Origin of the sequence: Zoogloea sp. (genome assembly GCF_023150065.1) — a bacterium.
In the GTDB taxonomy this organism is placed as follows: domain Bacteria; phylum Pseudomonadota; class Gammaproteobacteria; order Burkholderiales; family Rhodocyclaceae; genus Zoogloea.
This window is the reverse complement of the sequence record NZ_JAKLLN010000004.1, coordinates 110,630-283,521: the sequence shown is the minus strand read 5'-3', so window position 1 is coordinate 283,521 and position 172,892 is coordinate 110,630. Positions and strand designations below refer to the sequence as shown.

Sequence of the window (172,892 nt, the reverse complement as noted above, 5' to 3'; positions counted from 1 at the left end):
ATCGGCGAACTACAACTGGTCTACAACAAGACCCGTCAGGCCGCGATCACGAAGGAACTGTCCGAAATTGTCGGCGGCGCAGCCGCGGTGTAACGGTTTAACAAGTTTGGGGAAACGACGATGAGTCAAGGAACGATCGTTCAATGCATCGGCGCCGTGGTGGATGTGCAGTTCCCGCGCGACGCGATGCCCAAGATTTACGACGCCCTCGAGTTGGCTGGTTCTGAACTGGTTCTCGAAGTTCAGCAACAGCTGGGCGATGGCGTTGTGCGTACCATTGCGCTGGGGTCTTCGGACGGCCTGCGTCGTGGCATGCAAGTTTCGAATACCGGCAAGGGTATCGCTGTGCCGGTGGGCCACGGCACCCTGGGCCGCATCATGGATGTGCTGGGTCGTCCGATCGACGAAGCCGGCCCGATCCAGTGCGACGAGCGCCGGACCATTCACCAGAAGGCTCCGAAGTTCGACGAGCTCTCTCCCTCCGTGGATCTGCTCGAAACCGGCATCAAGGTTATCGATCTGATCTGTCCGTTCGCCAAGGGCGGCAAGGTGGGTCTGTTCGGTGGCGCCGGTGTGGGCAAGACCGTGAACATGATGGAGCTCATCAACAACATCGCCAAGCAGCACAGCGGTCTGTCGGTGTTCGCCGGCGTGGGTGAGCGTACCCGTGAAGGGAACGACTTCTACCACGAAATGAAGGACTCCAACGTTCTCGACAAGGTGGCGATGGTGTTCGGTCAGATGAACGAACCCCCCGGCAACCGTCTGCGTGTGGCGCTGACCGGCCTGACCATGGCCGAGCGTTTCCGTGACGAAGGCCGTGACATCCTGTTCTTCGTGGATAACATCTACCGTTACACCCTGGCCGGTACCGAAGTGTCCGCGCTGCTGGGTCGTATGCCTTCCGCGGTGGGTTACCAGCCGACGCTGGCCGAAGAAATGGGCCGTCTGCAGGAGCGGATCACCTCCACCAAGGTGGGCTCGATCACCTCCATCCAGGCCGTGTATGTGCCTGCGGATGACTTGACCGACCCGTCCCCCGCGACCACCTTCCTCCACCTCGACTCGACCGTCGTGCTGTCCCGTGACATCGCTGCCCTGGGTATCTACCCGGCTGTGGATCCGCTGGACTCCACCTCCCGTCAGCTCGATCCGCTGGTGGTTGGCGAAGAGCACTACAACACCGCGCGCGGCGTGCAGCAGACCCTTCAGCGTTACAAGGAACTGCGTGACATCATCGCGATTCTGGGTATGGACGAACTGGCCCCGGAAGACAAGCTGCTTGTCGCCCGTGCCCGTAAGATCCAACGTTTCCTGTCCCAGCCGTTCTTCGTGGCGGAAGTGTTTACCGGTTCCCCCGGCAAGTACGTTCCCCTGAAGGAAACGATCAAGGGCTTCAAGACGATTCTCAGCGGTGAAGTGGACCATCTGCCCGAGCAGGCCTTCTACATGGTCGGCCCGATCGAAGAAGTCTTCGAAAAAGCGAAGACCCTCTGATCAATGCGACCATCGCCCGGCGGCGCTCCTGTAGCGCTGCCGGTTTGAGGAGGAATTAGCTATGGCAATGACCATTCATGTCGATATCGTCAGCGCGGAAGAGCAGATCTTCTCCGGTCTGGCCGAGTTCGTGGCGCTGCCCGGCGAAGCAGGTGAACTGGGCATCATGCCCGGCCACATGCCGCTGATGACCCGCATCAAGCCGGGTGCCGTGCGCGTCAAGGTCCAGAACCAGGCTGAAGAAGAGCTGGTTTTCGTGGCCGGCGGCCTGCTGGAAGTTCAGCCCAACCTCGTTACGGTTCTGGCAGATACCGCCATCCGTGGCAAGGATCTGGACGAGGCCAAGGCACTGGATGCCAAGCGCCTCGCGGAAGAAGCCTTGAAGAACCAGGGTTCCGCCCTGGAGTATGCAAAGGCCCAATCCGAGCTGGCTTCGGCACTTGCGCAGATCGCAGCCATCAACAAGCTGAAGAAGCGCGGCCACTAAGCACAACGGTTCGCTGTATTGCAAAAAGGGCAGTCCAAACGGGCTGCCCTTTTTGCATTTTGCGTGGTGACTACGGCCTTAGCGCGCGGATTCGAGTTTCTGCAGTCGCTTGTCGAGCCGGGCCAGATCATCGCGGAGGGCCGCACTTTCATTGGCCAGGTCTTCAAGGGCGTGGCGTTTGACCAGTACGGCCTGCTCTTCGCTCAGGTATTCGGCAAGATTTTCGACAACGTTGCGCGCAGTCTGCCGATGCCATCCAGCCACGCTGCGAACGACGCTGACACTTCGATGGGCAGCAATGTCACCGATCAGGCGTGACAGGGCTTCTTCACCATCCCAGCGCAGTTTGCGCAGCACGAAACCGAGGGTGTCTGCCAGATCGGCATTGCCACTGATGCGGATGTCGGCCATCAGCGCGTCAGGACCACCGATCAGCTTGGGCAGGCTGGCCAGGGGCAAGTCGAGAACGACATCGGGTGATGTCGTTGCCGCCTCGGTAAAGTAACCATCGCCATCGATGCCCAGCCCGAGCTCCAGCGGTTTGAGCACGAAAGCGGCGCTGCGGCCGGCAAAGGGGGCCAGCCTCTCCCGGGCCCAGGGAGCATCGCCGAGAACGTGGTTGAGGCCTGCGATGGCTGAGGAGGTGAGCATTCCGGTCCCCGAACTCAGAGTTTGTAGCCCCGATGCAGCGCAACCACGCCGGCAGTCATGTTGAAGTATTCGACCCGCGCCAGGCCCGCGGCTTCCATCAGATCCTTCAGGGATTCCTGGTCGGGATGCATGCGAATGCTCTCGGCCAGGTAGCGATAGCTGTCGGCATCCTTGGCGACCTTCTCGCCCATCATCGGGAGCAGCTTGAAGGAGTAGAAGTCGTAGGCCGGGGCGAGTGGCTTCCAGACTTTCGAAAACTCCAGCACCAGCAGACGGCCGCCGGGTTTAAGGACGCGGCGCATTTCGGCAATGGCGGCGTCCTTGTGGGTCATGTTGCGCAGTCCGAAAGCCACGGTCACCACGTCGAAGTGGTTGTCGGGGAAGGGCAGCTTTTCGGCATCGCACTGGGCGACGGGCAGCAGGAAGCCCTTGTCCACGACACGATCGCGACCACGGGACAGCATGGCGTGATTGATGTCGGTGAGCCAGACCTGGCCCGTGGGCCCGACCTTTTTGGCAAAGGCCAGCGACAGGTCGGCGGTTCCACCAGCGACGTCGAGCACCCTGTCACCGGCGCGGACACCCGCGATCTGCACGGTGAAGGCCTTCCACAGGCGGTGCAGGCCGAAGGACATCAGATCGTTCATCACGTCGTAGCTGGAGGCAACGGACGAGAAGACGCTTCTTACCTTGCCGGCCTTTTCGGATTCGGCAACCTTCTGGAAGCCGAAATGGGTGGTCTTGTCATTCATGATCGGGATACGGATCGGAATCGGAGGGAGTTGGCCCCCGGAGGGGCCAGCTGAAAATCAGTGATGGTGACCGCAGCCGCCGCCCTTGGGCGCCGGCGCGGGCTGCAGGGCGGGATCGCGGCTGCCGCCGGCCTCGGCGAGGCGCAGCAGGTAGGTCTGCCACAGATCGTCGTGGTTTTCACCCAGGTCGTAGAGGTAATCCCACGAATACAGGCCGCTGTCATGACCATCGGAGAAGACGGGCTTGATGGCGTAGTTGCCGACGGGCTCGATACGGGTGATGTCCACGTCACGCTTTCCCAGTTGCAGGACTTCCTGACCGACCCCATGTCCGCGGACTTCGGCGGAGGGCGAGAAGACGCGCAGGAATTCGAAGCTGAATTCGAACTTCCGGCCATCGTCGAAGCTCACTTCCATGATGCGCGAACGCTGGTGCAACTTGATTTCGGTGGGGACGGGATCGTCCTTGCGCAGGCCTGCCATGATGGAGATCCGGGATCTGAGTTCGTGATGGGCGAATGATACTAGAAGGTGGCTTTCCTGCCCTGTCGGGGAGCAAGCTGCGGCGCTGTTGCAGGCGCGTGACCTGTCATCAAAACTTCAAGTTGCTGCAATACACTGCGCCGGTCGCCAGAAATCACCGAGGTCTCCATGCCCGCCACCATCCTGCTTGTTGAAGACGAGCCTGCCATCCAGGAACTCATTGCCGCCAATCTGATGCGGGCCGGTCACCACGTGGTGCGGGCTGCCGATGCCGAAACGGCCCAGCGCATCGTGCGCGACGCCCTGCCTGACCTGATTCTGCTCGACTGGATGCTGCCCGGCATGTCCGGCGTCGAGTTTGCCCGGCGTCTGCGCGCCGAGGAGCGTACCCGCGGCATTCCGCTGATCATGCTGACGGCACGGGGTGAGGAGCAGGACAAGGTGCTCGGCCTGGAGTCCGGTGCCGACGACTACATCACCAAGCCCTTCTCGCCGCGGGAGCTGGTGGCGCGCATCAAGGCCGTACTGCGCCGCCGGGCCCCCGAGACCACCGAGGATCCGGTCGAGATGGGTGGATTGCGGCTGGACCCGGCCACCCACCGGCTGGCTGCATCGGGTAATCCGGTCACCCTTGGACCGACCGAATTCCGTCTGCTGCACTTTCTGATGACCCACCCCGAGCGCGTGCATTCCCGCGCCCAGTTGCTTGACCAGGTGTGGGGCGATCATGTCTTCGTGGAAGAACGGACCGTGGATGTGCATATCCGCCGCCTGCGCTGTGCCCTCGAGCCCAGTGGTCACGACAGCCTGGTGCAGACCGTGCGGGGGAGTGGCTACCGCTTTTCGACCCAGCAGGAATCTGCCGCCCCCGTGCGATAATTCATGTCAGTTCAGCCTGCTGAAGGGATGATGGCCATTCGGCCGGTCCGCTATATCTTCGTTGCAGCCTTCACCTACCTGGCACTCATTGCCCTTGCGGCATTGCTTGTCTGGGCTGTGTTCGATCCGCTTGCCGCGCTCCTCCTCTTTTCTGCCGGTCTTCTGCTGGCGGGTATCTATCACGTCCGCAACCTGCACAAACTGGTGAGCTGGCTGCGGACTCCCGTGGATGACTCGCCGCCCATGCCCCGCGCCGTCGGCATGTGGGATTACATCTTTGCTGATGTGAATAGCCGCGCGCGCAGTGCCAACCGTCGGCAGCAGCGCCTGTCTTCGGCCCTGGAGCGTTTCAGGGAAGCCAGTCAGGCCATGCCCCACGGGCTGCTGTTCCTGTCCAACACCCATACGATCGAATGGGTCAATCGGCAGGGAGAACAGCATTTCGGCCTGGAGCAGGCCCGCGACCAGGGCATGCCGATCACCAACCTGGTTCGCCAGCCTGATTTCGTCCGCTACCTCGAGGACGGCCATTACGAGGCACCGCTGATCCTGAACATTGGCCGGCCCCATCCCCGGATGCTGATGGTTCACGTGGTGCCCTTCAGCGAGGACATGCGTCTGCTGATGTCCGAGGACATCACCCAGGGTGAGCGCCTGCAGGCCATGCGCCGCGACTTCGTGGCCAACGTGTCCCACGAGATGCGAACCCCGTTGACCGTCGTCACCGGCTTTCTCGAGACCGTCATCGATGGGCTGGACGATCTGGAGAAGGACGACATCCGCCACTACCTGGGTCTGGCTTCCGAGCAGGCCGGGCGCATGCAGCGGCTGATCCAGGACCTCCTCACCCTGTCAGCCCTCGAAGCCGACGAGCCGATCCGCCACGAGGAAGCCGTGGATGTGGCCGATCTGCTTGAAGAGGTGCAGCAGGAGGCGCAGGTGGTTTCGGGGGGCAGGCACACCATCGAGCTCGATTGCAGCACCCACGCCCGCCTGCTCGGCAACGCCAAGGAGCTCTACAGCGCCTTTGCCAACCTGGCCATCAACGCCGTGCGCTATACCCCGGCGGGGGGGCATATCCGCATCAGCTGGCGTCAGCGGGGTTCCGTGGTGGAGTACGCGGTGAAGGATGACGGGATCGGGATTGCACCCGAGCACATTCCCCGCCTGACCGAGCGTTTCTATCGGGTTGATCGCGGCCGCTCCCGGGAGACCGGAGGGACCGGCCTCGGTCTGGCCATCGTCAAGCATGTGCTGAGCCGCCACCAAGGCGACCTGCTGATCGAGAGCGAGCCCGCCACCGGCAGCACCTTCACGGCCTGTTTTCCGGCCCGGCGCCTGGTGGATTGAGGCGGGCGACCGCGCTCAGGAAACGACCACCTCGTAGGTTGCCTGGTCGAAATTGGTACCCCGGGCCACCAGCGAGGTGAGGCGGATCTGGCGTGGCTCGCCGGTGTGCAGTTCGAGCACCTTGTCGGCATGGAACCACCCACCCGGCAGCACGATGCTGGCCGGAGCACGCATGGCCGCCACTTCGGGAAGCAGGAAGCCCTGGGCGTAGGGCTCGTGAGGGCTCACATTGAGGCCCGTTCCCCGGACGGCCACCGATGTCGGCAGACCTGTCAGCAGATGGATGCCGGCCATCAGGGTGCCATCGGGTTCATACATCAGCCAGCTCACCTGGCCGAGCAGGTATTGATTGCCGTCGCCGGGCTTGATGCCGACCAGCTGATGGTGCTCGATGCGCTGCCCGGGGTGTTTGCGCTGCAGCCGGAAACCCGACACCGAGTGATCGACGGTGGTCCATTCGTCGATGTGGAAACCCCGCCGCCTGACCTCGGCTTCGGCATCGATGATGGTCGGCACCTCGTCATCCACACGGGCGCCGAAGGTGATCACGTTGAGATCGTAGCGGCTGCCCATGGTCTGGCGCCGGTTGGGGGGGACGAACTCCTGCCCGGACACCAGCAGCCCGATGGCTTCCCAGTCGGTGCTGATGATGTTGCCGACCTTCTTGCTGTGCCGCGGAAAACGGCGGCCCGCGGCGGACATGCCCCAGGGTCGGTACAGGGAGACCAGCAGGCGGGCGCAGGCGGGCTGGGAGCAGTCGTCACCCAGGCCAAGGGAGGCCGGTGTGGTGCCCTGCTTGAATTCGGCCAGCATGGCCTTGATCTGGGCCGCCAGGCGGTGTCCGTCAAAACGTCGCATGCCGGGCCGGCTGCCGATCAGGGCGATGGGGCGCAGGCCGTGGTCTTCGGTCAGATCCAGGCCGTAGGCGCGAACGTCGTCCTTCTCCCATTCGCTCTGCATGATGCAGTAGGGGGCAAAACGCTGGGCCCAGCGGCAGATCCAGTTGAGCTCGCGCTGGTTGCGGCCGTAGGGATTGGTCAGATCTACCAGCAGCAGGGCGATGTAGGCCTCGTCGGGGCTCTGGGCCTTCCAGGTGTTGTTGAGGGGATCGATGACCCGGCTGTGGGCCACGCCCGTCCGTTCCGCTTCCAGATAGGCCGAATGCACGGCTTTCCACGCGCCCTGGGGCTCGGCCCGGTGGGCCCGGAAATACTCGATGATCACCTGGCCCAGATACTGGATGCGGCGCTGCGCCAGCAAGGGCCATTGGGCCCGGAACTCGTCGCTGCCGGCGCCGCTTTCCACCAGGCGCGCGTAGGCCGTGCTGAGGGCCGTCCACAGGCGTACCACCTGACGCAGGGTGGCGTCCTCGGCGCTGTCGGGAGGGAGCGGGTGGGCCGCATAGCGGGACGACATCTCGTGCTGCACGAAGGTGATCGTCTGGCGCGCCGACTCGAGGACTTCCAGCTGCTCTTCCGGCCCGAGGGGGCTGGCCAGCAGGCCCTCGAGCATGCGCACGAGGGTGGCGTGGCTCTCGGCGGCATTGAGGGTGTGGAGGTTGCGCAGCAGCTTGCGATACTGCTCCACGCTGCGCAGATCGGTGTAATTCTGGGGGCTGTCCGTCATGGGGCTATCCTCCGCGTTCAGCCGGAAAGGTGCTCGGCAACGGCATTGCGTATGGCCAGGGCGAGACGGGCGTCATCCACCTCGGGTGCCGGCGAGTTGCCCCCCTTGCGCTGGCTCTGCCCCCACACGGGCTGGGGGAAGTGGCGGTCGTCGAGGTAGCGCGGAATCACGTGCCAATGCAGATGCGGCACCACGTTGCCAAAACTGGCGAGGTTGACCTTCTCGGGCCGGAAGCACTCCCGCACGGCGACCTCGACTGCCATCAGGATGTTGAAGCAGTGGCGCTGTTCAGCGGGGGAAAGATCGCTCATCTCTGCCACATGCTCGGTCCACACAAGCCGGCAATAGCCGGGGTAGTCCGGATCGCTGACCCGGATCACCCGGCAGCTCGCGTCGTGCCAGAGTACGTTCTCCCACTCGGGGAAACACAGGGGGCAGTCTTTCGGGGCGCTTGTCGGCATGGATGTTTCGACCCGGGTTGGCGGTATCCGATGATTTTAGCCCGGATACATCGCAAATTTTCACAGCTGTCCGGCTGTGACGTAATTCATAGAAATTGTATTTTCAGGCACTTTTGACATCCTATCCTCAGCCAGGTGCCCGAACAAAAGCGCAGGTATCGGCGGGCCCCGCATCCACCGGTTCGCCGTCGACAAACAGCATCAGCGTACCGGGCGGGATGGTGGCCCAGTTTTCGTTGTCGGTCAGCGGCGTGGTGGCCACCACGGCCACCCGGTCGGCCGGGGAGGTCAGCTGGCGGAAATCCACAGTGATGTCCTGATCCTTCAGGTGGGCCTCGTCAAACGGCGCCTTGCGCACGATGTAGGTCAGCCGGGATGCGCAATGGGCGAACAGGCAGGTGCCGTTGGACAGCAGGAAGTTGAATTCACCGTGGCGCCCGATGTCGGTGGCGATGCGCCGGATGGCGGCGAAGAGCTCCGCCTGCGGGGGTTCTCCGTCGGGGAAGTCGCGGTTGAGGGTTTCCATCAGGTGGCAGAAGGCCCGCTCCGAATCGGTCTGTCCGACGGGCTGGAAGTCGCCGCGCTGATCGGGGCAGAAATCCTGCAGGTTGCCGTTGTGGGCGAACACCCAGTAACGCCCCCACAGCTCGCGCTGGAAGGGGTGGGTGTTCTCGAGGCTGATGAAACCCTGGGTGGCCTTGCGGATGTGGGCGATCACGTTGAGGGAGTGGATCGGGTAATTGCGCACCAGCTCGGCCACCGGCGAATGGGCGCTGGCCTTGGGGTCGAGGAAGACCCGCACGCCGCGACCTTCAAAGAAGGCGATGCCCCAGCCATCCCCGTGCACGTCGGTCAGTCCGCCGCGGGCCTGGAAGCCGGCGAAGGAAAAGCAGATGTCCGTCGGCGTGTTGCAGTTCATCCCCAGTAGCTGGCACATGTTCTTTTCGGCTTCCCCTATGGCCTGCGATCGTTGTGGCCGTCAGAATTGCAGTCTCGGCGTGTGTCGCCCTCGGGCGACGCACGTGTCACCCCGGAATTCTCCCGCAAGGGGCTCAGCATGACAAACGCCACCATAGCCGATTACGCCGACCGGATTGCTGCCGCAGGTCGCCTGCTGTCTGCCGCCAGGCGCATCCTGTTCATCACCGGAGCGGGTCTGTCAGCCGATTCCGGCCTGCCCACCTACCGGGGCGTCGGTGGCCTGTACGAAGGGGCCCTCACCGACATCGGGCTGCCTATCGAGCAGGCACTTTCCGGCGAGGTCTTCCGCTCCAGGCCCGACATCACCTGGCGCTACCTGGCGCAGATCGAATCCAGCTGCCGGGGCGCCCGGCCCAATGCGGGTCACTACGCAATCGCCCGCCTCGAAGCCCTGCACGGCACGGTGACCACCCTGACCCAGAACGTGGACGGCTTTCACCTGGAGGCCGGTTCCCGGGACGTCATCGAGATGCACGGCACCCTGCGCCGCCTGCGCTGCGTGGATTGCGGCCGTGTACGCCAGGTGGAAAACTATGCCGGCTTGTCCATCCCCCCCGAATGTCCTCACTGCGGCGGTGTCCTGCGCCCTGACGTGGTGCTGTTCGGCGAGAGCCTGCCCGATCAGGCCGTGCATCGCTTCGAGACCGTGCTCGCGGCAGGGCCCGACCTGATCTTCACGGTGGGTACCGGTAGCGCCTTCCCCTATATCGCCGGCCCGGTGCTGTGGGCCCTGGAAAACGGCGTGCCGACCATCGAGATCAATCCGGGCAGCACGCCCGTCAGCGAGCGGGTAGACATCCGCCTGCGTCTGCGCGCCGCCGAGGCCCTGCCGGCCATCCTCGACGCCGCCGGTTTTTCGCTGGACAGCGGCCGCGACGCCAGCGCCTGAGTCTCCCGGGCTGGTTTCGCTGCAGCGCCGCAAAGCCTAGAATCGGGGGTTTTCTCTGCCCGGCCGCCGGCATGGATCTCCCCCGCCTTCTTGCCCAGCTCGACGACGCCCTCCTCGGCGAGTTGTTCTCCGCCAGCTCCCTCAGCCGGGCCCGTACCTACGTGGGGCGGGTGCGCCACATCGAGATGGCGGGCAACCAGCTCCAGGCCCAGGTCCAGGGGACCGAGCCGGTACCCTACCGGGTATCGGTGCGGATCGAGCGGCGGGAGTTCTTCGGCCAGGGCAGTATCGAGCTGGCGACTCGCTGCACCTGCCCGGTCGGCAACCGCTGCAAGCATGCGGCTGCCCTCATTCTCGCCGCCCGCCGCCCGGGTGCCCTGGTGGACAAGCCCCGCGCCGAGATCCTCGCCTGGGCGCGCAGCCTGCGTGACCGGGTGGACAAGGTTGGCAAGGCGAAGAAGGCCGCCGCCCCCAAGGAAGCCATCTTCTACCTCTGTTCGGTGATCAGCCTGCCCACGGGCGACGAGCTGGAGTTCAGCCTACTCAAGGCCCGGGTGGGGGCCGACGGCGGCCTCACCAGCCTGGCCGGTGAATGGTCCAACTACGAACAGGCCCTGCTGCGCCCCCCCGGTTTCGTGCGCGACGAAGACCTCAACGTGTTCCGTCTGCTGCGCGAGACCAACCGGCGCACCGGCGGCTATGGCTGGCCCCATCTCCATGGCAGTGCCGGCCTGGCCCTGCTGGATGCGGCGGTCGCCACCGGCCGGGCCTACCTGGAGGTCGAGGGCAACGGGCGGGTATCGCCCCTGCGCGCCGGTGCTACCCGCCCCGGACGCCTCGAATGGGTGCCCGGCGCGAACGGCGTCAAGGCGCGGGTTGCCACCGAGCCCCCTGCCACTCTGGTGGTGCGCACCGAGCCCCTGGCCTACCTGGATGTCGCCGTCGGCGAGGTGGGTCGTGTGCTGCTGGAAGACAGCACAGTGATTGCCGAGCTGCTCGCCCTGCCGGCCCTGGCCCCGGCCGAACTGCCGGTCATCGCCAACGCCCTGGCCGAAGTGGCGCCCGGCCTGCCTTCGCCCCAGGGCCAGCGGGCCGCTGAGCTGCCCCTGCTGGCGCTGCCCTGCCAGCCTGTCCTCAGCCTGGCCTCCCTGTTCTGCTGGAGCTGGCGCAAGCACCGGGGCTACGAAGCGGATTTCGGCGGCCATGAGTACGACGTGGCTACTCCGGCCTTCACTTACGGCGAGGCGCGTTTCGAGCCCGGCGCCACCAGTGAGCTGGCCAGCCTCCCCGATGGCCGGGCCGTCCGCGTGCAGCGTGACCTCGCCGCCGAGGAGACCGCCTGGAAGGCCTTTCTGGCCGCCGGCTTCCAGCCCCTCAAGCGTGGCTGGCTGATCAGTCCGGGCACCGTCACCGAAGGGCTTTACGGCCTGGAGAGCGAGGCCCACTGGATCCACTTCTTCTCCATCGTCGCCCCGGTGCTGCGCGCCGCCGGCTGGCACATCGACTGCCCCAAGGACTTCCGCCACCGGGTGCTGGTGGCGACGGGCTGGGAGGTGAACATCGAGGACAGCGACGAGGGCTGGTTCGAGGTGTCCCTGGGGGTCGAGGTGGATGGCCGGCGGATCGATCTGGCGCCCATGCTCCACGCCGTCTTCCGCCAGGACGCCCGCTGGCTCGACCCGAAGCTGATCGACGGCATCCCCGATGATGCCCAGGTGCTGGTGCAGCTCGACGACGGCGACCGGGTGGCCCTGGCCGCCGAGCGGGTCAAGCCCATCGCCCGCAACCTGGTGGATCTCTTCGACACCCCGTCCGCCACGTTGAAGGTGTCGCGCCTCGATGCCCCGCGCCTGGCCGAGGTGCTCGGGGACGGCTGGCGCGCCGAAGGCCTGGCCAGCCTGGAACGCTGGATCGAGCGCATCCGCGGCGCCGGAAAGATCAGGGCGGTGGCCGCGCCCAAGGGCTTTGCCCTGGATCTGCGCCCCTACCAGCTTGAAGGCCTGGCCTGGCTGCAGCACCTGCGCAAGCATGAGCTGGGCGGCATCCTGGCCGACGACATGGGCCTGGGCAAAACCGCCCAGACCCTCGCCCACCTGCTCACCGAGAAGCGCGGCCGGCGCCTGGGCAAACCCGCCCTGGTGGTGCTGCCCACCTCCCTGGTGTTCAACTGGCAGCGGGAGGCCGAGCGCTTCGCCCCCGATCTCAAGGTGCTCAGCCTGCGTGGCGCCGGCCGGGCCGAGGCCTTCGCCAAGATCCCCGAGCACGACGTCTGCCTCACCACCTACCCGCTGCTGTGGCGCGACCGGGAGCAGCTGGCCGCCCACGAGTACCACTCCCTGATCCTCGACGAGGCCCAGACCGTCAAGAACGCCGCCAGCCAGGCCGCCCAGGTGGTGCGCACCCTCAAGGCGAAGCACCGCCTGTGCCTCACCGGCACGCCCCTGGAGAACCACCTGGGCGAGCTGTGGAGCCAGTTCGACTTCCTGCTGCCGGGTTTCCTGGGCGACCAGAAGGACTTCACCGCCCGCTGGCGCACCCCGGTAGAGAAGCACGGCGACACCGTGCGCCGCGACCTGCTGGCCCGCCGCATCGCCCCTTTCATCCTGCGCCGGCGCAAGGAGCAGGTGGCCACCGAGCTGCCCCCCAAGACCATCGTGGTGCGTAGCGTCGAGCTCGAAGGCCGCCAGCGCGACCTCTACGAGACCGTGCGCGCCAGCATGGACCAGCGGGTCCGCGACGAGATCGCCGCCCGGGGCTTCGCCCGCAGCCAGATCGTCATCCTCGACGCCCTGCTCAAGCTGCGCCAGGTGTGCTGCGACCCGCGCCTGCTCAAGACCGACGCCGCCGCCAAGGTCAAGGAGCGGGCCAAGCTCGACCTGCTGATGGACATGCTGCCGGAGCTGGTGGAGGAGGGGCGGCGCATCCTGTTGTTCAGCCAGTTCACCGGCATGCTCGGCCTGATCGCTGCCGAGCTGACCACCCGGCGCATCGATTACGTGACCCTCACCGGCGACACCCAGGACCGGGAAACCCCCATCCGCCAATTCCAGGACGGTGAGGTGCCGGTCTTCCTGATCAGCCTGAAGGCCGGTGGCGTGGGCCTCAACCTCACTGCCGCCGACACGGTGATCCACTTCGACCCCTGGTGGAACCCCGCCGCCGAAAACCAGGCCACCGACCGGGCCCACCGCCTGGGGCAGACCAAGGCGGTGTTCGTCTACAAGCTGGTGGTGGCCGGCTCCATCGAGGAAAAGATCCTCGGCCTGCAGGAGAAAAAGGCCGAGCTCGCCGCCGGCATCCTCGCCGAGGATCACCAGGGCACGGTGAAGTTCGGCGAGGACGACATCCGCGCCCTGCTTGCGCCGTTGCCGGAGGTGAAGGGCGAGGGCGACGCCCCGAAGAAACGGGGCCGGCCGAAGAAGGCGTGAGGCGGGGCATACCCCTCCCAGCCCTCCCGCCACTGCCATGCCGGAGGCTTCACGCCACCCGGTTGCGCGCCTCGCCGGCCACGAAGGCCTCGATGTTGCCGATCAGCTGGTCCGCCAGGGTCTGCATGGCCTCCCGGCTGGACCAGGCCACATGGGGCGTGAGGATGAAGTTGCCGGCGTCCAGCAGGTCGGGGGCGAGCAGGGGGTTGTCCCGGGGGGGCTCCTCGCTCAGCACGTCGAAGGCGGCGCCGCCGATGTGGCCGGCCCGCAGGGCGTCGGCCAGGGCGGCTTCGTCCACCAGCCCGCCCCGGGCGGTGTTGATGAGCAGGGCGCCGGGTTTCATGGCGGCCAGTTCTGCCGCGCCGATCAGGTGCCGGGTGGCGTCGTTGAGGGGGCAGTGCAGGCTGATCATGTCGGCCTCGCGGATCAGCGTGTCGAAAGCCACGTAGCCCTCGCGCAGGCTGTCGGCGCCCTTGCGTTCGCCCCGGATCACCCGCATGCCGAAAGCCTCGGCGAGGCGGGCCACGCCTTCACCCAGGCTGCCGCTGCCGAGCAGGCCCAGCGTGCGGCCGTGGAGGTCGCGGATCGGGTAGTCGAAATAGCAGAACTGTTCGCTCTGCTGCCAGCGCCCGGCGGCCACCGAGCGGTGGAAGGGGCCGATCTGCCGGGACAGGGCCAGCAGCAGGGCCAGGACGTGCTCGGGTACGGTCTCGCGGGCGTAGCCGCGCACGTTGGAGACGACGATGCCCCGGGCGCGGCAGGCTTCCAGGTCGATGTTGTTGTAGCCGGTGGCGGCGATGGCCACCATCTGCAGCTGCGGCAGGCCGGCGATGATGTCGGCGGTGAGCAGGCGCTTGTTGACGATGGCGATGGTGGCGTCGGCCAGGCGGGCCGCCACGTCTTCCTGCCGGGTGGCGTCGTGCTCGACCCAATCGTGGGCAAAGGCGGGGCGGCGGACGTTGGCGATCAGGGCGCCGGCTTCGAGGGTGACGATGCGGTGCATGGTGGGGCCGGAGTGGGGAAGGGCGCCCAGCTTAGCGCGTCCCGGCCCCGGCCCTGAACCGGGGTTTACCGCAGGCGGGTCAGAACTCCACCCCGGCCTGGGCGGCAATGCCGGCCTTGAAGGCGTGCTTGACCACGCCCATCTCGGTTACCGTGTCGGCGGCCTCGATCAGGGCCTCGGGGGCACCGCGGCCGGTGACGATGACGTGCTGCATCTCGGGGCGGCTGTTGATGTCGCGGAGGACTTCGGCCAGGTCCAGGTAAGCGTACTTGAGGGCGATGTTGAGCTCGTCGAGGACCACCAGGCCGATCTCGGGGTCGTCCAGGAAGCGCCGCGCCTGCTCCCAGCCGGCCTTGGCGCTGGCGATGTCGGCGCTGCGGTCCTGGGTGTCCCAGGTGAAGCCGTCGCCCATCACGTGCCAGCTCACCTCGGGCTGGCGGCGGAAGAAGGCTTCTTCACCGGTGTCGGAGCGGCCCTTCACGAACTGCACCACGCCCACCTTCATGCCGTGGCCGATGGCCCGGGCGAGCACGCCAAAGGCGGCGCTGGACTTGCCCTTGCCGTTGCCGGTGTTCACCAGCAGCAGGCCGCGGGTGTCGGTGGCGGCGGCGATGGCGGCATCCACCACGGCCTTCTTGCGCTCCATGCGGGCCTTGTGGCGGGCGTTGCGTTCGTTTTCGGTGGATGCGGGGTTCTGGGCGGGTGTGCTCATGGGGTGTCTCGGGTGGGGAGGGGGCCGGTTCAGACCGGCACGAAAAGGGTGTGCCCGCCGTCGGCGATGGCGCGCAGGGGGTGGCCGTAGGCAGCGGACAGGGTGTCGGTGGTGAGCACCTCGGCCGCGCGCCCGAAGACGTGGCCGCCCTTGCCGTCGAGCAGCAGCACGTGGCTGGCGTAGCGGGCGGTGAGGTTGATGTCGTGGAGCACCATGGCCACCCCTGCGCCCCCGGCGGCGAGGCCGCGGAAGTGGTCGAGCACGGTGATCTCGTGGTGCAGGTCGAGGTGTGACAGGGGCTCGTCGAGGAGGTACAGACGGGGCTGCTGCACCAGCAGCGCGGCAATGGCCAGGCGCTGGCGTTCGCCCCCCGACAGGGTGGGCACCTGGCGCTCGGCAAAGCCGTCCAGCCCCATGTGCGCCAGGGCGGTGAGGGCGATGGCTTCGTCGTCGGGGCTCTCCCAGTCCCAGCGGCCCAGGTAGGGGTGACGGCCCACCAGGGCGGTCTCGAGTACCGTGGCGCTGAAGAAATCCGGCTGGCTCTGGGCCAGCAGGCCACGCAGGCAGGCCTCGTGGCCCCGCGGCCAGGCGCCATAGGGCTGGCCCGACAGCAGCACGGCGCCGCGGGCCGCGTCGCGCAGGCCGGCCAGGGTGTGCAGCAGGGTGGTCTTGCCGGCGCCGTTGCGGCCCAGGATCACCAGGGTGTCGCCGGCCTGCAGGGTGAAGTCCAGATCGCGGCACACGTCGCGCCGGCCCACCTGGACGGTGAGGCCGTCGGCGGCCAGCACGGGGGGGCGGGCGTCCATCTTCATCGCGGGTGACGGGCCAGCAGGAAGAGGAACACCGGTACGCCGATGAGGGCGGTGAGCACCCCCACCGGCAGCTGGATGGGGGCGACCACGGTGCGGGCAGCGGTGTCGGCAGCGCACAGCAGCACGCCGCCGGCGAGGGTGGCGGCGGGGAGCAGCAGACGCTGGTCGTTGCCGATGGCCAGGCGCACCAGATGGGGCACGATCAGGCCGATGAAGCCCACCGAGCCGACGGTGGTGACGGCCACCGCGGTGAGCAGCGAGCCCAGGCCATAGACCAGGCCGCGCAGGCGCCCGACCCGCACGCCGAGGGCCCGGGCGGTGACTTCGCCCCGGGCCAGCAGGTTGAGCTCCCGGGCGAAGGGCAGGGCGGCGGCAAGGCCGATGGCCAGCAAGCCGAGGGCCGGCCAGGGGCGGGTGGCGCCACTGGCGTCGCCCATCAGCCAGAACAGCATGCCCTTGATGCGGCCTTCCGGGGCCAGGCTGAGCATCAGGGCCACCGCCGCGCCACAGCCGGCGGCGACGATGACGCCGGTGAGGAGGAGACGGGTCTGGGTCCAGGACCCGTCTCCGTGGGCCAGGCCGAAGACCAGCAGGGTGGCGCCGAGGGCGCCGATGAAGGCCCCCGCGTCGATCCAGCCTGCGGCGGCTCCGGCCAGGATGGCACCCAGCGCCCCGACCGCCGCGCCGCCGGAGATGCCCAGCACGTAGGGGTCGGCCAGGGGGTTGCGGAGCAGCACCTGCATCAGCGCGCCGGCCAGGGCCAGCAGGCCGCCGCAGGCAAAGGCGGCCACCGCCCGGGGCAGGCGCAGGCTGCGGATGATGTCCGCCTCCATGCCGCCCCCGGTGCCGGAGAGGGCCGCCAGCAGGTCGTCGAAGGAAACCGGCAGGGCGCCGGCGGAGAGGGACCAGGCGAAGGCGGCGAGGGCCGCCAGCACCAGGCCGGTGAGCACCAGGCCGGCGCGGCGGCGCACCGACAGCATGCCGGTATTGCGCCTTGCTGCCTGCCCGTGGGCCATGGTCCCTCCGCTCATGTCTTACTTCGGAGCGTAGCGTACGCCGAAGAAGACATTGGCGCCGGGGGTGTTGTAGCCGTAGGCGGTCTCGTACTGCTTGTCGAGCAGGTTGTTCACCCGGCCTTCGACAGCCCACTCGTGGGTGAGGGCGTACTTGGCGTAGGCATTGAGCACACCGTAGCCGCCCAGGGGCCGGATCTCGCCCGCCCGGTCGTAGCGGTCGCCGGAGCCGCGCCATTCCATGCCCACGGTGAGGGCCTGGATGCGCCGGCTGATGGCCAGGTTGGCGAACTTGTTGGCCCGGCGCTGCAGGCGCTTGCCGGTGTCGGTGTCCTTCGGGTCGAGGAAGTCCACGCTGGCGGTGAGATCGAAGCCCGCCAGCTGCCCGCCGTAACCCAGGGTGACACCCTCGAGTTTGGCGTTGGCCACGTTGCGGGGGATGAAGTTCTGGTCGTTGGCGATGAGGTTGCTGATGCGGTTGCGGTAGTAGGTGGCGCTCAGGTTGTGGCCGCCCTGCTCCCACAGCAGGCCGATTTCCTTGTTGTAGGCGTTTTCGGGTTTCAGCTCGGGGTTGCCGAAGCCGGGGTAGTACAGCTCGTTGAAGGTCGGTGCCCGGAAGGCCGAGCCGACGCTGCCCTGGACGCGCAGGCTGGGCAGGATCTGGTAACCGTAGCCGGCGTAGCCGGTGGTCTTGCCGCCGTACTGGGAGTTGTCGTCGTGGCGGGCGTTGAGCTGCAGCCGGTGGGCGTCGATGCTGGCGGTCCAGCCGAGCAGGAAGGAGTTGACCGAGCGGCTGACGTCGAAAGTGCCTTCGTTGGTGGCCTTTTGATGCAGGTTCTCGTAGGCCGCCAGCAGGGAGCCCACCGGCAGGCGCACGTCGTGCTGCCACATGAACTGGTTCTGGGTGGTCTTGATGGTGGCGCCGGTGGGGGCGTAGGAGGCGAAGTTCTCGTAGTCGTCGATGGACTGGCCGAAGCGCACGGTGCTGGTCCAGATATCGGTCAGGCGGTTGCGGCTGTAGAGGTTCCAGGCACTCTGGGCGGCGTTGTTGTAGTTGTCGTAAGTGCGGCCCGAGTCGTACATGGAGCGGCTCTCGGCATACAGCACCGAGCCGCCCAGTTCATGGCCGGCGGCGGGGCGCCAGGCGAAGTTGCCCGAGAAGTTGCCGTTGCGGTACAGGTCGTTGTCGGGGTTGTAGGTGGACAGCTTGCGGTTCTGGGCGCTGAAGCTGTCGGTATGGGAGTAGCCGCCGCGGGCCGAATAGGACAGCTGCTCGGTACCCCCGGCCACGCCGGCGGAGACTTCGCGGGTGCCGTAGCTGCCGGCGCCCACGAAGGCATTGATCTTCGGTTCGCCGCTGCCCTTCTTGGTGATGACCTGGATCACGCCGCCGATGGCGTCGGCGCCATACAGGGCCGAGGCGGGTCCACGAACGATCTCGATGCGCTCGATCTGGGACAGGGGGATGTCCTGCCAGGCAGCCGTGCCGAGGGTGGCAGAGCCCAGGCGCATGCCGTCCACCAGGAACAGGGTGTGCTTGGAATTGGTGCCGCGGATGGAGATGTCGGTGGCCTTGCCCGGACCGCCGTTGGAGCTCATCTGGATGCCGGGCTGGCGGGCCAGCAGCTCGGGCAGCGAGAAGCTCGGGCCGGCACGCTCGATCACTTCACGGTCGATCACGGTGATGTCGGCGATGGCCTCGTCGGCGCGCTGGGCCTGGCGGGTGGCGGTAACGGTCACCGTGGGCTGCTCGTTGTCGGCGGCCAGTGCGGTGAGGGGGAAGGCGGAGGCGACCGCGATGGCGGCAGCGGAAAGGCGGATGATCATCTGTTGGTTTCTCCCTTGCCCGGCCGCGTCCCCGCCGCCGGGTGGATTGCGCTTGGCGGTGCCGGGGGAGGAGGTGCAGAGAAGGTCCGGGAAGATCCATGACCGCGCTCGTCGCCACCACCCCGTGGCACTGCCGCTTCATGTGATCAAGGCCGGTATCCGGGCTCGCAAGCTGAGCCGGTGGGGCAGAAAGATGCCGGACCGGACGCGGTGTATCGCCTTCCCAGGCCTGGGGCCCAGTGGCGGTGTGACACACCTTGCGCTTGCTTACCGTTGCGGGGGCAGCACAGGCATTGCGGCTTCGGCGAGAAGCACGCGCACCTGTTTCCCGTTTAACTCCTGGTCTGGAAGACCCGTGGAGCACCTGGAACACGTTTGCCCGGTAAAGCCCATGTTGCACCGGACAGCCTGCGATAATACCACCGAAATCAGATACTTCCCGAAATTGGTTGACGTGCACGGAATGTTTGGAAGCCCACTATGCCCTGTGAATTGATCATTGGCGGTGCCCGTTCGGGCAAGAGCCGCCATGCCGAACAACGTGCTGCCGCCAGCGGCCTTCCGGTGCGTGTCATCGTCACCGCCGAAGCGCTGGACGAAGAAATGAGTGCCCGCATCGCCCGCCATCAGGCCGACCGGCCGGCCGGTTGGGGCGTGGTGGAGGCTCCCCGCGGGCTGGCCGCCGCGCTGGCGGCCGAGGCGGCGGAGGGGCGCTGCGTGGTGGTCGATTGCCTGACCCTGTGGCTCGCCAACCTGCTCGATGGCGCCGACGCCCTGCCGCCGGGCGGCGGCGGTGAGCTGCTGCCGGCCCTGGCCCGGGAGCGGGCCGCTCTGCTGGCCCTGATCCCCCGTCTGCCGGGGCAGGTCATCTTCGTGGCCAACGAGGTGGGCTTCGGCCTGGTGCCGGAGACCGCCCTCGGGCGCCTGTTCCGGGACGAGGCGGGGCGCCTCAACCAGGCTGTGGCGGCTTTGTGTGACCAGGTCACCCTGGTGGCGGCGGGCCTGCCGCTGACCCTCAAGGCAAGCCCCTGATGGCTTGTTTTTAATCCTATGTGATTAATTCTATTGGAATTTTTCGGGCTTCTCCGGAACTGCCGCACAGTCGTCAGGTGTGGTGGGTCACAGCGGATTTGTCCGTCGCAGTGCAACATCGGCTCCTATTACAAGATGTAACAGCGGGAGGAGTCGTCACCATGGATACCCAGCATCTTGCCAGCGGTATTGGTCAGCCCTGCCGCCTGGCCCTGCCTTCTCCGCCGGGGGGCGCCACCTGGTACGTGGATGCGTCCGCAGCCCCGCTGCAGGTGACGCTCGAGCAGACGGTCGGGGAGCCGGATGCCCGCCGGCCCCGCAGTCAGGTGTTTCTGCTCGTCGGTGCCGCACCCGGCGATTACGAGTTGCGTTTCGTGCTCAAGCGCGCCTGGGAAAGCCAGGTCCGCAACAGCCGGCGCGTGGTTTTCCAGGTGCGTGGCGGCGACCGCCGTGGCCTGAGCAGCTGAGCGTCACGGCCGTACCGGGGGTTGTCCTGCCGGTACGTGGGGTGGCGCGGCGCTTGAAATAAACGTCGCACCGTCCTAGCATCCGCGGCCTTGACCCCGCCTGCAGATGCGCCCCATGACCTTCGCCATTGTCCGTCCCGACCGCGGTCTCGCGGCCGCCCTCCAGCAGCGCATCGATACCAAGACCAAGCCCCTCGGCGCCCTCGGGCGGCTCGAGGCGCTGGCCCGCCAGATCGGCCTGATCCAGCAAACCCTCGCTCCCCGGCTCAGCAAGCCGCACATGCTGGTCTTTGCCGGCGATCACGGCGCGGCGCGGGCCGGCGTGTCGGCCTACCCCCAGGACGTGACCTGGCAGATGGTCGAGAACTTCGTCGCCGGGGGCGCCGCGATCAATGTGTTTGCCCGCCAGGTCGGCATGGATCTGTCGGTGGTGGACGCCGGCGTGGCCCGGGATTTCGGGGCCCGTCCGGGCCTGATCGACGCCAAGGTGGCGCCCGGCACCGCCAATTACCTGGAAATGCCGGCCATGGATGCTGCCCAGCGCGACACCGCCATCGCCCGCGGTCGCGCCCTGGCCCGGGAGCTCGCCGGGCAAGGTTGCAACGTCATCGGTTTTGGCGAGATGGGTATCGGCAACACCGCATCGGCCTCCCTCCTGACCCACTGCCTGACCTGTGCCGAACTGGACATCGTGATCGGCCGCGGCACCGGCCTGGACGACGCTGGCCTGGCCCGCAAGCGCCAGCTGCTGGCCCGTGCCGTGGCCCGTGGCGGCCGGCCGGGCGACCCCCTGGAGGCTCTGGCCCAGTATGGCGGCTTCGAGATCGCCATGATGGCCGGCGCCATGCTCGGTGCGGCGGAGGCGGGCATGGTGCTGCTCATCGACGGTTTCATCGTCACCAGCGCCCTGCTGGTGGCCCATGCCCTGTGTCCGGCGATCCTCGATTACTGCGTGTTCGCCCACCGCTCCCAGGAGCCCGGCCACACCGTGCAGCTGACCCATTTCAACACCGAGCCCCTGGTCCAGCTCGACCTGCGGCTGGGCGAAGGCACCGGGGCTGCCCTGGTCTACCCCCTGGTGCAGGCGGCGGTTAACTTCCTCAACGAGATGGCCAGCTTCGAGTCGGCCGGCGTCAGCGGCCAGCAGTGAGCCCGATGATCCCGGGGCGGCCACGCGGCACGTACTGACATGCTTCGCGCCCAGCTCGAACTGTTCTTCATCGCCCTCGGTTTCTTCACCCGGCTGCCGGTGCCCGGCTGGGTCGAGTTCTCGCCGGAGAAGCTTGGCCAGGCGGCGCGTTTCCTGCCCTGGATCGGCTGGATCGTCGGCCTGATCGGGGCCGGCGTGTATGGGCTGGCGGTACAGGTGCTGCCGGTGGATGTGGCCATCGTCCTGGCCATGGCGGCGAGCATCCGCGCCACCGGGGCCTTCCATGAGGACGGCTGGGCCGACACCTGCGACGGGCTCGGCGGTGGCTGGAACCGGGAGCAGATCCTGAAGATCATGAAGGACTCGCGGATCGGCAGCTACGGCGCCATCGGCCTGGTCCTGATGCTCCTTGCCAAGTACCTGGCGCTGGCGGATCTGGCGGCCGAGCAGGACTACCCCCTGATCACCGCCCTGCTGGTGGCGCACCCCCTGTCGCGCCTCGCCGCGGTGAGCCTGATGGTAGTGCTCGATTACGCCCGTGCCGACGACAGCGCCAAGTCGGCCTCCGTCGCCCGTCGCCCCACGGCGGCCGAGCTGGGCATCGCCACCCTGGGCGGCATCCTGCCCCTGCTGCTGCTCAACGCCGGGGAGGCCCTGACCGTGCTGGTGCTGACCGCCGTTGTCAGCGTGCTGGCGATGCGCACCTTTGCCCGCCGGCTGGGCGGCTATACCGGCGACTGCCTCGGCGCCACCCAGCAGGTCGCCGAGCTCGCCATCTACCTTGGAATCCTTGCCGCATGGAGCTTTACCTGATCCGCCACCCCCGGCCCGATGTGGCGCCGGGGACGTGTTACGGGCAGACCGATCTCGGGCTGGCCGAATCACCGCAGGTCGTGGCCGGGCGCCTGCGCCCCCTGCTGCCTGCCGATTACGCCCTGTACACCAGCCCCCTGCGCCGTGCCCGCCTGCTGGCCGAGGCCCTGGGCGCGCCCCAGGTGGACGCACGCCTGCAGGAGATCCACTTCGGCGAGTGGGAGGGGCGCAGTTTCGAGGATATCGGCAAGGCCGCGCTGGATGCCTGGTCGGCCGCGCCTCTCGACTTCGCCCCGCCGGGGGGCGAGTCACCACGCCAGATGGCTGCCCGCGCCCTCGACTTCCTGGCCGACCTGCGCCAGGCCGATCCCGCCGCCGCCGTGGTGGTCGCCCATGGCGGCCCCCTGCGTGCCCTGGCCGGGCAGCTCCTCGGCCTGCCGCCGGAGCACTGGCTGGGCCTGGATTTCGCCTGCGGTGAAGTCACGCGTCTGGATCTGCATGCGTGGGGCACGGTGCTGCGCTGGTTCAACCGCTGAGCCCGGAAGCGTCATTGGCAGGGAAGGGGATGAGCCAGTGGCGAAAAAACATCAAATACACATAAATTTGTAGCATGTAGTTACATTTATGGCGTTTGTATTGTTTGCATGGTTTTGCGATCGATTCCGATCGGATACTTGGGTCTGTGGGGCGACACCCTGTAAGGCGTACGTGGACACGTACATCACCGCGTGCTTTGGCGCGCCAGACTCAAAGGCATTCACACCATGGCAAACAGACGAAGCGTCCTCAAGGCGGGCGCGGCCGGACTCCTGAGCTCCCTTGTGCCCACCTGGGGCTACGGCCAGACAGTCCCCTCGGTCCTCGGTGCCCTGCGCAACAAGCAGTTCACCGATCTGCTGCCCAACCCCCTCGATCCGGCCAACCTGTTTGCCCCCGATGCCCCGGGGGGCACCAGCTATACCCTGGTGATCCGCGAATTCTCGGCCGCCCTGGGGCTGGTGGATGCCAGCGGCAAGGCGCTGTACACCACCCTGTGGGGCTACGGCACGCCCCTGCAGGCGCCGTCCTATCCGGGGCGCAGCTTCAATCTGCGCCGGGGAGTGGCCGTTTCCGTGCGCTATCAGAACGCCCTGATGAACGCCCAGGGGCCCCTGCCCCATCGCCTGCCCGTGGACACCACGCTGGGCTGGGCCAACCCGGGCAACCTGGGCGGGCGGGCGCCGGTGCCCCTGGTGGCCCACCGCCACGGCGGCGACCAGCTCACCGGCAGCGACGGCCTGCCCGAGGCCTGGGCCACGCCGGACGTGAACCGCGACGGCATGCCCGACTACCGGGGCCGCCTGTTCAGCGCCAGCTACACCTTCGACAATTCCCAGGAAGCCGGGCATCTCTGGTACCACGACCATGCCCTCGGCGTGACCCGCCTCAACGTGTACATGGGGCTGGCCGGCAACTACTTCATCCGCGACGCCAACGAGGATTACCTGGTCCAGGCCGGGCAGCTACCCGCCTACCCCCATGAAGTGCCCCTGTGCATCCAGGATCGCCAGTTCGGCATCAGCGGCGCCCTGCGCTACCCCGCCAGCGACCCCGAAAACCCCCAGGCACCCCAGCCCACCCACATGCCGGAGTTCTTCGGTGACGTCATCGTGGTCAATGGCGTGCCCTGGCCGCGCCTCGACTGCGAGCCGCGCCTGTACCGCCTGCGTCTGCTCAACGGCTCCGACTCCCGGGTGGTCCGCCTGAGCTTCAGCTTCGAGAACTTCCCCCAGAACCGCATGACCTTCTGGCAGATCGGCACCGAACTGGGCCTGATGAACAGCCCGGTGCCCCTCACCTCCCTGACTCTGGCCCCTGGCGAACGGGCCGACGTGGTGGTGGATTTCTCCAAGGTGGTGTCCTGGTGGCACGGCCGGGTGATCCTGCGCAACGACGCCAACACGCCCTTCCCCGACGGCGACCCGGTGCTGGCCGGCAGCACCGACCGGGTCATGGCCTTCAGCGTCTCCAAGCCGCTGGGTTTCTTCGGCCAGGGCAGCGCCGCCCTGACCAGTGCCAACCTGCCCGCCAACCTGCGTCCGGTGCATGGCCCGCTGCCCGTACCTTCGACGGTGGGGGCCACGGTGCGCAAGATGATGCTGTTCGAGGGCAATGATGCCTACGGCCGCCTGCAGACCATGCTCGGCACGGTCAACCCGGCCCCGGGCAACCCGGCCGGCCCCGGCTTCGGCACCTTCCTGTTCACCGACCCGGTCACCGAGAACATCAAGCTCGGTGCCACCGAGATCTGGGAGATCCACAACACCACCGTGGACGCCCACCCCATCCACCTGCACCTGGTGGATTTCCGGGTGCTCGATCGCCAGGGCTTCACCGGCGTGGTCCAGCCCAAGCCCATGGGCCCGGGCGGTGTGGCGGCGGGGGGCTACCTCACCCGTATCGCCATGGTCGGCGTGAAGACCCCGGCGCTGCCCAGCGAGCAGGGCCGCAAGGACACCGTGCTGGCCTACCCCGGCCAGGTCACCCGCATCATCGCCACCTTCAACCGGCCCGGCGAGTACGTGTGGCACTGCCACATCCTGTCCCACGAAGACCACGAGATGATGCGGCGCTTCATCGTCGTCTGAGCGCGGCAAGGCGGGGGTCGGCGCCCCCTGCCTTCCGTGCACGTCATATACTCGGCGCTTCTCCTTTCCGCCCGCAGTGCCCATGGACTCCTTTTGCGCCGATGATGGCGAACGCATCCATCTGAAGATCTCCGGCCGCGGTGCGCCGCTGGTGCTGCTCCACGGCTGGACATCCACCCACCGGGACTGGAACCCCTTCCTCGAAGATTTCGAGGCCCATCACCAGGTGCTGCGCTGGGACGCCCGGGGCCATGGGGGCCATGCGCTGCGCACCGCGAGCGCGCCCACGGTGGAACGCATGGCCCGGGATCTGCACAATCTGCTGGACAACTATGGCCTCGACAAGGCCGTGGTGGTGGGGCACTCCATGGGGGCCCTGACCCTCTGGCAATACCTGCGCGATTTCGGCAGCCAACGCCTGTCCCGGGTGGTGATCATCGACCAGTCGCCCAAGCTGCTCACCGATGCCGGATGGACACGCGGTATCTACGGGGATTTCGATCATCGTCGCAACGCCCGCTTCATGGGTGAGCTGGAGGGTGACTTCGCCGAAGCCGTGCTGCGCCTGGCGGCCTTCGGCCATAACGAACGGGCCCGGGCCAAGTACCTGGAGAACGGTTCCGGCATCGAAACCGCGCGCCAGCGCCTGCGTGCCCTCGATCCGCGGCCACTGATCGATTGCTGGGCCAGCCTGAGCGCCGCCGACTACCGCGAGGTGTTGCAGACCATCCTCATCCCGGCCCTGCTGGTGTATGGCGGCGCCAGCAATTTCTACTCCACCGGCACGGCCGAATATGTGCGCGACAGCATCCCCAATGCCCTGTTGCACATCTACGACGGGGTGGACCACGCCCCGCACCTGTGGGAGCGGGGGCGCTTCATCCGCGACCTGCTCGACTTCGTCGCCCTGCCTGCAGGCTGAACCCGGCCCGGCCTAGGGCACGATCCACTCGCCGTCCACGGCCAGGTTGCCGTCCTGCTCGATGCGCATCAGATAGGCGCCCTTGGAGCCGTAGCGCTGCCCCGGCCCCAGAGTGAAGCGCGGGAAGGCGCTGGCGGTGGCGCCGGCGTAGGAATCTTCCACCAGCTCCAGCAGGTAGTCCCGGGAATGGCGCTCGCCCAGGGTGTACAGGGCCCGCGCGGTGATCTCGCAGGCCGCGTGGGTGTTGCCCTGGGTGCGCTCCGTATCCCGCGCCAGGCTCAGGCCCTGGGCGCTCATCCAGCTGCCCAGGTTGAAGACCATGCGGCTGAGGCGGGCCTCCGGGGCGTCGAAGGGGTAGATCACGCGCAGCCCGGCGCGCCAGGGCGGCGGAATGCCCCGGGCATCCGGCGCACGTTCCAGCCCGGCCAGCGTGCCCGACACCAAGACCGGGGCGGCGGATGGCCACGCCCGGCGGCCCGGCAGGCGCGCCAGGTCGGCGGCCCCCAGCCATAGCATCAGCACGTCACCGGCCTCCGCGGGGGGCAGCAGGCCACGCCACGCGGCCTCATCCAGGGGGTCGTGGAAGGTCCGGTCGAGCACCGTCACGGCATGGTCGGCGAGGGCGGCGCGCAGGGCGGCGGCGCCTGCACGGCCTGTGTCGGAAGGGTCGAAGACCTGGATGACGCGCTTTGGCAGGCGGTCCTGTTCCAGCAGGTGACGGGCCAGCACTGCCCCTTCCAGGGCCATGCCCGGCCACAGGTAGACCGAGGCGCGGGGTGCCGGGCCGGGCAGGTCGGTGTTGGGGAACAGGCAGGGCACGCCTTCGGCCTCGCAGAATTCATGTACCGGCGCCCATTCACGACCGATGCCCGACACCAGCGCGAAGGCCGGCTGCTGGCGCATCCGTGCCTCGAGCTGGGTGCGCCAGCCCTCGGGCGGGCCGGACAAGGCCCATTCCTCCAGCACCCAGGGGCGCCGGCCGCTGCCGGGGGGCGGGCTGCGCCCGGCGATGCAGCGCCGCAGGACATCCCGCATGGCGTCCCGCTGGCGGGGCTCGGCGTCGGGCGTGACGACCGTGGCCAGGTGCAGGGCGGTGCTGCCCACGCCTGGCACCGGGCCTGCGCCGAGGCTTTCCAGCCAGGCCTGGAGCGCTGTCAGCTCCCGGTCGCTGAGGGTGTAGCGGGGCATCAGCGGGTCGAGGGGACGCCCGCCGGGGCCCATCCCTTCCCGCAGGGCCCGGGCCAGGCCCGGGGTGTCGTAGGCCGGACGGGTGCGGAAGCCATGATCGAGCAGGGCCACACCGGCAGCCCGCCGGGGCGCGTGGCCGGCCGGGGTCTGGCCGGGGGCGAACAGGACGGCGCCGGTGACCGGCGGCACCACCACCACCCCCTCGACGGTTCCCATGCCGCTGCGGCGGTGGCACTGAGCGCAGGCCAGATCGCGGCCGCGCAGCACTTCACCGCCGGGGCGCCAGCCCGCCAGCGGGCTGCCATCGGCGCGCAGGCCCTCCAGGTAAAGGCGCCGTCCTTCGGCGAGCAGGGCCTCGTCGGCGTGGCTCGGGCCGGGCAGGGCGAGCAGCAGCAGCAGGGTGAGGGCGAGGCGGCGGCGCATCAGGGCCGCGGCGGCAGCATCGGGCGCAGTTCGCGCAGGATGTCGCCGGCCTGGGCCAGGCCGTCCAGGCGTACCCAGGGCTGGCCGGGGCCGCGTCGCAGGAAGCTCACCGGGGTGTGGCCCATCTTGTCCGGGCGGTAACTGTTGAAGGCCTTCTGTACCGCCGTGCTGGCCGCGGTGCTGCCGGTGAGGAAGAGCCAGGGCTCGGCGGCGCCGAACTGGCGGGCGTAGTCCTTCAGGCGCCGGGGGGTGTCCTGCTCCGGGTCGATGGAGACGGAGACCAGGCGCACCCGCTGGCGGTCGGCGCCGAGGCCTTCCTGCACCTCCGCAAAGATCCGCGTCATCGGCGGGCAGATGGCCGTGCAGCTGGTGTAGATGAAGTTGAGCAGCACCGGGCGGCCGTCATCCAGGGCATCGGCCAACACCAAGGTGGCCCCGTCCTGGCTGCGCAGGCTGACCCGCGGCAGGACGACGCTGGTTTCGCTGCGGCTGACAGCCGATGCGGCGTGGTGGTGGTGATGGTGGTGGGCGTGCTCGTCGCCGGCCCGGGCAGTGAGAGGGGTCAGGCCAAGGAGCAGGAGGCCGGCAAACAGGGCGGGGGCGTGGCGGAAAGCGGGGAGGCGTGAACGCATGATCAGGGTCTACATTGAAATTGGGCCAGATCCGGGGACGGCCGACGCGCCGCTGGGGGGCGGCTTTGGCGACCCGGGTGCATGGGGGCAAGTACACCATGTCTTGCGCCCGAGGGTAATTGTGAAAAACGTTAAATACGTTAATCATGGCAAAAGCGATGAGAGGGCGACCTCGCCCGGTGTTACGGTGGGCGCTATTGAACGACATTGGGATGAGAGGCTCTTGATGAACGGATTCGACTTCAACCGCGTGCCGCGCATCCTCCTGACCCTGGGCGTGATCACGGTTGCCGGCCTGTGGATAGCTGAGGAAGCCGGCTTGCTCGAGATCGCGCCGCCGGCGGGGGCCCACCCGGCCGACCTGCCGCTGGCGACCCCCCTGCCGACGCGGATCGTGCTCCAGGGCGTGATTGCCGGTGATCGCAGCACCCCGGGCGTGGCCATCCTGGCCGAGGCGGGGCGGCGTCCGGTGCTGGTGCCCGAAGGCGCCGCGTTCAACGATGATCTGCGGGTCGAACGGGTGCTGCCCGACCGGGTGGTGCTGCGTCAGCGCAGCTCGGGGGCGCCGATCGTGCTGCCCCTCAGCCTGATGCCGGGTGATGTTCCGGTCGGCTCGGGCATGGAGACCGGGCGGGGGGCCGACCCCCAGTGGCGGGACGAGATTCCGCCGCCGCCCGTGGAGCGGACGCCGTCCGCCACCGTTGAGGCGCTGCCGGCGGAGCGCATGCCGCCTCCGGTGGATGCCTCGGGGCCGCCTCCCGGCAGCGGCCTGACCGGGCCTGCGTTGCCCGGACCCAGCGCCGGCCGCTGATTTCCGCTGCCGCAGCAGGCGGCCCGCCGGCTGCCTGCCCGCCCCGGGGGAGGCCCCCGGGGCCACCCTTGCGCCCGCCGTGCTTGCACCGCACAATTGGCCGTCATTATCCGGCGCCAAGCCATGCCCGCACCCGACGCGCACCTGACCCTGCCTGCCGATCTGATCGCCTGTCACGAGTGCGATCTGCTGCAGACCGAGCCTCAACTCGCCCCCGGCGAGACGGCCCGCTGTGCGCGCTGCGGAGCCTTCCTGGCGCGTAACCCGCCGGACAGTCTCGACCGCAGCCTGGCCCTGAGCCTGGCGGCGGCGATCCTCTACCTGATCGCCAACATCCACCCTCTGGTGGGCCTCGAGATGCAGGGGCGGCGCGTCGAGGTGACGCTCTTCGAGGCGGTGCAGATCCTCTGGAAGGGGGGTGTCGAGCCCGTGGCGGCCCTGGTCTTCATCACCGCCCTGCTGTTTCCGGTGCTCGAGCTGCTGATGTTCCTGCTGGTGCTGGTGCCCCTGCGCCTCGGCCGGGTGTCGCCGCGGCTGGCCACCTTCTTCCGCCTGGTCCGCTCGGTGCAGCCGTGGGGCATGATGGAGGTCTTTCTGCTCGGCATGCTGGTGTCCCTGGTCAAGCTGTCGCACCTGGCCACGGTGGTGCTCGGCACGGCCTTCTGGGCCACGGCGGCCCTGATCGTGGTGCTGACCCTGGCCGCCCGGGCCTTCGACACGCGCCTGCTGTGGCAGGCCCCGCTGCCCGGGGCGCTCCGGTGAGCGGCTTGCCCCTGACGGCCCGGGAGGCCGGCCTGATGAGTTGCCACGTGTGCGGCCAGCTCGCCGGGCTGCCCGAGGGCGGGGCGCACGGCCTGCGCTGTCCGCGCTGCGGCGCACCGATGCACATGCGCAAACCCGCCAGCCTGTCCACCACCTGGGCGCTGATCGCGGCCGCGGTGCTGCTCTACATCCCGGCCAACCTGCTGCCCATGATGGTCACCGCCTCCCTGCTCGGCAGCCAGCAGGACACCATCATGAGCGGCGTGGTCTTCCTGTGGCAGTCGGGTTCGTGGCCGCTGGCGGCGGTGGTGTTCTTTGCCAGCGTGATGGTGCCCCTGCTCAAGATCCTGGCCCTGGTCTACCTCGTCGCCTCGGTCCAGCGCCGTTCCCGGCACAACCTGATCCAGCGTACCCGCCTGTACCGGATGGTGGAGTTTGTCGGGCGCTGGTCCATGCTCGACATCTACGTGATCACCATCCTGGTGGCGCTGGTTCAGTTCCAGGGGCTCGCCACCATCCAGGCCGGTCCGGCCGCCGTGGCCTTCGGCGCGGTGGTGGTGCTGACCATGTTCGCCGCCATGAGCTTCGACCCGCGTCTCATCTGGGACCCCCTCACCGACACCGCTTCCCCCCGGCCTCCCCATGACTGACCCCACCCCTCCCGCCCTTCCCGTCGCCGTGGTGGACCGTCCGCGGCGCTTCCGCATCCCGCTGGTATGGATCATCCCGCTGGTGGCAGCCCTGATCGGCGCCTTTCTGGCTGTGCGCACCTACTACGAGCAGGGGCCCACCGTGACCATCACCTTCGGCACCGGGGTGGGCCTGGAGCCCGGCAAGACCCGCATCAAATACAAGGACGTGGACGTCGGCCAGCTCAGCGCCGTGACCCTCGCCGCCGATGGCAGCCACGTCGTCGCCACCGCCAAGCTGGCCCGCGAGGCGGCGCGTCTGCTGGTGGACGACACCCGCTTCTGGGTGGTCAGCGCGCGGGTCTCGGGCAGCTCCGTATCCGGGCTGGACACCCTGTTGTCGGGGGCCTACATCGGCATGGACGTGGGCAAGTCCGATGAGTCACGGCGGGATTTCAAGGGGCTCGACGAAGCTCCGGTGATCAGCATCGACGTGCCCGGCCGCTACTTCGCCCTCGAGGCCCCCTCCCTGGGCTCGCTGGACGTGGGCACGCCGGTGTACTACCGGCGCATTCCTGTGGGGCAGGTCACCGGCTTCCGGCTCGATGCGACGGGCAAGCACGTCGATCTGCGGGTCTTCATCAAGGCGCCCTACGATCGCTTCGTCACCACCGACACCCGGTTCTGGAACGCCAGCGGGGTGGACGTCAAGCTCGGGGCCGACGGGGTGCAGGTGAACACCGAATCGCTCACCTCCATCGTGGCCGGCGGCCTGTCCTTCCTGACCCCGGAGACCAGCGAGGCCGCGCGGGCACCGCAGGAGCACGTCTTCCACCTGTTCGACACCCGCGAGCAGGCCCTCAAGCAGCCCCATACGACGATCCAGCACTACCTGCTGCGCTTCACCGAGAGCGTGCGCGGCCTGTCGGTGGGGGCGCCGGTGGAGTTCCGTGGCATCCAGCTGGGCGAGGTCAGTGCCATCCACGCAGACATCCAGAAAGGCGCCACCGACCTGGGCCTGCTGGTCGAGGTGGCCATCTACCCGGGGCGCATGCAGGCCCGGCCCGACTCGGACAAGCAGACCTTCTTCGGCAAGGACTACAGAGACAAGGATTTCCGCGAGTTCATCGACAGGCTGGTGAGCAGCGGGCTGCGGGCCCAGCTGCGCAACGGCAACCTGGTCACCGGCCAGCTCTACGTGGCCCTCGATTTCTTCCCGGGGGCCAAGCCGGGCAAGGCGGACTGGGCGGCCAGGCCGCCGCGCCTGCCGACCCAGCGCGGCAGCCTGGACGAGTTGCAGACAACCCTGCTGCGCATCATCGACAAGCTCGACCGGCTGCCCCTCAACGAGATCGGCCAGGACACCCGCAAGGCCATCGTCGGCCTGGGGCGCACCGTCGACGAGGCGGAGGCGCTGGTCAAGCGCATCGACGGCCTGGCCAATGGCGACGTGCGCGACACCGTGGTCGAGGCCCGGGCGGCGATTGCCGACACCCGCAAGCTGCTGGCCACGGATGCGCCCCTGCAGCAGGATCTGCGCGCCAGCCTGCAGGAACTCACCCGGGCCGCCCAGGCCCTGCGCCATCTGGCCGACACCCTCGACCGGCATCCCGAGGCCCTGTTGCGCGGCAAACCCGAGGAAAAACCATGAAGCGGCTCTCCCTGATCCTGGCCTGCAGCCTGCTGGCCGCCTGCAGCAGCACCCCGCCGGTGCGCTACTACACCCTCGGGGCGCTGACGTCGGCCGGGTCGGCTGCCCTGGGCAGCGGTCCGAGCCTGGTGGTGGGGCCGGTGGGGGTGCCGGCGAGCATCGACCGCCTGCTCATCGTGCGCCAGGTGGATGGCGCCCGGGCCGACGTGGCCGAGGGCCATCGCTGGGCCGCCCCGCTGAAGACCGAGATCGCCCGCCGGGTGGCGGTGGAGCTGGCGCGGCGCAGCGGCAACGGCCGCATCGTGGCGTGGCCCCAGTCGAGCATTGCCGAACCCGAGATGAGCCTGCCCATCGATGTGCTGCGCTTCGATGCGGAGGGCTTCGAGAAGGTGAGCCTGGAGGTGGTGTGGACCCTGCGCAAGGGCGGCAAGGACCTGGCGGGTCGGCGATTCGTGGCCACCGAGAAGGTGGCCGAGCCCACCTGGGAAGCCCTCGCCCTCGCCCACGGGCGTCTTGTCGATGCCCTGGCGGCCGACATCGCCACGGCCCTCCCGGCCGGTACCCGCGGGCCCTGAGGGGCACCGGCCCGGGTGCGGTGCTCAGGCCGGGGTCTTGCCCTTGCGTACGGCCGGCTTGCGCGGCGCGGCCTTTGAGCGGGTCGGCTTGATCCGCGCCAGGCGCCGGCGGATCTCGTCCGAATCCATCCATAGATCGCTGCCCTGCAGGATGTGGCTGATGTCGGTGGCGCTCAGGAAGGGCGAGCACAGGCGCGTGGTGACCTTCTCGAACCAGCTGCCCAGGGCGTGCACCTCGGCCAGCTGCTCGCTGCCCTTGCCGGCGAAGCTGCTCGAGTAGGTGTGGAACATCAGCTGGCAGTTATCGTGGACGATCAGCTCGTCACCGCTCAGGAAGATGAAGGCCGCCATCGAATAGGCCCGCGCCTCCAGCACGGTGATCACGTGGGCGTCCGAGGCCAGCATGTTGTTGATGATCTGCAGCCCGGTGTTGAAGTCGCCGCCGGGTGAGTTGATGTGCAGGTAGATCAGGTCGGTTTCGGCCGCGCTGCGCAGGGTGTAGAACAGCTCGGTGTAGTACTGGGGCGCCTGCAGCTCGCCGCACAGGTAGTAGGACACCTGGTGCAGCGGCACGTGCCGCTCGTAGCGCACCAGCCCGCCAAATGGCTCCACCTCGTCGTCGTCTGCTTCGGCATTCCGTCCGCGGCTGTGGTCAAGCATGATGGACTCCTTCACGCGTACCCGATCCGGACAGTATGCGACCGGGCCAGCCTGGCCGGCAAGGCGCGCCGGGGGCCGCCTCGACGGGCAGCTCCAGCTTGAAGATGCGGTGCCGGTGCGCCTCGCCCCACAGGCGCCCACCATGGGTGTCCACGATGGCCCGACTGATCGCCAGGCCGGCATCCAGGGGGCCGGCCCCGCCTGCCGCCGGCCCGTCGAAGAGGCGCGCGGCGTGCTGGGTGGTGAGGCCGAGGCCCGAGTCCTCGATCTGCAGGCAGACCCGCTCGGTGCTTTCCTGAAAGGCACTCAGCAGGATGCGGCGGGGGTGGCGCGGACTGTCGCCGACGGCATCGAAAGCGTTGGCGAGCAGGTGGCGCAGCACCACTTCCAGTTGCAGGCGGTCCGCCCACAGGGACACCGCCGGGAGCGCATTGACCTTCAGCCGCACGCCCTCCTGTTCGGCCTGGTTGCGGAAGGGGGCCACCGCCGCCTCCACCAGCGTCTCCAGGGCCACGGACTCCAGGCGGGTGGGCTCCGCCCGGTAGAAATCCTGCAGGCGCCGCACCGTCGCGTCGGCCCGGGCCGACTCCCGCTGTACGCACTGCACGGCCGCGAGCAGCTGCTCGGAGGTAGCGCCCCGCTCGATCAGGCGTTCGCAGGCGCCGGCATACGCACGCAGGGCGGTGAGAGGCTGCTGCAGCTCATGGGCCAGGGCACCGGCCATCTCGCCGGCTGCGGCCAGGCGCAGGCTATGGCGCAGTTCGGTGCCGGTACGCCGCTTTTCATCCACCACCACGCCGACGAAGAAGCCCACCAGGGCCATGGCCAGGGCCAGGATCTGGAGCTCGGCGACGGTGACCGCGCTGTAGTCGAGCAGCTGCACCGCGACGATGACCCCCAGCTGCAGGAAGGCGGCGCAGATGATGGCCCCGGCCATGCCCTGGCGTCCGGCGGCCCAGGCGATGGGCAGGAAGAGCAGGTAGAACAGCTTGAAGCCGTTGTGTCCGCCGATACCGAAGGCCAGCCACAGGGTGGCCACGGCGAGGGCCAGATAGCCACCGCTTTCCGGCTGGCGAATGGCCTGCAGCAGCTGCCGGCGCCCCTGCTCATTGCCCAGCCACCACAGCAGGGGCATCAGGATGGCGATGCCCACCCCGTCGCCGACCCAGAAGCGCAGCAGGGCCTGCCACCAGCCGCTCGGCACCAGAAACCCGCCCAGGCGCAGGGAGAACACGTACAGGAGGCTCACCAGCAGGGTACCCAGGGCCACCCCGATGAACCAGGTGACCAGGGCCCGGCGGGTATTCAGCAGGCTGTCCCGGGGCAGGATGCGGGCCAGCTCCGAGCCCAGCGCCACATAGCCGGCAGCCAGTACCAGGCTGGTGCCCAGCAGGGGCCAGCGCAGGGGCTCGAAATCGTAGACGACGAAATCGCCCAGCACGACCGCCAGCACCGTGGCCAGCCAGGCGCTGCGCCCATGCCGGATCAGGAACACCAGCCCGAGGGCCGGGGCCGGATTCCACGGGGTGATGTTCAGCCCCCACAGGGGATGGATGAAGCTCACCGCATCCAGGGCCAGGTACAGCCCGATGAAGGCGAGCTGCTCCGGTAGCCGGCCGAACCAGTCGGTGGAGCCCTTGATGCCGCTAGTCATGCCGGGCAAAAATCCGTGGGCTGCGAGGAGTGCAGGAGTGCGTCATTGGCATATTGTGACGTGAGTCACAGGCTTTCGGGAGCGTTTGTTGAGGTCGGCATCGGGCGGCTCCGCCCCCGCCCCTTCGCGCCCCTCCACCCTTGATGCGATAATCCGTCCTTTATTCCTCCGGTGCCTGCCTCGCAGGTGCCTGTCAGCGCATGCATTTCTCCCTGCCGGACTTCTCCGCCTGCCGCGTGCTCGTGTGCGGCGACGTGATGCTCGATCGATACTGGCACGGGGCCACGGCCCGCATCTCGCCCGAGGCGCCGGTGCCGGTGGTGCAGGTGAAGAACGACGAAGTGCGCGCTGGCGGAGCGGGCAACGTGGCCCTCAACGCCGCCTCCCTGGGGGCGCGGGCGCGGGTCATCGGCCTGGTGGGTGACGACGAGGCCGGTCGCCTGCTGGATGACAATCTGGCCGCCCGCGGGGTGGACTGCAGCTTCGAGCGCCTTGTCGATGCCCCCACCATCACCAAGCTGCGCGTCATCTCCCGTCAACAGCAGCTGATCCGCCTGGATTTTGAAGAGCGTTTTGCCGCCGGCCATGCGCCGAAGGTGGCCGCTGCCCTGGCCGCCCACCTGGAGGGCGTGGATGTGCTGGTGCTGTCGGACTACGCCAAGGGCACCCTGGCCGATGTGCCGGCCCTGATCGCCCTGGCCCGGGCCCGGGGCGTGCCGGTGGTGGTGGACCCCAAGGGCACCGATTTCTCCCGTTACCGGGGCGCGACCATCGTCAAGCCCAACCTGTCCGAGTTCGAGGCCGTGGTCGGCCCCTGCCCCGACGAGGCCACCCTGATCGCCCGGGGCGAGGCCCTGCGCGCCGAGCTCGACCTGGATGCCCTGCTGGTGACCCGCGGTGAGCAGGGCGTGACCCTGCTCCAGCGCGGCCAGCCGGCCCACCATCAACCCACCCGGGCGCGGGAGGTGTACGACGTGACCGGCGCTGGCGACACCGTGTCGGCCGCCCTGGGCTGCGGCATCGCCGCCGGCCTCAGCCTGCTCGAGGCCACCGCCCTGGCCAACCTGGCGGCGGGCGTGGTGGTGGGCAAGCTGGGCACCGCCACTGCCACCCTCGACGAACTGTATGCCGCCATGGACGTACACGAGCCCCTGGCCCGGGGCTGCCTGGGCCTCGCGGCGGTGCTCTCCGCGGCCCAGCGGGCGCGCAGCGCCGGCGAGCGCATCGCCGTGCTGCCGGGCCCTGTCGGCCAGCCCGACGCGGCGCTGCTCGCCACCCTCGAGCAGGCCGGGCGCCAGGCCGACCGGGTGCTGATCGTCGAAGCCGCCGACACCCCGGCCGACACCCTGGCCCTGCTCGCCGCCCTGCGCCCCGTGGACTGGGTGGTGGCCCTCGATGCCGCTGGCCGCGACACCCTGCTGGCCAGCCTCGGCCCCCACCTGCTGCTGCCCGCCCGCCCATGATCATGGACATCTCGACCACCAGCGGCCGCATCCGGGCCTGGCTGGACATGCACCTGGTGGATCACGGCGCCGTCCGCGCCGTGTACAGCAACTTCTACGACCTGGGCGGCGGCATGTACCGCAGCAGCCAGCCCAGCCCGGCCCAGCTCCGCAAGTATCGTGACCGCCTCGGTCTCGCCAGCGTGATCAACCTGCGCGGCGCCCACGGCTATGGCTCCTATGCCCTCGAAAAGGAGGCCTGCGAGCAGCTCGGCATCGCCCTCCACGACGTCAAGCTTTACTCCCGCACGCCCCCCGAGATCGAAGAGGTGCACGCCATGGACGCGCTCTTCCGGAACATCCAGTACCCGGCCCTGCTGCACTGCAAGTCGGGCGCCGACCGGGCCGGCCTGGGGGCCGCCCTGTACCGCATCCTGCACCTGGGCCACCCGGTCGAGGCCGCCATGGCCGAGCTGGGCTGGAAGTACGGCCACTTCAAGCAGGCCAAGACCGGCGTGCTGGATTTCTTCTTCGCCACTTACGTGGCCCGCAACCGCCAGTCGCCCATCGGCTTTCTGGAGTGGGTGGACACCGAATACAACCGCCTCGAGATGCACGACCGTTTTCGGGCCGAAGGCTGGGCCAGCCTGATCGTGGACAAGGTCCTGCACCGGGAATGAAGAACTCCTTCCAGCTGTACCGCCGCCTGCTCGGCTCCCTCCGCCCCTATGGCAAGGTGGTGGCCCTGTCGGTGCTGGCGATGATCGCCGCGGCGTCCCTGGAGCCGGTGCTGCCGGCCCTGCTCAAGCCCCTGGTGGACGAGAGCCTGATCAAGAAGAATCAGGTGGCCCAGTGGCAGGTGCCCCTGTTCCTGATGCTGGCCTTCCTGGCCAAGGGCGTGGCCGAATACGCCGCCAACGTATCCAGCCAGTGGATCGCCAACAAGGCCATCACCGACCTCCGCCAGCAGGTCTTCCGCCACCAGATGCACCTGCCCATCCCGGTGCACCAGGCCGAGACCGGCGGGCGCATGTTGTCGCGCATCCTCTACGACATCCCCCAGGTGGGCGCGGCCCTGTCCAACGCCTGGATCATCGTGGTGCGCGACACCCTGATCATCATCGGCCTCACCGGTTACCTCATCTACACCGCCTGGGAACTGACCCTGGTCATCGTCGCCATCGCCCCCATCGTGGCCTGGCTGATCCGGGTGGCCAGCCGCAAGCTGCGGGGTTCCAACCAGCAGATGCAGGACACCACCGGCCGCCTCACCGGCATGGTCGAGGAGACCCTTGGCGGGGTGCGCGAGATCAAGCTCTTCGGCACCCACGATCACGAAGACCGGCGCTTTGCCGAGGTGGCCGAGCGCCTGCGCAGCCAGACCATGCGCACCGTGCGGGTGTCGGCCATCAACGTGCCCCTGGTGCAGGTGCTGGCTGCCGCCGCGGTGGCCACGGTGATCTGGACGGCCACCTCCCTGTCGGCCCAGGACAAGCTCAGCCCCGGCGAATTCGTGTCCTTCGTTACCGCCATGTCCATGCTCTTCGAGCCCATCCGCCGCCTCACCAACATCAACGCGGTGATCCAGCGCGGCCTGGCCGGCGCCCAGAGCATCTTCGAGCTGCTCGACACCCCCGCCGAGGTGGACACCGCCACCGGCCAGTTCCCCCGGGCCCGGGGCGAGCTGCGCTTCGAGGACCTCAGCTTCGCCTACCCCGGGCAGACCGAAGCGGCCCTCAGCCACTTCAACCTGGAGGTACACCCCGGCCAGACGGTGGCCCTGGTGGGCGCCTCGGGCAGCGGCAAGACCACCCTGGTCAATCTGATCGCACGTTTTTACGAACCCTCTTCCGGCCGCATCCTGCTCGACGGCACGCGCCTCGACGCGCTGCCCCTGGCCCACCTGCGCCAGCAGCTAGGCTGGGTCGGGCAGCAGGTGGTGCTGTTCGACGACAGCATCGCCGCCAACATCGCCTACGGCCGGCCGGATGTGCCCGAGACCGACATCATCGCCGCCGCCCGTGCCGCCCACGCCATGGAGTTCATCGACACCCTGCCCGAGGGCCTCGCCACCAGGGTGGGGGCCAACGGCAGCCAGCTCTCCGGCGGCCAGCGCCAGCGCATCGCCATCGCCCGCGCCTTCCTGCGCGACGCCCCCGTCCTGCTGCTGGACGAAGCCACCTCGGCCCTCGACAACGAGTCCGAGCGGGCCGTCAAAGACGCCCTGGTGGAGCTGCGCCGCAACCGCACCGTGATCGTCATCGCCCACCGCCTGTCCACCATCCGCGACGCCGACCGCATCATCGTCATGGAGCGCGGCCGCATCGTCGAGGCCGGCACCCACGATGCGCTCGTCGCCCGCGGCGAAGCCTACGCCCGCTTGCTGGCCAGCGGCGAGCAGGTCGCCCGGGACGAGGCCTGAGGTCATCCCATGAGCGACCGCGTTGCCGTTTATTTCGTCGCCTCACCCCTGCAATACCTGGCCGCCCGGCGCATCGCCGAAGTCCACGAGGCCGACGCCCGCCAGGTGCTGGTGTGGTACAAGCCGGGCGTCACCCCCATCGTCCGCGAGGCCGACTGGGACGCCGCGGTGTACATGCCGTGGCCGCGCTGGGAGCCTCTGCCCGGCCCCTTCGGGCGCCTGCGCCGCCAGCGCGCCAACATCCGCCTGGTGGCGGGCCTGGTGGGGCGCTGCAGCGCCCTGCACATCCACAGCGCGGTGTTCGACACCGAGGCCATCAACTACTTCCTGCGCGCTCTGCCCAAGGCCGCCGGGGCCACGCAGATGCACGCCCGCATCCTGCCCGACGGCCTCATCAGCATCCGCCGCTATCCCCTCAGCCTGCCTAAGCGCCTGGCCCAGTACGCCCGCAAGCTGCGCCGGCTGATCGCCCCCGAGCTCGATTACTGGTGCTTCTCGGGGGATCGCATCGGCTCCGACGCGCCCTTCTGTGACCGCGTCTACGTGCTGCCCGGCCTGCCCCACGAATACCCCGCCGACAAGGCGGTGGCGCTGCCGCCCCTGGTCACCCCCCGGGGCGACGCGGTGGCGTCCGGCGGCCCCCGGCGGGCGCTGGTCATCGGCCAGCCCCTGGTGGGCGCCGGCCTGATGAAGCCCGCCGACCGTGACGCCGTGAGCGACGAGATCCACGCCTGGCTGGCCGCCGAGGGCATGGCGCAGGTGTTCTACAAAGGGCACCCGAAAGACCCGGAGCGCGAGCTCAACCACCCCGACTACAGTGTGGTGACCCTGGCCGAGCCCCTCGAGGTGCATCTCGCCAACACCCCCTACGACGCCGTGGTGGGGGTGCGCTCCAGCGCCCTGCTGTTCGCCCGCCAGACCAGCCCGGCCAGCACCCGGGTGGTGGCCTTCGGCTGGGACCGGGTGCGCTTCAAGTCTGCTGATGAAAAGCGCCAGATGAGCGACGCCTTCCGCACCACCGGGGTCTGCCTCCACGATGCTTCCTGAGCGACTGCCTGGATCGATGCCCGCCCTGGTCGTCCGTGTGGCGCCCTGGCTGCTGCCCCTGTTCCTGCTCGGCCTGATGCTCTCGGCGGGCCTGGCCCGCAATCTCGCCTTGCTCATGGCTGCCGGCGGGCTGGTCGTGGCGGTGGCACCCGGGCGCCGCTTCGACCGCCTCGACCGGCGCTTCATGCTGGCCTGTGCCGTGCTGCCGGCGGCCTATCTGCTCAACATGGCCTTGCTGGGCTGGAACGCCCGGGCGCTGGACCGGCCAACCCACCTGCTGGCGGCGATCCTGGTGTATCTGCTGTTCCGGCGCCTCGGCATCTCCCGGCCGTCGGTGCTTTTCGGTCTGGCCGTGGCAGGTCTGGCGGCGGGGGCGCTGGCGGCCCTGGCCGTGGGCAGCGGTGGGGGAGAGGGCCTGCTGGCCCTCAATTCGGGCCGGCCCATGGGGCCGTTCTCGAGCCCCGGGCCATTTGGCAACTACAGCGCCGTGGTGGCGGTGGCCGGCCTGGCCGGTGGGCTGGCGGTGGGTGTTCGGCCGCTGGCGGGGGCGCCGGCCCTTGCGCTGCTGGCCATCGTCGGCGGCTTGATGGCGGCGCTGCTGTCGGAAACCCGCTCGGCCTGGGCAGCCCTGCCGCTGATGTCGATCGCCGTGCTCTACATGCCGGGTCGTCGGCCCATCCCCCGGCGCTGGGTGCTGGCCGCTCTCGTCTCCGTGGTGCTGGCCGCCCTGCTGGCCAGCGAGCTGGTGGGCGCACGCCTGGCCGAGGGGATCGCCGAGGTCAGCGCCTACCTGGCCAACCCCGCATCGCCGAGCGCCCGGGAGACCTCCCTCGGCCTGCGCCTGCTGAGCTGGCAGTGGGGCTGGGAGCAGTTCCTGGCCAACCCGGTGTTCGGCATCGGCCTGGGCAATTTCCGCAGTGCCGTGGCGGCGGCCGTGGCGGCGGGCACCCTGCCACCCATCCTCACCACCTTTGGCGGGCTGCACAACCTGTTCATCGACCATCTCACCACCACCGGGCTGGTGGGCACCCTGGCCATGCTGGCCTTCTGGGCCGGCACCCTGGGGCATTTTGTGGCGGCGCGCCGCAGCCTGGATGGTGACAAGCGCCTGTTCGCCACCTGGGGCCTGGTGCTGCTGATCGGCGAGCTGGTGTTCTCCAACGTCGGGTCGATGTTCGCGTCGTCCCTCGGTACCCTCGGTTTCAGCGTGTTGCTGGCGGTGTTTGCTGCCGGTGCCCACCCGGCCACACCGGCGCGGGCCTGAGAGGGCTCAGTGCCACAGGCGCCGGGCGGCCAGCAGGCTGCCCAGCTTGATGGCATCGAGGCGCAGCTTGAGGCCGCCCCGGGCCCGCACCTGCAGGATCTTCCGGGCGGAGGCCGCCCGCCCGTCGCGGATCAGGTTCTTCACCAGCCGGCGCCCCTGCATGGAGCACAGCAGGCCCACAGGAGCCCGGTCCAGCCAGGCCAGCAGATCCGGCTCCGACAGCGCCCGGTGAAAATTGAACAGGCCGTGGAAGCCGAAGGTCGGTCCGTTTGGCGCTTCCAGCTCGAAGGCGAAGCGCCGGGCCAGCTCCAGCGGGGCAAAGCGGATGCCGTGCGTGCCTTCCAGCCTGTCCCGGTAGAGCTCGCAGATGCAGTAGTCCTCGGGTTGGAGATCGCGGATGTCCGGGTCGTGCAGGGCATCCAGCAGGCGCCGCGAGCGCAGCGAGAAGCCGCCATTGCCCACCGGCGGTGCGCGGTGCGGCCAGGGGGCGCCCAGGTAGTCGAATTCGAGGAAGGCCGGATCCCAGGCCCCGGGATCGAGGATGAAACTGTCCCATTGCATCACCAGCACATGGCTGCCACGCACGTGGGCCCCCAGGGATTTGACGATGAAGGCCGAGTAGTCGGCAACGCTGCGCAGGCAGGTCACCGGCTGGACCCGGATGCGCGGATCAGGGCTGGCATAGTCGGCCACCGTGAGCAGCACCGCTTCACCGAAACGGGCCTGGTCGAGGCAGTGCTGCATCGCAAAGACCGCCAGCTCGGGGTGGCGGGTGTCGAGGCAGGCCAGGCTGACGTCGGGCAGATTGAGCATCCAGGGGCGGGCCGATGATCCGGCAACACGGACAAACCCGGAAGGGTAGCGCAAAGCGGCCATCAACAGCTTTGTTCGCCCCAGATCGGGCGCATGATTCGAGGGAATACGGCACAATATGGCCGATATGTCGCGTGCGCCCACCATGTCGAGCCCTGCTCCTTCGTCTGTGCCTCCTGTTTCTCCCTTGCCGTCACCGACCTCTGCTCCTGCCGGGGCGCGTCCTTATCTGGTCTTCATGCGCACGGGGGCCAACGGGCTCTATCCCCGCTGGCTGGAGCAGGAGCCCGCGCGCAACTGGGATCTCTTCCTCAGCGCCTACATGCCCACCGAGCCCGATCCGGCGGCCATTGCCACCGAAACCGGGGGTTACAACAAGCTGGAGCACTTCCGCGACTGTGTCGTCTCCGGTAGCCTCGACCTGAGCCCCTATCGCCTGGTGCTGCTGGCCGATGACGACCTGGACGTGACCGGCGGCAGCATCTCGGCCTTTTTCGAGAGCGCCGACCGGCTGGGGCTCACCGTGTCCCACCCCGCCCAGGACTGGAGCGGCTACTGGTCCCTGCGCATCATGCTCAGGAACCCCCTGGCCGAGTGGCGCGAGACCAATTTCGTCGAAATCATGTGCCCGTGCTTCGATACGGCCTTCGTGGCCCGCCGGCTGCAGGACATTCCGGTGACCCGCAGCACCTGGGGCAGTGACTATGCCTACAGCCACCTGGCACGGGTCGATGGCGGCAAGGTGGGCATCGTGGATACGGCGGTGATCCGCCACGTCAAGCCGATCCAGGCCGCCGGTGCCTTTTACCGCAAGCTGGCGGCCGATGGCGTGGTGCCGGCCGATGAGCTGAAGGCGGTGCTCGACACCCTGCCCCCCGTCGAACGCTCGCCCCGGGTGGTGGGCATCCACGTCCGCCCGGGCGCCCTGCAGGGTCTGCGCCGGGGCCTGGCCGGTCTGGTCGAGCGAAAGAAGCGCGACATCATGAAGCTCTTCGGACATCGCCAGGACAGGGAAGACTGATGACCCTGGCGATCTTCGTCATCAACATGGAACGTGCCGTCGAACGGCGCGAGAAGATCCTCGCCCATCTGCGCGGCCTGGGGCTCGAGGCCGAGATCCTCCCCGCAGTGGAAGGGGCCCGCGTGCCCCCGGAGGACCTGCCGCCGGGCACCCACCCCGATCTGTCGCCCGGCGAGATCGGCTGTTACCTGAGCCATGTGCGTTTCTGGGAGATCGTGGTGCAGCGTGGCCTGCCCCATGCCCTCGTGCTTGAGGACGACGTGCTGTGCAGCCCCCGTCTGCAGGAGGTGGTGGACGAGGCCCTGGCCAGTGGCGTGCCTTTCGACGCCCTGCGCCTGTCGGCGCTGCGGCCGATCCGGGGCGAGACCCTCGCAACCCTGTCCGGGGGCGAGCGGATCGTGTTGCCCACCAAGAACCCCAGCGGCACCCAGGCTTACCTGGTCACCCTGGAGGGCGCCCGGCGCATGCTGGCCCGGCTCGCCGTGCTGAATTGCCCGATTGACGACACCCTGGACCTGTACTGGCGCCATGGCCTGCGCATCCCGGTGCTTTCACCGACCCTGGTGGAGGAAGACCCGAGCCTGGCCAGCAGCATCGCCGGCCGTTACGGCAGCGATGAGCGCAAGACCTATCTGCGCCACCTGGCCCGGGTGGCCATGGCCCAGCGCCGCAAGCTGACCGTGAAGCTGATGGCCCGCCGCCTGCGTACCGAGATGCGCCGTGGCAAGCGCCAGGGAGGTGGCCGGTGAGCGCGTCGGGCAAGGCAGACGACCGTCCGCGTACCCTGGTGGTGCACCACCGCAGCGGTATCGGCGATCTGGTCTGGCACATCCCCTATCTGCGGGCCATCGCCGCCGGCAGCGCCGGGGGGCGGATCGGTGTGATGGCGCGGCCTTCCAGCCGGGCCGCCGAGGTACTGGCGGGGGAGGCCTGTGTCGCGGAGGTCATCGAGTACGATCACCGTCCCCGCGCCTCGGAGCGGCGGAAGGGCCGCCACGACGGCCTGCTGGCCCAGTTCGGCTTCATCCGCGCCCTGCGTGCCCATCGTTACGAGCGGGTATACATCTTCTCCGGGCGGGCGCGCTACGCGGCCCTGGCCCTGCTGGCCGGCATTCCCCGCCGGGCCGGTTTCGGCTTCAGCCTGGCCGAACGCCTGCTGCTCACCCAGCCGCCTTTCATCCGCCCTTACGAGGGGCCGGGCAACTGGGTGTTTCCCGAGGCCACGGCCTTCAGCGTTGCCCAGGGTCTGGTCGACGGGCCGGTGGTGCCGCGCATGGCGGTGCTGCCGGCGGCCCTGAGTCAGGCCGAGGCGGATCTGGCGGATTTCCCGCAGCCCCGGCTGGCCTTCTCGATCGGCACCTCCGAGCCGCGCAAGCACTGGGGTGGGGCCAATTTTGCGGCCCTGGCCACCCGCTTGCTCGAGCAGGGCGCTGGCGTGATCCTGCTCGGCGGCCCTGCCGAAGCGGGGGGGGCGGAAGAGATCGCCAGCGCAATTCCGGCCGCCCTGCGTGGCGGGCTGCGGGTGTCGGCCCAGGCGTCGGTGCAACGCTCGGCGGCCCTGCTGCGGCAGTGCCAGTTCTGCCTGGGCAACGACACCGGGGTGCTGAACATGGCGGTGGCCAACGGCGTGCCTTCCCTGGGGCTGTTCGGCGCAACGCCGCCCCTGGCCCATGACCCGCTGCTGCATGCCCTCGTCGGTGACGGAATGGCTGCCATCTCGGTGGACCAGGTGCTGCAGCGGCTGGCCGAGCTGAACAGCCCGGGTGTGGCGGCACTGTAAGTCCCCCGGAAATGTCAGGGTAGTGTCAGTTCCTTGAAAGGAAAGAATTTTTTGTCGTATCCGCTTACGATTCGAGCGGATAGATGGGTTGTGGATGGGTTGAATCGGTGATAATCGCCAAAACGACACACCACACCCGCATGACAGAAATCGCCGCCCAACAGGGGGAGCGCCACTCGGAAGGCGCGACCCCGAGCACCTTCATCGCGTGCTGCTTCTACACCGACAACTACACCCATGAAGCCGAGGCCCTGCGCGCCTCCCTCGAGGCGACGGGCACCGCGTACTATCAGAAGCGCTACGCCAGCAGAGGGTTCTGGGAGGCCAACACGCGGATCAAGCCGGAGTTTCTGCTCGACTGCCTGCGCCGTTTTCCCGACCGCAACATCGTGTACCTGGATGCCGACTCCGTGGTCCGCTCGCCGATGGTGCTGTTCAACGGTTTTCCCGGGGATGTTGGCGTGTTCAAGGCGCCGGCGGGAAGCGGCATGTCCCACCCTTACCTCACCGGCACCCTGTTCCTGCGCAACACCCCGGCCGTCCATGCCTTCGTCCAGGCCTGGATCGACGCCCAGGGGGGCATGCTCCTCGGCGTCGACCAGGACAGCTTCACCACGGCCATGGGCCATTCGGGGGACCTGCGGGTGGGCGAGCTGCCGTCCAGCTACGTGAAGATCTTCGACCGCGGTGACGAGACGCCAGTGGTCGAGCACTTTCAGGCCAGCCGATGCCGGGTCAAGCTGCAGCGCACCCTCAAGAAGGTCAGGAACATCTGCGTATGGAGCGGCGTGCTGGTGCTGCTTGTCCTGCTGCTCAGCCAGGCACGTACCTGAAAGGAAGCGCATTGAATCCCCGAGTCCACATCCTGATGTACCACCGGGTCGGCCATTTTCCCGACCGCATGCCCTCCCACCGGGGGCAGTACTGCCATCTGCCCCGCTTCAAGGCCCAGATGGCCATGCTCCGGCACCTGGGTTACCGGGTGGTCAGCCTCGATGAGGTCGTGGCCGGCCTGCGCGGAGAGGCTGCCCTGCCCGATCGTGCGGTGGCCCTGACCTTCGACGATGCCTACGTGGATTTTCTCGAGCACGCGGCGCCGGTATTGGCCGGGCATGGCTACCCCGCCTGCGTCTATGCGGTGGCCGGCATGCTTGGCGGCCGGTCTGACTGGGTCGCCCCGGAAGGCCTGGCGCCGGCGCCGCTGATGGACGCCGCCCAGCTGCGCGAAGTGCAGGCCATGGGCTTCACGGTGGGTTCCCACACCATGACCCATCCCCGGCTGGCCCGGGTCGAGTCCGTGGCATCGATCACCCGCGAGCTGGTGGACAGCAAGCGGGTGCTCGAAGACACCCTCGGCCAGCCGGTGGATCACTTCTGCTATCCCTACGGCAGTCACGATCTGCGGGCCGTGGAGGCGGCGGCGGAGGCGGGCTACCGCAGCGCCACCACCTGCCTGCGGGCGGCGGCCACGGCCCGTGACGACCTGCTGACCCTGCCCCGTAAGGCCGTGCACCAGGGCACCACGGCTTTCGGACTGTTCTGGAAGCTGCTCGCCCGCAATCAATACAAGAGCACGCCGATCCGCCGCAGCCCCCAGCTTGCCTGAAGGTAGCGCAGGGGAAAGGGCGCCGGATTGGGGCACAATAGCGCCTTCCCGCCCTGCCCAGCCCTTGTCGATGTCCCTTCCGCCCGTCTTCGAGCACGTCAGTCCGTGTCCTGGCCCCATGCCTGCCCTGTCCGGTCGCCGGGGGCGCTGAGGGCCATGCGTGTCCTGATCGTCCGCACCTCCGCCATCGGTGACGTGGTGTTCGCCTCGGCCCTGCCGGGGGCCATCCGCCGGCGTCATCCCGACGCCCACATCGCCTGGCTGGTGGAGCCGGGCATCCACGAGCTGCTGCTGGCCGACCCGGACATCGACGAGGTCATCACCTGGTCGAAGGCCGAGTGGGTGCGCCTGTGGAAATCCGGCCAGCGCCTGGCCCTGTGGCGCCAGGTGCGCGCGCTGCGGAGCGCGCTGCACGACCGTCATTTCGACCTGGCCATCGACCTGCAGGGCCTCCTCAAGAGCGGTTTCCTCACCTGGCTGTCGGGGGCGTCCCGGCGGGTCGGCCTGGGCTCGAAGGAGGGCAGCCAGTGGCTCATGAGCGAGGTCATCCCCCGGGGCGGCGAGGCCGCCCGCATCGGCTCCGAATACCAGTTTCTGGCCTCGCAGATGGGCTTTGACGCTGGCGACTTCCTGCCCACCCTCACGGTGGCGCCGGCCACCGACGCGAGGGTGCGGGCCCTGCTCGCCGAGCGGGGCCTGGCCCCCGGCCGCTACGCGGTGTTTGCCCCCTTCACCACGCGCCCCCAGAAGCACTGGTTCGAAGACGCCTGGCAGGCCCTGGCCCCACTGTTGATCGAGGCCACCGGCCTGACGCCGGTGATCCTCGGCGGCCCGGCCGACGTGGACGCCGCCGCCCGCATCGCCGCCGCCGACCCGCGCATCGTCAACCTGGCCGGCCAGACCCGCCTGCCCGAAGCCGCTGCGCTGATCGCCCACTCTGCGCTGCTGGTGGGCGTCGACACCGGCCTGACCCACATGGGTACCGCCCTGGCCCGCCCCACCGTGGCCCTCTTCGGTTCCACCTGCCCCTACACCGACACCGGGCGGCCCAGCGGCAGTGTGATCTGGCTGGGCATGGAATGCTCCCCGTGCCGGCGCCGCCCCACCTGCGGCGGCAAGTTCACCTGCCTGCGCGACATCACCCCGGCGATGGTGCTGGAACGCGCCCGGGCCCTGCTCTCCGCCGGAGGGGCCGCGCCATGAAGATCCTCCATGTGGAAGCCGGCAAGCACCTCTACGGCGGCGCCCGCCAGGTCCAGTACATCACCGAGGGCCTGGCTGCCCGGGGCATCGACAGCCTGCTCGCCTGCCCCCTGGACAGCGAGATGAGCCGCCAGCCGCCGGCCGGCGTGCGGGTGCTGCCCATCCGCATGGGTGGCGACGCCGACATCGGCCTGGCCTTCCGCCTGGCCCGCCTGATCCGCGCCGAAAAGCCCGACCTGGTGCACCTCCACAGCCGCCGTGGCGCCGACACCTGGGGTGCCCTCGGTGCGCGCCTGGCTGGGGTGCCCTGCGTGCTGTCCCGGCGGGTGGACAACCCCGAGTCGCGCCTGGCGGTGGCCCTCAAATACCGCCTCTACGACCACGTGATCACCATCTCCGAGGGCATCCGCCAGGTGCTCCTGGACGAGGGGCTGGCCCCCGGGCGGGTGAGCTGCGTGCGCAGCGCCGTCGATCCGGCGCCCTTTCTGCCGTTGGTGGATCCGTCCGCCTTCCGGGCCGAGTTCCGCCTGCCCCAGGACGCTCTGGTGGCCGGCGTGGTGGCCCAGATGATCCCGCGCAAGGGGCACCGCTACCTGTTTGCCGCCCTGCCCGGGCTGGTGGACAAATACCCCGAGCTGCAGGTGCTGGTGTTCGGCCAGGGCCCCCTGCTGGCCGAGCTGCGCGCCGACGTGGCCGCCCGAGGGCTGGAGGGCGTGGTGCATTTCGCCGGCTTCCGCCACGACCTGGCCCACTGGATCGGCGGCCTCGACCTGCTGGTGCACCCGGCCGAGATGGAGGGCCTGGGTGTATCCCTGCTGCAGGCGGCGGCGGCCGGCGTGCCGGTCATCACCAGCCGTGCCGGTGGCCTGCCCGAGGCCGTGCTCGATGGCGTCACCGGCCTGCTGTGCCCCCCCGCCGACGTGGACGCCCTGGCGGCGGCCATCGACCGCCTCGCCGGCGACCCGGCCCTGCGCCACCAGTATGGCGAAGCCGGCCGGGCGCGCATCCTGGCCGAGTTCTCCATCGACCGCATGGTCGAGGGCAACCTGGCCATCTACCACCAGGTGCTGGGCCGGTGAAGATCCTGACCGTCCTGCGCAGCATGAAGAGTGGCGGCGCCGAGCGCCACGCCCTACAGCTCATGCGCGGCCTGCGCGCCCGGGGCCACGACTGCCTGTACGCCGGCCCCATGGCCGGCTGGCTCGGCCAGCAGCTGCGGGCCGATGGCTTCGATGGCATCGACCTGCCCCTGCTGGGGCTCTACGACCTGCCCTCGCTGCTGCGCCTGGCCCTGTATGCCCGGCGCCAGCGGGTGGACCTGCTCCATGGCCACCTCACCCGCAGCGCCTGGTATGTGGGCCTGGCCGCCCGGCTGGCGGGCCTGCCCAACGTGGCCACGGCCCACTCCGACAATGCCGGCAAGCACTTTGGCCGGGCCGACCGCATCATCGCCGTGTCCGGTGCGGTGGCCGACTTCCTGCAGCGCCAGGGCTACGACCCGGCGCGCATCCGCATGGTCCACCACGGCATCGCCGACCTGGCCGCTCGGCTGCCGGCCGACACCCGCGCCACGCTCCGGCGTGAGCTGGGCTTGGCCGACGACGAACCCTGCCTGCTGATGGCAGCCCGCATCGTGCCGGCCAAGGGCCACGACACGGCCCTGCGCGCCCTGGCCCGGCTGCGCGACCAACCCTGGACCCTGCTGCTGGCGGGCGACCACCACGGCGACCTGGGCCCCCAGATGCAGACCCTGGCAGGGGAACTCGGCATTGCCGAGCGGGTCCGTTTCCTGGGGCTGCGCGAGGATGTGCCGGCCCTGATGGCGGCCTCCGACCTGCTCCTCGCCCCGTCCCGGCGGGAGGCCCTGTCCCTGACCCTGCTCGAAGCCTCGGCTTGTTCGTTGCCCATCGTCGCTACCCGCGTCGGCGGCATCGGCGAGGTGGTGGAGGAGGGCGCCAGCGGTGCCCTGGTGGCGCCGGATGATCCCGCCGCCCTGGCGGCAGCCATCGCCCCGCTGCTGCTCGACCCGGCCCGCCGCAGCGCCTTTGGCGCCCGGGCCCGCCAGCGTTTTGAAGACGGCTTCACGGAGAGCGCCATGTTCGACAGGACGATTGCCGTGTATCGCGAGGCCTGCGCCCGATGACCCAGGTGCAGATCCTCATGTATCACCGGGTCGGGCACTTCCCCGGCCGGGTCAAGGCCCATGGGGCGCTGTACTGCCACCTGCCGCGTTTCCGCGCCCAGATGCGCCTGTTCAAGGTGCTGGGCTATTCGGTGGTCAGCCTCGATGACGCCGCCGCCGGCCTGCGTGGCGAGCTCGCCCTGCCGCCCCGGCCCCTGGTGCTGACCTTCGACGACGCCTACGTGGATTTCCTCGACAACGCCGCGCCGGTGCTCAAGGCCCACGGCTACCCCGCCACCGTTTACGCGGTGAGCAGCCTGATCGGTACCACCTCCAGCTGGGACGCGGGCGTCGGCCCCGAGCCGGCCCCCCTGATGAACGCCGCCCAGCTGCGCGAGGTGCAGAGCCTGGGCTTTACCATCGGCTCCCACTCAAAGAGCCACCTGCGCCTGGCCCAGCAGGACGACGCCTGCATCCTCGCCGAAGTCCGGGACAGCAAGCTCGCCCTCGAGGACCTGCTGGGGCGGCGGGTCGATCACTTCTGCTACCCCTACGGCAGCCACGACCTGCGCGCCGTGCACGCCGCCGCCGAGGCCGGCTACCTCACCGGCACAACCTGCGTGCGCGCCGCCGCCACCCCCGCCGACGACCCCCTGACCCTGCCCCGCAAGGCCGTGTCCCGGGGCGATGATGTCTTCGGCGTGGCCTGGAAGCTGCTCACCAAGAACCTCCCCAAGGTCACCCCGATCCGGCGCTAAGCCATGCTGGTGCTCGCCGTTACTGGCGGGGGTTCCGTTGTTTTTCGTGGCGTTGGCCGGGATTTCGCCCCGGCGGGCGACCTTCTTTCTTGCTTCGCCAAGAAAGAAGGCAAAGAAGGCGACCCGGCTTCACCGGTCGGCCTTCGGCCGACTGCCCTGCGCTGCTCACAACGGGCGGCCGGCGCAGAACTCGCCCTGCGGGCTCAAACAGCTGCGCCGGACTTCCCCGCCCGTTGTTCCGCTGCTCGGCGGTTCAGACGGGCTTTCACACACACCGAGCCTTTACTGAGATAGGGCTGCGCATGTCTGAGCCCGCAGGGCGAGTTTGCGCAGACCCCGCCTGACGGACGCGGAAGGAGGGAACCCCCGAAGGGGGCGCGGCAGCGGGGCACGTTTCTTTGCATCCTTTCTTGTCGTGCAACAAGAAAGGATGTCGCCCGCCGGGGGCGAGTCCCCGGCCAATGTGACGTCATACAACGGAAAACCGTTCCGTAGCGCCAGGAAAGTGCTTTTCCATCGGTAGTTAAGGCGCTCAAAGCCCGGTGGGATTGCCAGAGACCGTGTTTACATACCTAGCGCGAACAGCGCCAATGAATTCGACCCCACGGGGATGCAGCCTGCTCACTCCTCCTGCTGCCGGAAGGCCCAGCGGGCGGCCATGACGGTGAAGCTGGCGATGATGGCGACGATGATCAGGAAGCCGTGGGGATGTTCGGCCAGGGGGATGCCGCCCACGTTCATACCCAGCAGGCCGGCGATCATGTTGATGGGCAGGGCCAGCACCGTGACCATGGTCAGCACATAGACGCTGCGGTTGGTCTCTTCGGTGACCCGGGCGACGATCTCTTCCTGCAGCAGCTTGATGCGTTCCTGCAGGGCTGCCATGTCGCCCAGCACGGCCGAGAACTCCTCGGTGGAGTAGCGCAGGTCGTGCACGTCGTCGTCGGCGATCCAGGCGGGCGGCTGGTTGAGCAGGCGGAAGAGGGCGCCGGGCTCGGGGGCGAGCAGGCGGCGCAGGCGCACCAGCACCCGCCGCAGGGTACCCAGGCGGGCCCTGCTGTGCTGGATGCGCCCGGCGAGCAGGCCGTCCTCCACCTTGTCGGCGCGCTCGGTGGCGGCGCGGACGATTTGGGCCAGCACGTCGGCCTGGTCACGCAGCAGATGGGTGAGCAGGGCCACGCTGGAGTCGAAGGTCTCGCCGCCCTTCACCGCGGCGCGCAGCCGGTCGATGGCGCGCAGGGGCTGCAGGCGGGCGCTCACCAGGGTGCGCGCATCCACCGAGATCCACAGGGTGGCGATCTGGGAGGGTTCGAAATCGAAGTCGTAGAGCACATCATTCACCACCGCGATCAGGGCGTCCTGGGTGTGCTCGATGCGGGTGGAGCGGGAGCCCTCGTGGAGGGCGTCCATGAAGGCCTCGGCGTTGCCCAGGTGCTCCCCCAGCCAGCGTTCGGTGGCGGCGTTGGCCAGGTTGAAGTGCAGCCAGGCGAAGGCGCCGGCTGCTGCGTCCTCGCCGCTCAGCCAGCGTGCGGCGGCGGCGGTGTCCAGGGGCTCGCCCCGGCTGCCCGGGTGAAACAGGAAGCCGGAGATCAGGCCGGAGCGGTCGGAACCGTAGGAGGCGTCGGAGGGCAGCACGGCAGGTACGCGGAAATTCGGATCCGCGAGCCTGCCTGCCCAGGGTGACATCGGTGTGACGTCTGGATGACGGCGGTGGTCACGCCATGGGCTTCGGCCAGGGTGATCGACCCCGCGCGGCTCTCAGGGGTACAGGCCCCGCAGCTTGTGGGCCATCAGCACCCGCTCGCAGCCGAGCACGAAGGCGGCGGTGCGCAGCACGATGCCCTTGCTGCGGGCGGCCTCCCAGACGGCGGCGAAGGCCTCGCGCATGATCCGGTCGAGGCGGGCGTTGATCTCGTCCTCGGTCCAGAAGAAGGCGCTGATGTCCTGCACCCATTCGAAGTAGCTCACGGTCACCCCGCCGGCGTTGGCCAGCACGTCGGGGATCACGGTGATGCCCCGCTCCTGCAGGATCAGGTCGGCCTCGGGGGTGGTGGGGCCGTTGGCGCCTTCGACGATCAGGCGGGCACGGATCAGCCCGGCGTTGGCGGCGGTGATCTGGTTCTCCATGGCGGCGGCCACCAGGATGTCGGCGTCGGTGGACCAGAAGCGCTCGGCGTCGATGGTTTCGGCACCGGGGGCGCCGAGCAGGCTGCGCTGGGTCTGACGCCAGGTCTTGACGGCCTGCAGGTCGAGCCCGCCAGGGTTGGCGATGGCGCCGGAGCCGTCCTGCAGGGCCACCACCCGGGCGCCGGCCTCGGCAAACAGCCGTGCCGCCGCCTCACCCACATTGCCGAAGCCCTGCACCGCCACCCGCGCCCCGGCGATCTCCAGGCCCAGGTGCCGGGCGGCTTCCACGGTGCTCACGAAGACGCCGCGGCCGGTGGCGTCCTTGCGCCCGAGGCTGCCCCCCAGGCTGACCGGCTTGCCGGTGACCACGCCCATGGCGGTGCGGCCTTCGTTCATGGAGTAGGTGTCCATGATCCAGGCCATGGTCTGCTCGTTGGTGTTGATGTCGGGGGCCGGGATGTCCTTGTCTTGCCCCAGCAGGATGTGGATCTCGCTGGTGTAGCGGCGGGTCAGGCGTTCCAGCTCGGCCAGGGAGAGCTGTTTCGGGTCCACCCGCACCCCGCCCTTGGCGCCGCCATAGGGCACATTCACCACGGCGTTCTTCACCGTCATCCAGGCCGACAGGGCCATCACTTCCGACAGGGTGACCTGGGGGTGGAAGCGGATGCCGCCCTTGCCCGGCCCCCGGGCCAGGTTGTGCTGCACCCGGTAGCCCTCGAAATGCGCCATCTCGCCGTTGTCCAGGCGGATCGGCACATTGACGATCAGCGCCCGCATGGGGCGGGTCAGGATCGGGGCGAGGGGGCGCAGCTCGGGGGCCAGATGGGGTTCCACCCGATCGATCTGGACCAGGAAGGTCTCCCAGGGGCCCAGGTGTTCGGGGGACAGGTAGGAGGGGATGTGGGAGACGTTGTTCATTGTTGTTTCTCCTCGGGTTGGCCCTCGGTGGACGCCGTGCCGGGCTGCGGGTTCCGTGAGGGGGGCCGGTGGCCCGGCCATCCTGCTCAGTCGGTGGCAATCGCCTCGAGGCCAGCCAGACGGTAGCCCCGTTCGAGCAGCCCGGCCCGCAGGGCGCGGGCCGTGGCCACTGCCTCGGGGCCGTCACCGTGCACGCAGATGCTGCCGATGGGGGTGGGCAGGTGGGTGCCGCTCACCGCGATGATGGACCGGGCCTCGAGCATGGCGAGCACATGGGCGAGGGAGGCGGCGGCGCCGTGGATCAGGGCGCCGGGGCGGCTGCGGGGGACCAGGCTGCCGTCGTCCTGGTAGGCCCGGTCGGCGAAGATCTCCTCGACCACCCGCAGCCCGGCCCGGCGGCCGGCGCTGGCCAGGGCCGAGCAGGCCGGGGCGAGCAGGATCAGGCCCGGGTCGAAGATCCGGATGGCGGTGGCCACGGTGTCGGCCAGGGTGGCGTCCGTGCAGGCCATGTTGGACAGGGCGCCGTGGGGTTTGACGTGGGCCATGGCCAGCCCTTCGGTGCGGGCCATGCCGGCCATGCCGGCCATCTGGTAGATCAGGATGGCCTCCAGTTCGGCCGGGGGCAATGTCATGGGGCGCCGGCCGAAGCCCTGCAGGTCAGGGTAGGCGGGGTGGGCGCCGATGCTCACGCCGGCGGCCTTGGCCCGGCGCAGGGTGTCGCGCATCACCAGCGGGTCGCCGGCGTGAAAGCCACAGGCGATGCTGGCGCTGTCGAGGCTGCCCAGGAGTTCGGCGTCATTGCCCATCTGCCAGGCACCGAAGCTTTCGCCCAGGTCGGCGTTGAGGTTGAGGAGGCGGGTCATGTGCCGGGTCTCGTTTCGTCGGGCCACAGGTGGGGGTCGTCGCCACGCACTGCGGCGCCGGCTAAGTTGGCGGCCAGCAGCAGAGCCGTCTCGGGGTCGCCGCCCGCCGGGGCCGGTCGTGCGCGGGTCAGCCAGTCGGCCAGGCGGCAGGCCAGAGCAGCCCGGGCGGCGGCGGCTTCGTCGGCGTCCACGGCGCGGAAGCGGATCTCGTCGTCGGCCTGCAGGTGGGCCAGGCGCGGCAGGTCGGCGCGGATCACGGTGGCAATCTTGGGGTAGCCGCCCACGGTCTGGCAATCGGCGAGCAGCAGGATGGGCTGCCCGTCGGCCGGTACCTGGATGGCGCCGGGGGTCACACCGTCGGAGACGATGTCGGCGCCGAGCGGGCTGTGGGCCAGGGCCGGCCCGGCCAGGCGCAGGCCCATGCGGTCGCGCTGGCGGGTCACGCGGAAAGGCGTGGTGTAGAAGTGGTCGAGGGCTGCGGCGGTGAAATGCCCGTCCTGGGGGCCGGGGATGACCCGGATCGGGCCGTCCCCATGGCGCAAGGCGTCGTTCTGCCACTCACCGGTGTGCGGGCGGGCGGCGTGGCAGGGCAGGGTGGTGGCCCCATGGACCAGCCCGGCCCGGGCGTAGGTGGAGCGGCTGCCGAGCAGGGGTGGGGTGAGCAGGCCGCCTTCGATGGCGATGTAGCCGACCCCCCGGGGGCTGCCCACCTGCAGCTGTTCGCCGGGCTGCAGGGTCAGGGTGGACCAGGCCGGAACGGCCCGGCTGGTGCCCCCGATGCGAAGGTGTCGGGCACCCATGGCGCCGGCCAGGGCGATGCGTACCGGTTCGTCGAGAGCCTCCAGCAGGGGCCCGGCGAGCAGCACCTCGAGGCCGGCACCGTCGGCCGGATTGCCCAGCAGGCCGTTGGCCGCGGCCAGGAACACCGGGTCGAGGGCGCCGGACAGGGGCACGCCGATGTGCCGGTGGCCGTGGCGGCCACCATCCTGGATGCTGACGCCGAGGCCGGGCGTGCGGATCGCCAGGCGGGCGCTCACGGCCTGGCCAGGGCGTCCGCCCCCACCGCCTGCCAGCGCACCCGGTCGCCGGGGGCGAAGAGGGCGGGACGCTCGGCCCGGTGGGCGTCGAAGAGGCTGACCGGGCTGCGCCCCACCAGGCGCCAGCCGCCCGGGCTGTCCCACGGGTAGATGGCCCCCATGCGCCCGGCGATGGCCACCGAGCCGGCCGGCACGCGGGGACGTGGGGTGGCCAGGCGGGGCATCTCCAGGCTGGCGGGCAGGCCGTCGAGATAGGGGAAGCCAGGCAGAAAGCCGAGCATGCAGACGATGAACTCGGTGGCGATGAGCTGCGCCACGACGGCCTCGCGGCTGAGCCCCCGGGCCGCCGCCACGGCGTCCAGGTCGGGGGCGAAGTCGCCCTCGAAGCACACCGGGATGGTCCACTCACGCCCGCTGCCGGTGGCCTGCCGGCCTTCGGCAGCCAGGGCCTGCAGGCGGGTGGCGAGGTGGCGGGGAGGGCAGCGGTCGGGGTCGAAATGCACCGTGACCGAGCGGAAGGCGGGAACCCACTCGATCACCCCCGGCAGCTCGCCAGCGGCATGCAGCTCGGCCAGGGCGGCGGCCAGACCGAGCACCCGGGCCTGGATGTCCGGGGTGATCTGCCGGGCGGCAGGCTCGCCGAACTCCACCGTGAAGGCGGCATCGCCCAGGGCGAGCAGGCGGGGCTGTGGATGCACGCTGGCAGGCAGGGGCCGGGCCCCGCAGCGGCCGGGCTTACTGCCCGATGGCGCCAAAGACCTTCTTGGCCAGCCCGCCGGCGGCGCCCACCGGGTCCTTGCGGATGGCCTTTTCCTCTTCGGCGATCATCAGGAAGAGCCCGTCCAGGGCCTTGCGGGTCACGTAGTTCTCGATCTTCAGCTCGTCGCCCTTGGCCAGGCCGAACTGGCTGGCCTTGCTGGCGAGCTTGTTGTACTGGGTCGACAGGGACAGCTTGTCGGTCGCCTCCTTGACGGTGGGCAGGAAGGACTCGGCGAGCTGGGCGCCGGTCTTGTCCTTGAAGTAGCGGGTGGCGGCGTCGTCACCGCCGGAGAGGATCTTCTTGGCGTCCTCCACGCTCATCTTCTTCACCGCCTCCACCAGCAGCGGCTTTGCCTTGGGCACGGCCTGCTCGGCGGCCTTGTTCATGGTGCTCACCAGGGCGTCCAGATCCTTGCCGCGGCCCATGGTGCGCAGCATGTCCTCCATGGGCGCCAGGCTGGAGGGCAGGCCGATCTTGACTTTCGGGTTGTTGAAGAAACCCCCGTCAGTCCCCAGTTGTCCTACCGCTTTCTCGGCCCCCTGGGCGAGAGCCTCACGCAAACCACCGGAGGCATCCTTGTCGGTGAGGTCGGCAAGACCCAGGGCCCAGGCCTGGCCACAGATGACAAGTAGCAGCAAAGCTCGCAGAATCCCACGCACGGCACACCTCTCTCTTCCGGTTAAAAACAATGTTTCTCAAGGCTATCACGCGCCTTCTGGGCGCAGTCGCCCTCCTTGCACTCCTTAACGCTTGCAGCCAGCCGGCGGCGCCGGATGTGCGCTACACCACCCTCAACGGTCAGAGCGCGAATCTGGGGGCCCTGCGCGGCAAGGTCGTGCTGGTGAACTTCTGGGCCACCACCTGCACCACCTGCGTGGCCGAGATGCCCCGACTCGTCGAAACCCACCAGAAATTCGCCTCCCGGGGCTTCGAGACCGTGGCCATCGCCATGAGCTACGACCCGCCGGAATACGTGCGCAACTACGCCGCCCGCAGCGGCCTGCCCTTCACCGTGGTCCTCGACACCACCGGCGAGGCGGCCAAGGGTTTCGAGGAGGTGCGCCTTACGCCCACCACCTTCATCATTGATCGCAAGGGCCGCATCGTCCAGAAGTTCCTTGGTGAGCCGGACTTCCCCAAGCTCCACGCCCTCCTCGACAAGCTGCTGGCTGAGCCGGCATGAAGCGCCGCAATCTGATCCTGGCGCTGGCAGCGGCTGGCGTGGTGGCGGCTGCCGTGCTGTGGCCGCGGGGGCGTGAGGTGGAGGTGGTCAGCGTCGCCAGGGCACCCCTGACCCAGTCGGTGGTGGCCACCGGGCGCATCGCCACCCCGGCGCGCATCGTCATCGGCAGCCCCCTGGCGGCCACCGTGCTGGAGGTGAAGGTGCGCGAGGGCGACTCCGTGCGCCCCGGGCAGGTGCTGGCCCGCCTGCGCGCCGACGACGCCGAGGCCCTGGTGGGCCAGGCTGCCGCAGCCCTCGCCGAGGCCGAGGCGCGCTTTGCCCAGATCGAGAGCGTTGCCCGCCCCGTGGCCGCCCAGCAGCTCGCCCAGGCCGAGGCCAACCGCAAGGTGGCCCTGGCCGAGGCCGAACGTGCCCGCCAGCTGGTGGCCAAGGGCTTCTACGCCCAGTCCAAGGCCGACGACGCCCTGCGCAATGCCGCCAATGCCGCTTCAGCGGCCGATACCGCGCGGGCCCAGCTGACGGCCCAGCAGGCCGGTGGCAGCGAGCGCGAGGCGGCCCGCGCCCGGGTCGAGCAGGCCCGCGCCCAGCTGGTCAACGCCCGCGCCCGCGCCGCCCAGCTCACCCTGACCGCCCCGGCGGCCGGTGTGGTGCTGACCCGCAAGGCCGAGCCCGGCGACGTGGCCACCGCCGGCAAGGTGCTGCTGGAGCTGGCCGAGGCCGGCGAGACCCGCGTCTATGCCACCGTGGACGAAAAGAACCTGCGTCTGCTCAAGCCCGGCCAGAAGGCCCGCGGCGTGGCCGACGCCTTCCCGGCCCAGCCCTTCGACGCCGAGCTGTACTACCTGGCACCGGCCGTGGACCCCCAGCGCGGCACCGTCGAGACCCGCTTCCGGGTGCCGGCGGCGCCGGCCTTCCTGCGCCCGGACATGACCGTCTCCGTCGAGACCATCACCGGCCACCGGGATGCCGCCCTGGTGCTGCCCGCCGAGGTGGTGCGCGACGCGGACAGCGGCAAGCCCTGGGTGCTGGTCGCCCGGGACGGCATCGCCACCCGGGTGGCGATCAAGCTGGGCCTCAGCGGCATCGGCCGGGTCGAGGTGCTGGAAGGCGTGTCTGAAGGCGACGAGGTGCTGCTGCCCGCCGGCGGCGCCCTGGAAGGCGACCGTCTGCGTATCCGCGAGGCCCGCAAGCCCAAGGTGTCGGGCGTGCAGGTGCCCCAGGGCATGACCCGCTGATGGCCGCCCCGGCTGGCCGGCGGAGCCCCCCGGCATGAAGCTCCGGCTCCCCTTCGCGCCCCTCGTGGCCCTGCGCTTCCTGCGCGAGGGGCGCATGCAGACCCTGCTGATCCTCGCCGGCACCACCGGCGGGGTGGCGGTGATCGTCTTCCTGACCCAGCTCATCACCCAGCTCCAGGCCCAGATCGTCGACCGGGTGCTGGGCAGCCAGGCCCACGTGGTGATCCGCCCCGCCGAGGAGGCCAACCGGCGTGCCATCGACGAGGCCGGCTTTGCCTCCATCATCGAACCCCGCGCCCAGCGCCTGCGCTCCATCGACCAGTGGGAGAACATCGCCCGCCTGGCCGCCGACATGCCGGGGGTCACGGCGGTGTCGCCGGTGGTCACCGGGCCGGCCTTTGCGGTGCGCGGCCAGGCCAGCAAGTCGGTGGCCCTGATGGGCGTGGACGCCGAGCGCTACCGGCGCATCGTGCGCATGGAGGAATACATGGTGGCCGGCCGCTTTGCCGTGGACGGCACGCGGGCGGTGATCGGCTCCGAGCTGGCCAAGGATCTGGGCATCCGCATGGATGACAAGCTGCGGGTGGCCCTGCCCAATGGCCGCGACGAGCTGCTGCAGGTGGGGGGCATCTTCGACATCGGCAACAAGGATCTCAACCGCCGCTGGATCTTCGTGACCCTGCCCCTGGCTCAGAGCCTGCTGGATCTGCCCGGCGGCGTCTCCAACCTGGACCTCACCGTGGCCGACATCTTCGAGGCCCAGCCCGTGGCCGACCGCCTGCGCGGCGCCACCAGCCTGACCGTGGAGAGCTGGATGCAGACCAATGCCCAGCTGCTGGCGGCCCTGCGCAACCAGTCGGTGTCCAACAACCTGATCCGCAGTTTCGTGGTCATCATCGTGGCCCTGGGCATTGCCAGCGTGCTGGTGGTGAGCGTGGTGCAGAAGCAGAAGGAGATCGGCATCCTGCGCGCCATGGGGGCCAGCCGGGGCATGATCCTGCAGGTCTTCCTGATCCAGGGGGCGGTGGTGGGGGCGGTGGGTTCCATCCTCGGCAGTGCCCTGGCCTTCACCCTGCTCAACGTGTTCTCGGCGATCTACCGCAACGCCGACGGCCAGCCCCTCTTCGCCGCCGAGCTCGAGCCGCGCTTCATCGCCATGGCGGCGGTGGTGGCCACCGCCGTGGGCCTGCTGTCGGCCCTCATCCCGGCCCGCCGGGCGGCGCGCATGGACCCGGTGCAGGCGATCCGCTCATGACTACCCCTGTCATCGAACTGGCCGGCCTCACCAAGGCCTACAACCTCGGCACGCCGGTGGAGACCGAGGTGCTGCACGGCATCGACCTGAGCCTGGCCGAAGGGGAGTTCGCTGCGCTGATCGGCCCCTCGGGCTCGGGCAAGAGCACGCTGCTCAACATCATCGGCCTGCTGGAGCGCCCCACCGGCGGCCGCCTGTCCATTGGCGGGCGCGACACCGCCAGCCTGTCCGAGGCCGAGATCACCCAGCTGCGGGGGCGCAGCATCGGCTTTGTCTTCCAGTTCCACCACCTGTTGCCGGCCTTCACCGCCCTGGAAAACGTGATGATGCCCACCATCATCGCCCGGGGCCGTGCCGACGATGAGGCCGAAGCCACCGCCCTCGAACTGCTCGACGCCGTTGGCCTGAAGGCCCACGCCCTCAAGAAGCCGGCCGCGCTGTCGGGCGGTCAGCAGCAGCGCGTCGCCATCGCCCGCGCCCTGGCCCTGCGCCCGCGCCTGATCCTGGCCGACGAGCCCACCGGCAACCTGGACACCCACACCGCCGACGACATCTTTGCCCTGCTGCGGGAGTTCAACCGCCAGAGCAGCTGTGCCTGCCTCATCGTCACCCACGACCCGCGCCTGGCGGCCCGCTGTGACCGCATCGTGCGCCTGGTGGATGGGCGCATCGCCGACGACCGGCCGGCCTCGACCTGAAGCCCGCTCAGCGGCTCACCTGGCGTGGGCGGACCTGCGTGTCGGGCGTGGATGCGGCATCTGCGGCGAAGTAGTCGTTGCCCCGGCGGTAGTAGTGATTGCAGGAGGACAGCTGGGTCGGCCTCGCCCCGACGCTGTTGAGATCCGTGCAGAAACGGGCGTCGTCTTCGAGCTTCCAGGTGCCCATCACGCCGTAGGAGCGGACACCCCGGATGTTGCCGCTGACGCTGCCATCGGCCTTCACCTCCAGGCGCACATCGCCCCCCATGGTGGTGGGGCCCGACAGGGTTGCGCCGACCAGCAGCGCCTGCACCTCGGCCTTGTCCAGGCGTTTTCCGCCCTGCTCCAGCAGCTCGCCGAGGGTGGCCTGGGCCAGCACCGGCTGACTGCCCAGCAGCAGCACGGTCAGGCTGAGCACGGGAGCGATTCTCATGATGCTATCCTTTCAAGGTTGGGCGCCGGACCATCGGGAGTGATTATCCGCCGCCTCAAAATTTCCGGCCAGCCAGTCCCTGTTCAATATCGCCATGCCCCGTGCCTACCTCCCCAGCCTGCTGCTCCTGACCCTCGCCTCGGCCTTGCCGGCCCATGCCGACGAAGGGGGCTTGTGCACCAGTGTGTGTGCCACGGAGCGAACCCGGTGCCAGAAGGAAGCCCGCTCCGTCGACCGCTTCGAGCGTGATACCTGGGTGTCCCGGCAGGATGTCCGCGCCGGCTCCGACGCCAGTGCCGAAATGGAACGGCTGGAGGCCCGCCGGGCCGAGGCCGACAAACGGCGCTTCGAACGTGATGCCGACTGCGAAGCCGCCTACGGACGCTGCACCGCCGAGTGCCGCCCGCTGCGCTGAGCTGGTCTGCCTGAAGGCAGGAGGCGGCCTTTCCGCAGGCCCAGCCTGTCGGCCATAATCACGCCCACGTGCGCAACCCTTCCCAAGTTTCTGTCATGCCATGAAGGCCAGGACCACCCTATACGAACTGCTCGGGCTCGGCCCGGATGCCACCGAGGCCGAAATCCGCGCCGCGCACCTGATGCTGGTCGAGCGCTACCAGTCGGGCAAGCACGGTCTCCCGCCGGTGGATGCGGACAACCGCATCAAGGCCATCAAGGAGGCCTACTGGATTCTCTCCGAGCCCGGCCGGCGTGCCGCCTACGATGCCAGCCTGGTCCACGCCACGGTCGCCCCGCCGCCGCTGGCGGACGGCGGCCTGCCCCTGAAGGTGGAGATCAGCGACGTCAAATGGACACCCGGCCGCATCATGCTGACCATCATCGGTGGCCTGATGATCGTCGGCATGGTCATCCAGATCTTCTTCTCCCTGTTCGCCTTCAAACAGGCCGGGCGCGCGGCCAGCGGCGAGATGGCCGCCGAGGCCCAGGAGCGGGTGATGGCCGCCGAGCGGCGACAGATGTACGGCAACATGAGCGAGGCCGAGATCGCCGAGCAGGAGCGCCGGGAGCGCCAGGATAGGGTGGACTCGGCCAGCCGCTACGAGCAGGAGCGCCAGGAGCGCGCCCGCCGGGATGAGGAGCGCCGCCGTGAGGAGGCCCTGCGTGAGCGCACCTACTACGCCGACCGGGTTTCCTCCGACCTGCAGCACGCCGAGCAGGCCGCCCGCCAGCAGGCCGAATACGAGAAGCGCCAGAAGGAAGAAGCCGAGCGCCGCGCCGAGATGGAAGAGCAGCGGCGCGTGCAGGAGCGCCTGTCCCGGGAGCGGGCGCGCTGGCAGCAGGAGTTGCGCAACTGAGCCGCCATTGAGGTGGCCTCCCGGGCTTTTTCCCGTGTTGCAGGCGTGGCCCGGCGCTTTCCGGGATAATCCGGCATGAACTCGACCCTGCCCCCGCCGTCGGACGCCGATTCCGGCCCTGTCTCCGACGCCACCTTCGTTCCGCCCCCGGCTGCCGTCGTGGCGGCCCCCTTCGACCAGCTGCCCCTGCCGGCAGCGGTCATCGCCAACCTGGCGCGCCTCGGCTACCACAGCATGACGCCCATCCAGGCCGCCAGCCTGCCGGTGGCCCTGGCCGGGCACGACCTGATTGCCCAGGCCAAGACCGGCAGCGGCAAGACGGCGGCCTTTGCGCTGGCCTTGCTCGATCGCCTCAACCCGCGCAGCTTCGCCGTGCAGGCCCTGGTGCTGTGCCCGACCCGCGAGCTGGCCGAGCAGGTCACCCAGGAGATCCGCCGCCTGGCCCGGGCCGAGGAGAACATCAAGATCCTCAGCCTGTGCGGCGGTACGCCGATCCGTCCGCAGGCCGACAGCCTGGAGCATGGCGCCCACATCGTGGTGGGCACCCCGGGGCGTCTGATGGACCACATCTCCCGCGGCAGCCTCAAGCTCGACGCCCTGAACAGCCTGGTGCTGGACGAAGCTGATCGCATGCTCGATATGGGCTTTTTCGACGACATTGCCTACGTGGCCAAGGCCTGCCCGAAGGCGCGCCAGACCCTGCTGTTCTCGGCCACCTATCCGGAGGGTGTGGTGCGTCTGGCGCGTCAGTTCATGCGTCAGCCCCAGGAGATCGCCCTGCCCGAGCAGCACGCCGAGGAGACCATCCGCCAGCGCTTCTACGAGGTCACGCCGGACCAGCGCCTCCACGCCGTGGGCCTGCTGCTGCGCCACTACCGCCCGGAGAGCACCCTGGCCTTCTGCAACACCAAGCAGCAGTGCCGCGACCTGATCGACGTGCTGCACGCCGAGGGCTTCCATGTGCTGGCCCTGCATGGCGAGCTCGACCAGCGTGATCGGGACCAGGTACTGGTGCAGTTTGCCAACCGCAGCTGCTCGGTGCTGGTGGCCACCGATGTGGCCGCCCGTGGCCTCGACATCGCCCGCCTGGAGGCGGTGATCAACGTGGACGTGACCCCCGACCCGGAGGTGCATGTGCACCGCATCGGCCGTACCGGCCGGGCCGGCGAGGAAGGCTGGGCCCTGAGCCTGGCCAGCCCCAACGAGATGAACCGGGTGAACAACCTGGCCCGCGCCCATGGCTTCGAGCCGGTGTGGGAGTCCATCGACGCCCTCCAGGCCGAGGACCGGACGCCCCTGGTGCCGCCCATGGTGACCCTGCAGATCCTCGGCGGGCGTAAGGAGAAGATCCGCCCCGGCGACGTGCTCGGCGCCCTCACCGGTGAGGCCGGTTTTGCCGCCAGCCAGATCGGCAAGATCAACGTGAACGAGCAATCCACCTACGTGGCCGTGGAGCGCAGCATTGCCCGCAAGGCCCTGAAGCGGCTCGGCGACGGCAAGATCAAGGGCAAGAAGGTCCGCGTGCGGCTGCTCGACGAGTAAACTGGCGCGTCCGCAGCAACGCCCGATCAACCCGCCCTGAACGGGGTCTCCATCATGGCCGACAACGAACACCGCTTTCCGGATGCCGATGTGGCAGCCATCTACCGCGTGATCGCCGAACGGCGCGACATGCGCCATTTCCGCCCGGACCCGGTGGCCCCGGAGCTGCTGGCGCGGCTGTTGTGGGCCGCCCACCATGCCCCCAGCGTGGGCTACATGCAGCCCTGGCGCTTCATCCGCATCACCGACCGGGGCCTGCGCGAGCGCATGCACGCCCTGGTCGAGGTGGAGCGCTGCGCCACCGCCCGGGCCCTGGGCGAGCGCGAGGAGGACTTCATGCGTCTCAAGGTGGAGGGGCTGCTGGAGGCCGGTGAGGTGATCGTGGTGGCCCTGGCCGACGGGCGCGAGAAGCACGTCTTCGGCCGCCGTACCCTGCCCGAGATGGACCTGGCCTCGGTGGCCTGTGCCATCCAGAACATGTGGCTGGCGGCGCGGGCCGAGGGCATCGGCCTGGGCTGGGTGTCGATCTTTGATCCCACCGAACTGGCTACGCTGCTGGGCATGCCCGCCGGCGCCCGGCCGGTGGCCATCCTGTGCATCGGCCACGTGGAGGCCTTCTACCCGCGCCCGATGCTGGAGATCCACCAGTGGGCCGAGCGCATGCCCCTGGAGACGGTGGTCTTCGAGAACGGCTGGCAGGCGCCGGCAGTACCCGCCGACGCCGGGTGAGTCAGCTGCCGGTGTTGCCGGCCAGATGTCCCGCGCCGGCCAGGCCCTCGGCACCGATGGGCAGCAGCTTGTGCAGGGCCTGGATGTAGCGCTGCAGGGCTGCCAGGCCGGTGGGCGTCATGCTGTAGCGGGTCTGGGCCCGGCCCGGTCCCTCGCTGCGCTGCAGGCTCACGTAGTCGGCGGCGATGAGCTTCTTCAGGTGGGATTCAAGATTGCCGTCGGACACATCCAGGCTGCGCTTGAGTTCGGAAAAGCTGGCCTCACCGGCCCCCGCCAGAAAGGCGGCGAGCTGGGTGCGCAGGGGCTGGTGCAGGAGGGGGTCGAGGGCTTCCATGGGCTGCTGGCCCGCCGCAGCGGGCACCGGATGTCTATTTCAGGTTGAATTCTGCCCGCATCGAGCCCGGATTGCGCCCGTCCTGTTCGCCCGGCACGCGGATTTCGAAGTTTCCACCCACCACCTCGTTGCCGGCCTTCCAGTTCTTGCCGTCCAGGCTGGCCCAGTGCTTGTAGGTGTAGACGTCCTGGCGGGTGCGCACGGTGAGGGTGCTGCGGGCCTCGCCGTCGAGCAGGCTGCCATGGATGCGGGCCTCGATCGGCAGGGGGGCGCCGGCGGGGTAGAGCAGGATGTAGGGCTGGCCGGCGGGGGCCTGATCGCCGAAGCGCACGACGGGCAGGCGGGCGAGTTCATCGGCGCCCGGTTTGCCAAAGCTGGCACAACCGGCCAGGGTCAGGGCGGCAAGGGTGCCGGCGGAAAGACGCAGGATCACGGTAGGACTCCTTGTGGACGTGGGGGAAGTGATGCAGGAAAAGGGGCTTACTGACGGGCGCTGCCACCCTGGAAGTTCACTTCCAGGGCGGACTCGACCTCGGGCCCGCGGGCCGGGTCGAGGCTGGCGCGCATCCACGGGATGGAGATCCAGTGGGTTTCCCGGGCCAGCCGCCAGGGGCCGCCGGGGGCACGCACGTCGCCGGTGGGCTGGCCGTCGCGCAGCAGGATCTCCAGGGGCTGGTCGAGGGTCAGGGGCAGGATTGCATCGGCGGCCGGGCGGAACAGGTCGCCCGACACCTCGACCCGTACCGGCACGCGGGTGCCGGCCGGCAGGCTGACGATGCGCGGCCCGGCCAGGTGGGGGCCGGCACGGAAGGCTTCCAGGGACGTGACCGGTACTTCGGGCGGCAGCAGGGTGGAGGCGTAGCGGTGGCCGGCGAGGGGGGCGGCCAGCACCAGCACCGTCCACCCGGCGGCCTGGGTCAGGCGCAGGGCGAAGGGACGGGCGCGGCCGTGGTCGAGGAGGCCCGACAGCATCGGCAGGCCGAGCCCGAACACCGAAGCGGCGATCCACTTCATGGTCTCGAAGGGAAGGCGTGCCGCGAGGCCGGCCACACCGATGGCGATGATGATGCCGCCGGCCCATTCCAGCACTTCTTCCGAGAACAGGCCGTGCACGTATAGCGCCAGGCCGATCATCACCAGCCACACGGTGCACAGCATGTAGGCACCGCCGAAGAAGAAGGTGGCAAAGGTGAACAGGGTGCCGATGCCCATCAGCAGCCACAGCAGCTTGACCACCTGGCGGTGGATGAAGGACCAGGTCTCGTCCCGGGCGGCCTTGACCCGGCCCGTCAGGTGCCAGTCGGCCCAGCCGGCGCCCCCCAGGACCAGGGCGATCCAGCCCAGCCAGACCAGCGCGCGTTGGGTGGTGTCGGGGATCTGCTCGGCGGTGAACACCGCATCGCTGGACAGGAACAGCCCGGCGCCAGCGAGGCCCCACAGCACCAGGCTGTGGCGCTCCATGCGCAGGTTGCGCTGGCCGCGGACGAGCATGGACTGGATGGTGTCGAGCTGGCGGGTGATGGGGTCGGCCATGATCGGGAAATTCCACGTGGATTAACTCTGTAGTTCAGAGTTATATGCTCTGAAACGCAGAGTGTCAACGACAAAACGATCCGCCGAACGGGCTGGCGGTGCTGCACCGAGCCGCTACAATGCCGCCTCTCTTTCTTCAGCACGGATCGTTTCCCGCCATGTGGTTCCGCAATCTCCAGATCTATCGTCTCCCCGAAAACTGGGGCCTGACCGTCGAAACCCTCAACGAAAAGCTCGCTGCCCGGCCCTTTGCACCCTGCGGCAGCCAGGACATGGCGAGCCGGGGCTGGAGTTCGCCGACCAAGGACGACCGCTTCGTGCTGGCCGTGGGCGGGCACTTCCTGGTGGCCCTGATGGTCGAGCAGAAGCTGCTGCCGTCGTCGGTGGTGAATGAAGTCGCTGCCGACAAGGCCGAGCAGATCGAGGCCCAGCAGGGTTTCAAGCCGGGCCGCAAGCAGATGAAGGAGATCAAGGAGGCGGTGCTGCAGGAGCTGCTGCCCCGGGCCTTCACCCGGCGCCGCAAGGTGTACAGCTGGATCGATCCGAAGGGCGGCTGGCTGGTGATCGACGCGGCCAGCCCGGCCCGGGCCGAGGAGGTGCTGGACGCCCTGCGCGACACCCTGGACGAGCTGCCGGTGAAGATGGTCAAGACCGAGCTGTCGCCCGTGTCGGTGATGACCGGCTGGCTGGCGGCCAACCAGGCCAGCGGCAACTTCACCATCGACCTGGACTGCGAGCTGCGCGCCGTCACCGACGAGAAGGCCGCCGTGCGCTACGTGCGCCACGCCCTCGACGGCAAGGACGTGCAGGACCACCTGGCCGCCGGCAAGCTGCCGACGCGCCTGGCGATGACCTTCGATGACCGCATCTCGATCATCCTCACCGAAAAGATGGAGATCAAGCGGGTCGCCTTCCTCGACGTGATCAAGGAAGAAGCCGAACGCCAGGCCGACGCCGCCGACATGCAGATGGAAGCCGACTTTGCCCTGATGAGCGGCGAGCTGTCGCGCCTGATCCCGGCCCTGCTGGAGGTGCTGGGCGGGGAGGTGAAGGACGCGGTGATCTGATCCGCCTGAGCGGTCTTTCTGTCCCCTAGGGCAGGAAGACCGGATCGGACAGCACCAGGGTGCCGTCGCTGCGCATCATCAGGTTGTGGGGGTTGAGGATGTCCGGCTGCACGGGGTACTCCTCGATGAAGTCGGACAGGGCAGCCACCGCCTGGATCAGGCTGTCGGGCAGGCCCGGTGGCGGCTCCCGGCTGATGTGGTAGAGGGCCAGGCGGCCGCGATTGACGCCCATGTTGGCCCATTTCTCGCAGCCTTCCCAGTAGGCCCGGGAGAGCAGCTGGGCGAGCGCCTCGGCGTCGCCGGAGACGGGCAGCAGGCGTTCGATTTCGAGAAGGCGGAAGGAATAGCCCGAGCTGGCCTTGCCGATCACGCCATGGTCGTGGAACAGGCGCGGGAAGTGGATGCCCGTGGGCCGGTCGTCGGCAGCCAGGTAGAAGTAGTCTGCCGGCGAGCTGACGATCTTGAAGACCCGCTGGCCGTCGCCGGGGTCGAGGACGATGGAGGATTCCCCCCGCCCGAGTTCGGGCAGGCCGTCGAGCAGGGGGTGGGCCGGAACCGGATCGGGCAGGCTGACGCCGGCCTGTCCTGTCCCGGCAGCGGGGGGCATCATGGCGAACCCGGGGGCTTACCCGATGATGTTGTACCCGGCGTCCACGAAGTGCACGCCACCGGACATGTTGCGGCCGGCATCGGAGACCAGGAAGGCGGTCAGGGCGCCGATGTCTTCCGGGGTCACCAGGCGGTGCAGGGGGGAGCGATCCACGGCAGCTGCCATCAGGCCGTCGAAGCCGGCGATGCCGGAGGCGGCGCGGGTCATCAGCGGGCCCGGGGAGATGGCATTGACGCGGATGTTCTTGGGGCCCAGCTCGAAGGCCATGTAGCGGGTAGCGGCCTCGAGGGCGGCCTTGCACAGGCCCATCACGCCGTAGTTGGCGATGACCTTCTCGCTGCCCAGGTAGGTCATGGTGATCAGCGAACCGCCGCCGGCCTTGTCGAACAGGGGCTCGGCCTTGCGGGCCAGGCGCACGAAGGAGTGGGTGGACACGTCCATGGCCAGGGCGAAGCCGTCGGCGGAGGTGTCGACGACGCGGCCGTGGAGGTCGTCGCGCTTGGCGAAGGCCATGGAGTGGATGGCGAAGTCGAGCTTGCCGTACTTGGCGTCGATCTTGGCGAAGACCTCGTCCATGGTCTCGGGCTTGGTCACATCGAGCAGCAGCACGTCCTCGACGCCCAGACGGCTGACGATGGGCTCCAGGAAGGCCAGGGTCTTTTCGTTCTGGTAGGTGATGACGACTTTTGCGCCAGCCTCGATACAGGACTCGGCAACGCCGGTGGAGATGGACTTTTCATTGGCAATGCCGGTGATCAGGCCGACCTTGCCTTCGAGGTTGATGATGGGTTTCATGGCTGGACTCCGTTGGAACGAGAAAAATTACCGCACTGCAGCAATTGCTGACCTTAGAATAGTCTAACGTGACTGTTACGTAGTCATTTTTCAATTAACGGCAAGTTTCCGCCTTTCCTCAGCGTCCTTGTTGCGATGCATCAAAAAACGGCCGAAAACACTCCTCCGGTGGGCCTCTCGCCGGTCTATGTCTTCCTCGATTTCGACGGGGTGACCCATCCGTGGGGTGAGGCGGAGGACTTTCGCTGCCTGCCCCTGCTGGAGTCGGTGCTGAGGGAGTATCCGGAGACGCAGGTGATCATCTCCTCCGACTGGCGCACCCTGTTTTCCCTCCAGAAGCTGTCGGCGCGCTTTTCGGAAGATATCCGGGCGCGGGTGATCGACTGTGCCCCCACCATCTTTCCGCGCACGCCCAACGAGCTTTACGGCCTGCGCGAGCGGGAGGCCCGGCAGTGGCTGGAGCGCCGGGCGCCCGCTGCCGAGTGGCTGGCTGTGGATGATGCCCCCGGCAACTGGCCGACCCGGGCCAGGCTGGTGCTGACGGATTTCAAGCAGGGCTTCACCGACGAGGACGCGGGGCGCATGCGACGCCTGCTGGATGCCTTCCGCAGCGGGGCCTTCAAGGCGCCGGAGGCGGCGGCCTGAGCGCGTCTGCTTGACTGAGCGAAGCCCTAGAACAGCCGCGTCAGCGGTGATTCTTCCATCAAGGCCACCTGTTCCCGCAGGGACAGGATCATGTCCTGCCAGTAGCGGGGGCTGTCGAACCAGCTGAACGCGGCCGGAAAGGCCGGGTCATCCCAGCGGGTGGCGATCCAGCCGGCGTAGTGGATCAGGCGCAGGGTGCGCAGGGCCTCCACCAGATGGAGGCTGCGGGGGTCGAAATCGGCGAACTGTTCGTAGCCTTCCAGCACGCTGTCCAGCTGCCGGGCCATGGCCTGGGCGTCGCCGGAGAGGAGCATCCACAAGTCCTGGATGGCCGGGCCCTGGCGGGCGTCGTCGAAGTCCACGAAATGGGGCCCGGCGTCGGTCCATAGCACGTTGCCCCCATGCACATCGCCGTGCAGGCGGATCTGCGGCAGGGGGCCGGCGTGCTCGAAGCAGCGGCGCACGCCGTCGAGGGCCTGGTTCACCACCGACAGCCAGGTGTCGCGCAGCTCGGGGGGCAGGAAGGGGGAGGCCAGCAGGGTGTCCCGCGGGGCGTCGCCGAAGCTATGGATGTCCAGCGTCGGGCGGTGGGCGAAGGGCCGGGTGGCCCCTACCGCGTGGATGCGTCCGAGGAAGCGCCCGAGCCAGCCCAGTACTTCCGGATTGTCGAGTTCGGGGGCCCGCCCGCCCCGGCGCGGGAAGAGGGCGATGCGGAAGCCCTCGTGGTGGTGCAGGGTGTGACCGCCCGTCTCGAGGGCAGCCACCGCAGGGATCTCTGCGTCGGCCAGCTCGGCCAGGAAGGCGTGTTCCTCGAGAATGGCGTCGTCGCTCCACCGCCCGGGGCGGTAGAACTTGGCGATCAGGGGGGCCGCGTCCTCGATGCCGACCTGGTAGACCCGGTTTTCATAGCTGTTGAGGGTCAGCAGGCGTCCGTCGCAGCGGAGGCCGGAGGCCTCCACGGCGCTGAGGATGAAATCGGGGGTGAGCGGCCCGAAGGGCGCCGTCACTGCTGGTTGCCTTCGCGTACGTAGGGTTCGTGGAGTTGCACCGGCTGAACCTTTGCCGCCTGGCGGCTGCGCATGCGCAGGTTGAGCATTTCCACCAGCACCGAGAAGGCCATGGCCGAGTAGATGTAGCCCTTGGGTACGTGGTGGCCGAAGGCGTCGGCGATGAGCACCACGCCGATGACCAGCAGGAAGGACAGGGCCAGCATCTTGACCGTGGGGTGACGGGAGACGAACTCGCCGATCGGGGCGGAGGCCACCATCATCAGGCCCACCGAGGCGATCACCGCGGCGATCATCACCTGCAGGTTGTTGACCATGCCGATGGCGGTGATGATGGAATCCAGCGAGAAGACGATGTCGATCAGGATGATCTGCATGATCACCGCGCTGAAGGTGGCCTTGACGGCGCTGGAGGCTTCGCCTTCCTCGCCTTCCATCAGCTGATGCACTTCCTGGGTGCTCTTCCAGACCAGGAAGAGGCCGCCGGCGAGCAGGATCAGGTCGCGCCCGGAGAAGCCGTGGTCGAGGAGCGTGACCATGGGCTCGGTCAGGCCGGCCAGCCAGGACAGGATCATCAGCAGGCCGATGCGCATGAACATGGCCAGGAAAAGCCCCAGCCGGCGGGCGAAGGCGCGCTTTTCGGGGGGGAGCTTGTCCACCAGGATGGAAATGAAGATCACGTTGTCGATCCCCAGCACCAGCTCGAGCGCGGTGAGGGTGAGGAAGGCGATCAGCAGTTGCGGGTCGGTCAGGAATTCCATGGTTGGGTATGCAGTTGTTGCGGGGAGGCAGGCCATCGGGATGGGCCGCGCCGCGCATGGTCGCACGAAATCGCACCCACGGCGCGAGGTGACGCACCGGGGGCGGGGTTGAGCGATGGGTCAGCTGCAAGGGCGCAAGGCGCTGCGCTCCGGGGCGGTAGGGAAGCCGGCCTCAGTGCCGGCGGGCATGCTCCTGCATCCACACCTGCATGTGGGCGGCAGGCATGGGGCGGGCGATGCCGTGGCCCTGGACCTGGTGGCAGCCGAGCTTGAGCAGGGCCTGGCAGTGCCGGGGGGTTTCCACGCCTTCGGCGATCACCTCCCGGTGAAAGGCCGCGGCCAGGCCGATCACGCCCTGTACGGTGGCCAGGTCGTCATCGTCGTCGAGCATGTTGTGGATGAAGGAGCGGTCGATCTTGATGCTGCGTACGGGCAGGCTGCGCAGGCTGTTGACCGCGCCGTAGCCGATGCCGAAGTCGTCGATGGCGAAGCTCACGCCGAGGCTGTTGCACTCGGCCATGATGGCGGCGATGTGCTGCAGGTCGTCGAGGGTGGTGGTCTCCAGCACTTCCAGCTGGAGCAGGCCGGCGTCCACCCGGGGATGGGCGTCGAGCACGGCCTTGAGGTGCGGCACGAAGCCGGGGTGGGCCAGGTGGCGGGCCGAGATATTGACGCTCATGGGGGTGGCGAAGCCGGCCTGGCACCAGCTGTCCAGCTGGGCGACGGCGGTGGCCAGCACCCAGTTGCCGAGCTCGATCTCGAAGCGCGATTCGCTGACCATGGGCAGGAATTCGCCCGGCAGGCGCAGGCCGAGCTGCGGATGCTTCCAGCGGATCAGGGCTTCGACGCCGGTCAGGTGATCGGAGCGGGCATCCATCTTGGGCTGGTAGTGGAGCTCCAGCTCCCCGTCGTAGAGGGCCGATTCGACCCGGGTCTGGGCGTCCCGATGGGCGCGCAGGGCGCGGTCACGCTCCGGGTTGAAGAGGTGGAAGCAGTTGCGGCCGGCCTGCTTGGCCAGGTACATGGCCCGGTCGGCGTGGCTGAGCAGGGTGTCCGGGTCGGAGCCGTCGAGGGGGCACAGGGTGACGCCGACGCTGGCGGTCACGCGCAGTTCGAGGCCATCGATGATGACCGGCTCGGCGATGCTGGCGAGCAGGCGCGCAAAGACCTGCTCGCATTCGTCGCTGTGCTCCAGGCCGTTGTAGATCAGCGCGAACTCGTCGCCGCCCAGGCGTGCCACGGTGTCGCCGGCCCGGGTGGAGGCCTGCAGGCGGCGGGCGATCTCCACCAGCAGCAGGTCGCCCACATCATGGCCCAGCCGGTCATTGACGGGTTTGAAGCCGTCCAGGTCCAGGTAGGCCACGGCGGCCAGGGTGTTGTTGCGTTCGGCCTGGGCCAGGGCCATCTGCATGCGGTCGGCCAGCAGGCTGCGGTTGGGCAGCTGGGTCAGCACGTCGTGGTAGGCCAGGTGCTCCAGGTGGCGCTGGCTTTCCTTGAGGTCGGTGATGTCGGTGAACAGACCCACATAGTGGGTGGTCTGGCCGGCCTCGTTGCGCACGGCCGAGATGTTGCCGAGCTGGGCGTAGAGCTCGCCGCTCTTCTTGCGGTTCCAGGTTTCGCCCTGCCAGGTGCCGGTGTCGCGCAGTTCGGCCCACATCTGCTCGTAGAAGGCCGGCTCGTGCACGCCCGAGCGCAGGATGCGCGTGTTCTGGCCGATGACCTCCTCGCGGGCGTAACCGGTCAGGGCGCAGAAACTGTCGTTGACCTCCAGGATGCGGGAGTGGGGGTCGGTGATGATGATGCTCTCGTGGGCGTGGCGGAACACGCTGGCGGTGAGACGCAGGTAGTCCTCGGCGGCCACCCGGGCGGTGACGTCGTTGAGGGTGCCCGAGGTGCCGATGACCTCGCCGGCCTCGTTGAGCTGGGCGCGGATGAAGATGTCCATCCAGCGGTAGCTGCCGTCACGGCACTGCAGGCGCAGGGTGGCGCTGCAGTGGGGCAGGGTGCGGGCAATGATGGGCTTGAAGGCGCGGTACTTGTGGGGTCGGTCGTCGGGGTGCAGGAAGTCGCCGAAGTTGCGGCCCAGGGATTCATCCACGCTGAAGCCGCTGATCTCGGTCCAGGCCGGGTTGAGCAGCTCCCAGTGGCCCCGGGTGTCGGTCTGGAAGATCACCTCGCGGACGTTGTCGAAGACCTGCTGGTAGCGGCTCTGGCTCTCCTGCAGGGCCGCGGAGGTCTCCCGGGCGAGGGTGATGTCGGCGATGCTGCCGACCATGCGCAGGGGCTGGCCATGTTCGTCCAGCTCCACCACGTCGCCCCGGTCGCGCACCCACAGGTAGTGGCCGTCGGCATGGCGGATGCGGTACTCGCAGCAGTAGGCGCCGCCACCGCACAGGCAGGTGTCGATGATCCGCGACAGGCGGGCCCGGTCTTCCGGGTGCACCAGGGTCAGGGAGGTTGCAGCCGGATGCGTCAGGTAGCTTTCGTCGAGGCCGAGCATCTCGCACCAGCGCGGGTTGTGGCTGACCTGGTCGGAGAGCAGGTCCCGGTCCCACACGCCTTCGCCGATGGTGGCCAGCACGTAGGCCAGCTGGGCCTTGTCGTGGCGGGCGGCGGCCTCCTGGCGCATGCGCTCGCTGATGTTGCAGGCGAAGCCCAGGGTGCCGAGGACGCGTCCGTCGGCGCTGCGCACGGGGGCCTTGTAGGTCTCGAACCAGGCGGGGGCGCCCTTGTCGGTGAGCTCCTCGATCACCGTGCGCGGGCGTCCGCTGTCCATCACGTCGGCGTCCTGGGCCCGGTACAGCTCGGCTTGCTCTCGCGGCCACAGGTCCAGGTCGGTCTTGCCGAGCACGGACTGGGGGGCGGTGTGGCCGCAGGATTCGGCGAAGCTCTGATTGACCAGCAGGAAGCGCCCCTGGCGATCCTTCAGCCACAGCAGCAGGGGCAGGCCGTTGATCAGGGTTTCGGCGCCGGGGGCTTCCGGCAGCGCGCCATCGGCGCTTTCCAGATCGAGGTCGGAGAGCGGGGTTTCACCGGGCAGGCCGGCCTGCCAGGCCTTCACCAGGGTGGCGGCGTTGAGGATCTTCTGGCCACTCCCGGCCTCGCCCACGGGGATGGCGCCGAGGCCACGGGTGAGCAGGCAGGAGAGCGCGTCGAACAGGGTGCACTCCGGCGCCAGGTGGCGTCCTGCGTGGCGGGTGGCGTCTGTCGGGTTAGGCTTGTGTTCCATCCTGGTCTGATCCGGGTGAGGCGGTTTGGCCCCGATCATGCCCGCCGGGCCTGCCGCGGACTAAGGAAGGAAGTCCCGGATCCATGACGGCGGGGTCTACGAAGTGATATGGATCCGGTCATAGTTCCTGTTTTCAACCGGGGCGGCCGTCGGCCCGGGCTTTCAGATAGACCGGTACCAGGCGGACTGCCCAGGGCACCATCACCGCCAGCCAGCCAAAGCTGCTCAGGTTCAGCAGCAGTTGCTGGCTGCCCGGCAGCAGGTCGGCCAGCACGCGCAGGCCGGCCACGGCGTGCAGGCCCAGGGCCAGGCGCCAGGTCAGGGTATCGGCCACCAGGGGGCGGCCGGAGTGGCCGAGGCTCACCCGGGACACCATGGCCAGGCTCATGGAGGCAAAGAAGCCCACCGTCAGGGCATGCTGGGGTGCCAGGCCGAGGCTGCCCAGCCCGCTCACCTGCAGCAGTCCGCTGGCACCGCCCAGCAGCCAGGCCACCCCCAGCCACAGGAAGCCCAGGTGCAGCATGGCCAGCAGGGGCACGGCGAAGCTGCGCCGCAGCTGCCAGCGGGCGCTCAGCCAGAAGGCCGTCCCCGCGCCGGCCAGATCGGCTGGCCAGGCCCAGGCTGCGTGGTCGGCGGCGGCGCAGGCGCCGTGGATGACGCTGGCCACAAGCAGGGTCACCAGCGCGCTGTCGGGGCGGACCGCCTCGTAGCGCGGCAGGGCCGAACTGGAGAAGAAGGGAATCATGCGGTGGCTCACCACCATGAACAGGGGGGCCAGCAGCCACCACAGCCCCACCGCAATGCCGATGCGGGCCAGGGCGGGCTCGCCGGACAGGGCGTAGCCGGTCCATGCCAGCAGGCCTGCCGCGCCGGCCGCCAGGGCCAGCCAGGCACTGACCGGGTGGAGACGCGCGGCTCCGGGCTTGAAGGCCACCGGGTGGAGACGGCGCAGGGCCAGCACCCAGCCGGCCAGCACCAGGGCCAGGCCGCCGGCGCGCAGGCCGGGCTGGTCGAACAGCAGTCCGCCGTCAAACAGCAGCCAGCCGCCGCACAGCAGCAGCCAGGCCGGCCGTGCCGCTGCACCCGGCGTGTCGGGCAGGCCCTGCCAGCGGGGCATGGCGGTCAGCAGGAAGCCGAAGACGAAGAAGGGGAAGACGCCGTAGCTGGCCCACAGCCCATGCACCCAGCCGGGCGGCCAGGGCCACGCCGGGCCGGCGACGAGACCGCTGCGGGCCAGCATTTCCCAGCTCCAGGGCAGGAAGACGAGGACGGCCTGGATCATGCCGGCCAGGAACATGGCCCGATGGGGGGCTGCAAACAGGATCGGGCCGACGGGCCCGGCAGCCGGGGGCGGGGCGGGTTCGCTGGGGCGGGGCTGCAGGCGGATGGGTTTATCCATAAAGGGGTAGGCGTTGCTTGCCGCGGCGTCGGGAGCTGCGGACGGGGTTAGAATCCCTCGTGGGCATGTCGCCCGAATCGAGAGTCAGTGTCATGTCCACCGAGAAAATCGATATTCCCGGCCTGCTGAGCCGGATGCCGCTCTTCAGTGCCCTGTCCCCGGAAGATCTCGCCCACATGGCGGCGGCCACCCGGGAGCGGCGTCTGCAGAAGGGGGACCGGCTGTTCCAGCGTGGTGACCAGCCCAAGGGCTTCTTCCTGGTCGTGTGGGGGCAGATCAAGCTGGCCTTCACCTCGGCCCAGGGCAATGAAAAGGTGGTCGAGATCCTCGGCCCCCTGCAGAGCTTCGGCGAGGCGGTGATGTTCCTCGACCAGCCCTATCCGGTGCTGGGCGAGGCCCTGGCCGACACCCTGGTGCTGCATATCGGCGCCGCGGCGGTTTTCGGGCAGACCGAGCAGGACCCGCGTTTTGCCCGCAAGCTGCTGGCCGGCATGTCGATCCGCCTGCACTCCATGGTGCGCGACGTGGAGTCGTATGCCCTGCGCTCGTCCACCCAGCGGGTCATCGGCTATCTGCTGCAACTGGCCGAGAGCGTGCCCTGCTCTCCCCAACAGGGCGAGCGGGCGGTGGAGCTGCCCACCAGCAAGCAGGTGATTGCCTCGCGCCTGAGCCTGACGCCGGAAACCCTGTCGCGCATCTTTCACGAGCTGTCCGATGCCGGGCTGATTTCGGTGCAGGGCAAGCACATCGTCATTCACGACGCAGCCCGCCTCGCCGAGCACGACTGAAGCTCAGGGCGCCGGCGCGGCGCCGGCGTGGCGGATATGGATGGCAAAGGCGCCGTCCTCGCCAATCTCGGTGCGGTGGGTATAGCCATTGCGGCGCAGTACGTCATACAGGGGCGTTGGCTCCCGGTACAGCAGGAGGATCACCTCGCCGTCCGGCGGCAGGGTGTCCAGGGCTTCCAGGGTGAGGTTGAGGGGCTCGGGCGGCAGCAGGCCGCGGGCATCGACGATCACGGGGGCGGGGCTTGGCGACATGGGTTGAGTCCTGATCAAACGAGTGGGGCAGGGGTCACAGAGTGGCCCCGGGGGGCACGGCCAGCCTTGACCCTGCTCAAGGGGCCGGCGCTTCTCCGTGTCGGGCGGCGCACCCGGTTCGGGCGTCCGGATGCTACATTCCGCGCCATGCCAAACGAGATCACACCGTGAAGGAGGGGTCTGCCCTCCTCGTCGCCCTGCTGCTGGCAGTGGCCATTGCCTATTGGTCGGACCACTACCGGCTCGCCGACCAGGCCGTGGTGGCGCGCGAAGCCGAGGATCTGTCCTCCCGCCCGCCGCCGCCGCCCGCCCTGCCCCAGGCAGAGCCCGTACCGGAGCGCCTGGACGTGGTCGGGCCCCGCGATCCGGTGGCCCGGGCGGCCCTGTGCGAGGAACTGCTGGAGGTGATCCGCGGGGTCGATGCAGCCCTGCAGCTGCCCCAGTCTTCGGCCACCATCGAACAGCTCACCACCCGCCGCCGGGTGTACCAGGAGAAGCGCGCCACCCTGGATTGCTGATGGCGCCGCGGGGCTCAGTGGCTGGTGCCTTCCGAACGCTGGATCTTGTTGAACAGGTTGTACTTGCCGATGGGCTTGCTCGCCGGCAGGCGCTTGATCTCCTTGAAGGTGCTGGCGTCGAGGAAGATCAGGGCGCCGTCCTTCTCCATCAGGCTGGCGATCACGTAGCGGCCGTAACGGTCGAACTCCACATGGGCGAAAGTCTTGCCCGGTTCCGGGCGGATCTGTGCCACCACCGCAAGGCTGCGTTTGTCGATGACCTGCAGGGTGTCCCGGGCGGTGGGGCTCATCATCGAATCCACCCAGGCGTAGGGGCTGTTCTCGTGGCTGCGCAGGAAGAAGCCCGGCCCCAGGGTGGGGATGGTGGCCACGGTCTGCCAGTTCTTGAGATCGATCACGCTGACGGTGGCGTCCTTGAGGTGGGTGCTGGCGGCCACCCGGCGCCCCTGGTATTCCCATGAAATTCCCGAGCCCAGGTGGGGCATGCCGTTCAGGTCGAGTTCGGCGATCTTGCGCCGGGCGTCCAGGTTGACCACCTGACCGCGGCCCTCCCGGGAGGTGCCCAGCACCTCGCTGTAGTCCTGGGTGAAGAAGAAGTCGTCGAGCACATGCTCCAGGGCGCTGCGGCGGGGGTTGAGGAAGCCGGGGATGAAGGCGCCCTCCTTGTACTTGAAATCGTGCACGAAGCCGGTGGCGATGTCCTGGGCTGCCGGGTCGTAGCTGATCTCCCAGAGCTCGGGGATGTCCTTGAGGGCCGCCACGAAGCTGCGCCGGGGGGCGGCGTCGTACACCGCCGAGACGCGCGAGCGTGCATCGCCCTTGAAGTTGCTGCCGTCGATGACGCGCAGCAGGCGCAGGTCGGCGTCGAAGAGCACCAGGTTGCCGGGCAGGTAGTTGGCCACCGCCACGTAGCGGCCGTCGGCCGACACGGCGGCGTTGCGGGTGTTGATGCCGGCCCGTACCTCGCTCACCACCTGCAGGTTCCAGATGTCGAACTTGCTGATCCAGCCGTCCCGGGAGGCGAAATACACGTAGCGCCCGTCGGGGCTGAACTTGGGCCCACCGTGCAGGGCGTAGCGGGACGGGAAGCGGTGGATGCGCTCCATGCGGTCACCGTCGAGCACGCTCACATGGTGGTCGCCGGCCTCGACGACGATGAACAGGTTCATGGGGTCGGCCTTGGCCACCGCGCCCTGGCGGGCGTCGGGCAGGCTGCCCTTGGGGAAGTGCTCGATCCGCGAGGCGCGGATGTCGGCTTCGCTCCAGCTGGGGGGCGGGCTGACCGGTGAGTAGATCCACCCGGTGAGGGTCTCGATCTCGTCGGCGCTGAGCACCTGGCCGAAGGCCGGCATCTGGGTGGCGGGGCGACCGTCGCGGATGGTGGCCTGGGCGTCCTTGCGCTTCAGGCGCTCCAGGCTCTCGGGCAGCAGGGCCGGGCCCATGCCCCCCAGGCGGGCGGCGCCGTGGCAGGCGAGACAGTGCTGGCTGTAGAGGCTGGCGGCGTCGGCGGCCCGGGCGCTGTGGCTGCCGAGGGCCAGCACGGCCAGGGCGAGGAGGGAGAGCAGGCGGTTCATCGCGCGGTTCCGGTGGGGGCTCAGGCGGCGGGTTGCAGGCGTACCCAGGGCTTCACTTCCAGGCGCTCGCCCTCGGCCACACCGATCTCGGCGTTGTCCAGGTAGCAGCCCGGGTCTTCCTGCCAGGGGTCGTTGGTGAGCTGCTGGGCGCGCACCCGGGTGTTGCCGTTGCACATGGCCAGGTAGCGGCACTCGGCGCAGCGCCCCTTCACCGGGCGGGGCGACTGCTTGAGGCCGGCCATCAGCGGGTCGGAGGTGTCGCGCCAGATGTCGCCGAAGGCGCGCTCGCGCACATTGCCCAGGGTGTGGTGCCACCACATGGTGTCGGGGTGCACATTGCCCAGGTTGTCGATGTTGGCCACATTCACGCCGCTCGAGTTGCCACCCCACTGCATGAGCCTGGCTTCGATGTGGGCGGCATGCTGGGGGAAGCGGCGCTGCACCCACTGCAGGAAGAAGGGGCCGTCGGCATCGTTGTTGCCGGTGGTGAAGTCCTTGTCGAGGCCGCGCTGCTCGCAATCCCAGGCGGTCTCGAAGAGCAGCTCGAGGGCCTCGCGGGTGAGCTGGTGGCGGGCGTCGTCGGCCCGGTTCTTGTTGCCCCGGCCGGCGTAGTTGAGGTGCGAGAAGTAGAAGCGGTCGATGCCTTCGTCTTCTACCAGCTGCAGCACCCCGGGCAGGTCGACGGCGTTGTCCTGGGTCATGGTGAAGCGCACGCCGACCTTCACGCCCAGGTCGTGGCAGCGGCGCAGCCCGGCCAGGGAGCGGTCGAAGGCGCCGTCAAGGCGGCGGAAGCGGTCGTGGGTATCGCGGATGCCGTCCAGGCTGACCCCCACGTAGTCGAAATCGGCGGCGGCGATGCGGTCGATGTTGCGTTCGTCGATCAGGGTGCCGTTGGATGACAGGCCCACGTAGAAGCCCATGGCCTTGGCCCGCCCGGCGATCTCGAAGAGGTCGGGGCGCAGCAGGGGCTCGCCACCGGAGAGGATCAGCACCGGAACCCGAAAGGCCTTCAGGTCGTCCATCACCCGGAACACTTCGGCGGTGTCCAGCTCGCCGGCAAAGTCCTTGTCGGTGGAGATGGAGTAGCAGTGCTTGCAGGTCAGGTTGCAACGCCGGATCAGGTTCCAGATCACCACCGGACCGGGGGGATGACGGCGCGGGCCGAGGGGGCTCGGGCTGGCGATTTCGCGGATATAACTGGAAATGCGGAACATGGCCTGTGCTTCCGAAGGAGTTGGGATGATTGTCCGCGCCTGCCTGCCCCTGCAGCCTTGATGGGTATCAACCCGGCCTTGCGGGCCTGCGCAATGTCCGCGGCGATGGCTCCAGGGCCGGAAAGAACGGGTAATCTGAAGGCCGATGCGTCCTTGAGGTCTGGCCCACATGACCGGATCGGGCAATTGTCATGGGCACACCGCCTGCATAATTGTTAAAATCATTAAAAATAACTAAATCAACAAATGCCCTCGCAGCAGCGGAGTTTGATCATGGATCACGCGGACAGCCGCCCTGATGACACCGGACGTCACCGGCACACCGTTCTGGTGGTGGACGACGAACCCATCAATCGCATGGTGCTGGAGGGGGTGCTGCCCCGTCATCTGAAAGTCATCTCGGCGGCCAGCGGCATCAAGGCCCTGGAGCTCGCGGTCGGCGAGCCGCGGCCGGATCTGATCCTGCTCGACATCATGATGCCGGACATGGATGGCTTCGAAGTGCTCAAACGCCTGCGCGAGGAGCCGGCGACCCGGGACATCCCGGTGATCCTGGTGACCGCCCTGATCGACGAGGACAGCGAGCAGCGGGGCTTCGGCATGGGGGCGGCCGATTACATCCACAAGCCCATCCATGCCGCCATCGTCAATGCCCGGGTCCAGGTGCAGCTGGAGGCCAAGGCCGCCCGGGACATGCTCGACCGCAACAACCAGCGCTTGCGTCACAAGGTTGAAAGCGGCGCCCAGGCCCTCGAAAAGGCCCAGCTGCAGCTCATGCAGGCGGAGAAGATGGCCTCCCTCGGGCAGCTCGCCGCCGGTATCGCCCATGAGATCAACAACCCGGTGGGTTTCGTCGGCTCCAACCTCGGCTCCCTCGAAACCTACGTCAGGGATCTGCTGGCCCTGGTGGATGCCTATGAGCGGGGCGCGCAGCAGGTGGCCGATCCCGCCCCCTTTGCGGAAGCGGCCGCCCTGCGCGGCAAGCTCGACTATGCCTTCCTGTGCGAAGACATCCTGTCCCTGCTCCGGGAATCGGCAGAAGGGGTGGACCGGGTACGCAAGATCGTCAGCGACCTGAAGGACTACTCCCACACCAGCGCCGCCGAATGGCACTGGGCCGACCTGCACCTGGGCCTCGAATCCACCCTCAACATGGCCCGCAACCAGCTCAAGTATCACTGCACGGTGGTCAAGGAGTTCGGCGAGCTGCCCCCGGTGTACTGCCTGGGTTCGCAGCTCAACCAGGTGTTCATGAACCTGATCGTCAACGCCGCCCAGGCGATCCAGGATCAGGGCGAGATCCGCCTGCGCACCGGGCGCCAGGGCGACGACCGGGTGTGGATCAGCGTGACGGACACCGGCAAGGGGATTCCAGCCGAGGACCTGCAGCGTATCTTCGAACCCTTCTACACCACCAAGCCGGTGGGGCAGGGCACCGGCCTGGGCCTGTCCCTGTCATGGGGCATCGTCGAACGCCACCATGGCCGCATCGACGTGAGCAGCGAGGTGGGCAAGGGCACCACCTTTACCGTCATCCTGCCCATCGAGCCACCACCCGAGGCGGTCGAATGACTTCGACCCCACGGCATACACGGGTCAGTGTCCGCCCCAGGGCATGACCGGCACGGTGGAGATGCTGTTCATCGGTGCGCCTTCGATCAGCTTGCGGCTGATGGCCACGTAAACCAGGGTGTTGTTGGCCTTGTCCCACATGCGCACCACGCGGGTTTCCTTGAACACCAGGGAGGTGTCCTCCGAGAAGATCGTCTCGCTCTCGGGCAGCTTGGCCGGCAGGGTGATGGGGCCGGTCTGGCGGCAGGCCAGTGAGAACTGGGAAGGATCCTGGGCCAGGCCCAGGCTGCCGGAGACGCCGCCGGTGCGGGCCTGGCTGACGTGACAGGTCACGCCGGGCACCTTGGCGTCCTTGAAGGCCTCGACACACACCTTGTGGTTGGCGCCGATCAGCTTCCAGGTGGTGGTGGTGCAGCCGATCTCGTCGGCCCGGGCCACGGTGGTCGCCAGCAGGGCGCCCAGCAGGGAAAGGGAGAGCAGGGTCTTCATCGGGAGTCCTCGAGCGGGGCTGCATGACAGCCGCAGGGTAGTGCTGACAGAATGGAAGGCGTGCCGACCTGGCCGCTTTCTTCCGGATCACTGTAACCCAAAGTCATGGCCATTGTTCACCCCGAAGGCTGGCGCGAGATGCAGGCCACCGGCGCCGCCCAGCGCGAGATCGAGACCCTCACCCAGCTCGCCGACGGGCTGGACGACGCCTACACCGTCTACCACGGGGTGCACTGGACCCGTGTCGGCGAGGCCGGGCAGGCCTTCGTCGGCGAGATCGACTTTGCCATCGTCGGGCCCACCGGCAAGGTGCTGCTGATCGAGCAGAAGTCGGGTTTTCTGGCGGAAACCCCCGAGGGGCTGGTCAAGCGCTACGCCGGCCGGGACAAGAACGTGCCCCTGCAGCTGGCGCGCAGCACTGATGCCCTGACCCGTCGGCTGCGGGCCGCCTGTGGCGGCGAGCCGGTGCCGGTGGAGGCCCTGCTGTACTGCCCCGACTACCAGGTGAAGCAAGCCGGCACGGCGGGGCTGGACCCGGCCCGCATCGTGGACGCCAGCCGGCGGGACTACCTCGTGCCCATCATCCGCAGCATCCTGCCCGCCACCGGGCCGGCGCTGCCCGACCGGGCCCGCATCCACCGCTTTCTGGGGGACGTGCTGCAGCTGGTGCCCGAGGTCCATGCCGTGGTCGGCCAGGCCCACGCCCTGTACACCCGCCTTTCCGGCGGGCTGGCCGAGTGGGCGCGGCGCATCGAATGCGAGCCCTTCCGCCTGCGCATCATCGGGACGGCCGGCTCGGGCAAGACCCAGCTGGCCATGGCGGCCTACCGCGATGCCCTGGCGGCGGGGCGGCGGCCCCTCTACGTGTGCTACAACCGGCCCCTGGCCGATCACATCGCGCTGATTGCTCCGCCGGGCGGCGAGGTGGCCACCTACCACCAGCTGGCCGACCGCCTGTGCCGGGCTGCGGGGCAGGTGCCGGATTTCCGCCAGCCCGGGGCATTCGAGCGGCTGGAGGCGTTTCTCGACGGCTACGTCCCGGCGGCCGATGCGTGCTACGACGAGATCATCATCGACGAGGGGCAGGATTTTCAGGCGGCCTGGGCCGACAACCTGCTGCGCTTCCTGCACCCCGGTGGTCGGGCGTGGTGGCTGGAGGACCCGTTGCAGAACCTCTACGGCCGGCCACCGGCGGCCTTGCCCGGGTGGGTGAGCCTGCGCTCGGATACCAATTACCGCAGCCCCAGGGACATCCTCGCGACGCTACGCCTGCTGCTGCCCCTGGCGGAGTCGGTGGAGGCGGGCAGCCCCGTGAAGGGTGCGGAGGTGGACATCCTCACCTACGCCGACCCCGCCGAACTGCTGAGCCGCAGCGTGCACGCCCTTACCCGGGCCATCGGCCTGGGCTTCAAGCGCGAGCACATCGCCCTGATCACTTACCGGGGGCGGGAGCACTCGGCCTTCAGCCCCCTGACCCGCCTGGGGCCCTACAGCCTCAAGGCGCCCACCGGCCAGTACGACCTGCTGGGCAACCCGGTGCAGACCGCGGGGGACATCCTCATCGACTCGGTACTGCGCTTCAAGGGCCGGGCGGCGCCCTGCGTGATCCTGACCGAGATCGACTTTGCCGAGCTGGACGACAAGGCCATGCGCCGTCTCTTCGTGGGTGCCACCCGGGCCACCATGAAGCTCACCCTGGTGGTGTCGGAGGCTTCGGCCCGGGTGCTCCAGGCCCGGCTGGCGGCCTGAGTCGTCGGGTTTCTGCTGTTGTGGGGTCGAATTCATTGGCGCTGTTCGCGTTAAGTGTGGAAAGCGTTGTTGCCCCACTGGGCAAGGCTCTCCAGGCCTGATGGGCTTGCCGTAACTGGCGGGCTTTCCGTTTTTTTTCGTGACGTCGGCCGGGATTTCGCCCCGGCGGGCGACCTTCTTTCTTGCTTCGCCAAGAAAGAAGGCAAAGAAGGCGACCCGGCTTCACCGGTCGGCCTTCGGCCGACTGCCCTGCGCTGCTCGCAGCAGGCGGCCGGCGCGGAACTCGCCCTTCGGGCTCAGACAGCCGCGCCGGACTTCCCCGCCTGCTGCTGTGCTGCTCGGCGGGGTCGGAACGGGCTTTTCGGACGCACCGAGCCCCTGCGGAAATTGAGTCGGGCACTGGCCGTTGATCACCTGCCTTTCCTTTCCCCTCTGGCGCGCCGACTGGAGGTGATGACGGGCGGAAAAAGGGCTTCGCATGTCTGAGCCCGAAGGGCGAGTTTGCGAAGACCCCGCCCGGCATTGCCGGAAGGAGGGAACCCCCGAAGGGGGCGCGACAGCGGGGCACGCTTCTTTGCCTTCTTTCTTGTCGTACAACAAGAAAGAAGGTCGCCCGCCGGGGGCGAGTCCCCGGCCAATGTGACGTCACACAACGGAAAGCCGCTCCCTAGCGCCAGAAAAGCGCTTTCCCAACGACAGGCAAGACGTTTAAAGCTCAGTGGGCCTGCCAGAGACCGTGTTTACATACCTAGCGCGAACATAGCCAATGAATTCGACCCCACAAAGGCCCGGGCTGAAAGTACAAGGGGCGACCGAAGCCGCCCCCTTCTACCGGCAAGGGGGCTGGGCCCCCTGCCCTCACAGCCGGCTCTGGATCTCTTCGATGAAGCCCTGCATGCCGGTGCGGATGTTGGCGGCGTTGCCTTCGTCGGTGTCGATGTGCATGGCCAGGCGGTAGGCCGGGTTCACACGCACCACCACATCGCCGAAGATCAGCTCGCGCTCGCCCTCGATGCGTACGCGGACGATGTACTTGTCGCGCACGCGGAAACGCAGGGCGTCTTCGGGGGTCATGTGGATGTGGCGCTGGGCGCAGATCACGCCGCGCTCGATGGTGGTGCTGCCGGCCGGGCCTTCGAGGGTGATGCCCGGGGTGTTCACCAGGTCGCCGGACTCGCGGATGGGGGGCTGGATGCCGACCTTGAACTGCTCGGTCATGGCGATCTCGACCTGGGTCTCCTTGCGGGTCGGGCCCAGCACGCGCACGTTGGCGATGCGCCCCTTGGGGCCGACCAGGTGCACCTTCTCGGCACAGGCGAACTGCCCCGGCTGGGACAGCTCGTGCTCGGGCGTCAGCTGGTGGCCGGGGCCGAAGAGCTTGTCCACGTCGGCCTGGCACAGGTGCACGTGGTGGGCCGAGATCTCGATGGGGATGGCCGGCGGCTCGCCGGTGCGGGCTTCGAGGAGCAGCTGGTTGCGCTCGATGGCGCGCAGGGTCTCCCAGGCCACCAGGCGCTCGTCGTCGTTGGTGATGACGAGGATGGTGACCGGCGAATCGTCGGCGGAGATGATGGCGTGGGAGCCCACCAGGCCGAGATTGCGGTTCTTCTCTTCATCCAGCTTGATGCCCATGTAGCCGAGGCCCTGGCAGGCCAGGCTGCGCACGGTGGCGCTGGTCTCGCCCACGTCGCCGGTGAAGGCCAGCACGTCGATGCCGCCCATGGCCGCCACGTAGGCGCCGATGTTCTTGCGCACCTGGTAGCAGAAGGCCTTGTGGGCCAGCAGGGCGCGGTGATGGCCGTTGCTGGCCGCCGTCTCGATGTCGTGGATGTTGCTGGAGATGCCGGAGATGCCCTTCAGGCCGCTGCCGGTGTTGATCAGGCTGGAGAGCTGCTCGGGTGACATGCCGTGCTGCTGCATCAGGTGGATCATTACCGCCGGGTCGATGCTGCCGGAGCGGCTGGGCATGATGAGACCGTCGGTGGGGGTCATGCCCATGGTGGTGTCCACCGAGCGGCCGTGGTCGATGGCACACAGGGAGGCGCCGATGCCCAGGTGACAGGACACCACCTCGAGCTCGCCGAGGGGGCGCTGGACGACTTCGGCGGCCTTCAGGGAGACGTAGCGGTGGGAGGTGCCGTGGAAACCGTAGCGACGGATGCCTTCCTGCTTGTACAGGTCGTAGGGCAGGCCGTAGAGGTAGGCGTAGGGCGGCAGGGTCTGGTGGAAGGCGGTGTCAAAGACTGCCACGTGGGGCACGCCGGAGAGCTGGCTCATGGCCATGCGGATGCCCTCGACGTTCACCGGGTTGTGCAGGGGCGCGAACACCGAGAGGGCTTCGATCTCGGTAATCACCTGCGGGGTGATGACCACCGCGCTGGAGAACTTGCTGCCCCCATGGACCACCCGGTGGCCGACGGCGGTGACGTCCTCGGGATGAAAGGTGAAGGCGTCGCCGAGCAGGCGGGTGGCTTCCTGCATCACCCGGAACAGCTCGGTGAGGGGGAAGGGCTCACGCATCTGCGTCTTGACCTGGGTGCCCACCATCACGGTGATGCAGACCACCGCCGGGTCGGCGTTGTCGACGATGCCATGCACGTCGGCGCCCATGTCCTTGGTGTCGTAGATGCCGAAATGGATCTGGCTGACACCCACGTTGAGCGCCACCACCTTGCCCGGCTGGCCGGTGACCAGGGACAGGGCATAGGGATCTTCGGACTTGGCCGTGCTGGTGGTCTGCCCCGCCACGATGTCCAGGCTCATGTTGCGCATGCGGTCGAGGAGCAGGCGCGACAGGTAGGCGATGGCCTTCGGGTTGGTGAGGATGTGAGCGTTGAAGACCGCCTGGGGGATCAGCAGCACGTAGCAGCGGTTGCCGGCGATCACGTCGGCGGACAGGCGCTCGCCGGTGAGGATGGACATGACGCCGAAGACGTCACCGGGCCCGAGCTGGCTGAGCACCGAGCGGGTGCCGGTGTTGTCGGTGATGGAGATCTCGGCATGGCCGGTGATCAGCACGCCAATGTATTTGCTGTCGTCGCCGGTCTCGAGGATGGCCTCGTTGCCCTCGTAGCTGGCCAGCTGGCCCTGGCTGACGATTTCCTCGACCTTGTCGGCCGGGAAGTGTTCGAAGAGGCGTACCTGTTCGAGGAAGAACCTTTTCAGATCGATTTCACTCACGCTGATTCTCGCTTCATGGGGTGGTGCCGTAGCCGACAGGATAGTCCCGCTGCTGCGATGCAGCAAAGCACATTCGCCTCATTGGAGGCCTGAAACGTGATTTCGTTGCCAGGGATGGCAAAGCCGGTATCGCAGCGCAACAGACTACGCGCCACCTGTGACGGTCATTCGCGGGAAAACTGAAGGGGACGCGGAAGGATCAGGTGGCGCCATCGTCGTGACCGGTGAAGGCACGACTGGCCCGGCGCAGGAAATCGATCTGCTGCCGGAAGGCCCGGCAGCCCCGGCAGAAGACCAGATGCAGGCGCAGGGCAAGGCGCTCCCGCCTGCCCAGGGGGCGGTCGAGGGCCTCGGAGAGGAGCCGGGTGGTGTGCTTGCAGCTCAGCATGAAACCGCCTTTCCTCCGAACCAGCCTTCGGAGAGACATTGCCGCAGCCCCGCCCGGGCCCGGTGCAGGATCACGTTGCAGTTGCTCACGCTGAGGGCCAGGGTGGTGCAGATCTCGTCGGTTTCGAGGCCGAGGAACTCCCGCATCATGAAGACCCGCGCGGTGCGCGCCGGCAGCACCTCCAGGCAGATCTCGAAGACCTGCCAGAACTGCTTCTGTTCGAGGGCTTCGTCGGGGTTGCCCCATGGCCGCGGGCGGCTCACCGGGCTCCAGTGCTCGTTCTCGCGGAACAGGGCGTCGAAGGCTTCATCCATGTCGGCCTCGTCGCGCTCCAGGCTGGAGACCTGCACCGTGCGCCCGCGCTCGCGCAGGACGTCGATGACCTTGTGACGGACGATGGTGAACAGCCAGGTCTTCAGGGCCGAGCGGCCGGCAAAGCGCTCGATGCCCTTGAGGGCGGCCTCGATGGCCTCCTGGACCGCATCCTCGGCGGCCGCGTCGTCCTGCAACTGCAGGCGGGCAAACTTGAGCATCTGCGGGCGGAAGCCGGAGATCAGCTCGGCGTGGGACGTGGCGGTCATGGCATGGGGCGAGGTCCGGGGGGTGAGGCACGGTGCCGGATGTCCGGCCACCTGGTCCAGCATAGCAGGGAAGCTCATGCGGCCGTCCCCAGCAGCACGCCGAGGCGGCGCAGGTCGGCCAGGCTGTGCCGGCCGAAGTCCATGAAGGCGGTGTCCGGCACCCGGCCGAGTTCGGCGGCGAGCTGAGTCAGGGCCTCGCGGCCGGACACGCCGCCAAGCTCCAGCAGGCTCAGCAGGCGGGCGGTGGCGGGGTTGGTCTCGACGAAGCGCACCTCGTCGCCCCCGTCGCGGAACACCAGCAGCTGCACCGGCGCCGGCCGGCGCGGGCGGGCCTCCGGCCCGATGCGGTGCACCGGCCACTGGAAGGCCAGGGACAGCAGGGCCGGATTGAGCACGGGGCAGCCGTCGACGAGATCGCCGTCGGCAAGGCCGGCAGGCGGTGCCACGTCCATCACGTCCACGGCCAGCTCGGCCTGTTCGTAACGGGCCAGCTCGGCGAACCAGCGCGGCAGGCGCTGGCGGGGACCCGCCTGCAGGTAGTCGACGAACTCCCGCGGGATCTCGCGGAACCAGGCGGTGGCGCAGGGCCACTCCCGGTAGAAGGCCCGGCACAGGCGCGTCCACCGCTGCTCGCCCAGGCAGGCCCGCCCCACCGGGAAACAACGCTCGAGAAAACCGCACAGGTTGTTGAAGAGCAGTTCCTCGTACACCGCCATGCGCTGCCGCGGCACGCCGGCCGGCAGCGGCGCCCGGACACCCGCCCGGATACGCCGGCCGAAGGCGAGCTGGAATTCGCGCAGCGGGCTCATCGGGCCGCTCCCGCAGCCTGCAGGCGGGCGATGCGGGCCACTTCTTCTCCCAGCTCGGCCAGGGGCGGAAAGCCGAAGTCCCGCTCCAGGCAGGTGGGCACCGGGCCGGTGTGGCGGTAGGCCTCGGCCAGCAGGTCCCACACCGGGTCGATGACCGGGGCGCCATGGGTGTCGATGAGCAGGCCGTCGTCTTCCACATGATGGCCGGCCACGTGGATGTAGCAGGTGCGTGCCAGGGGCAGGGCGTGGAGGAAATCGAAGGGGTCGAAGCCAAAGTTACGGGCATTCACCAGGATGTTGTTCACGTCCAGGTGGAGCAGGCAGTCGGCCTCCTCGACGACGGCGCGGATGAAGCTGGCCTCGTCCATCTCGGCGCCGGGCGGGGTGATATAGCGGGAGGCGTTCTCGATGCCGATGCGGCCGCCGAGCACATCCTGGGCCTGGCGGATGCGGGCCGCGGCCCAGCGCACGGCCTCAGCGGTACACGGCAGGGGCAGCAGGTCATAGAGCTGGCCGTCGTCGCTGCTCCACGACAGATGCTCGGTGTACAGGCCGATGCCGTGTTCGGCCATGAAGGTGCGGGTGCGCCGGAGCAGATCGGTGTCGAGGGGACGCTGCCCCCCCACCGACAGGGACAGGCCGTGGCAGACGAAGGGATAGCGCTCGGTGAAGGCGCGCAGCTGGCGGGCCGAACACCCGCCCATGCCGGCCCAGTTCTCCGGGGCCAGCTCGAAGAACTGCACGGCGTCCGGAACTCCGGCCTCCAGCTCGGGCAGCAGCTCCCGGCGGAAACCGAGCCCGGCGCCCTGGGGCAGACGGACGTGCATGTCAGCGCCTCCCGGCCCGGGGCGGGGCCAGCCTGCCCCGGGCCGCCGGGCTGCTTACTTCTTGTCGGCGGCGCACTTGCCATCCATCTTCTTGTCGCCGCCGCAGCTGGCGTCCTTCTTCTTGTCGGCGGCGCATTTGCCGTCGGCTTTCTTGCCGGCCGCACACTTGCCCTCCGCCTTCTTGTCACCGGCACACTTGCCGTCCATCTTCTTGTCCCCGGCGCACTTGCCGTCCTTGGCCTTGGTGTCGGCCTGGGCCAGCTGGTAGCCGCCCTCCAGGGGCTTGGCGGCGAAGGGGTTTTCACCGGCGTGGGCGGCACCGGCCAGGGCCAGGGATGCGGCAAGGGCAGCGGCGCTCAGGCCGGAAGTGGTCTTTTTCATGATCGTCTCTCCTGTTGGAATCGGGGGGCGCCGGCTGGTGGCCGGGCGGCCACGCAAATACCTGGTGCTGGCCATTGGTCGGCCACCCCTCCCTCTTTATTACATGCGCCGATAAAAATTGTTTGAGGGCGGGCGGGTATGATCGGCCGCGTACCACCCTCTTACAAGCCCGCCATGCCCTCCTCTTCCGCCGAGTCCGCCCGTCCCGCGCTGCAGGCCACGCGCCACAGCCCCCTGGAAGACGTGCAGGGGGTGCTCACCGGCTGCCTGTTCGTGGCCCTGGCGATCCTGATCTTCCGGGAGAGCCGGCTGCTGCTGGGGGGCTCCGCCGGGCTGGCCTTCCTGCTCCACTACCTGGGGGGCTGGCGCCTGGGCACGGTGCTGTTTGCCGTCAACCTGCCCTTCTATGTGTTCGCCTACCGGGCCATGGGGCGCAGCTTCACCCTGAAGACCTTCTGTGCGGTGGGGGTGTTGTCGCTCTATACGGAAATGCTGCCGGGCCTGATCGCCTTCGAGCGCATCGACCCGGTGTTTGCCGCCATCATGGCGGGGCTGCTGGCGGGCATCGGCATCCTCATCCTGATCCGCCATGGCGCCAGCCTGGGCGGGCTGGGGGTGCTCGCCATCTACCTGCAGAAGACCCGCGGCTGGCGCGCCGGCACCGTGCAGATGGCCGGCGACTGCGTGATCCTGGCCCTGGGGCTGCTGGTGGTGTCGCCACTGCAGGTGGCCCTGTCCATCCTCGCCGCCGGCGCCCTCAACCTGGTGATCGCCATCAATCACCGGCCGGAACGCTATTTCGGGGCCTGACCCGACCACGACCACCCAGCAGCTTTCAGGCCTTCACTGCAGCACCCGCCTGGATCTGGGCAATGGCCAGGCGGGCCGACTTGCGCACCTCCGGATCGGCATCGGATGCCGCTTGGGCCAGGGGTGTCAGGGCCCCGGCGTCACCGATCTCACCCAGGGCGATGGCCGCCTCCTTGCGCAGGTTGGCGGACGAATGGAACAGGGCCGAGCCCACCACCGCCTCCAGGGCGCGGGCCTCCTTGAGGCGCCCGAGGGTGCGTACCACGCGCTGGCGCACCTGCCAGTAGCTGTCGCCGAGGGCCTCGATCAGCGCCTCCCCGGCACCAGCCAGGCGCAGCTTGCCCAGGGTGGTGGCTGCCTCCTCGCGCACCTGCCAGACCGGGTCGGCCAGCGCCCCCAGCAGCGCCGGCAACACCGTGTCGTCGCTGGCGAGGCCCAGCGCCCCCACCGCGGCCCGCCGCACATCGGCGTCCCCGTCGCCCGTCGCCAGCCGCATCAGGGCCGGCAGGGCAGCCGGCTGCTTGAGCCAGCCGAGCACGCCGACGGCCTCCAGGCGCACCTCCGCCTCGGGGGCATCGACTGCGGCCAGCGCCGGGGCGAAGCTGGCCGGAAGGCGCAGCTCGCGCAGGGCGTGCAGCACCCGGGCGCGGGTCGCCCCCCGGGCGGTGCCCAACGCCTCCACCAGCAACGCGCCGTTTTCGGGAGCACGCACCTCGGTCAGGCTGTGGGCGGCGGCGGCCCGTACCGTGGCATCGTCGTCTTCGAGGCGGGCCAGCAGGGCCCGCACGGCGTCTGGGTTCTCCCGGTCGGCCAGGCGGTCGGCCGCTTCGGCGCGGACCTCGGCCGCCGGGTCGGAGAGGGCCGCCACCAGCCAGGCGGTGTGGGCCTCGTCCTCCAGCTCGGCCAGCTCGATCAGGGCCAGGCGGCGCACCGTCGGATCATCGGCGGTGAGGCGGGGGTGGAGTTCCGCCAGATCGGCGTCGCCGGCGGGCAGGGCCAGCGAAAAGAGGGATGTCGTCATCGGATTGATTTCAGGCTTCGGTCTGTTCAGTCGGCCTAGGCGGCCGGATCGGCGGCGTCTGCCGCCGGGTTGATGGGGGAGAGGCGCGCCAGCGGTACGGTCACCGCCGGGTCGCGCAGCAGGGCCAGGCAGTGGCGCTTGTGCTCGATGAAGCTCGCCCCGGTCAGCCACTCGGCGGTGCGAGGGCGGCCGGCGGGGACGACGATCTCTTCGATCACCCGTCCGGGCCGGGCGCTCATGACGAGAATCCGGTCGGCCATGAACAGGGCTTCGTCGATGTCGTGGGTCACGAACACCACGGTCATGCGGCGACGGGTCCACAGGGCCAGCAGCAGCTCCTGCATCTTCAGCCGGGTCAGGGCGTCCAGCGCCCCGAAGGGCTCGTCCATGAGCAGCACGCGGGGCTGGTTGATGAGCACGCGGGCGATCTCCACCCGCTGCTGCATGCCCCCGGACAGGGCGCCGGGGTAGTGATGCTCGAAGCCCTCCAGCCCCACCTCCTTCAGCCAGGTCATGGCCTGGGCGTGCCGTTCGGCCCGGCCCACGCCACGCATGCGCAGCCCGTAGGCCACGTTGTCGCGCACCGAAAGCCAGGGGAACAGGGTGTGGTGCTGGAACACCAGGCCACGCTCCGGATCGGGGCCGCCGATGGGCGCGCCGTCGAGCCGCAGCTGGCCCCGGGAGGGGGTCAGGTGGCCGGCCAGGGCGCCCAGCAGGGTGGACTTGCCGCAGCCCGAGGGGCCCAGCAGGCACACGAACTCGCCCGGGGCGATGTTCACCGACACATCGGCGAGGGCGGTGAAGCGGTCGGCACCGCTCCCCAGCTCGATGGACACCCGGTCGATGTCGAGCCGCCCGGTGCTCACCTCCGGCGCGAGCTCGGACAGGGAAAGGATGGCGTTCATGGGCGGCCTCCCGGGCGATACCAGGGCATCAGGGCCTGCCCGGCCCGGTGCAGCAGGACGCTGCTACCCATGCCGAGAAAGCCGATCAGCAGCATGCCGACGATGATGTTGGCGTAGTTCTGCACGGTGTAGGACTCCCAAGTGTAATAGCCGATGCCGTACTGGCCGGAGATCATCTCGGCGGTCACTAGGCAGAACCAGCAGGTGCCCATGCCGATGCTCAGGCCGGTGAGCACCGACGGTGCGGCCGCCGGCAGGATGACCCGGGCGAAGATGGCCCAGCGACGGGTGCCCAGGCTGCGGGCCGAGGCGATCAGGCGCGGGTCCACCCCATGCACGCCATGAATGGTGTTGAGCAGGATGGGGAACAGGGCGCCGACGAAGGTGATGAAGATCATGCTGCCCTCGGAGGAGGGAAACATGAGGATGGACAGGGGAATCCAGGCCACCGCCGGGATCGGCCGGGCCACCTCGAGGGGCGGCATCAGGGTTTCCCGGACCCAGCGGAAGCGCCCGATGGCCAGCCCCAGGCCCACCCCCAGCGCCGCCGCGACCAGAAAGCCCGAGGCCACCCGGCCCAGGCTGGCGCCCAGGTGGTTCTGCAGCTTGGGCGACTGGAACAGGTCCCAGGCGGCGTGCACCACCTCGAGGGGCTGGGGCACGTTCTGGAAGGTCACCAGCCCCAGGTTCATGTGTCGGGATGAGGCCACATGCCACAGCAGCACGCAGACGATCAGCGACAGCAGGGGCAGCGCCCGGGTTGGCAGGGCTGGCGTGCTCATCTGCCTGCCCCCTGGCCCTTCAGGGCGGCGAAGTCGAGGAGCTGGCCCTTGTTGGTGGAGGCGTAGGCCACGGCGGCGTCCTTCTGCAGGAAGGCGCTCACCTCACCCTGGGCGTCCCGGGCGAACCAGGCCTGGGGGCCGAGCAGCTTGATGCCGTGGATCAGGTCGTGCACATACACCGCACGCACCGCCTTGCCCCCCTGCTCCAGCTTGCGCAGGTCCTGGATGGCGTTGGCGATGGTGGCGTAGTGACGCACCTTCGGCTCGCCCGCCACCCACAGGCCGGCCAGACGGCGGGTGTCGGTGATGGGTTTGCCGGTGACGGCATCGTTGGCCTTCAGGGGCAGCTTGTCGTAGCTCTTAAGGCGGGCGTCGTAGTTGAGGCCGGACTGCTTGAAGGCGGCGCGGATGTACTGGTCGTCGATGAAGGTGGCGGGGTCGGGCGTGACATCGATGCGGCGCATCAGGTGCAGGGTGTCGATGGAGGTCTTGAGAGCCTGGCGGTATTCCGGCTTCCAGGTGAAGTCCCGGGTCTGCAGGCCAAGGGGGCCGTGGAACAGGTAGCTGACGGGCGCCTCGATGCCGGTGTGCTTCTCGATCAGCTCGCTGTACTTCTCGGGGTCGCTGGCAAACAGGCGGTCGGCCTCGATGGCGGCGCGCAGGAAGGCCACCACCACCTCGGGGTACTTGCGGGCGAACTCGGCATTGACCAGTGAACCGTGGAAGGTCGGGGTGGCCGACTGCACGCCGTCGTAGATCTTGCGGGCGAAGCCGCGGTAGGGGAACAGCTCGGCAAAGGGCACGAAATCGGCGTGGGCGTCGATCTTGCCGGCCTGCAGCGCCGGGCCGGCCACTTCGGGCGCCTGGGTGATGATGTTCACGTCCTTCTCGGGGTCGAGGCCCTGGCGCTTGAGGGCGCGCAGCAGCATGCCGTGGGCGGCGGAGGCGAAGGGCACCGAGATGGTCTTGCCACGCAGTTCGGCCAGGGTGGTGGCGCTGGAGTCCTTGGGCACCACCACGCCGTTGCCGCTACCCTGGGTGCTGCCCGACAGCACCGTGATGAACAGGCTCTTCTTGCCGGCCTTCTGGAAGGCGGCGCCGTTGGCCGAGCCCGGGAAGTCGGCCATGGTGCCGATGTCCAGCTTGTCGGCCACCATCTCATTGGTCAGCGGGGCGCCGGAGGTGAAGTTCTTCCACTGGATGTCGTACTGCACGTCCTTGTACTTGCCGTCCTTCGGCAGGTATTTGTCGAGCAGCTTGAGCTCGCGGATCAGCAGACCGCCGGTGGCGCAGTTGATGGTGGTGTCCTGGGTGCCGATGGCCAGACGCAGGGTCTCGGCGTGGGCGCCGAGGCTGACGGTCATGGCGACGAGCGCGGACGCCGCGGCCTTGGTGAAGGTCGAAAATCGCATGGGGGTTCTCTCTCTATTTGGGTTTAAGCGGAAGATCAGCGCAGCAGGTAGGGAATGGCGACGTGGATCGCGCCGGTCGGGCAGTCCTTCTGGCAGGGCAGGCAGTACCAGCACTCGTCGCGCTTCATGAAGGCCTTGCCGGTCTGGGGGTCGATGTCGAGGATGTCCATCGGGCACACGTCGATGCACACGGTGCAGCCCTTGTGGGCGATGCACTTGTCCAGATCCACGGTGACAGCGGCCTCGCTGAACTGGGCGATGGTTCGGGGTTGGAATGCCATGGGGGTTCTCCAGGGGTCAGACGGTGGCGGCCGTTTTCTCGGCGGGGGCCTTCGGGGCGACGCGCAGCCGGTCGTAGGCATCCCGCTCCTGTTCGGCGATGGGGACGATGTAGGGTTCGACGGGCCGCTTGTGGTGGCTCATCCGGCCCGATTCATCCTTCTTCAGGTGTGCGTGGCAGAACCACTCGGCGTCATTGCGCTCCGGGTAGTCCACCCGCAGGTGGTAAAGGCCCCAGCGGCTCTCGGTGCGGAACAGGGAGGCGCGGGCGGCCATCTCGGCGCAGTCGCGGATCACCGAGGCTTCGGCGCAGCGCATCAGCTCGTGGGCGTCGCTGGCATGCAGGTGCGCCAGGTCTTCGCCGATCTCGGCAAAGCGGTCGAGGGCAATCTCGTACTTGCGGGTGACCTTGGGCGGCTGCAGGTAGTCATTCACGAAGCGCCGCAGCTTGTATTCCACCTGCAGGGCGGGCAGGCCGTGGTCACGCAGCAGCGGGGCGTAGATGCGGGCCCGCTCGCGGGCCACCTGTTCGGCATCCACCGGGGAGAAGTCGTGGCTGCTGGCCCGCTCCGCCGCGCTGTGCCCGGCAAACCAGCCGTAGGTGAAGGCGCCCAGCATGTAGTTGTGGGGTACGGCAGCCATGTCGCCGGCCGCGTAGAGGCCCGCCACGGTGGTCTCGGCGCGGGCGTTCACGTGCACGCCGGAGGCGCTGTGGCCGCTGCAGAAGCCGATCTCGGAGATGTGCATCTCCACCATCTGGTGGCGGTAGTCGGTACCCCGGTTGGCGTGGAACTGCCCGCGGCTGGGGCGCTCGTTGCTGTGCAGGATGGTCTCGATGGTCTGGATGGTTTCCTCGGCCAGGTGATTGAGCTTGAGGAAGACCGGGCCGTTGCCGCCCTGCAGCTCCTGGTAGAACTCCAGCATCATCTGGCCGCTCCAGTAGTCGCACTCGATGAAGCGTTCGCCCCGGCTGTTGGCGGTGTAGCCGCCCAGGGGGCCGGCCACGTAGGCGCAGGCCGGGCCGTTGTAGTCCTTGATCAGGGGGTTGATCTGGTAGCACTCCAGGTTGGCCAGCTCGGCCCCGGCGTGATAGGCCATCACGTAACCGTCGCCGGCGTTGGTGGGGTTCTCGTAGGTGCCCATCAGGTAGCCCGATGCCGGCAGCCCCAGCCGCCCCGCCGCTCCGCAGGCCAGGATCACCGCCTTGGCGCGGATCACGTGGAAGTCGGCCGTGCGGGAATCAAAGCCCATCACGCCATTCACGCTGCCGTCGGCCGCGGTGAGCAGGCGGGTGGCGATGATGCGGTTGGTGATCTCCACCCGCGCCCGCTTGAGCTGGCGGTACAGCACCTTCTTGACGTCGTGGCCTTCCGGCATGGGCAGCACATAGGTGCCCATGTGGTGCACCTTGCGCATCGCGTAGTCGCCGTTGGCGTCCTTCTCGAACTTCACGCCCCAGCGGTCGAGCTGCTCGATGGTGGTGAAGCTGTGCTTCGCGTAGGCATACACCGTGGATTGATCGACGATGCCATCGTTGGCGATGGTGATCTCCTTGGTGTATTGCTCGGGGGTGGCATAGCCGGGCACCACGGCGTTATTGAGGCCGTCCATGCCCATGGAAATGGCTCCACTGCGTTTCACGTGGGCCTTGTCGAGCAGCAGCACGCGCAATTCCGGATTGCGCTCCTTGGCCTTGATGGCGGCCATGGGGCCGGCGGTACCGCCGCCCACCACCACGATGTCGTATTCGCTTTGCCGTGTATCCAATTGATGAGACATGAATCACTCCACTGAAGATGGGCCGCGGCCCACCTGGAATCGGTATTGAAAGGTGTCACCCCTGAAATAGAGGAATTCGTAATCCAGCGGCTGACCGCTCTTGTCATGGGTCAGGCGTTCGACGCGCAGCAGCGGCGCACCCTCGGGCAGCTTCAGGTGGGCGGCCAGCTCGGCATCGGCGGCGACCGCATCCAGGGCCAGGTCGGCCTCGCCGAGAGGGCGCGCGCAATCGTTCTCCAGGATCACGAAGATGTCCCGCAGCGCCAGATCGGCCCGGGCCACCTGTCGCCCGATGTCCAGCGGCAGCCAGGTGAACTCGATGGAGACCGGCTCCCGGTCGAGCAGGCGCAGGCGACGGATCTCCACCACCGGCGCGCCCTTCGACAAACCCAGGCGCGACGCCACCTTCTGGTCGGCCGGCACCTCGGCGAGCGCCAGCAGGCGGTTGCGCACCTCGTAACCGTACGCCCCCATCTGCTCCGCAAAACCCTGCAGCCGGGTGACGTTCTGGACCGCCTTGGGGCGACTGACGAAGCTGCCACGGCCTTGCTGGCTGTAGATCAGCCCTTCCTTCTGCAAGGCCCCCAGCGCCTGCCGGATGGTGATGCGGCTGACCTCGAACAGTGTGCCCAGCGCGCTCTCGGATGGCAGCCTGAGCCCCGGCGGCCATTCGCCGTCGAGGATCCGCTCGCGCAGCGCCTGGTGAATCCGCCGATGAAGGGGCCCATCACCCAATGGCGTGGAGGAAGATTGAATATCGGTGTCGAGCATCTCAACTTGTCATAACAAGATGAGTGCAATTTATTGACCTGGATCAATAATGGGAAATGAAAATAAATGGGATCGATATACGGGAAAGATGATTGGGGTCTTTTCGCCATCTCCGAATAAGGCGCCATCCAGGACAAGTGTTGAAATATCAACAGTGAGGTGTCTGGAATTCAACAGCACAGATTCCATTGATCGCTGGAAATTGACCCATCTCGTTTTCCGATCCGGGAAATCAACCGACCATGGCGGTTTTCATGGCCGGTTTCATCCAGCCCACGCATGGCGCGAAACCTGCTCAGGCAACACCGCCCCTGTGTCGCCTCACCCCTCATCAAACTCATCGCCGGGGAACCAATCCGCCCCCTTAGCACTCACAGGCCGGGAGTGCTAACATTGGCGTCAAGGAGGTAGTTGCAGATGTCCCATACCCTGTCGTTTCCCGTCCCGTCCGCGGTTGGCAGCCTGGATCAGTACATCCAGAGCGTGAATCGCATCCCGCTGCTGACCGAGACGGAAGAGTCCGACCTCGCCCACAGCTTCCGGGAAAACGAAGACCTGGAAGCGGCCCGCAAGCTGGTGCTGTCCCACCTGCGCCTGGTGGTGGCCATTGCCCGCGGTTACCTGGGCTACGGCCTGCCCCACGCCGACCTGATCCAGGAAGGCAACGTGGGCCTGATGAAAGCCGTCAAGCGCTTCGACCCCGACCGGGGCGTGCGCCTGGTGTCCTTTGCCATCCACTGGATCAAGGCCGAGATCCACGAGTACATCGTGAAGAACTGGCGCCTGGTCAAGATCGCCACCACCAAGGCCCAGCGCAAGCTGTTCTTCAACCTGCGCAGCCTCAAGAGCAGCAGCAACACCCTGCAGGGCGAGGAAGTGCTGGCCGTGGCCCAGCAGCTCGGCGTCAAGCCGGAAGAAGTCCGCGAGATGGAAACCCGCCTGTCCGGGCAGGAGATGGCCCTGGAAGGGGGCAGTGACGATGACGAGGAGCGCTTCGCCCCCATCGCCTACCTGGCCGACCCCCACGCCGAACCGTCCGACGTGCTGGCCAGCCGCCAGGCCGCCCGCCTGCAGGATGAAGGCCTGCACCACGCCCTGGCCACCCTCGACGAGCGCAGCGCCAGCATCGTGCGGCGCCGCTGGCTGACCGAAGGCGATGCTGCCACGCTCCATGAGCTGGCCGCCGAGTACGGCGTGTCCGCCGAGCGCATCCGCCAGATCGAGGCCAAGGCCATGCAGAAGATGCGCACCCAGCTGGCCGCGCTGGCCTGAGCGTCACTCTCCTGGCAAAAGGGCAACCCGCGGGTTGCCCTTTTTCATTTCAGCGCAGCGGGAAGCTATTTGCCCGCCAGCAGCCTGCGCAGATCGCCGACGATCACCTCCGGCTTCTCCCCGTGCTTCACATAGAGGCGCAACCGGCCCTGGGGGTCGAAGACATAGGTGCCGGTGGAGTGATCCACCGTATAGGCGGCGCCCTTGGTGTCACCCTGCTTCTGATAGAAAACCTTGAAATCCCTGGCCACGGCGGCCGTGGTGGAGGCGTCGCCATACAGGCCGGTGAAGCGCTTGTCGAAGGCGGGAACGTACTCGGCAAGCAGCGCCTGGGTGTCCCGCTCCGGATCGACGGTGATGAACAGCACCTGCACCCTGTCGGCATCCGCCCCCAGCTGACGCATCACCTCTGCCATGCCCAGCAGGTTGGTGGGGCACACGTCCGGACACTGGGTATAGCCGAAGAACAGGGTGACCACCTTGCCCCGGTAGTCGGCCAGGCTGCGGGCCGCACCTGTGTGGTCGGTGAGCTGAAAGCCCTTGGCATAGTTGGCGCCGGTAATGTCGGTGCTGGCAAAACCGGCTTGCGCGCCACCGTCTCCGGCCGGCGAACAGGCTGTCAGCCCTCCCAGCCCCACCATCAGCGCAGCCAAGGCCGACATGCTGCGTCGCAGCAACAAAATCATTTGATTAACCTTTTTTATTCAGTCATTTAAAAATTCATCAAGTGCGCTGCAAAAGAGGCGACCGATGCTACACTGGGCCCAGAATTTGATCTGCGTCAAATAGTCGCAGACAGGGCCTGGAGGAGACGCCATGGCTATAACCAAAACAGAAGCAGCGGGCGCGCAGGAATGGACTGCGCGCCCCAACTGCTCCCTGACCCCGACAGCACGCCGCAATCTCGTCTGTGGCATTCTTGCAGCAAGCCTGCTCGTCAGTGGCGGTTTCCTGCTGGCCGGTGCCTGGCTGGTCCTTCCCTTTGCGGGTCTCGAACTCGCCGCCCTCTATATTGCCCTGCGCGCCCTTGATCGCGCCGATTCGTCCAGCGAAACCATCCGCCTGGAGGGCGACCGCCTCACCGTCACCACACGCTTTCTCGGCGATGCCCGGCAATACAGCTTTTCCACGGCCTGGGCCCGGGTCAGCCTCGAGGCCGGTGACGCCCCCGATCCGCTGATCTGCATCCGTTCCCACGGCCGCAGCTGCCAGGTGGGGCGCCTGATGACCCCGCCCCAGCGGCAGCAGTTTTATTCAGATCTCTCCAGACGGCTCCGCAGCTAGACCGCGAAGTCGAACTGATCATTCCACGAAAAGACGAGGACGAGACTTGACCCCACTCAACCCCCGCCCCCTTGGCAGGCTTTTCGCAGGACTCAGCCTCCTTCTCGCCGCCGGCACCGCTCTCGCCGACTACACCTGGAACTTCCCCACCCCGGTCACGCCCATCGCCCGGGACACCCTCCACATCCACAACGAGTTCATGGTGATCATCACCGTGCTCTTCGTGGTGGTGTTCTCGATCATGGTCTATTCCATGATCAAGCATCGCAAGAGCACCGGGGTCGAACCCGCCACCTTCACCGGCCCCACCGGTGCCTTCCAGTGGTTCTGGGTGCTGGTGCCCTTCGGCATCCTGCTCTTCATCGACTTCGTGCTGATGGGCATCCCGGCCTTCCACGCGGTGATCGAGATGGAAGACACCCGCACCAAGGCCGACATGGTGCTCAAGGTCACCGGGCTGCAGTGGAAATGGCAGTACGAATACCCCGACTCCGGCATCAAGTTCATCAGCACCATGTCCACCCCCCGCGAGCAGATCGAGGGCAAGGCGGCCAAGGGCGAGAACTACCTGCTGGAGGTGGATAACGAAGTGGTGCTGCCGGTGGGCAAGAAGGTCCGGGTGCTGCTCACCTCCACCGACGTGATTCACACCTGGTGGGTGCCCCAGTTCGGCGTCAAGCGCGACGCCATCCCCGGCTTCCTGCGCGAAACCTGGGTGCGCATCGAGGAGCCCGGCGTGTATCGGGGCCAGTGCGCCGAGCTGTGTGGCAAGGACCACGGCTTCATGCCCGTGGTGGTGCGCGCCGTGCCCGAGGCCGAATACGTGGCCTGGGTGGACAAGAAGAAGACCGAGATGGCCGCAGCGGCAGCCGGCAGCGACCGGGCCTGGACCAAGGACGAGCTGATGGCCGCCGGCAAGGCCGCCTACGAGAAGAACTGCGCCGCCTGCCACCAGGCCGAAGGCCAGGGCCTCCCGCCGGCCTTCCCGGCCCTGGCGGGCAGCAAGATCGTCACCGGCCCGCTGCTCTCGCCGGAGGGCAAGCTGATCCCCGACAGCCATGTGGACCGAGTGCTCAACGGCAAGACGGGTACGGCCATGCAGGCCTTCAAGGCCACCCTGTCGGACGCCGACCTCGCCGCCATCATCACCTACGAGCGCAACGCCTTCGGCAACAACAAGGGCGACATGATCCAGCCCGCCCAGATCAAGGCCCTTCGCTGAGGAGCATCGGATGAACACCGCCACCCACACCCTCGATCCCCATGCCGGCCATGCCCATCACCCCACCGGGGTGCTGCGCTGGCTGACCACCACCAACCACAAGGACATCGGCACGATGTACCTGACCTTCTCCCTGCTGATGTTCTTCCTCGGCGGGGCGATGATCCTGGCAGTGCGGGCGGAGCTCTTCCAGCCCGGCCTGCAGCTGATGAAGCCGGAGTTCTTCAACCAGTTGATCGGCGTGCACGCCCTGGTGATGATCTTCGCGGCCCTGATGCCCGCTGCCACCGGCTTTGCCAACTGGATGATCCCGCTGATGATCGGCGCCCCCGACATGGCCCTGCCGCGCCTCAACAACTGGGGCTTCTGGCTGCTGCCACCGGCTGCCCTGCTGCTCACCATGCCCTTCATCCTGGCGATCTTCGGTATCGGTGACGGCGCGGTGGCCACCGGCTGGACGCTCTACGCGCCCCTGTCGGTGCAGGGCGGCATCGGGGTGGATTTCGCCATCTTCTCGATCCACATCCTGGGCATCAGCTCCATCATGGGCTCGATCAACATCATCGCCACCCTGCTCAACATGCGGGCCCCCGGCATGACGCTGATGAAGATGCCCCTCTTCTGCTGGGGCTGGCTGGTCACCGCGGTGCTGCTGATCATCACCCTGCCGGTGCTCGCCGGGGGCGTGACCATGCTGCTCACCGACCGCCACTTCGGCACCCACTTCTTCAACGCCGCCGGTGGGGGCGACCCGATCCTGTTCCAGCACCTGTTCTGGTTCTTCGGCCACCCCGAGGTGTACATCCTGCTGCTACCGGTGTGGGGCCTGATGCCCCATGTTCTCTCCACCTTCACCCGCAAGCCCATCTACGGCCACACCGCCCAGGTCTACGGCTTCATCGCCATCGGCGTGCTGGGCCTCATCGTGTGGGCGCACCACTTCATGACCGCCGGCCTGCCGGTGCCGGCCCTGCTCTACTTCATGTACAGCACCATGGCCATATCCCTGCCCCTGGCCGTGCTGTTCTTCTGCTGGATCGCCACCATGTGGCGGGGCGCCATGAGCTTCGAGACGCCCATGCTGTTTGCCATCGGCTTCATCGTGCTGTTCGGCATTGCCGGCCTGACCGGCCTGGTGCTGGCCGACGTGGCCGCCGATGCCCAGTACCACCACAGCTACTTCGTGGTCGCCCACTTCCACTACGCGCTGTTTGCCGGCGGCATCATGGGCGTGATGACCGGGGTTTACTACTGGCTGCCCAAGTGGACCGGCCACATGTACAGCGAAAAGCTCGGCAAGCTGCACTTCTGGCTCACCGTGATCAGCTTCAACTTCACCTTCATGCCCCAGTTCTTCCTGGGCCTGGCCGGCATGCCCCGGCGCATTCCCGACTACGCGCTGCAATTCACCGAATTCAACGCCATCTCCACCGTCGGCGCCTTCGTACTCGGCCTGTCACAGCTGCTCTTCGCCTGGAACATCTGGCGCTGCGTGAAGGGAGGCGACAAGGCCACCGACAAGGTCTGGGAAGGCAGCAACGGGCTGGAATGGGAGCTCAGCTCGCCGCCCCCCTACCACTCCTGGGACACCCAGCCCGTCATCAAATCCACCCCCTGAGGAGAACCGGCATGCATCTCGACGACTCTGACCTCGCCCTGCGCCGCCGCGCCTCGGCCCGTTTTGCCTGGGTGCTGGGCAGCGTGGCCGTAGGCCTCTACCTCATCGGCTTCTTCATCCAGCGCTAGGCATCGCCGTGAACGAGGCCACCCTTCCACCGCCCCGCAAGCACGGCCGCCTGGTCGTCCGCCTGCTGTTGCTGGCGGTGGCTTTCTTCGCCTTCGGCTTCGCCCTGGTGCCGCTCTACGACACCTTCTGCGAGGCGGTCGGCTTCAACGGCAAGACCCTGCGCGACGCCACCCAAGCCAAGGACCTGCCGCCCAGCGCGGTGGATTACAACCGCAAGCTCGGCGTGCAATTCATCTCGACCCTCATGCCCGGCCTGCCCTGGGAGATCCGCCCCCTCGAGCCGGCCATCGAGCTGCACCCGGGTGAGCTGCGCACCACCCGCTTCCTGGTGCGCAACCTGTCCGACCAGACCATCGTAGGCCAGGCCGTGCCCAGCGTGTCGCCCACGGTGGCGGCACGCAGCTTCCAGAAACTCGACTGCTTCTGCTTCACCCAGCAGACCCTGGCCCCGGGCGAAAGCCGCGAGATGGCCCTGACCTTCGTCGTGGACAGCGGCATCGACAAGGACATCTCCGAGCTGACCCTGGCCTACGCCTTCTTCCCCGCGCCGCCGAAACCGTGATTCAACCTCTTGCCCTCGGGAGCATGCCTTGAACGCTTCGCACGCCACCACCGCCGCGCCCCACGCCACGCACTACTACGTGCCACAACCCAGTCTGTACCCGATCTTCCTGTCGGGCGGGATGTTCCTGCTGGCCCTGGGCTTCATCCTGCTGATGAACAAGTTCGCCCCGGGGCCCTGGGTCATGAGTACCGGAGCGGCGGTGATCATCTTCGTGCTGTTCAAATGGTTTGGCGCAGTGATCGCCGAGAACCAGCGTGGCGACTACACCGACTGGGAGGACAAATCCTTCCGCCAGGGCATGGTGTGGTTCATCGGCTCGGAGGTCATGTTCTTCGCCGCCTTCTTCGGCGCCCTGTTCTACTGCCGGGTCATCTCGGTACCGGCCCTGGCCGGCATGGACCCGGCCTTCACCCTGTACGAGGGCTTCACCGCCGCCTGGCCCACCTCGGGCCCCAAGGGCGCCAGCTTCACCCCCATGGGCGCCTGGGGCATCCCCGCCATCAATACGGCGCTGCTGCTCACCTCGGGCATCACGCTCACCTGGGCCCACTGGGGGCTGATGAAGGGCAAGCGCAGCCAGCTCAACCTGGGGTTGATCCTCACCGTGCTGCTGGGGGTCATCTTCCTCGGCTTCCAGGCCTATGAATATCACCACGCCTATGCCGAGCTGGGCCTGACCATGGGTGCGGGCGTCTATGGCGCCACCTTCTTCATGCTCACGGGCTTCCACGGCTTCCACGTCACCCTCGGCGCCATCATGCTGGCTGTGGTGGCAGGCCGCTGCCTGTCCGGGCATTTCGACGCCAGACGCCACTTCGCCTTCGAGGCGGTGGCCTGGTACTGGCACTTCGTGGATGTGGTGTGGCTGCTGCTGTTCGTGGTGGTGTATTGGCTGTAGGCGCGAGACCTACTCAACCGCCGTAGCCACCAAAGCGCCCGGCCAGCAGCAGGCCGGCAAAGAGCAAGAGGGAGAGGGAGATGCGCAAGGTAAGCGCCCGCACAACCCGGTCGCCGTGGCCCTTGTCGCGATAAAGGAAGACCAGGCCCGAAAAGAGGCTGCCGATGACCAGCAACAGCATGAATACCACTGCCAACTTGAACAGCACAGCGCGCTCCTCCGGGGTCTTCGGCCGATTGTGCGCCCGCCTTCGGGCCACCACAAGCGGCCGGCGCTTCCGCCCGTCGGTATGGGGCGGAATGCTGGCGATGGGGGTCGCAGCCGGCTGCATCCAGTTGGGCAACTGGCAGCATGCCAAGGCCGACCGCAAGCAGGCCGCCCAGGCCCTGCTCGACCAGCGGGGCGCCGACGCGCCGGTGAGTCTCGGCGCCACCGGGGTCGATGCCGAAGCCCTGCGCTCCCGCCCGGTGGTGGTGCGCGGCCGCTTCGACACCACCCACCAGATCCTCCTCGACAACCGCATCCATCGAGAGCAGGCCGGCTACCACGTCATCACACCGCTGCGCATCGAGGGGAGCGACATGCGCGTGCTGGTCAACCGGGGCTGGGTCCCGGCCTCCGCCCTGCACAGCGATCTGCCGCAGATCGCCACCCCCACGGGCCCGGTGGCCCTGCATGGCACCGCGGTGGTGCCTGGCACCCGCTTCTTCACCCTGGGCAAGGAGCCGATCGGCGAAGGCTGGCAACCCGTGTGGCAGAACCTCGACCTGGCCCGCTTCACCCGGCTGGTCCCCTGGCCGCTGCAACCCGTGGTAGTGCAACTGGCCCCGGATGCCCCCGCCGGTTTCGCCCGGGAATGGCCGCGGCCCGACGAGCGCTTCGAGCGCCACCTGTCCTACGCCTGGCAGTGGTACGGCTTTGCCGCCTCCGCCCTGCTGATCTGGCTGGCCCTCGGCTGGAAGCGCCCCTGATGCGCGGCAAACGCACCCTGGCCCTGGTCCTTGGTCTGCTGCTGCTGCCTTTCGTGGTGGCGGCAACGCTCTACTTCGTCGGCTGGCACCCGGACCGCTCGGGCAACCACGGCGAACTGCTGTCACCTCCACGGGCCCTGCCGGCCCTGGTCGACGCCAGGGGAGCCCACCTGGGTGTCAGCGCCACGCCCCACTGGCGCCTGGTGATTGCCGGCTCAGGCCCCTGCGACGAGGCCTGCCGCAAGTGGATCGTCCTGACCCGTCAGGTGCATGTGGCGCTGTACAAGCAGATGTCCCGGGTCCAGCGCACCTGGCTTACCGATCAGCCCACCCCCGATGACGCCGCCCTCCTCGCCCTCCAGCCCGACCTGCACACCGCCGTCGCCGCCGATGCGCCCTCCCGCGCGGCCTTCGACCTCGGCAGCAGCGGGTACCGGGTGTACGTGGTCGACCCCCAGGACAGGATCATCCTGCGCTACGCCCCCGATGCCGACCCCCAGGGCATCCTGAAAGACATGGAACGCCTGCTGCGCTATGCGTGGGCAGGCTGAAGAGCCGCATTGCCCGCCGCATTGCCTGCCCCTACCCCCGGAGACCCCGATGCCGACGCTCCTGACCAGCACCACCGCCCCCACACCCCTCGGCCTGCGTCTGGCGGCCTTTGCCACCCAGTGCAAACCGCGGGTCAACAGCCTGATCGTGTTCACCGCGATGATCGGCATGTTCCTCGCCGTTCCGGGCTGGCCGCCGGCCGGGTTGATGCTCGCCGCGACAGTCGGCATCGCCCTGGTGGCAGGCGCCGCGGCGGCCATCAACTGCCTGGTCGAGCGCACCATCGACGCCCGTATGGCGCGCACCCGCGGCCGTGCCCTGCCCCTGGGCCTGATCACCCCCACCGAAACCCTCACCCTGGCCTGCCTCACCGGCGGCGCCGGCCTGTGGCTGCTGCATGTGGCCGTCAATCCCCTGACCATGTGGCTGACCCTGGCCACCTTCCTCGGCTACGCCATCGTCTACACCCTGATCCTCAAGCCCGCCACGCCCATGAACATCGTCATCGGCGGCGCCTCGGGGGCCATGCCGCCGGTGCTCGGCTGGGCCGCCATGACCGACAGCATCGGCCTGCCGGCCCTGGCCCTGTTCCTCATCATCTTTCTGTGGACCCCGCCCCACTTCTGGGCCCTGGCCTGCTACCGGCGCGAGGAATACGCCCGTGCCGGCCTGCCCATGCTGCCGGTGAGCCACGGCGTGCCCCTCACCTGCCTGCACATCCTGCTGTACACCGTGCTGCTGGCCGCCGTGTCCTACCTGCCCTGCACCCTGGGCCTCTCCGGTGCGGTCTACGCCGCCCTGGTCACCGTGCTCAACCTGGGCTATCTGCGTGAGGCCTGGGTGCTGTGGCGCAACTACTCCGATGCCCGCGCCCGGCGCGCCTTCCGCTACTCCCTGATCTACCTGACCGGGCTGTTCGCCGCCCTCTTCCTCGACCGCCTGGCCTGATCGCCCCCCGGACCCGCCCATGACCCGAACCTATCGAAGGCTTGCCCTGGCGGCCCTGCTCCTGGCCCTGGTGGTGGTGTCCCTGGGGGCCTACGTGCGCCTCTCCGACGCGGGCCTGGGCTGCCCCGACTGGCCCGGCTGCTACGGCCAGCTGGTGGGGGTGCCCGACGAAGCCCACGAAATCCACGCCGCCGAGCAGCACTTCGGGCAACCCGTCGAGGCGCCCAAGGCCTGGAAGGAGATGATCCACCGCTACGCCGCCGGCCTGCTGGGTCTGGCCATCCTGGCCCTCGCGCTGCTCGCCTGGCGCCAGCGCGAGCGACGCAGCCCCTGGCTCGAGGTGCTGCTGCTGGCCGTGGTGGCCGGGCAGGCCCTGCTGGGCATGCTCACCGTCACCCGACTGCTCAAGCCGGTCATCGTCACCAGCCACCTGCTGGGCGGCATGAGCACCCTGGCGCTGCTGGCGGTGCTGGTGCTGCGCGACCTGGCATCGCCCCGCCGGCTTTCCGCCCTGCCGGGCGGACTGCGCCTGCTGGCCGTATTGGCCCTGGGTGCCGTGTTGATGCAGATCGCCCTGGGGGGCTGGGTGAGCAGCAATTACGCCGCCGCCATCTGCGCCGACTTTCCCACCTGCCAGGGCAGCTGGTGGCCCGAGATGGACACCCACCACGCCTTCACCCTGGACCGGGAGCTCGGCACCACCGCCAGCGGCGCGCTGCTGTCCGGTGCGGCCCTGACCGCCATCCACTGGGTCCACCGGCTGGGCGCGGCGCTGGTCCTGCTGCTGGCCGGCGGCTTCGCCCTGCGCCTGCTGGCCCGCCCCGAGACCCGCCTTTACGGGCAGTGTGTTCTGGCAGCCCTCGTGCTGCAGATCGGCCTGGGCATCGCCAACGTGCTCTTGCAGCTGCCCCTGGCCCTGGCCGTCGCTCACAACACCGGCGCAGCCCTGCTGCTCGGCGCCACCCTGGCCGCCAGCTACCGGGTCTTCCAGCGCAACGAAGCCCGCCAACCCTTTCAGGCGGCGGGCTTCCCCAGGCGGATGCAGGCCCTGCGCTGAGGGCCACGCCGATCACAGCATCATGATCACCGACTTGGGCTCGGTGTACAGCTCCAGGGCCGAACGCCCGGCCTCGCGGCCGATGCCCGACTGCTTGAAGCCGCCGAAGGGCATCACGTTCTCGATGATGTTGTGGCAGTTCACCCACACCGTCCCGGCCTTGATCTTCGGGATCAGGCGATGCACCCGCGACAGGTCGTTGGACCAGATGCTGGCCGCCAGCCCGTAGGGCGTGTCGTTGGCCCGCCGGGCAATCTCCTCCACATCATCGAAGGGCTGGGCCACCACCACAGGGCCGAAGATCTCCTCCCGCACCACGCGCATGTCCTCGCGCACATCCACCAGCACGGTGGGCTGCACGAAGCAGCCTGGCCCCTCGCCCACCGCGCCGCCCGCCGCCGCCCGGGCGCCTTCGGCAAAGCCGCTGTTCACATACTCCATCACCCGCCCCTGCTGAACCTTGCTCACCAGGGGACCGATCTGGGTGGCCGGGTCGATGCCCGGGCCCAGGCGCATGCCCGCCGCAATGCCGGAGAGGGCGTCCACCACCGCGTCAAAGCGGCTCTTGTGGACATACAGGCGGGAGCCCGCGGTGCACACCTGCCCCTGATTGAAAAAGATGGCCTGGGCCGCCCCCGCCGCCGCAACGGCCGGGTCCACGTCGTCCAGCACGATCACCGGGCTCTTGCCACCCAGTTCGAGGGAGACCCGGGTCATGTTCTCCATGGCAGCCTTTCCCACCAGCTTGCCCACCTCGGTGGACCCGGTGAAGGCGATCTTCTGGATGCCCGGGTGGGCGGCCAGGGCGGCACCAGCCGTGTGCCCCAGGCCGGTGACCACGTTGAGCACACCGGCCGGGTAGCCTGCCTCCAGGGCCAGCTCACCCAGGCGCAGAGCGGTGAGGGGCGTGTCCTCGGCCGGCTTGAGGATCATGGTGCAGCCGGCGGCCAGGGCCGGCGCCACCTTCCACACGGCCATCAGCAGGGGGAAGTTCCAGGGGATGATGGCCCCCACCACCCCCACCGGCTCGCGCCGGGTGAAGCCGAAGAACTCCCGCTCGCGCACCAGGGGCACCGACAGCTCCATGGTGTGCCCTTCGATCTTGGTGGCCCAGCCGGCCATGTAGCGGATGAAGTCGATGGACAGGGCCACGTCCACATGGCGCGCCATCATCACCGGCTTGCCGTTGTCCAGAGCCTCCAGCTCGGCGAACTCCTGAGCGTGGGCTTCCAGCAGGTCGGCCAGGCGCAGCAGCAGGCGCTCCCGGTCCACCGGGCGGTGACGTGGCCATTCACCGCTTTCAAACGCCTGGCGGGCGGCGGCCACGGCCCGTTCGATGTCGGCCGCGTCGCCGGCGGGCACATGGCAGAAGGCCTCGTTGCTGGCCGGATCGGTGACTGGCAGGCTGGCGCCGGAGGCCGCCTCCACCCACTCGCCACCGATCAGCATGCGGCGGGGGCGGGCCAGGAAAGCGGCGGTATCGGGGTGCAGGGCAATGCCGTGAAAACTGTTCATGGGTCTCTCCTCGGACGGGGTGCCATCAATAGACATACAGCAGGCGGGCCTGGAGGGCGCTGATCTTGGGGCCCTCCTCCACCTTCAGGTCATGCACGTACTGGAGCTGCACCTGCCACTGCTTGTCCACGAAGGACGCCCAGGTGAGCATCGCCGTGCCGTTGTTCTTGCGCCCGGCAATGTCGGCACCATTCAGGGTTTCCTTGGCGCCCCAGGCGTGGCGGTAGGTGGCGGCCACGTAGGTGGCGTCACTGAGGTGGTAGCGCAGGTGGCCATGGGCCTGGAGCAGCGGGTCCTTCTGCGACTTGGTGTCGCGCTGGTCCTGGTAGAACTCGGTCTCGCCGATCAGATCCACCGTCCAGTTGTTGGAGAGCTTGCGGATGTAGCCCACCTGCAAATCGGTGGCCCAGCGGTTGTTGCTGAGGGCAAAGCCCTGGTTCTTGTCGCTGCCGGTGGGGGCGGTGAAGAACACCGACCAGCCCAGGTGCTCGCCCTTGGCCAGATCGGCGATGGTCCACAGGGTGCCGCCGAAGATCACGTCGCCGATGCCGCTGCTCTTGGTGTCGGACAGGCCGATCTTCTGGCTGCCGAAGGGCAGGATGATCTGCGGGTCGATGATGTAGTCGCCCAGCTTCATGAAGTGCACATAACGCAGGATGCCGGCATTGACCGACAGATCCAGGTTATCCACCACCTTGTTGCCGTTGCTGTACACCTTGTCGGCGCGGGGAAACTGGGCGTAGGCCAAGAGCAGGTTGGTGCCGGCCGGCAGGCCGGTGTAGTCGCCCGGGTCGGGGCGCACGTCGGCGCGGGCACCGCCGGTGGCCAGGGTCAGGAGGGCGGCGGCGCAGGCGCCGGCGATAATGGAGCGGGTCATCTTCATGGGTGTCTCCTCATGGTGTGCAACACGATGGCCGGACGTCGCCGCGTCCGGTCCGGAATAAAAAGGGCCGTGACCACCCGGAAGGGGAGGGGGTGAAACGGTGGTCACGGCAAGAGGGAGGCAGGGCTCCGGAGGGGTTAAAGGTCAGGATCGGGGTCGGGTTCAGGGCTTGGGCCGGATGGCGTCGGCGGTGCCCTGGATGAAGGCCTTGATCTTCTCCACGTCCTCCCGGCTGAGCTTGCCGGTGAAGTCGGGCATGCCCTTCTTCACGAAGGGGCCGTTGAAGACGAAGTCGCCCAGGTTTTCGATGTCAGCGGACGGGACGTAGCCCAGGTTGGGGATGTTGCCGCCCTTGTCCACACCCGGCACCCCGTGGCAGAAGACGCAGTTGCTCACGTAGAGCTTGGTGCCTTCGGGGATGTGGGCCGGGTCGTACTTGACGCCGGAGATGAGCTGGCCGAGGGGGTAGTCCGGCACCTTGGGCAGCGGCGCACTGGCCCCGACCGCAAAGGTGTAGACGCGTCCCAGATCGTGCTTGTCGGTGGCGCGCTGGAACAGCCCGAAGACGCCCCCCCAGCCCACGGCGATCGACACGTACTGGCGGCCATCCACCTCGTAGGTCACCGGCGGGGCTACCATGCCGACGCCGATGGGCGCCTCCCACAGCTTCTCGCCCTTGTCGGCACTGTAGGCGGCAAAGCGGCCGTCCGCCGTGCCGGCAAACACCAGGTTGCCGGCGGTGGTGAGGGTGCCGCCGTTCCAGGGCGAGGCATATTCCTGGCGCCACACCTCTTTCTGCTTCACCGGGTCCCAGGCCACCAGCCGGCCGAAGGCCTTGCTCTTGGGCGGCTGGCTGTTGATTTGCATGCCCAGGTTCCAGCCGGTGCCCGACTGGGGCTGGCCCGGGGTGTTGGCGTTGAAGCGCCAGTCCTTGTCCTCGGCCAGGTTGACGGGCACGTTCTGCACCGGGAAGTAGGCCAGGCCGGTCTTCGGGTTGAAGGACATGGCATGCCAGTTGTGGCCACCGAAGGGGCCGGGCACGCTGTCGAAGGCCTCCCGGGAGCGGGCCTGCGGCGTCTCGATGGGCCGGCCCTTGCGGTCATAACCGGTGGCCCAGTTCACCTCGGTGAAGGGCTTGGCGGAAATGAATTTGCCGTTGGTCCGGTCGATCACGAAGAAGAAGCCGTTCTTGGGCGCGTGCAGGATCACCTTGCGCTTCTTGCCGGCGATGTTGAGGTCGGTGAGGATCATGTCCTGCACCGAGGTGTAGTCCCAGTTATCGCCCGGGGTCTCCTGGTAGTGCCAGACGTACTCGCCGGTGTCGGGGTTGAGGGCGACGACGGAGGCCAGGTAGAGGTTGTCACCACCCTTGGGGCTGCGCTTGCGGTGGTTCCAGGGCGAGCCGTTGCCGGTGCCCACGTACATCAGGTTGAGCTCGGGGTCGTAGGTCATGCTGTTCCAGACCGTCCCGCCGCCACCGGCAACCCACCACTGGCCGGCCGGGTCCCAGGTTTTGGCGGCCTTGGCCATGGCGTCGTTCTCGAAGGGCTTGGCCGGATCGCCCGGCACGGTGTACCAGCGCCACTTCTGTTCGCCGGTCTCGGCATCGTAGGCGGTGAGGTAGCCCCGCACCCCGTATTCGGCACCGCCATTGCCGATGATCACCTTGCCCTTGATGACCCGCGGCGCGCCGGTCACGGTATAGGGGCGGCTGCGGTCTTCAACCGTGTCCTTTTCCCACACGGGCTTGCCGGTGGCCGCATCCAGCGCCACCAGGCGGCCGTCGAAGGTACCCACGAAGACCTTGCCCCTGTACAGGGCAACGCCCCGGTTCACCACGTCGCAGCAGCCCTTCTGGGCATACTCGCGGGGCACCTTGGGGTCGTAGGACCACAGCCGCTTGCCGCTGCGTACATCCACCGCATGCACCACGCTCCAGGACGCGGTAACGTACATGATGCCGTCCACCACCAGCGGCGTGGCCTCCACGCCCCGGGACGACTCCAGGTTGTAGGTCCAGGCCAGGCCGAGCTGATTCACGTTGCCGGCATGGATGCCGGTGAGCTTGCTGTGGCGGGTTTCGGCGTAATCGAGCCCGTAGGCCGGCCAGTCGGTGCTGCGGGCGGCATTGGCGCGGATGGCGCTTTCATCGATGCGGGCGGTGACTGCGGCGATATGCTCCGGGGAGCCCTTGGGTGCGGCCAGGGCCGCCTGACAGACGAGGGCGCCGGCCAGCAGACCGGCAAGCCCGATCACGGCCTGGCGACCGCGGGGGAAAGTTCGTTGCATGTTGTCTCCAGATTGACTTCGTTCATTGAAGTTCTTTAATGTGGAACGCGTTTCACAGCAGCGGCGAAACGTCGTTCCGGACCAGCAACACTTCTGCAGCAGCAAGCGTGCCGCCCCGGAAACACTCATAACAACCAATAAAAATCAAACACTTGGCCAAGCACCCCGGTCTTCCCCTGGCAAGACCGGCCACTCAGCACTGACTTGAAACGAGTCAACACCGGTGTCACCGGTTGACTCGCAACTGGCCACATGGAGGAGACACCATGGGAGAGCAGCTCGCCTCGTTCGAGGCACGACTGGAACAAGGACGCAGACAATTCTTCGAAGGCGGACAGTCCCCTGCCGGACTCGTCAGCCCGCCCGTCATCCGATCGTGGGAACGATCCCTGGCTTACGGGCTTCAGACCGGCGACGCCAGGGTGATGAACCCGGTGTCGCGGGAGCAGACCCAGGCCGTCACCGAACGCAACCATCGCCTGGTCGCCTGCGCGCTACCCGAGATGGAAAGGCTGCGCACGATGATGGCCCGGGGGCACTGGGGCATCGTGTGCACCGACCCGGACGGACGGGTGGTCAAGTCCCTGTGCGGTACGGGGACGTCATTTGATGGCCTGAACCAGATCTTCCAGGTCGGCCGCTCCATCCTGGAGGCCGACATCGGCACCAACGGCCTGGGCTGCGCCCTGATCGAGCGCCAGCCCATCGTGATCCGTGCCGCCGAGCATTTCCTCGACGAGATCCGCCCCTTTGCCTGTGCCTCGGTGCCCCTGTTCGATCCGGCCGGGCAGCTGGCGGGCATCCTCGACGCCACACGCTACTGTGACGGCAGCCCGATCACGGTGCTCGAACCTCTGGCCATCGCCGCCCGCGCCATCGAGAACCGCATGCTGGACGATCTGGGGGGCTCCCTGCGCCTGTGTTTCCACACCCGTCCGGAACTGCTGGCCACCCCGCTGGCGGGCGTGATGGTCTTTGACGACGCGGGGCAACTGCTGGGCGCCAATCAGGCAGCCCGCCAGCTGCTGCACCTCGTCCCCGAACGGGACAGCAGCCCCGGCTTCAGCCAGCTTTTCGACTGCCCGGCCGAAACCTTCAACCAGGCCCTGTCCGGCCGGATCACCCAGGGGACGCTGTGGAACGACGACGGCCTGGGCTTCGAGGCCCGCTTCGAGGCCCGCGACCGGAGCACCTTGATGGCCCGGATCGGCAACGCCGTGCGGACCCTGCGCAACACCGACGACAGTCGCCCGGCCACCAGCCCCCTCGGCGCCGGGATGGACGGCCCCGCCGGGCGCGCCCTGCACATCGCCCGCCGGGCCTTCGAGCGCGACATCCCGGTGCTCATCAACGGCGAAACCGGCACCGGCAAGGAAGTCCTGGCCCGCCGCCTGCACGACGAGAGCGACCGGGCCGCCGGCCCCTTCGTGGCGATCAATTGTTCGTCCCTGCCGGCCGGGCTGATCGAATCGGAGTTCTTTGGCTATGAAGACGGCGCCTTCACCGGTGGGCGCCGGGGCGGTGCGCCGGGCAAGTTCGAACTGGCCCGGGGTGGCACCCTGTTCCTCGACGAGATCGGCGACATGCCCCTGGAGCTGCAAGGGCGCCTCCTGCGCGTGCTCCAGGAGCGCAACTTCACCCGCCTGGGTGGCGCCCGGCCGATCCGCTTCGACGCCCGCATCATCACTGCCACCCACCGCAGCCTGGAAGAACGGGTGGCCGAGGGCTTGTTCCGCGAGGACCTGTACTACCGCATCAAGGGGGTGAAGGTGTGCCTCCCCGCCCTGCGCGACCGGGATGACCGCGCGGCCTTGATCACTTCAATGCTGGCCCGGGAGGCTGGCACGGCCACCGCCGCCCCCCGGCTCTCGGCGGACGCCACGCACATCCTCATGCACTACCCCTGGCCGGGCAACATCCGCCAGCTGGGCCACGTGCTGCGCCTTGCCCTGACCCTGGCCGAGGACGACACGGAGATCCGCCCCGAACACCTGCCCGAAGAGCTGCTGGAGCGTGAGACCTTCCAGGCTCCGCAGACCACGACACGGCCGGATGTGCGCAACATGTGCCTGCGCGAGCTGGAGCTGGAGGCCGTCAGGGCCGCCATGACCCGCAGCGGCGGCAACGTGTCGGCGGCCGCCCGCAGCCTGAAGGTGGCCCGGGCCACCCTCTACCGCAAGCTCAAGCAGTTCGGGATGCTGAGCTGAGGCCGCTCAGGCGGCCAGGGCCGCCAGCAGCTTGCCGTGGATGCCGCCAAAGCCGCCGTTGCTCATGACCAGGATGCGGTCACCGTCCCGGGCCTCGGCCACGATGGCTTTCACCAGCGCGTCCAGGTCGTCCTCCACCACCGTCTTGCCGGCGATGGGCTCGAGGGCGGCCCGGGCGTCCCAGCCCAGGTTGGCGCCGTAGCAGAAGACCTTGTCGGCCTGGGCCAGGCTGGCCGGCAACTGGTCCTTCATCACACCCAGCTTCATGGTGTTGGAGCGGGGCTCCAGCACGGCCAGGATGCGGGCCTCCCCCACCTGGCGGCGCAGGCCCTCCACGGTGAGGGTGATGGCCGTCGGGTGGTGGGCAAAGTCGTCGTATACCGCCACGCCACGCACGGTGCCGCGCAACTCGAGCCGGCGCTTCACACCCTCGAAGCGGGTCAGGGCATCCAGCGCCACCTCGGGCGTGACGCCCACATGGCGAGCCGCCGCGATGGCGGCCAGGGCGTTGGCGCGATTGTGACTGCCCGACAGGGGCAGGCGCCGGCGGCCGATCTCCTTGCCCAGATGGCGCACCACCACCTCGTCCTCGGTCGCGCCTTCGGCCACCGACCAGCCGGCAGCGTCGTTGAACCATTCCAGCTCCGACCAGCAACCGCGCTGCATCACCCGCGGCAGGGTTTCCTCGGCGGCGTTGGCGATGATCCGGCCCGTGCGCGGGATGATCCGCACCAGGTGGTGGAACTGGGTTTCGATGGCCTGCAGATCGGCGAAGATGTCCGCGTGATCGAACTCCAGGTTGTTGAGGATGGCCGTGCGCGGGCGGTAATGGACGAACTTGGAGCGCTTGTCGCAGAAGGCCGTGTCGTACTCGTCGGCCTCGATGACGAAGAAGGGCGTCTCACCCAGGCGCGCCGACAGGCCGAAGTTCTTGGGCACCCCGCCCACCAGGAAGCCCGGCTTGAGGCCGGCGTCCTCGAGTATCCACGCCAGCAGGGACGTGGTGGTGGTCTTGCCGTGGGTGCCGGCCACCGCCAGCACCCAGCGCCCCTGCAGCACGTTCTCGGCCAGCCACTGGGGGCCGGAGACATAAGGCAGCCCCTTGTCGAGGATCTCCTCAAGGAGCGGATTGCCCCGGGAGATGGCGTTGCCCACCACGAACACGTCCGGCTTGAGGGCCAGCTGGTCAACCCCATAGCCCTCGACAAGGCGGATGCCCTGCTCTTCCAGCTGGGTGCTCATGGGGGGATAGACGTTGGCATCGCAGCCCGTCACGGTGTGGCCGGCCGCCCGTGCCAGCAGGGCGATACCACCCATGAAGGTGCCGCAGATACCAAGAATGTGAATATGCATAGTCCGGAAGGCAGAAACAGCGCCGCAATAGTCGTGTGTAGAATGGTTGGCATTCTAATCGAACGGGGAGCTCCGACCGCCCATGCCGCGCCCTGCCGTTCCCCATCGCAGCAACCTGCGCCGTGAGATCGCCGCCCTGGCAGCCCGCATGATCGCCGAGGACGGCATCACCGACTATGGCTTTGCCAAGCGCAAGGCCGCCCGCCAGCTGGGCGCCGTCAATGCCGACGAGCTGCCCAACAACGCCGAGATCGAGGCCGAGGTCCGCACCTACCTGGCCGTTTTCCAGGACGACGAGCACCTGGAACGCCAGCACGCCATGCGCGTCGCCGCCGCAGAGATCATGCGCGAGCTGGAAGCCTTCCGCCCCTATCTGACCGGCGCCGTGCTGGAAGGCACCGCCGGACGCTACTCTGACGTGGAGATCGACCTCTTCCCGGAAAGCGCCAAGGAGGTGGAGATCTTCTTCCTCAACAACGACGTGGCCTACGAGCACCGGGAGCCCCGCCGCAACCAGCCCGAAGGCCCCGAGGCGATCCTCGTCTTCGACTGGGACGATGTGCCGGTCAAGCTGCGCATCTACTCGCCGGACGTGGAACGCCTGCACCGCCGCGGCGCCCACGGATCGCGTCAGATGGAACGGGCGCGCCTCTCCGTCGTCGAAGCCCTCATCAACGAAACACCGGCCCCTGCCGAACTCCCCCCATGAAACGTGGAATCCGCTTTCTTCTGGTCGTCATCGTCGCTTTTGCAGCCGGTGCAGCCGGCCTGTATGCAGCCCGTCAAAGCCCCTCCTCCCCTCCCGTCACACCAGCCCTGAACGCCGCGGTGGGCAAACTGATGGCCCTCGACCTGCCCGACACCACGGGCAAGCAGCAGCCCCTGGCCCAATGGCAGGGCAAGGTGCTGGTGGTGAACTTCTGGGCTACCTGGTGCCCCCCCTGCCGCAAGGAAATTCCGGCTTTTTCGGCCTTGAGCCGCAAATATGCCGACAAGGGCGTCCAGTTTGTCGGCATCAGCATCGACACCCCGAAGAACGTGATCGATTTCCAGGCCGCCCAGAAGGTGGCCTACCCCCTGGTGATCGCCTCGCCATCGGTCGTCGGCCTGACCGAAGAGCTTGGCAACGCCTCCCAGGGCCTTCCTTTCACCCTTATCCTTGATCGCAAGGGCAACATCAGCCTGGTCAAGCTGGGCATGCTTTCGGAAGAAGAACTCGACCGCAAACTGGCCGAACTCAGCAAGGGCTGAGCGCCTGCCGCAGCCCCGCGCGGTGGACAAATTGCGTCAAACTACGGCAAACTTGCACACATGACGCGGAAAAAACGCCCCCAGGAAGCCACCGCAGAGGACCTTCCCCAGAACCGCATTCTCGTTCTGCATGGTCCCAACCTCAATCTGCTCGGTCGCCGGGAACCCGGCATCTACGGGCTTACCACGCTTGCCGACATCCATGAAGCCATGGAAAGTCGGGCCAAGGCCGATGGGGTGCTGCTGGAGTCCTTCCAGAGCAATCACGAAGGCGAATTGATCGACCGGGTGCAGGCCGCCGCCACCGAAGGCGTCAACTTCATCGTCATCAATCCGGCGGCCTACACCCACACCAGCGTGGCCCTGCGCGACGCCCTCGCCGGCGTCGCCATTCCGTTCGTCGAAGTGCATCTATCCAACGTCCACGCCCGCGAGCCCTTCCGTCACCACTCGTATTTTTCCGACAAGGCTGTCGGGGTGATCTGCGGGCTGGGAGCCCAGGGCTATCAACTCGCTCTCGAGTTCGCCCTCTCCCGTCTCCGCGCCGAGCGCGGCTAAACCAGACACAGGCAGGCCCGCCGTCCGGCGGGCTGCCGCATATATCAAGGGGAATACTATGGATCTTCGCAAGCTCAAGAAATTGATCGACCTGGTCCAGGAATCGGGCATCTCCGAGCTGGAAGTCACCGAAGGCGAGGAGAAAGTCCGCATCGCCAAGCACATCGCCGGCCCCGCGCCGGTGAGCTACGTGGCCCACGCCCCCGCCGCCGCACCGGTTGCTGCTGCACCGGCCGCCGCCGCACCCGCTGCGAGCACCGAACCGACCCTGCCCGAAGGCCATGTGGTCAAGTCGCCCATGGTCGGCACCTTCTACCGCTCCAGCGCCCCGGGCGGCAAGCCCCTGGCTGAGGTCGGCCAGAGCGTGTCTGCCGGCGAACCCCTGTGCATCATCGAAGCCATGAAGCTGATGAACGAGATCGAGGCCGACGCCGCTGGCGTCATCAAGGCCATCCTGGTCGAGAACGGCGAGCCCGTGGAGTTTGGCGAACCCCTGTTCATCATCGGCTGAGCATGGCCATGTTCGAGAAGATCCTCATTGCCAACCGGGGCGAGATCGCCCTGCGCGTGCTGCGGGCCTGCCGTGAGCTAGGCATCAAGACCGTCGCCGTTCACTCCGAGCCCGACGCCGAGGCCAAGTACGTGAAGCTCGCCGACGAGTCCGTGTGCATCGGCCCGGCCTCGTCCGCGCTGAGCTACCTCAACATCCCCGCGCTCATCTCCGCGGCCGAGGTCACCGATGCAGAAGCCATCCACCCCGGCTACGGCTTCCTCTCCGAAAACGCCGACTTCGCCGAACGGGTCGAGCAATCCGGCTTCGTCTTCATCGGCCCCCGCGCCGAGACCATCCGCCTGATGGGCGACAAGGTGTCGGCCAAGGACGCTATGAAGGCCGCCGGCGTGCCCTGCGTGCCCGGCTCCGAAGGCGCTCTGCCCGACGACCCCAAGGAGATCGTCAAGATCGCCCGGGCCATCGGCTACCCGGTGATCATCAAGGCCGCCGGCGGCGGCGGCGGACGCGGCATGCGCGTGGTGCACACCGAGGCCGCGCTGCTCAACGCCGTCACCACGACCCGCTCCGAGGCCGGCGCCTTCTTCGGCAACCCCATGGTTTACATGGAGAAGTTCCTGGAAAACCCGCGTCACGTGGAGATCCAGATCCTCGCCGACCAGCATGGCAATGCCATCCACCTGGGCGAGCGCGACTGCTCCATGCAGCGCCGCCACCAGAAGGTCATCGAGGAAGCCCCGGCACCGGGCATCGAACGCCGCCACATCCTGCGCATCGGCGAGCGCTGCGCCGAGGCCTGCCGCAAGATCGGCTACCGGGGCGCCGGCACCTTCGAGTTCCTCTACGAGAACGGCGAGTTCTACTTCATCGAGATGAACACCCGGGTCCAGGTCGAGCACCCGGTCACCGAGCTGATCACCGGCGTGGACATCGTGCAGGAGCAGATCCGCGTCGCCGCCGGCCAGAAGCTGCGCTACAAGCAGAAGGACATCGAGTTCCGCGGCCACGCCATCGAGTGCCGCATCAACGCTGAAGACCCGTTCAAGTTCACCCCCTGCCCAGGCAAGATCGGTAACTGGCACGTGCCCGGTGGCCCCGGCATCCGCGTGGACTCCCATGTCTACAACGGCTACACCGTGCCCCAGCACTACGACTCGATGATCGGCAAGCTGATCGCCTACGGCGACACCCGTGACCAGGCCATCCGCCGCATGCGCATCGCCCTGTCCGAAATGCTTGTCGAAGGTATCAAGACCAACATCCCGCTGCACCAGGAGCTGATGCTCGATGCCCGCTTCGTCGAAGGCGGCACCAGCATCCACTACCTGGAGCACAAGCTGGCGGGGCGCAACGAGGTCAGCAAGAACTGATGTGGATTTCGGTCATCCTGCAGGCTGACGCGCGCCGCGCCGAAGCCCTCTCCGAAGCGCTGATGGAGCATGGCGCCCTGTCGGTGAGCATCGACGACGCCGACGCCGGCACCGAGGCTGAAAAGCCCCAGTTCGGCGAACCCGGCATGTCCCCGGCCAGCCTGTGGGACCACAGCCGCGTCATCGCCCTGTTCGACACCGACACCGACCTCGCCAAGGCCCTGGCCACCGCCACGGCCGCCGCGGGGCTCGCCGCCGTGCCGCCCTTCACCATCGAGGAGGTGGAAGAACAGAACTGGGTGCAGCTCACCCAGAGCCAGTTCGACCCGATCCGCATCACCGACCGCCTGTGGATCGTGCCCTCGTGGCACGAATCCCCCGACGCCAGTGCCATCAACCTGATCCTCGATCCAGGCATGGCCTTCGGCACCGGGTCGCATCCGACCACCCGCCTGTGCCTCGAGTGGCTGACCACCGAAATCCAGCCGGGCGTCAGCGTGCTCGACTACGGCTGCGGCTCCGGCATCCTGGCCATCGCCGCAGTCAAGCTCGGGGCGGGCGAAGTCACCGGCGTAGACATCGACGAGAAGGCTGTCGAAACCGCCGCCGACAATGCCGCCAACAATAATGTGAGCCTGCACCTGCAGGTTTCCGCCAAGCCCCTCGACGGTACCTTCCAGCGAGTGGTTGCCAACATCCTGACCAACCCCCTCAAGATGCTCGCCCCACTGCTGGCGGCCCGCGTCGCCCCTGGCGGCAAGCTGGCCCTGTCGGGGGTTCTGGAGGCCCAGGCCCAGGACGTCATCGACGCCTACGCCCCCTACATCGCGCTGCGCGTTGGCGCCACCCACGAAGGCTGGGTTCGCCTTGAAGGCGACCGGCCGGAGCCGGCGGTGTCATGATCCTGGCGCGCTGCCCGGAGTGTTCCACCACCTTCCGGGTGCGCCCCGAGCAGCTGCGCGCCCGCCAGGGGCGCGTGCGCTGCGGTCAGTGCCAGCATGCCTTCAATGCTCTCGAGACCCTGGTCGACGAGGGTATTCCGGCCCATCCGCATCTACCGCCGCCTGCGGGCGGAACGGCGCTCTTCGTCCTGGAAGAGAAGCCCACTGAGCTCACCGACCCGGCGGAACGCTTCGAGCCCCACGACGGCGGGCCTCCCATCGCCGCTGACACCATCCAGCCCGAACCCCTCGACCTCCAGCAGGCCGTCGAGACGGAGTGGGATGCAGAACCGCTCATCGAATTCGGCGCTGCCCTCCCGGACGCCCCTCTGTCAGACGCGCCCCTGCCGGACGACACCCCGCCACAGCCCGCCGACACGGACATGGCCGAGGTCACCGACGTCCTGCTGCTGGAAGAGGACCAGGCGCTGACGGACACCCCACCCCACCCGGCGGCTTTGTTCGACGAGACCGATCGCCGCGAGCCGGTGGGCGAAATCAGCGCAGAGGCGTGGCCGCCCGAAGCCGCAGACACACCGCAGGACGCTCCAACTCCGGCGGAAGCCCTCCCCGCTGAAGCCTTTCCGGACGAGGCCTTCCCGAGTTTTGACGAGATTCCGGCCTTCGAGCCGCCGCCGGACGGAGCTTCCTCCCCGTCCTTCGACGAAGCCGCCCTGCTGGGCAAGCTGCCCATCCCCGACTCCCTGTCGCTGGACCTGGACGCCCACCCCGACGCACTGACCGACACCCGCCCGGCACAGGGCGCCTCCCCGGACTTTGATCTCCCGCCGGAGACGGCAGGCAGCGAAGCCCCCATCGACTTCGACACCCTGATCCACACCCGGGACCCGGGACATGCCAGCGAGGCGCTGACCCCGCCCCATACGCCGGAGCCTCAGCTCGACAGCATCACCGCTGCAGCCTCCCCGGCAGGCACCGCCGACACCGTCGAGGACGAAGATGAGGACGACAGCGATACAGCTGACCCGCAGGAGGAAACCCGCAGCCCGGCACTCGGCCAGGCCCTGTGGGCAGCTGCAGCCACCCTGCTGACCCTGGGGGTGCTGGCCCAGGGCGCGCTGGTCTTCCGCAACGAGATCGCCCTGTCCTCACCCCAGCTGCGCCCCGCCCTGGAAAGTCTGTGCGCCGGCCTCGGCTGCGATCTTCCCCTGCCCCGTCACGCCGCCGACATCGCCATCGAGAGCTCGGACATCCAGCCCGACGCCAGCCGCGAGGCCTACTTCACCCTGCACGCCACCCTGCGCAACCGGGCCGAATTCCAGCAGGCCTGGCCCCACGTGGAGATCACCCTCACCGACGCCCGCGACAAGGCCCTGGTGCGGCGCGTCCTGGAGCCCGCCCAATGGCTGCCGGCCGATGCGCCCAAAGATGCCTTCCCGGCGCGGGGCGAGACCGCCATCCGGGTGGCTTTCGAGGCACCCGGCGTGGCCGCCGCCGGCTACCGGGTCTACGCCTTCTACCCCTGACAAACCCCGCCCGGCCGGAGCGGATCACGCCAGACGCAGATCCACCGGGCCGTGCCCCGATACAACCCTTCACTTTCGCCGACCCGCCCCATGTCCACGCTCATCTGCGGTTCCATCGCCTACGACGCGATCATGGTTTTCCATGACCGCTTCCGCAATCACATCCTCCCCGAGCAGATCCACATCCTCAACGTCTCCTTCCTGGTGCCCGAGATGCGCCGGGAGTTCGGTGGCTGCGCCGGCAACATCGCCTACAACCTGAAGCTGCTGGGCGGTGACCCGCTGATCATGGCGACCGTCGGCGACGACGCCGGCCCCTACCTCGAGCGCCTCGACCGTCTTGGCCTGCCCCGCACCCACGTCACCCAGATCCCCGGCACCTTCACCGCCCAGTGCTTCATCACCACCGATCTGGACGACAACCAGATCGCCGCCTTCCACCCGGGCGCCATGGTGCACTCCCACCGCAACGAAGTGCCCCACAGCCGCGGCGTCAGCCTGGGCATCGTGGCACCGGACGGGCGCGAGGGCATGCTCGAGCACGCCCGCCAGTTCGCCGAGGCCGGCATCCCCTTCATCTTCGATCCGGGCCAGGGCCTGCCCATGTTCAATGGCGAAGAGTTGCTGCACTGCCTGCAACTGGCAGACTACTGCGCGGTCAACGACTACGAGGCACGCCTGCTGTGCGAGCGCACAGGCCGCAGCATCGAATCCCTGGCCGGCGAGGTCGGCGCCCTGATCGTGACCAAGGGCGGCGAAGGCTCGGAAATCCACGCCAATGGGCGTAAATTCGACATTCCCTGCGCCCAGCCCACTGCCCTGGAAGACCCCACCGGCTGCGGCGATGCCTACCGGGCCGGTCTGCTCTATGGCATCGAACACGGCATGGACTGGGAACAGACCGGGCGCCTCGCCTCGGTGATGGGTGCCATCAAGATTGCCAGCCGGGGCGGACAGAACCACGCCCCCTCCCGCGACGAGATCGGGGATGCCTACCGGGCAGCTTTCGGAACACGACTTTGGTGAAAGGAAACATGATGCGACTTCTCAATATCAGCCTCGCCCTCCTTGCCGCAGTAACCATCACCGGCTGCGCCTCCGGCCTCGGCGGGGGTGACTACGAGCGCACCGAAGCCCGCCGCGTGATGAGCGTGCGCATGGGAGTGATCGAAGGCGTGCGCCCGGTCAAGCTCGAAGGCACCAACTCCCCCATCGGCACGGTTGCCGGTGCTGCCGTCGGCGGCATCGCCGGCAGCACCGTGGGCGGCGGCAAGGGCGCCAACATTGCAGCGGTGGTGGGTGCCGTCGTCGGTGGTCTGGCGGGTGCCGCTGCAGAAGAAGGCATGACTCGCAAGCAGGGCGTTGAAGTCACCCTCAAGATGGACAACGGCGAGATGCTGGCCATCGTGCAGGAAGACGGCGGCGAGAACTTTGTACCCGGCGAGCGCGTGCGCCTGCTCCAGGACGGCCGCAACACCCGCGTCACCCGCTGAGGCTGCCGGCGGGCGGCGTCATGAGCCCGTCATCACCCCTTCACGGTAACGCAATGCAGCATTTCCACAATGGCGGAAACCCCCTGAGGATTCCGCCATGCTGCAAAAGGAACAACGAAGCACCCAACGCCCGGGCCGCAACCTGCATGTCGGTCTGGCCACCTGCCCGACCGAGATCCTGGAAGCCCAGAAGCTGCGCTACCGGGTTTTTGGCGAGGAGATGGGCGCCCGCCTGCCCACCCGCGTCCCGGGCGTCGACCGGGATCTCTACGACGCCTTCTGCGATCACCTGATCGTCCGCGACGAGGACGCCGGGCGCATCGTCGGCACCTACCGCATCCTGTCCCCGGCGTCGGCCCGGGAGGTCGGCAGCTACTACTCCGAAAACGAGTTCGACCTGACCCGCCTGCGCCACCTGCGTGGCCGCATGGTCGAGATCGGCCGTTCGTGCATCGACGCCGACTACCGCTCCGGTGCCGTCATCACCCTGCTATGGGCAGGGCTGGCCCGCTACATGCTGGAAAACAGCTACGACTACCTGATCGGCTGCGCCTCGATCAGCATGGCCGACGGCGGGCACGCTGCGGCCAGTCTGTATAATCGTTTGAAGGAAGAGCACCTGTGCCCGCTCGAGTACCGCATGTTCCCGCGCACCCCGCTGCCGCTGCAGGCCCTGCGCCAGGATCTCGATGCCGACACCCCGCCCCTGATCAAGGGCTACCTGCGAGCGGGCGCCTGGATCTGCGGCGAACCGGCCTGGGACCCCGACTTCAACACGGCCGACCTGCCCATCCTGCTGCCGGTATCCCGGCTCGATGCCCGTTACGCCAAACACTTCATGGGACGCAAGGACTGAAACCCGCCCACCGCCTCCAGCGCCTCACCCGCTACGCCTCTCTGGCCGCTCACCTGCTGGCGGCGGTGATGCTCACCGCCCTGCTCGTTCCCTTTGTTCAGCCCTCACGGCAACTCGAACTCCGCCAGCGCTGGTCGGCCCGCCTGCTGAAGATCCTCGGCATCCGTCTGAACACGGACGCTCCCTTTGTCGGCCCCGGCAGCCTGATCGTGGCCAACCACGTGTCGTGGCTGGACATCTTCGTGCTCAACGCCGCCTTCCCGACGGCCTTCGTGTCCAAGGCCGAGGTGCGTGAATGGCCGCTGGCCGGCTGGCTGGCTGCAAGGCACGACACCGTCTTCCTGCGCCGTGGCAGCCGCGGCCACGCCCGTGTGGTCAACGGAGAGATCACCAGCCTCCTCAAGCAAGGGCGTCACGTCACGGTCTTTCCCGAAGGCACCACCACCGACGGCAGCCATGTGCTGGGTTTTCACGGAGCCTTGCTGCAGGCAGCCATCGACGCCGCAGCACCGCTGCAGCCCATCGCCATCGCCTATCGCCAGCCCGACGGACAATACACCCGGGCGCCGGCCTACGACGGAGATCTGAGCCTGCTCGACAGCCTGAGGGCGATCGTGGCGGAGCCGGCAATCGTCGCCCGACTGACCGTCGGCGAACCCCTGTCAGTGATCGAAATACCCGACCGCAAGACCCTCGCCCGCCAGGCACGGGAGTGCATCGTCGCCGGCATCACCGACTGACAGGGCTCAGGAGGGCTTGAGCTTGCCGTGGGTCAGCCCGGGGCAGGGCACCTGGAACACCGCCCGGTCCTCCAGGCGCACGGCGGTGAGCTCACGCCCCCACAGGCAACCGGAATCCAGGGCCAGCAGACCGGGCTCGATCTTCAGCCCCAGGGCGGACCAGTGTCCGACCACCAGGGTGGTGTCGGCGCTCTTTCTGCCCGGCACCTCGAACCAGGGCAGGTAGCCCTTCGGCGCCCGGGCCACCTCGCCCTTGACCTTGAAGTCCATCACCCCCTCAGGGGTGCAGAAACGCATGCGCGTCATGGCGTTGACGATCACCCGCATGCGCTCGTAATCCCGTAGCTCGTCACGCCAGGCGGCCGGCTCGCTCCCCCACAGGTTGTGGAGCAGATCGGCATGGTAGGGGCCAGCCAGCGCACCCTCCACCTCCCGGGCCAGGGCCCGGGCCTGGGGAACGGTCCACCCCGGCAGCAGGCCGGCATGGACCATGGCGAAACCGTTTTCGACATGCATCAGCGGCCGGGTGCGCAGCCAGCCGAGGAGCGCCTCCCGATCCGGCGCATCGAGCACCGCCTGGATGGTGTCGTCCTTGCCCCGGCTGCGCACGCTGCCGTAGGCCACCATCAACAGGTAGAGATCGTGGTTGCCGAGAACGGTGATCGCTGCCGGCCCCAGGTCACGGACGTAGCGCAGGGTGTGCAGGGAGTCCGGCCCACGATTGACCAGGTCGCCCACCAGCCACAGGCGATCCCGGGCCGGATCGAAGGCCACCCGCTTGAGCAAGGCAGTGAGGGACGCGAAACACCCCTGAATATCGCCGATGGCGTAGGTCGCCATGTCAGTGCCGCCCCGGGGCTCGCAAGGATTCACGCGCCGGGCGGCAAACGATGTGGGCTTGGAGGTGGATCATGTCAGGCTCGATGTGCGTTCTTTTCCACCACCAGCAGGGATGGGGCGGAGGGGTGGGAGGGCGCGTATTCCGGCACCCAGCGACGCAGCTCGCCACGCACCTCGGAGGCACCGACAGCCCGGCGCTGGCGCAACCACAGCAGCAGGGCATCCAGCCAGCCGTCCTCGACGGGCTGGGCACGGGCGATACGCAACTTGGGATGATGGGTGGCGCGGGTGTGCTCGCTGTCCGCCAGCACTTCCTCGTAGAGTTTCTCTCCCGGGCGCAGGCCGGTGAATACGACACGCACCTCTTCTTCCGAACGGCCGGAGAGGCGGATCATGTCCCGGGCCAGCTCGGCAATGCGCACCGGCTCGCCCATGTCCATCACGAAGATCTCGCCGCCCTGCCCCATGGAGCCCGCCTGCAGCACCAGCTGGGCGGCCTCGGGGATGGACATGAAGAAACGGGTGATCTCCGGATGGGTCACCGTGACCGGCCCGCCGACGGCGATCTGCTCCTGGAACTTGGGGATCACGCTGCCGGCGCTGCCCAGCACATTTCCGAAGCGGACGATCTCGAACTGGGTCTTGCCGCGGCTCGCCAGGGCCTGGCAGACCCGCTCGGCCAGACGCTTGGTGGCCCCCATCACGTTGGTGGGGTTGACCGCCTTGTCGGTGGACACCAGCACGAAGCGCGGCACGCTCGCGGACACCGCGCTGCGCGCCACCTGCCAGGTGCCCAGCACGTTGTTGCGCACGGCCTGCCAGGCATTGTCGTCCTCCATCAGGGGCACGTGCTTGTAGGCCGCCGCATGGAAGATCACGTGGGGGCGGTAGCGGGCGATGACTTCATCGACGCGGATCGCGTCCTTCACATCACCGGCCAGGGCCACCAGCTGGACGTTCTGAAAATGCAGGGCGAACTCTTCGGTCAGGCGGTACAGACCGAACTCGCTGACATCGAAGCAAACCAGCACCGACGGCTCGAAGCGGGCGATCTGGCGACACAGCTCGGAGCCGATGGAGCCCCCGGCGCCGGTCACCATGACCGCCTTGCCGCGCAGGTACTCACGTACCTCGACATCATCGATGCGCACCGGGTCACGCCCCAGCAAGTCTTCCACGTCCACCCGGCGGACTTCGCTGAACTTCACCCGCCCGGTCATCACGTCATCCAGGGCCGGCACGATCATGGCCTTCACGCCGGCACGCACGCAGGCGCTGGCCACAGATCGGCGCACCTGATGACGCTCGCCCGGCATGGCGATGATGGCGTGGCGGACCTTGAGCTCCTGGGCCAGACGCTCGAGGTCGGCAATCCGGCCGATCACCTTGCAGCCATACACCTCGCGCCCCTGACGGGCGCTGCTGTCATCAAGCAGCCCCACTACCCGCCACTCGGCGGAGCGGGACAGCTCGCGCACCAGGCTGACGGCCGCCTCTCCGCCCCCCAGCACGATCACCGGCTGCCCCAGGGCACGCAGGGCGCCATACAGGTGGAACTCCTTCCAGGTGCGGTAGAGGGCCCGGGTGCCGCCGGCGTAGATGGCCAGCAGCACGGGTTGCAGCAGCAGCACCAGGCGCGGTACGCCCGGGTTGTAGCGCACCGCCACCACCACTACCAGGGGCGTCACCACCGCGGCCACCGCCACCGCCCGGGTGATGCGCAGCAGATCCGGCAGGCTGGCGAAGACCCACACCCCCCGATACAAGCCGAAGGCACGCAGGATGCCGCCCTGCACAATCACGGCCACCACCAGCCCCACCAGACAGGCCGGCATGAACTCGGCCTGCACATCGAAATTGAAGCGCACCAAGTAAGCCAGCCACCACGCCAGCCCGACCCCGACCAGATCCGACAGGAACACCAGAAAGGAGTAATAGTTCTTGTTGATCAAGGCGTTGGGGCTCCGGTTTGATGACGCCGCCAGGCGCGGTCGATCCGGAAGCCGAGGACCAGGTGAAGGAATACGCACATTGTAATGATGACGCACTGCAGCGAAAACCCCAGGGGCAGGGCCAGCACTGCCGCGGCACCGGCCACGGCCATCAAGACATAGGCCAGCAGGGCCGTCCGGCGGTGCCCGGCCCCCATCTGCACCAGGCGCTGATAGTAGTGGGTACGGTGGGCCTGCCAGATCCGCTCACCACGCAAGGTGCGGCGCAGCAGGGTGACAGTGGCGTCCAGGATGAAGGGCGCAAACACCAGCAGCGGAAACCACAGGGGCCAGGCTCCCCCCTCCCGGCCAGCCAGCCCGAGGGCCCCGGCCAGGAAGCCGAGGGGCACCGACCCGACATCGCCCATGAAGATTCGCGCCGGGTGGAAGTTGAAGACCAGGAAGCCGGCCGCCGCCGCCGCCACGCCCGCGCACACCAGGGCCAGCCCCGCCTGCCCAGCCAGCGCCGCCGCCACCGCGAAAGCCGAGAAACCAACCAAGGCCATGCCCCCGGCCAGACCATCCGACCCGTCCATGAAATTGTAGAGATTGCCCATCCAGACCAGACCAAGGCCCAGGGCCAACAGCTCCAGCCACCCCGCGGCAGGGCCCAGCAGGGCCAGATAGGCCCCGGCCACCATCAACTGAGCCAGCAAGCGCAGCTTTGCCGACAGCGTGAACCGGTCATCCGCCAACCCCACCAGGGCCAGCCCGCCAGCGCCAGCCAGGGCCGCCCCCAGGGGCACGCTCCCCAGCCCGGCGAGGGCAACCAGAGCCCCGCCGGCCAGCAGCCCGGCCATCACCCCGACCCCGCCCGTACGCGGTGTCGGGGTGACATGCAGGGAACGCTCGTTGGGCTGATCCAGGAAGTACAGCCAGGCCCCCGGCCGGCAACAGGCGCGGGTCACCCCCCAGGCCACCCCGAAGGCCAGCACCGGCGCCAGCAAGGCCAGCAGCTCAGCCATGCAGCATCTCCCGCAGCCCGGCCTCCAGCCCCATGCCTGCCCGCCAGCCCAGTTCGGCCTCGATACGCGCCGGCGAATAGCAGGCCGACCCCAACAGGCGGGCCAGCGCCTCGCTGTCCAGGGGCACGCGCCGGCGGGTCAGGGCCTCCACGGCGTCGCCGCAGCGGGCCAGCCCCTGCAGCACCGCCCGGGGCACGCTCCAGCCAACCGGCGCCATGCCCAGGCTGTGCCGCAAGGCGTCGTAAAGCCCGCGGCCTGACGGTGTCACCGGATGCGCCACGATGTAGATGCGGCCCGCTGCCCGGGCGTCTGCCGCCACCAGGCGCATGGCCGCCACCAGATCGCTGACATGGACGAGAGAACGGCGGTTGCCCGTTTCCGGCAGGGGGGGGAATAGCCCGCGCCGGACCAGGCTGGCCATGCGCTCCAGGTTGCCCCTCCCCCCCGCGCCAAAGACCATCGCCGGGCGCAGCACCGTCACCCGCATGCCGTAACGTTCGCCCGCCGCCAGCACGGCCGCCTCGGCGGCCCGCTTGGCACGACCATAGGCCGAATCGGGCTGCACCAGCCAATCCTCGTCGGCACAGTCCTCACCAGGCTCACCCACCGCCTTGACGCTGGAAAGAAAGACAAAGCTGGCCACCCCGGCCCGGCCTGCGGCCTCGGCCAGCGCCCGGCTGCCTTCAAAATTGACCTGCCAGTGCCGCGCCTCCTCCTCTGCCCCCAGGGCGCCGAAGGCATGCGCATGGCCGGCACAGTGAAACACCGTATCGATGCCGGAACAGGCCAGATCGAGGGCAGCCGGGTCCGACAGGTCTCCTTGCACTTCATCCGCCCCCGGCTGGCCGCGGGTGAGCACCCGGGAAGAGACCCCATCGGCGCGCAGGGCCATGACCAGCCGCCGGCCGATGAAGCCCCGCCCGCCGGCAACGAGAACCCGATGGTCGCTCAGAAGGCCTCCCGGCGGCGCAGATAGCTGGCGAAGCGTGGCACCCCATCCTGGCTCAGGGCCCGGTACTGGTAGGTAACGAGGGTGCCCAGCGGCGGCGGATTGCGCCGCTCCGCATCGCTCAGGCCGGTGCCCAGCTCAAAGCGCAGGCCGGCGGGCGTCTCCACCTGCAGCGCCCCCAGCATGCCGCTCAGGCGCCCCTTGCCGGGCAGATGCCCGACCACCCGGGCCTCGGCATCGAACAGAGGCTTGAGCTTGAGCAGCGCATCACTGCGGCCGGTCAGATAGGGCGCGTCGTCCCGGTGCAGCATGAGGCCTTCGCCACCGCCCGCCACCACCTCGTCGAGCCGTGCCTGCAGGGCCTGACGGTCGGCCACGCGAAACTGCTCCACCAGCTGCAGCCAGGGCACGCCCGCCCGGGCGACGATGTCGCGCAGGCGTTCGATACGCTCGGTAAAGGAGCCCGCCCCGTCGGGCTGCTCGAACACCATGAACTTGACCTGCCGCCAGTCGGCATCGCGGGGCACCTGGCGACGCACGATGCCCGACAGCGCCTCGAAACGCCCGCGGGCAATCCACAGTTCCCCGTCCAGGGGCTCCGGCGGCAGGCCGGCAATGAACCACGCCGGCGCATGCACCGGACGCCCGCTGCGGAAACGCAGGCTGCGGCCATCCCACACCGCCCGGGCACCATCGAGCTTTTCGCTGACCCAGTAACGGCCGACCTCCACCTCACCGCGCAGCACCTCGGCCAGCAGTAGGGGCGGCGCAGCCTCGGCCGCCAGCACCGGGGGCATGCCCCCGAGCAGGGCCAGCACGCAGGCTCCCCGGCACCAGCCGCGCCACCCGAACAAGATATTCATCCCCACCACCAACCCCATGCCAAAAGACTATTCGATTTCTGCCGGGCAGCCCCGCAACAGGCCCGCCGCCCCGGATTTACAGGGCTCGCCATGATGCACCATATCAACGTGAAGCACATGCACCACCCCGCGCCGGCCTTCCGGAAAGGACGGCCGTCACGGCCCTGCAATGATAAAATCCCGGCCCTGATACGGGTCCTGAAAGAGTGTAAGTCGAGCTTTCAGGGCCGCCCGCAAGCCCCCTCCGACGATTGGCCTGGAACCCGGTGAACACCCCTCCCATCGACGTCATCGTCCCCGTATATCGGGGCCTGGCAGAAACGCAACGTTGCATCGAAAGCGTGCTGCGTGCCCCCCAGCAAAGCGCCTTCGAGCTGATCGCCATCAACGATGCCGGCCCCGAAGCTGCCCTGACGGCCTGGCTACGCGAGCTGGCCGCCGAAGGCAAGCTCACCCTGCTGGAGAACGACACCAACCTGGGCTTCGTGCGCACGGTGAATCGCGGCATGGCCCTGCATCCCGAGCGGGACGTGATCCTGCTCAACAGTGACACCGAGGTCGCCAACGACTGGCTGGACCGCCTCGCCGCCTGCGCCGCGCGCAACCCCAGAGCGGGCACCCTGACCCCCTTCTCCAACAACGCCACCATCTGCTCCTACCCCTTCGAAGGCTGGACCGGCGGCGTACCCGGCAGCCTCGGCCTCGCCGGCCTGGACCGCCTGATCGCCTCCACCCTGGCGGGGCAGGTGGTGGAGATCCCCACCGGCGTGGGCTTCTGCATGTACATCCGGCGCAGCTGCCTGGATGAAGTCGGCCTCTTCGACGCCGAACGCTTCGGCCGCGGCTACGGTGAAGAGAACGACTTCTGCCGCCGCGCCGCCGCCCTGGGCTGGACCAACCTGCTGGCCGCAGACATCCTTGTGTTTCACGAGGGTGGCGTGAGCTTCTCCGCCGAGCGGGCAGCCCTCCAGGAAAACGCCATGAAGCGCCTGCTGGAGGCCCACCCCGACTACCTCGACGTCGTCCGTGACTTCATTGCCCGTGACCCCGCAGCCGGGCTGCGCCGGGCCATCGACCGGGCCCGCTGCGCCCAGGGCGGTGCCGAGGAAGCCGCCGTGCGCGACGAGCGCGGCAGTGCCAGCCCACGTCATCGGGCGCCGGCCCCCCGCCCGGTGCAGCTGCATGTCAGTCACAGCTGGGGCGGGGGCACCGACCGCTGGATCACCGACTACTGCAGTAGCGACACCCACCGCCGCAACCTCCTGCTGCGCTCCCGCAGTCATCGCAATGCGGCAGGCTTTCGCCTGGAGCTTGTCGAGCCGGCCGTCGGGGGACTCCCCCTCCAGGCCTGGGATCTGGACCTGCCCATCCGCGCCAGCAGCCCCTCCCACCCCGAATACGCAGCGATCATGGAGGCGGTGCTGCAGGACTTCGAGGTCGGCAGCCTGGTCGTCTCGTCCCTCATCGGTCACAGCCTGGAAGCCCTGCGCAGCGGGCGACCCACCGTCGTCGTGCTCCACGACCTCTTCCCGTTCTGCCCGGCCCTCTTCGCCTGCTACGACGGCGCGTGCACCGAATGCCCCGGCACACGCCTTGGCGACTGCCAGCGCCACAATCCACTCAACGTCTTCTGGCACAACACCGTGGAGGCCGACTGGCACGCCCTGCGCACGGCCTACGCCGACGCCATCCGCCAGCCATCCGTTCAGGTCGTCGCTCCCACCCGGAGCATCCATCAGCGCTGGGCCACGCTGCAACCCGACCTGGCCAGCCTGCCCTGGACCTGCATCGGCCATGGCATCCCGCTGCCCGAGCCTCTGCCGGCACCTCCCCGGGGCCCGCGCCGTCCACGCCTCGTCATCCCCGGCCGCCTCGCCCCCCACAAGGGCCTCGACCTGATCCGTGCCTGCCTGACCGAGCTGAGCCAGGACGCAGACATCCTGCTGCTGGGCAGCGGTGACTTTGGCCGCCCCTTCCGTGACATGGCCGGCATTCAGGTCATCGAACACTACGACCACGCCGACCTGCCCCGCCTGCTGGGCGACTTTGCCCCCGACCTCGCCCTCCTCGTCTCCACCCTGCCCGAGTCCTTCAGCTACACCCTGAGCGAAATGAGCGCCCTCGGCATCCCGGTGGCCGCCACCGCCATCGGCGCCTTCGCCGAACGCATCGAGGACGGCGTCAATGGCCTGCTCTTCACCCCGGACGCCCCCTCCCTGATCCGCTGCGTGCGCAGCGCCCTGGCCAGCGACAACCTCCTTGCCAGCCTGCGCCAGCATCTCGCCACCCATCCCGGGCGCAACCTGGCCGACATGGTGGCCGACTACAACGCCCTCCTCCCGGCTCCCGCCTCCGGCTCGGCCGAGCAGCGCGCCGCCCGGCGCCTTGACGCCCTGCATCAGATCGCCCGGGAGCGCCAACAGCACGCCCAGGACAACGCGGCGCTCAACGAAGCCCTGCGCCAACACCAGACTGCCCTCAGCGACCGGGACACCCGCATCGCCCAGCTCGACAACCAGGTGCAGCACCTGGACAGCCGGCTGCGCGACATGCATGCATCCCACTCCTGGCGCCTCTCCGCCCCCCTGAGGGTGCTGGGCCGCACCGCGCGCCGCCTGGGGGGCAACGACCTGCCCACCACACCGCCCCCCGCCGCCAGCGTGCCAGCCAGCCCGCCGCCCCGCCGCCCCCTGCCCCTGCTCGACGCCGGCGCCCGACGAGAGGTGCGCGAGCGGGTCCGGCACTGGTTCGGCATCCCCGACCGGGGGCGCATCCTCCTCAGCATCGGCGCCCCCACCGATCCGGAAGCCGCCCGCCACTACCTGTCCTTGGTCAGGCCCCTCACCGCTTCTCGCAACGATCTCAGCGCCGTACTCATCGGCGTCACCCCCGAAGCCACCTGCTGGCAGGGCTGCCGTGACGAGCTGGCCGCCCTCATCGCCACCCGCCAGCTCTTCCTGGCCGAATCAACCCACGACAGGGATGCCTTTCTGCTTGCTGCCGATGCCTTCCTCGCCGTCGACACCGGCAGCCTCCACAGCCATGGCCCGGACGCCGAAGAGGCCGGCCTGCTCACCCTCACGCCGCCCCTCACCCCCGACGATGCCGTCCGGGCCCTCGGGGCCTGGCTCGACGGTCTCCCCGAGGACTAAGCCATGCCCACCCCCAAGATCAGCGTGGTCGTGCCGGCCTTCAACCACGAGGCCTACATCGCCGAAGCCCTGACCAGCGTCCTGGGTCAGACCCTCGCCGACCTGGAGCTGATCGTCATCGACGACGCCTCCCGGGACGGCACCTGGGACATCATCCAGGGCATCCGCGACCCACGCCTGCGGGCCCTCCGCCACAGCACCAACCAGGGCGCCCACGCCACCCTCAACGAAGGCCTGGCCCTGGCCCGCGGCGACTACCTGGCCATCCTCAACTCCGACGACGCCTTCCATCCCGAACGCCTGGCCCGCATGGTGGCCGCCCTGGGCACCGACCTGGGCCTGGCCTTCAGCGGCGTCGACTTCATCGACAGCCATGGCCAGCCGGCCCCCGACCATGAACGGGCCCGGGACTACGCCGCCGCCAGCACCCTGTGCGCAGCCCAGCCACCCGCCAGCTGGCTGCTCACCAGCAACCTGGCCATCACCACCTCCAACTTCGTCTTTCCGCGGGCGCTGCTCCGGCAGGTGGGCGAGTTCTCCGACCTGCGCTACACCCACGACTGGGAATGGGCCCTGCGCGCCAGCAGCCACACACCGCCCCTGTGGCTGCCCGAGCCCCTCGTCCGCTACCGGGTCCATCCCAGCAACACCCTGGCCGAGGACGACGTCTGGCGGCACATCCACGAAAACGCCTACATCCAGACTCTGGCCCTGGGCGGCACCCTGGACGGTCTCGACGCCGAAGGCACCTGCACCGCCCTGCTCCACAACCCCAGCCTCCCCCCCCTGGCCACCCTGTGCTTCGGCATCGCCGCCCGCCGCCTGCCCGACCCGGCCGCCCTGCGTGCGCTCACCCGCCCCGGCCCCGACGGCTGGTTCCTTCCCCGCCTGGCCCGGGCCACCGGCCTGGACGAAAGGATCTTCCGCTCGGCCCGCCAGCTCTCCGATCAACAAGCGGCTCTCGACGCCCAGGTGCGTCTGATCGACGAACGCTGGGCCACCATCGAGGAGATGAGCACCACCATCGCCGAACGCGACACGGCGCTGAATGCTCAGGCCGAACTCATCGAAGCGCGTGCCGCGGCCATGGCCCACATGAGCACCGAGATCGCCCACCGGGACGACGCCATCGCCGCCCAGGGGCGCCTGCTCGAAGAACGCTTCACCGCCATGGAAGAGATGGGGCGGGAGATCCACGCACGGAACGAACAGATCGGGCTGCTCAACGCCCAACGCGACGCAGCCCAGCAACAGTTCGATGCCACCCGCTCAGAACTCCAGGCGCTGTACCAGACCTGGTGGATCCGGATCGGCCTCGCCATCCGCCGACGCCTGCCCGGCAGCCGCTGAGGCACGCCCCAACCCTGTGAGAACGCTCATGCACACACTCATTCGCCTTGCCCTGGCCGCCAGCCTGGCCCTGACGGGCTCCGCCGCCTTCGGTGACACCACCGACGTCAAGACCATCCGCGGCAACCACCCCCACGCCAAGGGCATGCTCGACCAGTATTTCGGCCTCGGCACCGCCCTCCGCGGGCACATCTACTTCGCGGACGTGATCACCCCCGAGAGCCGCTTCACCACCTTCGACGGCAAGCCCATCCCCCTCCACGGCAAGGAAAACGAGACCGCCGACAACTACGCCGACGCCCACAACCACTATCAGAACCTGCTGGTCTCCACCGTCAATCGGGTGCCCAACGTCAACGCCGTCTCCATCTGGGGCGACTCCCACGCCCTGGCTGACGGTGCCAAGGCCTGGGGCGGCTTCCTGAGCGCGCGCTCCAGCTGCAGCACCTACGCCAAGGGCGGCCCCCTCAATCAGTACGCTCCCGAGCTGCAGGGGTGTGGCCCCGAACGCGACAACCAGCTCATCGGACTCGAGATCGATGTGCTCAACGAGAGCAAGCCCGGGGTGTATCCCAACATGTCCAAGACCGGCCTGCAGGTGGTCGGCTTCGGGCATCCCAACTCCATGGCCATGGAGGTGCGCAGCGAAGACTCCGACCGCAAGTACACCGGCGCGCCCGCCGGCGCCTTCGAGAGCATCGTCTACGTCAAGAACGCCATCCAGCCCGAATACGGCCGGCTCATCGTGGCCGATTTCGACAAGGCCAGTATCGGTCTCGACTTCCGCCGCGCCCTGTTTACCGAGGGCCTGCTGCGCGGCCGCTCGACGGGGGTGGGTACCGGCCTGATCCTCAACGACGGCAACAGCGGCGAGATGTACGGCGGCCGACGCTGGGGCGAGGACTTCCAGGACGAACGCGGCTGGCTGACCCTGCGCGCCGGCACCGGCGGCCTGCGTGTGGTGAGCCACGACAACCGCAAGGAGATCCTGGCCGTGGACAACGACGGTGGGATCTATCTGAACGGCGACCTCTTCGTTAACCAGGCCGCGGGCGAGCTGGACGGGACCAGCCGCAGCCTGCTCGTGCTCGTCGCCCTTGCCACTCTCCTCAATCTAGGGCTCGTGCTCTACAACCGCCGACTGGTCAAACGCATCGCCACCGGGCGCTGAGCTGCACACATCCGGAAACACCAAATCCGCCCCAATCCGGGGCCAACAGGGCTGCGGGCCGCCATCATCGGCAGCCCCCGTGCGATAATCCGGCCCCACGCGCACCGGGCCGGTGCGCCATGCGCCTGCCGGCCCGGTCGTTTCAAACCATAACGACACACCGCACACCCTCATGGCCACCATCGCCTGGCTGATCCCGAGACTCATCGAAGGCTCGGGCGGGCATCGCACCATGCTCGAGCATGCCCTCGCCCTCGAGCGGCACGGACACCACTGCCACCTTTACCTCGAAGGCACCCACGCCGACCCCGACAAGGGCCGGCAGCTCATCGAGCAGATCTTCGGCTACACCTTCGAGCACGTCAGCTTCGGCTGGGACGCCATCAAGCCGGCCGATGCCGCCGTGGCCACCATCTGGTATTCCGCAGCCATCGTCCGCGACCTGCCCTTCGCCTGCCGCAAGCTGTATTTCGTCCAGGACTACGAAGCCTGCTTCAACCCCATGGGCGACGCCTTCCTGATGGCGGAGAACTCCTACCGCTACGGCCTCACCCCGGTGACCATCGGGCGCTGGCTGCGCCACGAGCTGGGCGCACGCTTCGGCGTGCCGGCCTATCACTTCGACTTCGGCGCCAACCTGGACATCTACCGCCCCCTGCCCGATGTGCAGAAAGAGCTGGCGGTGTGCTTCATCCACCAGCCCGACAAACCCCGCCGCTGCAGCCGGCTGGGCCTGGAAGCCCTGGGCATCGTCAAGCACCGCATGCCCCAGGTGAAGATCTACCTGTACGGCTCCCCCGCCCGGGACAAGGGCCACATCTGGTTCGAACACGAACACCTGGGCCTGCTCAACCTGCAGGACTGCAACGCCCTCTACAACCGCAGCGCGGTAGGCCTGTGCCTGAGCAGCTCCAACCCGTCGCGAGTGCCCTTCGAGATGATGGCCGCCGGCCTTCCGGTGGTGGAAATGTGGCGGGAGAACACCCTCTACGACTTCCCCCCCGAAGCCGTCACCCTGGCCAACCAGACCCCCGAGTGCATCGCCGAGAGCATCCTGCGCCTGCTCGACCAGCCCGCCACCCGCGCGGCCATGAGCCAGGCCGGCACCCGCTTCATGGCCGACCGCCCCCTGCGTGTCGAGACCGACCAGTTCCGGGATGCCGTGGAGCGCGTGCTCAAGGGCGACCTGCCCGGCCTGAGCGGTGTCGAACGCCTGTACACCGCCCCGGCCGAGACCTCCCGCCATTACGTGGGCACCCTGCCGGACAGCATCCAGAAGCGCCTGTCCTCGCCGCCCAACGCCTACGTCAACTCCCTGCCGCCGCGCCTTCGCCGGGTGGTCGGCTGGGGCGCCCGGGTGGCACGCCGGCTGCTCGAGAACCGCTGAGACCTGCGCCGCATGTACAAGCTCAAGACGCTCGATGTCTGGGACACGCTGCTCCGGCGCAAATGTCACCCGGATTTCATCAAGCTCACCGCCGCACGTCACCTGCAGCTGCGCTTCAACGCGCACCTGACCCAAGGCTTCGCCGATCACTGGGCGATCTTCCGCGAGCGCTGCCAGATCGAAGGCGAGCTCGCCCGCGCCGCCGCCAAGGCGGGCACCGATGACGAGTACAGCCTGCACCACGTCCTCGAGCACCTGGTGCAGCGGGTCGTCAGCGCCCCCGGCATCGACGCCGCCCGAGTCGCCGATGAGCTCGCCGCCGCCGAACTGGCCATCGAAAAGGCCAACACCTTCCCCGACCCCCAGTGCCGGGAGGTGATCGGTCAGTACCCGGCCGAACGCACCCTGTTCCTGTCCGATTTCTACATGCCCGCCGGCATGCTCAACGAGCTCCTGCAGCACCACGGGCTCGACGACATCGCCGCCGACGGCATCAGCTCCTGCGACATCCGCCTCAACAAGCGCTCCGGCCAGCTCTTCCGACACGTCCATGAGGCCTTTGCGCTGGCCCCCGAGCATCACGTCCACATCGGCGACAACGCCCACTCGGACGTCAGCATTCCCGGCGCGATCGGCATCCGGTCGGTGCACTACCTGCCCGAGCAGGCCCACGCCGAACGGGAGCTGCGGGAGAGCCTGTTTGCCGACCGGGCCAGCCTCTTCGGCCACCTGGAGCGCATCGTCAGCGAAAACCGCGATGCCGCCCTGGAAGGCCGCGAGGGCGACGCCCGGGCGGCCTTCCAGCTGGGCACCCAGGCCGCCCCCCTATGGGTGGGCTTCTGCCTGTCGGTGGCAGAGCAAGCCGTCATCCACCAGTTCGACCGGCTGTTCTTCTTCACCCGGGAAGGCGAGTTCTTCATCCAGGTGTTCAACCGCCTCTTCCCCCACGACAGCATCGCCGGCTTGCCCCTGCCGCCCCGGGACACCCTGGAGGTCAGCCGCCTGGCCACCTTCTGCGCCTCCCTGCGCGAGGTGAGCACCGCCGAGCTGATGCGCATGTGGAACCTCTACAGCACCCAGTCCATGTTCGCCCTGGCCCGCTCCCTGGGTCTCGAACCGGCCGCGCTGGAAGGGCTGTGCAGCCGCCATGGCCTGCCCGTCGGCGAAGAGGTGGTCTACCCCTGGCAGGACGCCCGCATCCAGGCCCTGTTTGCCGACCCGGACTTCCAGCGCCTGGTGGGCGACAAATCCATGGCCGACGCGGAGAGCCTGCTCGCCTACATCGAGCAGAAGGGCCTCGCCCCCAGCGACACCCGCATCGGCATCGTGGACATCGGCTGGCGCGGCACCATCCAGGACAACCTGGCCCACGTCCTGCCCGAAAAGACCTTCTTCGGTCACTACCTGGGCCTCGCCCGGGTGCTCAACGAGCAGCCCGCCAACGCCCGCAAGTACGCCTTCGGCCCCGACCTCAACCTCACCCCCGAAGCCAGCAACCTGCTGGACGCCGTGGCCCCGCTGGAAATGCTCAGCAACTCCCCCCACGGCAGCGTGGAAGGCTACCGCCCGCTGCCCTCCGGCCGCATCGAAGCCCGGCGCCTGGTGGATGAGGAAGAAAACAGCGTCTTCCACCACTACGTGTCCCACTTCCAGGCCGGCGTGCTCCACGCCGCCCAGGCCTGGTCCGAGTACCTGGACAACCACGCCGTCTCGAGCGCCGAACTGCGCCCCCAGGCCCTGGCCATCTGGAACGCCCTGGTCACCCGCACCCCCGAGGAGATGCTCGCTGCCTACAGCGCCCTCAGCCACAACGAAGTCTTCGGTGTCGGCCAGTTTGTAGACCAGAGCGCCGTACCCTCCATGGGCGTGGTCCTGCGTTCCCCCTTCGTCCGCCGCGACCGCCACAGCCTGATCCAGTACATCCGCCAGTCCCAGTGGGCCGCCAGCCTCAAGAAGCGCACCGATCTGAACCCGGTGCACCGGGCCCTGCTGCACACCGCGGTATCGGCAGGGAAGGTTTACAAGTATGTGCGGGTGAGGTGGCAGCATCGGCAGGCGAAGCGATGATCCCTGTCCCGGTCGATCACCACTCTCCGACCCACGCATGAGCTGCACCCCCCTTCACAGCACACCGGAGCAGATTCCCTCACTGACCGGTGCCCGGGGTCTGGCTGCTGTGTGGGTACTACTGTTCCATCTCTGGCAGACACAGGGCCAGCCGCATGTCGGCTTCGGAATGCTGGATCTGACCCCTTTTCTTGCCTGCGGCTATTTCGGGGTCGATCTGTTTTTTGTGTTGTCCGGCTACCTTCTAGCCCCTCCCTTCATCCGGGCAAGGATGGGCCTTGCCCCCGCCCCTCATCTGGGACTCTTCTGGGAACATCGCTGCAGACGGGTTCTTCCCGCCTACGTCGTGCAACTGGCCGTGCTGCTCGCCATCGCCGGCTACCAGGGCAAGGAGATTCCGCCACAGGACATCGCTTCACATCTGACGCTGACCTTCAATCTTTTCAACAACACGTCGTCCCTCAATCCTGTCTATTGGTCCATGCCGGTCGAGTGGAACTTCTACATCCTGCTCCCTCTGCTGGCCCTCGGGTTCTCCCGCCATCGCGGACTGCCATGGATTGTTCCCGCGGCGATCATGTTTTCGGTCGGATTCAGGATTCTGTGCGTGATGGCGCTCAACACCTGGGGAGTTGACGGGCTGCCCTATTACAGGTGGATCATCCAGCTGCCAGCCCGACTGGATCAGTTCAGTTTCGGCATGGGTGCCGCGTGGCTAGTGCTGTCAGGACGCGGGCAAGCCCTATCACGGCTGGCCACTCCGATCGGCCTTCTGATCCTCATCCCACTCATGATTCGGGTCGCCCCGCTGGGTGACGTCTTTGCCGAAGTTCGTCAGCCATGGCTCTACTACCACTGCACCCTGGTCGGTTTGGCCATGGCCTGCCTGATCCTGGCACTCAGCGTACACCCGACTGGGCTTTCCGCACGTCTCCTGGCATCCCCCCCGGCGGTCTTTCTAGGCACCATCAGCTACAGCCTGTATCTTTGGCACTTTCCAATCCTGGACTGGCTGCAGCGGCTGCCTTTCCTGCCGGTGTCCAGCCGCCGTTTCTTCCTGGCCGCCTTGATCACCTGCATCGTGGGCGCCTGTATTTCTTACTGTCTGGTGGAAGCCAGATTCCTGAAACGCCGCAGGGGGCCCGAAGATCATTGTGAGCGCCCTGCAAATCCTTAAATCCCAGATCAGGGACGTTGTCGAGCACGCACTGATTCCTGCAGCCGCCTGCCTGCTGCCGTGGCCAGCGTACTATCGGCTCCTTTACCGGATCGCGGGCTCCAGGCGACTCCTCCATGAGGCCTGCCAGTCGGCGAGTGCCGGCTACTTTGCGGTTTTTGGAACCTATCCGGACGACGAATGGCTCAGGCGCTTCCGGCTGACCCTGCTCATCGATCGCGCCGACGCCTTTTTGACTCTCACCCGCAGCACGACATGGCTGGACCGCCATGTGGCCGTCTCGGGTCAATGGCCTGACACACCCTTCATCGGCATCACATTTCACTTCGGGGGTGGGATGTGGTCCATCCCTCACCTTGCCCGTACCGGGCAGCGGGCTTCATTTCTGTCACTGCGCTTTTCCCGGGCCGACTTTGGCAAACATCCATTGCGATACCTGCTTGCGCGATTCCGGATGTGGACGGTCGAACGGGCAGGCAACGCCCCCATCATCTACACGGGCGGAAGCATCGCGAGCATTCAACGAGCCACAGACAGGGGAGAAACGGTGATCGGCTTGATCGACGTCCCCCCCCATCAAGCGGAAAAAGGTCGTCAGCCGGTCCGACTCCTGAATCGCGACGCCACACTCCCCACGGGACTTCTTGGTATCGCGGCGGGTCGGCATCTGCCTGTGGCAGGTTTTGTGATGGACGTAGACTGGAACAGTGGGAAGCGTCGCCTGAAAATTCAGCCTCTCAAGGGCACCACGCCTGTCGAACAGGTCGCGGAGTTGGCGGACATGCTGGACGATGCACTTTCAGTTGCACCCGAGGCGTGGCATCTCTGGCTTTGCGCCCCCAGTCTGCTCTCCGTCCAATCCTGAGCGGATCCGCTAGTGCGAGTCTGCGCTGAGCACCACCCCAGGTAGCCCCAGCACGCTTGCAACACACGTATTGGGATACCCCTCCGGAGTCACGGCAAGCTCCATGAAATGCACTGTGCCGGGAATCCGCTGGTAGTCCACTGGAGCGACGCTGACAACGCCAGAGGCGCCCGCTGCGGCACTCAACATGTGCTCGTGACGCGCCTCCAGCATTGCATATGCATCTCGCTGCCGGTCCAGCGCCTGCCCCAGGACGGGCGTGAGCAGGCATGTCCCGAGTACGGCAACAATCAACAGGACCCGACCCGCATTGTTGGCGCTATGCGCTCCGGAAAGCACTTCACGCCACGCGGCGACACCTGCGGCAACAACGAACACCACCAGGAAATAGCCATTGCGAGGGGCGATTTGTCCAGGAACAGCCAGCATCGGAGCCACACTCAGAAGCCCACCAACAAGCAAAGCCCGCGCTGATGGCCCATCCCGCCGCGTGACGAACTGCGCGCGCCCCGGCACCCCCGGTACGCAGAGCGCGATCAAAGCAAGGACAAGGATGAGGGACAACATCCAGCCATGCCCCGACAGAAATGCGGTCTGCAGCATTGCCCCGTAGGTCAGAACCTTGTCAGCCATATCGATGCTGAAGGAGCCTGCTGTCGCTCCCGCCCGTGCATAGTTTCCTGGTGCCGCAGCAAGGATGCACGCCCCGACGCCCCATCCGAGGATGGAAGGCAACAATGGATGGGACGCATCCAGCGGCCTTGCTGGCCCGGCCCGCCGCCACAACGACAGCAGGCAGGCAATGGCCGGCATCCAGAGCAGTTCCATCAAATTTCCGGCGACGATCGCAGCACCAAAACGCAATGCCGTCGCGGCAACAGAGGGGTTTCCTGCCTGCTTCATATCCCGGGACAGGAAACACAACCAGCCGACGAAATACAGCAGTGCCACGTGATACACGACCCAGCCGGTAACCCAGAAGACGGTTTGCCCTAACAAAGCAAACGCGCAGAAAACCAGCAATTGAAGGATCACCAGCAAGGCTGGCCACCGCATCGGTGGTGCCCAAGGGCCTGTCAGACGCAGGATCAGGCCCGCCAACACCAGCACACTGGCACCCGCCAGGGCGCTGGCCCAATGCAGCAAGCCAAACGGAATAAGACCAAACAGACCATAGAGCACGAGACTGCTGCCCAGACGCCCGCTCCACTGGAACCATAAATCCGCGAGGGCACCAAACACGCCTCGACGGTCCACGCTCACGATGTTGCAGTAGTCATCCGCAACCGGCCATGTGTGGTAGCCAAGCGCCACCAGGTATCCGCCAATCCAAAGAACAGCAGCCCCCAGAACAAGCGCTACCCCGTATCGACGGAACATCCCTCCGAACCGGCAACGGGACGCAGCCCCCTGCTTCGGAAACATCATCAGAAACCGAAGATCTTTCGTATCCGGGCAAGAAGACTGGGGTTCCCCTCCGCCGGATGGCTGGAGGCAACAAAACGCTCAGCCTCGTGCCTCGACAGTGCCGCCTCGAGCTCCCCCACCCGCGCGCCCAGCTGCCGGTTTTCCGCATAGGTCCGGCTCCATTCTGCGTACACCGAGTGATGCCGGTCTGTCACAAGGCTGAGGCTGGGCTGGATCTGATCCAGCACGCTGGCGTCCCGGGCGCAACACACCAGAAAGTACAGTTCAGCCGGATAGGCACTCTCGCCATCGACGGCCAGCACCTGATTGGTCACGGCCGGGCCTTCCAGAGACCATAGCATCGACTGGAAGCAGGGACGCTGGGCAAACCAGTGCTGTTCGGGGAAGTGGCGATCGAGCAGGCTGCGCAGCTCGGGACCATCCAGTTCCTTGACGTGGAACTCGTTGCGGTAACCGGTGCGATCAGAATACTCAACCCGGTTGGGCGACGAGATGATGAACAGCCCTCCTGGTGCCAGCAGGCGCGCCACTTCGGCCATGAAGGCATCGTGCTCGGTCATGTGCTCGATGGTTTCGAAGGACACGATCACATCGAAGCTCGCATCGGGCAGGGGGATACTGGCGCAACTGGCACAGACGTAGCGCAGGTTGGGAGCGCTGCCATACCGGGCCGCCGCATGCTCGACCGCCTCGGCCGAGATATCCACCCCGGTGACGCTGGCGGCCACCCCCGCCATAAGGGCACTGCCGTAGCCCTCGCCGCTGGCAACGTCCAGCACCCGCTTGCCGGCCACGTACTGCCGGGCAAACAGGTAGCGGTGCCAGTGTTCATAGATCATTTCCCCCTCGCAGCTGGGGAGGAAACGCTCGCCGGTAAAGCTCAAAGTCATGACTCAGGGTCCGTTCAGGGAGGGGGCGACCCGCCCGCGACCGTATCGAGAAAGCCCTGATAGTCGCGGATGTAATCGTCAGCGTCGTAATAATGGGAAGCAAAGACCAGTAGCAGGGCATCGGCCGAATACTTGTACTGCACGCCCCAGGTCATGGGAGGCAGATAGAGCCCCAGGGTCGGATCATCGAGGGTGAACTCCTGACGCACCCGACCATCATCGGTCATCACCTGACAGCGGCCACGGACACAAAGCAACAGCTGTTCGCACTCCCGGTGCGCATGCTCGCCGCGTACCTCCTGGCTGGGCACGTTCATCACCATGAAATAGCGGCGCGGCACGAAAGGCAGCGAGCGCTCGAACTCGCCCACGGTCAGGTCGCCACGCATGTCCTTGATGAGGGGAAGACGGAAGAGCTGGACACCCTCCGCACGCATCGGCGCATCCATGGAGCCCTGGCCGGCCGCGCTGGCCGGGCCCTGATCCACTGTATCCACGTAGCCGACGATGCGCGCAGGGTTACCCACCACGATGGCGTTGGGTGGTACTGAACGGGTCACCACCGCGCCGGCCCCCACCATGGCATTCCGTCCGATACTGAGCCCGGGCAGCACGGTGGCGTTGGCACCGATCGACGCCCTGGCTTCGATGCGGGTCTTCAGGAAAACCTCGGGATAGCACTTGCTGCGGGGCATGCGGTCGTTGCAGAAGGTGGCATTGGGGCCGATGAAGACGTCGTCAGCCACCTCGATGCCATCCCACAACTGCACGCCACACTTGATGGTGACCCGATTTCCTATCACCACGTCGTTCTCGATGAAGACGTGATCACAGACATTGCAGTCCTTGCCCAGGCGGGCGCCGGGCAGGATATGGGCAAAAGCCCACACGCGAGACCCCTCACCGATCTGCCGACTCTCGCACAGCGCGTGGGCGTGCACAAAAACACCTTCGGGCAGGGCGTCATCCACCATGGGATTTCTCCGCATCAAAATCGTGCCGTGTCATGACCAGGGCCAGGGGCCGCTGCTTGGTATTTTCGTAGGCCCGCCAGGCGTAGGAACCGATCAGGCCCAGCCCCAGGGCGTTGAGCCCGGCAAAGAAAGTAATTGCCACCATCAGGGCGGCGTAGCCCGGCACCGGTACCTGCCCGGAAAGCTTGGCCAGGGCTACCGCCAGGCCGAGCACAAGGGCCAGCGCAAGGCCCACCGCCCCCAGCCCCAGGAGCATGCGGATAGGCAGATCCGAAAAGGCGAACAGGCTGTCGGACAAGTAGGCCAGCTTGCGCCGGAAACTCCAGGCACTGGTGCCGTGCACCCGGGCCAGCCGGCTATAGCCCAGCACCTTGCGCCGGTGCCCCAGCCAGAACAGCTGCCCCACCAACGAACTGCGAGCTTCGGGCAGGGACACCAGATGGCCGGCAAAACGCCGGGTGCAGCCAAACACATCCACCCCGCCGGGGGGGATGTCGGGGTTGATCAGGCGCCGGTATGCCGACCAGAAGAGCTGGGCTGGCAGGCGCTGCAGGAGCGGGTCGTCGCGCCCCTCGCGGCTGCCCACGACAACATCGGCCTCGTCCGCGGCCAGGCTCAGGAAGAAGCGCTCCATCAGCTCGATCGGCTCCTGCAGATCGGCCGCCATCACGGCAATGTAGTCGCCCCGGGCGTGGCGCAGGCCTTCACGGATGGCGGCAAAGGAGCCGAAATTGCGGGCCAGCAGCAAGAGCTGACTGGCAAACACCTGCGTCGGCAGGTGCTGCAGCAGGTAGCCATAAGAACCGTCCGGGCTGGCATCCACCACCATCACCAGCTCCAGCCCGCCTGGCAGGCGCGCGGCCAGGCTTCTGACTTGCTGGAGCAATTCCGGCAAGGAGCCCTGGTTGCGATAGACCGGGATGACCAGGGAAAACCGCGGCTGCCCTGTCTGCATCACCAGCTCTCCGCAAGGGCCGTGCAGATGCGCTCCACCTGCCCGGCATCCAGCCCCGGATGGCAGGGCAGGCTGAAGACTCTCCCTGCCACGGCTTCGGTCACAGGCAGGCTGCCAGCCGGCGAGAGCGGCAGCAAACCAAGCCCCCGGGCACGGGCGATGAAGCCCGGCTGCAGGTGGTCTGGCACGGGGTAGTGAATGTCGGTCTGAATGCCTCGGGCCAGCAGCGCCGCCCGGATGGCATCACGGTGCGGGTGGCCGAGCACGAAGAGATGCGCCACATCCTGTGCCTCGGGGGGGCGGCTGGGGAGCCCTCCCCCCGGAAGCAGCGCAAGGGTCGCCTCGTAGCAGGCAGCCACCTGTCGACGGGCCGCGTTGAACGCATCCAGCGCCGGCAGCAGCACCCTCAGAAAGGCGGCCTGGATCTCGTCCAGCCGGCTGTTCATGCCACCCGGCAACTGGACCTGGTACTTGGGCTGCCAGCCATACTGGCGCAGCTGACGCAGACGCGCCGCCAGGGCCGGATCGGCGCAGCACACCGCGCCGCCGTCGCCCAGAGCCCCCAAGTTCTTGGTGGGGTAAAAGCTGAAGCAGGCCAGATCAGCCCAGGCGCCGGCCTGCCGGCCCGCCCAGCTGGCACCGTGGGCCTGGGCCGCGTCCTCGATCACGGCAATGCCCGCCGCCCGGCAAGCCTCCAGCACCGCCGGCATGGACGCCATGCGGCCGTACAGATGGGTCACGATCAGGGCCCGGGTGCGCGGCGTGACAGCCCCCCCGATGGCCCCGACATTCATCAGCAGCGAGTCTGCATCAATGTCCACAAACACGGGCCGGGCGCCCACCGCCAGGATGGCCTGGGTGCTGTAGCCCCCTGCATTGGCCACCGTCAGCACCTCATCACCGGGGCCGATGTCCAGCGCCCTCAGGGCCAGTTGCAGCGCATCGCTGCCGCTGGCCACCCCGATGCAGTGGGCCGTCCCCACCCGGGCCGCCCAAGCCTGCTCGAAGGCCTCGACCTCGGGGCCCAGAATGCTCCAGCCGCTGGCAATGACGCGCGCGGCGGCAGCGTTGAGATCGGCCTGAAAGCGCCCATGCACAGCGCTCAGGCAATTCATGGGGATCACGGGAAGGGCGTCAGGGCAGGAGTTGATAGACGACATAGGCATCGCCAGACTGGAATGCCGGCGCAAGGGGCAAACGGGGATCGTCGGGCAGGTACGCGGCTGCGTTCTCGGCCGGCACGGGCCCCGCACTGTACCACCGAATACCGGCCTTCCGGAGCGCCTCAAGGCGCTCGGTCGGCGGCAGGGCGCGCAGGCGCAGCCACTCGTCAGCCCGTCCACGCACGGCGGCCGAGCTGCGGGAGTGCAGGTTGAAGCCCACCCAGTAGGGCGTACATGCAGCAAGGGCCGGGAGCTGGAAACGCGGGTCCGCATCCGCGGCCTGGCACACGTCCCCGGGCTGGGCATGCTGTCGGATGAAGGCGGCCGCTTCGGCCAGCCCCTGGGGCACTGCCGGCCGACCGTCGATCTTCTCGGGGCCACGCTGCACCTGCGGCCCCAGCATGATTCCCGCCATACAGGCCACAGCCAGGGCAAGGGCAGCCAGCACTCCGCCCGAACGCCCGCTCCGCCCCACCCCTGCAGGCAGCAGGAAGGGGGCTGTGCTCATCCACCACATGGGCAGCACCCACACCAGCGGGCGGTGCTGCAGTTCTTCGGGCGTCCCCGCCCCACCCCGTGTGTCGGGGTCCAGGCCCAAGGCGTAGAGCAGATACCCTCCCAGCACCAGCAGCATCCACCAGCGCACGGCCCGCGGCGCCCGGGGCCAGGCGAGCACACCGACCAGCATGCCGCCCAGCGTTCCGGCCAGAATGACCACTGGCGCCCAAGCGGTTGCCTGCAGCGTCTCCAGCCAGCCCCTATCTTGAAGATGCAGCAAGGCGGGCCAGTACTCGCGCCAGCCACCGCCCCCCAGATGAATGAGCGGCAGGCCGGGCAAAGGCAGCCACAACAGGATCGACAAGGCAATGACGGTGAAGACCGTTAGCCAAACCAGACGCTGGCGGGCGGGCGCGGGCTGATTGCCTGCCCACCAGAAAATGAGCAAGGGCCCCGCCAGCAGGACGATCTGCGCCTTGAACAGCATGGCCGCCGCCAGTGCCAGCAGGAGAACAAGAAGCGTCCGGACACGCGCGGCAGCATCGGACGCCATACAACGGCCCGACAACCAGCTCGCCAGCAACAGGGCCGCCGCCGCACCATACAGGCTCCCCGGCGAGATCATCTGCAGCCAGTGCCAGCCCAGAAAGTGCTGCCCCGAGCCAAGCCCCGATGCATCGGGCCAGAACAGGGTCAGAGGCAGGATCACCGCCAGCCAGGGCTGCCCCGGCCTAAGGCGGCACACCCACTCGGATGCCGCAGCCAGCAGAAGAAACATGCCCAGCGGCCACCACAACAGCAGCACGCCATCCAGCCCCCGGCCATCCGTCACCGCAGCGAGCCATGCCACGAGACCATAGCTCAGGTAGTGATAAGGCGCGGGAGGCAGGCCGACTCCCCGCAGATCATGGGGAGCATGGCGGACACTGTCAGCCAGCATGTCCACCAGCACGCCATGAAAGTACCAATCCTGCCAGATCCGCTGGGCGCCGCCTGAAGCAAGCCCGGCGGGCGCCGACCACAGACTTTCACCCCACAGGGCAAGAGGCGGCAGGGCAAGAATCAGCAGCAGAAAAAAGAGGCCAGGATGGCTTTCAGCCTGACTGGACGGACGCTCCGTTCTGACGGCAACAAGCGTCACACACCCCAGGGCCATCAACGCCGTACTTATCCAGAGCGGTACGCGCAACAGGGCAAGGACAGCCAGCAAAGCCAAGAGCGCCAGCGCCGTGAGCGCCCAGCCACCCGCCAATGTAGCCAGCCCCGCCCGACGTCCAAAGCGTACGGCCCCCAAAAGACTAAGGGCTGCCGGTAAGGCGAGCCACCAGGAGACCCCGGCTGGCAGCCCCGCCAGACCGCCCGCACCGGCACAGGCCACCCCGAAAAACAGGGCGGCCCACGGCATCACACGGCGTTCCACCGGTGAGGCAACCGACAGACCCCCAGCTCCCGACTGTCGCCAGTCACGGTGAGGTCGCAGACGATCTCGTCGAAGAGCCGATAGCCTTCCGGATCGAGGGCGTGGGCCTTGATGGTGTATTCGCCGGGAAGCAGCGATAGCGCAGGCAACTCCAGTTCGAAGCTGAATTCGCTGTCACCGACCCGGGACAGAACGGCCCCATCCATCTCCGACGACACACCGTAGATGGGCATGCCGTCCTTGCGCACGAAACCGACCAGCGCAGTGGGTGCCCGCCCGTCAGGGGAAAACAGCCGCCCCCCCACGCGCAGGCTCTCCCCTTCCGAAAGGATGATGCCCTGCGAAGCGGGACGGTCGTTCAGGGTCACGGACAAGACGGCATAGTGGCCACTCTTGATGGCAGACGCATGGTCCTGCGCCTTGGGCTGATTGCGCGCGTCATGCCAGGCCAGGTATTCCCGCGTCACCCGGTTGGCATCACCATAGCCGTGGAGACGCCCGTCGTGGATCCACGCGGCTTTCTGGCACAGTTTCTGGATGTGGAACATGCTGTGCGCACACAAGAGCAGGGTACCGCCATTGGCCAGATAGTTCTCCATCCAGGCAATGCACTTGCGCTGAAAGGACTCGTCACCCACCGCCAGCACCTCATCGGTAATGAGGATGTCGGGGCTCACCGTGGTGGCCACGGCAAAACCCAGACGCACGATCATCCCGGACGAGTAATGCTTGATCGGCTGATCCACGTGCTCGCCGATATCGGCAAAGGCCAGGATGTCATCCAGACGCTCCCGGGTCTCCTGCTCACTCAGCCCCATCAGGGCCGTAGCCAGAAAAACGTTCTGGCGCCCTGTGTACTCCGGATGAAAACCCGCGCCCAACTCAAGCAAAGCGCTGATGCGCCCTCCCAAGCGGATCTCGCCAGCGGAGGGCTTGACCACGCCAGCGATGATCTTGAGCAGGGTGGACTTACCGGCCCCGTTCACGCCGATCAAGCCCAGGGACTCCCCGCGACGCACCTCAAAGCTGATGTCGGTCAGCGCGTCATAGCGCTCTGCAAACGGCTGTCGGCGCAGCAGCGAATACAGGGTACGGATCCGCCCCGCCGCAGAGTTGGCAATGGGATAGGACTTGCCGATGCCGGCGAGGCTGATCAGGGGCGTATCGCCCGGGCTCCCGCTCATCAGATGAAATCCTCGAAATAATCCGACAGCCTGCGAAACAGCAGGACAGCCGCAAACACGGCTGCCATGCCTCCCACCACAAAGGCCATGAGACGCCCGATCGCAGACACATCACCCTGCATCAACCCGGCACGGATCGGCTCCAGCAGATGCACCAGCGGATTGAAGCCAACGATCCAGCGCACCGATTCCGGCACCTGGGTAGTCGGGTAAAGGATCGGCGTGACATAGAACATGATCATCAATGCCGGCCCCAGCATGTGGTCGATGTCCTTCAGGAACACCTGAAAAGACGATGTCACCAAGGCAATGGCCGATGCAAGCAGCAAAATTGCCAGCCATCCCATCAGCACCACCGGCAGGCCCGCAAGCTGGAAAGGCTCACCTCCCAGCATCAGCGCGCAGATGACCACCAGAAAACCCAGGAAGTGGATGAAGAAGGTGGCCCCTACCGAGGCAAAGACCAGCAACTCATGAGGAAAATGGACCTTCTTTACCAGACCCGAATTTCCGACCACCGCATGAGTTGCCCGCTGCACGCCCTCCTGAAAGGCCATCCAGGGCCACAGGGCACAGGCCACGAATGCGACAAAGCTGTGCTCTCCAAGCTCAGGAAAGCCGACCTTGAAGACCTTGCGAAAGACAAAGCCGTAGATCATCAGCAGCAGCACGGGCTGGCCCAGGGCCCACAGGCCGCCCGCAATGGTGCCGGAATACCGACCGCTGACCTCGCGCCGGACAAAGGTGAGAAACAGCCAGCGCTGCTGCCAGAGTTCAGTAAGAATATTCATTGCAGGCGACGATCGTCACACGAAGCTTACTGGCCCACAGCCCGGCGCACAGCCTCGGAATCGATCTTGATGTTGGCGGGATCGCGCAACGGATCAGCGATCTTCTTGCGCACTTCACCCCGCATCCGGTTCCGCACACTTTCGATCAACCCTTCCTTGACCTCATCGAAGGGGCGCAGCACGGCGTCCTTGCGCTCCTCGAAGCGGATGATGTGCAAACCGAACTGGGTCTCGACGAGGTCGGACAATTCACCCGGTTTCTTCATGGCAAAAGCCACGGCTTCGAACTCGGGCACCATGCTGCCCTTGGGCTTGAGACCCAGGTCACCACCCCGCTTGCCAGAACCTGGATCATCGGAATGAGCCTGAGCCAATGCCTCGAAGGACTCACCACTACGGAGCTTCTCGAGGATGGCCTCGGCCTGGCCCCTGGCGTTCTTGCTGTCACCACCACACGGGCGGATGAGGATGTGCCTCACCCTCACCTCTTCAGGCTTGGTGAATTTCTCAGGAAAAGCCTTGTATTCGTCGCGGGCAACAGCCTCAAGCTGGCTGTCGAAAATGGATTTGGCTTCAGCCTGCTCCATGTAGATTTCGTAAAGCGCGCGCTCTTCCGCCAGCTTGAGCCGGTTCCGGATATCCTGACGCGCAGCGAGACCACTTTCGCGAGCCATGTTGGCCACCTGACGACGCAGCATGATGTCGGCAGCCATGCGTTCTCCCGACGGGGAGTTCGGCTCACGCATCCGCTTGATCAGTTCAGGCGAACGCCCTGCCATATCTGCCTGAATGTCGGCAGTAGTCACGGAAACCTTGCCCTGGGTGGCAACGGTTTCATCGGCAGCAACGGCCGACTGGCTAGAGGTCAGCGCCAAGAGGGCCAAGGGAACGAGGTACAGACTCGACAACTTCAACTTGCTTTCTCCAAGGGTAAAAGCCGAAAAGACAGCATTCGTTCAACGCAGTTCAGCACAACACGAGCATGTCTGCTTTTTGCAGAAACGACAAAGGCGGGCCAGGCCCGCCTTTGTCGTTCAACACCCCCGAAGGGGTGTTTGGATACAGCTCAGCTTACCACTTCAGCGGCAGAACTTGGCCGTAGTTGGTGCCAGCAGCACCAGCGGAGGCGTTGAACACGTTGACCGCGGTGAAGCCGATCACCGGCAGAGCACCGTTGGCGCTGGTGGTGCTCAGACGAACCAGACCGTCGTTATAGGCGAAGGTGTAGTCTTGAGCGGTGATGTTGGCGCTCAGAGCACCGGTCGGGGCGGAGCCGTTGTTGATGGACACAACGGACACTTCACCGATGAGGGTCCAAGTGGCAGAGCCCTGCGGGTTCGGGGAGATCACGATGCTGCTTTGATCAACCACGGTACGCTCTTCACGGTCATAGACGGTGGGAGCGCCAACAACCACGGAGTTGGTGGCGGCAGCCAGGCTGGCGTAGGGGCCAGTGGCGCCAGCAACAGTGGCCAGGGTGCGCAGCGGGTCGGTACCAGCGCCCGGGGTGTCGGACCAGGTGTAGTAGTAGCGACGGGTCGGCTGGGACAGAACGACATCGGTAGAGGCCAGGATGGAATCATCGGTGGCGTACTCGGTGACGACGGAAGCCTTCGCCAGGATGCCTTGCAGCTCGGTCAGTTGAGCAGCAGTGCTGGCGGTGCCGTAGGGGGTGGACAGATCGGGCAGGTCGAATTCGTACATGCGCACGTTGCCGGTAGCAGTGTTGAACACACTGTCAGCGGTGGTGGTGGTGTCGAAGGCGATCAGCGGGAAGGAGGCGGTGCCGGTGGTCAGGTTGGCCTGACGGGCGTAGCGAACCGGAACAGCGACGCTCTGAACCAGGGCAGTACCGGGAATGGTGAAGGCCTTGGAGGAGGCGACGTTGATGATGGTCGCGAAGGAGGTCAGACCGGAGGTCGGAGCGCTCAGGGAAGCGGACAGGTCATTCGGCTCAGCGCCGGAACCGATCAGGGTGGCGGTGGTGCAAGGAGCCACGCCATTCACGTGCTTGGTAGCGGTGAACAGAGCGGTCTGAGCAGCGGTACCACCGGTGACGATATCGCCCATGTTGATGATCTCAACATAGCCTTCGCGAGTGCCTTGAGCCTTATTGGCGTCCAGCAGGCGAGCGGTCACGAACTGCTGATTAACGCTAACCGGCAGGGTGCAGGACTTGTCGCTGGTGGCCAGACGGGCAACGTTGCCGTCCAGGGACACAGCAGCGGTCCAGACGTCGGCCGGGGACAGGAAGACTTGGAAGTCAAAGACGTCGTCGGAGAACTGAGCGCCGCGGAAGCGGACCTTGACAGCCTTGCCATTCACTTCGTCGGTGTTGGCAATACTGATCAGGGTGGTGTTACCGTTCTGAACCGAGTAGTACGGCAGGACGTTGATGTGACCAACACCATTTTGCGCAACGGTGATCGCTGCGTTCGAAACCCCGGACAGCGCACCCAGAGTGGCCGCAACACCAACAGCAAGAAGCTTTTTCTTCATACAGAACTCCTAAATAGCAAAAAATGAACGCAACGTAATCAAGTCTTACGCTGGATGACACCATATCACAGCCAGCAATTTTTTTGAACAGCCTGCAAAGACAATTGATTGGTGTTTTGTTGCACAAAAACAACGAAATTTTACATACACATACAGCTCATTCACGACCCCGAGCAACGGCGACGATGCCTAGAATCGCTCATACCGCCACCACTCACCCTCTTCGAGTATCCAACGCTCTTCAAGATCGGTGGTGGTTTCGGGGTAACCCCGTTGCAGAGGCGCAAAACCGATACGCATGATGACGTCGCAGGTTGCGTCCTTGCACTTCACATTAACGACTTCAGCACTCTTAAGTTTAGCCGCTGGGGCCGAACGCCCCGTAAATCCGCGTACATCGACAGCCTGACGATAGCCTGGGGTTGCATAACTGTACGCCTTCTCCCATTTCCCGGTAACGATAGCCGTCCAGCGAGCCTGGGCACGCTCTCGCACCTCATCCTCCGGCGCATTCGCGCCCCCCAGGGTGGCACACCCAGACAGAAGAGCTGCACATGCGGCCGCGATCATACCCACGGAACGAAGACGCCCCACCGAGTCAAAAGTCACATTACGTTGAATAAACAGCATGTTTTTGCTCACCGTGATCACGATTACAGATTGCACCCGGACTGAAACAGCCCATCTCAACGCTTGATTCCAAGCATCGGCTTGAGGCCAAGCATCTTGGATTTAAGTTCCGCACCGACCTCACGCACATCCTGCTCGGTTCGTACAACCCGGGGGGTAATCATCACCAGAAGCTCTGTCCTGGTCTTGGACAGGGTGGTAGTCGAGAACAATACCCCGAGCACCGGAATCTCCTGGAGCCAGGGAATGCCCTGCTTGCCATCGCCCTTGTTATCGCGGATCAAACCGCCGAGCACGATGGTCTCGCCAGAGCGCACGGACACTTTGCTGGAGATCATGCGCTGCAGGAAGCTGCGCTGACCGGTAGCCGAATCGATGTTGCCGACATCCGAAATGCTCTGGTTGATCTGCATGGAGATCAGGTTGCCCGCATTCACCGACGGCGTCACCGACAGCAGTACGCCAGTATCCTTGTACTGGATGGAGGAGGTGCTCACGCCGCCGTCGGTCACCGTGGTGGACGAACGGATGGGCTGCTGATCACCCACCTGTATGGAGGCGGTCTGGTTGTCCAGCACCATCACCGAGGGCGAGGAGATGACATTCACGAGCTGCTTGTCGGCCATCGCGTTGAGCACGGCCCGCACAGCCCCCAACGGGTTGGTGACCGTGTAGGAGAAACCTTGCTGGGCGGTATTAATGGCCCCCGAAGTCGTATTGCCGAGAACGCCCGTGCCGCGCCAGCCACCGTTACCAAGCCCGCCCTCGAAATACCACTGCAAACCATACTTGGTTTCGTCGGTCAGCGTCACTTCGACGATACTGGCTTCGATCAGCACCTGATTGGGCGCGATGTCGAGCTGCCGCAGCGCCGCTTCGATGCGCCGGTAATCCCTGCGTGGAGCGTGAATCAGCAAGGCATTGTTGTTATTGTCCGCCACCACCCGGATGTCCTTGCCCAGGCTCACCTGCGTGACCGATGACGGAATCACCTGCGCAATACCCTGCCCGGTCCGGTTCGTGCCAAATGCGGAGCCGGTCGTTCCGGTCGCCCCCAGACCTGTTCCCAACCCGAGGGTGCTGCCTGTGGAGCCAAATCCGGCTGTGCTCTGCGCCGTCGTCGCCAGCCCGGGGGCGACCCCCGTCGCCGACTGCCCCGAGGTGGACGGCTGTGGCGCATAGAGACCATTGAGCAGATTGGCCAGATGCTGGGCCGAACCGTTCTGGACCGGGTAAACATACAACTGGGCCTCGCCATCCGACTCCATCGGCTTGTCGAGCCGCTCGATCCACGTCTTCGCCTGGTCAAGCATATGGGCACGGGGCGTGATGACGAGCAGCGCATTGAGACGCTCGATACCGATGATTCGGATCAGCCCTCCCAGCGGCCCCGCCATACGCACGGCCGCCGCCGAACTAGAGTCATCAGGCTTTGTAGTGGAACCGGCCGCCGCGGCAGGCTTGGCCTGGGCGCTCCCGGCAGCGGACTCTGCCCCGCCGAAGAGGGAACGCAGAGCAGTCTCCACCTCCTTGACGGAATTGTTCTCGAGGGGGAAAAGCCCTACCGACATGCCCTTGAGCATGTCCACGTCAAAGGTGGCGATGATCTCCAGCCAGCCCTCGACCTGACTGCGCGAGCCGGCCAGAACCAGCAGATTACGCAGCACATCAACTCTCACAAAGGATTCCGGCCCCGCCACCGGGCGCAGGATGTCGGCCATCTCGGCTGCACCGATGTTCTGCAAGGGGATGACAACGCTGCCGTAGCCGGCGAGATTGGAATCGGCACGCCGAGGGAGCGGAACCGCGCTCTTCATCACTTCGGCCTTGCCAATCCGGTAGCGGCCATTGGCATCAGGCACCATCACGATGCCAATGTTCTGCAGCACCGATTCAAGGATACCCAGCACCTGATCCTTGGGCACCGCACCTTGGGTGTGCAGGGTAACGTCGCCGCTCAGGGGAGGCACGATGGTGTAGTCGAGCTTGAGCAGATCCCCCATGATGAAGTGGATCACCTCGGTCACGGTAGCCTTTTCAAAGCGCAGCCCGACGCCCTTGTCGTCACTCACCACGAGGTTGCGCGCCGGCGGAAGTTTGGTCAGCTGATCATTACCCTTGACCAACATCGGCCCTGAGCGTTTGGTACGGGCTGCCTGGGCGGCAGACCCGGCAGGCCCGCCTTCGACAGCAGCCGCGACAGAGCCCTCGGCCCGGTACCCGTCGATAACCTCGGGAGCACCCACCCCGGCACGCCCCGAAGCCTCGGCCGACAGGGTCGACGCCGCCGACGGCTCGGTAGGCGCCCCCTGGGCGAGCACGCTCCCCGGGAGGGAGAGGCCCAGGACGCAGGCCCATAACAGTGATTGCAGCCGTTTCATCCGTTGAAGATCCATTCGTGTATTACTGCTCCGGCGGCCGCTTGGTGCGCGCCAGCAGGGCTGCCTTGCGGGCACGCCGCTCGGCAATCGCCTCGTCCACCGTCCGCGATTTTCCATCACTGCCAACGATACGGGGGCCGCCCGAAGCGCCTCCGCCCTCGCCCTGGGCCAATAGATCGGCGTCCCCCTGGCGAGCATGTTTCATTTCGAGGTTGCGGACATCGCCCCCCGCCCCCCGGAAGCGCGCAACCTTACCCTCCACCCCATCGAGGGTCCAGGCCCCCAGCGGCTGCCCCACCATGACCCGACGGAAGCGTCCGCCGGTCAGGGCGATCACACCGCTCTCGCCCCCCCCTTCCATGAGGCCCACCAGCCGGATGTCGGCCAGAGGATCAGGCTCCTGTTCGGCGGCCGGCTTTTCGGGTGATGGCGGTGGTGGCGGCCTTCGACTCACCCAGAAAAGCGGGCGCTCTCCGGTGCTGTTGAACTGGGAGAGATCATTCAGCAGAGGCCTCACCGACCGGACAGCCAGGGAGTCCGCCGCCGGTGCGATGACAACAGGCTCACGCCATGTGACATTCTTCGGGTCCAGATCCTCATCCAGCCACAAGGCACCCACCCCCCAGGCAAGACCGAGGTTCAGGACCAGCAGGAAGACCCACAGGCGCCCTCTCATGGCTGGATCCGCAGAGACATGACCACCAGGGTGGCCGACACCAGCTGAGGCTGCTTCGGGTCACCCCGATCAATGGCCCGCAGACTGAGGGAATCGACGAACAGGACCGGCTTCTCGCCGGTCAGGGCCGACAGGGTCATCTGCAGGCCCTGCACGTTACCCTCCAGGGTCAGCGACACCGGAACCTGATCCACGGCACCTTCATTGCGGGCAGGCAGCACCTGGCTGCTGACCACGGTCATGCCCGAGGCTTCGGCGGCTCGTCGCGCCCGCTGCTGCACATCGTTCCCGGCCTTGCCCAGTTCCTGTTCGGGCGGATAGATCCAGCGCTGCAGCAAGGCATAGGCGTCGAGCACGGTTTTCTTGAGGGGCGCATCGGCTCCCTGCAGTCCAAGCAGGCGCGCATGACGGGGTTCCAGCTCCTCGAGCGCAGCCTGGGCCTGCAGGTAACGGTCCCAGGCCTGGCTGGCGGCAACACCGATCACGCCAAGCACCAGCAATACGGTGAGGCCGACGGCAATCAGGGCCCGGTGACGGATCAGGTTCATGCCCCCTTCTCCGTGCGGTCAACCTTGAACTCGATGGTGAAATATTCCTTGGCGGAGCCCTGCACCCGGGTGGTGGCTGCGGGCGCCTTGACATCCCGATAGGCCGGCTGAGACGCCAGCAGATCCAGAAGCCGGGCCGCATTGGCGGCCTGCCCTGTGACTCGGACAGTGCTGCCCTTGAACTCAAGCGTATTGACCAGAACGTCGTCCGGCAGGAGCTTCGACAATTCGTCGAGGGTCTGGAGAGGATTGGCGTAGGCACCGACGATCTCGTCGACCTTTTCGAGGCCCGCATTGAACTTCATGAGGTCAGCGCGCAGATTGACCTGGGGCGAAGAGCTCTTGACGAGCTTCTGGTGGCGCTCCATCGCGTCCAGCACCTGCGCCCTGAGTTGCAGCAAGGGCGTCAGGGCGATGACCGCGATCAATCCGACAGCCAGCAGGGCCAGAAAAATGGTGCCCCAGCGGGCCAGACTGGCGCCGCCGTTGCCATCGGCCTCACCAAAGCCACGGATCTGGATGGGGCGCGCCCCTCCCGCCCACACCTCATGCCCCGGCGGCAGGGCGAGCTCGGACAACCCACGCAGATGCTGTTCAACAAGGCTGCGGGAAGACAGGACAGACTCAACGACGAGGGCATCACCTTCACCGGGCCGGGGAGGCGCAAAACCCCAGACCAGATCGCCCTCGGCAAATGGACTCGCCCCCCGGGCATCCAGAGCGACAGCCGCTTCGAGATCACCGCCGCTCAGCCTGGGCAGGGTCAGGCTACGCCGCAACAACAGGTCTTCGGGCAATTCAACGGCAACCCGTGCGACATGCCCCTTTGCCTTGACCGGCGTGGTCGACAGGCCCAGACGGATGGTGGAGCGCCCCTCCGCGTCGATCACCCGCACCGGGGGTTGAGGATTGAACCAGCGGAACACCGGCCAGCCAGCCGCTTCGGCCCAGCCATCCCTAAAGAAATGACCGACCTGCGCAAGATCAAGCCCGAACAGGTCGTATTGGCTCTTCTGACTGCTCATTCAGCGCAAAGCCCGGAGGGAATCGCCCGACACACCCTGGGCGCGCTCCCGGCGCAGGATGCTCCAGGGCAGGCGGGAGGACGGCGGGGGTGCGAGATCGACCACCTGGGTACGCAACAGTGCGCGCTCGCCGCCCATGGGGACGAGAGCCTTCAGGCGAAAGCGGGGAGAGGCGGATTGATCGATGAATTCCTGCATCAGACTGGTGGTGTCAACCTGGACTTGCCCTGCGTCTCGCGCTGCGGCGATCCGGCCGGCGACGGCGGCGTTCCCCTGGGCCAGCACCAGCAGAACCTCGGGCGGCGCTGCAAGCGGGTTGATGCGCGCCGAACCACCATCGACGGTGATCAAGCTTTTAATTTTATCATAGGTTTCCAGATCGACCCCGAGCACCTGGAGCAGGTCTTCCGGCGCCTCGAATGCGCCTCCACGGGTCCGGAATGGCACGCCAGCCGCGGCATATTCAGCGTTCTCAGCACCCTTGGGAAGAGGCGCGGAGTCCGGATCACGCCAGTCGATGACACGCTGGGCAAGGACCTGGGCCAGCCCCGGCTCGAGCGCCGCCCCGTGCAGGAACAAAGCCGTGAGCAGAGGCTCGGTAGCCGAGTTGAGGGCGATCAGGCCGTTGAGGGGCGTCACCATCACCTGGATCACTTCGCCGTCGAACTCCACCTCCAGCACCCGCTGACTGGAGAACGCCTTCACATCGGCCCCGACGGCGCGCAAGGTCAGCTGGATGGCCGCGTCACCGCGGGCCTCAGCGAGCGCCATGTCACGGCCGGCTGTCACGGTGCGGAGTTCGGTGCGTGCCTGAAAGACCAGCGCAGACACCAGCAGCATCGACGCGCTGACCATCCACAGCACGGCCACCAGGGCATAGCCGACCTCGCCCCGCAAATGCTTGGGGGTGCAGCGCATATCAGCCGGCTCCTGTAACGATACGACCGGAGGTGCCGGACGGCATCAGCCCACGCACCGGGATCACCAGAAACGGCCACTCGCTGCCGGCCGACGCCACGGCGATCCGGATGCGCGCCAGGGAGCGCGGCTCGGTGGTGTTACGCCAGCCCTGCAGCCAATCGCCATCGTCATCGAGCTGGTAGGCCAGGGTGAACCCATCAAGTCGCGGCACCAGGACCCGCTGCTCGGCCACGGACCATTCGGGCGGACTGTCCAGCCCAGTGTAGGGCACGTAGATCAGGATCAGGCCAGTGCCACCGTCTGCCGTCGGGCCGGGCTGAAGCCGGAAATGGTAGAGCCCCCCGGTCCCGTTGCGGGCCGGCATCACTCCAATCCACTGCAACGCTGAAGACTCTCCCACAAAGCTGCTCTCGTCCGGGGTACCCACCAGGGCCAGACGGGGCCGCAGCACCGCCATGCCCAGCACGTCCTCCAGAAAACCCGACACCACGCGGCGCTCGTCGACCTGGGCGAGGCGTCCATCGAGCTTCTCCTCGGTCAGGCCAAAGGAGCGCAGTGCGGTGAGCAGCCCCACCATGATGATCGCGACGATCACCAGGGAAATGATCAACTCAATGAGAGTGAAACCCTGCTGCCGACGACTCATCGAAAGCTGCCCGGAAGAGGCCCGCCCGGCGGCCCACCCGGAGCCGGGCGAAGCTGGGGCAGCAAGGTGGCAAGAATGACCGACTGCGGCCTTTCGGGGCTCCCGAAGAACACCTCGACCTCGACCCGATGCAGCGGCACGGCCGGCCCTTGCGTGGCGGGCACCGGGTACAAGGCCGAGCGCAGCTGCCAGCGCAGGCCACCGTCCGCCCCTTCCTGGCGCACCCCTGATTCGGGCACGCCGGCCTGCAAGGCAAGCACCGAACGCGCCGTGCGGATGGCGCGCTCGTAACGCTCGGCATCGGCCACAGCCCGCACGCTGCCGCCGCTGGTCCGGTACAGGACAGCCAGGGACATGGCCATGATGGCAAAAGCCACGAGCACTTCGAGCAGGGAAAAGCCACCCTGGCGGTGCGCCGACCTCATCGGGTGATGGGCTCCTGGCTCACTGTACCGAGCAGCCAGTCCACCCGCAGGCGAACCCCGTCTCCGGAACGGCGCAGGACATCGACGCTGCCGCCGGTGGCGCCGCCTCCGGGATGAAAGCGAATGCTGCCCCCCGCCTGCCGCGACTCGATGCCCGCCACGACCAGGCGCACTTCCACCGAATCCGGCAGGGTCTGATCCATGCGCCCCTCGGGGCCAAACACACGCTTTTCCAGGTCCACCGAAAACACCGCGCTCTGGCCGGTCTGTGCCGCCAGCTGACGGGTGGCCGTCATGCTGGCCAGCATGTGGCGCACGGTACTGCGGTACTGGGAGGTTTCCATGAGCTTGCCAAAGGCCACCGGAGCGAGACCCAGCAACAGGGCGATCACCGCAAAGGCCACCAGCAACTCAAGCAGGGTAAAACCGGCGAAGGCGCGCGGCGCCTTCAGGCGGCCCGGCCGGAACGCCGGGCCGGCACTGCTACTTGCCATTGCGGACGTCGGCGTTCTCGCCCTCACCACCCGGTGCGCCGTCGGCACCGTAGGTCACGATCTCGACCTCGGCTCCGTTGGGTGAGCGCTTGTAGCGGTACGGGTTGTTCCAGGGATCAAGCGGCACGGCGCCACCCTTCAGATAGGGGCCATCCCAGCCATTCGCCGACGCCGGCTTCTTGACCAGGGCTTCCAGGCCTTCTTCATCGGACGGAAAACGGCCGACACCCAGCTTGAAGAGTTCGGCGGCCTTTTCGAGGTCGGCGATCTGCACGCCGGCGGTCTTGCTCTTGGCGCCCCCCAGCTGACCCAGCATGCGCGGACCGACAAGGCCAACGAGCAGGGTGAGGATGGCCAGCACGACCAGCAGTTCAACCAGGGTAAAGCCGGCCTGACGGGCCGGACGGGCAAAACGGGCAGAAAACAGCATGGGTACTCCGGAACTTGGTAGGGAAAGTCTTAGACAGCCAGATCGTTCACCGACAGGATGCCCATCAGGATCGACACGATGATCCCGGCGATCATTACGCCGAGCGTCAGAATTAGCAAGGGCTCGAGGAGGGTCAGCCCACGCTTGATGCTGGTCTCCACCTCCCGGTCGAGGATCCGTGACAGCTCGAGCATCATGCTGTCTAGCCGGCCGGTTTCTTCTCCAACACGGACCAGATTGATCGCCATCGGTTCAAAAAGCGCGGTCTTGTAGAGGGCGTCGGTCATCCGCCCGCCCCCCTTCATGGCCGGCACGATATGTTCGAAGGCGCCGCGCACATGCACATTGCCAACGGTTTCGGTGGCGATGTTGAGAGCCGAGATGACCGGCACACCGTTGCCGAGCAGGGTGCCGAGGGACCGGGTGAAGCGGGTGATCTCGTATTTGAGGAAGATGGCGCCGAACACCGGCAGGCGCAGGGCCCGGCCCTGCCACCACAGCTGCCCGGCGGGCGAGCGCAGCCAGCGGGTCAGCACGGCCCCCAGCACCGCCGTCACCACTCCCAGCAGCAGGCCGTAGTCGGTAAAGAAGTGCCCCACCGCCACCACGAAGCGGGTAGGGGCCGGCAGGGCGTCGCCCATATCCTTGAACAGACTCTCGAACTGGGGCACCACGAAGCCCAGCATGGCGATCACCGAGATCACCGCCACCACCAGCAGGATGGCCGGGTAGATCATCGCCGAGATGACGCTCTCGCGCAGGGCGCGGATACGCTCCAGGTGCTCCACCAACCGCGCCAGCACCTCGCTGAGTTGCCCGCCGACCTCGCCGGAGCGAACCATATTGATGTAGAAGTCGCCAAAGTAATCCCGATGGGGGGCGATGGCCTTGCTCAGGGGGGCGCCCCCCTTGACCGCATCAAGGATGCCTGCCAGCAGGCTGCCCACCGAAGCCTTGTGGCTCATTCCTACCAGCACCTTCAGGGCCCGGTCGAGGGACAGGCCAGCGCGCAGCATGATGGACAGCTCGGACGTGAAGGCCAGGAGATCCGCCTGATTGGGCTTGCCCTTGGCCGGTGCGGCCGCCCTTGGGGCCGCGGGCAAACCGCCCTTCACCGCCGGCGTGCTGCCCGCCCCGGCCGGCACGATGCGCAGGGGCGTGAGCCCCTTGGCCTTCAGGCTACGCAGGGCGGCATCTTCGCTGAGGGCGTCGATCACGCCGTCGCGGCGCGCACCTTTGGCATCGGCGGCCTGATAGGAAAACTCAGGCATTGCCCTGATCCTGCGTGACCTTCATCACCTCGGCCAGGCTGGTCTCTCCGGCCGCCACCTTGCGCAGACCATCCTCGTAAAGCGTGAACATCCCGGATTTGCGCGCCGTCTCGTGGAGAGTCGTGGCGTCAGCGCCCGAAATGATGGCGTGGTGCATGCTCTCGCCAAGCACGAAGAGCTCGTGGATGCCCGTCCGACCCGAGTAGCCCGTCTGCCGGCAGGCGGGACAGCCCACCGGGCTGAAGACCTGACTGTCAGGCTTCATGAAGCGCTTGAGGCCGCTCCCCTCCAGCACGCCCTCGTCGAGCACCACCGGCGTCTTGCAGGCGGTGCATAGCCGACGTACCAGACGCTGGGCCAGCACGCCATTCACCGACGAGGTGATCAGGTAGCGTTCCAGCCCCATGTCCTGCAGGCGGATCACCGCCCCGGCGGCCGTGTTGGTGTGCAGGGTGGACAGCACCAGGTGGCCGGTGAGGGCCGACTGCACGGCGATCTGGGCGGTCTCACCGTCACGCATTTCGCCGATCATGATGATGTCCGGATCCTGCCGCAGGATGGCGCGAAGGGCGCTTGCGAAGCTCAGACCGATCTGGGGATGCACCTGGATCTGGTTGATGCCGCCGAGCTGGTACTCCACCGGGTCTTCCACGGTGATGATCTTGGTGGCTTGGGCGTCGAGCTTGCCGAGGGCCGCGTAGAGGGTGGTGGTCTTGCCCGAGCCGGTAGGGCCGGTCACCAGTAGGATGCCATGGGGCCGCTGCAGCAGGGACTCGAAGACTTCCAGGGTGTCCTGGCTGAATCCCATCTGGTGGAGACTGAAGCGGATGCTAGCCCGGTCGAGCACCCGCATCACCACACTCTCGCCATGTACGGTGGGCACCGTGGACACCCGCAGATCGAGCTCACGCCCCTTGATGCGCAGGTTGATGCGCCCATCCTGGGGCAAGCGGCGTTCGGCAATGTTGAGATGGGCCAGCAGCTTGATCCGCGACACCACCGCCGCGGCCATGGCGGGAGCCACCGCCTCGCCCATCTGGATCACCCCATCCACCCGGTAACGAACATGCAGGCCGTCGTCAAAGGGCTCCAGATGGATATCGGAGGCCTTCAGATCGATGACCCGGGCGACGATCTGGTTCACCAGGCGGATGACCGGCGCCTCACTGGCCAGGTCTTTCAGGTGCTCGATGAAATCACCGCCGGCCTCGAAATCATCGCCACCGGCAGCGCCGTCGTCATCCTCCTCCGGCGTCGCCAGCAGGGCCTTCAGGCCAGCCTCGATGTCGCCCTCCAGCCCCAGGGCCAGACGCACGTCCAGCCCGGTGGCCAGGCGCAGGGCCCGGGCGATGAAAGCATTCTGGGGCTCGGCGCACACCACGGTCAGCACCCCATCCTGCTCGCCCAGGGGCAACGCCCGGTGGGACACCAGGAAGTCCGGCGAGACGCCGTCGGGCAAGGCCCACTCCCCGGGGAATGCATCCGCCAGGATCAGGGGAACCGTCAGCTGACTGGCCAGCACCCGGGCCAGATCGAGATCCGACACGACCCCAAGGCGGATCAGCACCGAGCCGAGCAGCCCCCCCATCTCGGCCTGGGCCGACAGGGCGCGCTCCAGGTCGCGGGCCCCCAGCTTGCCCTCGGCCACCAGCATCTCGCCGAGCAGCGGACGGGAAGACACGGGCGAGGCTGAATTCTGTACGTCAATCATGGGCAGAGCTCTTCAAGGGCAGATACGGCAGGCGTGGATCACTTTGCGCCGGACGCATTGCGGGCCATGGTCCGGGCCGACTCCAGCATCTGATTGATCGTCACCTTGAGACGTGTGGCCTCGGGCTTCTTGTCCACGATGGCCTTGGCCTGCTCGAGCAAGGGCAGAGCCCCCTGATGATCGCCCCGGGCAACGCGCTCGGTACCCACGTTATTGAGGGAGGTGGCCAGATCCAGGTCGTCGGCAGGCAGCAGGGCGCGGCGGATGCGCAGGGCTTCGTTGAGGTGCTCGGCGGCCTCCGGCCCGGCCCGGCGGGTAAACAGGGACACGCCCAGGTTGTTCTCGGCATTGGCCAGTTCCACGCTGGCCTCACCCGACACCCGGCGCAGGATGGCGATGGCCCGGCGGTAGCAGGGCTCCGCCTCGTCGTGACGGCCCTGCAGGCGCCAGGATTCGCCCAGGTTGTTGAGGAGGACGCCGGTTTGCGCATTGCTGTCGTTGAGCACCGCGGCGCGGGTTTCAAGCAGGAAACGGTAGTCGGTGACGGCATCGACGTAGCGCTTCTGGGCAAAGGCCAGATCAGCCAGCATCAGGCGCAGGTCGAAGACCCGGGGGTCCTGGTCGGCGTTGGGACGCGCCTCCAGCAGGGCCAGCAGGCGCCGGTACAGGGCCTCGGCTTCGGTGGCATTGCCGTTGGCCTGGTGAATGCGGGCCACCCGCTCCAGCAGGGTGGCAAAGGCCGGGCTGCTGGCCCCCAGGCGCAGCTCACTGCCGTTGATCAGGCGGGCATACAGGGGCGCGGCATCGGCATAGCGCTTGCTGGCCAGATAGGCGTCGGCCTGGGACTGCAGCATCGCCAGCACAGTGGGGTGATCCGGGCCCAGGAAGCTGGCCTGAACCGCCAGAATGCGCTTGTTATACCCCTCGAGAGCCGGCTGATCGCCGTTGGCGAGGCTGATCGATGCAAGGCCGTTCAGAGGCGGCAGCAGTTCAGGGTGTTCGGCACCGAAGACTTTCTCCAGCGCCGCCAGTGATTTGGCAAACTGGGGCGTGGCGTCCACGTAACGGCCCTGCAGACGGTAGAGCTCGGCCAACTCATGGCGGGCGCGGGCAACGGCGGGGTGCCCCGCCGGCAGGTTCTTCTCGCGCATGGCGAGGGCCCGGCGGTAGAGGGGTTCAGCCCGGGCGACATCACCTTCGGCGAGGGCCACACGGGCACGCACGGTCTCCGCCAGATTGAGGGCGGGGTGATCGGCCCAGACCCCATCCTTGAGGGCCAGGAAGGCTTCGTCCAGGAGCACATCAGCCTCGGCATGCCGGCCCTGAGCGCTCACTACCGCGGCGAGGCGGGCGAGGGCTTCTGCGTAGTCGGGGTGATCGCGGCCCAGGCGGTCCTCACGGATCACCACGGCTCGCCTGAGGGTACGCTCGGACAGCGCATACTGGCGCTGATCCGCATAAAGCGCGGCAAGGCGTGTCAGGGCCGTAGCGACCTCCGGGTGGCTGGCACCCAGACGCTGTTCGCGAATCTCGAGCGCCCTGCGATACAGGGGTTCGGCCGCGGCATGGCGGAACTGGGCGCGAAGAAGCTCGGCCTTGGTGAGCAGCGACAGGGCAACATCGGGATGAATGGCCCCCAGGCTGCGCTCGCGGATCTCCAGGGCACGGTTGCAAAGGGCTTCCGCCTGGGCGTAACGCCCCTGCTCCCGCAGCAGCTCGCATTGATCGCCCAGGGACGCCGCCAGATCAGGGTGGTCGGCAGTCAGCGCCTTCTCGCGGATGGACAGGGCCCGGGCCTGCAGGGGCTCGGCCACCGGAAACAGACCCTGGGCCCGGTACAGCTCGGCCAGATTGCTCAGGGACATGGCCACATCGGCGTGGGCGGGAGACAGGGCCCGCTCGCGCAGATCGAGGGCGCGCTTGTGCAGCAGCGCCGACTTGGCATAGTTGCCCGCGGCCTTGTGATAGGCCCCCAGGTTGTTCAGGGAGTTGGCCACCTCAATGCTGCTGTAGCCCCTGACGCTTTCGCGGATGTCCAGGGCACGGGCAAGGAGCGGCTCGGCCTTGTCGAGGCGAACCTGGGCAAGATAGACGAGGCCCAGGTTGTTCAGGGCGGTGGCAAGATCCGGATGGTCCGGCCCGAGACGACTCTCACGGATCGACAGGGCACGCCCGAAGAGGGGCTCGGCCAGATCGAAATCACCGTTCAGGACGTACAGGGAGGCCAGCTCGTTGAGTGCAGAAGCCAGTTTCAACGCCTCGGACCGCCCCCCTTGCTCGGCCACCTCGACCGCCGCCCGGGCAGCCTCGAGACGCGCCTCGTAACCCTGAAAGGCCGTCCGGACGCTCGGCCCGGAAGCAGTCGTGGTAGCAGCGAAAACGGGAGCGGACACAAGGCTCAGCAGGCTCAGGGCGAGCATGCCGAGGGCGAAACGTGGTTTCATCGTCATCGGTTTTCCAACAAATTCGGCCGACAGTTTAACCGACGCGGTATGGGTCTTTAAGAGAAAGTGGGCGCCCGACCCTTCCCGGGTGGGGCGCCCACTGGCAACCGAAGTCGGGCCGGGCTTACTTGCCGTAGTAGCCGCGGTACCACTCGACGAAGCGGCCGATGCCCACCGGCACCGGGGTGGCCGGCACGAAACCGGTCCAGGCGTTGAGGGCGTCGGTGTTGGCGTAGGTGGCCGGCACGTCGCCGTCCTGCAGGGGCAGGAAGTTCTTCTCGGCCTTTTTGCCCAGGGCGTTCTCGATGGCCTCGACAAACGCCATCAGCTCGACCGGGTTGTTGTTGCCGATGTTGAACACCCGGTAGGGCACGTTGCTGGTGCTGGGGTTGGGCTGATCGGCGTTGTAGGCGGCATCGGGCTCGGCGGTGTGGTCGAGGGTCTTGATGACGCCCTGGACGATGTCGTCCACGTAGGTGAAGTCGCGCTTCATCTTGCCGTGGTTGAACACGTCGATGGGCTTGCCCTCGAGGATGGCCTTGGTGAACAGGAACAGGGCCATGTCGGGGCGGCCCCACGGACCATACACGGTGAAGAAACGCAGACCGGTGGTGGGCAGGCCGAAGAGGTGGCTGTAGGTGTGGGCCATCAGCTCGTTGGCCTTCTTGGTGGCCGCGTACATGCTCACCGGATGGTCGACGCTGTCGTGCTCCGAGAAGGGCATGCGGGTGTTGCCGCCGTACACGCTGGAGCTGGAGGCATAGACCAGGTGCTTGACCTTGCTGTGGCGGCAGCCTTCGAGGATGTTCATGAAGCCGACCAGGTTGCTCTCCACGTAGGCCTGGGGATTGACCAGGGAGTAGCGCACGCCGGCCTGGGCGGCCAGGTGGATGACCTTGTCGAATTTCTCTTCGGCAAACAGGCGGGCCATGCCATCGTTGTCGGCCACGTCCATCTTCACGAAACGGAAATTCTCGTGGGGGGTCAGGCGGGCCAGCCGATCGTGCTTGAGCTGGACCTCGTAGTAATCGTTGAGGTTGTCGAGACCGACCACCTGATCGCCTCGCGCCAGCAGGAGCTGGCTGGTGTGCATGCCGATGAATCCGGCAGCGCCGGTGACGAGAATTTTCATGATCGCGGGGTACTCGAAGTTGTGGGAAGCGGGCAAGGCGGGGCCGGAACGCAAAGATGCCCGGATACGCCATCAGCAGCCCGGCATTTTCTCACGGGAGCATGTCAGGGTAAATCGGCTCCCCCCGATGAACGTGTCTTCTGTAACGACCGTTATACTTTCTGGCCTCGAAAACCCGGGCCCGCCCCTTGATCCCTCGTTTCCTCTATACCCTCTGCTGGTATCTCGCAGCGCCCCTCGTCGGCCTGCGTCTAGCTTGGCGCGCCCGGCATCAACCGGAGTATTTGCAGCATGTGGGCGAACGCCTCGGACGCTACGCGAATCCAGGCGCAGGGCCGTTCATCTGGCTGCATGCGGTATCGGTGGGCGAGACCCGGGCAGCCGCCCCGCTGGTGCACGCCCTACTGGACGCCCACCCGGACTGCCGGCTGCTCCTGACCCACATGACGCCCACCGGGCGTGCCACGGCGGCTGAGTTGTTCGGCAAGCTAGCCCCCAGGGTACTGAGTGTCTATCTGCCCTACGACTTTCCCTGGGCCGTACTGCGCTTCATCCGATGTTTCCGTCCCCGTATCGGCATCCTGATGGAAACCGAACTCTGGCCCAATCTGGTGCACGGATGCCGACGCACCGGCACGCCGCTGGTGATGGTGAATGCACGCCTCTCCGAACGCTCGGCCCGCGGGTATCGCAAAGCGGGCCCCCTGGCCCGAGAGGCTTTCGCCGATCTCACCGCCATCGGCGCCCAGACGGATGGCGATGCGAACCGGCTCCAGGCCCTGGGAGCACGCAGGGTCCAGGTCACCGGCAACATCAAGTTCGACAGCAGTCCAACCCCGGGCCTGCTGGAACTGGGCAAAGCATTTCGCAACCGTTTTGGCCCGCGCCCCGTGCTGCTGGCCGCCAGCACCCGGGAAGGCGAGGAAGCCCCCTTGCTGGAGGCGCTATCGCTACGTTGCCCTCCCCACGTCTTGCTGGTGCTGGTGCCCCGCCACCCTCAACGCTTCGATGAAGTAGCACGCCTGGTGGCCCGGAGCGGACTCAAGCTGCAGCGCCGCTCCAGCAACGAACCCGTCATGGCCGACACCCGGGTATGGCTGGGGGACTCAATGGGTGAAATGTATGCGTATTACGCCGCTGCAGACGTGGCATTGATCGGTGGCAGTTGGGAAAAGCTTGGGGGGCAGAACCCCATCGAAGCCGGTGCGGTGGGGTGTCCCGCCATCGTCGGCCCTCACACCTTCAACTTCAAGCTCGTCTGCGAGCAAGCCATCGAGGCTGGCGCAGCCCTCCGGGCCAAGGACCTTCCCCACGGCCTGAACCTGGCCCTGGAACTCATCGAGACCCCCAGCCAGCGGAAGTCAATGAGCGAGGAAGGACGTCGCTTTACCGCCCTGCATCGGGGCGCTACGGGACGTACCCTCGCGTTACTCGCCCCGTTGATACCGAAGAACTCGAATCGCCCCCAGGCTCACACCACGCAGCCCCTCTGATTGCACCAATTTCGCCAGGCGCCACGGAGCGTCGCTTCAAGATCACCGGCAAACGCGCGCTGATCAAAGAATGCAGAAGCCTGCACCCTAGCCCTGAGCCCCTCTCGAAGCCTCCCCAGGGCGGACCGATCATGGGCATGCGCCACGGCTCGCGCCAGATAATCGCTCGGATCCGATGCAACCCAGTCCTCAAGCCCTACATGAGTGAGTAGGCCAACGCCCTGCCGCCCCATGAAATTCGGTCCGGAGAGCGTCAGCACAGGAACCCCCATCCAGAGCGCTTCGACAGTGGTTGTGATACCTGGATAAGGGAAGGGATCGAGCGCAATATCTACCCGGCCATAGGTGGCTAGATGCGCATCCCGGGACACATGGCCGAGCAGCTCAAGACGCTCAGCGGAAATCCCCCGGGCTGCAAAAAACGCCTGCAGCCGGACCTGGACGGCGGGGTCCGTCACCTGTCGTGCTTTCAGCAACAAGCGACTATCCGGAACGGCGGCCAGAATCCGGGCCCACAGATCCAGCACTTCGTCGTTGAGCTTTCTCAGATTGTTGAAACTCCCGAAAGTCACGCCTGCGCGGGTCAAGGCGGGCAACGGCGATACGTCGGCATCCGCATCAGGGCGGGAGAAACAAAGATAACTGCGCGGCATCCTCAGGATCTTCTCGGTGAAGTCACCTTCCAGAGTTTCCGGCAGCACGAGTGGATCGGCGATGAGATAGTCGACGGCCGCCACACCGGTCGTGGCCAGATAGCCCAGCCAGGTCATCTGCACCGGCGCGGGTTTCCATGCGAATACGGGTAGTCGGTTATGGGCCGTATGGCCGGACAGGTCGATGAGAATATCCACGCCGTCCGACCGGATCTGCTGGGCCAGCACCTCATCCTTGACACCGGCCACATCTCGCCAGCGAGAGAAAAACCCGCGCAGGCGTTCAGTCATCGCGTCCTTGTGATGACGGCTGTAGTAGCCCACCAGTTCGATACGCTCATTCTGGTCCTCCACCAGACTTTCGAGCACATGCACCATGAACTGCGCCACCGGGTGCTGGCAAAAATCGCCAGAGACAAAGCCCACCGTCAAGCGACGCTCCGGATCCGGCCGGTTCGACCACTCACTAAACACCTTCGCCTGGGACGCGGCCTGGGTGCCGTAGGCCCGGGCCTCCTGCAGCAACTCGTCGGACGAACGGCCGCTCTGGTAATTAAGCACAAAGAGCAAAATTGTCCGCGCCTCCAGAGAGCCCGGCCGAATCTCCAGCGCCTGTCTGAGGACCGCTTCTGCGGCCTTCATCTCGCCCAGATCGCAGAGGCTGACAGCCAGCCCGATGTGGGCACCCTCCATCCGGAACCCACGGTCAATCGCTTCCCGCAGCAGCACACTGGCCTCAGCCGGTTGCCCCATCAGGCTGAGGCTCGCCCCCAGATTCGCCAATGCCTCAGGGCTATCGGGGCGCGCAGCGAGCACCTTGCGAAACAGTGGCTCGGCCTCAAACGGACGCCCCAGGAGACTGAGCGCGGTCCCCAGGTTGGCCATCGCTTCCAGATAATCCGGATTGAGGGCGAGCGCTCTCCGGGATGCCTCGACCGACTCGGCCACCCGTCCCATATCGAGCAGCACGGCACCGAGATTGAGATGAGCACGGGCATTCTCCGGCCGCAAAGCCACTGCGCGTGAAAACCGCACGGCTGCCGCATCGAGATCTCCCTTGGCCTTCAGGGCATTGCCAAAATTGTTCTGGGCCGTTGGATCGTCCGGCAGCAGTGTCGCGGCCTTCTCAAGTGCCTCGAAGGCATCCTTTCCCTGCGCGAGCCGAGCCACACCCAAAAAATTCCAGGACGGTCCGTGCAGGGGCCACCGCCGCGCCAAAGCGAGCGCCTGGGCTTCCAGATCAGCAAAACGCCCGGATCTGAACAGCGTCACCAGCGCCTGCTGGGCGGCGAGATCAGGTTCCCGCCCGCTCACAGCCGCCACCTTGTCAGTGCATAGCCCGCAGGCAAGCCCACTGCCGCCGCCGGGCGGCATCCGTCCTTCTTCATCTCAACCTCCGAAGCGACGCTCAGGGTGTTCCCCGGAGCAAATAATCCACCACCCAACCAGTAAAGATCGCCGCCCCCACCCAGTTGTTGTGAAGAAAGGCCTTGAAGCATTTCGGCCGGTCACGCTCCCGGATCAGGGTGTAGTGATAGCCCATGATGCCGGCCGCCACGGCGAGGCCGGCCAGGAAGGCCCCGC

The 172,892-nt window shown here is 67.6% G+C and carries 164 protein-coding genes and 1 riboswitch (1 of these 165 cut by a window edge); of the genes, 78 read left to right on the top strand and 86 right to left on the bottom strand.

What is annotated here, in order from left to right:
• The 3 genes from L6Q67_RS07775 to L6Q67_RS07765 form a co-directional block, all read left to right on the top strand.
• A partial coding sequence (locus tag L6Q67_RS07775; protein ID WP_296567753.1) for a F0F1 ATP synthase subunit gamma occupies nt 1–93 on the top strand: 93 nt, incomplete at its 5' end.
• A gap of 27 nt (nt 94–120) precedes the next feature.
• Complete coding sequence (gene atpD, locus L6Q67_RS07770) at nt 121–1,497, top strand: F0F1 ATP synthase subunit beta (protein WP_296567724.1); 1,377 nt, start codon at nt 121–123, stop codon at nt 1,495–1,497.
• A gap of 61 nt (nt 1,498–1,558) precedes the next feature.
• Nucleotides 1,559–1,984: a F0F1 ATP synthase subunit epsilon gene (locus L6Q67_RS07765; RefSeq protein WP_296567722.1), complete on the top strand. Its 426-nt coding sequence runs from the start codon at nt 1,559–1,561 to the stop codon at nt 1,982–1,984.
• A gap of 78 nt (nt 1,985–2,062) precedes the next feature.
• Here L6Q67_RS07765 and L6Q67_RS07760 read toward each other — a convergent pair whose 3' ends face one another.
• From L6Q67_RS07760 to L6Q67_RS07750, 3 genes are read right to left on the bottom strand one after another with little or no spacing between them, the layout of a single operon-like run.
• Nucleotides 2,063–2,635 (bottom strand): SCP2 sterol-binding domain-containing protein, encoded by a 573-nt coding sequence (locus tag L6Q67_RS07760; protein WP_296567721.1) that lies wholly within the window; start codon nt 2,633–2,635, stop codon nt 2,063–2,065.
• 14 nt (nt 2,636–2,649) lie between these two features.
• Entirely contained in the window at nt 2,650–3,387 is a 738-nt protein-coding gene (gene ubiE, locus L6Q67_RS07755) for a bifunctional demethylmenaquinone methyltransferase/2-methoxy-6-polyprenyl-1,4-benzoquinol methylase UbiE (protein WP_296567719.1), read from the bottom strand.
• A 57-nt stretch (nt 3,388–3,444) separates the two neighbouring features.
• Nucleotides 3,445–3,870 carry a DUF971 domain-containing protein gene (locus tag L6Q67_RS07750; RefSeq protein WP_296567717.1) on the bottom strand — a complete coding sequence of 142 codons (426 nt, stop codon included), beginning with the start codon at nt 3,868–3,870 and terminating at the stop codon, nt 3,445–3,447.
• Between the two features lie 168 nt (nt 3,871–4,038).
• Here L6Q67_RS07750 and phoB point away from each other — a divergent pair, with 168 nt between their 5' ends.
• Nucleotides 4,039–4,749, top strand: coding sequence for a phosphate regulon transcriptional regulator PhoB (gene phoB / locus L6Q67_RS07745; protein WP_296567715.1), 711 nt, complete (start codon nt 4,039–4,041; stop codon nt 4,747–4,749).
• A 3-nt stretch (nt 4,750–4,752) separates the two neighbouring features.
• Complete coding sequence (phoR, locus tag L6Q67_RS07740; RefSeq protein WP_296567713.1) at nt 4,753–6,099, top strand: phosphate regulon sensor histidine kinase PhoR; 1,347 nt, start codon at nt 4,753–4,755, stop codon at nt 6,097–6,099.
• A 15-nt stretch (nt 6,100–6,114) separates the two neighbouring features.
• Here the strand turns inward: phoR and L6Q67_RS07735 are convergent, their stop codons facing one another.
• From L6Q67_RS07735 to L6Q67_RS07725, 3 genes are all read right to left on the bottom strand, one after another.
• Nucleotides 6,115–7,725: a hypothetical protein gene (locus L6Q67_RS07735; protein WP_296567711.1), complete on the bottom strand. Its 1,611-nt coding sequence runs from the start codon at nt 7,723–7,725 to the stop codon at nt 6,115–6,117.
• A 17-nt stretch (nt 7,726–7,742) separates the two neighbouring features.
• Nucleotides 7,743–8,186 carry an HIT family protein gene (locus L6Q67_RS07730; RefSeq protein ID WP_296567709.1) on the bottom strand — a complete coding sequence of 148 codons (444 nt, stop codon included), beginning with the start codon at nt 8,184–8,186 and terminating at the stop codon, nt 7,743–7,745.
• A gap of 127 nt (nt 8,187–8,313) precedes the next feature.
• On the bottom strand, nt 8,314–9,123 hold the full coding sequence (locus tag L6Q67_RS07725; protein ID WP_296567708.1) for a class II glutamine amidotransferase: 810 nt from the start codon (nt 9,121–9,123) through the stop codon (nt 8,314–8,316).
• 120 nt (nt 9,124–9,243) lie between these two features.
• Between L6Q67_RS07725 and L6Q67_RS07720 the strand changes: the two genes are divergently transcribed.
• Both L6Q67_RS07720 and L6Q67_RS07715 read left to right on the top strand, forming a co-directional pair.
• Nucleotides 9,244–10,056 carry an NAD-dependent deacylase gene (locus L6Q67_RS07720; RefSeq protein ID WP_296567706.1) on the top strand — a complete coding sequence of 271 codons (813 nt, stop codon included), beginning with the start codon at nt 9,244–9,246 and terminating at the stop codon, nt 10,054–10,056.
• Between the two features lie 71 nt (nt 10,057–10,127).
• Complete coding sequence (locus tag L6Q67_RS07715) at nt 10,128–13,484, top strand: DEAD/DEAH box helicase (RefSeq protein ID WP_296567704.1); 3,357 nt, start codon at nt 10,128–10,130, stop codon at nt 13,482–13,484.
• Between the two features lie 49 nt (nt 13,485–13,533).
• On the opposite strand, the gene L6Q67_RS07710 is transcribed toward L6Q67_RS07715, so the two are convergent.
• From L6Q67_RS07710 to L6Q67_RS07690, 5 genes are all read right to left on the bottom strand, one after another.
• Nucleotides 13,534–14,487 carry a D-2-hydroxyacid dehydrogenase gene (locus L6Q67_RS07710; protein ID WP_296567702.1) on the bottom strand — a complete coding sequence of 318 codons (954 nt, stop codon included), beginning with the start codon at nt 14,485–14,487 and terminating at the stop codon, nt 13,534–13,536.
• 79 nt (nt 14,488–14,566) lie between these two features.
• The gene (cobO, locus tag L6Q67_RS07705) at nt 14,567–15,199 is read right to left on the bottom strand and encodes a cob(I)yrinic acid a,c-diamide adenosyltransferase (protein WP_296567701.1); all 633 of its coding nucleotides are present in this window, start codon (nt 15,197–15,199) and stop codon (nt 14,567–14,569) included.
• A 29-nt stretch (nt 15,200–15,228) separates the two neighbouring features.
• The gene (locus L6Q67_RS07700) at nt 15,229–16,005 is read right to left on the bottom strand and encodes an ABC transporter ATP-binding protein (protein WP_296567700.1); all 777 of its coding nucleotides are present in this window, start codon (nt 16,003–16,005) and stop codon (nt 15,229–15,231) included.
• 2 nt (nt 16,006–16,007) lie between these two features.
• Complete coding sequence (locus L6Q67_RS07695; protein ID WP_296567752.1) at nt 16,008–16,991, bottom strand: iron ABC transporter permease; 984 nt, start codon at nt 16,989–16,991, stop codon at nt 16,008–16,010.
• 54 nt (nt 16,992–17,045) lie between these two features.
• Nucleotides 17,046–18,851, bottom strand: a complete 1,806-nt coding sequence (locus L6Q67_RS07690; protein WP_296567699.1) for a TonB-dependent receptor — start codon at nt 18,849–18,851, stop codon at nt 17,046–17,048.
• 132 nt (nt 18,852–18,983) lie between these two features.
• A riboswitch (cobalamin riboswitch) is annotated at nt 18,984–19,234 on the bottom strand.
• A 97-nt stretch (nt 19,235–19,331) separates the two neighbouring features.
• Between L6Q67_RS07690 and cobU the strand changes: the two genes are divergently transcribed.
• From cobU to L6Q67_RS07655, 7 genes are all read left to right on the top strand, one after another.
• Entirely contained in the window at nt 19,332–19,883 is a 552-nt protein-coding gene (gene cobU, locus L6Q67_RS07685; protein ID WP_296567696.1) for a bifunctional adenosylcobinamide kinase/adenosylcobinamide-phosphate guanylyltransferase, read from the top strand.
• Nucleotides 19,884–20,044: 161 nt separating this feature from the next.
• Nucleotides 20,045–20,350: a protease inhibitor I42 family protein gene (locus L6Q67_RS07680; RefSeq protein WP_296567694.1), complete on the top strand. Its 306-nt coding sequence runs from the start codon at nt 20,045–20,047 to the stop codon at nt 20,348–20,350.
• A gap of 115 nt (nt 20,351–20,465) precedes the next feature.
• The gene (gene cobT, locus L6Q67_RS07675) at nt 20,466–21,500 is read left to right on the top strand and encodes a nicotinate-nucleotide--dimethylbenzimidazole phosphoribosyltransferase (RefSeq protein ID WP_296567692.1); all 1,035 of its coding nucleotides are present in this window, start codon (nt 20,466–20,468) and stop codon (nt 21,498–21,500) included.
• Between the two features lie 39 nt (nt 21,501–21,539).
• Entirely contained in the window at nt 21,540–22,313 is a 774-nt protein-coding gene (locus L6Q67_RS07670) for an adenosylcobinamide-GDP ribazoletransferase (RefSeq protein WP_296567689.1), read from the top strand.
• Nucleotides 22,298–22,849 (top strand): alpha-ribazole phosphatase family protein, encoded by a 552-nt coding sequence (gene cobC, locus L6Q67_RS07665; protein WP_296567687.1) that lies wholly within the window; start codon nt 22,298–22,300, stop codon nt 22,847–22,849. Before L6Q67_RS07670 ends, cobC begins: the two co-directional genes overlap by 16 nt.
• Before the next feature lie 228 nt (nt 22,850–23,077).
• Nucleotides 23,078–24,940, top strand: a complete 1,863-nt coding sequence (locus L6Q67_RS07660) for a multicopper oxidase family protein (RefSeq protein WP_296567684.1) — start codon at nt 23,078–23,080, stop codon at nt 24,938–24,940.
• Between the two features lie 82 nt (nt 24,941–25,022).
• The gene (locus L6Q67_RS07655) at nt 25,023–25,862 is read left to right on the top strand and encodes an alpha/beta hydrolase (RefSeq protein ID WP_296567681.1); all 840 of its coding nucleotides are present in this window, start codon (nt 25,023–25,025) and stop codon (nt 25,860–25,862) included.
• 12 nt (nt 25,863–25,874) lie between these two features.
• On the opposite strand, the gene L6Q67_RS07650 is transcribed toward L6Q67_RS07655, so the two are convergent.
• Together L6Q67_RS07650 and L6Q67_RS07645 are read right to left on the bottom strand one after the other, a co-directional pair.
• Nucleotides 25,875–27,473 carry a hypothetical protein gene (locus L6Q67_RS07650; RefSeq protein ID WP_296567678.1) on the bottom strand — a complete coding sequence of 533 codons (1,599 nt, stop codon included), beginning with the start codon at nt 27,471–27,473 and terminating at the stop codon, nt 25,875–25,877.
• A complete protein-coding gene (locus tag L6Q67_RS07645; RefSeq protein WP_296567676.1) occupies nt 27,473–28,105 on the bottom strand; it encodes an SCO family protein in 633 nt (210 codons plus the stop codon). Before L6Q67_RS07645 ends, L6Q67_RS07650 begins: the two co-directional genes overlap by 1 nt.
• A gap of 226 nt (nt 28,106–28,331) precedes the next feature.
• Here L6Q67_RS07645 and L6Q67_RS07640 point away from each other — a divergent pair, with 226 nt between their 5' ends.
• From L6Q67_RS07640 to L6Q67_RS07620, 5 genes are all read left to right on the top strand, one after another.
• The gene (locus L6Q67_RS07640) at nt 28,332–28,916 is read left to right on the top strand and encodes a hypothetical protein (protein ID WP_296567673.1); all 585 of its coding nucleotides are present in this window, start codon (nt 28,332–28,334) and stop codon (nt 28,914–28,916) included.
• Nucleotides 28,917–29,039: 123 nt separating this feature from the next.
• Nucleotides 29,040–29,678, top strand: coding sequence for a paraquat-inducible protein A (locus L6Q67_RS07635; protein WP_296567671.1), 639 nt, complete (start codon nt 29,040–29,042; stop codon nt 29,676–29,678).
• A complete protein-coding gene (locus L6Q67_RS07630) occupies nt 29,675–30,328 on the top strand; it encodes a paraquat-inducible protein A (RefSeq protein WP_296567669.1) in 654 nt (217 codons plus the stop codon). The genes L6Q67_RS07635 and L6Q67_RS07630 overlap by 4 nt, the downstream gene beginning before the upstream one ends.
• Entirely contained in the window at nt 30,321–31,958 is a 1,638-nt protein-coding gene (locus tag L6Q67_RS07625; RefSeq protein ID WP_296567667.1) for an MlaD family protein, read from the top strand. The genes L6Q67_RS07630 and L6Q67_RS07625 overlap by 8 nt, the downstream gene beginning before the upstream one ends.
• Nucleotides 31,955–32,533, top strand: coding sequence for a membrane integrity-associated transporter subunit PqiC (locus L6Q67_RS07620; RefSeq protein WP_296567664.1), 579 nt, complete (start codon nt 31,955–31,957; stop codon nt 32,531–32,533). Before L6Q67_RS07625 ends, L6Q67_RS07620 begins: the two co-directional genes overlap by 4 nt.
• A gap of 24 nt (nt 32,534–32,557) precedes the next feature.
• Here the strand turns inward: L6Q67_RS07620 and L6Q67_RS07615 are convergent, their stop codons facing one another.
• Together L6Q67_RS07615 and L6Q67_RS07610 are read right to left on the bottom strand one after the other, a co-directional pair.
• Nucleotides 32,558–33,193 carry a Clp protease ClpP gene (locus tag L6Q67_RS07615; protein WP_296567662.1) on the bottom strand — a complete coding sequence of 212 codons (636 nt, stop codon included), beginning with the start codon at nt 33,191–33,193 and terminating at the stop codon, nt 32,558–32,560.
• Nucleotides 33,186–34,847 carry an ATP-binding protein gene (locus L6Q67_RS07610; protein ID WP_296567659.1) on the bottom strand — a complete coding sequence of 554 codons (1,662 nt, stop codon included), beginning with the start codon at nt 34,845–34,847 and terminating at the stop codon, nt 33,186–33,188. Before L6Q67_RS07610 ends, L6Q67_RS07615 begins: the two co-directional genes overlap by 8 nt.
• 200 nt (nt 34,848–35,047) lie before the next feature.
• Here L6Q67_RS07610 and rfaE1 point away from each other — a divergent pair, with 200 nt between their 5' ends.
• From rfaE1 to L6Q67_RS07585, 5 genes are read left to right on the top strand one after another with little or no spacing between them, the layout of a single operon-like run.
• Nucleotides 35,048–36,310, top strand: a complete 1,263-nt coding sequence (rfaE1, locus tag L6Q67_RS07605; protein WP_367171631.1) for a D-glycero-beta-D-manno-heptose-7-phosphate kinase — start codon at nt 35,048–35,050, stop codon at nt 36,308–36,310.
• A 2-nt stretch (nt 36,311–36,312) separates the two neighbouring features.
• Nucleotides 36,313–36,969 carry a tyrosine-protein phosphatase gene (locus L6Q67_RS07600; RefSeq protein ID WP_296567655.1) on the top strand — a complete coding sequence of 219 codons (657 nt, stop codon included), beginning with the start codon at nt 36,313–36,315 and terminating at the stop codon, nt 36,967–36,969.
• Nucleotides 36,966–38,711 (top strand): lipid A export permease/ATP-binding protein MsbA, encoded by a 1,746-nt coding sequence (gene msbA, locus L6Q67_RS07595; protein ID WP_296567646.1) that lies wholly within the window; start codon nt 36,966–36,968, stop codon nt 38,709–38,711. The genes L6Q67_RS07600 and msbA overlap by 4 nt, the downstream gene beginning before the upstream one ends.
• 9 nt (nt 38,712–38,720) lie before the next feature.
• Nucleotides 38,721–39,758 carry a polysialyltransferase family glycosyltransferase gene (locus tag L6Q67_RS07590; RefSeq protein WP_296567644.1) on the top strand — a complete coding sequence of 346 codons (1,038 nt, stop codon included), beginning with the start codon at nt 38,721–38,723 and terminating at the stop codon, nt 39,756–39,758.
• Between the two features lie 16 nt (nt 39,759–39,774).
• Entirely contained in the window at nt 39,775–41,022 is a 1,248-nt protein-coding gene (locus tag L6Q67_RS07585) for an O-antigen ligase (RefSeq protein ID WP_296567641.1), read from the top strand.
• Nucleotides 41,023–41,028: 6 nt separating this feature from the next.
• Here the strand turns inward: L6Q67_RS07585 and L6Q67_RS07580 are convergent, their stop codons facing one another.
• Entirely contained in the window at nt 41,029–41,898 is an 870-nt protein-coding gene (locus tag L6Q67_RS07580) for a DUF5672 family protein (protein WP_296567640.1), read from the bottom strand.
• Between the two features lie 124 nt (nt 41,899–42,022).
• On the opposite strand from L6Q67_RS07580, the gene L6Q67_RS07575 reads away from it, so the two are divergent.
• The 9 genes from L6Q67_RS07575 (at nt 42,023) to L6Q67_RS07535 (ending at nt 50,325) form a co-directional block, all read left to right on the top strand.
• Complete coding sequence (locus L6Q67_RS07575) at nt 42,023–42,856, top strand: hypothetical protein (RefSeq protein ID WP_296567637.1); 834 nt, start codon at nt 42,023–42,025, stop codon at nt 42,854–42,856.
• The gene (locus L6Q67_RS07570; protein ID WP_296567635.1) at nt 42,856–43,605 is read left to right on the top strand and encodes a glycosyltransferase family 25 protein; all 750 of its coding nucleotides are present in this window, start codon (nt 42,856–42,858) and stop codon (nt 43,603–43,605) included. Before L6Q67_RS07575 ends, L6Q67_RS07570 begins: the two co-directional genes overlap by 1 nt.
• Entirely contained in the window at nt 43,602–44,636 is a 1,035-nt protein-coding gene (locus L6Q67_RS07565; protein WP_296567632.1) for a glycosyltransferase family 9 protein, read from the top strand. The genes L6Q67_RS07570 and L6Q67_RS07565 overlap by 4 nt, the downstream gene beginning before the upstream one ends.
• A gap of 140 nt (nt 44,637–44,776) precedes the next feature.
• Entirely contained in the window at nt 44,777–45,469 is a 693-nt protein-coding gene (locus tag L6Q67_RS07560; protein ID WP_296567629.1) for a hypothetical protein, read from the top strand.
• Between the two features lie 11 nt (nt 45,470–45,480).
• Nucleotides 45,481–46,242: a polysaccharide deacetylase family protein gene (locus L6Q67_RS07555; RefSeq protein WP_296567627.1), complete on the top strand. Its 762-nt coding sequence runs from the start codon at nt 45,481–45,483 to the stop codon at nt 46,240–46,242.
• 156 nt (nt 46,243–46,398) lie between these two features.
• On the top strand, nt 46,399–47,445 hold the full coding sequence (locus L6Q67_RS07550) for a glycosyltransferase family 9 protein (protein WP_296567624.1): 1,047 nt from the start codon (nt 46,399–46,401) through the stop codon (nt 47,443–47,445).
• Nucleotides 47,442–48,524 carry a glycosyltransferase gene (locus L6Q67_RS07545; RefSeq protein WP_296567622.1) on the top strand — a complete coding sequence of 361 codons (1,083 nt, stop codon included), beginning with the start codon at nt 47,442–47,444 and terminating at the stop codon, nt 48,522–48,524. Before L6Q67_RS07550 ends, L6Q67_RS07545 begins: the two co-directional genes overlap by 4 nt.
• The gene (locus L6Q67_RS07540) at nt 48,521–49,588 is read left to right on the top strand and encodes a glycosyltransferase (protein ID WP_296567619.1); all 1,068 of its coding nucleotides are present in this window, start codon (nt 48,521–48,523) and stop codon (nt 49,586–49,588) included. The genes L6Q67_RS07545 and L6Q67_RS07540 overlap by 4 nt, the downstream gene beginning before the upstream one ends.
• Nucleotides 49,585–50,325, top strand: a complete 741-nt coding sequence (locus L6Q67_RS07535; RefSeq protein ID WP_296567618.1) for a polysaccharide deacetylase family protein — start codon at nt 49,585–49,587, stop codon at nt 50,323–50,325. The genes L6Q67_RS07540 and L6Q67_RS07535 overlap by 4 nt, the downstream gene beginning before the upstream one ends.
• Before the next feature lie 621 nt (nt 50,326–50,946).
• On the opposite strand, the gene L6Q67_RS07530 is transcribed toward L6Q67_RS07535, so the two are convergent.
• From L6Q67_RS07530 to L6Q67_RS07505, 6 genes are all read right to left on the bottom strand, one after another.
• Nucleotides 50,947–51,960: a transporter gene (locus tag L6Q67_RS07530; RefSeq protein WP_296567615.1), complete on the bottom strand. Its 1,014-nt coding sequence runs from the start codon at nt 51,958–51,960 to the stop codon at nt 50,947–50,949.
• Nucleotides 51,961–52,083: 123 nt separating this feature from the next.
• Nucleotides 52,084–53,370, bottom strand: coding sequence for a Glu/Leu/Phe/Val dehydrogenase (locus L6Q67_RS07525; protein ID WP_296567613.1), 1,287 nt, complete (start codon nt 53,368–53,370; stop codon nt 52,084–52,086).
• 86 nt (nt 53,371–53,456) lie between these two features.
• Complete coding sequence (locus tag L6Q67_RS07520) at nt 53,457–54,233, bottom strand: LamB/YcsF family protein (RefSeq protein WP_296567611.1); 777 nt, start codon at nt 54,231–54,233, stop codon at nt 53,457–53,459.
• Nucleotides 54,230–55,270: a biotin-dependent carboxyltransferase family protein gene (locus L6Q67_RS07515; RefSeq protein ID WP_296567608.1), complete on the bottom strand. Its 1,041-nt coding sequence runs from the start codon at nt 55,268–55,270 to the stop codon at nt 54,230–54,232. The genes L6Q67_RS07520 and L6Q67_RS07515 overlap by 4 nt, the downstream gene beginning before the upstream one ends.
• Nucleotides 55,267–55,968, bottom strand: coding sequence for a 5-oxoprolinase subunit PxpB (gene pxpB / locus L6Q67_RS07510; protein WP_296567604.1), 702 nt, complete (start codon nt 55,966–55,968; stop codon nt 55,267–55,269). Before pxpB ends, L6Q67_RS07515 begins: the two co-directional genes overlap by 4 nt.
• A 37-nt stretch (nt 55,969–56,005) precedes the next feature.
• A complete protein-coding gene (locus L6Q67_RS07505) occupies nt 56,006–56,668 on the bottom strand; it encodes a DUF4197 domain-containing protein (RefSeq protein ID WP_296567603.1) in 663 nt (220 codons plus the stop codon).
• Between the two features lie 50 nt (nt 56,669–56,718).
• On the opposite strand from L6Q67_RS07505, the gene L6Q67_RS07500 reads away from it, so the two are divergent.
• From L6Q67_RS07500 to L6Q67_RS07485, 4 genes are read left to right on the top strand one after another with little or no spacing between them, the layout of a single operon-like run.
• Nucleotides 56,719–57,213: a peroxiredoxin gene (locus tag L6Q67_RS07500; protein WP_296567600.1), complete on the top strand. Its 495-nt coding sequence runs from the start codon at nt 56,719–56,721 to the stop codon at nt 57,211–57,213.
• Nucleotides 57,210–58,448: an efflux RND transporter periplasmic adaptor subunit gene (locus L6Q67_RS07495; RefSeq protein WP_296567596.1), complete on the top strand. Its 1,239-nt coding sequence runs from the start codon at nt 57,210–57,212 to the stop codon at nt 58,446–58,448. Before L6Q67_RS07500 ends, L6Q67_RS07495 begins: the two co-directional genes overlap by 4 nt.
• A gap of 34 nt (nt 58,449–58,482) precedes the next feature.
• A complete protein-coding gene (locus tag L6Q67_RS07490; RefSeq protein WP_296567593.1) occupies nt 58,483–59,703 on the top strand; it encodes an FtsX-like permease family protein in 1,221 nt (406 codons plus the stop codon).
• A complete protein-coding gene (locus L6Q67_RS07485) occupies nt 59,700–60,401 on the top strand; it encodes an ABC transporter ATP-binding protein (protein ID WP_296567592.1) in 702 nt (233 codons plus the stop codon). Before L6Q67_RS07490 ends, L6Q67_RS07485 begins: the two co-directional genes overlap by 4 nt.
• A 7-nt stretch (nt 60,402–60,408) precedes the next feature.
• Here L6Q67_RS07485 and L6Q67_RS07480 read toward each other — a convergent pair whose 3' ends face one another.
• The gene (locus L6Q67_RS07480) at nt 60,409–60,834 is read right to left on the bottom strand and encodes a hypothetical protein (protein ID WP_296567590.1); all 426 of its coding nucleotides are present in this window, start codon (nt 60,832–60,834) and stop codon (nt 60,409–60,411) included.
• A gap of 94 nt (nt 60,835–60,928) precedes the next feature.
• Here L6Q67_RS07480 and L6Q67_RS07475 point away from each other — a divergent pair, with 94 nt between their 5' ends.
• The 4 genes from L6Q67_RS07475 to bluB all read left to right on the top strand — a co-directional run bounded on the left by L6Q67_RS07475 (nt 60,929) and on the right by bluB (nt 64,418).
• On the top strand, nt 60,929–61,249 hold the full coding sequence (locus tag L6Q67_RS07475; protein WP_296567589.1) for a hypothetical protein: 321 nt from the start codon (nt 60,929–60,931) through the stop codon (nt 61,247–61,249).
• A gap of 100 nt (nt 61,250–61,349) precedes the next feature.
• On the top strand, nt 61,350–62,147 hold the full coding sequence (locus L6Q67_RS07470) for a DnaJ domain-containing protein (protein ID WP_296567587.1): 798 nt from the start codon (nt 61,350–61,352) through the stop codon (nt 62,145–62,147).
• A gap of 75 nt (nt 62,148–62,222) precedes the next feature.
• Nucleotides 62,223–63,689: an ATP-dependent RNA helicase DbpA gene (gene dbpA / locus L6Q67_RS07465; RefSeq protein WP_296567585.1), complete on the top strand. Its 1,467-nt coding sequence runs from the start codon at nt 62,223–62,225 to the stop codon at nt 63,687–63,689.
• 54 nt (nt 63,690–63,743) lie between these two features.
• Nucleotides 63,744–64,418, top strand: coding sequence for a 5,6-dimethylbenzimidazole synthase (gene bluB, locus L6Q67_RS07460; protein WP_296567582.1), 675 nt, complete (start codon nt 63,744–63,746; stop codon nt 64,416–64,418).
• A 1-nt stretch (nt 64,419) separates the two neighbouring features.
• Here the strand turns inward: bluB and L6Q67_RS07455 are convergent, their stop codons facing one another.
• Genes L6Q67_RS07455 through L6Q67_RS07445 form a run of 3 tightly spaced genes read right to left on the bottom strand, consistent with a single transcriptional unit; the run spans nt 64,420 to nt 66,285 of the window.
• On the bottom strand, nt 64,420–64,752 hold the full coding sequence (locus L6Q67_RS07455; RefSeq protein WP_296567579.1) for a transcriptional regulator: 333 nt from the start codon (nt 64,750–64,752) through the stop codon (nt 64,420–64,422).
• A gap of 34 nt (nt 64,753–64,786) precedes the next feature.
• The gene (locus L6Q67_RS07450; protein ID WP_296567578.1) at nt 64,787–65,185 is read right to left on the bottom strand and encodes a hypothetical protein; all 399 of its coding nucleotides are present in this window, start codon (nt 65,183–65,185) and stop codon (nt 64,787–64,789) included.
• A gap of 47 nt (nt 65,186–65,232) precedes the next feature.
• Complete coding sequence (locus tag L6Q67_RS07445) at nt 65,233–66,285, bottom strand: hypothetical protein (protein ID WP_296567576.1); 1,053 nt, start codon at nt 66,283–66,285, stop codon at nt 65,233–65,235.
• Nucleotides 66,286–66,443: 158 nt separating this feature from the next.
• On the opposite strand from L6Q67_RS07445, the gene L6Q67_RS07440 reads away from it, so the two are divergent.
• Nucleotides 66,444–67,352, top strand: coding sequence for a recombination-associated protein RdgC (locus L6Q67_RS07440; protein ID WP_296567574.1), 909 nt, complete (start codon nt 66,444–66,446; stop codon nt 67,350–67,352).
• Between the two features lie 25 nt (nt 67,353–67,377).
• On the opposite strand, the gene L6Q67_RS07435 is transcribed toward L6Q67_RS07440, so the two are convergent.
• Nucleotides 67,378–67,962, bottom strand: coding sequence for a hypothetical protein (locus L6Q67_RS07435; RefSeq protein ID WP_296567572.1), 585 nt, complete (start codon nt 67,960–67,962; stop codon nt 67,378–67,380).
• 15 nt (nt 67,963–67,977) lie between these two features.
• Nucleotides 67,978–68,757 carry an enoyl-ACP reductase FabI gene (gene fabI / locus L6Q67_RS07430; protein ID WP_296567569.1) on the bottom strand — a complete coding sequence of 260 codons (780 nt, stop codon included), beginning with the start codon at nt 68,755–68,757 and terminating at the stop codon, nt 67,978–67,980.
• Nucleotides 68,758–68,892: 135 nt separating this feature from the next.
• Here fabI and L6Q67_RS07425 point away from each other — a divergent pair, with 135 nt between their 5' ends.
• The gene (locus tag L6Q67_RS07425) at nt 68,893–69,402 is read left to right on the top strand and encodes an HAD domain-containing protein (RefSeq protein WP_296567566.1); all 510 of its coding nucleotides are present in this window, start codon (nt 68,893–68,895) and stop codon (nt 69,400–69,402) included.
• Nucleotides 69,403–69,428: 26 nt separating this feature from the next.
• On the opposite strand, the gene L6Q67_RS07420 is transcribed toward L6Q67_RS07425, so the two are convergent.
• The 4 genes from L6Q67_RS07420 to L6Q67_RS07405 form a co-directional block, all read right to left on the bottom strand.
• A complete protein-coding gene (locus L6Q67_RS07420; protein ID WP_296567564.1) occupies nt 69,429–70,409 on the bottom strand; it encodes a serine/threonine protein kinase in 981 nt (326 codons plus the stop codon).
• Complete coding sequence (locus L6Q67_RS07415) at nt 70,406–71,170, bottom strand: TerC family protein (RefSeq protein WP_296567562.1); 765 nt, start codon at nt 71,168–71,170, stop codon at nt 70,406–70,408. Before L6Q67_RS07415 ends, L6Q67_RS07420 begins: the two co-directional genes overlap by 4 nt.
• A gap of 172 nt (nt 71,171–71,342) precedes the next feature.
• Nucleotides 71,343–74,399, bottom strand: coding sequence for an EAL domain-containing protein (locus tag L6Q67_RS07410; RefSeq protein WP_296567559.1), 3,057 nt, complete (start codon nt 74,397–74,399; stop codon nt 71,343–71,345).
• A 133-nt stretch (nt 74,400–74,532) separates the two neighbouring features.
• Entirely contained in the window at nt 74,533–75,798 is a 1,266-nt protein-coding gene (locus tag L6Q67_RS07405; RefSeq protein ID WP_296567556.1) for an NnrS family protein, read from the bottom strand.
• A 92-nt stretch (nt 75,799–75,890) separates the two neighbouring features.
• Between L6Q67_RS07405 and L6Q67_RS07400 the strand changes: the two genes are divergently transcribed.
• Nucleotides 75,891–76,586, top strand: coding sequence for a Crp/Fnr family transcriptional regulator (locus tag L6Q67_RS07400; RefSeq protein ID WP_296567554.1), 696 nt, complete (start codon nt 75,891–75,893; stop codon nt 76,584–76,586).
• Between the two features lie 3 nt (nt 76,587–76,589).
• Here the strand turns inward: L6Q67_RS07400 and L6Q67_RS07395 are convergent, their stop codons facing one another.
• Complete coding sequence (locus tag L6Q67_RS07395) at nt 76,590–76,838, bottom strand: DUF2249 domain-containing protein (protein WP_296567551.1); 249 nt, start codon at nt 76,836–76,838, stop codon at nt 76,590–76,592.
• A gap of 167 nt (nt 76,839–77,005) precedes the next feature.
• Between L6Q67_RS07395 and L6Q67_RS07390 the strand changes: the two genes are divergently transcribed.
• Nucleotides 77,006–77,356: a hypothetical protein gene (locus L6Q67_RS07390; protein ID WP_296567547.1), complete on the top strand. Its 351-nt coding sequence runs from the start codon at nt 77,006–77,008 to the stop codon at nt 77,354–77,356.
• A gap of 14 nt (nt 77,357–77,370) precedes the next feature.
• On the opposite strand, the gene L6Q67_RS07385 is transcribed toward L6Q67_RS07390, so the two are convergent.
• Together L6Q67_RS07385 and nirJ are read right to left on the bottom strand one after the other, a co-directional pair.
• Complete coding sequence (locus L6Q67_RS07385; RefSeq protein WP_296567538.1) at nt 77,371–78,930, bottom strand: nitrite reductase; 1,560 nt, start codon at nt 78,928–78,930, stop codon at nt 77,371–77,373.
• Between the two features lie 20 nt (nt 78,931–78,950).
• The gene (gene nirJ, locus L6Q67_RS07380) at nt 78,951–80,144 is read right to left on the bottom strand and encodes a heme d1 biosynthesis radical SAM protein NirJ (RefSeq protein ID WP_296567535.1); all 1,194 of its coding nucleotides are present in this window, start codon (nt 80,142–80,144) and stop codon (nt 78,951–78,953) included.
• A gap of 273 nt (nt 80,145–80,417) precedes the next feature.
• On the opposite strand from nirJ, the gene L6Q67_RS07375 reads away from it, so the two are divergent.
• A complete protein-coding gene (locus tag L6Q67_RS07375; protein ID WP_296567533.1) occupies nt 80,418–81,716 on the top strand; it encodes an ATP-binding protein in 1,299 nt (432 codons plus the stop codon).
• Nucleotides 81,717–81,740: 24 nt separating this feature from the next.
• Here the strand turns inward: L6Q67_RS07375 and L6Q67_RS07370 are convergent, their stop codons facing one another.
• Nucleotides 81,741–82,205, bottom strand: coding sequence for a CreA family protein (locus L6Q67_RS07370; protein WP_296567531.1), 465 nt, complete (start codon nt 82,203–82,205; stop codon nt 81,741–81,743).
• 105 nt (nt 82,206–82,310) lie between these two features.
• Here L6Q67_RS07370 and L6Q67_RS07365 point away from each other — a divergent pair, with 105 nt between their 5' ends.
• Nucleotides 82,311–83,954, top strand: a complete 1,644-nt coding sequence (locus tag L6Q67_RS07365) for an ATP-binding domain-containing protein (RefSeq protein WP_296567528.1) — start codon at nt 82,311–82,313, stop codon at nt 83,952–83,954.
• Nucleotides 83,955–84,812: 858 nt separating this feature from the next.
• Here the strand turns inward: L6Q67_RS07365 and L6Q67_RS07360 are convergent.
• The 6 genes from L6Q67_RS07360 to L6Q67_RS07335 all read right to left on the bottom strand — a co-directional run bounded on the left by L6Q67_RS07360 (nt 84,813) and on the right by L6Q67_RS07335 (nt 90,120).
• Complete coding sequence (locus L6Q67_RS07360) at nt 84,813–87,134, bottom strand: acetate/propionate family kinase (protein ID WP_296567525.1); 2,322 nt, start codon at nt 87,132–87,134, stop codon at nt 84,813–84,815.
• Between the two features lie 199 nt (nt 87,135–87,333).
• Complete coding sequence (locus tag L6Q67_RS07355) at nt 87,334–87,522, bottom strand: zf-HC2 domain-containing protein (protein WP_296567523.1); 189 nt, start codon at nt 87,520–87,522, stop codon at nt 87,334–87,336.
• Nucleotides 87,516–88,181, bottom strand: coding sequence for a sigma-70 family RNA polymerase sigma factor (locus tag L6Q67_RS07350; protein WP_296567520.1), 666 nt, complete (start codon nt 88,179–88,181; stop codon nt 87,516–87,518). The genes L6Q67_RS07355 and L6Q67_RS07350 overlap by 7 nt, the downstream gene beginning before the upstream one ends.
• Complete coding sequence (locus L6Q67_RS07345; RefSeq protein WP_296567518.1) at nt 88,178–88,912, bottom strand: putative DNA-binding domain-containing protein; 735 nt, start codon at nt 88,910–88,912, stop codon at nt 88,178–88,180. Before L6Q67_RS07345 ends, L6Q67_RS07350 begins: the two co-directional genes overlap by 4 nt.
• On the bottom strand, nt 88,909–89,739 hold the full coding sequence (locus tag L6Q67_RS07340; protein WP_296567516.1) for a DUF692 domain-containing protein: 831 nt from the start codon (nt 89,737–89,739) through the stop codon (nt 88,909–88,911). The genes L6Q67_RS07345 and L6Q67_RS07340 overlap by 4 nt, the downstream gene beginning before the upstream one ends.
• A gap of 54 nt (nt 89,740–89,793) precedes the next feature.
• The gene (locus tag L6Q67_RS07335) at nt 89,794–90,120 is read right to left on the bottom strand and encodes a hypothetical protein (protein ID WP_296567514.1); all 327 of its coding nucleotides are present in this window, start codon (nt 90,118–90,120) and stop codon (nt 89,794–89,796) included.
• 174 nt (nt 90,121–90,294) lie between these two features.
• Between L6Q67_RS07335 and L6Q67_RS07330 the strand changes: the two genes are divergently transcribed.
• Nucleotides 90,295–90,930, top strand: a complete 636-nt coding sequence (locus L6Q67_RS07330) for a YitT family protein (protein WP_296567511.1) — start codon at nt 90,295–90,297, stop codon at nt 90,928–90,930.
• Nucleotides 90,931–90,955: 25 nt separating this feature from the next.
• On the opposite strand, the gene L6Q67_RS07325 is transcribed toward L6Q67_RS07330, so the two are convergent.
• Genes L6Q67_RS07325 through L6Q67_RS07295 form a run of 7 tightly spaced genes read right to left on the bottom strand, consistent with a single transcriptional unit; the run spans nt 90,956 to nt 97,879 of the window.
• Nucleotides 90,956–91,951: a HEAT repeat domain-containing protein gene (locus tag L6Q67_RS07325; RefSeq protein WP_296567507.1), complete on the bottom strand. Its 996-nt coding sequence runs from the start codon at nt 91,949–91,951 to the stop codon at nt 90,956–90,958.
• A gap of 35 nt (nt 91,952–91,986) precedes the next feature.
• Entirely contained in the window at nt 91,987–92,856 is an 870-nt protein-coding gene (locus L6Q67_RS07320; RefSeq protein WP_296567501.1) for an ABC transporter ATP-binding protein, read from the bottom strand.
• A complete protein-coding gene (locus L6Q67_RS07315; protein ID WP_296567498.1) occupies nt 92,853–93,638 on the bottom strand; it encodes an ABC transporter permease in 786 nt (261 codons plus the stop codon). Before L6Q67_RS07315 ends, L6Q67_RS07320 begins: the two co-directional genes overlap by 4 nt.
• The gene (locus L6Q67_RS07310) at nt 93,635–95,050 is read right to left on the bottom strand and encodes an ABC transporter substrate-binding protein (protein WP_296567496.1); all 1,416 of its coding nucleotides are present in this window, start codon (nt 95,048–95,050) and stop codon (nt 93,635–93,637) included. The genes L6Q67_RS07315 and L6Q67_RS07310 overlap by 4 nt, the downstream gene beginning before the upstream one ends.
• A gap of 35 nt (nt 95,051–95,085) precedes the next feature.
• On the bottom strand, nt 95,086–95,331 hold the full coding sequence (locus L6Q67_RS07305) for a ferredoxin family protein (protein ID WP_296567494.1): 246 nt from the start codon (nt 95,329–95,331) through the stop codon (nt 95,086–95,088).
• Nucleotides 95,332–95,347: 16 nt separating this feature from the next.
• Nucleotides 95,348–97,108 (bottom strand): fumarate reductase/succinate dehydrogenase flavoprotein subunit, encoded by a 1,761-nt coding sequence (locus L6Q67_RS07300; protein WP_296567492.1) that lies wholly within the window; start codon nt 97,106–97,108, stop codon nt 95,348–95,350.
• 3 nt (nt 97,109–97,111) lie between these two features.
• Nucleotides 97,112–97,879, bottom strand: coding sequence for a GntR family transcriptional regulator (locus tag L6Q67_RS07295; RefSeq protein WP_296567490.1), 768 nt, complete (start codon nt 97,877–97,879; stop codon nt 97,112–97,114).
• Nucleotides 97,880–98,296: 417 nt separating this feature from the next.
• On the opposite strand from L6Q67_RS07295, the gene rpoH reads away from it, so the two are divergent.
• Nucleotides 98,297–99,151 carry an RNA polymerase sigma factor RpoH gene (rpoH, locus tag L6Q67_RS07290; RefSeq protein ID WP_296567489.1) on the top strand — a complete coding sequence of 285 codons (855 nt, stop codon included), beginning with the start codon at nt 98,297–98,299 and terminating at the stop codon, nt 99,149–99,151.
• Nucleotides 99,152–99,216: 65 nt separating this feature from the next.
• Here rpoH and L6Q67_RS07285 read toward each other — a convergent pair whose 3' ends face one another.
• On the bottom strand, nt 99,217–99,837 hold the full coding sequence (locus tag L6Q67_RS07285) for an SCO family protein (RefSeq protein ID WP_296567488.1): 621 nt from the start codon (nt 99,835–99,837) through the stop codon (nt 99,217–99,219).
• Nucleotides 99,838–99,967: 130 nt separating this feature from the next.
• On the opposite strand from L6Q67_RS07285, the gene L6Q67_RS07280 reads away from it, so the two are divergent.
• The 5 genes from L6Q67_RS07280 to L6Q67_RS07260 all read left to right on the top strand — a co-directional run bounded on the left by L6Q67_RS07280 (nt 99,968) and on the right by L6Q67_RS07260 (nt 104,867).
• Nucleotides 99,968–100,435 (top strand): DUF2244 domain-containing protein, encoded by a 468-nt coding sequence (locus L6Q67_RS07280; protein WP_296567486.1) that lies wholly within the window; start codon nt 99,968–99,970, stop codon nt 100,433–100,435.
• Nucleotides 100,436–100,481: 46 nt separating this feature from the next.
• Entirely contained in the window at nt 100,482–101,657 is a 1,176-nt protein-coding gene (gene coxB, locus L6Q67_RS07275; protein ID WP_296567484.1) for a cytochrome c oxidase subunit II, read from the top strand.
• 10 nt (nt 101,658–101,667) lie between these two features.
• Nucleotides 101,668–103,275 carry a cytochrome c oxidase subunit I gene (gene ctaD, locus L6Q67_RS07270; protein WP_296567483.1) on the top strand — a complete coding sequence of 536 codons (1,608 nt, stop codon included), beginning with the start codon at nt 101,668–101,670 and terminating at the stop codon, nt 103,273–103,275.
• A gap of 136 nt (nt 103,276–103,411) precedes the next feature.
• Entirely contained in the window at nt 103,412–103,966 is a 555-nt protein-coding gene (locus L6Q67_RS07265; protein ID WP_296567481.1) for a cytochrome c oxidase assembly protein, read from the top strand.
• 28 nt (nt 103,967–103,994) lie between these two features.
• Nucleotides 103,995–104,867, top strand: coding sequence for a cytochrome c oxidase subunit 3 (locus L6Q67_RS07260; RefSeq protein ID WP_296567479.1), 873 nt, complete (start codon nt 103,995–103,997; stop codon nt 104,865–104,867).
• Nucleotides 104,868–104,880: 13 nt separating this feature from the next.
• On the opposite strand, the gene L6Q67_RS07255 is transcribed toward L6Q67_RS07260, so the two are convergent.
• On the bottom strand, nt 104,881–105,075 hold the full coding sequence (locus L6Q67_RS07255) for a twin transmembrane helix small protein (protein ID WP_296567477.1): 195 nt from the start codon (nt 105,073–105,075) through the stop codon (nt 104,881–104,883).
• A gap of 100 nt (nt 105,076–105,175) precedes the next feature.
• Here L6Q67_RS07255 and L6Q67_RS07250 point away from each other — a divergent pair, with 100 nt between their 5' ends.
• From L6Q67_RS07250 to L6Q67_RS07235, 4 genes are read left to right on the top strand one after another with little or no spacing between them, the layout of a single operon-like run.
• Entirely contained in the window at nt 105,176–105,838 is a 663-nt protein-coding gene (locus L6Q67_RS07250; RefSeq protein ID WP_296567475.1) for an SURF1 family protein, read from the top strand.
• On the top strand, nt 105,838–106,389 hold the full coding sequence (locus L6Q67_RS07245) for a hypothetical protein (protein WP_296567473.1): 552 nt from the start codon (nt 105,838–105,840) through the stop codon (nt 106,387–106,389). The genes L6Q67_RS07250 and L6Q67_RS07245 overlap by 1 nt, the downstream gene beginning before the upstream one ends.
• 49 nt (nt 106,390–106,438) lie before the next feature.
• Nucleotides 106,439–107,338, top strand: a complete 900-nt coding sequence (gene cyoE / locus L6Q67_RS07240) for a heme o synthase (protein ID WP_296567471.1) — start codon at nt 106,439–106,441, stop codon at nt 107,336–107,338.
• Between the two features lie 19 nt (nt 107,339–107,357).
• On the top strand, nt 107,358–108,395 hold the full coding sequence (locus tag L6Q67_RS07235; protein WP_296567468.1) for a heme A synthase: 1,038 nt from the start codon (nt 107,358–107,360) through the stop codon (nt 108,393–108,395).
• A 12-nt stretch (nt 108,396–108,407) separates the two neighbouring features.
• Here the strand turns inward: L6Q67_RS07235 and L6Q67_RS07230 are convergent, their stop codons facing one another.
• From L6Q67_RS07230 to L6Q67_RS07220, 3 genes are all read right to left on the bottom strand, one after another.
• Nucleotides 108,408–109,910, bottom strand: a complete 1,503-nt coding sequence (locus tag L6Q67_RS07230) for an aldehyde dehydrogenase family protein (protein WP_296567465.1) — start codon at nt 109,908–109,910, stop codon at nt 108,408–108,410.
• A gap of 25 nt (nt 109,911–109,935) precedes the next feature.
• Nucleotides 109,936–110,793, bottom strand: coding sequence for a transporter (locus L6Q67_RS07225; protein ID WP_296567462.1), 858 nt, complete (start codon nt 110,791–110,793; stop codon nt 109,936–109,938).
• 162 nt (nt 110,794–110,955) lie between these two features.
• Nucleotides 110,956–113,082, bottom strand: coding sequence for a PQQ-dependent dehydrogenase, methanol/ethanol family (locus L6Q67_RS07220; protein ID WP_296567460.1), 2,127 nt, complete (start codon nt 113,080–113,082; stop codon nt 110,956–110,958).
• A gap of 266 nt (nt 113,083–113,348) precedes the next feature.
• Between L6Q67_RS07220 and L6Q67_RS07215 the strand changes: the two genes are divergently transcribed.
• Nucleotides 113,349–115,289 (top strand): sigma-54-dependent Fis family transcriptional regulator, encoded by a 1,941-nt coding sequence (locus L6Q67_RS07215; RefSeq protein WP_296567457.1) that lies wholly within the window; start codon nt 113,349–113,351, stop codon nt 115,287–115,289.
• Between the two features lie 6 nt (nt 115,290–115,295).
• Here L6Q67_RS07215 and mpl read toward each other — a convergent pair whose 3' ends face one another.
• Entirely contained in the window at nt 115,296–116,642 is a 1,347-nt protein-coding gene (gene mpl / locus L6Q67_RS07210; RefSeq protein ID WP_296567447.1) for a UDP-N-acetylmuramate:L-alanyl-gamma-D-glutamyl-meso-diaminopimelate ligase, read from the bottom strand.
• Nucleotides 116,643–116,790: 148 nt separating this feature from the next.
• On the opposite strand from mpl, the gene L6Q67_RS07205 reads away from it, so the two are divergent.
• From L6Q67_RS07205 to L6Q67_RS07155, 11 genes are all read left to right on the top strand, one after another.
• The gene (locus L6Q67_RS07205) at nt 116,791–117,351 is read left to right on the top strand and encodes a hypothetical protein (RefSeq protein WP_296567750.1); all 561 of its coding nucleotides are present in this window, start codon (nt 116,791–116,793) and stop codon (nt 117,349–117,351) included.
• A complete protein-coding gene (locus L6Q67_RS07200; protein ID WP_296567445.1) occupies nt 117,348–117,893 on the top strand; it encodes a TlpA disulfide reductase family protein in 546 nt (181 codons plus the stop codon). Before L6Q67_RS07205 ends, L6Q67_RS07200 begins: the two co-directional genes overlap by 4 nt.
• Nucleotides 117,894–117,953: 60 nt before the next feature.
• On the top strand, nt 117,954–118,451 hold the full coding sequence (gene aroQ / locus L6Q67_RS07195; RefSeq protein ID WP_296567442.1) for a type II 3-dehydroquinate dehydratase: 498 nt from the start codon (nt 117,954–117,956) through the stop codon (nt 118,449–118,451).
• A 58-nt stretch (nt 118,452–118,509) separates the two neighbouring features.
• Nucleotides 118,510–118,962, top strand: a complete 453-nt coding sequence (gene accB, locus L6Q67_RS07190; protein WP_296567439.1) for an acetyl-CoA carboxylase biotin carboxyl carrier protein — start codon at nt 118,510–118,512, stop codon at nt 118,960–118,962.
• Nucleotides 118,963–118,970: 8 nt separating this feature from the next.
• Nucleotides 118,971–120,332: an acetyl-CoA carboxylase biotin carboxylase subunit gene (gene accC, locus L6Q67_RS07185; RefSeq protein WP_296567437.1), complete on the top strand. Its 1,362-nt coding sequence runs from the start codon at nt 118,971–118,973 to the stop codon at nt 120,330–120,332.
• The gene (gene prmA, locus L6Q67_RS07180; protein WP_296567434.1) at nt 120,332–121,234 is read left to right on the top strand and encodes a 50S ribosomal protein L11 methyltransferase; all 903 of its coding nucleotides are present in this window, start codon (nt 120,332–120,334) and stop codon (nt 121,232–121,234) included. Before accC ends, prmA begins: the two co-directional genes overlap by 1 nt.
• Nucleotides 121,231–122,760 (top strand): DUF3426 domain-containing protein, encoded by a 1,530-nt coding sequence (locus L6Q67_RS07175; RefSeq protein ID WP_296567431.1) that lies wholly within the window; start codon nt 121,231–121,233, stop codon nt 122,758–122,760. Before prmA ends, L6Q67_RS07175 begins: the two co-directional genes overlap by 4 nt.
• A 90-nt stretch (nt 122,761–122,850) precedes the next feature.
• Complete coding sequence (locus L6Q67_RS07170; RefSeq protein ID WP_296567429.1) at nt 122,851–123,786, top strand: carbohydrate kinase family protein; 936 nt, start codon at nt 122,851–122,853, stop codon at nt 123,784–123,786.
• A gap of 8 nt (nt 123,787–123,794) precedes the next feature.
• Nucleotides 123,795–124,253 (top strand): glycine zipper 2TM domain-containing protein, encoded by a 459-nt coding sequence (locus tag L6Q67_RS07165; RefSeq protein ID WP_296567426.1) that lies wholly within the window; start codon nt 123,795–123,797, stop codon nt 124,251–124,253.
• Nucleotides 124,254–124,350: 97 nt separating this feature from the next.
• Entirely contained in the window at nt 124,351–125,109 is a 759-nt protein-coding gene (locus tag L6Q67_RS07160; protein WP_296567422.1) for a GNAT family N-acyltransferase, read from the top strand.
• A gap of 68 nt (nt 125,110–125,177) precedes the next feature.
• Nucleotides 125,178–125,849, top strand: a complete 672-nt coding sequence (locus L6Q67_RS07155) for a 1-acyl-sn-glycerol-3-phosphate acyltransferase (protein ID WP_296567419.1) — start codon at nt 125,178–125,180, stop codon at nt 125,847–125,849.
• 6 nt (nt 125,850–125,855) lie between these two features.
• Here the strand turns inward: L6Q67_RS07155 and L6Q67_RS07150 are convergent, their stop codons facing one another.
• The 5 genes from L6Q67_RS07150 to L6Q67_RS07130 form a co-directional block, all read right to left on the bottom strand.
• Nucleotides 125,856–126,689 carry a symmetrical bis(5'-nucleosyl)-tetraphosphatase gene (locus tag L6Q67_RS07150; protein ID WP_296567416.1) on the bottom strand — a complete coding sequence of 278 codons (834 nt, stop codon included), beginning with the start codon at nt 126,687–126,689 and terminating at the stop codon, nt 125,856–125,858.
• A 74-nt stretch (nt 126,690–126,763) separates the two neighbouring features.
• Entirely contained in the window at nt 126,764–128,641 is a 1,878-nt protein-coding gene (locus tag L6Q67_RS07145; protein ID WP_296567413.1) for a nucleoside-diphosphate sugar epimerase/dehydratase, read from the bottom strand.
• Nucleotides 128,638–129,645, bottom strand: a complete 1,008-nt coding sequence (locus tag L6Q67_RS07140; RefSeq protein WP_296567412.1) for a glycosyltransferase family 4 protein — start codon at nt 129,643–129,645, stop codon at nt 128,638–128,640. The genes L6Q67_RS07145 and L6Q67_RS07140 overlap by 4 nt, the downstream gene beginning before the upstream one ends.
• Nucleotides 129,638–130,597: an NAD-dependent epimerase/dehydratase family protein gene (locus L6Q67_RS07135; RefSeq protein WP_296567748.1), complete on the bottom strand. Its 960-nt coding sequence runs from the start codon at nt 130,595–130,597 to the stop codon at nt 129,638–129,640. Before L6Q67_RS07135 ends, L6Q67_RS07140 begins: the two co-directional genes overlap by 8 nt.
• Nucleotides 130,594–131,457: a DNA ligase gene (locus L6Q67_RS07130; protein WP_296567409.1), complete on the bottom strand. Its 864-nt coding sequence runs from the start codon at nt 131,455–131,457 to the stop codon at nt 130,594–130,596. Before L6Q67_RS07130 ends, L6Q67_RS07135 begins: the two co-directional genes overlap by 4 nt.
• A 266-nt stretch (nt 131,458–131,723) precedes the next feature.
• On the opposite strand from L6Q67_RS07130, the gene L6Q67_RS07125 reads away from it, so the two are divergent.
• The 7 genes from L6Q67_RS07125 to L6Q67_RS07095 all read left to right on the top strand — a co-directional run bounded on the left by L6Q67_RS07125 (nt 131,724) and on the right by L6Q67_RS07095 (nt 142,626).
• Entirely contained in the window at nt 131,724–134,609 is a 2,886-nt protein-coding gene (locus L6Q67_RS07125) for a glycosyltransferase (RefSeq protein ID WP_296567406.1), read from the top strand.
• Nucleotides 134,610–134,612: 3 nt separating this feature from the next.
• Complete coding sequence (locus tag L6Q67_RS07120) at nt 134,613–135,959, top strand: glycosyltransferase (RefSeq protein WP_296567403.1); 1,347 nt, start codon at nt 134,613–134,615, stop codon at nt 135,957–135,959.
• Between the two features lie 28 nt (nt 135,960–135,987).
• Nucleotides 135,988–137,130 carry a hypothetical protein gene (locus L6Q67_RS07115; protein ID WP_296567400.1) on the top strand — a complete coding sequence of 381 codons (1,143 nt, stop codon included), beginning with the start codon at nt 135,988–135,990 and terminating at the stop codon, nt 137,128–137,130.
• Between the two features lie 172 nt (nt 137,131–137,302).
• The gene (locus L6Q67_RS07110) at nt 137,303–138,517 is read left to right on the top strand and encodes a glycosyltransferase family 4 protein (protein WP_296567398.1); all 1,215 of its coding nucleotides are present in this window, start codon (nt 137,303–137,305) and stop codon (nt 138,515–138,517) included.
• Between the two features lie 12 nt (nt 138,518–138,529).
• Complete coding sequence (locus tag L6Q67_RS07105) at nt 138,530–140,584, top strand: hydrolase (RefSeq protein WP_296567396.1); 2,055 nt, start codon at nt 138,530–138,532, stop codon at nt 140,582–140,584.
• A gap of 37 nt (nt 140,585–140,621) precedes the next feature.
• Nucleotides 140,622–141,761: an acyltransferase gene (locus L6Q67_RS07100; protein ID WP_296567393.1), complete on the top strand. Its 1,140-nt coding sequence runs from the start codon at nt 140,622–140,624 to the stop codon at nt 141,759–141,761.
• A complete protein-coding gene (locus L6Q67_RS07095; RefSeq protein ID WP_296567391.1) occupies nt 141,739–142,626 on the top strand; it encodes a hypothetical protein in 888 nt (295 codons plus the stop codon). Before L6Q67_RS07100 ends, L6Q67_RS07095 begins: the two co-directional genes overlap by 23 nt.
• 9 nt (nt 142,627–142,635) lie before the next feature.
• Here the strand turns inward: L6Q67_RS07095 and L6Q67_RS07090 are convergent, their stop codons facing one another.
• The 24 genes from L6Q67_RS07090 to L6Q67_RS06975 all read right to left on the bottom strand — a co-directional run bounded on the left by L6Q67_RS07090 (nt 142,636) and on the right by L6Q67_RS06975 (nt 169,162).
• Entirely contained in the window at nt 142,636–144,006 is a 1,371-nt protein-coding gene (locus tag L6Q67_RS07090; RefSeq protein ID WP_296567389.1) for a DUF6056 family protein, read from the bottom strand.
• Nucleotides 144,007–144,053: 47 nt separating this feature from the next.
• Nucleotides 144,054–144,944, bottom strand: coding sequence for a class I SAM-dependent methyltransferase (locus L6Q67_RS07085; protein WP_296567387.1), 891 nt, complete (start codon nt 144,942–144,944; stop codon nt 144,054–144,056).
• Between the two features lie 14 nt (nt 144,945–144,958).
• The gene (locus tag L6Q67_RS07080; RefSeq protein ID WP_296567384.1) at nt 144,959–145,918 is read right to left on the bottom strand and encodes a WxcM-like domain-containing protein; all 960 of its coding nucleotides are present in this window, start codon (nt 145,916–145,918) and stop codon (nt 144,959–144,961) included.
• On the bottom strand, nt 145,908–146,873 hold the full coding sequence (locus L6Q67_RS07075) for a glycosyltransferase family 2 protein (protein WP_296567382.1): 966 nt from the start codon (nt 146,871–146,873) through the stop codon (nt 145,908–145,910). The genes L6Q67_RS07080 and L6Q67_RS07075 overlap by 11 nt, the downstream gene beginning before the upstream one ends.
• Complete coding sequence (locus L6Q67_RS07070; protein WP_296567377.1) at nt 146,873–147,988, bottom strand: DegT/DnrJ/EryC1/StrS aminotransferase family protein; 1,116 nt, start codon at nt 147,986–147,988, stop codon at nt 146,873–146,875. The genes L6Q67_RS07075 and L6Q67_RS07070 overlap by 1 nt, the downstream gene beginning before the upstream one ends.
• 19 nt (nt 147,989–148,007) lie before the next feature.
• Nucleotides 148,008–149,675, bottom strand: a complete 1,668-nt coding sequence (locus L6Q67_RS07065) for a hypothetical protein (protein WP_296567375.1) — start codon at nt 149,673–149,675, stop codon at nt 148,008–148,010.
• A 263-nt stretch (nt 149,676–149,938) separates the two neighbouring features.
• Nucleotides 149,939–151,138 (bottom strand): ABC transporter ATP-binding protein, encoded by a 1,200-nt coding sequence (locus tag L6Q67_RS07060; RefSeq protein WP_296567372.1) that lies wholly within the window; start codon nt 151,136–151,138, stop codon nt 149,939–149,941.
• A complete protein-coding gene (locus tag L6Q67_RS07055; protein ID WP_296567369.1) occupies nt 151,138–151,929 on the bottom strand; it encodes an ABC transporter permease in 792 nt (263 codons plus the stop codon). The genes L6Q67_RS07060 and L6Q67_RS07055 overlap by 1 nt, the downstream gene beginning before the upstream one ends.
• Before the next feature lie 26 nt (nt 151,930–151,955).
• Nucleotides 151,956–152,843, bottom strand: a complete 888-nt coding sequence (locus L6Q67_RS07050) for a peptidylprolyl isomerase (RefSeq protein WP_296567366.1) — start codon at nt 152,841–152,843, stop codon at nt 151,956–151,958.
• Between the two features lie 157 nt (nt 152,844–153,000).
• A complete protein-coding gene (locus tag L6Q67_RS07045) occupies nt 153,001–154,428 on the bottom strand; it encodes a hypothetical protein (protein ID WP_296567362.1) in 1,428 nt (475 codons plus the stop codon).
• Nucleotides 154,429–154,617: 189 nt separating this feature from the next.
• Nucleotides 154,618–155,079: a hypothetical protein gene (locus L6Q67_RS07040; RefSeq protein ID WP_296567360.1), complete on the bottom strand. Its 462-nt coding sequence runs from the start codon at nt 155,077–155,079 to the stop codon at nt 154,618–154,620.
• Between the two features lie 35 nt (nt 155,080–155,114).
• On the bottom strand, nt 155,115–157,439 hold the full coding sequence (gspD, locus tag L6Q67_RS07035; RefSeq protein ID WP_296567357.1) for a type II secretion system secretin GspD: 2,325 nt from the start codon (nt 157,437–157,439) through the stop codon (nt 155,115–155,117).
• 22 nt (nt 157,440–157,461) lie between these two features.
• Nucleotides 157,462–158,115, bottom strand: a complete 654-nt coding sequence (locus tag L6Q67_RS07030; protein ID WP_296567355.1) for a hypothetical protein — start codon at nt 158,113–158,115, stop codon at nt 157,462–157,464.
• The gene (gspM, locus tag L6Q67_RS07025; RefSeq protein WP_296567352.1) at nt 158,112–158,663 is read right to left on the bottom strand and encodes a type II secretion system protein GspM; all 552 of its coding nucleotides are present in this window, start codon (nt 158,661–158,663) and stop codon (nt 158,112–158,114) included. The genes L6Q67_RS07030 and gspM overlap by 4 nt, the downstream gene beginning before the upstream one ends.
• Entirely contained in the window at nt 158,660–159,688 is a 1,029-nt protein-coding gene (locus L6Q67_RS07020; protein WP_296567348.1) for a PilN domain-containing protein, read from the bottom strand. Before L6Q67_RS07020 ends, gspM begins: the two co-directional genes overlap by 4 nt.
• Entirely contained in the window at nt 159,689–160,606 is a 918-nt protein-coding gene (locus L6Q67_RS07015; RefSeq protein ID WP_296567346.1) for a general secretion pathway protein GspK, read from the bottom strand.
• A 1-nt stretch (nt 160,607) separates the two neighbouring features.
• Nucleotides 160,608–161,255 (bottom strand): prepilin-type N-terminal cleavage/methylation domain-containing protein, encoded by a 648-nt coding sequence (locus L6Q67_RS07010; RefSeq protein ID WP_296567343.1) that lies wholly within the window; start codon nt 161,253–161,255, stop codon nt 160,608–160,610.
• Nucleotides 161,252–161,680, bottom strand: a complete 429-nt coding sequence (locus L6Q67_RS07005; RefSeq protein WP_296567340.1) for a type II secretion system protein — start codon at nt 161,678–161,680, stop codon at nt 161,252–161,254. The genes L6Q67_RS07010 and L6Q67_RS07005 overlap by 4 nt, the downstream gene beginning before the upstream one ends.
• Nucleotides 161,677–162,174: a prepilin-type N-terminal cleavage/methylation domain-containing protein gene (locus L6Q67_RS07000; RefSeq protein WP_296567338.1), complete on the bottom strand. Its 498-nt coding sequence runs from the start codon at nt 162,172–162,174 to the stop codon at nt 161,677–161,679. The genes L6Q67_RS07005 and L6Q67_RS07000 overlap by 4 nt, the downstream gene beginning before the upstream one ends.
• Nucleotides 162,164–162,604, bottom strand: a complete 441-nt coding sequence (gene gspG, locus L6Q67_RS06995) for a type II secretion system major pseudopilin GspG (protein ID WP_296567336.1) — start codon at nt 162,602–162,604, stop codon at nt 162,164–162,166. Before gspG ends, L6Q67_RS07000 begins: the two co-directional genes overlap by 11 nt.
• Nucleotides 162,605–162,633: 29 nt before the next feature.
• On the bottom strand, nt 162,634–163,875 hold the full coding sequence (locus L6Q67_RS06990) for a type II secretion system F family protein (RefSeq protein ID WP_296567327.1): 1,242 nt from the start codon (nt 163,873–163,875) through the stop codon (nt 162,634–162,636).
• Entirely contained in the window at nt 163,868–165,586 is a 1,719-nt protein-coding gene (locus tag L6Q67_RS06985; protein ID WP_296567324.1) for an ATPase, T2SS/T4P/T4SS family, read from the bottom strand. Before L6Q67_RS06985 ends, L6Q67_RS06990 begins: the two co-directional genes overlap by 8 nt.
• 38 nt (nt 165,587–165,624) lie before the next feature.
• The gene (locus L6Q67_RS06980) at nt 165,625–168,030 is read right to left on the bottom strand and encodes a tetratricopeptide repeat protein (RefSeq protein ID WP_296567322.1); all 2,406 of its coding nucleotides are present in this window, start codon (nt 168,028–168,030) and stop codon (nt 165,625–165,627) included.
• Between the two features lie 124 nt (nt 168,031–168,154).
• Complete coding sequence (locus tag L6Q67_RS06975) at nt 168,155–169,162, bottom strand: NAD-dependent epimerase (RefSeq protein ID WP_296567319.1); 1,008 nt, start codon at nt 169,160–169,162, stop codon at nt 168,155–168,157.
• Between the two features lie 188 nt (nt 169,163–169,350).
• Here L6Q67_RS06975 and waaA point away from each other — a divergent pair, with 188 nt between their 5' ends.
• Nucleotides 169,351–170,655, top strand: coding sequence for a lipid IV(A) 3-deoxy-D-manno-octulosonic acid transferase (waaA, locus tag L6Q67_RS06970; protein ID WP_296567316.1), 1,305 nt, complete (start codon nt 169,351–169,353; stop codon nt 170,653–170,655).
• On the opposite strand, the gene L6Q67_RS06965 is transcribed toward waaA, so the two are convergent.
• Both L6Q67_RS06965 and ubiA read right to left on the bottom strand, forming a co-directional pair.
• Entirely contained in the window at nt 170,634–172,622 is a 1,989-nt protein-coding gene (locus L6Q67_RS06965; protein WP_296567314.1) for a tetratricopeptide repeat protein, read from the bottom strand. The two genes, waaA and L6Q67_RS06965, sit on opposite strands and share 22 nt — an antisense overlap.
• A 94-nt stretch (nt 172,623–172,716) precedes the next feature.
• Nucleotides 172,717–172,892 carry the end of a 4-hydroxybenzoate octaprenyltransferase gene (ubiA, locus tag L6Q67_RS06960; protein WP_296567311.1) on the bottom strand. It continues 706 nt past the right edge of the window, so only the last 176 of its 882 coding nucleotides appear in the window; its start codon lies beyond the right edge, outside the window; its stop codon occupies nt 172,717–172,719.

Bases quoted from the DNA above. Each gene is read 5' to 3' on its own strand.
- L6Q67_RS07455 (WP_296567579.1), bottom strand. From the start codon at position 64,752: ATGGAAGCCCTCGACCCCCTCCTGCACCAGCCCCTGCGCACCCAGCTC.
- atpD (WP_296567724.1), top strand. From the start codon at position 121: ATGAGTCAAGGAACGATCGTTCAATGCATCGGCGCCGTGGTGGATGTG.
- L6Q67_RS07285 (WP_296567488.1), bottom strand. From the start codon at position 99,837: ATGATTTTGTTGCTGCGACGCAGCATGTCGGCCTTGGCTGCGCTGATG.
- aroQ (WP_296567442.1), top strand. From the start codon at position 117,954: ATGACGCGGAAAAAACGCCCCCAGGAAGCCACCGCAGAGGACCTTCCC.
- L6Q67_RS07660 (WP_296567684.1), top strand. From the start codon at position 23,078: ATGGCAAACAGACGAAGCGTCCTCAAGGCGGGCGCGGCCGGACTCCTG.
- L6Q67_RS07330 (WP_296567511.1), top strand. From the start codon at position 90,295: ATGCCCTCCTCTTCCGCCGAGTCCGCCCGTCCCGCGCTGCAGGCCACG.
- L6Q67_RS07055 (WP_296567369.1), bottom strand. From the start codon at position 151,929: ATGAATATTCTTACTGAACTCTGGCAGCAGCGCTGGCTGTTTCTCACC.
- L6Q67_RS07060 (WP_296567372.1), bottom strand. From the start codon at position 151,138: ATGAGCGGGAGCCCGGGCGATACGCCCCTGATCAGCCTCGCCGGCATC.
- L6Q67_RS07440 (WP_296567574.1), top strand. From the start codon at position 66,444: ATGTGGTTCCGCAATCTCCAGATCTATCGTCTCCCCGAAAACTGGGGC.
- fabI (WP_296567569.1), bottom strand. From the start codon at position 68,757: ATGAAACCCATCATCAACCTCGAAGGCAAGGTCGGCCTGATCACCGGC.
- L6Q67_RS07620 (WP_296567664.1), top strand. From the start codon at position 31,955: ATGAAGCGGCTCTCCCTGATCCTGGCCTGCAGCCTGCTGGCCGCCTGC.
- L6Q67_RS07445 (WP_296567576.1), bottom strand. From the start codon at position 66,285: ATGGCCGACCCCATCACCCGCCAGCTCGACACCATCCAGTCCATGCTC.
- L6Q67_RS06985 (WP_296567324.1), bottom strand. From the start codon at position 165,586: ATGATTGACGTACAGAATTCAGCCTCGCCCGTGTCTTCCCGTCCGCTG.
- L6Q67_RS07200 (WP_296567445.1), top strand. From the start codon at position 117,348: ATGAAACGTGGAATCCGCTTTCTTCTGGTCGTCATCGTCGCTTTTGCA.
- L6Q67_RS07140 (WP_296567412.1), bottom strand. From the start codon at position 129,645: ATGGCTGAGCTGCTGGCCTTGCTGGCGCCGGTGCTGGCCTTCGGGGTG.
- mpl (WP_296567447.1), bottom strand. From the start codon at position 116,642: ATGCATATTCACATTCTTGGTATCTGCGGCACCTTCATGGGTGGTATC.
- L6Q67_RS07695 (WP_296567752.1), bottom strand. From the start codon at position 16,991: ATGCTGTCGGTGCGCCGCCGCGCCGGCCTGGTGCTCACCGGCCTGGTG.
- L6Q67_RS07715 (WP_296567704.1), top strand. From the start codon at position 10,128: ATGGATCTCCCCCGCCTTCTTGCCCAGCTCGACGACGCCCTCCTCGGC.
- L6Q67_RS07300 (WP_296567492.1), bottom strand. From the start codon at position 97,108: ATGTCTCATCAATTGGATACACGGCAAAGCGAATACGACATCGTGGTG.
- L6Q67_RS07700 (WP_296567700.1), bottom strand. From the start codon at position 16,005: ATGGACGCCCGCCCCCCCGTGCTGGCCGCCGACGGCCTCACCGTCCAG.
- prmA (WP_296567434.1), top strand. From the start codon at position 120,332: ATGTGGATTTCGGTCATCCTGCAGGCTGACGCGCGCCGCGCCGAAGCC.
- L6Q67_RS07315 (WP_296567498.1), bottom strand. From the start codon at position 93,638: ATGAGCACGCCAGCCCTGCCAACCCGGGCGCTGCCCCTGCTGTCGCTG.
- L6Q67_RS07020 (WP_296567348.1), bottom strand. From the start codon at position 159,688: ATGAGCAGTCAGAAGAGCCAATACGACCTGTTCGGGCTTGATCTTGCG.
- L6Q67_RS07720 (WP_296567706.1), top strand. From the start codon at position 9,244: ATGACAAACGCCACCATAGCCGATTACGCCGACCGGATTGCTGCCGCA.
- L6Q67_RS06990 (WP_296567327.1), bottom strand. From the start codon at position 163,875: ATGCCTGAGTTTTCCTATCAGGCCGCCGATGCCAAAGGTGCGCGCCGC.
- L6Q67_RS07395 (WP_296567551.1), bottom strand. From the start codon at position 76,838: ATGTCGCCAAGCCCCGCCCCCGTGATCGTCGATGCCCGCGGCCTGCTG.
- L6Q67_RS07615 (WP_296567662.1), bottom strand. From the start codon at position 33,193: ATGCTTGACCACAGCCGCGGACGGAATGCCGAAGCAGACGACGACGAG.
- L6Q67_RS07105 (WP_296567396.1), top strand. From the start codon at position 138,530: ATGTACAAGCTCAAGACGCTCGATGTCTGGGACACGCTGCTCCGGCGC.
- L6Q67_RS07435 (WP_296567572.1), bottom strand. From the start codon at position 67,962: ATGATGCCCCCCGCTGCCGGGACAGGACAGGCCGGCGTCAGCCTGCCC.
- gspG (WP_296567336.1), bottom strand. From the start codon at position 162,604: ATGCTGTTTTCTGCCCGTTTTGCCCGTCCGGCCCGTCAGGCCGGCTTT.
- L6Q67_RS07545 (WP_296567622.1), top strand. From the start codon at position 47,442: ATGAAGATCCTCCATGTGGAAGCCGGCAAGCACCTCTACGGCGGCGCC.
- L6Q67_RS07375 (WP_296567533.1), top strand. From the start codon at position 80,418: ATGGATCACGCGGACAGCCGCCCTGATGACACCGGACGTCACCGGCAC.
- L6Q67_RS07490 (WP_296567593.1), top strand. From the start codon at position 58,483: ATGAAGCTCCGGCTCCCCTTCGCGCCCCTCGTGGCCCTGCGCTTCCTG.
- accB (WP_296567439.1), top strand. From the start codon at position 118,510: ATGGATCTTCGCAAGCTCAAGAAATTGATCGACCTGGTCCAGGAATCG.
- L6Q67_RS07075 (WP_296567382.1), bottom strand. From the start codon at position 146,873: ATGCAGACAGGGCAGCCGCGGTTTTCCCTGGTCATCCCGGTCTATCGC.
- ubiE (WP_296567719.1), bottom strand. From the start codon at position 3,387: ATGAATGACAAGACCACCCATTTCGGCTTCCAGAAGGTTGCCGAATCC.
- L6Q67_RS07625 (WP_296567667.1), top strand. From the start codon at position 30,321: ATGACTGACCCCACCCCTCCCGCCCTTCCCGTCGCCGTGGTGGACCGT.
- L6Q67_RS07005 (WP_296567340.1), bottom strand. From the start codon at position 161,680: ATGAGGTCGGCGCACCGCCAGGGTGGCTTTTCCCTGCTCGAAGTGCTC.
- L6Q67_RS07585 (WP_296567641.1), top strand. From the start codon at position 39,775: ATGCCCGCCCTGGTCGTCCGTGTGGCGCCCTGGCTGCTGCCCCTGTTC.
- L6Q67_RS07570 (WP_296567635.1), top strand. From the start codon at position 42,856: ATGACCCTGGCGATCTTCGTCATCAACATGGAACGTGCCGTCGAACGG.
- L6Q67_RS07245 (WP_296567473.1), top strand. From the start codon at position 105,838: ATGCGCGGCAAACGCACCCTGGCCCTGGTCCTTGGTCTGCTGCTGCTG.
- L6Q67_RS07085 (WP_296567387.1), bottom strand. From the start codon at position 144,944: ATGACTTTGAGCTTTACCGGCGAGCGTTTCCTCCCCAGCTGCGAGGGG.
- L6Q67_RS07010 (WP_296567343.1), bottom strand. From the start codon at position 161,255: ATGAGTCGTCGGCAGCAGGGTTTCACTCTCATTGAGTTGATCATTTCC.
- cobU (WP_296567696.1), top strand. From the start codon at position 19,332: ATGCCCTGTGAATTGATCATTGGCGGTGCCCGTTCGGGCAAGAGCCGC.
- ctaD (WP_296567483.1), top strand. From the start codon at position 101,668: ATGAACACCGCCACCCACACCCTCGATCCCCATGCCGGCCATGCCCAT.
- L6Q67_RS07080 (WP_296567384.1), bottom strand. From the start codon at position 145,918: ATGGTGGATGACGCCCTGCCCGAAGGTGTTTTTGTGCACGCCCACGCG.
- L6Q67_RS07230 (WP_296567465.1), bottom strand. From the start codon at position 109,910: ATGAACAGTTTTCACGGCATTGCCCTGCACCCCGATACCGCCGCTTTC.
- L6Q67_RS07225 (WP_296567462.1), bottom strand. From the start codon at position 110,793: ATGAAGATGACCCGCTCCATTATCGCCGGCGCCTGCGCCGCCGCCCTC.
- L6Q67_RS07520 (WP_296567611.1), bottom strand. From the start codon at position 54,233: ATGACCCGCCTCCTCAACCTCAACGCCGACCTGGGCGAAAGCTTCGGT.
- L6Q67_RS07535 (WP_296567618.1), top strand. From the start codon at position 49,585: ATGACCCAGGTGCAGATCCTCATGTATCACCGGGTCGGGCACTTCCCC.
- L6Q67_RS07640 (WP_296567673.1), top strand. From the start codon at position 28,332: ATGAACGGATTCGACTTCAACCGCGTGCCGCGCATCCTCCTGACCCTG.
- L6Q67_RS07670 (WP_296567689.1), top strand. From the start codon at position 21,540: ATGCTTCGCGCCCAGCTCGAACTGTTCTTCATCGCCCTCGGTTTCTTC.
- L6Q67_RS07600 (WP_296567655.1), top strand. From the start codon at position 36,313: ATGGACATCTCGACCACCAGCGGCCGCATCCGGGCCTGGCTGGACATG.
- L6Q67_RS07305 (WP_296567494.1), bottom strand. From the start codon at position 95,331: ATGGCATTCCAACCCCGAACCATCGCCCAGTTCAGCGAGGCCGCTGTC.
- L6Q67_RS07725 (WP_296567708.1), bottom strand. From the start codon at position 9,123: ATGTGCCAGCTACTGGGGATGAACTGCAACACGCCGACGGACATCTGC.
- L6Q67_RS07475 (WP_296567589.1), top strand. From the start codon at position 60,929: ATGCCCCGTGCCTACCTCCCCAGCCTGCTGCTCCTGACCCTCGCCTCG.
- cobC (WP_296567687.1), top strand. From the start codon at position 22,298: ATGGAGCTTTACCTGATCCGCCACCCCCGGCCCGATGTGGCGCCGGGG.
- L6Q67_RS07760 (WP_296567721.1), bottom strand. From the start codon at position 2,635: ATGCTCACCTCCTCAGCCATCGCAGGCCTCAACCACGTTCTCGGCGAT.
- L6Q67_RS07750 (WP_296567717.1), bottom strand. From the start codon at position 3,870: ATGGCAGGCCTGCGCAAGGACGATCCCGTCCCCACCGAAATCAAGTTG.
- L6Q67_RS07500 (WP_296567600.1), top strand. From the start codon at position 56,719: ATGTTTCTCAAGGCTATCACGCGCCTTCTGGGCGCAGTCGCCCTCCTT.
- L6Q67_RS07735 (WP_296567711.1), bottom strand. From the start codon at position 7,725: ATGACGGACAGCCCCCAGAATTACACCGATCTGCGCAGCGTGGAGCAG.
- L6Q67_RS07710 (WP_296567702.1), bottom strand. From the start codon at position 14,487: ATGCACCGCATCGTCACCCTCGAAGCCGGCGCCCTGATCGCCAACGTC.
- L6Q67_RS07130 (WP_296567409.1), bottom strand. From the start codon at position 131,457: ATGAATATCTTGTTCGGGTGGCGCGGCTGGTGCCGGGGAGCCTGCGTG.
- L6Q67_RS07470 (WP_296567587.1), top strand. From the start codon at position 61,350: ATGAAGGCCAGGACCACCCTATACGAACTGCTCGGGCTCGGCCCGGAT.
- L6Q67_RS07400 (WP_296567554.1), top strand. From the start codon at position 75,891: ATGTCCACCGAGAAAATCGATATTCCCGGCCTGCTGAGCCGGATGCCG.
- L6Q67_RS07045 (WP_296567362.1), bottom strand. From the start codon at position 154,428: ATGAAGAAAAAGCTTCTTGCTGTTGGTGTTGCGGCCACTCTGGGTGCG.
- L6Q67_RS07485 (WP_296567592.1), top strand. From the start codon at position 59,700: ATGACTACCCCTGTCATCGAACTGGCCGGCCTCACCAAGGCCTACAAC.
- accC (WP_296567437.1), top strand. From the start codon at position 118,971: ATGTTCGAGAAGATCCTCATTGCCAACCGGGGCGAGATCGCCCTGCGC.
- L6Q67_RS07345 (WP_296567518.1), bottom strand. From the start codon at position 88,912: ATGAGCCCGCTGCGCGAATTCCAGCTCGCCTTCGGCCGGCGTATCCGG.
- L6Q67_RS07120 (WP_296567403.1), top strand. From the start codon at position 134,613: ATGCCCACCCCCAAGATCAGCGTGGTCGTGCCGGCCTTCAACCACGAG.
- L6Q67_RS07310 (WP_296567496.1), bottom strand. From the start codon at position 95,050: ATGCGATTTTCGACCTTCACCAAGGCCGCGGCGTCCGCGCTCGTCGCC.
- L6Q67_RS07730 (WP_296567709.1), bottom strand. From the start codon at position 8,186: ATGCCGACAAGCGCCCCGAAAGACTGCCCCCTGTGTTTCCCCGAGTGG.
- L6Q67_RS07100 (WP_296567393.1), top strand. From the start codon at position 140,622: ATGAGCTGCACCCCCCTTCACAGCACACCGGAGCAGATTCCCTCACTG.
- L6Q67_RS07250 (WP_296567475.1), top strand. From the start codon at position 105,176: ATGGGGGTCGCAGCCGGCTGCATCCAGTTGGGCAACTGGCAGCATGCC.
- L6Q67_RS07370 (WP_296567531.1), bottom strand. From the start codon at position 82,205: ATGAAGACCCTGCTCTCCCTTTCCCTGCTGGGCGCCCTGCTGGCGACC.
- L6Q67_RS06975 (WP_296567319.1), bottom strand. From the start codon at position 169,162: ATGAAAATTCTCGTCACCGGCGCTGCCGGATTCATCGGCATGCACACC.
- L6Q67_RS07415 (WP_296567562.1), bottom strand. From the start codon at position 71,170: ATGGAATTCCTGACCGACCCGCAACTGCTGATCGCCTTCCTCACCCTC.
- gspD (WP_296567357.1), bottom strand. From the start codon at position 157,439: ATGAAACGGCTGCAATCACTGTTATGGGCCTGCGTCCTGGGCCTCTCC.
- L6Q67_RS07355 (WP_296567523.1), bottom strand. From the start codon at position 87,522: ATGCTGAGCTGCAAGCACACCACCCGGCTCCTCTCCGAGGCCCTCGAC.
- nirJ (WP_296567535.1), bottom strand. From the start codon at position 80,144: ATGTTCCGCATTTCCAGTTATATCCGCGAAATCGCCAGCCCGAGCCCC.
- bluB (WP_296567582.1), top strand. From the start codon at position 63,744: ATGGCCGACAACGAACACCGCTTTCCGGATGCCGATGTGGCAGCCATC.
- L6Q67_RS07030 (WP_296567355.1), bottom strand. From the start codon at position 158,115: ATGAGAGGGCGCCTGTGGGTCTTCCTGCTGGTCCTGAACCTCGGTCTT.
- L6Q67_RS07220 (WP_296567460.1), bottom strand. From the start codon at position 113,082: ATGCAACGAACTTTCCCCCGCGGTCGCCAGGCCGTGATCGGGCTTGCC.
- L6Q67_RS07550 (WP_296567624.1), top strand. From the start codon at position 46,399: ATGCGTGTCCTGATCGTCCGCACCTCCGCCATCGGTGACGTGGTGTTC.
- L6Q67_RS07115 (WP_296567400.1), top strand. From the start codon at position 135,988: ATGCACACACTCATTCGCCTTGCCCTGGCCGCCAGCCTGGCCCTGACG.
- L6Q67_RS07560 (WP_296567629.1), top strand. From the start codon at position 44,777: ATGACAGAAATCGCCGCCCAACAGGGGGAGCGCCACTCGGAAGGCGCG.
- cobO (WP_296567701.1), bottom strand. From the start codon at position 15,199: ATGAGCACACCCGCCCAGAACCCCGCATCCACCGAAAACGAACGCAAC.
- L6Q67_RS07175 (WP_296567431.1), top strand. From the start codon at position 121,231: ATGATCCTGGCGCGCTGCCCGGAGTGTTCCACCACCTTCCGGGTGCGC.
- gspM (WP_296567352.1), bottom strand. From the start codon at position 158,663: ATGAACCTGATCCGTCACCGGGCCCTGATTGCCGTCGGCCTCACCGTA.
- L6Q67_RS07215 (WP_296567457.1), top strand. From the start codon at position 113,349: ATGGGAGAGCAGCTCGCCTCGTTCGAGGCACGACTGGAACAAGGACGC.
- L6Q67_RS07325 (WP_296567507.1), bottom strand. From the start codon at position 91,951: ATGACGACATCCCTCTTTTCGCTGGCCCTGCCCGCCGGCGACGCCGAT.
- L6Q67_RS07365 (WP_296567528.1), top strand. From the start codon at position 82,311: ATGGCCATTGTTCACCCCGAAGGCTGGCGCGAGATGCAGGCCACCGGC.
- L6Q67_RS07480 (WP_296567590.1), bottom strand. From the start codon at position 60,834: ATGAGAATCGCTCCCGTGCTCAGCCTGACCGTGCTGCTGCTGGGCAGT.
- L6Q67_RS07170 (WP_296567429.1), top strand. From the start codon at position 122,851: ATGTCCACGCTCATCTGCGGTTCCATCGCCTACGACGCGATCATGGTT.
- L6Q67_RS07405 (WP_296567556.1), bottom strand. From the start codon at position 75,798: ATGGATAAACCCATCCGCCTGCAGCCCCGCCCCAGCGAACCCGCCCCG.
- L6Q67_RS07110 (WP_296567398.1), top strand. From the start codon at position 137,303: ATGGCCACCATCGCCTGGCTGATCCCGAGACTCATCGAAGGCTCGGGC.
- msbA (WP_296567646.1), top strand. From the start codon at position 36,966: ATGAAGAACTCCTTCCAGCTGTACCGCCGCCTGCTCGGCTCCCTCCGC.
- L6Q67_RS07160 (WP_296567422.1), top strand. From the start codon at position 124,351: ATGCTGCAAAAGGAACAACGAAGCACCCAACGCCCGGGCCGCAACCTG.
- L6Q67_RS07610 (WP_296567659.1), bottom strand. From the start codon at position 34,847: ATGACTAGCGGCATCAAGGGCTCCACCGACTGGTTCGGCCGGCTACCG.
- L6Q67_RS07635 (WP_296567671.1), top strand. From the start codon at position 29,040: ATGCCCGCACCCGACGCGCACCTGACCCTGCCTGCCGATCTGATCGCC.
- L6Q67_RS07090 (WP_296567389.1), bottom strand. From the start codon at position 144,006: ATGTTCCGTCGATACGGGGTAGCGCTTGTTCTGGGGGCTGCTGTTCTT.
- L6Q67_RS07385 (WP_296567538.1), bottom strand. From the start codon at position 78,930: ATGAACCGCCTGCTCTCCCTCCTCGCCCTGGCCGTGCTGGCCCTCGGC.
- L6Q67_RS07155 (WP_296567419.1), top strand. From the start codon at position 125,178: ATGCTCACCGCCCTGCTCGTTCCCTTTGTTCAGCCCTCACGGCAACTC.
- L6Q67_RS07015 (WP_296567346.1), bottom strand. From the start codon at position 160,606: ATGCGCTGCACCCCCAAGCATTTGCGGGGCGAGGTCGGCTATGCCCTG.
- L6Q67_RS07280 (WP_296567486.1), top strand. From the start codon at position 99,968: ATGGCTATAACCAAAACAGAAGCAGCGGGCGCGCAGGAATGGACTGCG.
- L6Q67_RS07645 (WP_296567676.1), bottom strand. From the start codon at position 28,105: ATGCGTTCACGCCTCCCCGCTTTCCGCCACGCCCCCGCCCTGTTTGCC.
- L6Q67_RS07205 (WP_296567750.1), top strand. From the start codon at position 116,791: ATGATCGCCGAGGACGGCATCACCGACTATGGCTTTGCCAAGCGCAAG.
- L6Q67_RS07765 (WP_296567722.1), top strand. From the start codon at position 1,559: ATGGCAATGACCATTCATGTCGATATCGTCAGCGCGGAAGAGCAGATC.
- L6Q67_RS07070 (WP_296567377.1), bottom strand. From the start codon at position 147,988: ATGAATTGCCTGAGCGCTGTGCATGGGCGCTTTCAGGCCGATCTCAAC.
- L6Q67_RS07320 (WP_296567501.1), bottom strand. From the start codon at position 92,856: ATGAACGCCATCCTTTCCCTGTCCGAGCTCGCGCCGGAGGTGAGCACC.
- cyoE (WP_296567471.1), top strand. From the start codon at position 106,439: ATGCCGACGCTCCTGACCAGCACCACCGCCCCCACACCCCTCGGCCTG.
- L6Q67_RS07650 (WP_296567678.1), bottom strand. From the start codon at position 27,473: ATGCGCCGCCGCCTCGCCCTCACCCTGCTGCTGCTGCTCGCCCTGCCC.
- L6Q67_RS07165 (WP_296567426.1), top strand. From the start codon at position 123,795: ATGATGCGACTTCTCAATATCAGCCTCGCCCTCCTTGCCGCAGTAACC.
- L6Q67_RS06980 (WP_296567322.1), bottom strand. From the start codon at position 168,030: ATGAAACCACGTTTCGCCCTCGGCATGCTCGCCCTGAGCCTGCTGAGC.
- L6Q67_RS07495 (WP_296567596.1), top strand. From the start codon at position 57,210: ATGAAGCGCCGCAATCTGATCCTGGCGCTGGCAGCGGCTGGCGTGGTG.
- L6Q67_RS07680 (WP_296567694.1), top strand. From the start codon at position 20,045: ATGGATACCCAGCATCTTGCCAGCGGTATTGGTCAGCCCTGCCGCCTG.
- L6Q67_RS07350 (WP_296567520.1), bottom strand. From the start codon at position 88,181: ATGAGCTTCCCTGCTATGCTGGACCAGGTGGCCGGACATCCGGCACCG.
- L6Q67_RS07295 (WP_296567490.1), bottom strand. From the start codon at position 97,879: ATGCTCGACACCGATATTCAATCTTCCTCCACGCCATTGGGTGATGGG.
- cobT (WP_296567692.1), top strand. From the start codon at position 20,466: ATGACCTTCGCCATTGTCCGTCCCGACCGCGGTCTCGCGGCCGCCCTC.
- phoR (WP_296567713.1), top strand. From the start codon at position 4,753: ATGTCAGTTCAGCCTGCTGAAGGGATGATGGCCATTCGGCCGGTCCGC.
- L6Q67_RS07655 (WP_296567681.1), top strand. From the start codon at position 25,023: ATGGACTCCTTTTGCGCCGATGATGGCGAACGCATCCATCTGAAGATC.
- rpoH (WP_296567489.1), top strand. From the start codon at position 98,297: ATGTCCCATACCCTGTCGTTTCCCGTCCCGTCCGCGGTTGGCAGCCTG.
- L6Q67_RS07690 (WP_296567699.1), bottom strand. From the start codon at position 18,851: ATGATCATCCGCCTTTCCGCTGCCGCCATCGCGGTCGCCTCCGCCTTC.
- L6Q67_RS07580 (WP_296567640.1), bottom strand. From the start codon at position 41,898: ATGGCCGCTTTGCGCTACCCTTCCGGGTTTGTCCGTGTTGCCGGATCA.
- L6Q67_RS07335 (WP_296567514.1), bottom strand. From the start codon at position 90,120: ATGAAAAAGACCACTTCCGGCCTGAGCGCCGCTGCCCTTGCCGCATCC.
- L6Q67_RS07235 (WP_296567468.1), top strand. From the start codon at position 107,358: ATGACCCGAACCTATCGAAGGCTTGCCCTGGCGGCCCTGCTCCTGGCC.
- L6Q67_RS07590 (WP_296567644.1), top strand. From the start codon at position 38,721: ATGAGCGACCGCGTTGCCGTTTATTTCGTCGCCTCACCCCTGCAATAC.
- rfaE1 (WP_367171631.1), top strand. From the start codon at position 35,048: ATGCATTTCTCCCTGCCGGACTTCTCCGCCTGCCGCGTGCTCGTGTGC.
- L6Q67_RS07410 (WP_296567559.1), bottom strand. From the start codon at position 74,399: ATGGAACACAAGCCTAACCCGACAGACGCCACCCGCCACGCAGGACGC.
- phoB (WP_296567715.1), top strand. From the start codon at position 4,039: ATGCCCGCCACCATCCTGCTTGTTGAAGACGAGCCTGCCATCCAGGAA.
- L6Q67_RS07000 (WP_296567338.1), bottom strand. From the start codon at position 162,174: ATGGCAAGTAGCAGTGCCGGCCCGGCGTTCCGGCCGGGCCGCCTGAAG.
- dbpA (WP_296567585.1), top strand. From the start codon at position 62,223: ATGAACTCGACCCTGCCCCCGCCGTCGGACGCCGATTCCGGCCCTGTC.
- L6Q67_RS07150 (WP_296567416.1), bottom strand. From the start codon at position 126,689: ATGGCGACCTACGCCATCGGCGATATTCAGGGGTGTTTCGCGTCCCTC.
- L6Q67_RS07525 (WP_296567613.1), bottom strand. From the start codon at position 53,370: ATGAACAACGTCTCCCACATCCCCTCCTACCTGTCCCCCGAACACCTG.
- L6Q67_RS07340 (WP_296567516.1), bottom strand. From the start codon at position 89,739: ATGCACGTCCGTCTGCCCCAGGGCGCCGGGCTCGGTTTCCGCCGGGAG.
- L6Q67_RS07425 (WP_296567566.1), top strand. From the start codon at position 68,893: ATGCATCAAAAAACGGCCGAAAACACTCCTCCGGTGGGCCTCTCGCCG.